This is a genomic window from Phycisphaeraceae bacterium (assembly GCA_015709595.1).
Classification (GTDB): domain Bacteria; phylum Planctomycetota; class Phycisphaerae; order Phycisphaerales; family SM1A02; genus CAADGA01.
In genome coordinates, this window is the sequence record CP054178.1 from 1,036,245 (window position 1) to 1,266,930 (window position 230,686).

188 protein-coding genes, 1 tRNA gene and 3 pseudogenes (2 of these 192 only partly in view) are annotated in these 230,686 nt (G+C 67.7%); 90 read left to right on the plus strand and 102 right to left on the minus strand.

Annotated elements, in window-relative coordinates:
- The 4 genes from HRU76_04355 to mqnB form a co-directional block, all read left to right on the plus strand.
- Positions 1-74: the 3' portion of a terpene cyclase/mutase family protein gene (locus HRU76_04355; GenBank protein ID QOJ16865.1), read on the plus strand. 1,021 nt of this gene lie to the left of the window's left edge; 74 of the gene's 1,095 nt are visible here — the last part of the coding sequence; its start codon lies off the left edge, out of view; it ends in the stop codon at positions 72-74.
- Positions 75-86: 12 nt separating this feature from the next.
- Entirely contained in the window at positions 87-1,313 is a 1,227-nt protein-coding gene (locus HRU76_04360) for a hypothetical protein (GenBank protein ID QOJ16866.1), read from the plus strand.
- A 170-nt stretch (positions 1,314-1,483) separates the two neighbouring features.
- Positions 1,484-2,140, plus strand: coding sequence for a hypothetical protein (locus HRU76_04365; GenBank protein QOJ16867.1), 657 nt, complete (start codon positions 1,484-1,486; stop codon positions 2,138-2,140).
- A 54-nt stretch (positions 2,141-2,194) separates the two neighbouring features.
- Positions 2,195-2,899, plus strand: coding sequence for a futalosine hydrolase (mqnB, locus tag HRU76_04370; GenBank protein ID QOJ16868.1), 705 nt, complete (start codon positions 2,195-2,197; stop codon positions 2,897-2,899).
- Positions 2,900-2,937: 38 nt separating this feature from the next.
- Here mqnB and HRU76_04375 read toward each other — a convergent pair.
- Together HRU76_04375 and HRU76_04380 are read right to left on the minus strand one after the other, a co-directional pair.
- Positions 2,938-3,009, minus strand: a tRNA-Gly gene (locus HRU76_04375).
- Positions 3,010-3,151: 142 nt separating this feature from the next.
- A complete protein-coding gene (locus HRU76_04380) occupies positions 3,152-3,511 on the minus strand; it encodes a hypothetical protein (GenBank protein ID QOJ16869.1) in 360 nt (119 codons plus the stop codon).
- A gap of 205 nt (positions 3,512-3,716) precedes the next feature.
- Between HRU76_04380 and HRU76_04385 the strand changes: the two genes are divergently transcribed.
- Positions 3,717-5,042 carry a DUF1570 domain-containing protein gene (locus tag HRU76_04385; GenBank protein ID QOJ16870.1) on the plus strand — a complete coding sequence of 442 codons (1,326 nt, stop codon included), beginning with the start codon at positions 3,717-3,719 and terminating at the stop codon, positions 5,040-5,042.
- An 844-nt stretch (positions 5,043-5,886) separates the two neighbouring features.
- Here the strand turns inward: HRU76_04385 and HRU76_04390 are convergent.
- From HRU76_04390 to HRU76_04400, 3 genes are all read right to left on the minus strand, one after another.
- Positions 5,887-6,456, minus strand: coding sequence for a hypothetical protein (locus tag HRU76_04390; GenBank protein ID QOJ16871.1), 570 nt, complete (start codon positions 6,454-6,456; stop codon positions 5,887-5,889).
- Positions 6,453-6,686, minus strand: a complete 234-nt coding sequence (locus HRU76_04395; GenBank protein ID QOJ16872.1) for a hypothetical protein — start codon at positions 6,684-6,686, stop codon at positions 6,453-6,455. Before HRU76_04395 ends, HRU76_04390 begins: the two co-directional genes overlap by 4 nt.
- A gap of 130 nt (positions 6,687-6,816) precedes the next feature.
- Positions 6,817-8,289, minus strand: coding sequence for a DUF1501 domain-containing protein (locus HRU76_04400; protein ID QOJ16873.1), 1,473 nt, complete (start codon positions 8,287-8,289; stop codon positions 6,817-6,819).
- A 102-nt stretch (positions 8,290-8,391) separates the two neighbouring features.
- Between HRU76_04400 and HRU76_04405 the strand changes: the two genes are divergently transcribed.
- Positions 8,392-8,913, plus strand: coding sequence for a bifunctional (p)ppGpp synthetase/guanosine-3',5'-bis(diphosphate) 3'-pyrophosphohydrolase (locus tag HRU76_04405; protein ID QOJ16874.1), 522 nt, complete (start codon positions 8,392-8,394; stop codon positions 8,911-8,913).
- A gap of 37 nt (positions 8,914-8,950) precedes the next feature.
- On the opposite strand, the gene HRU76_04410 is transcribed toward HRU76_04405, so the two are convergent.
- Positions 8,951-11,755, minus strand: a complete 2,805-nt coding sequence (locus HRU76_04410; GenBank protein QOJ16875.1) for a zinc-dependent metalloprotease — start codon at positions 11,753-11,755, stop codon at positions 8,951-8,953.
- Between the two features lie 337 nt (positions 11,756-12,092).
- Here HRU76_04410 and HRU76_04415 point away from each other — a divergent pair, with 337 nt between their 5' ends.
- Entirely contained in the window at positions 12,093-14,576 is a 2,484-nt protein-coding gene (locus tag HRU76_04415; protein ID QOJ16876.1) for an RNB domain-containing ribonuclease, read from the plus strand.
- A 242-nt stretch (positions 14,577-14,818) separates the two neighbouring features.
- On the plus strand, positions 14,819-16,789 hold the full coding sequence (locus HRU76_04420; GenBank protein ID QOJ16877.1) for a transketolase: 1,971 nt from the start codon (positions 14,819-14,821) through the stop codon (positions 16,787-16,789).
- A 117-nt stretch (positions 16,790-16,906) separates the two neighbouring features.
- Here the strand turns inward: HRU76_04420 and gndA are convergent, their stop codons facing one another.
- Entirely contained in the window at positions 16,907-18,442 is a 1,536-nt protein-coding gene (gene gndA / locus HRU76_04425) for an NADP-dependent phosphogluconate dehydrogenase (GenBank protein ID QOJ16878.1), read from the minus strand.
- A 92-nt stretch (positions 18,443-18,534) separates the two neighbouring features.
- Between gndA and HRU76_04430 the strand changes: the two genes are divergently transcribed.
- Positions 18,535-19,962, plus strand: coding sequence for a hypothetical protein (locus HRU76_04430; GenBank protein ID QOJ16879.1), 1,428 nt, complete (start codon positions 18,535-18,537; stop codon positions 19,960-19,962).
- A 44-nt stretch (positions 19,963-20,006) separates the two neighbouring features.
- Here HRU76_04430 and HRU76_04435 read toward each other — a convergent pair whose 3' ends face one another.
- The 3 genes from HRU76_04435 to HRU76_04445 form a co-directional block, all read right to left on the minus strand.
- A complete protein-coding gene (locus HRU76_04435) occupies positions 20,007-21,518 on the minus strand; it encodes a hypothetical protein (protein QOJ16880.1) in 1,512 nt (503 codons plus the stop codon).
- A gap of 138 nt (positions 21,519-21,656) precedes the next feature.
- A complete protein-coding gene (locus tag HRU76_04440) occupies positions 21,657-23,189 on the minus strand; it encodes an AAA family ATPase (protein QOJ16881.1) in 1,533 nt (510 codons plus the stop codon).
- A 19-nt stretch (positions 23,190-23,208) separates the two neighbouring features.
- The gene (locus HRU76_04445) at positions 23,209-23,790 is read right to left on the minus strand and encodes an adenylate cyclase (protein ID QOJ16882.1); all 582 of its coding nucleotides are present in this window, start codon (positions 23,788-23,790) and stop codon (positions 23,209-23,211) included.
- A gap of 306 nt (positions 23,791-24,096) precedes the next feature.
- Here HRU76_04445 and HRU76_04450 point away from each other — a divergent pair, with 306 nt between their 5' ends.
- The 3 genes from HRU76_04450 (at position 24,097) to HRU76_04460 (ending at position 27,704) form a co-directional block, all read left to right on the plus strand.
- Entirely contained in the window at positions 24,097-25,029 is a 933-nt protein-coding gene (locus HRU76_04450) for a D-alanine--D-alanine ligase (protein QOJ16883.1), read from the plus strand.
- A gap of 38 nt (positions 25,030-25,067) precedes the next feature.
- Positions 25,068-25,538, plus strand: coding sequence for a dUTP diphosphatase (dut, locus tag HRU76_04455; protein QOJ16884.1), 471 nt, complete (start codon positions 25,068-25,070; stop codon positions 25,536-25,538).
- A 195-nt stretch (positions 25,539-25,733) separates the two neighbouring features.
- Entirely contained in the window at positions 25,734-27,704 is a 1,971-nt protein-coding gene (locus HRU76_04460) for an HDOD domain-containing protein (protein ID QOJ16885.1), read from the plus strand.
- A 3-nt stretch (positions 27,705-27,707) separates the two neighbouring features.
- Here the strand turns inward: HRU76_04460 and HRU76_04465 are convergent, their stop codons facing one another.
- From HRU76_04465 to HRU76_04480, 4 genes are all read right to left on the minus strand, one after another.
- A complete protein-coding gene (locus tag HRU76_04465) occupies positions 27,708-28,034 on the minus strand; it encodes a hypothetical protein (GenBank protein ID QOJ16886.1) in 327 nt (108 codons plus the stop codon).
- 20 nt (positions 28,035-28,054) lie between these two features.
- Positions 28,055-28,366, minus strand: coding sequence for a hypothetical protein (locus HRU76_04470; GenBank protein QOJ16887.1), 312 nt, complete (start codon positions 28,364-28,366; stop codon positions 28,055-28,057).
- A 67-nt stretch (positions 28,367-28,433) separates the two neighbouring features.
- Positions 28,434-28,709 (minus strand): hypothetical protein, encoded by a 276-nt coding sequence (locus tag HRU76_04475; protein QOJ16888.1) that lies wholly within the window; start codon positions 28,707-28,709, stop codon positions 28,434-28,436.
- 2 nt (positions 28,710-28,711) lie between these two features.
- Positions 28,712-29,350 (minus strand): HYExAFE family protein, encoded by a 639-nt coding sequence (locus HRU76_04480; GenBank protein QOJ16889.1) that lies wholly within the window; start codon positions 29,348-29,350, stop codon positions 28,712-28,714.
- Positions 29,351-29,514: 164 nt separating this feature from the next.
- Here HRU76_04480 and HRU76_04485 point away from each other — a divergent pair, with 164 nt between their 5' ends.
- Positions 29,515-30,024, plus strand: a complete 510-nt coding sequence (locus HRU76_04485) for a hypothetical protein (protein ID QOJ16890.1) — start codon at positions 29,515-29,517, stop codon at positions 30,022-30,024.
- 24 nt (positions 30,025-30,048) lie between these two features.
- Here the strand turns inward: HRU76_04485 and HRU76_04490 are convergent, their stop codons facing one another.
- Positions 30,049-31,071, minus strand: a complete 1,023-nt coding sequence (locus HRU76_04490; protein QOJ16891.1) for a hypothetical protein — start codon at positions 31,069-31,071, stop codon at positions 30,049-30,051.
- Between the two features lie 144 nt (positions 31,072-31,215).
- Here HRU76_04490 and HRU76_04495 point away from each other — a divergent pair, with 144 nt between their 5' ends.
- Positions 31,216-32,376: a beta-propeller fold lactonase family protein gene (locus HRU76_04495; protein ID QOJ16892.1), complete on the plus strand. Its 1,161-nt coding sequence runs from the start codon at positions 31,216-31,218 to the stop codon at positions 32,374-32,376.
- Between the two features lie 112 nt (positions 32,377-32,488).
- Here HRU76_04495 and HRU76_04500 read toward each other — a convergent pair whose 3' ends face one another.
- Entirely contained in the window at positions 32,489-35,071 is a 2,583-nt protein-coding gene (locus HRU76_04500) for a ComEC/Rec2 family competence protein (protein QOJ16893.1), read from the minus strand.
- Positions 35,072-35,096: 25 nt separating this feature from the next.
- Positions 35,097-35,492 carry a hypothetical protein gene (locus HRU76_04505; protein ID QOJ16894.1) on the minus strand — a complete coding sequence of 132 codons (396 nt, stop codon included), beginning with the start codon at positions 35,490-35,492 and terminating at the stop codon, positions 35,097-35,099.
- A gap of 168 nt (positions 35,493-35,660) precedes the next feature.
- Between HRU76_04505 and HRU76_04510 the strand changes: the two genes are divergently transcribed.
- From HRU76_04510 to HRU76_04525, 4 genes are all read left to right on the plus strand, one after another.
- The gene (locus HRU76_04510; GenBank protein QOJ16895.1) at positions 35,661-37,070 is read left to right on the plus strand and encodes a bifunctional folylpolyglutamate synthase/dihydrofolate synthase; all 1,410 of its coding nucleotides are present in this window, start codon (positions 35,661-35,663) and stop codon (positions 37,068-37,070) included.
- Between the two features lie 247 nt (positions 37,071-37,317).
- Complete coding sequence (locus HRU76_04515) at positions 37,318-40,716, plus strand: leucine--tRNA ligase (GenBank protein ID QOJ16896.1); 3,399 nt, start codon at positions 37,318-37,320, stop codon at positions 40,714-40,716.
- Positions 40,717-40,741: 25 nt separating this feature from the next.
- Positions 40,742-42,091, plus strand: a complete 1,350-nt coding sequence (locus HRU76_04520) for a DUF4026 domain-containing protein (protein ID QOJ16897.1) — start codon at positions 40,742-40,744, stop codon at positions 42,089-42,091.
- A 116-nt stretch (positions 42,092-42,207) separates the two neighbouring features.
- A complete protein-coding gene (locus tag HRU76_04525) occupies positions 42,208-43,404 on the plus strand; it encodes a 6-phosphofructokinase (protein QOJ16898.1) in 1,197 nt (398 codons plus the stop codon).
- Positions 43,405-43,662: 258 nt separating this feature from the next.
- Here HRU76_04525 and HRU76_04530 read toward each other — a convergent pair whose 3' ends face one another.
- From HRU76_04530 to HRU76_04540, 3 genes are read right to left on the minus strand one after another with little or no spacing between them, the layout of a single operon-like run.
- Positions 43,663-44,415: a hypothetical protein gene (locus HRU76_04530; GenBank protein ID QOJ16899.1), complete on the minus strand. Its 753-nt coding sequence runs from the start codon at positions 44,413-44,415 to the stop codon at positions 43,663-43,665.
- The gene (locus HRU76_04535; GenBank protein ID QOJ16900.1) at positions 44,412-45,677 is read right to left on the minus strand and encodes an insulinase family protein; all 1,266 of its coding nucleotides are present in this window, start codon (positions 45,675-45,677) and stop codon (positions 44,412-44,414) included. Before HRU76_04535 ends, HRU76_04530 begins: the two co-directional genes overlap by 4 nt.
- A gap of 45 nt (positions 45,678-45,722) precedes the next feature.
- Entirely contained in the window at positions 45,723-46,778 is a 1,056-nt protein-coding gene (locus HRU76_04540; protein QOJ19089.1) for a phosphoribosylformylglycinamidine cyclo-ligase, read from the minus strand.
- 138 nt (positions 46,779-46,916) lie between these two features.
- On the opposite strand from HRU76_04540, the gene HRU76_04545 reads away from it, so the two are divergent.
- Positions 46,917-47,792: a homocysteine S-methyltransferase family protein gene (locus HRU76_04545; protein ID QOJ16901.1), complete on the plus strand. Its 876-nt coding sequence runs from the start codon at positions 46,917-46,919 to the stop codon at positions 47,790-47,792.
- Between the two features lie 83 nt (positions 47,793-47,875).
- A complete protein-coding gene (locus HRU76_04550; protein QOJ16902.1) occupies positions 47,876-48,652 on the plus strand; it encodes a hypothetical protein in 777 nt (258 codons plus the stop codon).
- Positions 48,653-48,713: 61 nt separating this feature from the next.
- Here the strand turns inward: HRU76_04550 and HRU76_04555 are convergent, their stop codons facing one another.
- From HRU76_04555 to HRU76_04565, 3 genes are all read right to left on the minus strand, one after another.
- Positions 48,714-49,385: an HAD family phosphatase gene (locus HRU76_04555; protein QOJ16903.1), complete on the minus strand. Its 672-nt coding sequence runs from the start codon at positions 49,383-49,385 to the stop codon at positions 48,714-48,716.
- A 153-nt stretch (positions 49,386-49,538) separates the two neighbouring features.
- On the minus strand, positions 49,539-50,891 hold the full coding sequence (locus HRU76_04560; GenBank protein QOJ16904.1) for a UDP-N-acetylmuramoyl-L-alanine--D-glutamate ligase: 1,353 nt from the start codon (positions 50,889-50,891) through the stop codon (positions 49,539-49,541).
- A gap of 111 nt (positions 50,892-51,002) precedes the next feature.
- Positions 51,003-51,386, minus strand: a complete 384-nt coding sequence (locus HRU76_04565; GenBank protein QOJ16905.1) for a cupin domain-containing protein — start codon at positions 51,384-51,386, stop codon at positions 51,003-51,005.
- 197 nt (positions 51,387-51,583) lie between these two features.
- On the opposite strand from HRU76_04565, the gene HRU76_04570 reads away from it, so the two are divergent.
- Positions 51,584-52,243, plus strand: a complete 660-nt coding sequence (locus tag HRU76_04570; GenBank protein QOJ16906.1) for an MBL fold metallo-hydrolase — start codon at positions 51,584-51,586, stop codon at positions 52,241-52,243.
- Positions 52,244-52,262: 19 nt separating this feature from the next.
- Here the strand turns inward: HRU76_04570 and HRU76_04575 are convergent, their stop codons facing one another.
- On the minus strand, positions 52,263-52,973 hold the full coding sequence (locus HRU76_04575) for a hypothetical protein (protein ID QOJ16907.1): 711 nt from the start codon (positions 52,971-52,973) through the stop codon (positions 52,263-52,265).
- 339 nt (positions 52,974-53,312) lie between these two features.
- Here HRU76_04575 and lepB point away from each other — a divergent pair, with 339 nt between their 5' ends.
- Positions 53,313-54,155 carry a signal peptidase I gene (gene lepB, locus HRU76_04580; protein QOJ16908.1) on the plus strand — a complete coding sequence of 281 codons (843 nt, stop codon included), beginning with the start codon at positions 53,313-53,315 and terminating at the stop codon, positions 54,153-54,155.
- Between the two features lie 189 nt (positions 54,156-54,344).
- Here lepB and HRU76_04585 read toward each other — a convergent pair whose 3' ends face one another.
- From HRU76_04585 to HRU76_04600, 4 genes are all read right to left on the minus strand, one after another.
- Positions 54,345-54,545 carry a DUF2283 domain-containing protein gene (locus tag HRU76_04585; protein ID QOJ16909.1) on the minus strand — a complete coding sequence of 67 codons (201 nt, stop codon included), beginning with the start codon at positions 54,543-54,545 and terminating at the stop codon, positions 54,345-54,347.
- Positions 54,542-54,778, minus strand: a complete 237-nt coding sequence (locus HRU76_04590; GenBank protein QOJ19090.1) for a hypothetical protein — start codon at positions 54,776-54,778, stop codon at positions 54,542-54,544. The genes HRU76_04585 and HRU76_04590 overlap by 4 nt, the downstream gene beginning before the upstream one ends.
- A gap of 68 nt (positions 54,779-54,846) precedes the next feature.
- Complete coding sequence (locus HRU76_04595; protein QOJ19091.1) at positions 54,847-56,931, minus strand: elongation factor G; 2,085 nt, start codon at positions 56,929-56,931, stop codon at positions 54,847-54,849.
- Positions 56,932-57,136: 205 nt separating this feature from the next.
- Positions 57,137-58,339 (minus strand): hypothetical protein, encoded by a 1,203-nt coding sequence (locus tag HRU76_04600; protein QOJ16910.1) that lies wholly within the window; start codon positions 58,337-58,339, stop codon positions 57,137-57,139.
- Positions 58,340-58,417: 78 nt separating this feature from the next.
- Between HRU76_04600 and HRU76_04605 the strand changes: the two genes are divergently transcribed.
- The 3 genes from HRU76_04605 to HRU76_04615 all read left to right on the plus strand — a co-directional run bounded on the left by HRU76_04605 (position 58,418) and on the right by HRU76_04615 (position 60,248).
- On the plus strand, positions 58,418-58,984 hold the full coding sequence (locus HRU76_04605; protein ID QOJ16911.1) for a tRNA (cytidine(34)-2'-O)-methyltransferase: 567 nt from the start codon (positions 58,418-58,420) through the stop codon (positions 58,982-58,984).
- A gap of 76 nt (positions 58,985-59,060) precedes the next feature.
- Entirely contained in the window at positions 59,061-59,264 is a 204-nt protein-coding gene (gene thiS / locus HRU76_04610; GenBank protein ID QOJ16912.1) for a sulfur carrier protein ThiS, read from the plus strand.
- A gap of 75 nt (positions 59,265-59,339) precedes the next feature.
- Positions 59,340-60,248, plus strand: a complete 909-nt coding sequence (locus HRU76_04615) for a thiazole synthase (protein ID QOJ19092.1) — start codon at positions 59,340-59,342, stop codon at positions 60,246-60,248.
- Between the two features lie 29 nt (positions 60,249-60,277).
- Here the strand turns inward: HRU76_04615 and HRU76_04620 are convergent, their stop codons facing one another.
- Both HRU76_04620 and HRU76_04625 read right to left on the minus strand, forming a co-directional pair.
- Complete coding sequence (locus HRU76_04620; GenBank protein QOJ16913.1) at positions 60,278-60,934, minus strand: phosphoribosyltransferase; 657 nt, start codon at positions 60,932-60,934, stop codon at positions 60,278-60,280.
- A gap of 20 nt (positions 60,935-60,954) precedes the next feature.
- Positions 60,955-61,383, minus strand: coding sequence for an iron-sulfur cluster assembly accessory protein (locus tag HRU76_04625; protein QOJ16914.1), 429 nt, complete (start codon positions 61,381-61,383; stop codon positions 60,955-60,957).
- 141 nt (positions 61,384-61,524) lie between these two features.
- On the opposite strand from HRU76_04625, the gene HRU76_04630 reads away from it, so the two are divergent.
- Positions 61,525-63,675 carry a PAS domain S-box protein gene (locus HRU76_04630; GenBank protein QOJ16915.1) on the plus strand — a complete coding sequence of 717 codons (2,151 nt, stop codon included), beginning with the start codon at positions 61,525-61,527 and terminating at the stop codon, positions 63,673-63,675.
- Positions 63,676-63,683: 8 nt separating this feature from the next.
- On the plus strand, positions 63,684-66,887 hold the full coding sequence (locus HRU76_04635; GenBank protein QOJ16916.1) for a response regulator: 3,204 nt from the start codon (positions 63,684-63,686) through the stop codon (positions 66,885-66,887).
- 57 nt (positions 66,888-66,944) lie between these two features.
- On the opposite strand, the gene HRU76_04640 is transcribed toward HRU76_04635, so the two are convergent.
- The 5 genes from HRU76_04640 to HRU76_04660 all read right to left on the minus strand — a co-directional run bounded on the left by HRU76_04640 (position 66,945) and on the right by HRU76_04660 (position 73,873).
- Positions 66,945-68,270 (minus strand): beta-ketoacyl-[acyl-carrier-protein] synthase family protein, encoded by a 1,326-nt coding sequence (locus HRU76_04640; GenBank protein QOJ16917.1) that lies wholly within the window; start codon positions 68,268-68,270, stop codon positions 66,945-66,947.
- Between the two features lie 91 nt (positions 68,271-68,361).
- On the minus strand, positions 68,362-69,846 hold the full coding sequence (locus tag HRU76_04645) for a 50S ribosome-binding GTPase (GenBank protein QOJ16918.1): 1,485 nt from the start codon (positions 69,844-69,846) through the stop codon (positions 68,362-68,364).
- Between the two features lie 159 nt (positions 69,847-70,005).
- The gene (locus tag HRU76_04650) at positions 70,006-72,450 is read right to left on the minus strand and encodes a YidC/Oxa1 family insertase periplasmic-domain containing protein (GenBank protein QOJ16919.1); all 2,445 of its coding nucleotides are present in this window, start codon (positions 72,448-72,450) and stop codon (positions 70,006-70,008) included.
- Positions 72,451-72,806: 356 nt separating this feature from the next.
- Positions 72,807-73,274, minus strand: a complete 468-nt coding sequence (locus HRU76_04655; protein QOJ16920.1) for a hypothetical protein — start codon at positions 73,272-73,274, stop codon at positions 72,807-72,809.
- On the minus strand, positions 73,262-73,873 hold the full coding sequence (locus HRU76_04660) for a hypothetical protein (protein QOJ16921.1): 612 nt from the start codon (positions 73,871-73,873) through the stop codon (positions 73,262-73,264). Before HRU76_04660 ends, HRU76_04655 begins: the two co-directional genes overlap by 13 nt.
- A gap of 673 nt (positions 73,874-74,546) precedes the next feature.
- On the opposite strand from HRU76_04660, the gene HRU76_04665 reads away from it, so the two are divergent.
- Positions 74,547-75,353: a prepilin-type N-terminal cleavage/methylation domain-containing protein gene (locus HRU76_04665; protein QOJ16922.1), complete on the plus strand. Its 807-nt coding sequence runs from the start codon at positions 74,547-74,549 to the stop codon at positions 75,351-75,353.
- Positions 75,354-75,382: 29 nt separating this feature from the next.
- Here HRU76_04665 and HRU76_04670 read toward each other — a convergent pair whose 3' ends face one another.
- Positions 75,383-76,708 carry a beta-ketoacyl-[acyl-carrier-protein] synthase family protein gene (locus HRU76_04670; protein ID QOJ19093.1) on the minus strand — a complete coding sequence of 442 codons (1,326 nt, stop codon included), beginning with the start codon at positions 76,706-76,708 and terminating at the stop codon, positions 75,383-75,385.
- A gap of 213 nt (positions 76,709-76,921) precedes the next feature.
- On the opposite strand from HRU76_04670, the gene HRU76_04675 reads away from it, so the two are divergent.
- Positions 76,922-77,677 carry a metallophosphoesterase family protein gene (locus HRU76_04675; GenBank protein ID QOJ16923.1) on the plus strand — a complete coding sequence of 252 codons (756 nt, stop codon included), beginning with the start codon at positions 76,922-76,924 and terminating at the stop codon, positions 77,675-77,677.
- A 106-nt stretch (positions 77,678-77,783) separates the two neighbouring features.
- On the opposite strand, the gene HRU76_04680 is transcribed toward HRU76_04675, so the two are convergent.
- From HRU76_04680 to HRU76_04690, 3 genes are all read right to left on the minus strand, one after another.
- Positions 77,784-78,203, minus strand: coding sequence for a hypothetical protein (locus HRU76_04680; GenBank protein ID QOJ16924.1), 420 nt, complete (start codon positions 78,201-78,203; stop codon positions 77,784-77,786).
- A gap of 68 nt (positions 78,204-78,271) precedes the next feature.
- Positions 78,272-78,628, minus strand: a complete 357-nt coding sequence (locus tag HRU76_04685) for a hypothetical protein (GenBank protein ID QOJ16925.1) — start codon at positions 78,626-78,628, stop codon at positions 78,272-78,274.
- A 98-nt stretch (positions 78,629-78,726) separates the two neighbouring features.
- Positions 78,727-80,376: a polysaccharide biosynthesis protein gene (locus tag HRU76_04690; protein QOJ16926.1), complete on the minus strand. Its 1,650-nt coding sequence runs from the start codon at positions 80,374-80,376 to the stop codon at positions 78,727-78,729.
- A gap of 238 nt (positions 80,377-80,614) precedes the next feature.
- On the opposite strand from HRU76_04690, the gene HRU76_04695 reads away from it, so the two are divergent.
- The 3 genes from HRU76_04695 to HRU76_04705 all read left to right on the plus strand — a co-directional run bounded on the left by HRU76_04695 (position 80,615) and on the right by HRU76_04705 (position 82,269).
- Entirely contained in the window at positions 80,615-81,358 is a 744-nt protein-coding gene (locus HRU76_04695; protein QOJ16927.1) for a DedA family protein, read from the plus strand.
- Positions 81,359-81,449: 91 nt separating this feature from the next.
- Entirely contained in the window at positions 81,450-81,779 is a 330-nt protein-coding gene (locus HRU76_04700) for a hypothetical protein (protein QOJ16928.1), read from the plus strand.
- Positions 81,760-82,269, plus strand: coding sequence for a hypothetical protein (locus tag HRU76_04705; protein QOJ16929.1), 510 nt, complete (start codon positions 81,760-81,762; stop codon positions 82,267-82,269). The genes HRU76_04700 and HRU76_04705 overlap by 20 nt, the downstream gene beginning before the upstream one ends.
- 60 nt (positions 82,270-82,329) lie before the next feature.
- On the opposite strand, the gene HRU76_04710 is transcribed toward HRU76_04705, so the two are convergent.
- From HRU76_04710 to HRU76_04740, 7 genes are all read right to left on the minus strand, one after another.
- Positions 82,330-83,787: an aldehyde dehydrogenase family protein gene (locus tag HRU76_04710; protein ID QOJ19094.1), complete on the minus strand. Its 1,458-nt coding sequence runs from the start codon at positions 83,785-83,787 to the stop codon at positions 82,330-82,332.
- Positions 83,788-84,282: 495 nt separating this feature from the next.
- A complete protein-coding gene (vsr, locus tag HRU76_04715) occupies positions 84,283-84,765 on the minus strand; it encodes a DNA mismatch endonuclease Vsr (protein QOJ19095.1) in 483 nt (160 codons plus the stop codon).
- Positions 84,740-85,630 (minus strand): DUF4928 family protein, encoded by an 891-nt coding sequence (locus HRU76_04720; GenBank protein ID QOJ16930.1) that lies wholly within the window; start codon positions 85,628-85,630, stop codon positions 84,740-84,742. The genes vsr and HRU76_04720 overlap by 26 nt, the downstream gene beginning before the upstream one ends.
- Positions 85,631-85,737: 107 nt before the next feature.
- Complete coding sequence (dcm, locus tag HRU76_04725; protein ID QOJ19096.1) at positions 85,738-86,910, minus strand: DNA (cytosine-5-)-methyltransferase; 1,173 nt, start codon at positions 86,908-86,910, stop codon at positions 85,738-85,740.
- 205 nt (positions 86,911-87,115) lie between these two features.
- Positions 87,116-88,162 (minus strand): SRPBCC domain-containing protein, encoded by a 1,047-nt coding sequence (locus HRU76_04730; protein ID QOJ16931.1) that lies wholly within the window; start codon positions 88,160-88,162, stop codon positions 87,116-87,118.
- Between the two features lie 100 nt (positions 88,163-88,262).
- A complete protein-coding gene (locus HRU76_04735; GenBank protein QOJ16932.1) occupies positions 88,263-88,691 on the minus strand; it encodes a DUF1761 domain-containing protein in 429 nt (142 codons plus the stop codon).
- On the minus strand, positions 88,678-89,439 hold the full coding sequence (locus HRU76_04740) for a TetR/AcrR family transcriptional regulator (protein ID QOJ16933.1): 762 nt from the start codon (positions 89,437-89,439) through the stop codon (positions 88,678-88,680). Before HRU76_04740 ends, HRU76_04735 begins: the two co-directional genes overlap by 14 nt.
- 183 nt (positions 89,440-89,622) lie before the next feature.
- Between HRU76_04740 and HRU76_04745 the strand changes: the two genes are divergently transcribed.
- From HRU76_04745 to smpB, 5 genes and pseudogenes are all read left to right on the plus strand, one after another.
- Positions 89,623-90,267, plus strand: coding sequence for a CerR family C-terminal domain-containing protein (locus tag HRU76_04745; protein ID QOJ16934.1), 645 nt, complete (start codon positions 89,623-89,625; stop codon positions 90,265-90,267).
- Positions 90,264-91,568, plus strand: a complete 1,305-nt coding sequence (locus HRU76_04750) for an efflux RND transporter periplasmic adaptor subunit (GenBank protein ID QOJ16935.1) — start codon at positions 90,264-90,266, stop codon at positions 91,566-91,568. Before HRU76_04745 ends, HRU76_04750 begins: the two co-directional genes overlap by 4 nt.
- Positions 91,565-94,936: pseudogene (locus HRU76_04755) on the plus strand (efflux RND transporter permease subunit). The gene HRU76_04750 and the pseudogene HRU76_04755 overlap by 4 nt, the downstream one beginning before the upstream one ends.
- Positions 94,937-95,230: 294 nt before the next feature.
- Positions 95,231-95,704: a PTS sugar transporter subunit IIA gene (locus tag HRU76_04760; GenBank protein QOJ16936.1), complete on the plus strand. Its 474-nt coding sequence runs from the start codon at positions 95,231-95,233 to the stop codon at positions 95,702-95,704.
- A 17-nt stretch (positions 95,705-95,721) separates the two neighbouring features.
- The gene (gene smpB, locus HRU76_04765) at positions 95,722-96,207 is read left to right on the plus strand and encodes an SsrA-binding protein SmpB (GenBank protein ID QOJ16937.1); all 486 of its coding nucleotides are present in this window, start codon (positions 95,722-95,724) and stop codon (positions 96,205-96,207) included.
- Positions 96,208-96,272: 65 nt separating this feature from the next.
- On the opposite strand, the gene purH is transcribed toward smpB, so the two are convergent.
- Positions 96,273-97,862 carry a bifunctional phosphoribosylaminoimidazolecarboxamide formyltransferase/IMP cyclohydrolase gene (gene purH, locus HRU76_04770; GenBank protein QOJ16938.1) on the minus strand — a complete coding sequence of 530 codons (1,590 nt, stop codon included), beginning with the start codon at positions 97,860-97,862 and terminating at the stop codon, positions 96,273-96,275.
- Between the two features lie 103 nt (positions 97,863-97,965).
- Positions 97,966-99,192, minus strand: a complete 1,227-nt coding sequence (locus HRU76_04775; protein QOJ16939.1) for a PQQ-binding-like beta-propeller repeat protein — start codon at positions 99,190-99,192, stop codon at positions 97,966-97,968.
- Positions 99,193-99,453: 261 nt separating this feature from the next.
- On the opposite strand from HRU76_04775, the gene HRU76_04780 reads away from it, so the two are divergent.
- Positions 99,454-100,059 (plus strand): riboflavin synthase, encoded by a 606-nt coding sequence (locus HRU76_04780; GenBank protein QOJ16940.1) that lies wholly within the window; start codon positions 99,454-99,456, stop codon positions 100,057-100,059.
- A 61-nt stretch (positions 100,060-100,120) separates the two neighbouring features.
- On the opposite strand, the gene HRU76_04785 is transcribed toward HRU76_04780, so the two are convergent.
- On the minus strand, positions 100,121-100,876 hold the full coding sequence (locus tag HRU76_04785; GenBank protein ID QOJ16941.1) for a UvrB/UvrC motif-containing protein: 756 nt from the start codon (positions 100,874-100,876) through the stop codon (positions 100,121-100,123).
- Between the two features lie 410 nt (positions 100,877-101,286).
- On the opposite strand from HRU76_04785, the gene HRU76_04790 reads away from it, so the two are divergent.
- The 3 genes from HRU76_04790 (at position 101,287) to HRU76_04800 (ending at position 105,503) form a co-directional block, all read left to right on the plus strand.
- Positions 101,287-102,180, plus strand: coding sequence for an RNA polymerase sigma factor RpoD/SigA (locus HRU76_04790; protein ID QOJ16942.1), 894 nt, complete (start codon positions 101,287-101,289; stop codon positions 102,178-102,180).
- A gap of 192 nt (positions 102,181-102,372) precedes the next feature.
- Positions 102,373-104,238 carry a Flp pilus assembly complex ATPase component TadA gene (gene tadA / locus HRU76_04795; GenBank protein ID QOJ16943.1) on the plus strand — a complete coding sequence of 622 codons (1,866 nt, stop codon included), beginning with the start codon at positions 102,373-102,375 and terminating at the stop codon, positions 104,236-104,238.
- 323 nt (positions 104,239-104,561) lie between these two features.
- Entirely contained in the window at positions 104,562-105,503 is a 942-nt protein-coding gene (locus tag HRU76_04800; GenBank protein ID QOJ19097.1) for an ABC transporter ATP-binding protein, read from the plus strand.
- A 154-nt stretch (positions 105,504-105,657) separates the two neighbouring features.
- Here the strand turns inward: HRU76_04800 and HRU76_04805 are convergent, their stop codons facing one another.
- The 4 genes from HRU76_04805 to HRU76_04820 are packed head-to-tail and all read right to left on the minus strand — an operon-like array spanning position 105,658 to position 110,121.
- Positions 105,658-106,653: an ABC transporter permease gene (locus tag HRU76_04805; GenBank protein QOJ16944.1), complete on the minus strand. Its 996-nt coding sequence runs from the start codon at positions 106,651-106,653 to the stop codon at positions 105,658-105,660.
- Positions 106,654-106,665: 12 nt separating this feature from the next.
- Positions 106,666-108,165, minus strand: coding sequence for a sugar ABC transporter ATP-binding protein (locus tag HRU76_04810; protein ID QOJ16945.1), 1,500 nt, complete (start codon positions 108,163-108,165; stop codon positions 106,666-106,668).
- A 22-nt stretch (positions 108,166-108,187) separates the two neighbouring features.
- Positions 108,188-109,333 carry a substrate-binding domain-containing protein gene (locus HRU76_04815; protein QOJ16946.1) on the minus strand — a complete coding sequence of 382 codons (1,146 nt, stop codon included), beginning with the start codon at positions 109,331-109,333 and terminating at the stop codon, positions 108,188-108,190.
- 32 nt (positions 109,334-109,365) lie between these two features.
- Complete coding sequence (locus tag HRU76_04820) at positions 109,366-110,121, minus strand: SDR family oxidoreductase (protein ID QOJ19098.1); 756 nt, start codon at positions 110,119-110,121, stop codon at positions 109,366-109,368.
- Between the two features lie 194 nt (positions 110,122-110,315).
- Between HRU76_04820 and HRU76_04825 the strand changes: the two genes are divergently transcribed.
- From HRU76_04825 to HRU76_04840, 4 genes are all read left to right on the plus strand, one after another.
- Complete coding sequence (locus HRU76_04825; protein QOJ16947.1) at positions 110,316-112,400, plus strand: alpha-L-fucosidase; 2,085 nt, start codon at positions 110,316-110,318, stop codon at positions 112,398-112,400.
- A gap of 261 nt (positions 112,401-112,661) precedes the next feature.
- Complete coding sequence (locus HRU76_04830) at positions 112,662-113,060, plus strand: hypothetical protein (protein ID QOJ16948.1); 399 nt, start codon at positions 112,662-112,664, stop codon at positions 113,058-113,060.
- 129 nt (positions 113,061-113,189) lie between these two features.
- Positions 113,190-113,963: a type II secretion system protein gene (locus HRU76_04835; protein ID QOJ16949.1), complete on the plus strand. Its 774-nt coding sequence runs from the start codon at positions 113,190-113,192 to the stop codon at positions 113,961-113,963.
- A gap of 52 nt (positions 113,964-114,015) precedes the next feature.
- Positions 114,016-114,690: a PEP-CTERM sorting domain-containing protein gene (locus tag HRU76_04840; GenBank protein ID QOJ16950.1), complete on the plus strand. Its 675-nt coding sequence runs from the start codon at positions 114,016-114,018 to the stop codon at positions 114,688-114,690.
- Positions 114,691-114,829: 139 nt separating this feature from the next.
- Here the strand turns inward: HRU76_04840 and HRU76_04845 are convergent, their stop codons facing one another.
- Both HRU76_04845 and HRU76_04850 read right to left on the minus strand, forming a co-directional pair.
- A complete protein-coding gene (locus tag HRU76_04845) occupies positions 114,830-118,066 on the minus strand; it encodes an efflux RND transporter permease subunit (protein QOJ16951.1) in 3,237 nt (1,078 codons plus the stop codon).
- Positions 118,063-119,445, minus strand: coding sequence for an HlyD family efflux transporter periplasmic adaptor subunit (locus tag HRU76_04850; GenBank protein ID QOJ16952.1), 1,383 nt, complete (start codon positions 119,443-119,445; stop codon positions 118,063-118,065). Before HRU76_04850 ends, HRU76_04845 begins: the two co-directional genes overlap by 4 nt.
- Before the next feature lie 85 nt (positions 119,446-119,530).
- Here HRU76_04850 and gatC point away from each other — a divergent pair, with 85 nt between their 5' ends.
- Together gatC and gatA are read left to right on the plus strand one after the other, a co-directional pair.
- Positions 119,531-119,914: an Asp-tRNA(Asn)/Glu-tRNA(Gln) amidotransferase subunit GatC gene (gene gatC, locus HRU76_04855; GenBank protein QOJ16953.1), complete on the plus strand. Its 384-nt coding sequence runs from the start codon at positions 119,531-119,533 to the stop codon at positions 119,912-119,914.
- 71 nt (positions 119,915-119,985) lie between these two features.
- A complete protein-coding gene (gene gatA, locus HRU76_04860; GenBank protein QOJ16954.1) occupies positions 119,986-121,434 on the plus strand; it encodes an Asp-tRNA(Asn)/Glu-tRNA(Gln) amidotransferase subunit GatA in 1,449 nt (482 codons plus the stop codon).
- A gap of 36 nt (positions 121,435-121,470) precedes the next feature.
- Here gatA and lpxD read toward each other — a convergent pair whose 3' ends face one another.
- Positions 121,471-122,544 (minus strand): UDP-3-O-(3-hydroxymyristoyl)glucosamine N-acyltransferase, encoded by a 1,074-nt coding sequence (gene lpxD, locus HRU76_04865; protein ID QOJ16955.1) that lies wholly within the window; start codon positions 122,542-122,544, stop codon positions 121,471-121,473.
- 12 nt (positions 122,545-122,556) lie between these two features.
- Between lpxD and HRU76_04870 the strand changes: the two genes are divergently transcribed.
- From HRU76_04870 to HRU76_04885, 4 genes and pseudogenes are all read left to right on the plus strand, one after another.
- The gene (locus HRU76_04870) at positions 122,557-122,973 is read left to right on the plus strand and encodes a hypothetical protein (protein ID QOJ16956.1); all 417 of its coding nucleotides are present in this window, start codon (positions 122,557-122,559) and stop codon (positions 122,971-122,973) included.
- Positions 122,974-123,029: 56 nt separating this feature from the next.
- Positions 123,030-124,149, plus strand: a pseudogene (locus HRU76_04875) (IS3 family transposase).
- 686 nt (positions 124,150-124,835) lie between these two features.
- Positions 124,836-124,976, plus strand: a complete 141-nt coding sequence (locus tag HRU76_04880) for a hypothetical protein (GenBank protein ID QOJ16957.1) — start codon at positions 124,836-124,838, stop codon at positions 124,974-124,976.
- A gap of 120 nt (positions 124,977-125,096) precedes the next feature.
- Positions 125,097-125,366 (plus strand): hypothetical protein, encoded by a 270-nt coding sequence (locus HRU76_04885; GenBank protein ID QOJ16958.1) that lies wholly within the window; start codon positions 125,097-125,099, stop codon positions 125,364-125,366.
- Between the two features lie 127 nt (positions 125,367-125,493).
- Here the strand turns inward: HRU76_04885 and HRU76_04890 are convergent, their stop codons facing one another.
- On the minus strand, positions 125,494-129,723 hold the full coding sequence (locus HRU76_04890) for a PQQ-binding-like beta-propeller repeat protein (protein ID QOJ16959.1): 4,230 nt from the start codon (positions 129,721-129,723) through the stop codon (positions 125,494-125,496).
- Between the two features lie 231 nt (positions 129,724-129,954).
- Between HRU76_04890 and HRU76_04895 the strand changes: the two genes are divergently transcribed.
- Positions 129,955-130,392: a hypothetical protein gene (locus HRU76_04895; GenBank protein ID QOJ16960.1), complete on the plus strand. Its 438-nt coding sequence runs from the start codon at positions 129,955-129,957 to the stop codon at positions 130,390-130,392.
- Positions 130,393-130,438: 46 nt separating this feature from the next.
- On the opposite strand, the gene HRU76_04900 is transcribed toward HRU76_04895, so the two are convergent.
- On the minus strand, positions 130,439-131,080 hold the full coding sequence (locus HRU76_04900; GenBank protein ID QOJ19099.1) for a superoxide dismutase: 642 nt from the start codon (positions 131,078-131,080) through the stop codon (positions 130,439-130,441).
- 393 nt (positions 131,081-131,473) lie between these two features.
- Between HRU76_04900 and HRU76_04905 the strand changes: the two genes are divergently transcribed.
- The 6 genes from HRU76_04905 to HRU76_04930 all read left to right on the plus strand — a co-directional run bounded on the left by HRU76_04905 (position 131,474) and on the right by HRU76_04930 (position 137,358).
- Positions 131,474-132,808: a hypothetical protein gene (locus HRU76_04905; protein QOJ16961.1), complete on the plus strand. Its 1,335-nt coding sequence runs from the start codon at positions 131,474-131,476 to the stop codon at positions 132,806-132,808.
- Positions 132,805-133,194: a hypothetical protein gene (locus HRU76_04910; protein QOJ16962.1), complete on the plus strand. Its 390-nt coding sequence runs from the start codon at positions 132,805-132,807 to the stop codon at positions 133,192-133,194. Before HRU76_04905 ends, HRU76_04910 begins: the two co-directional genes overlap by 4 nt.
- A gap of 8 nt (positions 133,195-133,202) precedes the next feature.
- Complete coding sequence (locus HRU76_04915; GenBank protein ID QOJ16963.1) at positions 133,203-134,270, plus strand: hypothetical protein; 1,068 nt, start codon at positions 133,203-133,205, stop codon at positions 134,268-134,270.
- 972 nt (positions 134,271-135,242) lie between these two features.
- Positions 135,243-136,007, plus strand: coding sequence for a DUF4097 family beta strand repeat protein (locus tag HRU76_04920; protein ID QOJ16964.1), 765 nt, complete (start codon positions 135,243-135,245; stop codon positions 136,005-136,007).
- A 166-nt stretch (positions 136,008-136,173) separates the two neighbouring features.
- A complete protein-coding gene (locus HRU76_04925; protein QOJ16965.1) occupies positions 136,174-136,494 on the plus strand; it encodes a hypothetical protein in 321 nt (106 codons plus the stop codon).
- A gap of 33 nt (positions 136,495-136,527) precedes the next feature.
- Positions 136,528-137,358 carry an SDR family NAD(P)-dependent oxidoreductase gene (locus tag HRU76_04930; GenBank protein QOJ16966.1) on the plus strand — a complete coding sequence of 277 codons (831 nt, stop codon included), beginning with the start codon at positions 136,528-136,530 and terminating at the stop codon, positions 137,356-137,358.
- Between the two features lie 17 nt (positions 137,359-137,375).
- On the opposite strand, the gene HRU76_04935 is transcribed toward HRU76_04930, so the two are convergent.
- Positions 137,376-138,560, minus strand: a complete 1,185-nt coding sequence (locus tag HRU76_04935; protein ID QOJ19100.1) for a xylose isomerase — start codon at positions 138,558-138,560, stop codon at positions 137,376-137,378.
- 130 nt (positions 138,561-138,690) lie between these two features.
- On the opposite strand from HRU76_04935, the gene HRU76_04940 reads away from it, so the two are divergent.
- Positions 138,691-140,196, plus strand: coding sequence for a DEAD/DEAH box helicase (locus HRU76_04940; protein QOJ16967.1), 1,506 nt, complete (start codon positions 138,691-138,693; stop codon positions 140,194-140,196).
- A gap of 232 nt (positions 140,197-140,428) precedes the next feature.
- Here the strand turns inward: HRU76_04940 and HRU76_04945 are convergent, their stop codons facing one another.
- Positions 140,429-141,211, minus strand: coding sequence for a hypothetical protein (locus tag HRU76_04945; GenBank protein QOJ16968.1), 783 nt, complete (start codon positions 141,209-141,211; stop codon positions 140,429-140,431).
- A gap of 259 nt (positions 141,212-141,470) precedes the next feature.
- Here HRU76_04945 and HRU76_04950 point away from each other — a divergent pair, with 259 nt between their 5' ends.
- The 8 genes and pseudogenes from HRU76_04950 to HRU76_04985 all read left to right on the plus strand — a co-directional run bounded on the left by HRU76_04950 (position 141,471) and on the right by HRU76_04985 (position 151,309).
- A complete protein-coding gene (locus HRU76_04950) occupies positions 141,471-142,901 on the plus strand; it encodes an NAD(P)/FAD-dependent oxidoreductase (GenBank protein QOJ16969.1) in 1,431 nt (476 codons plus the stop codon).
- A gap of 118 nt (positions 142,902-143,019) precedes the next feature.
- Complete coding sequence (locus tag HRU76_04955; GenBank protein QOJ16970.1) at positions 143,020-144,093, plus strand: hypothetical protein; 1,074 nt, start codon at positions 143,020-143,022, stop codon at positions 144,091-144,093.
- A 102-nt stretch (positions 144,094-144,195) separates the two neighbouring features.
- Positions 144,196-145,203: a hypothetical protein gene (locus tag HRU76_04960; GenBank protein QOJ16971.1), complete on the plus strand. Its 1,008-nt coding sequence runs from the start codon at positions 144,196-144,198 to the stop codon at positions 145,201-145,203.
- 25 nt (positions 145,204-145,228) lie between these two features.
- Positions 145,229-145,585: pseudogene (locus tag HRU76_04965) on the plus strand (type II toxin-antitoxin system HicA family toxin).
- Positions 145,586-145,598: 13 nt separating this feature from the next.
- Entirely contained in the window at positions 145,599-145,811 is a 213-nt protein-coding gene (locus tag HRU76_04970) for a type II toxin-antitoxin system HicB family antitoxin (GenBank protein ID QOJ19101.1), read from the plus strand.
- A 219-nt stretch (positions 145,812-146,030) separates the two neighbouring features.
- Positions 146,031-147,350, plus strand: a complete 1,320-nt coding sequence (locus HRU76_04975) for a Gfo/Idh/MocA family oxidoreductase (protein QOJ16972.1) — start codon at positions 146,031-146,033, stop codon at positions 147,348-147,350.
- A gap of 131 nt (positions 147,351-147,481) precedes the next feature.
- Positions 147,482-149,011, plus strand: coding sequence for a hypothetical protein (locus HRU76_04980; GenBank protein ID QOJ16973.1), 1,530 nt, complete (start codon positions 147,482-147,484; stop codon positions 149,009-149,011).
- Positions 149,012-149,098: 87 nt separating this feature from the next.
- The gene (locus HRU76_04985) at positions 149,099-151,309 is read left to right on the plus strand and encodes a bifunctional rhamnulose-1-phosphate aldolase/short-chain dehydrogenase (GenBank protein ID QOJ16974.1); all 2,211 of its coding nucleotides are present in this window, start codon (positions 149,099-149,101) and stop codon (positions 151,307-151,309) included.
- Here the strand turns inward: HRU76_04985 and HRU76_04990 are convergent.
- Entirely contained in the window at positions 151,306-152,538 is a 1,233-nt protein-coding gene (locus tag HRU76_04990; GenBank protein QOJ16975.1) for a winged helix-turn-helix domain-containing protein, read from the minus strand. The genes HRU76_04985 and HRU76_04990 overlap by 4 nt on opposite strands.
- Before the next feature lie 51 nt (positions 152,539-152,589).
- On the minus strand, positions 152,590-153,141 hold the full coding sequence (locus tag HRU76_04995; GenBank protein QOJ16976.1) for a hypothetical protein: 552 nt from the start codon (positions 153,139-153,141) through the stop codon (positions 152,590-152,592).
- A 306-nt stretch (positions 153,142-153,447) separates the two neighbouring features.
- Between HRU76_04995 and HRU76_05000 the strand changes: the two genes are divergently transcribed.
- Complete coding sequence (locus tag HRU76_05000) at positions 153,448-155,034, plus strand: hypothetical protein (protein ID QOJ16977.1); 1,587 nt, start codon at positions 153,448-153,450, stop codon at positions 155,032-155,034.
- Here the strand turns inward: HRU76_05000 and HRU76_05005 are convergent.
- The gene (locus HRU76_05005; GenBank protein ID QOJ16978.1) at positions 155,022-156,377 is read right to left on the minus strand and encodes an FAD-dependent monooxygenase; all 1,356 of its coding nucleotides are present in this window, start codon (positions 156,375-156,377) and stop codon (positions 155,022-155,024) included. The two genes, HRU76_05000 and HRU76_05005, sit on opposite strands and share 13 nt — an antisense overlap.
- Positions 156,378-156,530: 153 nt before the next feature.
- Between HRU76_05005 and HRU76_05010 the strand changes: the two genes are divergently transcribed.
- Complete coding sequence (locus HRU76_05010; protein ID QOJ16979.1) at positions 156,531-156,911, plus strand: DUF721 domain-containing protein; 381 nt, start codon at positions 156,531-156,533, stop codon at positions 156,909-156,911.
- The gene (locus HRU76_05015) at positions 156,908-157,120 is read left to right on the plus strand and encodes a hypothetical protein (GenBank protein ID QOJ16980.1); all 213 of its coding nucleotides are present in this window, start codon (positions 156,908-156,910) and stop codon (positions 157,118-157,120) included. The genes HRU76_05010 and HRU76_05015 overlap by 4 nt, the downstream gene beginning before the upstream one ends.
- A gap of 33 nt (positions 157,121-157,153) precedes the next feature.
- Here the strand turns inward: HRU76_05015 and HRU76_05020 are convergent, their stop codons facing one another.
- Positions 157,154-158,626 (minus strand): anthranilate synthase component I family protein, encoded by a 1,473-nt coding sequence (locus tag HRU76_05020; protein ID QOJ16981.1) that lies wholly within the window; start codon positions 158,624-158,626, stop codon positions 157,154-157,156.
- A 164-nt stretch (positions 158,627-158,790) separates the two neighbouring features.
- Between HRU76_05020 and HRU76_05025 the strand changes: the two genes are divergently transcribed.
- The 3 genes from HRU76_05025 to HRU76_05035 all read left to right on the plus strand — a co-directional run bounded on the left by HRU76_05025 (position 158,791) and on the right by HRU76_05035 (position 161,635).
- On the plus strand, positions 158,791-160,230 hold the full coding sequence (locus HRU76_05025) for an L-seryl-tRNA(Sec) selenium transferase (protein ID QOJ16982.1): 1,440 nt from the start codon (positions 158,791-158,793) through the stop codon (positions 160,228-160,230).
- Positions 160,231-160,434: 204 nt separating this feature from the next.
- A complete protein-coding gene (locus tag HRU76_05030; protein ID QOJ16983.1) occupies positions 160,435-161,052 on the plus strand; it encodes a hypothetical protein in 618 nt (205 codons plus the stop codon).
- Between the two features lie 70 nt (positions 161,053-161,122).
- On the plus strand, positions 161,123-161,635 hold the full coding sequence (locus tag HRU76_05035) for an Rrf2 family transcriptional regulator (protein ID QOJ16984.1): 513 nt from the start codon (positions 161,123-161,125) through the stop codon (positions 161,633-161,635).
- Between the two features lie 15 nt (positions 161,636-161,650).
- Here the strand turns inward: HRU76_05035 and HRU76_05040 are convergent, their stop codons facing one another.
- From HRU76_05040 to HRU76_05110, 15 genes are all read right to left on the minus strand, one after another.
- A complete protein-coding gene (locus HRU76_05040; protein QOJ16985.1) occupies positions 161,651-163,021 on the minus strand; it encodes a sigma-54-dependent Fis family transcriptional regulator in 1,371 nt (456 codons plus the stop codon).
- Between the two features lie 104 nt (positions 163,022-163,125).
- Positions 163,126-164,286 (minus strand): hypothetical protein, encoded by a 1,161-nt coding sequence (locus HRU76_05045; GenBank protein ID QOJ16986.1) that lies wholly within the window; start codon positions 164,284-164,286, stop codon positions 163,126-163,128.
- 177 nt (positions 164,287-164,463) lie between these two features.
- On the minus strand, positions 164,464-166,233 hold the full coding sequence (locus HRU76_05050) for a chorismate-binding protein (protein QOJ16987.1): 1,770 nt from the start codon (positions 166,231-166,233) through the stop codon (positions 164,464-164,466).
- Between the two features lie 52 nt (positions 166,234-166,285).
- Positions 166,286-167,932, minus strand: coding sequence for a hypothetical protein (locus tag HRU76_05055; GenBank protein QOJ16988.1), 1,647 nt, complete (start codon positions 167,930-167,932; stop codon positions 166,286-166,288).
- 186 nt (positions 167,933-168,118) lie between these two features.
- The gene (locus HRU76_05060; protein ID QOJ16989.1) at positions 168,119-168,634 is read right to left on the minus strand and encodes a hypothetical protein; all 516 of its coding nucleotides are present in this window, start codon (positions 168,632-168,634) and stop codon (positions 168,119-168,121) included.
- 200 nt (positions 168,635-168,834) lie between these two features.
- Complete coding sequence (locus HRU76_05065) at positions 168,835-169,455, minus strand: hypothetical protein (GenBank protein QOJ16990.1); 621 nt, start codon at positions 169,453-169,455, stop codon at positions 168,835-168,837.
- 167 nt (positions 169,456-169,622) lie between these two features.
- On the minus strand, positions 169,623-170,663 hold the full coding sequence (locus tag HRU76_05070; protein QOJ16991.1) for a hypothetical protein: 1,041 nt from the start codon (positions 170,661-170,663) through the stop codon (positions 169,623-169,625).
- Between the two features lie 112 nt (positions 170,664-170,775).
- Positions 170,776-172,524 (minus strand): hypothetical protein, encoded by a 1,749-nt coding sequence (locus HRU76_05075; protein ID QOJ16992.1) that lies wholly within the window; start codon positions 172,522-172,524, stop codon positions 170,776-170,778.
- A 357-nt stretch (positions 172,525-172,881) separates the two neighbouring features.
- A complete protein-coding gene (locus tag HRU76_05080; GenBank protein QOJ16071.1) occupies positions 172,882-173,094 on the minus strand; it encodes a hypothetical protein in 213 nt (70 codons plus the stop codon).
- 52 nt (positions 173,095-173,146) lie between these two features.
- Entirely contained in the window at positions 173,147-173,557 is a 411-nt protein-coding gene (locus HRU76_05085; GenBank protein ID QOJ16993.1) for a hypothetical protein, read from the minus strand.
- Entirely contained in the window at positions 173,550-175,397 is a 1,848-nt protein-coding gene (locus tag HRU76_05090) for a carbamoyltransferase (protein QOJ16994.1), read from the minus strand. Before HRU76_05090 ends, HRU76_05085 begins: the two co-directional genes overlap by 8 nt.
- Entirely contained in the window at positions 175,394-176,761 is a 1,368-nt protein-coding gene (locus HRU76_05095) for a hypothetical protein (protein ID QOJ16995.1), read from the minus strand. The genes HRU76_05090 and HRU76_05095 overlap by 4 nt, the downstream gene beginning before the upstream one ends.
- A 126-nt stretch (positions 176,762-176,887) precedes the next feature.
- Positions 176,888-178,285: a Si-specific NAD(P)(+) transhydrogenase gene (gene sthA / locus HRU76_05100; GenBank protein QOJ16996.1), complete on the minus strand. Its 1,398-nt coding sequence runs from the start codon at positions 178,283-178,285 to the stop codon at positions 176,888-176,890.
- Between the two features lie 188 nt (positions 178,286-178,473).
- A complete protein-coding gene (locus HRU76_05105; protein ID QOJ16997.1) occupies positions 178,474-180,003 on the minus strand; it encodes a hypothetical protein in 1,530 nt (509 codons plus the stop codon).
- A gap of 91 nt (positions 180,004-180,094) precedes the next feature.
- Positions 180,095-181,387 carry a glycosyltransferase family 4 protein gene (locus tag HRU76_05110; GenBank protein QOJ16998.1) on the minus strand — a complete coding sequence of 431 codons (1,293 nt, stop codon included), beginning with the start codon at positions 181,385-181,387 and terminating at the stop codon, positions 180,095-180,097.
- Between the two features lie 147 nt (positions 181,388-181,534).
- On the opposite strand from HRU76_05110, the gene rbsK reads away from it, so the two are divergent.
- The 3 genes from rbsK to gatB are packed head-to-tail and all read left to right on the plus strand — an operon-like array spanning position 181,535 to position 185,213.
- Positions 181,535-182,467, plus strand: coding sequence for a ribokinase (rbsK, locus tag HRU76_05115; GenBank protein ID QOJ16999.1), 933 nt, complete (start codon positions 181,535-181,537; stop codon positions 182,465-182,467).
- 15 nt (positions 182,468-182,482) lie between these two features.
- Entirely contained in the window at positions 182,483-183,616 is a 1,134-nt protein-coding gene (locus HRU76_05120) for an exo-alpha-sialidase (GenBank protein ID QOJ17000.1), read from the plus strand.
- A 43-nt stretch (positions 183,617-183,659) separates the two neighbouring features.
- A complete protein-coding gene (gene gatB / locus HRU76_05125) occupies positions 183,660-185,213 on the plus strand; it encodes an Asp-tRNA(Asn)/Glu-tRNA(Gln) amidotransferase subunit GatB (GenBank protein ID QOJ17001.1) in 1,554 nt (517 codons plus the stop codon).
- A gap of 15 nt (positions 185,214-185,228) precedes the next feature.
- Here the strand turns inward: gatB and HRU76_05130 are convergent, their stop codons facing one another.
- The gene (locus HRU76_05130) at positions 185,229-185,852 is read right to left on the minus strand and encodes a UbiX family flavin prenyltransferase (protein ID QOJ17002.1); all 624 of its coding nucleotides are present in this window, start codon (positions 185,850-185,852) and stop codon (positions 185,229-185,231) included.
- 212 nt (positions 185,853-186,064) lie between these two features.
- Entirely contained in the window at positions 186,065-187,594 is a 1,530-nt protein-coding gene (gene zwf / locus HRU76_05135) for a glucose-6-phosphate dehydrogenase (GenBank protein ID QOJ17003.1), read from the minus strand.
- Positions 187,595-187,661: 67 nt separating this feature from the next.
- Between zwf and HRU76_05140 the strand changes: the two genes are divergently transcribed.
- The gene (locus HRU76_05140) at positions 187,662-188,918 is read left to right on the plus strand and encodes a threonine ammonia-lyase (GenBank protein QOJ17004.1); all 1,257 of its coding nucleotides are present in this window, start codon (positions 187,662-187,664) and stop codon (positions 188,916-188,918) included.
- A 100-nt stretch (positions 188,919-189,018) separates the two neighbouring features.
- Here the strand turns inward: HRU76_05140 and HRU76_05145 are convergent, their stop codons facing one another.
- Positions 189,019-191,043: a S8 family serine peptidase gene (locus HRU76_05145; protein QOJ17005.1), complete on the minus strand. Its 2,025-nt coding sequence runs from the start codon at positions 191,041-191,043 to the stop codon at positions 189,019-189,021.
- Positions 191,044-191,334: 291 nt separating this feature from the next.
- Between HRU76_05145 and HRU76_05150 the strand changes: the two genes are divergently transcribed.
- Complete coding sequence (locus HRU76_05150) at positions 191,335-192,171, plus strand: Bax inhibitor-1/YccA family protein (protein QOJ17006.1); 837 nt, start codon at positions 191,335-191,337, stop codon at positions 192,169-192,171.
- Between the two features lie 112 nt (positions 192,172-192,283).
- Positions 192,284-192,913 carry a hypothetical protein gene (locus HRU76_05155; GenBank protein QOJ17007.1) on the plus strand — a complete coding sequence of 210 codons (630 nt, stop codon included), beginning with the start codon at positions 192,284-192,286 and terminating at the stop codon, positions 192,911-192,913.
- 7 nt (positions 192,914-192,920) lie between these two features.
- On the opposite strand, the gene HRU76_05160 is transcribed toward HRU76_05155, so the two are convergent.
- Complete coding sequence (locus tag HRU76_05160) at positions 192,921-193,961, minus strand: sulfotransferase (protein ID QOJ17008.1); 1,041 nt, start codon at positions 193,959-193,961, stop codon at positions 192,921-192,923.
- Positions 193,962-194,158: 197 nt separating this feature from the next.
- Here HRU76_05160 and HRU76_05165 point away from each other — a divergent pair, with 197 nt between their 5' ends.
- The 10 genes from HRU76_05165 (at position 194,159) to HRU76_05210 (ending at position 204,574) form a co-directional block, all read left to right on the plus strand.
- Entirely contained in the window at positions 194,159-195,490 is a 1,332-nt protein-coding gene (locus tag HRU76_05165) for a glycosyltransferase family 4 protein (protein QOJ17009.1), read from the plus strand.
- Between the two features lie 17 nt (positions 195,491-195,507).
- Positions 195,508-196,056 carry a putative colanic acid biosynthesis acetyltransferase gene (locus HRU76_05170; protein QOJ19102.1) on the plus strand — a complete coding sequence of 183 codons (549 nt, stop codon included), beginning with the start codon at positions 195,508-195,510 and terminating at the stop codon, positions 196,054-196,056.
- Between the two features lie 13 nt (positions 196,057-196,069).
- On the plus strand, positions 196,070-197,629 hold the full coding sequence (gene wcaF, locus HRU76_05175) for a colanic acid biosynthesis acetyltransferase WcaF (GenBank protein QOJ17010.1): 1,560 nt from the start codon (positions 196,070-196,072) through the stop codon (positions 197,627-197,629).
- Complete coding sequence (wcaF, locus tag HRU76_05180) at positions 197,626-198,231, plus strand: colanic acid biosynthesis acetyltransferase WcaF (GenBank protein ID QOJ17011.1); 606 nt, start codon at positions 197,626-197,628, stop codon at positions 198,229-198,231. Before wcaF (HRU76_05175) ends, wcaF (HRU76_05180) begins: the two co-directional genes overlap by 4 nt.
- The gene (locus HRU76_05185; protein ID QOJ17012.1) at positions 198,228-199,208 is read left to right on the plus strand and encodes a sulfotransferase; all 981 of its coding nucleotides are present in this window, start codon (positions 198,228-198,230) and stop codon (positions 199,206-199,208) included. Before wcaF (HRU76_05180) ends, HRU76_05185 begins: the two co-directional genes overlap by 4 nt.
- A 15-nt stretch (positions 199,209-199,223) precedes the next feature.
- Entirely contained in the window at positions 199,224-200,435 is a 1,212-nt protein-coding gene (locus tag HRU76_05190; protein ID QOJ17013.1) for a glycosyltransferase, read from the plus strand.
- A gap of 79 nt (positions 200,436-200,514) precedes the next feature.
- Positions 200,515-201,483, plus strand: coding sequence for a sulfotransferase (locus HRU76_05195; GenBank protein ID QOJ17014.1), 969 nt, complete (start codon positions 200,515-200,517; stop codon positions 201,481-201,483).
- A complete protein-coding gene (locus tag HRU76_05200) occupies positions 201,480-202,370 on the plus strand; it encodes a sulfotransferase (GenBank protein ID QOJ17015.1) in 891 nt (296 codons plus the stop codon). Before HRU76_05195 ends, HRU76_05200 begins: the two co-directional genes overlap by 4 nt.
- Positions 202,371-202,476: 106 nt before the next feature.
- Entirely contained in the window at positions 202,477-202,899 is a 423-nt protein-coding gene (locus HRU76_05205; protein ID QOJ17016.1) for a DUF1425 domain-containing protein, read from the plus strand.
- 139 nt (positions 202,900-203,038) lie between these two features.
- On the plus strand, positions 203,039-204,574 hold the full coding sequence (locus HRU76_05210) for a phosphoglucosamine mutase (GenBank protein ID QOJ17017.1): 1,536 nt from the start codon (positions 203,039-203,041) through the stop codon (positions 204,572-204,574).
- Positions 204,575-204,637: 63 nt separating this feature from the next.
- On the opposite strand, the gene HRU76_05215 is transcribed toward HRU76_05210, so the two are convergent.
- From HRU76_05215 to dnaE, 3 genes are all read right to left on the minus strand, one after another.
- A complete protein-coding gene (locus tag HRU76_05215) occupies positions 204,638-205,510 on the minus strand; it encodes a metallophosphoesterase (GenBank protein ID QOJ17018.1) in 873 nt (290 codons plus the stop codon).
- Positions 205,507-206,601, minus strand: coding sequence for an AAA family ATPase (locus tag HRU76_05220; protein QOJ17019.1), 1,095 nt, complete (start codon positions 206,599-206,601; stop codon positions 205,507-205,509). Before HRU76_05220 ends, HRU76_05215 begins: the two co-directional genes overlap by 4 nt.
- A gap of 93 nt (positions 206,602-206,694) precedes the next feature.
- A complete protein-coding gene (gene dnaE / locus HRU76_05225) occupies positions 206,695-210,804 on the minus strand; it encodes a DNA polymerase III subunit alpha (protein ID QOJ17020.1) in 4,110 nt (1,369 codons plus the stop codon).
- A gap of 202 nt (positions 210,805-211,006) precedes the next feature.
- On the opposite strand from dnaE, the gene HRU76_05230 reads away from it, so the two are divergent.
- Positions 211,007-211,300, plus strand: coding sequence for a hypothetical protein (locus HRU76_05230; protein QOJ17021.1), 294 nt, complete (start codon positions 211,007-211,009; stop codon positions 211,298-211,300).
- A gap of 87 nt (positions 211,301-211,387) precedes the next feature.
- Here the strand turns inward: HRU76_05230 and HRU76_05235 are convergent, their stop codons facing one another.
- From HRU76_05235 to HRU76_05310, 16 genes are all read right to left on the minus strand, one after another.
- On the minus strand, positions 211,388-212,428 hold the full coding sequence (locus HRU76_05235) for a PDZ domain-containing protein (GenBank protein QOJ17022.1): 1,041 nt from the start codon (positions 212,426-212,428) through the stop codon (positions 211,388-211,390).
- Positions 212,425-213,486 (minus strand): phosphotransferase, encoded by a 1,062-nt coding sequence (locus HRU76_05240; GenBank protein ID QOJ17023.1) that lies wholly within the window; start codon positions 213,484-213,486, stop codon positions 212,425-212,427. The genes HRU76_05235 and HRU76_05240 overlap by 4 nt, the downstream gene beginning before the upstream one ends.
- Before the next feature lie 391 nt (positions 213,487-213,877).
- Complete coding sequence (phoU, locus tag HRU76_05245) at positions 213,878-214,534, minus strand: phosphate signaling complex protein PhoU (protein QOJ17024.1); 657 nt, start codon at positions 214,532-214,534, stop codon at positions 213,878-213,880.
- 83 nt (positions 214,535-214,617) lie between these two features.
- Positions 214,618-215,478 (minus strand): phosphate ABC transporter ATP-binding protein, encoded by an 861-nt coding sequence (locus HRU76_05250; protein ID QOJ19103.1) that lies wholly within the window; start codon positions 215,476-215,478, stop codon positions 214,618-214,620.
- A gap of 29 nt (positions 215,479-215,507) precedes the next feature.
- Complete coding sequence (locus HRU76_05255; GenBank protein ID QOJ17025.1) at positions 215,508-216,791, minus strand: phosphate ABC transporter permease PstA; 1,284 nt, start codon at positions 216,789-216,791, stop codon at positions 215,508-215,510.
- Positions 216,788-217,759 carry a phosphate ABC transporter permease subunit PstC gene (pstC, locus tag HRU76_05260; protein ID QOJ17026.1) on the minus strand — a complete coding sequence of 324 codons (972 nt, stop codon included), beginning with the start codon at positions 217,757-217,759 and terminating at the stop codon, positions 216,788-216,790. Before pstC ends, HRU76_05255 begins: the two co-directional genes overlap by 4 nt.
- Before the next feature lie 90 nt (positions 217,760-217,849).
- Positions 217,850-218,851 carry a PstS family phosphate ABC transporter substrate-binding protein gene (locus HRU76_05265; protein ID QOJ17027.1) on the minus strand — a complete coding sequence of 334 codons (1,002 nt, stop codon included), beginning with the start codon at positions 218,849-218,851 and terminating at the stop codon, positions 217,850-217,852.
- A 154-nt stretch (positions 218,852-219,005) separates the two neighbouring features.
- Positions 219,006-220,118 carry an inorganic phosphate transporter gene (locus tag HRU76_05270; GenBank protein QOJ19104.1) on the minus strand — a complete coding sequence of 371 codons (1,113 nt, stop codon included), beginning with the start codon at positions 220,116-220,118 and terminating at the stop codon, positions 219,006-219,008.
- A 69-nt stretch (positions 220,119-220,187) separates the two neighbouring features.
- Positions 220,188-220,811 (minus strand): DUF47 domain-containing protein, encoded by a 624-nt coding sequence (locus HRU76_05275; GenBank protein ID QOJ17028.1) that lies wholly within the window; start codon positions 220,809-220,811, stop codon positions 220,188-220,190.
- 291 nt (positions 220,812-221,102) lie between these two features.
- Positions 221,103-222,404, minus strand: a complete 1,302-nt coding sequence (locus HRU76_05280; protein QOJ17029.1) for a hypothetical protein — start codon at positions 222,402-222,404, stop codon at positions 221,103-221,105.
- Between the two features lie 145 nt (positions 222,405-222,549).
- Positions 222,550-223,023 (minus strand): CBS domain-containing protein, encoded by a 474-nt coding sequence (locus tag HRU76_05285; GenBank protein ID QOJ17030.1) that lies wholly within the window; start codon positions 223,021-223,023, stop codon positions 222,550-222,552.
- A 36-nt stretch (positions 223,024-223,059) separates the two neighbouring features.
- Positions 223,060-226,302, minus strand: a complete 3,243-nt coding sequence (locus HRU76_05290) for a molybdopterin-dependent oxidoreductase (GenBank protein ID QOJ17031.1) — start codon at positions 226,300-226,302, stop codon at positions 223,060-223,062.
- The gene (gene nrfD, locus HRU76_05295; GenBank protein QOJ17032.1) at positions 226,299-227,537 is read right to left on the minus strand and encodes a polysulfide reductase NrfD; all 1,239 of its coding nucleotides are present in this window, start codon (positions 227,535-227,537) and stop codon (positions 226,299-226,301) included. The genes HRU76_05290 and nrfD overlap by 4 nt, the downstream gene beginning before the upstream one ends.
- A 7-nt stretch (positions 227,538-227,544) precedes the next feature.
- Entirely contained in the window at positions 227,545-228,501 is a 957-nt protein-coding gene (locus HRU76_05300; GenBank protein QOJ17033.1) for a 4Fe-4S dicluster domain-containing protein, read from the minus strand.
- 101 nt (positions 228,502-228,602) lie between these two features.
- On the minus strand, positions 228,603-230,444 hold the full coding sequence (locus HRU76_05305; protein QOJ17034.1) for a PAS domain-containing protein: 1,842 nt from the start codon (positions 230,442-230,444) through the stop codon (positions 228,603-228,605).
- On the minus strand, positions 230,441-230,686 hold the end of the coding sequence (locus HRU76_05310; GenBank protein QOJ17035.1) for a response regulator transcription factor. 483 nt of this gene lie beyond the right edge of the window; only the last 246 of its 729 coding nucleotides appear in the window; the start codon falls outside the window, past its right edge — the gene reads right to left on this strand; it ends in the stop codon at positions 230,441-230,443. Before HRU76_05310 ends, HRU76_05305 begins: the two co-directional genes overlap by 4 nt.

Below are 230,686 nucleotides of genomic sequence, written 5' to 3' on the forward strand. Positions count from 1 at the left end.
GGGCATACGGCACCGCGATGGCCCTCATCATCCTGCAGATGCCCAAGCGATATCTGCCCATCTTCCAGAAGTAACGGGGACGCGGCTTGAACACGCCATCGCACACGAACACTCCGGGACGGATCACCTCGAATACGGCCGCGACGCTCGTCGCGCTGCTGGCCGGGCTGCTCCAGGCGCTTGGTGCGTCCGCCGCCTCCCTCGTCGGACCCGCGCTCTCCCAGCCGGCGGCGTCGGACCGCTTTCTGCTCATCCAGCGGACCCGCCCGGCGGAGGAAGTAACCCTGGTCGAGATCACCGACGCCCTGGTCCGGGTGCGCGACCGTAGCGGCTCGATGCGATCGATCGACCGGCGCGAGTGCGTCGCCGCCATCGCGCTGGACGTGCGCGTCACGCCGGGGTCGGAAGGTCTGCTGGTTCTCACGGACGGCCAGCGTCTGCCCGGCCGCGCCCGACCCGGCTCGACCGACGGGGAGGGCGTCCTCACCTGGCAGCACCCATGGTTCGAGTCGCTGCGCATCCCCGCGCAGCGCCTCGCCTGGGCGCGGCTGACGCCCAACGCCCCCGAACCGCCCGCGGGCGACGCCGACGTGCTGCTGCTGACCAATGGCGATCGCATGGAGGGGTTGATCGAGTCCTTCGGGGACGAGATCACGCTTGACCGCGAAGGCGTGTCGGCCGCGGTGCCGCTGACCCGCGTCAGCGCGTTCCGCCTGCTCAACCCGCGCCGCGACCCCGCTCCTGATACGCCCCGGCTCTGGCTGCGCAACGACACGGTGGTGGATGTGGAGGGGCTTCGCCTGGCGGAGGACGGCTACCTGCGCTTCATGCTGCCTCTCAACAGCAGCGCCGCGGACGAGAAGAACTACCGGCTGGCGTTCGTGGCGGGGATTCTGTTCCAGTCCGGCGCGCTGACCCCGCTGGGGTCGATGACGCCCCACGACGTGGAAGGTCCGCGTTCGCGGTATCTCATCACGCCGCCGCGCGTGTCCGACGCTCCCGCCGCGCTCGACCTGAAAACCGTGGAGTACGCCGGCCCGATGCAGGCCCGCTACACGCTGCCCGCCGGGTCGATGCGCTTCGTGGCCGTGGCGCGGCTTCGCGACGACGCCGGGGCCTGGGCGGACTGCGAGGTCGTGGTGCGCGATGACGACCGCGAGGTCTTCCGCGCCCGGCTCAGCGCCGCAACCCGCAGCGTGGCGGTGAACGCCGACCTGTCCGGCGCGGAACTCTCCATCGAAGTCACCGAGGGGGCGCACGGCCCGATTCAGGACCAGGTGATCTTCGAGCAGCCGATGATCATCCGGCGATAGCACGCGCCCCTTCGCGGCACGCACGTTCGCCCGCGCAGAAACTGCGCGGGCGACGACCGCCGAACTCGACTCATTCACGCTCACGTGCCGATACAACCTGAATCGCGGCGAGTGGGTCGCCCACGACAGCGGGCCGCACTGGTGCATGGCCCGGTGGAAAGGAGTCATCCATGGCCTCGCGCATCCACATGGCGGTCCATCTGGCCCTGATGCTCGTCATCGCCGGGCTCGTGGTGCTGCGGCTCGATTCAAGCCGGGCGCATGACCTGCTGGTCGAGAAACTGAACGCCCGCGCCCTCAAGGCCGAGCAGCACGCCCGCGCGCTCCTGGACGAGATCGAGGCCACGCGACACGAGCTGCGCTTCGCCCGCGAGGATGAACGCCAGGCCCGGCGTGAGCTGGCCGCGATCAGCCGCCACCTGACCGGCGCCGGCCCCGCCGGTGACGACCCGGCGGCCACTCCCGCCCTGCCTCACCCGGACGATCCGATCTTCGCCCGCTTGGACCCCACCGATGCGTCCCCGTCCGCTGAACCGGCGGACGCGACGGCCTCCTCGCCTTCGACGCCAACTCGCCTCGCGACGGGGGAAGACGGTTCGACTGCCCGGTCGCCTTCCGGACAGTCGCCATCGGACGAGCCGCATGCCGCGCGCAGCGGCGCGCCGGTTGCGCCAGGAAGCGTCGCCTCGCCCTCGGCCTCCGACCTCGACGGGCTGCTGGCCCAGGCCGAGAAGGAAGTGCGCGAACGCTACCGGGATCAGCCGGAACTGCTGGCGCGGATGCTGGAGCTTCTCAAGCGCACGCGGGAGAGCAGCCGCCCGGAGTAGGTTCTCCCGTCGGACGCCCCGTCAGGCGAGGCGCCCGCGTCGTCAGCCAGGTCCATGCGCATCCTGTTCATCACCTCCGTTGAGAAGGAAGCCCAGGCGATCCGATCCTCGCCGCGCGAGGGGGATGGCTCGATGGTGGTCGTGTCGGGCGTGGGGCGGGTCAACGCCGCCTGCGCCGTGACGGAAACCATCCTGCGCCATGGTCCGTTCGACCTGGTGATCAACGCGGGAATCGCCGGCGTGCTGCCCGCATCCACGCCGCCCGGCGCATCACGGTTGACGTATCCCCTTGCGATCGGCGACGTGGTGCTCGCCTCGCGCAGCGTCTACGCCGAGGAAGGACTGCTGACCCCCGCGGGATTTCAGGATATGGCGGCTTTGGGCTTCCCCTTGGGCGACTTTCCGGGCAACGCCGTGCCGGGCCATGAGTCGACCATCGAGCGGCTGCGCGCGGCGCTGGAGGCGCCATCCACGAGCGGCTCCGCGTTCTCGGGGTTCGCCGTCGCGCCCATCGCCACCGTCGCCACCTGCTCGGGCGCCGATGACCTGGCGCTGACCATCGCGGCCCGCACCGGCGCTCTCGCCGAAGCCATGGAGGGCGCCGCCGCGCTGCACGCCGCCCGGCGACTGGGCACGCCCGCGATTGAACTGCGCGCCATCAGCAACACCACGGGCGACCGATCGCGTCAGCGATGGAACATCCCCGCCGCGCTGGAGGCGCTGGGTCGCGCGGTTCGCGCCGTGTCGGACGCTCTCTGACCCCGTGGGAGGCAGGGCCCCGTGGGCTGACGCGTCAAAGCGGGTGACCGGATTCGAACCGGCGACGTTCAGCTTGGGAAGCTGACATTCTACCACTGAATTACACCCGCAATCACGGCTCGATTGTACGCGCCTGCCGCGGTGACGCAACCACCTCTCGCGAGCGTTGACGACTCGACCGCGAGTCAACGTGACAGCGAGCGACGCGAGCCGTTGCGTCACCCGGACAACCGGCCGCCAACACGCATCGCGTCAGTGGACCGACTCGCCCGTCAGACGGGTACGCTCGTTCTGCGCCGCCGCATCCACCACCGCCAGCCAGAAGGGAGCGCCGAAGATGAGCGAGTAGAGGGTCAACCCGATGGTGCAGAGCCCGGCCAGCTCCCAGCCGTACATGACGACCGCCAGGATGAACGACACCAGCCCCACGCCCAGGATGATCCAGACCACCGACCTGGCCCCAGCCCAGTCGGCCCGCAGGTCCACTTCCTCATCGGTCAGGGCTGCCGGCGCCTCATTCGCCGCCTGGCTGACGGCGGCGGCGGGCCTCAGTGACGCCTCATCCGGCGCGGGGGCGTCGAGCAGGGCGCGATCGAAACGCAGGGTCGTCATGGCATCGTCTCCTTCGGCCGCTCCAACGAGACGCGGCGCGAAAAACATACCAATCGATCCGGATCAATCAAGACCAGTTGGTCCGATGAGGGAAGTTTCCCTGAGGGGTTCCGTTGTCGGTTCTCGGTGACACCGGATCAGCGGGATCGGGGTCTTCGACATGCTGGACGCACCCCACGCCGGAGCCGGGAGTACACTTGGACTGATGTCGCCGATCCGTTTGATTCCGGTCCGGTTGTTCGCCGCGCTGCTGATCGCGGCCGCCTCGGTGCTCGTGGCGGCGTGGGAGGGCCACGCGCAGCAATCGCCGAACTCGCCTCCCGCCGCCACGGGGTCATGGTGGGACCGCGCCCCGGTCGTCACCAGTCGCTACTACCGCATCAAGAGCGACCTGCCCCAGGAGCAGCTCAAGCCGCTGGTCGAGCACCTCGATCGAACGTTCGAGGCATATGTCGGGCTGCTGGGCAACCTGCGGCAGAATCTGCCCGCGTCATTCGATGTGCTGATCTTCGCGCAGCGGGCGGACTACGTGGCCACGCTGGGCAACCAGTACGCCGTCAACGGTCAGGGGAGCGGCGGCATGTTCTTCTCCAACCCGCGCGGCAGCGCGCTGGCGCTGTGGACGGAGAACCTGCCCATCCGACGCGTCCATCACGTCATCCAGCACGAGGGCTTCCACCAGGTGGCCTTCGCGCTGTTCGGGGGCAACCTCTCGCCGTGGGTGAACGAGGGGCTGGCCGAGTTCTTCGGTGAGGCGGCCATGGTCAACGGCAAACTGGTGCTGGGCCAGACCAACCCGCGCGTGCTGCGCAGCGTGCAGGACGCCATCGAGAAGAAGACCTACATCCCCTTCCGCCAGATGGTGCAGATGGACGGCGCTACCTGGAACGCCGCCGTGCAGAACGGCAGCGCCAAGGTGCAGTACGAGCAGGCGTGGTCGATGGTCCACTTCCTGGTGTACGGCGACGGCGGCCGCTACGACGCCATGTTCGGGCAGTACCTGCGGCTGCTCAATGCGGGATACAACCCCTACGAGTCGTTCGTGCGGGCTTTCCGCAGTGATGATCTGGAGGACTTCGAGCGCAAGTGGGCGGCGTTCATGTCGCAGGCCAGGCCCAGCGCGTTCACCACGGCGATGGAGCGGACGGAGTTTCTCGCCGCGGGCCTGCTCGAACTGTCACGTCGCAAGGTCTACCCCAAGACGATCGATGAACTGCGCGATCGGCTGCGTTCGATCCAGTTCACCTACACGATGACGCAGCACGGCATCAACACGGTGCTGAGCGCTGAAGATGACGCCCTCTTCACCGTGCCGACGGACGACCTGACGAAGAAGGACGCCGCGCCGGCCTTCAAGATCACCGAGACCTCGATGCGCGGCGTGAAGCCCAAGGAACTGCGGCTCAACCGCGACAACCCCTTCCCGCCCACGCTCACCACCGTGGACTTGGCCCCCAACAACCTGCAGGTGCGCTGGGTGCGCAACATGGAAACGAACGAGTTCACGTTCGCGATTGAGGTGGTGAGGTAGGGACTATCGGCTGTTGGCGGTTGGCTGATGGCTGATGGTTCAACCATTCTCTCCCCGATCGCGATTCCATGCGCACTCCGGGCAGACGACTCGTGCCCCCTCTCCCTCATGGAGAGGGCCGGGGTGAGGGCCGCTCTCCGGCCTGATGGGTGGTGGCTCACCCCTCACTCCTCCCACGTGCCCCCGCAGGTCGTAGGCGCACATCGGGCAGCGTCCGCGCCGGCGGCGGTGGGCGCGCTTCGCCGCGCCGATGCCGGTGAACAGGGCGAACCAGAGGGCGGCGTAGAAGAGGGTGTTGATGATAAGGCCGGGGAGGATGGGGCGGAAAGGGAGAGCGCGTCGATACTCGGAGATGTTCGACAGTGGACCGCTCGGCTTTGGCAGTTCAATGCCGCCAGCCAGGCCCCTCGGCACCCAACCGGTGCCCCGCAACTCGATGACGCTTCCCGCGTCGTACCAAAGCGCCCGGAGCGGCCAGCCACGCATCTCAACCCAACGTATCTCGCATACCCACTCCCCTGATGCGTACTGTGGAAGCGGATGTTCAAGGCCGCCAACTTCCGGTACCAACTCATGGGGCGCGGGTGACGATGACTTCGGGGCATTGTGAAAGTGGGCGTATCGCGCGCTCGAAACCAACGTTGTGCCCACGCGCTCCTCTCGGAACACCTCCCAGTCTTCCTCTCCCGACGACTCGATGGCGTGTGACGGCTGATAGACCTCCTGGCTGGGGTCATCAACTTGAATCAGCCACACCATCCCCCACGCCACCCCCACCGTCGCCACGACGCCGAGGGCGAGACAAAGCAGGATGCGGATGGCCCATCGCTTCACGGCCTGACCCTCATGCGTCCAGTTCCGCCGCCGCCGCGCGCGCCGCGGCGAGGTGCTCCGCCGATCCGTGCTCGCTGCACCACTGCTCGACGTACGGCCAGTCGAGTGCATCATGCTGGCGCGCGATGACGTGGATCACATCGCGCATGTCCTTTTCACGGGCGCGAAGCGCGTACCACCGCAGTTTCTGCACCTCGACATCTTCCGGCGTGGGAAACCAGGTCATGCGATCCAGGAACAAGACCTGCCTTCTTCGGGCAAAGCGTTTCTGATCGTGGGCATCATCGCTCAGTTCAAACGCTTCCAGCAGCAGGCCGCTGGGTCGATGCAGGAACTTGTGCTGCACCTTGCCGGTCACCGTCTCGAACGACAACTGCGCATCGCGCTCGAAGTCCGACCCGAGGCGTCGGGCCACTTGCGCCATCGCATCCGGCGCTGCTTCAATGAGAAAGTCGGCGTCGTATGTCGCGTCTGGGTCGCCATAGGCGCTGCTGACCCACGACGCCGTGACGAGGTGGGCAATCCCCTGCTCGTTCAGGGCTTCGATGAACAACTGGACTGCCTCGGGCGACTGGATCATGACCGCCGCGGCCCCTCACGGACTTCGCGCATGCGCTGAAGGAACCGCTCATGCACTTCCTGCTCATCGGCGTGCGGGTACTTCATGCGTATGCCCGCCCGAATCGACTCGGCGACGAGGTCGAACATGCCAAGCCCCGCCCACCCGCGCTGCTCGAACGTGAGCGCATCGATCGCCCGCCGCTTCCGCGACTCGAGTTCATCGATGAAGTCGCCCGTCGGTTTGACCATCGTTCGACTATTCTAGAAACGATCCCGAAATCCCCTCTCCCTCTGGGAGAGCGTTGGGGTGAGGGCGCCTTCTTCAAGGATTCCGCCCCTCACGCGGCCCTCTCCCCTCGGGGGAGCGGGTTCTCCTCCCTCACACCATCAGCTCCCGGATCGGCTCCGCCCCCTCCACACCGACGAGTTTGTGCTCCAGCCCGCCGAAGAAATACGTCAGGTGATTGGGATCGAGTCCCATTCGGTCGAGAATCGTCGCGTGGAGCCGTTTGACGTGGAAGGGCGAGTCCACCGCCGCGCTGCCCAGTTCGTCGGTGGTGCCGATCGACACCCCGCCCTTGATGCCGCCCCCGGCCATCCACATGGTGAAGCCGTAGGCGTTGTGGTCGCGTCCGGTGCCCTCGGCGTACTCGGCGGTGGGCTGGCGGCCGAACTCGCCGCCCCAGATGACCAGCGTCTCATCGAGCATGCCGCGCCGCTTGAGATCCTTCAGCAGCCCGGCGATGGGCATGTCGGTGTTGCCGGCGTGGTAGGAGTGATTCTTGTAGAGGTCGCCGTGGGCGTCCCAGTTGGCGTCGTCGTGGTTGCCGCCGGAATAGATCTGGATGAAGCGCACGCCGCGCTCCACGAGGCGTCGGGCCAGCAGGCACTTGCCGCCGAAGTCCCGCGTGCGCTCCTGATCGAGGCCGTAAAGTTCGAGCGTATCTTTGTCCTCGCCCGAAAAATCAACCGCCTCCGGCGCGTGCTGCTGCATTCGGTACGCCAGCTCATACGAGGCGATGCGGGCGGCGAGTTCCGAGTTATCCACACGCGGCTGCTGGTGGCGCTCGTTGAGGGCGCGCAGCCGGTCGAGCAGGCGCCGCTGCATGGGCCGCGTCATACCCTCGGGCAGGTCGAGGTCGAGGATCGGCACACCCTCCGGTCGCAGCACCGTGCCCTGGTAGGTGGCGGGCATGAAGCCGCTCGACCAGTTCTTGGCGCCGGAGATCGGCCCGCCCGTCTTGTCGAGCATCACCACGAAGCCGGGCAGGTTCTCGTTGACCGAGCCAAGCCCGTAGTTGACCCACGAGCCCAGGCACGGCGCGCCGGAGAGGATGCGCCCGGAGTTCATCTGCAGCATCGCCGAGCCGTGCAGGGGCGAGTCGGCGGTCATCGAGTGGATGAACGCCAGATCATCCACGCACTGCGCCACGTGCGGGAACAGGTCGCTCACCCACTTGCCGCACTGCCCGTACTGCCTGAACTTCCAGCGCGGCTCAACGATGCGGCCCTGGTTGCGATGGCCGCCCCGACCGAAGGTCTTCACCTGCACGGTCTGGTTGTCGCGGCCGATCAGGTCGGGCTTGTAGTCGAAGGTGTCGATGTGGCTCGGCCCGCCGTACATGAACAGGAAGATCACCGCCTTGGCGTGCGGCGCGAAGTGCGGAGGCCTGGGCGCCAGCGGGTTGCGGAAAGGCGTGACGCCATCCGCCGCCAGCGCCTGACGCGCGAAGAACCCTTCCTGCGCCAACAGCCCGGTCAGGGCCAGCCCCGTGAACTTGGCCCCCGCGTCCCAGAAGAACTCGCGGCGGTTGGTGCGGCGGCAGAAACAGGATTGGGGCTGGTCGGTCATGGGGCGGCGTGCGAAGCGCGGCGTCGTGGGCGCGGCTGGGAAGGATGGGACTACACTGCGCGGCGTCATTACCGCGATTCCATTCTCTCACAGATCACCCACATGTCAACGAAAACGCATCAACTCTGGCAGCAGGCGGCCTCGCTCGCGGCCCGGGCGCACCGGCACCAGGTGCGGAAGGATGGCGCCACACCCTATGCCGCCCATCCCTTCCGCGTGGCCATGACGGTGCGTCACGTCTTCGGATGCGAAGACGACGCCGTGCTCGCCGCCGCACTGCTGCACGACACCATCGAGGACACGGGGACCGACTACGACGAGATCCTCGAGCAGTTCGGGACGCGCGTGGCGGACCTGGTCGCCTGCATGACCAAGGACATGCGGCTGGTCGAGTCCGAGCGCGAGCGGGCCTATGACGCGCAGCTCGCCCGCGGGCCGTGGCAGGCGCGGCTGCTCAAACTCGCTGACGTGTACGACAACCTCAGCGAGGCGGCGGATGAGCGAACGCGCCGCAAGATGGCCGAGAAGGCGCGGCGGGCGCTCACGCTGGCGGCGGGTGATGTGGAGCTCACCGCGGCACGCCAGGCCGTTGAAGCGCTGATGGCGGAGATGGGAGTTGGTTGATCGAGGCAGGCGGGACGCCTGCCCTGCCGCCTATCGCTCAGAAGAACCCGCCGAGATTCATCGTCTGCGTGATGTTGCCCTTCACCTGCACGATCTCCAGAGCACGTCGGATGCGGTCGTTGAGGTCCGACAGGTGAGCCACCGAGTAGGCGTCGATCCTGCCCAGCGCGGCCTTGGCCAGCAGTGCATCGGTCTTCACCTTCAGGTTCTTCAGGTGGACCAGCGAGAGGGTCTGGATGGGACGCGGCAGCCCGCCGCCCTCGGTGGCGAAGTCGATCAGACGACCGACCACCTCGCTTTGCAGGTTGGCCCGAAGCGTGGAGATCATGGGCTTGCGGTTGGTGAACGTCGCGTCATCCACCGAGGCGTTCAGTTCGGTGAAGGCGGCGTCCACAATCTGGGTGAGCACCTCGGGCGTGGTCACCGCGTCCTGATCGGAGGGCGTGCGGAACTCGTTGTCGTACACCCGGCGCAGCGTGGTGGGGTTGAGCACCATCGAGAGCGCGGCGGCCTGCATGGCCATCACGCGGTCATGCACCGGCCAGGTGGGATCCTCGAACGCGCTCATGCCGCCCGAGTCGTCGATCCACTTGTCCACCGTCATGTGCATGAGCAGGTCGCTGGTCAGGCCGAAGGCGTCATCCGAGAAGGAGTTGGCGATGACGAACGCCAGGGCCTCGCGCTGCCTGGCGGGATCCACCGGCGTGATCGGCGTGCGCCCGTTGGGGTCGCCCTTGCGGTCGCGGTTGACATGCGAGCCGCCCACCCACGCGGCCATCATGTTCAGCATCTGCATCTGCTGGTTGAGCGTGGTCTGGTAGCCCATGCGCACGCGGGCCCACGACTGGCCTTCCTTGGCGAACTTGTCAAGCAGCCGCCCACGGTAGTACTTCACCAGCCGCATCTGGTTGTTGGCGTAGTCGATGGGGTTGGCGGTGAAGTCGTAGCGGCGGATGAGCGGGTCCGGACCGCCGACGTCCTCATCGGTGCCATACTGCAGTCCCGGTTCGGCGACGCGGGCGAGAATGGGCTTGAGGTCGCCGAACGTGTAGCCGTACTCGATGGCCCACAGGTCGTAGGGACCGATGTCGATCATGGCGTAGTCGCCCTGGACTTCGCCGGACTCCATGTTGATGTTGATGGGGTTGTAGTCCATCACCGATGAGGTGAAGGGCTTCTTTCCCTTCAGCGCTGGACTGTTGATTTCAGCCAGCGTGTAGGTGGCGCTGGCCTTGAAGTTGTGTCGCAGCCCGAGCGTGTGGCCCACTTCGTGCGCCACCAGGTCGGCGAGCATGGGGCCGACGAACCAGTCGGGCACGCCGTCGAGCAGGTCCGGCTTGGGCGCGGGGGGCTTGTCGCCGCCGGGCGTTCCGGGGGCGCCGCCCGGAGCGTCCTGTTCTTCGAGATCGGCGATCTCCAGGTGCATGCGCATCAGCTCCATCGCCAGCGCCTTGCCCCGACCGGCGAAGCACAGGCCGTTGCTCTGACTGACGCGGCCGATCAGCCCGTCGAACTCGTCGTCGCCCAGCATGGTGGGATCGACGGCGGCGGCGGGGTGCCCGCCGTACCGCTGCACGCCGCGCTTGGCGCGCTCGGACACCAGATAATCGCGCTGCGCGGGGGGCGCCAGGATCACGCGAGGATCCCACTGCGGGCGCTTTTCCAGCCACGCCAGCGTCTCGGCGGACGCGCCTTCCAGCGCGATCTCCGGCAGCAGGTCGTGGAACTGATAGTTGAAGACGCGAATCCAGCCGTCCGTGAGCACGATGTCCGCATCCAGAATCTCACCCGTGAGCGGATGGATGCGGCTGGGGCCGATGGCGGTGGAGATGTCGTTGCTCAGCCAGCGGATGAAGTTGTAGCGAACGTCCTCGGGATCCTTGTCCATGTGCGCGCCGGTGGAGGCGTCCTGGTAGTACACCTCGATGGCGTCGGTGATGCCCACCTTCTCGAAGGCCTTGTTCCAGTACAGGATGCCCTCGCGCACCCAGCGCCGGTAGCGCACCGGCACGGTGTGCTCGATGTAGAAGCGGATCGGCTCCTTCGGCGGGCTGAGCTGCAGGTTGGGAGCGGCCTTCTGCAGGTTCCAGCGCGTGATGTAGCGAACCCACTTCTCCTCGTTCTGGAACTTGCCCAGGTCGCGGTAGGCGGTGGTGAAGTACCCCACGCGCTCATCCGCCACGCGCGGCTGGTAGCCGGTGTTGTTGGGAATGTTGCTGATCGAGTAGTGGAAGGTCTTGATGACGCCTCCGCTGGCCGGGGCCTCGAAGGCGATCTCGACGTTCTCGGGAAAGGCCTTGGCCTTGGCGATGGTCGCCAGACGCCCGTTGATGCCCGCCGCGCTGAATCCGAAGAACGTGGTCGCGTGACCCAGCAGCAATGCGTCCATGTCGATCACCGGCCCGCCGGACGGGCCCATGGTCACAATCGGCACGTCCAGCAGCACGCGGTCGGTGAAGTGACGGGCCACGCTGGTGCGCGACTCCTGGTCGCCGGTGGAGCGCGTACCGATCTGCGGTTCGATCAGCGCCAGCCGGTCGTCAAATCGCTTCCAGTACACGTAGCGGTCGCCGGCCTGCAGGCCCGCCCACATGTCGCCGCTGGCCACGGTCATGGCGAAGAAGTGCCGCTGTCCCTGAAAGCCGCGCGGCAGTTCCGCCAGCATCTGGTTGGTCTTCTGGTTCACCCACAGGGTGTAGAAGGACTGCCCGTCGGTGGTGGAAACGACCTTGGTGAAGCCCTCGGACACCTTGTCGAAGGGGGGAAAATCCTGCGCCCACGCTGCGGCGGTAATGAACGACGCGAGCACGGCGCCGGTGAAGAATCCCTTCCGAGAAAGCATGATTCACTCCTTGGGCGGTTGATCCGGAGAGCCGGAGACGGGTTCCGCGGGTTCGAGGGGTTCCGGGGGTTCCGGGGGTGGTTTGAGCAGCCGTTCGCAGGCGGGCGGCACGCACTGGACGGACGGACAGCACGGAGGTGCCTGACAGGTCACCCCGGGCGGCGAGGTCCATCGAGCGCCGGTTGTCGCCCACCGCGAGGACAACCCATCGGCCGGTCGGAACGTGTTGCTGGAATGGGTTCAACGCGCGGGATGAAGTCAGGTTCTCGGACGCGGGAACCGGTGTCGCGCGTCGCTCCATCCCACGCGGCTCCCCGCCCGGACTACCATCCATCCCATGCCGCTCCGCTTCCGTCAGCGCATCCTTACGCATCTCTCCCACGACACGTACCGCCCCGCGCCCGCGCGGGAGATCGCCAAGCAGCTGCGCATCGAGGGGGCGGAGCGCGATATCTTCCACCAGGCCATCGACCAGCTCGCCGAGTTCGGCGAGATCGAGGTGGATGATCGCGGGCTGGTGCGACTGCCCAGCGCGGGAGAGGAAGTCACCGGCACGCTGCGCGTCAACGCGCGCGGGTTCGGATTCGTCATTCCCGATCAGAAGGTCCGCGAGGGCGACATCTTCGTCCCACCCGACAACCTGGCCGACGCCGTCAGCGGCGACCGCGTGCGCGTGAAACTGCTCATCCGCCGCGGACGGCACGAAAAGGGCAGGGGCGGCGCGGCGGGGGCGGGCGGAGGGGGAGGGCGCGACAGGATCGGACGCGTCATCGAGGTCATCGAGCGCGGGCAGTCCAAGTTCGTCGGCGTGCTCCGCAAGGAAGGCAAGACCTGGGTGGTCGAGCCGGATGGACGATCGCTGCGCGACCCCGTCATCATCCGCGACCCGCACGCCAAGAACGCCAAGCCGGGCGACAAGGTGGTCATTGAGCTGCTGCACTACCCCAGCGGGCCGTACCAGGGCGAGGGCGTGATCCTCGAAGTGCTGGGCGAGGCCGGACGCCCCAGCGTCGAAACCCAGGCGGTCATCGCGGCGTTCGGCCTGCGCGACCACTTCGACGAGGACGTGCTGGAGCAGGCGAGGCAGGCGGCCCGATCCTTTGATGACATCGACGAATACCTCCGATCGCACCCCGCGCCGCTGTCGCTGGATGGCGGGGCGCCCCCGCACGTCCGCGAAGCCCTCGCCGAGCGTGAGGATCTGCGCAACGAGTTCATCCTGACGATCGATCCGCCCGACGCCAAGGATTTCGACGACGCCATCTCGATCACGCACGACACCGCAAGCGACGAGTGGACGCTGGGCGTTCACATCGCGGACGTGTCGCACTTCGTGAGGCAGGGCAGCGCGCTGGATGAGGAGGCCCGCGAGCGCGGCAACAGCAGTTACCTGCCCCGGCTGGTGCTGCCCATGCTGCCGGAGGTGCTGTCCAATGGCGTCTGCTCGCTGCAGGAAGGCGTGCCTCGCTTCACGAAAAGCGTGTTCATCACGCTTGACTCGCGCGGCAAGGTGCTGGCGCAGCGGCTGGCGGGCACCATCATCCAGTCCAACAAGCGGCTGACGTACCTGGAGGCGCAGGCGCTGATCGACGGCGACGAGAAGGAAGCCCGCAAGCACGCCCGCACCGAGACGACGTACACCGAGGAACTGATCGCCGCGCTCAAGCGCATGGACCGGCTGGCCCGCATTCTGCGGGATCGAAGGCGGCGCGACGGCATGATCACGCTCAACCTGCCCGAGGTGGAGTTGCGCTACGACGAGGAAGGCCATGTGATCGGCGTGGAGCCGGAGGACGACGCCTTCACCCACACCGTCATCGAGATGTTCATGGTGGAGGCGAACGAGGCGCTGGCGCGCACGTTCGACGACCTGGGCCTGCCGCTCATCCGCCGCATCCACCCCGACCCCAGCGTGGGCAAGATGGAGGTGCTGCAGACCTACGCGCGGGTGGCGGGCGTGTCGTTGCCGGAGTCGCCCACGCGGCGCGACCTGCAGGTGCTGCTGGAGGCCACGCGCGAAAGCCCCGCGGCCCGTGCGATTCACTTCGCTGTGCTCCGCACCATGACCAAGGCGTCGTACTCGCCCGCGCTCATCGGCCACTACGCGCTGGCCAGCGACCACTACACGCACTTCACCAGCCCCATCCGCCGCTACCCCGACCTGACGGTGCATCGCGCCATGGCGGCGTTCCTGGAGCGCACCGACAACGGCCGCCGCGTGCCCGGCGGGCGCAAGCGCGAGCAACTGGCCAAGGATCTGCTGCTGGACGATCGCATCCTCGATGAAGACCAGCTGATCCAGCTCGGAAGGCACTGCAGCGAGACGGAAGTGACCTCCGAAGAGGCGGAGCGCGAGCTGCGCAGCTTCCTGGTCATGCAGTTCCTCGCCGAGAACCACTTGGGCGACACCTTCACCGGCGCGGTCACGGGCGTCAGCGCGGGGGCGGTGTTCGTGTCCATCGAGCAGTATCTCGTCGAGGGCGTGGTGCCGGTGAGCGAACTGCCCGGCCCGTCGCGCGGCGGGGACCGCTGGCGGCTCAACGACCGCACGCACCGCCTGCACGCGCTCAAGAGCGGGCTGTCGATCGGCATGGGGGACGAAGTGGAGATTCAGATTGTCGCCATCGACCTGGCGACCCGGCGCATGGACCTGCGGGTCACGTCGCTTGCCCCCGCTTCACCCACGCGCCCCGGCAGGAAGAAACCCCACGCCGACCCGGCGCACGGCAGCCGCAAGCGGGCCGAGGGAGAGGGCTACCGCAGGCGGCAGAAGAACCGCGGGGGATACAAACGCGGCCGACGGGGTCGAAAGAGCACCTGACGGTCGGGAATGGTCCGGCATCCCACGGAATCGGCGGCTGTTTCGCCATGTTTGGAGCGGAACCACCCGGTTGAAACCGCTTCAATCGCGGTCCGACGGTGCTTTTCCCCATTTGCCCCCCTCCCCGTGGTTGCCGATCGGAGGCATTTTTGCAATACTACGTGGTTCGGGTGGGAGGTTCGGATGGGGGTGATGGGTTGTGCCGCTGGTTTCCGGGTGCGGTCGATGAGGAAAGGAACTCGATGTCGTTTGAAGCCGCCGTTCACGCCAAGGCCATTCAGCTGGATCACCTGACGCTCGACATGTGCGCCGCCGCGGGTAGCGGGCATCCGTCATCCTGCATGAGCATCGGGCACATCGTCACGGTGCTGCTGTATCACACCATGCGCTGGCTGCCGGATCATCCCCGGTACCCCACCTCGGATCGTCTGGTGCTGTCGGAGGGACATGCGGTACCCATCATTTACGCCGCCTATGCCGACCTGCAGGGCGTGGTCGGCAAGGGTGACGATGATCGCAGGGCGTTGACGGTCAATGACTTGCGCACGCTCCGCGAGAACGACAGCGTGCTCGATGGACACCCCAACCCGATGGAGGGCTTTCCCTTCTTCGACGCCGCCACCGGCTCGCTCGGGCAGGGGCTGTCCGTCGCCGCGGGGTTGGGCGTGGCGGCCCAGCGCGACGGGCTGGATCGTCGCATCTACTGCATCATCGGCGATGGTGAATCCCGCGAAGGCCAGGTCTGGGAGGCCATCGATTTCATCGCCGACCACAAGCTGACCAACGTGCTGCCCATCTTCAACTGCAACGCCTACGGCCAGTCGGCGGCGGTCAGCCCGCAGCAGTCGCCCGAGACGCTCCGCAGGAAGCTGGAGGCGGCGGGGTTCATGGTGGGCGTGATCGACGGACATGACCCCAGGGCCATCAAGGCGGCCTTCGACCACTACATCGCCAACGTTGACAAGGGCCAGCCCATGGCGGTGGTGGCGAAGACGGTGAAGGGCTGGGGGTCGGAAACCATGCAGGGCGGGGGGTGGCATGGCAAGCCGGCCACGGGCGACAAGCTCACGCAGGCCAAGGAAGACCTCGACCACACGCGCGTCGCGCTCACCAGCGCGCTGGCGGGCGATGAACTGGCCATCTACCCGCCCAACGAGTACGTCGCGCCGGAGCAGACGTTCGCCGATCCGCCCTCGTTCAGCGACGCCATGCGCCGCTACGACATGGCGGCGATTCTGGCCTCCGGCAAGTTCGCCACGCGCAAGGCCTACGGGCTGGCGCTGCGGGCCCTGGGACACGCCAACCCGCTGGTCTACGCGCTGGACGCGGATGTGAAGAACAGCACCTTCGCCGAGTGGTTCGCCAACGACAAGGCGCTGGCGGATCGGTTCGTGGAATGCCGCATCGCCGAGCAGAACATGTTCTCCGTGGCGGCGGGCCTGTCCGCGGCGGGCAAGATTCCCTTCTGCTCCACCTTCAGCAAGTTCGTGACGCGGGCCTACGACCAGATCGAGATGGCCATCAACTCCGGCGCCAACCTCAAGATCGTCGGCTCGCACTCGGGCATCTCTCTGGCCTCGGACGGCCCGAGCCAGATGGCGCTGCCTGATGTGGCGTGGTTCCGATCGCTCTCGACCACCCGCGACCACCGGGGCAACCCGGCGTGCTATGTGCTGCAGCCGGCCGACGCCTTCGCCGCCTACGGGCTGACCATGGCCATGGCGGAATATCAGGGCGCGTGCTACATGCGCACCTTCCGTCCGGAAGTGGAGTTCCTCTACGACGAGAACACCGTCTTCAATCTCGGCAAGTTCGAGGTGCTCACGCAGGGACGCGACCTGATGATCGTGACCGCCGGATACATGGTCCACGAGTGCAACAAGGCCATCGAGGCCCTGGACAAACTGGGCATCGACGCCACGCTGATCGACCTTTACTCGATTCCCTTCGACGAGGAAGCCCTGCTCGACCTGGCCAACCAGAACAACGGAAAGATTCTCACCGTGGAGGACAACTACGGCGGGGGCATCGGCAGCGCGGTCTCCGACGCCTGCACCGCCTCCGGCGACGGCTTCACCGTGGAGCAGATGCACGTGCGGCGGATTCCCAAATCCGCGCGCGATGAGAACGGCGTCCTCCAGCAGTGCGGCCTGCACTTCGGGGCCATCACCAGGAAGGCCGCGAACATGCTGGGCGTGCCGGTGAATGCGTGAGGTCTGCGGGAACCGCTCTCCCCGAGACGGCGCCGTGTGCCGCACATTGAATCGACGCGGAGCGAGGTTCCACTCGTTCCCTTCGGCTCGCGCCGCCCGGCTTCACCTCGAGCACCCTCACGTTTTCACCATCGGCCGCTTGGGGTCGGGCCAGTCGACGTGGAAGAACTCGCCGCGCAGCCGATCGACCCGCTCGAACGTGTGCGCCCCGAAGTAATCGCGCTGGGCCTGCAGCAGGTTGGCGGGCAGGGTGGCGCTGCGGTAGCCGTCGTAGTACGACAGCGCGCTCATGAACTGCGGGCAGGCGATGCCCGCGCACGCCGCCAGCGACGCCACTTTGCGCCAGTTGTCCTGGGCCGCGGCGATCTTGCGCTTGAAGTACGAATCGAGGATCAGGTTGTCCAGCTTCGGATCGCGATCGAACGCCTCGGTGATCTTCTGCAGGAACCCGGCGCGGATGATGCACCCGCCCCGCCAGATGCGGGCGATCTCGCCGAAGTTGAGCGTCCAGCCGTACTCCTTCTGCGCCTCGCGCATCAGGTCGAACCCCTGGGCGTAGGAGCAGATCTTCGAGCAGTACAGCGCATCGCGGATCGCCTCGATGGTCCTGGCCTTGGGCAGTTTCCGCGCGGGTCTGGGCCCCTTGAGTTTCCTCGACGCCGCCACGCGCCGCTCCTTCTGGGCGCTCAGGCAGCGGGCGAAGACCGCCTCGGCGATCGACGGGGCGGGCACACCCAGGTCCAGCGCGTTCACGCTGGTCCACTTGCCGGTGCCCTTCTGCCCCGCGGTGTCGAGCACCATGTCCACCAGGTATTTCGACTTCTTCACCGGATCGCGCTGCCGCAGAATGTCCGCCGTGATCTCGACGAGGAATGAATCCAGGTCTCCCCGGTTCCACTCGGCGAAGACCTCGGCCATTTCGGGCGGTTTCATGCCCAGCAGGTGCTTCATCAGGAAGTACGACTCGCAGATGAGCTGCATGTCGCCGTACTCGATGCCGTTGTGGACCATCTTGACGTAGTGGCCCGCGCCGTTCTCACCGATGTACGCGGTGCAGGGCACGCCGCCATGCACGGGTCTGCCGGGGGCGGCGCCTTCGAGGGGCCGGCCCGTCTTCGCGTCCACCTTGGCGGCGATGGCTTCCCACATCGGCTTGAGCCGGGCCCAGGCGTCGCGGTCGCCGCCCGGCATGAGCGAGGGGCCGAAGCGCGCCCCCGTCTCGCCGCCCGACACGCCCGAGCCGAAGAACGTCAGCCGCCCGCGGTACTTCCTCTCGCGCGCGATGGTGTCGGTCCACAGCGAGTTGCCGGCATCGACGACGATGTCCTGCGCCCCGGCCCCGGCTTCGATCAGCCCGTCGCACACCGCGTCGATGGCCGGACCCGCCTTCACCAGCACGATCATGATGCGCGGCGGCTTGAGCGCGCGGACGAAGTCCTCCAGGGTCTCGCATCCCACCAGCCCCCCGCCCAGCCCGCCGAACACGCCCGGCGGGTTGTCGCGCAGAAACTCCTCGGTGACGGACGACGTGCGGTTGTACGCGGCCACCGTGTAGCCGTGATCGGCCAGGTTGAGGGCCAGGTTGCGGCCCATGACGGCCAGCCCGATCATGCCCACGTCGGCGCAGGCGGATGCTGGAGAGGAGAGCGACATGCGCGGGGCTCCCTGAAGTGCGAGTGCGAAGGCAGGATTGTACGGTGTGCGCGGAACGGCGCGGGAAGGGAGCGGTTTAGAATCGGTTGTCGGTGAAACAGGTTCACCGCAACACGGCGTGCTCCATGTCCGATCACCTTCAACTCATCCTGACCTGGCTGCCGTGGGCGGTGCTGGCCGGGATCTCCGGCGCGGTGATCTACTGGGGGTTGTTCGGCGACCGGGCGCGCGGACGGCGGCGCTGCCCGAAGTGCTGGTACAACATGATCGGCTCCCCCGGCATGATGTGTCCGGAATGCGGGTTCGCCGCGCGGCGCGAGCGGCAGTTCCACCGCGACCGACGCCGCTGGCGCGCCGTGACGCTGGGCCTGTTCATGCTCACGCCGCTGATGTGGAACGCCCTGCACGAGGCGCATGGCGAACGATGGTGGCGGGCATGGATTCCTGAATCGTGGCTCGTGGCCGCCCTGCCCTGGGCGGACGACGGCAGTCACTTCGTCGCGCGGGAGCTGGGCTACCGCGCCATGCGCGATGAACTGAGCGACGCCACGTGGGACGCGCTCTTTGAGCGTTGTCTGACGGGCGATGGCGACGCGGCGCCCCCATCGCCCGCGTGGGAGCTCAAGTACGGTCGCATCCTCGTCACGCACGCGCCGCGCTTCATGGCCGATGAAGCGCGGGCGATGCGGCGGCTGGAGTTGCCGCCCCGATTCGACCTGGTGCGCGTTTCGCCGGCGGCCTCGGATGAACCGCTCTGCGTTGAGATCATGCTGCGTCACTGGTGGCCGCGCGGCTTCGTCACCCGCGTGACGTTCGAGGCGTTCGCCGACGGCGTGCCGCTTCTTGAATCGCCGGTCGTGGCCCGCCATGTCGATCTGCCCGGCTCATCCCGCCCGTTTCCGCTGGTGATGCCGCCGCCGCCCTCCGGCGCGAGGTCGATCGACCTCCGCGTCACCGCGGAGCGGATCGATGTCGACGGCTCCGTGCGCCGGTTCGAGCCGGTCACGCTCACGGCGCCGGTTCAGCATGCGGGCGGCGCGTCAACCATGCTCAACGCCACCACCGATCCGGAGATCGAACGTCTGCTGCGCGAGGCGCTGGGCGGGCGCGTCGGACGCCATGCCTCGGACGGGGCGGATCAGCCGGGGGCGCGGCGGGTGTCATCGCTGCGGTTCACGCGGGCGTTCAGGGCGCCGGTGCTGGAAGGCGTGGCCATCGGTCTGCGCATCGAGATTCTGCGCGATGACGAGGTCGTTCATGTGCTCGACCACTGGGGCGAAGGCGGCGCGGGACCGGGACAGTTCAGACGCCAGTGGCTGCACTCGCCCGACGGGCTCTCTTTCGTGGACGCGATGGGCGCGGACGGCGCCGCGTGGACCATGCGCGTGCGCGGCGAGCGCGGGCTGGCGCTTCGCGTCCCCGGCGCTACCACCTGGTGGCAGGGCGAGTTCACCATGCCCCTGATCGTTGAGGACACGGGCCGCCCGGCGCAGATCGAGGAATGGACCATCGAGCGGTGATGGGGCGCGGCGTTGGCGCTCGCGCGACCGTACCGCACCCGCGTTCATCGGTTGAGCGCCGCGGCGTACCAGCCGGTCTTGCCCTCTACTTCGACGGGGGCCAGCAGGTGCAGGCGCAGGTCGCCGCCGTACAGGTCGGCCACGCTGACGGGGTCGCCGGTGACGAGATGAATCGTCACCTCGCCGCTCGGCGCGATGGCGTGATCCGGGCAGGCCAGGGCCAGCATGGCGCGATTCTGCGACGCCCACGCACGCGCGACGTGGGCGCCGCGCAGGCGATCCTCCCACGCCACCAGGTGCAGCCCACCCGAGGTGTCCGCCGCGATCTCCACGTCCGCCGCGCCCGGGCAGCGGACAGGCAACAGCCCGAGCCCCGCGATCCACGAACACAGGGCGCGGGCTGGCGGCGCGGGCCGCACCGGCTTGTGCGGCACCACCGCCGCCCCGGGCTTGGGCTCCACGTGCAGCGCCGCCGGCTTGGGGCGCAGACGGGTGGGTTCAGGAGAAGTGCTCGGTTGTCGGGTGTCGGTTGTCGTCGTCGAGCCGACCGGTGCGCCGAAGCCCCTGACGGGCGTGGCGATCGAGGGGCGATCGTCCTGACGGTTCGAAGCGGGCGGCGGCGTCATCGGCGAAACGGGCATCGACGGGGGCTCCTTCGGCGCGGGAACGACGGAAGTCGGAGGGGGCGCTGCGCCCAGGAACGAATGCGGCGACGCGGTCTCGATGACCGGCGCGACGGGCGCGACCGCGCTGAGCGTGCGGATCAGGTCAGGCAGCGTCGGCGCATGGTCGGAGGGGAAGCGGAAGTGCAGCGTTGAGCCGAGCGCGCCCATCGCCCGCACGCATCGGCGCAGCGGAACGGTGACGCCGTACCGGTTCTCCACCGCGTGACTGATGGCGGCGGCGGCCTGCTCGGCCCGGTCACGGTCGGCGCCGAGGATCGCCAGCTCCAGCGGCGGGGGCACGCGGTCCTGCTCCAGCGCGGCGTCGCAGAGGGCGCCGAGTTGCCGCACCGCCGCCTCGATGGCGACCTCGTCCGCGCCGGAGAGCAGAGTGATGATCTCGGCCCCGCAGCCGAGCAGCTCGCCTGGCGGCGCATCGTTGGCGGGCCGGATCACCCACCGCCCCACCGTGGCGGCGGCGATGGCGACGGCCTCCTGCAGCGTCGCCGCCGCGCTGGCCCGCGCCACCGATTCGCTGCCGCGGAGAATCTCGAGGATCAACTGCTCCGAATCGAGCCGGATCAGGCCCGTCGGGCCCGCATCGCGGGCCACGTCGTCGGCGTACTGCGTCAACCACAACCCGGCACGGACCGGCAGGTGGCCAACGAGAATCAACTCGGCGACGTGGCGCACGCCCCCGCCGATACTCCCCTGGCGGACGACGCTCGACTCGCCGGCGCGAGCGCCCCGCGGCGCTTCGGATGACGCTTCGCGCGGCGCGTCGACCGGACTCTGGCCTGCCGCAGCGGACATGCGAACACCCCCAGCCGCGCTGCCGGGTCGGGTCAGAAACAGGTCGGCCAGGTGCCGGATGTGGTCGGTCGTCTCAGCCATGTCGGAATCCTCCCACATTGGCGTGCAAGTCGGTGGATCAGGCGTCCCGCCTGCGTTCAGTGGTGCAGGCATCTCGCCCGCCATCCTCAGCCCTTCTTTCGCGGGACAGGCGTCCTGCCTGTTCCACCCATCAGTCTCTCATGTCACCTCGAAGTAGTTGTTGTCTTCGCCGAATTGGTTGCGCCGACGATTGGGGTTGTACGGGTCGGCCTGCCATCGCCCATCGATGACCAGCCGATACTCGTACCGACCAGGGGGCAGGGGCAGGATGAGCTCGTGAACGCCCGCCTCGCGGTTGTATCGCAGGGTGGAGGCGGTGGCGGACCAGCCGTTGAACTCACCCGCCACCGTAATGACCATGCCCGGCGTACCCGGCTGGATGAAGAGCACGCCCTGCGCCGTCTGACGGACGCCGAACAGTCGTGCGATGTTGGCGGGTATCATGGCGATAGTGGGAGGCACGTCCTTGGCCTCGATGAGCGTGCCCTTGCGGCCGCGCGGGCCCAGCGGCGTCAGGTCGCCCGGAGGCGAGCTGGGCGGGTCCGGCGAGCCGGGAAGCACCGGCGGCGCCGACGATTCGTCGCGCGAACGCGACTGCACCATCTGACGCACTCTCCTGGCCATTTCGGCGGCGCGGCTGTTCTCGGCGACCGGCCCCTGGGTCGCCCCCTCCACGCCGCTTCCACTCCGTGCGACTGTGACGCCGCCCTCGATCGCCGATCCGCCCATCGCAGCCCCCCCCACCGCCGCGCCCATCGGCACGGCCACGCGCTCGGGCGTGTCTCCCTCGCGCAGATAGGGCATCGAGACGCTGCGTGTGATCTCGATCTGCGGCTCCGGCGGATCGGCGGGATGCTCCTCGAGCCAGGTGGCGAGGGCCTCGAAGTCCTTGGCGGCCTGCGACTGCGGCGCGTACTCCGCCACCGGCTGTCCCATGCCCGCCGCCTCGCGGATCTCGGTGTGCTCGCGGATCACCACCGGAATCACGCGCCCCGCGAACTGCTTGCGGATCGAGCCGAGCACGTCCTGCGCCAGCCGCTCATCGGGGTTGTAGAGTGTTGGAAGCACGTACACCGCAATGGGGTGGCTGACGTGATCGACGAGGTTGCGGATCGTCTCCCACTGCTTCCTGGCGCCGCGCAGGGCGAAGAAGCCGGTTTCGACTGGAATGATCGCCTCTCCCGCCGCCCGCAGGGCGTTGTAGGTGAGCAGCCCGATGGTGGGCGGGCAGTCGATGAGGCAGCGGTCGTAGTGCGGCGCGAGATGCCGCAGCAGCATGGCCAGCCGACGGTCGCGGTCCTCCAGCCCGTGCAGCCCGCCGCCCGGCGCTTCCAGACCCGCCAGCGACATGGTGCTGGGAATCAGGTCGAGGTGACGACCGACCTCCCACACCAGGTTGGCGCGGTTGACGGAGCGCGACAGGTCGCTCAGCAGGGCGTCGCCGATGGAGCGCTCGATGGCGTCCTCCGGCACGCCCAGCCCGGCGGCGCAGTGCGACTGCGGGTCCATGTCCACCACCAGCGTGCGCAGACCCCGCCGGGCGCAGATGGCCGCGAGGTTGATGGCGGTGGTCGTCTTGCCGCAGCCGCCCTTCTGATTGACGATCGCGATGGTGCGCACGGGAACGGAAAGTGCTGAGTGCTGATGGCCCTTGGTTGGTCGATGAACCACTGCCTGACGCCTTCTCCTGTCATTCGTTATCGGAGTGGTCGATGGCGCGGCTTGATTCTTGATCTTTTCCGGACGTTGGCTGCAGCAGGTCGTGCTTCACGAGGGGCTGCACGGTCAGGGCGGCGATGGCCCGGTTGGTGTAGCGCGGATCATCGGTGACCTCACGCTCGATGAAGGGCGCCAGCCAGGCCGGGGGCGACGCGGGATGCCGTGCTTCGGGCAGTTCGACCTCCGCCAGCACCAGCCCCGGCGGTTGGTCGAACACGTCAATCTCCCACACCAGGCCGGTGGCCGCGTCCGGCACGCGGTGGCGCGTCTTTCGCAGACGCGCGCCCTGGGTGGCGGGCCAGTCACGTTCGAAGGCCTCGGGCGTGATCTCCCGCTCCACTTCCTGCCGCACCAGCCCCACGCCCTGCTTGAGGGTGTGGATCAGCACGACGCGGCCGTCGGCGCGGGTGATCCGACGCAGACGCCCCTGCCCGGGCAGATAGCCCTGCTCGATGCGCCAGGTCTCCGCGCCGGGCGGCAGGACCGGCGCAGCCCGCAGCAGGTACTTGCGCTCGATCTCCAGTCGCGGAGCGGAATCATCGGGCGAGGCCATGACAGATGCTAGAGACCATCCCGCAACCCGGAGTCGACGCCGGGCCATTGGAGGTCGATGAGCATCCGTGCTCCGCGGGGAAGTCCTCCGAATCCGGTCTGCTGCTCTCCATCCATCCGCGTACACTACGGTTCCTGACGAGCGGCCATCCTGAAACTCATACTCGGAATCACCGCTGAGCCGCCAAGGTCGCGGAAGAGCAACGATCGATACTCAATACGACTCGACGCTCTTTGCGGCTCTGCAGCGAATGCTTCCTGCTGAGGTTTGGGGGCCTGCTCTGCTTCCACGGAAGGGAGATCCCAGGTGAGCGGCGAACGGAAGCGCGTGCTGGTGCTGATGGGCGGACCGGATGCGGAGCGCGAGGTGAGCATCACTTCGGGCCGGGCGGTGGCGCAGGCCCTGCGGGAGTGCGGGCGATTCGACGTCATCGAAGAGGTCATCGATCGACCCTCGCTTGCGGAACTGGATGCGATGCCGGGCGACGTCATCTTCCCCGTGCTGCACGGCCAATGGGGCGAGGGCGGCCCGCTCCAGGAACTGCTGGAGGCGATGGGACGCCCCTACGTCGGATGCGGGCCCGAGGCGGCGTCGACCGCCATGGACAAGATGAAGACCAAGGTGATTCTCTCACGCGCCGGCGTGGACAGCCCGCTGGCGATCGAGATCGGACCGGATGACCCCTGCCGCATCGAACCGCCGCTGGTGCTCAAGCCGGTGGATGACGGATCGAGCGTGGACATCCGCATCTGCCGCAGCGTGGAGGAGATCGAGGCGGGACGTGCTGCGCTTCATCCGCGCCGGGCGCGGCTGATGGCGGAGCGGTACGTTCCCGGACGCGAGCTGACCGTGGGCGTGGTGAACGGGGTGGTGCTGCCCATCATCGAGATCATCCCCGCCGTGGCCTTCTACGACTACGACGCCAAGTACGTGAGCGAGGAGACCAAGTACGTGCTGGATCCGGATCTCAAGCCGGCGGTGTCGCGGCAGTGCCGGGAATGGACGCTGCTGGCGTGGGAGCATCTGGGCTGCCGCGACGTGGCGCGGGCCGACTTCCGGCTCGACCCGGATGATCGTCTGTGGTTCCTGGAGATCAACACCATGCCGGGGTTCACCAGTCACTCGCTGGTGCCCAAGGCGGCGGCGCACGTGGGCATCGCCATGCCGCCCTTGTGCGCCTCCCTGGTGGAGGCGGCGCTGGCTCGGGCGGAGCAGGACGTGGAGGCGGAAGCGGCGTGAGTGAAGCAACCCACGCGCGGGACGACCTAGCATCCGGCATGACCTGCTCCCACGACACGTCGGCCGGCCTGACGGTGCGATTCAAGCGGCTCTCGTCGCGGGCCACGTTGCCTCGATACCAGACGGATCACGCCGCCGGCATGGACCTGCACGCGGACCTGTCCGGCGCGGGGAATGTCATCTTGCAGCCGGGCGAGATTCACCTGATCCCCTGCGGCTTCGCCATGGCGGTGCCGCAGGGCTACGAGGCGCAGGTGCGGCCGCGCAGCGGACTGGCCACGAAGCACGGCGTGTCGATGCCCAACGCGCCAGGCACCATCGACGCCGACTACCGGGGCGAGGTGAAGGTGCCGCTCATCAACCTGGGCAGCGAGCCGGTGACGATCACCCACGGAATGCGCATCGCGCAGATGGTGATCGCCCCGGTCGTGCGCTGTCGCGTGGAGGAGGTGGAGGTGCTCGACGAGACGCTGCGGGGTCAGGGCGGGTTCGGCAGCACGGGCGTGTGAAACTGCGCGGGTTGACCACGGCGACCCGACCGGTGGATCATCCCCCGCCGGAAGGCGCACCTTCAGTTCTATCAGGAATCCCCCGATATCTTCCGGCACATCAGCGGGATGACCCCGTCGGGCGTCGTCCCGCGCGATTTCATCGGCCATGACAGCCGCGATGCCTCATGAACACCCGGGGATCAGGTGTCATTGATGTCTCTCCCTTCGCTCGATGCGGTGCTGTCATCGCCCAATCTCCCGACCCTGCCCGCGGTGGCCTGGCGCGTTCTGGAGCTGACGCGCCGCCCGGACGTGCGCCTGTCGGAGATCGCCGACGTGGTGCAGAACGATCCGGCCATCACGGCGCGGATTCTCAAGACCGTCAACTCCAGCTTCTACGGGCTGCCTTCGCCATGTCCGACCATCGCCAGGGCGATCGCGCTGCTGGGGCTGAACGCGGTCAAGTCGCTGGTGCTGGGCTTCAGTCTGGTGGATTCGGTCAAGCAGGTGGGTTCGGCGCAGTCGATGGATCTGACGGCGTACTGGCGGCGGTCGATCCATGCCGCCTCGGCGGCCCGCGTGCTGGCCGAGGCGACCGGCGGATGCGACCCGGAGGAGCCGTTCACCGCGGCGCTGCTGGCCAACGTGGGGCTGGTCGCGCTGGCGCTGTCCTGCCCGGAGCCGGCCGCGCAGCTGCAGGAAGAGGCAGGGGGCGACCATCTGCGCCTCGCGGCGGCTGAGCGGACACGGTTCGGATTCGACCACGCGATGCTGAGCGCCGCGCTGGCGGATCGCTGGCGTCTGCCGGGGGAACTCGTGCTCGCCGTGAAGCAGCACCATGACCCGGGGCCAGTCCAGCCGATCTCCCGCCTGACAGCGCTCGCGGAGTTGATCGCGGAGACCCTGATCGGCGTAAACCGATCCGAGGCGCGAAAAGCGCTGCACCGCCAGGCGGGGGCGTGGTTTCGGATCGACGAAGCCCTGGTTGACGCGCTGCTGTCGCGCATCGTCGAGCAGGCGTCCCAGGTCGCCGCGATGTTCAAGGTCGACGTGGGCGAACCAGTGGACGTTCGGCGCCTGCTGGAGGAGGCGTCCGATCAACTGGCGGCGCATCAGGTGACCGTGGCGCGCGAAACCCTGGCGCTGCGCTCCACCAACGACGAACTGCTGCGGCAGACCGTGACCGACGCGCTGACCAGGGCGAGGAACCGTCGCTTCTTCGACGAAGCCGTGTCGGACGCCTTCCTCGCCGCCTCGACCTCGGGCGGGCGGGTGGCGGTCATCATGTGCGACGCCGACCGGTTCAAGAGCGTCAACGACACGCACGGGCATGGCGTGGGCGACCAGGTGCTGATCGAAATCGCCTCGCGCCTGCGCTCGGTGGTGCGCGAAGGCGACCACGTGTGCCGCTACGGCGGGGAGGAGTTCGCCGTGATCCTGCCCGGCGCGGGTCGGCGCGAGGCCGCCGCCCTGTCCGAGCGTCTGCGGCACCGGGTGGGGGCGTCTCCGTTCACGGTTCATTCCGACGACGGCCAGGTGCTGGTCCTGCCCGTCACCGCCAGTTTTGGCGTCGCGGCGCTCGACGAGGAAACGCGGGGGACGATTACCGACGTCGCCGGGCTGACCGGCGCCGCCGACAGGGCTCTCTACGCCGCCAAGGGCGCGGGGCGCAACTGCACGCGGGTGTTCCTCGCCGGGGGGGCGAACTCGTCCAGTCGCCCCGACGCGAAGCGCCGGTCGGACCAGGCGCAACGGACGCCGGACCACGGCGACGCGCACCCCCGACGCTGGATGCTCGTGGTGGAGGACGACCCGGCGTTCGCGCGAATCGCGGAACGGGCGTTCGCAAGCAACGACCACGTGGAAGTGCGAGTGGCCAGATCAGGCGAGGATGCGCTCATGATGCTCAGCGGCGGACGGGACGGACGCGAGCCGGGGCCGGACGTTGTCGTGGCCGACCTGCAACTGCCGGGTCTGAGCGGGGTGGATCTGGTGCGCGCCATGCGGGCCCACGATCAGTGGCGCGCCATGCCGGTCATCATGCTGACAGGATCGCCCAGCGACGCCTCGCGGCGCGAGTGCTTCAGCGCAGGCGCCAACCTGTACGTCGCCAAGCAGTCGCTGGGCGACAACCCGGTGAGCCGTCTGCGCGAGATCATCGACCTGTGGCGCGCCGCCGCCTGATCCTCAGCGCTTCAGCGCGTTGAAGAACAGGTAGGGCAGCGGACCGCCGTCCAGCGGGGCCACGGTGCCGGTGCGGGCGTCGGCGCCGTAGAGGATGATCAGCCCGTTGACGTTGTCGATCACGTAGATGACCTCATCGGGCTTGACGTCGCCCCCGCGTCCCGAGTCGGCGGCGACGATGGTGTAGTTGGCGCGGCTGGACACTTCACCCGCGTAGGCCGGGTTGCCGGGCAGGCGACCGGCCTGCAGGATGACCAGGGCGCCGAGAATGAACGCGCTGGCCCACAGCACGGCCTTGCCGGCGTCGATCCGCATGGTGGATGGCTTCATGGCGTGTGCTCCGTGCTGAATCAGTTGCGGCTGCGCCCGTACTGGGCGGCGTCCACGGCGAGGTCGCGACCGCCCACCACGTGGACGGTGCGTGCGTTGGGGTCGAAGCCCAGCGCCAGCATCTGCTGGTTCACCTCGTCCACGATGAAGAGCACGGACGACTCGCGTCCCGGAATCTTCGCCGGCACCGCGTGGTACATGCCCTTGGCCCGGTAGCCCTGCGCCACCGCCGGCGCACCGAAGGTGACGAAGCCCAGGGCGAGCAGCAGCGCCCCGTTGAGCGCCAGCAGGCCGCCCAGACCGCCTCGACGGAGACGAGCACTGGATCGCATGGTCGATTTCCTCGTGTGGATGAAGCGCCGCGCGGCAACGCGGCGTGGCGTGGCGAACTGAATGCGGTCAGTCCTGGTGTGACCGCTTGGCGGGAATCAGACTCACCGTCATGACGACGCCCGCCATGATGACGGCTGACGCCAGGCCAAGCCACACCGGATAGCGCGTCTTGAACGACGGCTGCGGAGCGGCGGTGACGGTGTTGATGGCCGGTCCGCTGTCAAGGTTGCCGCCGCGGGGGTCGAGCGCGCCCCCCATCTGGGCCGAGGCCGCGGTGGCCAGCGACGCCGCGCCGAACAGAGCCAGTGACGCAAGACCGATCTTCAGTGTTCGGGTTCGCATGGTCATACAGGATACGTCCTTTCCGGCGCCGCCGCAAGCGTCCGGGGCCCGATCCGTCCCGCCACCGGGGAAGGGGCGCGAACGGTGAATGATCGGCTGATGCGGTCGAAGCAGCGCCGGGGCACCGACACGGTGCTCCACCTCGTCGAGCGCGGCCTCATCGCCCCGGCGTACGCCGCCAGCGGAACCGCCCGCAGGGCGTACCAGCGGCCGCCAAACTCGAACATCTCCTCGAAGAGCGCGTCAGGCGGCTGCGCCTCGCACCAGTAGGCGAACACGAACACCGGCTCGAAGCCGGGTCCGAACAGCTCGCTCCACCGGGTCAGCGCCGCCACGTCCTCCTCCGTCACCCAGTTCTCCAGCCCCGACCTGCGGCGGGCGTCGTGCTTGCGGCCCTTGACGTCGATGAGCATGTTGCACGTAGGCCCGTAGACCACGAAATCGAAGGACTTGAGGGCGTCCATCCCCTCGCCGAGGGGCAGCAGCGCCTTGCGGGCCTCGTCCACCGCCACGTAGGGGACGCGGTTGACGCGCAGATACTGCTCGAACGCCTGCTCGTAGTGGAATCGCCGCTGGGCCACGCGCCCATTGTCGCCTCCCGCATCGCCTGCCGCAACCTCCCAGGCGTGGTTTTCCGTCATGCTTCAGAGGCGGGGTCCGGAAAATCACGCGACTCCGCCGCCCGACTCGCCGATACACTCTCCGGATCATTCCAGAGGGCGGACGACGCGGTTCACGCGGTTCGCCGCCCATTCGCCAGTCGCCGCGCGCCGAAGGCCGCGGACCCGTTGGACAGGGTTTCACCATGACGCAGACCAGACGCCTCCACACGCTGCTCATCCCGCTGGCCGCCCTGACCCTTCTCACCGGCTGCCACTCGCCCCAGGGGGCGTTCATGCCCTATACCGGGGGCACCCAGACCCTGCACTCGACGGAAACGTCGCCCAAGACGTTCCGACTGATCGACCTCTCGACCGGCGAGACCGCCTTCGAGATCGACATCCCCGCCGGGCACCAGCTCACCTATGACTTCATCGAGAAGGGCGGCGACGACCCCGTGTCTCGCCCCTCGCTCATGCGCTACGAGATCTTCGCGATCGGCACCCGCACCGGACGCCTGCGCAACTCGATCAGCGTGCCTGCCGCCACCGCCCGCCGCGCCGACTGGTACATCCGTGACGGCATGGAGGCCCGCCCCGAGCCGCCCGAGTACCGCTTCCGCACCGATCGTGTGGAAGACCGGCCTGACTGGTGGTCGCCGCGCGGCGGCGCGATGCCCAACGAGGGCATCAAGACCACGCTGTACGACAACTGATCCAAGACCGTCGGCAGCCCGACCCTACCGCACACCCGCCACCGCCTCGCTCGGCGGCAGGTCGCGCGTCAGCACCGCTTCCGAGAGCGTCACCGTCGGCGCGGGCTCACCCACCAGCCAGGCCTTGGAGGCGCCGCGACTGGTTTCCGTCACCTGCGCCTGAAGGGGGGCGCCCGTGGCGCGGTCGTAGACGGGCCTCAGCCGACCCGTCGCGGCGTCGGTCGTGCAGACGTAGAACCGCTGCCCCTTGGCCAGACCGTGATCGCTCCCCCCCGCCAGCGAGAGTTCCCGCCACCCCGTCACGCGGATCACGTTGACCGACGCCACCTGCGATGGGGCCAGCGCGGCCAGACGCTCGGCGGCCTTCTTCACCGCGTGGCGCGTGGCCTCTCCCAGCGGTGAGCGGTTGAAGAGATACGAGCCGAAACTCATACCCGCGTACTGCTGACTGATGGGCTTGCCGCCCGCGCTGGCGGTGCCGGCGACATGATCCGACCCGGCGATCCGGCCCGTGCGAAGATCCACGATGGTGAAACTGATCGCCGTCACCGCCTGATTCTTCGGGCCGAACAGCCCCTTCTCGATGGGTCCGCCCGCCAGGTCGGCGGTGTGGTGGAAGTCGGTGACCTGCCCCACGATGACATAATCCACGTCCGGGTAGAGCCGCCGGGCGTCGGTCAGTTCGGAGACCAGTTCGCCAGTTCGTCCGCGAGCGAGCGAGGCCACCCGCGAAGCGAGCGCCTCGTTGAAGCGCACCTCGAAGCGCTTGTCGGGCAGCATCTCGCGCCCCAGTTGCTGGGCAGCGCCCGAACCGATGTCGCTCCACTTGAGCGGCGAGGTGCGCGGATTCTCAAACGCGCCCAGCACCAGCACCGTGCGGGCCGGCGGCTGACCCACGTACGCGGCGTTGACGCCCGAGCCGAACGGGTTGCTCAGTTTCGGCGCCGAGCAGCCCGCGATCGCCAGGGCCGCGGCGAACAGCGCAATCCATGCGCGGCGGGTCCGTTCGCGGGATGTCGCGGTCGTCGGGGTGCGTCGTGGTCGCATGGCAACTTCCAGCATCGGCCCGCGCCGCGGCCTGGCTTTGAAATCGACCCTCGCCGTGCTTTCACCCGTTTTTTGGGGGTTCCATCCCGGCGACGGTCCGGTACGATGTGCCCGGACGGCGCTTCGGCGCCGGGGAGGTGCTGAATGTCTCACAAACTCACTCGACGATCGCTGACCGAGGCCGCCGCCCTGGCGGTCCTGGCTCTCGCCACGGGCTCCGCGCTCGCCCAGAGCAAGTCGCCCGCGGTGTTCGTGGCCAACAACGTGTCGGACCAGATCACCAGTTTCCGCATGAACCCGGACGGCACGCTGACCTTCGTGGGCAACGTCGCAACCGGCGACGGGCCGCAGGCCATCTCGATCTCGCCCGACGGCGCGTTCGTCGCCGTGGCCCACGGCACCCAGTCTGTCACCACCGAGGAGGTGCGCATCTTCCGCGTCAATCCGGACGCCTCGCTCACGCAGGTGGCGCTTCACCTGGTGCCAGATTCGCCACTGGACCTGGAGTGGGTGACGGACAGGCATCTGGCCGTCTCCGAGACGCGCAGCGGCGCCAGCAAGGTGCGCATCTTCGAGTTCGACCGGAACATGCTGTGGCTGATCGAACGCTCCGTGCAGCCGGCGGGATCGTTCCACAGCAGTCTCGCCGTGCATCCCAACCGCCGCTGGGTCTACGCCAACGACACCAGCAACAGCCGCATCACCATCTTCGAGGTGCAGCCCAACGGCTCGCTCACGCTGCTGACCGACTTCGGCACGCCCGGATTCGCGGTGGAGCTGTGCATCTCGCCGGACGGGCGCTTCCTCTACGGCGCGGGGGGCATCGCGGGTTCAGGCCGCAACGTCCACGCCCTGCGCATCCGCGCCGATGGATCACTCGAGCCCATTCCCGGCACCCCTTTCCAGTCGCCGGGCGCTTCGCCCTCCAACGTCCACGTCATGCCTGACGGCCGCCACCTGTTCGTGGGTCACGGCACCGACGCCACCTGCTGGTCCTTCGCCATCAACCAGCAGACGGGTGAGATCGCCTCGACCGGCCACATGTTCGACGTGGGACTGCAGGGCACGCTTGGGGATATCCAGGCGCTGCGGCAGTTCATGTTCGTCACCGATGACAGCACCGCCATCGACGGCATCACGGGCATCTACTCCTTCCGGGTGGCCCTCGACGGCAGCTTCACGCAGGTGGCGCCGATCTACAACACCGGCGGGACAAGGCCGCGCCCGATCGCCACGTGGGACCCCACGCCTCGGGTGCATGTCCCGCCCGCCAATCGCCTGCCGTTCCGGATTCTGCCGCGGTAATGCGGCGCATGCGTCGAACGACACATGACCGACGTGTGGACGCTGTCGATCAGGATGACTCATGCGAGGAGCCGGCGCCACGGCGCGCCTCAGGGTGTCGTCCATGCCGGGGTCAGGGTGGAGACGAGAGTTCACGGAATCGCTCCACCCGGATCGTCCCCGCGCGGTCGATGATGACGGCCCCCGCCCCGTCGCGCACCGTGACCAGCCGCTCCAGCGGCGCCAGCGGTGCGGCCCAGGCGTCCCGTTCGAAGCGGGTCCAGCCGGTGGACTGCATCACCACCTGAGGCGACACGATCCGGACGAACGTTTCCGCCGCGTCGTGGTGGCTGCCGTGGTGAGGAAGTTCAAGAACGTCCGCATCAAGGCGATTCGACGGAAACCGGTCGAGCAGGCGGATCATGGCGCCGCGCTGGATGTCGCCGGTGAGCAGGACCGACCGCCCCGCCGCTTCAACGCGCACCACCATCGACGTGTCATTGACCAGCGAGAAGACATCGTCGCGGCGGGGATGCAGCCAGGTCCACGTCGAATCGCCCAGCGAGCGCCCGTCGCCCTCGCGCACGGCGCTGATGGCCACGAGATGCTCGTTGAGCACCGAGCAGAGGTAGCCGGCGGGAGAAAGCGGGTCGCGGGCCGCCGCCTCGAGGAACTGCGGCGTCAGCAGCACTTCGCCCATGTCGAACCGCTCGACCAGTTCGATCACCGCGCTGAAGTGATCGAGATTGGCGTGGCTGACGGCGATGAAGTCCACGCGCGAGACGCCCAGCCGCTCCATGGCCCGGATGATCGTGGAGCGGCCCGCATCCAGGTCGGTGCTGGACCCGGCGTCGAACACGGCGCACGCGCCGCCGCTGCGCACGACGTAGCACGAACCGTCTCCCACTGACAGCATGTCGATGCGCAGGGCGGGGCTGCCGCTCACGGGAAGCACTGGCCACCACAGCCACGCCGCCAGCATCACGGTGGCGCCCCACAGAGCGCGTCGCTGGAGGCGCGTACGGTGCAGCACCCACCCCGCGATGAGCGTCATCGTCAGCAGCGTCCATGCGCTGCCCGGGAAGGGCACCCGCACAGTCGCCAGCGGCAGCATGTCCATGACTTCGACGACCGAGACCAGCAGGTCGGCGGCGATCACCAGTGGAGCGCCCAGGAACAACCCCGCGCTGGGCAGGATCGCGCCGAAGATCATCTTCAGGTAGCCGACGCCCAGCAGCACCGCCACCACGGGCAGGGTGATGATGCTGCCCAGGGCCGCCAGCGGGGTGATCATGCCGAAGTGATGCGCCACCAGGGGCGTCGCCACCGCCCACGCCACCACGCCGCCGGCGACGGAATCCTTGAGCCACTCCAGCAGCATGGCGCCGCCGGTGGGCGCCAGCTGATCGCGCGGTCCGAACCATGCGCGGCGCAGCACGGGCGAAAGATGCACCAGCCCCAGCACGACGCCGAAACTCAGCTGGAACCCCGCGTCGAACAACTGCGACGGCTTCCACGCCAGCAGGATCAGCCCACTGAGCGCCACCAGCGAGGGCAGCCGCAGCCGACGCCCGAACAGCAGTCCCAGCGAGCCCACGCAGATCATCAGCGCGGCGCGCAGCACAGGCAGCCGCGCCTCGATGATCCCGACGTAGGTGACGATCAGCACGATCAGCACCAGCGCGTGCCAGCGGCTGGACCGGCCCGTCATGCGAAGCACCATCAGAATCAGCCCCGCCAGGATGCCCAGGTGCATGCCCGAGATCGCCAGCACGTGCGCCAGCCCCGTGCGGCGGAAGGTCTCGTTCAGTTCAACCAGTTCGGGCTCGCGCTCGCCCAGCAGCAGCGCGGCGAGCAGCGCGTCCCGCTGATTCCGCTTGTCGGGCGGCAGGTCTGAACGGATCCACGCCCCCGCCCGCGCCCGAAGCCGCTCGCGCCAGAAGTTGACCGTCTCGCTCGGCGCGCTGCGCTCGACGGGCTCGATCGTCACCAGCTCGCGCTGACCCACCCGCAGCATCCCCGCCTGATCGAGTGCACGGGCATACGTGGCTCGATCAAACTCGCCCGGGTTCGACGCCGGGGGAAACCGTCTGAAGGTTCCGATCACCTCGACGCGGTCGCCCGGCCTGAACCGCGGCAGCGTCTCGTCGCACCGCACCAGGATGTCGCCGCTCACGGGCGCGACGGCTCCATCGCGCGACGCCAGGGCCTCCACGCGCATGCGAAAGTACGAGGCGGGCGGCTGGAAGTTGAAGACGGCCATCGAGCCGCTCGCGGTGTCTCGCACCACGGGCGAGGAGGTCGCCACGCCGCGCATCCGAACGGCGACGGGTTGCTCGCCGATCATCGAAGCCAGGTGTCCTTCCGGAACTCGGTGATGACGCAGCGTCAGCCACGCGCCGCCCAGCGCGGCGATCGTCAGCAGCATGCCGCAACCGCAGACGCGAGAGTGCCCGCGTCGCAACATCGCCGCACAGACCAGCAGCACCCACGCGCCCGTGACCCACGGCCAGGCGCTGACGCCGCCCCACCACCACGCCAGCGCGATACCGAGGGCGAAGGCCCCCGCCGCCAGCGACACCCGCGGCGCATCCGCCAGCCATTCAATGAATCGTCGCCCGCCGGGAGGTCGTTCCCGAGCGTTCTCTTCCCGTCGATTACCCCGCGTGAGCCCCAATCCATTCCCCATGATGATGATGACAACGTAGCGAGCCAATCGCGCTTCGGCCTGCGCCGTGCGATCATGTCACAGCCAGACGAAGGAGGACGACCGCCGCCGCGATCGCCAACACAACGGGCAGGATGAGCAGGAGTCGCCCCAGCGACCCGCCCTCGGCGACCTGACGGGTTTCGGCGTCCGGTTCGCCCACTTCCACCTCGTCCCAATCGATGTCCACGGAGTCGGCGATCTGCCGTTCGAGGGCTGCGGCGGCGCGCTCCCGGTCCTCGGCCCGCACCCAGATGGGCACGCCCCGGCGTTGCTGCTGAAATGAAGCCGTGCCCAGCCAGGCCGCCTCGCCGGGAAAGACCGCCGCGTCGATGCCCGCTTCGGCCAGCACGATGATCTTGGCCTGGGCCTCAAACTCGCCCGCCGCATGCGTGAGAATCACCAGGTCGTCGGGGCGAGGATCGGACATGCTCGCAGGATAGCGTACCGCCGGATCTGTCGACGGATGAGCGGCGCGCGGGTTCTGCGGCGGCTCGGCGTGGTCGGACGCGCCGGAAAATGACGCAACATCATATATGGCAATGATTTATTGATCGCTCTTTGCGGTTTCCGCCGGATGCTGGTACCATGAAGGCCCATGAGCGACGCTCCACCCCGGACGACGCGGCGCACGGGGACTGCCGCCGCCCCTCCGGTTGAGATCACCACATTCCCCAACGCCGTGCGGTATCTGTACGACCGCGCGGACATCGAGCGCCAGCGGGCGGTGGCGATCGACCGCAGCGCGTTCAAGCTGGAACGGATGCAGGAACTGCTGGCGCTGCTGGGCAACCCGCATCTGGAGATCCGCACGGTGCATGTGGCGGGTACGGTGGGCAAGGGTTCGACCTGCGCCATGATCGCCCACATGCTGCGCGGCTGCAAGTACGCGGTGGGCGAATACACCAGCCCGCACCTGGTGGACATTCGCGAGCGCATCCAGATCAACGGGCAGATGATCGGGAGGAACGACTTCACGGAGGGCGTTGGCGAGGTGGCGGCGGCGGCGGCGAAACTCAAGTTTCAGCCCACGTTCTTCGAGCTCGTCACCGCGCTGGCCTTCAAGCACTTCGCCGAGCAGGCGGTGGACATCGCGGTCATCGAGGTGGGGCTGGGCGGGCGGCTGGACTGCACCAACGTCATCACCCCCGAGGTATCGGTCATCACCACCATCGACTACGACCACATGCACCTGCTGGGGCGAACGCTGCCCGAGATCGCGCGGGAGAAGGCGGGCATCTTCAAGCCCGGCGTACCGGCGATCTCGGTGGAGCAGACGCCCGAGGTGGACGCGGCGCTGCGCGAGGCGGCGGAGAAGGTCGGCGCGCCGCTGTCGGTCGTGAACAAGGAGATCGAGTTCTCCTACCGCTTCGGAGCCGCCCAGGCGCGCGGACCGCAGAGCCGGGTGTGCCTGTTCACGCCCACCAGCCGCTTCGAGCATGTGGGCGTGCCGCTGCCCGGCGAGCATCAGGCCCTCAACTGCGGCGTGGCCCTGGCCGCGGTGGACGTGCTCAAGGGCGCGGGGTACGACCTGCCCGACAACCTTCTGCTGGAGGGTCTGGCGACCACGAAGATTCCGGGACGGATGGAGCTGGTGTGGACCAAGCCGCGGATTCTGGTGGACGGCGCCCACAATCCCGCCGCCCTCACCACGCTGATGAAGTGCGTGGGCGTCCACGCGCCGTACGACTCGATGGTCTGCATCTTCGGCTGCTGCGACGACAAGGACGTGGACGCCATGCTCGACCGCGTGGCCCTGGGCGGCGACAAGGTGATCTTCACGCGGGCCAAGGGCATCGCCCGGGCCGCCGACCCGGAGGATCTGCAGCACCGCTTCCAGGAGCGGTCAGGCAAGATGAGCCAGGTGGCGAAGGACGTGGGCGAGGCGCTCAACCTCGCCAGCCGCGCGGTGGGACGCGATGACCTCATCTGCGTGACGGGCTCGTTCTACCTGGTCGGCGAAACCAAGAAGTACCTGGCGGAGCTGGAGAAGAAGCGGCCCGCGTGAGAGATTCCGACCGTCGGCTGATTTGATTCCGACCGTCCGGTCGATAGAGTGCTGGGCATGAATGGAAAGCACGGTGCATTCCGCTCGCCACTTACCGGGTCGGCAACCCCGGTGTAGCCGCGCGCGGACATGGATGATCCCCCCAGGCCCCGCGACGACGGGGCCTGTTGTTTTCGAGGGAGGATTTCGGATGACGACGAGCGCCGGTGCGTCCTGCCTTCTCGTCTGATCAGGAGACCACGACATCATGGCTCAGCCCGCCCCCCCGACACACGCATCCGCTCCCGCGACAGCCGCGTCATCCACGGACGCGGAGTTCCCCTTCCGCTACGGGGCGGCGCTGGCCAACGTCATTGAACGACGCTGGCAGGAGTGCTGGGCGGCATCGCAGACGTTCCGCACGCCCAACCCCGGCGAGCCCGACTTCGACCCCCGGAAGCCGAAATTCTACGTGCTGGACATGTTCCCCTACCCTTCGGGTGCGGGGCTGCACGTGGGGCATCCGATCGGGTACATCGCCACCGACGTGGTGGCCCGCTTCAAGCGCATGCAGGGCTTCAACGTGCTGCACCCGATGGGGTGGGACGCCTTCGGCCTGCCTGCGGAGCAGTACGCGATTCAGACGGGCGTTCACCCCGCCGTCACCACGCGCAAGGCCATCGACACCTTCCGCGCGCAGCTGCAGCGGCTGGGTTTCTCGTACGACTGGACGCGCGAGCTGGCGACCATCGATCCGGACTACTACCGCTGGACGCAGTGGATCTTCCTGCGGCTGTACGACGCCTGGTATGACCACGCCGCCAACCGCGCCCGTCCCATCCGCGAACTGATCGACGAACTGGATCGCGGCGTGCGCTTACCCGCCATCAACCCTCACGCGTCGGAAGTGCCCGCTGCGGAAAAAGCCCGGCGCTTCGGTCCGTGGAAGACGCTCTCGCCTTCGGATCAGCGCGCCGTCATCGACTCGCACCGGCTGGCCTACCTGGCCGAGCAGATGGTCAACTGGTGCCCCAAGCTGGGCACCGTGCTGGCCAATGAGGAGGTCATCGACGGGCGCAGCGAGCGCGGCGGGCACCCCGTCTTCCGCCTGCCGCTCAAGCAGTGGATGTTCCGCATCACCGCCTACGCCGAGCGGCTGCTGACCGATCTGGAGCCGCTGAAGTGGCCCGAATCGACCCGCACGATGCAGCGCGAGTGGATCGGGCGAAGCGAGGGGGCGGAGGTCGAGTTTCCGCTGGCCAAGCCCTGCTCGGGAGTGAAGTCGCTGCGCGTTTTCACCACGCGGCCCGACACCATCTTCGGAGCCACGTACATGGTCGTGGCGCCGGAGCATCCGCTGGTGGCGGCCCTGCTGGCTGAGCGGCCGGAACGCGACGCGGAGCGTTGCGCCATCCCCGACCGCGCCACCATCGACGCGCTGCGCGCCTACGTCGAGCAGGCCCGCAACCGCGCGGACATGGATCGTCTGGCCGACACGCGCGAAAAGACCGGCGTGTTCACGGGGGTGCATGCCGTCAACCCCGCCACAGGCCAGTGCATTCCCGTGTGGACTTCGGATTACGTGCTGATGGGCTACGGACACGGGGCCATCATGGCCGTGCCGGCGCACGATGACCGCGACTTTGAGTTCGCGCGTACCTTCGGGCTGCCCATCCGCGACGTGGTGCATAACCGCCTGCTGGGCGCGATCGCCGCCGGCTGTCGCCCGCACCTGGAAGGCCGCGACACGCCCGGCGACTGGCCCAACCTGATGGTCGATTTCGTGGGCATCTGCCTGAGCGAGGGGCGCACGGACTACGAGAACATCTGGTCCGAGGCCCGGTCGCGGGCGGAGCAGGCGATCGCCTCGCCCCAGGTGAAGCCGTCAGGCGAAGGGGATATCGACGCCATCCTGCGCACGCCGCTCAAGCAGGCCGGAGAAGGCGCCAACCCCGACCCGGCGCAGGCGCGGCTGATCGCCATGGTGTGGTACGAGACGCTGATGGACGCGGCGCACGGCGACTTCGACGCCCTGGCCCGCGCCAGCGTCGAAGGACGGCTGATTGACCTGCTGGGACACCCCGTCACCGAGGACGGCGTCGCCGTCAACTCCGCCAACGATGAGGTTTCGCTCAACGGGCTGCCGACCTCGCACGCGAAGCGGCGCATCGTCGAGTGGCTGGAGCGGACCGGTCGCGGCTCGCGCAAGGTCAACTTCAAGCTGCGCGACTGGCTCTTCTCGCGCCAGCGTTACTGGGGCGAACCCTTCCCCATCGTGTTCGATGCGCAGGGAAACCACTATCCCGTCTCGGACGCCGCGCTGCCCGTGCGGCTGCCGGACATGGCTGACTACGAGCCGATCGAGTCGGATCGCCCCACCCCGCCTCTGGGCAAGGCGACAAACTGGGTGAAGACCACCGCGGGCGAGGCGGGCGTGGACCCGGCCCTGCTGCCTCCCGACACGCCGGTGACGCGCGAAACCAACACCATGCCCGGCTGGGCCGGGTCGTGCTGGTACTACCTGCGCTTCTGCGACCCCCGGAATGACACGCGGTTCGTCGGCCCGGAGGCCGAACGGTACTGGATGGTGTCGCGAAAGGGAGAGGCATCGAGGGATCAGGGCATCGAGGGATCGAGGCGGGAAGGCGGCGAAGCGTGGGACGCTTCCACGCATCATGTCGGGGGAGTCGATCTGTACGTGGGCGGCGCGGAGCACGCCGTGCTCCACCTGCTCTACGCGCGGTTCTGGCACAAGGCGCTGTTTGACCTGGGATTCGTTTCCACCCCCGAGCCGATCGGGCGGCTCTTCCACCAGGGGCTGCTGGTATCGCACGCCTATCAGCGGGATGACAAGACGCTGGTCCCCATCGACGAGGTCGAAGAGCGCGGCGAAGGCGTGTTCATCGAACGCGCCACCGGCAGACCGGTCACGCCCATCATCGCCAAGATGTCCAAGTCGCTGCGCAACGTGGTGGTGCCGGACGACGTGGTGGCCGAGTACGGGGCGGATACCTTCCGCCTGTACGAGATGTCCATGGGCCCGCTGGAGGCCAGCAAGCCATGGAACACGCGCGACATCATCGGCCCCTTCCGCTTTCTGCAGCGAGCATGGCGGCTGATGGTGGATGAGAAGACGGGCGCCATCGCCCTGCGCGGCGGCGACCCGGACCCGACGGTCGAGAAGCAGCTGCACCGCACCATCGCCAAGATCGGCCCCGACATCGACAAGCTGAGCATGAACACCGCCATCGCGGCGTTGATCGAGTTCGTCAACGTCGCCACCAGCGCGGCCGGACCGGGCGGCGGCTCCGGTGGCGGGGGCGGCGTCCTCACGCATCATCAGGCCGAACGGTTCGTCACGCTGCTGGCCCCCTTCGCCCCGCACATGGCGGAGGAGCTGTGGTCGAAACTGGGACACGCCAAGTCGATCGCGCACGCCCCCTGGCCCGCCTTCGACCCCGCCATGCTGGTGGATGACGAGGTGGAGATCGCGGTGCAGGTCATGGGCAAGGTGCGTGCCCGACTGATGGTTCCCACCGGGTCGGACGAAAAGGCCATCGAACGGATCGCGATGGCTGATCCGAAGGTGAAGGTGCTGCTCGAGGACAAGACCATCCGCAAGGTGTTCGTGGTGCCTGGTCGGCTGATCAACTTCGTGGCGCAGTAGCGGGTGACGTCTCCTACACTCTGCGATGCCCTTTCCCCAGCCGGACGACGCCACGAACCTCCCCAACGGTGATGGCGCTGACGCGACCGCGGATCCCTGGGGTCTGCACGGCATCGAGCCCACGCGGCTCATCATCGCCTGGCCCGATGACCAGCCGCCGACCCGCACGGAAGTGATGTCGCTCTTCGAGGCGGCCGCGGGCGGACTGAACGATCAGGGCGAACTCGAAGGCGGCTCACCGGACGTGCTCTGGAACGCGGTGGTGCGTCCCGCCGGAGCCGAGATCAGTCAGATCCTCTGGTGCGAGCCGGGCAAGATGATGATCGACCCCGCCACCGGCGCGCCGGGGTACAGGCCCACCTGGGTGGTGGGCGTCGAGACGCTGCTGGACCCCGATGACGCCGTCGCCTCCTACGCCCGACTGCTGCGGCTGGCGATGAACGCCATGCCCGATGCACCGGTGATCTACGACGCCTCGTCTTTCCGTTCGTTTTCACGCGAGGATCTGGCGTGGATGCTTCCGTCGATCGACCTGGAGCCCGTGGCCGATTCGCTCTGGTGCATCCACGTGGTCGGCCGTGAGAAAGGCGAAGGCCCGGTGTGGCTGCACACGCACGGGCTGTGGCGGTGCGGACGCCCGGAGCTGGAGATGCTCGAGGTGCCCACGGAGTTCATCGGCACGGCCGCGGAGATGATCAATCTGGTCGGAGAACGCTGGCTGGATGAAGCCCCTCCCGCCCCGGGTGGAATCATGCCCCTGGGCGACACGTTGAACATTTCGCTGCAGAGGTGGCAGGACTGCGTGGAGACCCTGCCGCCCGGCTCGCCCGGCGAAAAGGCCGACCGCGCGGATGGAGAGGATGGGGACCACGTGGGCGCCCGCGCGGTGATCTGCGACGCCAGGCCGCGCGGCGTCTTTCGCAAGGTGTGGACGTGGCCCGAACAGGTGATCCGCGCGCTCGAGGAGGGCTCGGCGGTCGTCGCCCGCACCGAGCGGGCCACGCGCCGCAGCGAGCAGATCGCGCGGGCCACCTGGCCCGAGCTGGCCATGGCTCACGCCGACTTCCGACGGGCTCGCAAGGGCGTTCATCATCCGGACGTTCACTTCCTCCTCAAGATCGGGCTGCCCTACGGCGAAGGCGAGGACGCCAGCCGCGAACACATGTGGTTCGAGGTGGAGCGGTTCGAGGGCGACCGGGCCGAGGCGCGGCTGCTCAACCGGCCTCATTTCGTCGAAGGCCTGAGCGAGGGGGACGTGCGCTCGGTCGAACGCTCCCAACTCTCGGACTGGAGCGTCTTTTCGCCCGAGGGTCGCTTCGAGCCGGGGCGCAGTGCGGGGCTGCGGGAGGCGCTGGAGCGCCTCGCGCGGACTTGACGACCAGCCCGCCTACAGTCGTCAGCCCGGGAGCGGTCGATCGGCGCACGCGGTCAACGTCCCGTACCGATGTACGCCTCTCATGCCAGCACGCCCCGGCCCGGCACTCAGCGCCCATGCCCACCTTCAACGCCGTCATCGCCCAGTCCGGCGGGCCAACCGCCGTCATCAATCAGTCTCTCGTCGGCTGCCTCGAGGCCTTGCGCGGCGCGGCCGACGTCGGGTGCATCTACGGCGCCCGCCATGGCGTCAAGGGGCTGCTGAAGGATGACCTGATCGACCTGACCAACCTCGATCAGACGCGGCTGGAGCGCGTCGCCGCCACGCCCTCCGCCGCGCTCGGCTCCACGCGCGACAAGCCGGATGAAACCTACTGCACGCGGATTCTCGATTCGCTGCGAAAGCACGACATCCACTGGCTGTTCTACATCGGCGGCAACGATTCGGCGGATACCTGCCGCATCGTGCGCGATCAGGCCGTCGCGGCCGGGTACCCCCTGCGCTGCTTCCACGTGCCAAAGACCATCGACAACGATCTGGAGTGCAACGATCACACGCCCGGCTACGGCAGCGCGGCCCGCTGGGTGGCGACGACGTTCATGTCCGACAACCTCGACAACGCCGCCCTTCCGGGCGTGAAGATCAACGTGGTCATGGGGCGCAACGCGGGGTTTCTCACCGCCGCCAGCACGCTGGGCCGGCGGCATGAGGACGACGGCCCCCACCTGGTCTACCTGCCCGAGCGCGTGTTTGATCCGGAAGACTTCGTGGCCGACGTGGACCGCGTCTACACCCGGCTGGGGCGGTGCCTGATCGCGGTGAGCGAGGGCGTGAAGGACCGGGCCGGCAACGCCGTCACCGCCATGATGGCCGACACGCGCGAGCGCGACGCGCACGGCAACATTCAGCTCTCAGGCACGGGCGTGCTGGGAGACTTCCTCGCCGAGCGTCTCAAGCAGGATCTGGGCGGTACGCACAAGAAGATCCGCGTGCGCTCGGACACGTTCGGGTACATCCAGCGGTCGAGCTTCGACATTTCGCCGGTGGACGCGGCGGAGGCCCGGGCCGTGGGTCAGCACGCCGCGCTCTGCGCCATCCGCGGGCAGGAGAGCGGGTCGATCACCATCGAGCGCGAATCGACCGATCCGTATCGGGTGCGCTTCGGGTTGGCGCCGCTGGAGCACGTGGCCGCGAAAACGCGCGTGATGCCGCCGCACTTCATGGATTCGGATGCGCCGGGCGTCACGGACGCCTTCCGCCGCTACGCCGAGCCGCTGGTGGGGCGCCTGCCGGAGGTGGGTCGGCTGGGGTAAGCGTGCGCGAACAACCGGGCCCCGATTCCCGCGGAACCGGATCAGAGACGATCGCAACAAAAAACCCGGCGACCTCGCGGTCGCCGGGCTTTGTTCCAACGTAGGGGAACAGGGCTGCACGCCGTGCAGACCCGTCGGTGCACGGGTTACCTGTGCAGCCCCTTCAAACAGTCACATTGATGCGTCACTGGATCACCTCCTTCTGAAAGCGGTTTTCCCGGCGTGTCCCACTGACGTTGCGGGCACAACCGGGCCGGTTCACCCCCGCGGCGTCCCGCGGGGCTCATCGCCCGCGCCCGAAGGTGGGGCACGGTCGTCGCGGGTCGGAACGGTATGGCCGGGGGTTGTCCCGGGTGCTCCGCCCTGGGGCCGCGATACAGGAAGTATCGCATCTTGCGCGGGGTTTGCAACAGAAATCGGAATCGGATCGATGCGAACGCCCCGGATCCACCTGGCGTTCCAGCGGTCGGGGTGGGTCGCGGGGAGCGGCTCCAGCACGGGCTGCTCGCCCTTGCCGCGATACATGTCCAGCCAGCCGCTGAGTTTGTGAATATCGGGCTTGCCCCGGCGCCAGGCGTCGAGAACGAACGCGCGATCCCCCGATGAGGCCATGAGCGGCTCTGACGGCTCATAGCCGGACGGGTCGTACACCAGCACCACGTGATGCTCCCTCGCCAGTCCCATGGCGGCGCCGACCCCCGTGATGCGCCAGCCGATGGCCTCCGCCGTGCTGCGCACACCCGCGAACACGCGATCCTGCCAGTGAAAGCACAGACCGAAGTGATCGCCCGGCGCCACGTGAACCAGCGCGTTGCCCAGCCACCCAGCGTGCCAAGCGGCGTCCTCTGACGCCAAGGCGTCATTCACCGTGCGCTCCAGCGCCGCGTGAATGATGCGAAGTTGCGGATCGGCGTCGATTACATCGCGTGAGAGCGGCGCGGAGCCGCACCCGGCGCATGCCGCGATGAGCCCCACGGCAAGTGCGACCGCGGTCGCCCGCGCCCCGGTCAATCGCGGGGCTCCAGCACCAGCGACCCCGTCGGGGCGCCACGCAGCCGCTCCGCCACCGGCCTGATCGACTCCGCGGTCAGTTCGCGCAGCGACCCGGCGATCGCCTCCGCCGGCATGCCCCAGTTGAACTCCTCCATGGATCGAGTGAGAAGCCACTGGCCCTCCAGCAGGTCGCGCATCCGCCCCTGCAGGTTGCGGCGCGAGGCGGCGAAATCCGGCGCCGGTCCCCAGTTCATGGCGTTCATCCGCCCCAGCCGCAGCGCCATCTCGGGATTGCCGCTGTTCATCGCCTGCACCACCTCATTCCGCGCGGCGGCAGGATCGATTCCGGGCGCCAGGCGCAGGTTAACGATGAAACAGGAGCCCTCGGGCGTGTTGACGACGGGGTGGATCAGGACGACGCCGGGCTTCTCACCTCCCACCTTCAGCGTCTGCAACCGCATCTGCGCGTCCATGAACAAGGCCGTCGCGGCGGCGCGGGTGGCGGGCGAAGCGTCCGGCAGACGCCACCAGATGAGCACGTGACGGGTGGGCAGATCCCACGTGGCGGTCACGTCGCCTTCCAGCCGCGGCGCGGCGGCCTTCTTCCGTGACGCGTCGGGCATCCCGACCGGCAGACCACCAAGCATCTCCTGCATCGCAGCGCGCACCGCATCCGGCTCCGCCGGGCCGATGGTGGCGATGAGCACGCTCTGGTCGATCGGCAGGCGCGCCCGAGCCGCACCCATGACCGATTCGACGCTCGCCCCCGCCACGTCGCCATGTACGGCGGCGTGATCAAGGCCGTGACGGATGATCTGGTTCCACGCCGCAATCGCCCACTTGTGCGTGAAGCCGGACGTCGAGGTGCCCCGCTCCTCCCCGGCGATCATGACCTTCTCGCGTTCGAGGGTGTCGGCGTCGAACGACCTCGCCGCCAGCCACTTCGCGTGACGCTCGATGGATGCCCGCCACTGCTCCGGCGCGGCGTAGGAGTCCAGCCGCAGGCACTCCGGCCCCGTCTCACCGTTGAACTCCATGCCGTCGGCCTGAAGGGCGTGCGGATCGGTGGAACGGATCAGCAGGTGCTCCACGAGGTGCGACCACTGCGCCTCGTTCGGCCCGTCGGTCGCCAGCGAAAGCGGCAGGAAGGTGAACGTGGTCTGCTTCGGCGCGTCCGGCACGTGGACCACGACGGCGCGCACACCGTTGGACAACTCGAACCGCTCGACGACCGGCGGAGCGGCGATCAAGGCGACGACCAATGCGGGATTCACCAACATCGTTCGACTCCATCAGGAGAAACCGCGCCGTCACGGTCTCCCCGGTCAATCCAGACGCACTTCGCCCTTGCCCGGCACGATCTCGCCGATCACGGTGGCCGCTTCGCCGCTCTTGCGCAGCTGCCGCACGACTGAATCGACGAACGTCGGGCGCACGATCAGCGTGTAGCCGATGCCCATGTTGAAGACGCTGAACATCTCCGTCCGCTGCACGTTGCCGTGGCGCTGCAGAAACTCAAAGACCGGCGGCACAGTCCATGCGCGAGTGTCCAGCCGCGCATCCAGGTCGCCCCCGAAGGCGCGGGGCAGGTTGCCCGGCAGGCCGCTGCCGGTGATGTTGGCCATGCCGGAGATCACCTTCTTCACGCGATACGTGCGCAGCAGTTTGATGATCGGCTTCACGTAGATGCGCGTGGGTTCGAGGAGCACCTCACCCAGCGGGCGAGGGTCATTCAGTTCGTCGTACGCCTTGTCGAGTTTGAGTTTCCGCTGCTCCACGATCTTCCGGACCAGCGAGTAGCCGTTCGAGTGAATGCCCGATGAGCCGAGTCCGATGACCACGTCGCCCTTCTCGACGCGCAGCGGGTCGATGGCGCGGCTGAGCTCCACCACGCCCACCGCGAAACCCGCCAGGTCGAAATCGCCTGGCGCGTACACGTCGGGCATCTCCGACGTCTCGCCGCCCAGCAGGGCGCAGCCGGCGATCTCGCAGCCGCGGGCCACGCCCTCCACCATGCGGGCCACGTGCTCGGGCACCACCTTGTTCAGCCCGATGTAATCCAGGAAGAACAGCGGCTCCGCGCCCTGCACGATCATGTCGTTGACGTTCATGGCCACGCAGTCGATGCCGACGGTGTGGTACACGCCCAGCTGCGCCGCCAGTTTGACCTTGCTGCCCACGCCGTCGGTGCAAGCCACCAGCACCGGATCCTTGTAGTTGCGCTTGAACAGCCGCTCGTTGTAGTCGAGCCGGAACATGCCCGCGAAGCCGCCGAACCCGCCCAGCACGCGCGGCCCGTGCGTCCGCTTGACCAGGTGCTCCATCAGGTCCACCGCCCGGTCGCCGGCGTGAATGTCCACGCCCGACGCGGCATAGGTCATCGGCTCGGCTGAGTCGCCTGAGCCGGCGTCGGAGGGCGGCTTCTTCGATCGACGACGAGGGGCGGCCATGGTCATGGAGAAGTGTAGGAAGCATGGCCGCGTCGTCCGGGCGGCGGTCCCCGCGGGTACGCTTTCTCAATGGACGCGCGGGACTCTCATCGGCTGCTGCTCGACGGCGCCACCGGCACCGAACTCGACCGGCGGGGCGTGGACACCTCCCTGCCCCTCTGGTCCGCGCGGGCGATCACCGATGCCCCGGATGTGCTGTCCGCCATTCACCGCGACTACCTGCTCGCCGGGGCGGACATCATCACCGCCAATACGTTCCGCACGCAGGAACGCACGCTGGCGCAGGCGGGCCGACCCGGCCAAGGACGCGAACTCACCCTGCGGGCGGTTGAGATCGCGCGGCGGGCGCGCGACGCCATCAACTCCGACGCCCAAGTGGCCGGCTCGGTCGCGCCGTTGGAGGACTGTTACGAACCGGATCGTTCGCCGCCATTCGAGCAATGCCTGGAAGAACACGCGGACCACATCGACGCACTCATCGAGGGCGGCGCGGACCTGCTGCTCATCGAGACCATGAACACAGTGCATGAGGCCCGGGCCGCGATTGAAGTCGCACGCGAGCGCCTGCCGGGCCGGTGGATCGCCAGTTGCTGCCTGCGCTCGGATGGTCCATCAGGGGTTCTCCTTTCGGGTGAGCCGGTCGGGGCGCTTGGTCCGTATCTTGCCGGGGCCTTCGCGGTGGGGGTGAATTGCGCCAGCGCGGCATCGCTGGCGGCTCAGATCGATCACCTGCGGCGACTCGTCGAACCGGGAACGCGGCTGATCGCCTACGCCAACATCGGTCGCCCCGATCCCGTCCGCGGCTGGGTCAATACCGACGCCGTCAACCCGGCCCGCTACGCCGAACACGCCCGGACGTGGCTCAAGGCCGGCGCCAGCATCATCGGCGGTTGCTGCGGCACGACGCCCGCAACAATTGCCGCCCTTGCCGCGTTGAAGGTGTGATACAGTGGTCAGAGCGGCGTGTCACGACGCCGGAATCGTCGTCATTGGACCACATCGTTCGAGTCATCAACAGGAGGGTATCCATGCTCCTTTCCACGCTGATCGTGTCATGCTCACTCACCACGGCGTCACCCGCAGCGACCCCCGTGCCGATGCCCGTCCGGCTCACCGTGACGCAGGATGACCGGCTTCACGCCTTGGAACTGCGGGCGGCGGAGATCAAGGCCGCCATGGCGAAGGCCCGCGAGGCCGGACGCCTGGACGAGGTCGAGCGTCTGGAGCGGTCGATGCAGGAAGTCCGCCACATGATGGAGGAGGTTCGCGCATCGATCAAACAGCAGAAGGAGCGAGCGTCAGTCGACAAGCCCCTTCCGCCCGACGCCCGCAAGGAACCCGCGCCGCCCCGCGACAAGCCGCTTCCGCCTGGAGCCGCCGAACTGGAGAAGCAGGAGCAGCAGATTCGCCACCTGAAGGAGGCCATCGGCCACCTGCGCGAGGCGGGCATGATCGACGCCGCCGAACACCTGAGCCAGGAACTGGAACGTCGCCATCACGCCCTGCGACAGCGTGTCGGCGGCGCCGCGGAAGCCGAACGAGCCGCCCTCGAACGCGCCCAGAAGGAGCGTGCCAATGCCGAGCGTGCCCGGGCCGAGGCGATGGAGCGCGAGGTCAGGGCTCGCGCCGAGCGGGAGGGCGCGCTGCGACAGCCCGGGCCCGGAGCGGGCGGACCCGGCATGGAGCGCCTCGAGCGGCTGGAGATGACCGTGCAGGAACTGGCCGCTCACGTGCGCGAACTGACAGCGATCATCGAGCAGATGCGACGTGAGCGCGGCGGCGCGGCCCGTCAGCCGCTGCCGTAATCGCGGTACATCCCCTCTTCCAGAGGGAGAGGGGCCAAGATGGTTCACGTCGAGGGCCTTGTCACCGCACGTTCGCGCCGTTCAGCAGCGCCGCGAAGTCGCGCGGCGAGAGTTCCCGCAGCGACCGCACCACCCGCTCGGCGTGCGCCACGTCGGAATGCGTGCGGCCGGTCGAGATCACGCCCACGCAGGTCATCCCGGCGCGGTGCGCCGCCTCCACGCCCGCCGGGGCGTCCTCCACCACCACGCAGCGGGCGGGCGGCACGCCCAGACGCTCGGCGGCGAGCAGGAACACCTGCGGGTCGGGCTTGCCGCGCGTCACGTCCATGCCCGTCACCAGCGCGTTGAAGGCGTGCGCCATGCCCAGGCGCTCCACGGCCAGTTGCACGTTCTCCGGGGGTCCGGACGAACCGGCGGCGATGCGGAACCCCGCCTGATGCAGGCCACGGATGAGCTCCGCCGCTCCATCCATGGCGGGAAACGCCGCAGCCACGATCTCGCGGTAGAGCGCCTCCTTGCGATCGTCGACGGCGCGGATCGCCTCATCACTCAGCGCCTCGCCATTCGGCCAGAGCAGCCGGATGATGTCGCGGCTGGTGCGCCCGAAGGTGCGAGCAAAGTCCTCGCGCGTGAAGGGCACTTCGTGCTCGCGGGCCGTCGCCTGCCAGCTCTCCAGGTGCGCGTGGTAGGAATCGACCAGGACACCATCGACATCGAAGATCACGGCTTGCATGGGTCTTGCTTCGAGGTCCACCGATGAACACGGATGAACTGGATGAATGATCCGGGAGCGATGCACGGCGCCCGGAATGCGCCGTGCGAGTCGCCAACAGGCGCATCCGTCAGAAGGACGGAAGCGCCTCGTGAGCCCCCTCGCGTCGCATCGTCATCCGACACGCGTGGCCTCGCATGACTCCCTCACGAGGGCGGCGAACGCCTCGCCGCGCGCTTCGTAGTTGGCGAACTGATCGAGCGAGGCGCAGCCGGGCGAGAGCAGCAGCACGTCGCCCGGCCGCAGGCGCGCCATGGCCGCCGCGACGGCGCGTTCGAGCGTCTCCGCGTAGACCGCGTGGCGCGTCGATGAAGCAGCATCGCAGCCCACGACAAACGAAACACGCTCGGCCAGGTCGATGATCCGTCGCCCGGTCAGCCCGATGGCGTACAGCCCGCCCAGCCGCGGCCCGAGGCGGGCGATGGGCGACAGGTCGGCCCCCTTGTCGCTGCCGCCGACGATCAGGTGAACGCGGGCCGGGTCATCGAAGGACGCCACCGCCAGCAGCGTCGCCTCCGGTGTGGTGGACTTCGAGTCGTTGTAATACCGCACGCCATCGTGCTCCGCCACCAGTTGCAGCCGATGGGGCAGTCCCGGAAAGTCCGCCAGCGCCGCGGCGGCTTCGTCCGGCGAGCATTCTGTCATGGCCGACGCCGCGTGACTCGCCGTCCAGGCGTTGCGCTGGTTGTGGCCGCCGGGCACGCGCAATGGAATCACGCGCGCCGGGAGCAACTCGTCGGATCGGATCAGCACATCGCCCGGCCCCTGCGCCCTCGTGATGTTCATCTTCGACTCGCGGTACTGCTCGAACGTGCCGTGCCAGTCGAGATGGTTGGGCGCGATGTTGGTGATCACCGCCACGCGGGGAGACCACGCGGGAGCGCCCGGCTGCCCCACTCCCGCCCCCAGCCAGTGCAGCTGGGCGCTCGAGAGTTCGAGCACCACCAGGTCACTCGCCCCGATCGGGTCATCCGCTCCGGGCGTCAGACGGTCGAGCAGCGAGCCGCCGATGTTGCCGCCCAGGTGCGCCCGATGGCCGAGCCGAAGCAGCGCGTGATGGATCATCGCGCTGGTGGTGCTCTTGCCCGCGCTGCCGGTGACGCCGATGACGCGGCGGCGATCAAGCCGCTCCGTCACCAGGCGGATCTCCGTGGTGATCGGCACGCCCGCCGCGCGGGCGGCGTTCAGCAGCGGGTTCTCCCACGGCCTGGGCACGGCGGGGTTGGCGATCACCACGTCGTGCGATGTGAAATCGCGCTCGTCGTGGGCGCCCAGCCGAAGCACGACGCGGCCCGCATCGATCAGGTCGCGCAGAGCAGCGACGGACGCCGCAAGCTTCTCCGCCGGGGCGGTATCGGTGACGGTCACGCGCGCCCCCTGCCCTGCCAGCCAGCGCGTCACGCCCAGCCCGCCGCCGAAGCGTCCCAGCCCCATGACCAGCACCCGTTGATTGCGAAGTGAATCCATGCGCGGGATGGTAGGTGAATCGGTGGTTGGACCCTGGCTTGTGGTCTTTGGCTGCCGTCAACGTTCAGCCCGTTGCCATGCGCCGAGCGCCGCCGCATCCACAGCCGTCTCTCACCCGCTGCCCGGCGTGGGGCTCATCTGCCCCCCGCCGCAGTCGAATGAGACGGGCACGAAGCACAGGAACTGAAAGGGCTTCGCGCCCTTGTTGACGAACTGGTGCAGCGCGTTGGGCTTGACGAACACGACATCTCCCTGCCTGATCTCGCGAAACTCGCCATCCTGCTCCACCGTGGCCTCGCCCGCCACCACGTACACCTCGTGCTCGTAGTTGTGGCTGTGGCGCGGTGTGTGTCCGCCGGGCTCGACCGTGAAATGCCGCATGGCGAAGGTGGGCGCGCCATCACCCCGACCGACCATCATGCGCATGGTCACGCCCTTCACTCCATCCATCTCCATGGGCTTGCCCGGCGTGTCCTCGGCGCGTCGAATGAGCATGGCGATCTCCTTGGCGGCATTATTCGCTGGTGGGTGGAGGTAGGCATCAAGGCATCGGGCTGCAGGGTGGGTCGAGTCTGTGACGCCCACCGATTCCTGCGAACTCCGCACGCCGCACGCCGCACTCAGCACTCAGAACTCAGCACTCAGCACTCATCACCCAGCACTCTCCACTCGCCGCACCGCTATCTTTCCCCATGACCACTCCGCCGCCGCGCCCCATCATCCACACCTTCGTCCTCGGCGACTACCAGACCAACTGCTTCGTGGTCGAAGCGCCGCCCTCGCGCGACTGCTGGATCGTGGACTGCGGCCAGGAGCCGGAGGAACTCATCGACTTCATCCGCTCGCGCGGGCTGAAGCCCGTCGCCCTGCTGCTGACGCACGCGCATCTCGACCACATCGCGGGCATCGACATCGCCCGCCGCGCGCTGGGGCCGATGCCCATGTTCATTCACCGGGCGGAGGCGGGCTTCTGCTCCGACCCCATGGCCAACCTGTCGATCCTGACCGGACGGCCCGTGAGCGTGACGGAGCCGGAGAACCTGCTCAGCGGCGGCGAGACGCTTCAACTCGCGGGCACGCGCTGGCGCGTTCTCCACACGCCCGGCCACTCGCCCGGCGGCGTGTGCTACATCCACGATGACTCCAGGCAGGCCCTCGTGGGCGACACGCTCTTCGCCGGCTCGATCGGCCGCTTCGACTTCCCCACCTCCGACCCGGACGCGCTGCGGACCTCGATCCTGGAGACAATCATGTCCCTGCCCGACGACATGACAGTCCATCCAGGCCACGGCCCGGCGACGACCATCGGGCGCGAGCGAAAGACAAATCCGTATGTGCGCGGGGGGTGGTGAGCATGGCGTCCCGGCGTCGCTAATCCCCTCGCTCGTGCCGTAGGCGCGACAGTTCCGCACGGAGCGGCGCCCAGTACAGCGCATCCGCCTCGCGCTCCCGCTGCTCTTCGGCCCGCAGCGCTTCCCGCACGCCCGGTTCATCGTGCTTGAGCGCGGCCGCCACGGCCGGGCGATCCGCCGCCATGATTCGAGCCGTTTCGGTATGCGCCGAGGCAACTTCGATGAGATACCGTGGCGTCCGCAGCTCCCGCAGCCAGAACCGCACCTGCTGCGGCGTGGGTGCGTCGCCCGCGCCGAGAAAACTGGCATCCACCAGCCGGGCCACCATCGGCCAGTCCTTGTCGCGCTGGGTCTTCTTGGCGGCCACCAGATCCTCCAGCGACAGAGCATCCACCGACCCATCCGGCAGGTGAAAAGTCGTTCGCCGCTCCCACAGCGATTCGAACTCGTCAACGCCGCGCAGCCGCGTCATGACATCCACCCGCATGCCCCGCGCCTCGGGATGCCCGCACCGAAAATGAACGGCCAGCCCCATGTCGAGGAAGCGCGGCTCGAACGGCGGCACGGCAATACAACTCGCCTGAAGCTCGTCAAGCGCGCGTTCCAGACGACTGAGATTCACGGGATCGCCCAGCACGATCAGATCGGTGTCGCGGCTAAACTCCGCTCCGCCGTACAACACGCACGCCTGGCCGCCCATCAGCAGCGAGCGCACGCCATTCGTCCTCATCGAAGAAAGGACTCTGTGGATCGGGTTCGGGATCAAGCGTGCCTCCCAGCGCGAGGTACGTCCGCCACAGTTCCATGCTCGCTTCCCACCGCTGGAGCGGCGTCATGCAGATCCAGTCCGCCTGCTCCGGGTCAAGCTCTTCGAGGAACTGGCGCACTTGCTCGCGCATGGTCGATCCTAGGCCCGCCCGACCACCCACCGATCGGCATGGTCACACACCGTCCACTCCAACCCCAACTTGTCTCCTCCCCTTCAGGATTGCATTCCTCCTCGCACACGGGCCGCGCCTGAATCCCGGCTACGATCCCCTCCCACGCCCTCGACCGGATGAACCCCCGCATGGCCCTGTTCCGACGATCCAAGAAACTACCCGGCAAGGAGAAGCCCCAGCCCACAACCTGGTACGGGCGGCTGTGGGTCAACTGGATTCGCCCCATCGGCCTGGCCGTGCTCATCGTCTTCGGCTTCCGCTCCATGTTCATCGACTGGAACGATGTACCCTCCTCCTCCATGGAGCCGACCATCCTCGTCGGCGACCGCATCTTCGTGAATCGCACCGCCTTCGGGCTGCAGGTGCCCTTCTCCACCGCGCTCGGCGGGCCGTGGTGGATTCTCAAATGGGGCCAGCCGCAGCGCGGCGATATCGTCGTCTTCTTCGCCACCCAGAAAGAACCCGGCGGCGCCACCGCCACCCGGCGGCTCGTCAAACGCATCGCGGGCGTGCCCGGCGACACGCTGGAAATGCGCAACGGAGTCCTCAGCGTGAACGGCAAGCCGGTCGAAACGCGCGAGGGCAACGCCGGCAAGTACGCCCGGCTCGATCTGCACGGCGTCCACCCCGACCAGGCCGCGTTCTCGCAGGAAGTGCTGGGCGATGTGCTGCACCCCGTCATGCACACACACAACTCGCGCTCGCCCTTCTCCACCTTCGGCCCGGTGGTGGTGCCCGAGGGTCACTACCTGATGATGGGCGACAACCGCAACAACAGCCGCGACTCGCGCCGCGTCGAAGGGCTGCCGGATGAGAACAACGGCTTCGGCTTTGTGCCCCGCGAGAAGATCGTCGGCCGCGCATTCGGCGTGGCGTTCTCGGTGGACAAGGTGCCCTCCTTCCGCCCGCGCTGGGAGCGGTTCTTCCGCGGCTTCGATCAGACGCGCGTGGAAGCGCCGGCGGGCAACTGACGCCTGACTCGGCGAGGCAGGCGTCGTGGATGCGGGTGTCCAGTGGAGCAGGCGTCCCCGCCTGCCATCGATTACTCCTCCTCCGCCCTTGGCTTGTACCGCGCCACCACCTCCGCCTGGATGTTGGGCGGCGTCTGCTCGTCGTGGCTGTCCTCCACCGTCGACGGGCGCGGGACGAACCGGTCCCGCTCACGCCGCGACTTGCTGATACGAAAACTCCGGGATGCCGGTGCGCCGCGAGGCGTGTTCGATCGTCAGCGCGCAGAGGTTGCCCTGGGCGTCGAGGTCGAGCGTCGTGTTCTCATCGAGATCGCGGGTGTGGGCGACCGCCCCGTCCTCGCGGAACTCGATCAGCAGCGTGTCGGTGTCGGTGAAGTAGCGGATTCTCATGGTCGAAAGTCGCGATCGAAGAAAGCGTTGTGAACCGTGAGGCGGTCCTCCAGGAGCACGACGCGAAGGTATCGGCCTTCGTGCTCGGGCACGGGCGCCCATCGGCGGACTCGGCCGTCGGCCTGCACCACCTCGCGGAGCGGGTGAGAGACCGCCCGTTCGATCCATTCGTCGCGGATGATAGCGCGGTCGGGACGCTGCCGAATCGCCAGAAAGTACTGGGTGAACTTCAAGGGCATGAGCACGATCCGTGGCGGGTTTCACTCGATGATTCGCTCCGCCCGCCCGCGCTTCCCTTCGCCTACTCCTCCTCCGCCCTTGGCTTGTACCGCGCCACCACTTCCGCCTGGATGTTGGGCGGCGTCTGCTCATCGTGGCTGTATTCCATGCTGTACGAGCCCGCGCCGCCCGTGATGGACTTGAGCTGGGCGGAGTACGACATCACTTCCGCCAGCGGCACCTCGGCCTTCACCACCGCCTGGTTGCCGGGCAGCATGTCGGTGCCCTGGATGCGGCCGCGGCGGCCTGAGAGGTCGCTGGAGATGGCGCCGATCTGGTCGGCGGGCACGGTGATCTCCAGGTGGACATAGGGCTCCAGCAGCACGGGGCGGGCCTTGCTCACCGCGTCGATGAACGCCTTTCGGCCCGCGGTGATGAAGGCCACTTCCTTCGAGTCCACGTCGTGGTACTTGCCGTCGTACACCGACACGCGGATGCCCTGCATGGGGTAGCCCGCGACCGCGCCGGTGGAGAGCACCTGTCGGATGCCCTTTTCGATGGCGGGCAGGAACTGCTTGGGGATCGACCCGCCGAAGGTGTCATCCACGAACTCGAAGAGTTCGCCGTTGGCGGCGCCCTCCTCGGCGGTGAGGGGTTCGACGCGCAGGTAGACCTCGCCGAACTGTCCCGCGCCGCCGGTCTGCTTCTTGTGGCGGTGGTGGCCGTCGGCCTTGGCGGTGATGGTCTCCTTGTAGGCCACCTTGGGCAGGCGGGCCTCCACGTCCACGCCGTAGCGATCCTTGAGCATCCGGAGTTTCATGCGCAGGTGCTGCTCGCCCAGCCCGCGGATGACCGTTTCGTTGGTCGCCGCCACGCGCTCGACGGCGAAGGTGGGATCCTCGGCGGTCATCTTGTGCAGGGCCTCGGCGAGCTTGGTCTCCGCGCCCTTCTGCTTGCCCTCGATGGCCAGCCCGTACATGGGCTTGGGCAGGGCCAGCGGCTTGAGGTGCAGGTCTTCGCCGATCTCACCCGTGTGAAGCACCGAGTTGAAGTGAATCTCGTCGATCTTGGCCACCGCGCCGATGTCTCCCGCGATGATCTGCCTGATCTCGGCGTGATCCTTGCCCCGCACCTTGAAGACGTGCGCGATGCGCACACCCTTGCGCCCCGCGTCCACGCGCGGCTGCAGGTCCGATCCGACGTGCCCCTGATGCACGCGGAAGACCGCCAGCTTGCCCACGTAGGGGTCGCTGGCGACCTTGAACACGTGCGCCACCAGCGGCTTGGAGGAATCCGGCACGGCGCGGAAGGGTTTGAGTTCCCCCCCTACTCCTGCCCCCGCACCACCCGCCGTGTACTGGAACGGACGGGGGTTGCCCTCCAGCGGGCTGGGCAGGTTGTGGGCGAAGAAATCGACGAGCTCCTTCAGCCCCACGTTCTCGCGGGCGGAGGTGAAGAAGACCGGGATCAGGTGTCCCTCGCGCAGGGCCTTGCAGAACGGTTCATGCAGTTTCTCGATGGGGACCGAGCCGTTGGCCAGGTATTCCTCCATCAGTGCTTCATCCACCTCCACCACCTGGTCCACGATGCCGGTGTGGAACTCGGACACGTCGCCCATGTCGCTCGCGCCCGAGGCGTTCTGAAAGCAGTCGATCACCTGCTTGCCGCCATTGGCGGGCAGGTTGACGGGGCGGCATTCGCTGCCGAAGGTTTCCTGCACCGCGCCGAGCAGGTCGAGCAGGTCGCCGCCGTGATCGATCTTGTTGATGATGATCATGCGGGGCAGATTTCGCTCGGCGGCGAACTTCATCAGCCGCCTCGCCACCGGGTCGATGCCGCGAACCGGGTCGAGCATGACGATCACCGTCTCCACCGCGGGCATGGCGCAGAAGGCCTTGCCGATGAAGTCGGGAGCCCCGGGCGTGTCAATGAGGTTGATGTGCGCCCCGGCGTGGTCGAAGTGGACCAGGGCGCTGTCGATGCTGTGATGGAGTTCCTTCTCCAGCGGGTCGTAGTCGGTGACCGTGTTGCCGTCCTCCACGCGCCCCACCCGTCCGATCAGTCCGGCGTTGTGCAGCAGGTGCTCGACGAGGGTCGTCTTGCCCGACGCCGCACTGCCGGTCAGGGCAATGTTGCGGATGTCCTTGGTGGTGTAGGCGGGTGTCATCATGGCACGGTCCTCCTGCACGCGGCCCCAACGCCGCGGAAAAGGGTTCAGAAGGCGCCCAAGCGGCGCAGTCCAGGATTGTAGCGGAAGACGTGCGAATCAGGTACGTGCTCGTCGCCGCACGAACAGCGTGGAGGCGACGGCGGTTGGAAAGAAAAACGCCCCGGGGCTGCCCGGGGCGTATGACATCGGAAGGCGGCAGCCGCTACTCGCACTCCGGACATCCGGATGGACCCTGTGTTGGATGCGCACAGATTCGCTCGATCTCCGAGCAGCTGATGGACGTTGACGTCTCCTCAAAGCACTCCAAGGTCAGGTGCGGCGTATCGCAGGCAATATCCTGAAGTCCGCCGATGGCTCGGATCCACACGCACGCTCCGCTCGGCGCCGTCGGCACGCAGTCGTCGTCGACAAGCGTCATCGCCCACCACCACTCCTTGCCATCGGGACACACATCCATCACGGGACATGCCGTGCGGAACTGGTCCCAGGAGTTCCGACGAATCCACGTGATCTCCGTGTGCTGCTGATTCGTTTCATCACACCAGATGATCTTGACGGGATAGGAGGGGCACAGATCCTGCGCTCGCGTTCGGCGCGCCAAGAACCCTTGCACATTCAATTTCGTCAGCACCGCGTGGGCGAGTTCGCGTGCTTCCGACTCCGGAATACCCCGCGTCTGCAACGCTTCGGTGACGATGCGAAGCGGCCCCAGCGAACGCCATGGCTCGGACCTGTTCCGGGCGGAATCCTCAGAGGCGTAGTCCATCAATCCGACGGCCCATGTCGTCGCATTGACAGCTTCCTGACCCTCCAGTCCCAGTTCAAGAAACGCGGCATAAAGAAAACCGTGGATGTTACCCTGCCAACTAAAGAACGCCCGATTGTTCAATGACATTCTTCCTGGCGCTCGTGGTTGATCTGATGGTGCTGTCACCGCGGTGACTGTCCGCATCTCACCATGCAGTTCCGTTAATTGGGCGATCGCCGACTCCGCCGCCTTTTCCGCCGCCTCCGACTCGAAGCCGATCGCTCGAAACGCGAACCGCGCATAGACCTTGGGATCCCTGACGGCCTCGCGATTGGTCAAGCCGATGACCGAGTCCGCCAGTTCAACCGCCCGCGAAGCGGGAATGCCCGCGGTCTCAAACACAGAAGCCACGAAAGCGAGCAGATTGTTCTCCCAGTGGTAGATGGGACGACGCTCCATCGCTGCGTCTCGATTGCCGTCATCCACCACCGGAGCGTACTGGATTGATCGAGCGTTCCTGAAACCGCAACCGCAGTCATTCCGGGCAGTGCGTGCATCAATCGAGGGCGCCGCCGCACCGACCCAGACGCCTCCACCACCGATGATGAGCGCGAGGATCGCGACACAGAACCAACGCTGCTGTAGTACGTTTCGCATGATATGTTCCCCTGACAGTAATCAGGCGATCCCTCTCCGAGTCGAAGCTATGCTGAGTAGGCGAGGAGGTCAAGTTTCATGACGAGAAAAGAGCTGACTGCACCCTCTCCTGACACGCCTCTCTTCCACATCGTGCTTCTGAGCCCGGAGATCCCCAACAACACGGGGAACATCGGCCGCACCGCTGCCGCCACGGGGTGTCGGCTGCACATCATTCATCCCATCGGCTTCGACATGTCGGAGAAAGCCCGTCGCCGGGCGGGGCTGGACTACTGGCACCTCGTCGATTGCGTGGAGCATGCCTCGTGGGAGGCGTTTGTGGCGCGCGAGGGACTCGAACCACTCTCCCCGGCATCCCGCCCGCCGCGCCTCTGGCTCTACACCACCAAGTCCGACCGACCGCACTGGGAGGCGACGTTCCGTCGCGGCGACTATCTGCTCTTCGGCCGCGAAACCGCGGGCGTGCCCGAGCATGTTCACGACTGGGTGGCCCGCGCGTGCGGCGAGGATCACCGCATCACACTTCCCATGGTCAATGTGCCGGGGGCGCGGTCGCTCAACCTCGCCACCGCCGTGTGCGCCGCGGTGTACGAGGGGATGCGGCAGGTCATGTCCTCGTCCGTCGTGCGATCAGCCGCAGGATGACCCGCACGGGCTGGCGGGCATCGGGAGCGCCGCGGATGGCCGCGCGCGTGCGCGGAAGCCAGCCCTACGATCGGCCATGCGGATCACGTTGAACGGCGAGCCGGTGTCGATGCCCGAGCCGCGACTGACGCTGTCGGAACTGCTGCAACGCTACCCGCCCGCCCACCGGGGTTACGCGGTGGAGGTGAATGGAGCCGTCACAACCCGCCGCGATCACGACCGGATCGAAATCCGCGAGGGTGACCGCGTCGAGATCGTCACGCTGGTGGGCGGCGGCTGAGCGCGGCGACGGCCCCGCCAGCGCCACGGCGCGACATTCCTACAATCCCGCGTCATGCCCGTCGATCCCGCCATCATGTCGTCATCAGTCGCTCCCGCATACGCGCCGCTCGTGCTTGGTCCGGTCACCATCCACAACCGACTCATCGTCGGTACGGGGAAGTACGAGAATTACGAAGTGATGCAGCAGGCGCTGGACGCCTCGGGGGCCGAGGTCATCACCGTCGCCGTGCGGCGTGAGCGGCTGGTGGACCAGCAGGGCCGGTCGATCCTCGATTTCATCGACCTCGATCGGTACACGATTCTGCCCAACACCGCCGGGTGCTTCTCGGCGGAAGACGCTGTCCGCGTGGCGCGGCTGGGACGGGAGATTCTCGATCAGCTCGACAACCCCGGTCGCCACTGGGTGAAGCTCGAAGTGCTGGGCGACCGGAAGACGCTGCTGCCCGACCCCGTGGGCACGCTCGATGCCTGCCGCGAACTCGTGAAGGACGGCTTCACGGTGCTGTGCTACTCGAGCGACGACCCGATCATGGCGCTGCGTCTGCGCGACGCGGGCGCCGCCAGCGTGATGCCCGCGGGCAGCCCGATCGGTTCGGGCCGCGGCATCGCCAACCCCAGCGCGATCCGGATCATTCTCGAACTCCTCAAGGGAGACGGCGCGGCGGCGCCGACCACGCCACCCGCACTTTCCGCCACGCAGTCGTCGGTTCCCGGTCCTCCGTCTTCGTCCTATCCCGTCATTGTTGACGCCGGCGTGGGCACGCCCAGCGACGTGACCCTGGCCATGGAGCTGGGCGCGGATGGCGTGCTGCTCAACACCGGCATCGCGCACGCCAGAGACCCTGTCCGCATGGCTCATGCCATGCGGGCGGCGTGCGAGGCCGGCTACCACGGAGCGCGCGCGGGACGGATTCCCAGGCGGATGTACGCCACCGCCTCCAGCCCGTGGGAGGGCGTCGTCACCTACGTGCCGGGCGAGTGATCGCCCTCGCCGCTCACCATCGCGGGGCGTCAGTGGCCCGGATGCAGCGCGCCATGCCCGGCGAGAATCGCCAGCACGTCCTCATCCGTCACTTCGCCGAAGTCCGCGTAGAACTGACCCACGGCCTGGAATCGCGGCGGAAGATCGAGGATCACCACCTCGTCGGCCTTCGACTCAAGCAGGCGGGCCGCCTCGGCGGATGCCACCGGCGCGGCGACCACCACCCGACCCGGCCGGCGGGCTTTCAGGCACTCCACCGCCGCCAGGAACGTCGCCCCCGTGGCGACGCCGTCATCCACCACGATGACCGTTCGACCCACGATCGGCTCGGCGGGGCGACCGGCCCGATAGCGTCGTTCACGCTCCCGCACCAGGGCCAGCTGCTGCTGCGCCAGCTGCGCCGCTTCAGCGTCCGTCACGCCCGTCAGCGCCACCGCGTCCGGCTGGAGCAGGATGACCGGCTCTCCCCCATCCGTCACCGCGCCGATGGCGAACTCGGGTTGACGCGGCGCGCCGATCTTGCGCACCACCAGCACATCCAACGGCGCACGCAGAGCGCGGGCCACTTCCGCCGCCACCACCACCCCACCGCGCGGCAGGCCCAGCACGATCGGATTGATGTATTCCCGCCCGGCGAGCACCGAGCCCAGCCGACGCCCGGCATCGGTCCGGTCCCTGAACATCATGCTTCAACCGCCCGGCGCGCTCATGCCGAGAACGACGACCCGCAACCGCACGAACTGGTCTGGTTGGGGTTGTTGAACACGAAGCCGCGCCCCATCACTTCGTCCTTGAAGTCGATCACGGTGCCGTTGAGGTAGAGGTAGCTCTTGGGGTCGCAGATGACGCGGATGGTGAAGGACTCCGCTTCCCCGCCCTCCGCGACGGCTGTCCCGCCCTGACCGCCGCCGTTCATTCCCGCGGCGACCGCGCGGGCGGGCCTGCGCGTGAAGGTGTACTCCCAGAGGTCATCGGTGTCCTTCTGGGCTTCGGTCAGGTCGAGGATGTAGGAGAAGCCGGCGCACCCGCCGCCCTTCACCCCCACGCGCAGCCGAACCTTCTCCGCATCCAGCCCCTGCTGCTCGATGATGTGGAAGATTTCGCGTGCGGCGGTTTCGGTGACGGTGACAGGCATGGTCGTTCCTCCGGGAAGGGACTGGTGATCCTAGGCGCGAAAGCGCTCCCCGCCCGGGCTTTTCGGACTCAAGACCGGCCTCTCTTCAGTCGATGTCAGCCGTGCCCCGGCGTCCATGACGCCGCCGGGGGGAGGGTCACGATGCCCCCAGCACCATTGCCCGACAACGAGGCGGACCGCCTCAGCGCTCTCCTGGCGCTCAACATGCTCGACTCGCCCCGAGAGGCCGACTTCGACGACCTGACCGCGCTGGCGGCTCACCTGTGCGACGCGCCGATCGCGGTCATTTCGCTGGTCGATTCCAACCGGCAGTGGTTCAAGTCCTGCCAGGGTCTCGATGTCAGCCAGACGCCCCGGGGGGTGTCGTTCTGCGCGTATGCGATCCTGAACCCCGCCGAGCCGCTGATCGTCCCCGACGCAACCCTCGACCCGCGCTTCGCCGACAGTCCGCTTGTCACCGGCGACCCGGGCATCCGCTTCTACGCGGGCATTCCGCTGGTGCTCTCCACCGGCGAGGCGATCGGCAGTCTGTGCGTGATTGATCGCCGACCTCGCACCATCGACGAGCGCCGCGTGGCCATGCTGCGCGTCGTGGCGCACCAGGTAACGGCGCAGATGGAGCTGCGGCGCAACATGGCGGCGCTGGAGCGCCAGGACGAGGCCCTGCGCCAGAGCGAGGAGCGCCACCGGGCCATCATCGACACCGCACTGGACGCCGTCATCACCATCGACGAGCGCGGACGCATCACCGGCTGGAACCGCGAGGCCGAGCGCATGTTCGGCTACAGGTCGTCCGAGGTGCTCGGGAGCACGCTGGACGAGAAGATCATCCCCCCCGCGCATCGGTCGGCCCACCGCGAGGGACTCAGACGCTACCTCGAAACAGGCGAGCAACGAGTCCTGAATCGACGCATCGAGTTGACCGCCATCGACCGGACGGGCCGTGAGTTTCCCGTCGAACTGGCGATCTGCCACGCCGGGCGGGGCGATCATCACTTCTTCAGCGCGTTTCTGCGCGACATCAGCGAACGCAAGCGCGGCGTCGAAGCCCTCCGCAAGGCCATGCTCGAAGCCCAGGCGGCCAACCGGGCCAAGAGCGACTTCCTGGCCAACATGAGCCACGAGATCCGCACGCCCATGACCGCCATCCTGGGCTACGCCGACCTGCTCCGGTCGCCCGATCTCGCCCCCGCGGAGCACGCCGATCATCTGCAGACGATCCGGCGCAACGGCGAGCACCTGCTGCAGATTCTCAACGACATCCTTGACCTCTCCAAGATCGAGTCGGGACGCATGGAGATCGAACACGTCCCGGTGGACGTATCCGCCGTGCTGGGCGACGTGATGTCGCTGATGCGACTTCGCGCCACCGAAAAGCGGCTGACCCTGCGGCTCGACTATGAGACGCCGATTCCTTCGGCGATCCTCGGCGATCCCACGCGGCTGCGGCAGATTCTGCTCAACCTGGTCGGCAACGCCGTCAAGTTCACCGATTCCGGGTCGGTCACCGTCACGGCGCGTCTCGATGAGCACGAGCCCGGCGGGCCGTGGCTGGAACTGATCGTCGCCGACACCGGCATCGGCATGACCGTGGAGCAGATCGGCCGCCTCTTCCAGCCCTTCACCCAGGGCGATGAGACCATGACCCGGCGCTTCGGGGGCACGGGACTGGGACTGACCATCTGCCACCGCCTGGCCCTGGGAATGGGCGGCTCGCTCGAGGTCGCCAGCACGCCGAACCGGGGATCAACCTTCACCCTTCGCGTGCCCACCGGACCCATCCAGAACGTCCCCCGCGTCACCGCCCCGGCGGACGGCGTGCTCGCGGACAGCGATCCCAAACCGGATTCGGTGTGCTGCGGCGAGCAACCCCCGCGCGTGCTGCTGGCCGAGGATGGCCCCGACAACCAGCGGCTCATCGCTCACATTCTGCGCCGGGCCGGATGCGAGGTGACAATCGCCAACAACGGACGAGAAGCAGTCGAGGCGGTCACGCGCTGCTGGGGCGCCGACCGCCTGACCGCACCCCCCTTCGACCTCATCCTGATGGACATGCAGATGCCCGAACTTGACGGGTACGGCGCCGCGCGGGAGCTTCGTCGACGGGGCTATCCGGGACGCATCGTCGCCCTGACCGCGCACGCCATGTCCGACGACCGGGCCAGGTGCCTGGCGGCGGGGTGCGACGACTACGCGCCCAAGCCCATCGACCGGGCCGCGCTCATCGCTCTGGTGCGGCCGCCCGTTCGATCCACATCGAGCACATCTTCACAAACCGCCTCCACGACCTGAGGCCACGAATGGACCGACTCTGGCTCCAGAATGTTGACTTCCTGCTGTTCGTGGTGGTGTGCGCGTCGGCCACCACCCTGGCGGTCTGGTGGCTGCGTCATCGGCGCGTCGGCGCTCCCGCCCGGTGGACCATCGCCCTGCTGGGGGTGGCGACGATGCTCGCCGCGTGGCCGGCCACGTCGGTGATGAAACAGATCGAATCCACGCGCCTCTCGCGGCTGGTGCGCGGCCTGGCGCCGACCTACGCCCGTGAACTGGAGCGCCTGGGGCACGCCCTGATCGGACCGGATACGTCGCCCGAAGACACCTCGTATCTCGCCATGATCGAGGCCCAGAAGCGATGGACCGTCGCCAACGGTGTCGTCGCCGACATCTACACATTCCGGCGCCTGCCCGATGAACGCATCGTGCTTGTCGTCGATTCCGAGACGGACTACGACGGCGACGGGCTCTTCATCGACGATCGCGAGCAACGGACCGCGATCTACGAGGAGTACCCCGAAACCAGCGATGCGCTGGAGCGTGCCTTCCTCGGTGAATCGACGTTCGACGACGTGCCGTACACCGACCGCTGGGGCACGTGGGTCAGCGCATTCGAACCGATCTACGACGACCAGGGGCGGGTCGAGGCGGTGCTGGGCGTGGACTACCCGGCGGAGGACTGGCTCAGCCACATCGCACTGGCGCGCCTGGGGGCCATGGGGCTGCTGCTGACGGTCTTCATCACCGTCACGTCCGGCATCGTGGTGGTGACGGGGGCGCGGGCCTCGCTGCGCAAGCGACTGGAGGCCGAGGATCGCGTGCGCGCCAGCGAGCAGCGGCTGCGCGCCTTCGTGGACGCCGCCCCGGAATGCGTGAAGATCCTGTCGCGCGACGCTCGCCTGATCGAGATGAACCCCGCCGGTCTCCGCATGATCGGCGCCGAGCGGCTGGAGCAGGTCATCGGCGTCAGCGCCTTTCCGCTGATCGCTGAGCGCGACCGCGAGCGGTTCCGGCGCTTCCACGAAGCGGTCTGCGCCGGGGAGGGCGGGCGCCTTGAGTATGAGATCGTCGGGCTCGACGGCCAGCAGCGCTGGATGGAGACCTCCGCCGTGCCGCTCATCAACCCCGCCTCCGGCGAGGTCGAGCACGTGGCGGTGACGCGCGACGTGACCCAGCGCCGACGCATCGAGGAGGACCGCCGGCGGCTGCTTCGGAACCTGAACGAGCGCGTCAAGGAGCTCACCGCCATGCAGAGCGTGCGGGCGGCGCTGGATGACGCCGGCGAGGACGAGATGGAGGCGCTTCGCGCCATCGCCGCCATTCTCCCGCCCGCCTTCCAGCACGCCGAACGATGCGCGGCGCGGCTCTCCATCGGCGAGCGGGTCATCGAGACCCCCGGATACTCCGATCGCTCACCCGCCCTCTCCGCAGCGTCGCTCCTCGATGACGGGCGGCTGCTGCGCGTGTCGGTGTCGTGCGCGACCGACCCGGACGGATCATCCGACGACGGCTTCATCGACGAGGAGCAGGCGCTTCTCGATTACGTGGCCAGCCACGTCAAGCATCACCTGGATCACCGGCAGGCCCTGCGGGCGCTGGCCGAGTCGGAGCGATTCGCACGCGGCGCGCTGGACGGGCTTTCCTCCCACATCGCCATCCTCGACGGGGATGGAACGATCATCGCGGTCAACCGCCAGTGGCGGAACTTCGCCGAGTCCAACCACGGCCTGGGCCAGCGCGTGGGCGAGGGGGTCAATTATCTCGATATCTGCGACCGCGCCGCCGCTGGCGGCGTCGAGGAGGCCGCCAGGGCCGCCGACGCCATCCGGCGCATCGCGCGAGGCGAGAGCGACTTCTTCCAGATTGAATACCCCTGCCATTCCCCGCATGAGAAGCGATGGTTCCTGATGCGCCTCACCCGCTTCGCGGGCGAGGGTCCGGTGCGCCTGGTGGTGGCTCACCTGAATATCACCGACCGCAAGCGCGCCGAGGAGGAGCTGCAGCGCGCCAAGGAGGCCGCCGAGGCCGCCAACCAGGCCAAGAGCGAGTTCCTCGCCAACATGAGCCACGAGATCCGCACGCCCATGACCGCCATCCTGGGCTTCGCCGGGCTGCTGCTCGACGAGGACCACACCCCCGAGGACCGACGCTCCCACCTGCACACCATTCGGCGCAACGGCGAGCACCTGCTGGAGATCATCAACGACATCCTCGACATCTCCAAGCTCGAGGCGGGACGCATGACCCTGGAGCTGGTGCCCACCAACCTGATCGGCGTGGTGCGCGACGTGGTCACCCTGCTGCGAAACCGGGCCGCGAACAAATCGCTCGACCTGCGCGCCGAGTTTGACGGCGCCATCCCCGACGTGGTCCGCACCGACCCCACGCGGCTGCGGCAGATCCTGGTCAACCTCGTCAGCAACGCCATCAAGTTCACCGAGCGGGGCGGCATCCGGATCGTCGTGAGCGCGGAGAGGCAGGAGGCCGCCTCACCGATGCTGCGGTTTGACGTAATCGACACCGGCATTGGCATTGACCCCGACGTCCTGCCGCGCCTTTTCGTGCCATTCCAGCAGGCGGACAACACCACCACCAGGCGCTTCGGCGGCACGGGGCTTGGGCTGTCCATCTGCCGACGCCTGGCGACCATGCTGGGCGGCTCCATCACCGTCGAATCCACGCCTGGCAGGGGGAGCACCTTCACCGTCCGCGCGTCGCTGCACGCCATGCCCGAAACACACTGGATCGAGAACCCCGTCATCCACGAGGCCGACCCCGCCACCCCGACTGAGACCCGGGCGTCATCGAAGGCGATGGCCGCGTCACCCGGACGGCGCCTTCTGCTGGCCGAGGACGGACCTGACAACCAGCGGCTCATCCGTCACCTGCTTGCTCGGGCGGGTCATCGCGTGGACGTGGCCTCGGACGGAGGTCAGGCCGTGGACATGGCGCTGGCGGCTCTGCACGCGGGCCATCCATATGACGCGCTTCTCATGGACATGCAGATGCCCGTGATCGACGGTTATGAAGCGACCCAACGCCTCCGACAGGCGGGCTATGACCGCCCCATCGTGGGTCTGACCGCTCATGCCATGACGGGCGATCGCCAGAAGTGCCTTGACGCCGGGTGCGATGACTACCTCGCCAAGCCGGTCAACCCGGATCATCTGCTGACGGTGATCGGGCTCGTGTGCGCCGCGCCAGCCGACACGCGGGGCGGGTTCCGTTGATGCGAGGCCATCGTGTGAATCGGCCCCACGCTTCCGTGAGGCGGGCGCTTCCCGTCATCACCCGCGCCCCATCACCACCGCCGCATTCTGACCGCCCATGCTGGTCACCATGACCAGCACATGGCGCAGCAAGGCCGGACGCGCCGGAGCCGCGGCGGCGTTCAGCCCGGGTGTGACGGTCGCGCTCAGCCGGGCGGGAAGCATCTGCTCGCGCAGGCACTTGGCGGCCACGCACATCGACACCGCCGCCATCCCGGCGCAGCAGTTGCCCACGTTGGGCACCACGGTAACGAGTGGAATATCCGCCGCGCGCGGGCCGAACACGCGCCGGATGGCGGCGGCCTCCGCGGCGTCCACCGAGGGAATGCCCGAACCGAAGGGCACGATCGCGTCAATCGACTCCGGCCCAAGCCCGCCATCGCGCAGGGCGTTCTCGATGGCGGCGTCAATGCCCGTGTCATCCGGGTCTGGCGCCAGCCCCACCGTATCCGGGCAGAAGGACTGGCTCGAGCCGAACCCGGCCACCCGGGCGTAGACCCTCGCCCCGCGGGCGGCGGCGGAATCCTCCGCCTCCACCACGAGAATCCCGCCGCCCTCGCCCAGCACCGATCCGACGGCGGCGGGGTCGAAGGGCCGCACCACCGTGGCGGGATCAACCCCGTCGGGCGTGGGAGCCAGCCGCCTGGCGAAGTGCTGTCGCAGCACGCCCATGGGGTTGAGTTTGTACTCCGCCCCGCCGGTGAGACAGGCGATCGCCTGCCCCCGCTCGATCACGCGAACGGATTCGCCCAACGAGAGCAGCGCGGAGGCCTCGTTGCAGGTGATGGTGTTGCTCGGTCCGCGGCAGTCGTGGATGATCGTCACGTGGCAGGCCAGCATGTTGGGGAGGTACTTGAGCAGCCACAGCGGCGTCAGGTTCTCCATCCCCCGGGCTCCCCAGACGTGCAGGTCGAACTCACCATCGGGCGTGCGGCTCTCGTGGAACGCGGCGGCCAGCTCCTCCACGTCCGCCGCGATCAGACCCGCGCCGATGTGGCACCCGAAGCGGTCGGGATCAATGGTGGGCGGTTGATCCGGATCGATGCCCTTGGTGTTCAGCCCGGCGTCCTGCACCGCCGCCAGGGCCGCGCCGACGGCCAACTCGATGTCGCGGGCCATCACCTTGGTGGCCTTGCGATAGTTCTTGGGCACCACGTCGCGCACGTTGAAACGATCATCCGGCAGTTCCGCGCCGAGGCGGCAGGGGAACGACGAGGGATTGAAGCGCGAGATCGGCGCAATGGCGGAGCGGCCTTCGATCAGGGCCGACCACAGCGGGTCGATACCCAGGCCGAACGCCGTGATGGGGCCGATCCCAGTGATGACGACGGAACGCTTGGACATGGAGGGAGAGTGTAGGGGCGCGGAAGAGTGCTGAGGATTGAACGCCAGGGCGATGTGGATTCCCGTCGCTCGGCGCTTCAGGCCCGATGCCTCACTTGCCAACGCAGAACCGACCGAAGATGCGGCCCAGCACATCATCGGGTGTGATGTCGCCCGCCACCTCAGCCAGGTCGTCCAGTGCGGAGCGCAGACAGGCGGCGATCAGTTCCGGCGCGGCCAACGCGCGCTCCTGCTTCCGAGGCGCCAGCAGGGCGGCGGCCTCCTCAATCGACGCCAGAGCCGCCCGCAGGCCCGATTCGTGCCGCGGCTGCAGCGCCAGGGCGTCGGCGGCCAGCGACACCGCACGCCCGGCGAGCCGCTCCGCGATGGCGACGCGCAGCGCCTCCAGACCCTCGCCCGTGTGAGCGGAGACGGAGATGGGGCCGTGGCCTGTCGTTGATTCCCAGTGGTCGGCGGTCGGTGGTTGGGCGACGGCTGACGGCTGATGGCTGAGCGATGACGGTTGACCACGCTCCGCGTCCGCCTTGGTCCGCACCATGAGCACGCGCGGATCAGCGGGGTCGATCCAGCGCAGCGCCTCGGCGCCAGGAGTCGGCGCGTCGCCGGGTACGCAGAGAAGAACAAGCTCCGCACGGTCAATCGCCTGACGGGCCGCGTCGCGCATGGCGGCGTCAAGGAACGAACCCGCCGCGTCATCCAGGCCCGCTACGTCCACCAGCATCACCTCGGCCTCCGGCTGACGGCTGATGGTTGATGGCTGCCTGCTCACCACAATCGGCTCAACCAGCACGTCGCGCGTGGTGCCCGCCAGGGCCGAAGTCACCGCGCGAGGGCGACCCAGCAGTGCGTTGAAGAGCGTGGACTTTCCGGCGTTGGGCGCGCCCGCGAGCACTACCCACGGAATGGCCTGAAGCGATTCAAAACCCACCGCCCTGTCCAGCCGTGCCCGCAGGCGACCCCCGATGTCGGTGAGCCGCCCGAGCAGATCGGCGGGCGCCATGACGATCACATCCTCCTGGTCGGTGAAGTCGATGCCCGCCTCGACGAGTGCGAGCGCGTCAGCCAGATCGTCAGCAAGCGAGCGGGCGAAGTTGCCCAGTTCGCCGCCCGTGAGCAGGGCGGCGGCCCGGAGCTCGGCGTCGCTGCGCGCGGCGATGGACGCCGCCACGCCCTCCGCCTGCGTGAGCGACAGGCGGCCATTGAGAAAGGCGCGGGCCGTGAACTCGCCCGGCCCGGCTCGTCTGGCGGCCAGCCCGACGCCGTCCGCGGCATCAAGCAAGGCGTCGATCACGCGCTCCAGCAGCACCGGATTGCCCGGCAGGAACAGTTCGATCACATCTTCGCCCGTGTATGACGCGGGACCGGGGAAGTGGAGCGCGAGGCAGGGCAGTTCCGCGCCGCCATCCGAAGGCGAAAGCCGAAGGCGAACCGGACGAGCGCCCCGGCTCGCATCGCCGCAGCCCTGAGCCAATCGTCGCAGCAGGTCGAATGACCCGGCGCCGCTGAGGCGGACGAGCCCCCGTGCCGCTCGACCGGGCGGGCTGGCGACGGCCAGGATGATGGAATCGTCGAGCACGGGGAGGCGTCAGGCGCTGGGTACTGAGGATGAGGCATCGAGGCAACAAGGCATCGAGGCATCCAGTTTCCCGGAACTCAGAACTCGGAACTCGGAACGCCCTACCCCTCACTCCTCAGCACTCAGCATCAAGTACCCAGCACTCAGTGCGTTTCCCCCTCACCCGCGCTTCTTGTACTTCTTCGTCGGTCCCTGACGCTTGGCCTCGGCCCGCTGCCTGGCGTTCTCCAGCCGCTCCATGTACATGCGCTGCAGGGCGTTGCGAGGTTTTTTCTTCTGCTCGGCGAGCTTGGGCGAGAGCTGATCAAGGTCGAGCGAGTCCACGTGCTTGCGGATGATGCGGCTCTCGATAATGCCCCAGATGGACGAGCTGATGATGTACAGCGTCAGACCCGAGGGCGCGCCGTACATGACGAGCGGCATCATCAGCACCAGCATCCACTTCATCATGCGCTGCGTGGCCATCTGCTCCGGCGTCATGGTGGCGGTGGGAGGCGGCGTCATGTACTTCTGCTGCACGTAGAACACCAGCCCCAGCAGCACCGGCAGAATGTTGATGCCGGTGATGGGAATGAACAGGAACGTGAAGGGCTGGCTCACCTCGCCGAAGAAGTGATCGCTCTCGCTCAGGTCGGCGAGGAAGGGCCAGTCCCAGAACACCTGGAACACGCCCCAGAAGGCCGGCTCGTGGCGCAGGTCGAACGCGAAGTAGAGCATCGCGTACAGGGCGATCCAGATGGGCATCTGCAGGAACAGGGGCAGGCACCCGAGCATGGAGAAGGGGCTGACCCCGTGCTCGCGCCAGAGCCGCAGCTGCTCCTGCTGCATGCGCTTGGGGTCGCTGCCGTACTTCTGCTGCAGCTTCTCGATTTCCGGCTTGAGTTTCTGCATCACCCGCGCGAAGCGCTGCATCGACACCTGCGACCGCTTGGTGATGGGGTGGAGGAGCAGCCGCACCACCGCCACCAGCAGGATGATGGCGACCCCCCAGTCGGCGAAGATGGCGTGCGCCACCGAGAGAATCCAGATGAGCACGTGAGCCAGCCACTGGAAGGTGCACCAGGCGCACATGGCCGACATCTGGTAGTGGATGAGCCCGCCCATGCGCAGCGAGACGTAGGGCTCCGACGACTCCAGCACGTGCCGATCGAGCGGGCCCGCGTAGAGGCCCATGTCAAATGATTCCGTCGCCCCCGGCGCGACGCGTCGGGGCACGCCCCGCAGCTCCAGCACCACCCAGTCGTGCGTCTGGCGGCGCAGCGCGGCGTCGTCCTCGTTGTAGAAAGGCACGATCGCGCCGATCACGTCGCTCAGCGTGCGCCGGGACGGCGGGGTCGAGCCGTCCCCCGCGTAGGGCGGCATGATGGCGGCGGCGAAGTAGCGATTCTCCACCGCGTACCACGACAGTTCGTAGTTGCGGGCCAGCGAGTCGGCATTGGGCCAGAGCATGGCCTCCGTGCCGGGGTAGCGCAGGTTGCCCCCGCCGATGCCCATCACCGTGCCGCGCGAGAGCAGAAAGTCGTCATCCGCGATCACCAGCGTGCGCTGGGGGTATCGCTTGGTGTCCGCCAGGTGCCCGGCGCGGTAGCGTCGGTTCTCCATGTAGCGGGCGCGGTCCTGGTCGAGGTCCGTCTGGCCGTAGATGATCCACGACACATCCACCGGCACGTCGGACAGGTTCTCGACGCGCTGCTCGATGGTGAGGGCGTAGTCGCTGGGAGCGATGACGTAGCGCCGCGTGATGCGCAGCACCGCGGCGCCCTGCTGGTTGCGCACCTCGGTGGTGAACAGCCCCGGATCGGCGCCATCCTGCGACCAGACATCGGCGAACAGGTTGACTTCCTGCGGCGTGGGCGCGGGTCCGCCTTCGGTCGCGGCAGGCGTGACGCGAATCGCCCGAGCCGCCAGGGCGGGAAAGGTGTAGTCGTATCCACCTACCCGCATGGGCCGGGCCTGCTGGATCACGTAGCGTTCCGCCGAGGGCATCTCGGCCAGCGTGGCCTCGCCCCGCTCGATGCGCGGCTTGAGCTTCTCCGCCTGGCGACGGGCGGCGGCGGTGTTCCAGATGTCCGACAGCGTGATGCGCTCGATGCCCGCGCTGATCGTGCTGAACTCGACGAGGAAATCGTGCTGACGCCAGTCCAGTGAGCCGATGGGCCGCGGACGGGACGTCCCGAACCCGCCCGATGGAGCCACGGCGGTCAATCCGGCGAAATGCGAGGCGGGATCGACGGCGGGCTGCTCGCCGCCGGGAGGCGTGGTCGGCTGCTCCTGACCTTCGTTCTGGTCGGCGTCACGACCTGCACCTTCGGACGCGCCACCTGTCTCACCCGAGGGCGGCGTTGGGGGTGTCTCGCCGGGGTTGTCCGTCCCCCTGATGCCGGGTGTCTCGCCAGCACCGGCGTGCGACGGGTCGGCGGCGCCCCCGGAAGTTCCACCAGCGGATCCTCCGGCGTTGTCGGGTGTCGATGTCGCGTCCGCGCTGTTCTGCGATGACTGCTGCCGCCCCGGTCCCTTGGGGCCGAACACCATCACCGCCACGACGCCCAGCGTGGCGCCGAGAACAACCAGCGTGAGAATGAGGCGTCGCAGGGCGGGATTCATCGGGCTGGGCTCTCCGGTCCCTGGCGGCGGATCGCCGCGCAGGCCGTGGATACATGCACAAGGCGTTCGGCGGAGACCGACGCCGTTCCGAGGGCGATGGTATGGCGAGAGCCGCCGGGCGTCTGCCGGGTGGGGAAGGGATCAGGGCATCGAGTCGCGGACGTCGCGGAAGTCACTCAGACCTCAGTCCGGAGTCCTTGCCCGCACTACCAGCGTGTCGTTCTGCCCGCCGAAGCCGAAGGAGGTGGACAGGCACACATCGACCCTCGCAGGCCGCGCCTATCGACGTGGTGATGCTCGTGGACGCGACCCGACGTTCCGGTGCGAACTCAGCCCCCTGCTCGCCGCTGGAAACGTCACTGCTGAAAACGCGTCGGAACGTACGATGCACGCGCGCCGAAAAGGAGACATGCGATCAATAGGCCGTTCCGGAGGAGCCCCACGACGGACGCGGCTTCGGCGTCCTGAAGGAGCGACAACACCCTGCCGCACCCACACGATTCCGGCGATGCCGGATCCAGGATCATCCGAGTCAGCGCCAAAGAGAACACGATCAGCGTTCCGACAGCCGCTCGAATGCCGAACGTGGCACCAACATCGGTCAACAGCGAAACACCGAGAACCGCCTCCCAGATCAAGACCATCACGGTGAGCCCCGAAACCACGAGCGGTGAACGCGAATTGATGTGGTACTGAATGATGTACGAGAATCCATCAATGTCGAGGGCCTTGTCAAACGCCGCCGCCACGAACACCACGCCCACGAGCGAGAGCGCGACGATTCCTGCATTTTGGCTCTTCCATCGCGGTGCTACAGCAACCACGGTCGAACCCACCTTCCCGGAGGATAATTTGCCATATTGACTTGGTGGAGAATCCACATCTCGCGCTGGGGGTGGTAGTAACTGGTGAAGATCACGGGCCGACGTGTGCCGTCCGCGAACTCGAAACAAACCCCCGCGACAGCGACCAGTGCGCGACGGTGCCGATCCAGCACATCCGTCAGACGTTCAACGGGCTCGAAGAGCGGAAGCGAACTCATGCTCACGCCGCCGTACCACCCATCCATGGTCAGTCCGCCCTCGATCGCCGGAACTCGCGGGTTCTCGGCAGTTGCTTCAGTGACAAGTACGCGCAAACCGGGCGGCGAATCACAGATAGAAACGGGCCGGTTGATCCCGCCTCCGATCTGATCCTTCAACCGCCACAGCAGGTCAAACGCCTCTTCGACAGTCGCGGGCTCGTTGATGATCTCGCCCTCGTTGCCCGGCGCGATCCGCATTTCGTTGGCGATCTGTTGGAGGGAAATGCCCGCTCGTCCGGTCGGATCGACGGGACGGACCCGGGTTCCCTGTGACGCCCGCCACGCTTTGTACGGCTGTGGTGAAGGAGAGAGGTAGTACGAAGCAATCACAGTGGCCAAGGTGTCGCGCAGAGCGTTCTGTTGCGCAGCGGACATACCCTGACCGGTGAACTCCATGGAATCCAGTGCGTTCCGAACATCGTCCGGGGAGGCGAGGCGACGCATTCGGAGCGATTGGTACTCGTGGCGGGTGTCCCGAAACAGCTCGGCGGCCGGATCAGGTGGACGCCGCCACGTCAGCTTGGTGGCTGCCAAGTACACGATCGGAACGACAATCACCACCAGAAGAGCGGCGGCAAAGAGATGATGCTGGTTTGGCTTGCAAAGAGCGATGGAAGTCTACTCGCGTGATTGCAATCCCCATGGTTCAATGCGTGCACTGTCGCGTGTCGGCGGGCGCCCAGCGCTGCCATTGCGGGCAGGTCCACTGAATATTCGGAATCTTTGCACACTCCCATGTCGCGGAGCCAGCAGCAATCGGGCAGCAGCAGGCGTTCGAGATTGTGGTGCCGAGGCAGTTGGGATTGTTCGGGTCGCAGTCGTAAACCCCCGCGCCCGGGCCGCCTTGGGCGTGCGCTAACGCGGTGAGCGTAACTGCCAGAATCCCGACAAGAGCCCCGCAAACGGGCCTTCGGGAATCTCGAGTGTGTGCCGTTGTCATTCGCAGTCTCCTTGTGATCGAGGTTGCAGTCGTTCAGTGTACTTGACAATGGAGTAGCAGAGGAGTACCTTGATGTCAATGACCTGCCATTACAGTCCTCCAGAGAAGCCGTATCGTCCCCGGGTCGCGGGTTTTACGATCATCGAGACGCTCGTGGTGCTGGCGGTTCTCTCCGTCCTGCTCGCCGTGCTGCTCCCGGCAGTGAAAGGTGTTCGGAACAGCGGCCGGCGTGTCGAGGCCGTTGGAGCGATGCGTCAGTCGCTTACCGCGCTTTCGCTTTACATGATGAGCCATGACCTGTACTACCCATTCTTCGCCGAGCCCGGTCTGCCGGCAGAGCCACTTCACATCGGGCGGACGGTCATTGATACGTCTGCGAGCGTCCACTTCAGCAGGCACTCGACGTGGTGGCCCAGCGCCATCATGCCCTTTTTGACCGCGATTCCCTCGTTGGATGGGCAGCCGACCTTTTTCCCCGACACTACGCTCATTCCACCGGACGGTCGCCCACCGGACGTTTATTCCTCAGGGCGATTCAGGATGTCGCACACAGCGTTCGCATCACCCGAGTTCTGGACAGACAGCGGCCCATTCCCGCATCGACTGATGGTGGGTGTTCGCGTTTCGCAGGTCCGACATCCACCCCGCAAGGGGATCATCGTCGATCTCGGCGGCCCGGAAGCGGACGATATTCCGCCGTATCGGTACATTGAGTCACCTCCGACGGCGTCGCGGATCGCGTTTGCAGATGGTTCGATCGATCGACTGCCGTGGCATTCGGGGCGTAACATCGCGCCACCATCTCAAGTCCCTTTCAACCTGATGCTTTGGGTTCCCACGATGGCGACGCAGGATGGCGTCAAGGGCGCGGACAACTGATAAGTTGACGGTCGATCCCACAAACGTTGTCACCCCGCTCGACGCACCACCAACGTGTCGTTCTGCCCGCCGAAGCCGAAGGAGTTGGAGAGGCACACATCCACCTTCGCGGGCCGCGCGGCATTGGGCACGTAGTCCAGGTCGAGCGCCGGGTCCGGCTCGCGCAGGTTGATGGTGGGGGGGAGCATCCCGTCGCGGATCGCCAGGATGCACGTGATGAGTTCCACGCTGCCCGCCGCGGCGATCAGGTGGCCCATCATCGACTTGATCGACGACATGGGAATCTTCTTCGCGTTGTCGCCGAACACGGTCTTGACGGCGAGCGTTTCGATCGAGTCATTCTCCTGCGTGCCCGTGCCGTGGGCGGAGATGTAGTGGACGCCCGGCCGCCCGTCGTGATCGAGCGTGTGCGGATCGATGCCCGACATGGCCAGCGCCTGGCGGATGGCCTCGGCCGGGCCGCGACCCTCGGGGTGCATGTCGGTGATGCGGAAGGCGTCGGCGCTCGATCCGTACCCGGTGATCTCGGCCAGGGGCGTCGCGCCGCGCTGCCTCGCGTGGTCGAGCGTTTCGAGGATGACGATGCCCGAGCCCTCGCCCATCACGAAGCCGCCGCGGGTGCGGTCGAAGGGGCGCGAAGCGTGCTGGATGTCCTCGTTGCGCGTGGCCAGGGCGGTCAACCGGTTGAAGCCGGTGATGCCCAGCACGTGGATCATGGTGTGGGTGCCGCCGGAGATCATCACGTCGGCGTCGCCCCGCTGGAGCATGGAGAAGGCCTCGCCGATGGCCTGCGTGGAGGCGGCGCAGGCGGTGAGGCAGTTGGAGCAGGGGCCGCGGGCGCCGAACTCCCGCGCCAGGTGGGCCAGCGGCATGTTGGGCTCCTGCTCCACCTCGCGCACCGCGTCCATGAGGGCCAGCCCGTGCGCGCCCCATTTCGCGCCGTCGATGGCGCGCTTCTCCGCGTCCCAGCCGCGCAGGTTGGTGCGGGCGTAGTTGTCGAAGTCCAGCACGCCCTCGCCCGCGCCCAGGTAAATGCCCATGCGGCGCTTGTTCAAGCCCGTGAACGACCCCAGCCGGGACTGCTCCCACGCCTGCCTCGCCGCGCCCAGCGCGAACTGCGTGTTCAGCCCCGCCCCGGCGTGGACGCGGGGGTTCTCCACGTATCGGTTCACGTCGAACCCGCGCACCTGGGCGGCGAAGGTGGTGGGGAAGGTCGAGGCGTCAAAGCGGTCGATGCGGCTGACGCCCGACTCGCCCGCCAGCAGGCGCTTCCACACGGACTCGATGTCATGCCCCAGCGGGGTGACCCAGCCCATGCCGGTGATGACGACGCGGGGAGAGGAGGTTGGGCTCATCATGCGGCGGATTGTACGCGTCGCCGCGCCGACTCCCGTCCGGCGCCGACGCGTCGCGGCCGGACGCCCCGGCCCGGCAACCCGCGCCGTGAATCGCCGTGGAGGGGTTTGCCGCATTGACGGCCATCGCGCCTTTCCCTAGCATCGCCGATTCGCGCCATCCGGCGCGCGGACCTGCTGCCGGACTTCCCCCCGTCGGAATGTGATCGGACCATGCGCACCGCGGTCATCAGCGACATTCACGGCAACCTCGAAGCGCTCACCGCCGTGCTTGCCGACATCGACCAGCGGAAGGTGGATCGCATCATCTGCCTGGGCGACATCGTGGGGTACGGGCCCAACCCGGTGGAGTGCGTGGATCTGGTCGCCGCCCGCTGCGCCTGGTCGCTGATCGGCAACCACGACTTCGGGGTGCTCTACGAGCCGACCAACTTCAACTACGCCGCCGAGCAGGCCGCCTACTGGACGCGACGCCAGTTCGAGCAGGAGCCGGACAAGGACAAGTCGCGCGTGCGCTGGGACTTCCTGGGTCGCCTGCGCGTGCGCGTGACGGAAGGGCCGTTCCTGTTCGTCCACGGCTCGCCCCGGCGTCCCATCAACGAGTACCTCTTCCCCGAGGACGCCGTCAACTCGCCGGTGAAGATGGAGCAGATCTTCGAGCGCATCGACCGCTTCTGCCTGGTGGGTCACACGCACGTTCCGGGCGTGTTCACCGACGAGCCGGATTTCTACCCCCCCGCCGACCTGGACCAGGTCTACACCTTCGTGGAGGGTGAGAAGGCCATCATCAACCCCGGTTCGGTGGGCCAGCCGCGCGACCTCAACCCGCGCGCCAGCTACGCCATCATGGACGAGGACCGCGTCGAGTTCTTCCGGCTCGAGTACGACGTGGAGGCCGTGGTCGCCAAGATCAAGGCCATCCACGAACTCACCGACTGGCTGGGTGAACGGCTGATCGAGGGGCGGTAAGACACGCGCCGCGCGAGGCGACCAGCGGGCTCGATGCCGTGTCGATCCGCGGACCGAGTCGAACACCCGGTGACGATCGGACAACACCTGGGATGGGGCCGGAGGTTCACATGCCCCGGGCGATCAGCAGCACCAGCAGCACGGTGGCCACGCTGGCGGCGAGAACGCTCACGAGCACGGTGTGGCGCCCCCGGTCGGTGCGCTTGATCGAATCCACCAGCTGCTTGCCGCCGCCCACGGTGATCAGGGGCAGCCGCACCAGCGAGCGTTGCCACTTCGCCAGGGCGACGCCGCGGTGGGCCTGCACGCACAGCACGACCACATACCACGCGAACACCGCCAGCAGCCCGGTGCTGAGCACGGGGGCATTCTCGTTGGCCACGATGTAGAACAGCCCGGAGGCGAAGACCCAGATGAGGAAGAACGCCACGTATGAGCCCAGGTCGGCGGGCGTGCGGCGACGGGGCTTGGAAGGCCCGCCCCCGGGATCATGGGTGTGGGTTTTTCGTCGCCCGGACCGAGACATGCGGCCCCTCTCCATGTTTTCCTGAGGAACAGCGACGTGACGCCCGGCCCCACCCGGCGCCGGACGGCTCAGCCGCGCGACGACGCCGCCCGACGATAGGCGACGGAACCCGGTCCCGCCGTCGCCATGGGAGCCGCCCATCCGCTCCGGTCGCCGCGCTGACCCAGCCGATCGCCGACGCGGTCGCCCGCGCCGGACACGGCCCGGTCGATGGCCTCGATGACCCGTTGGGTGGCGGTGATGGCGTTGTCCAGCGCGCTGCGTCCGGTCACCTGCTTCAGATGGTCGCACCGACCCGTGCCGGACAAGGCGGTTTCGAGGGTGTCACGGTCGCGCAGCAGCCGGGCGAGGAGTTCGCGGGCGCGATCCCGCATCCGGATGGCCTCGTCCACGTCGGCGCCGGCGGATTCCAGTGTCGTGCTCATCGGGGAGCCCTCGTTCCGGTGGTCGCCCCTCGTCCATGCCAGGCGATCAACCTCGGATTGTCACACCATGCGACGGCGAGTGCAAGTTCACCAGCCATTCACACGGGCGAAACAGATTCTAGGCGGAAATCCTCTGTCGATCCGCGCCTCGCCTGCACCAGAGGCCGCCGCATTTCAGGAACCAGACCCCGGATTTCCTCGGCGAGTTCGTTCGGGTCGCTGGAGCGAATGTCGGGTGAAAGACAACGGACCATCCGCTCAATATCTTGAGGGTCTGGCTGTGGCAACCCCCAGATATCGATGTCGCGGTGTCGAGTGGGCCGCAGGGACTCGCTATCGCGGGCCAGTTCCTCGAACAGTTTTTCGCCGGGACGTGCCCCGGTGATGACGACCCGGATGGCGCCAGGGGTTGACGAAGGCGAGTTCTCGGACGTCCCGTGATCCAGCACCGCCGTCAACCCATGCGCCGCGGCGTAGCGGCAGCACATGTCCAGCACGTTGACCGGGTCGCCCATGTTGAGGACGAAGACCTCCGCTTCCGCCGCGATGGGGTCGGCCAGGGCCGCCGCCTGAAGCACCAGGGCCGCCGCCTCGGGAATCGTCATGAAGTACCGGGTCATGCGCGGGTCGGTCACGGTGAGCGGCCCGCCCTCGGCGACCTGCCTGGCCCACACGTCCAGCACGCTGCCCGAGGAGCCCAGCACGTTGCCGAACCGGACCATCGAGAACGCCGTCACCGCGCGCCGGTGGGCGTCCTGGATGTACATCTCCGCCAGCCGCTTGGTCGCCCCCATGATCGAGGTGGGGTTGACTGCCTTGTCGGTGGAGATCATCACGAACCGCTCCGCCCGGCAGCCGATGGCCGCGTCGGCGACCGACTTGGTGCCGAACAGGTTGTTGTCCACCGCAGCAGCGGGGTGATCCTCCATCATCGGCACGTGCTTGTGAGCGGCGGCGTGAAGAATGATCTCGGGGCGCACCGCGTTGAACAGCCCGCGCGTCGCGTCCGCCAGGACCACATCGTGCAGAATGGGTCTCCGGGGCAGCGCCGGGTGGAAGCGCGCGATCTGGCGATCGATCTCGAACAGCGCGTTCTCGCTGCGCTCCACCAGGAACAGCCCCGACGGGTCGTACCGAGCCGCCCGTCGGGCCAGTTCGCTCCCGATCGACCCCCCCGCGCCGGTGATGAGCACACGCCGCCCGGCGAGCAGGCCGGCGACCGATTGCTCATCAATGACGCGCGGCGGACGGGCAAGCAGGTCGTTCACATCCACCGTGAAGTGCGTGCGAGGCCCCACGCCGTCGAGCTGATCCTCGATGGTGGGGAAGAACCGGTCCGGCACGCCCGCCCGGCGAAGCCGCGTGCGGATGGACTGAATAAGGTCGGTCATCGCCGCGGGCAGCGAGACGATGGCCAGCGCCGGCCGGCGCCGGGCGAGGATGGCTTCCATTTCATCCACCGCCCCCAGGATGGGAGGCGCGTGACCCGCCGCGCTCGCGCCATCCCCAGCCGACCCGCGGCCATGCTTCCCACCATCCGCCGCACCCCCCCTGCCCGCAGGGCGATGCGACGTCGCCAGCACCCAGCCGATCGTGACGGGCCGAGGGTCCAGCAGGTCCAACTGCCGCTCCACCCGCGCGCAGGTGGCGCGCTGGCCGATGATGATGACCGCGCCGCCTGCCCGGTGCGGACTGGCGATGTCGGACGACGAACTGGTGACGATGCGATGGCTCAACGCTCGCTCCATGAGCGCGATCTGCTGACACGGGGCTCCGACCCGTGTCCGGGTGGCGCCTCCGGGTGGCGAGACGCTCCGCGTCGCGTCCGTATCCGGGGTGCGCCCGGCGGCGCGTCCTGCGCCGCACCCTTCCATGTCGGCGATTCCCCCCCTTCCGGTCGAGAAACGCACACCCCATCGTCGCCTGACGCCCTCGCGACATGCCGGCAATGGTCCTGACGGACTTTCCTGCCGATGATGGTGGACCATGAGCCGCCTCGAGACGCCCGTCCCCGCCGACCACGCCCCCGGCGCCCCCGACACCCCCGGTACGCCTGGTACGCCTGGTGAGACGGCGGACGCCGCCGGGCACGCCACCACCGACGCATCCGCCAGATCGCCCAGGCCCGTCCCCCGCTGGGCCATCCACCGGCGGCTCTACGACTGGGTTCTTTCGCTGGCCCATCACCGGCACGGCACGTGGGCGCTCTTTCTGCTGAGTTTCGCGGAGTCCAGTTTCTTTCCCGTGCCGCCGGATGTGCTGCAGATCGCGCTCACGCTCGAGAAACGCGAGCGGGCGTGGTACTTCGCCACGGTCAGCACCATCGCCAGCGTGCTGGGAGGACTGCTGGGCTACCTGATCGGCTGGGGATTCTGGGAGGCGACGCAGGATCTCTTCTACCGCTACGTGCCGGGCTTCACGCCGCAGGTGTATGACAAGGTCCACGGGCTGTACGACCAGTACAACTTCTGGATCGTCTTCGCCGCGGCGTTCACGCCGATTCCCTACAAGGTGTTCACCATCGCGGGGGGCGTGTTCGGCGTGTTCCTGCCCATGTTCGTGGTGGCGTCGCTGGTGGGGCGCGGAGCGCGGTTCTTCATCGTCGCCGCCCTGCTGTGGAAGTTCGGTCCGCCCGTCAAGGGCTTCATCGACCGCTGGTTCAACCTGCTGTGCGTGGTCTTCACGGTGCTGGTGGTGGGCGGGTTCGCGCTGCTGAAGTTCGTGCTGTGACGGCACGGAGCGGCGTAGACGGCGACTTCACGCGCAAGGGTTGCCGCCCGGCGATGCGGCGCCGTGAGGCCGGGGTCTATCATCGTGCGACATGATCCACAAAGAACTCGACCACCAGAGCATGCTGCTGGCGGCGCGCATCGCGCGTGAGCTGCCGGAGAGGCCCGAGTGGATCGAAGCCGCCCGCGCCAACCTGCGCCGATGGATGGCGCGGAACGCCGACTCGCCCGGCCTGCGGCGCGCCTACCAGGAATGGCTGACGCTGCTCGAACAACCCGTGGACAGAATCTGCCAGGCGATGCTGGCCTCGACCGATGAAGGACAGCGACTGCGGCAGAACTCTCCCTTCGCGGGCGTGCTGTCGCCGGGCGAGGTGTGGGCCATCAAGCGATCGGCACGCCATGAACATCGCGCAGCTTGAACATGTCCTCCGGGCAGCGGCGGCGATCACCGGAACCGACCGGTTCGTAGTGATCGGATCACAATCCATTCTCGGAACAATCGCCGATCCTCCGACCGATCTGACGCAATCCGTTGAAGTCGATCTTGCGCCGCTGAGCTGTCCGTCAGACGCCGATCTCATCGATGGATCGATTGGCGAACTCTCGCCGTTTCATTCAACATTCGGCTATTACGCCCACGGGGTGAGCATTGAAAGCGCGACGCTCCCGGACGGCTGGGAGTCACGGCTGAAGGCGTTATGCACGCCATTGACCGGCGGCGCCACGGCGCTCTGCCTCGAACCGACCGATCTCGCCGTGGCCAAGCTCGTCGCGGGGCGCGACAAGGATGTCGCGTTCATCACGGTCCTGGTGCGCCATGGGCTGGTCACGATCGACGGGATCCGAAGCCGCCTGCGCGACACACGTCTGGCGGAGCCGTTGAGAGCGGCGACCGAAGCGCGGCTCTGACGCATCGAGCAGTCGTATCTCGAATGATGCGGCCCATGAGCCAGCGTCGTCATCCATGCTTCATCCGCCGCTACCGGCCCCACCCCCCACACTCCCACCCACGCGGCTGAGCACCATCACGCGGATCTCCGTCATGTCCTCGATGGCGTAGCGCACCCCCTCGCGCCCCAGCCCGGACGCCTTCACCCCGCCGTAGGGCATCGAGTCCACGCGCGTGGAGGGAACGTCGTTGATCACCACGCCTCCCACCTCCAGTTCATCAAGCGCCCGGAAGGCCCGGTGAATGTCGCGCGTGAACAGGCCCGCCTGAAGCCCGTAGTCGCTGTCGTTGACGCGGCGCAGGGCGGCGTCGAAATCCCTGAACCCCTCCAGCGTCGCCACCGGGCCGAACACCTCCCGGCACGACACCTTGGCGGCGGCGTCCACCCGCTCCAGCAGCGTGGGCTGGAAGAAACTCCCCTGCCGCTCCCCGCCGCACAGCACCCGCGCCCCGCCCTCCACCGCCTCCTGCACCCACGTCTCCACGCGGCGGGCCTCGCCCTCGCTGATCATCGGACCGAGCGTCGTCGATTCCTCCATCGGGTCGCCCATCCGCAATGACGCGATGCGCCCCAGCAGCCGCTCGCGCAGATCATCCAGAATCGTCTCGTGCGCGATGATCCGCTGCACGCTGATGCAGCTCTGCCCCGCCTGGGCGAACGCCCCCGTCACCAGCCGGGCGGCGGCCACGGACACGTCCACCGTGTCATCCACCACGCACGCCGCGTTGCCCCCCAGCTCCAGCGTCACCTTCTTGCGGCCCGCCCGCGACCTGAGCATCCACCCCACCGCCGGCGAGCCGGTGAAGGAGAGCAGCCGCAGACGCTCATCCTCGCTCAGCAGGTTCAGCCCGTCCTTCACCACCGGCAGCATGCTGAACGACCCGGGCGGCAGGTCCGCCTCGGCGAGAATCTCGCCCAGCATGATCGACGTGACCGGCGTGCGCGGATCGGGCTTCAGGATGAACGGACACCCCGCCGCCAGGGCCGGACCCACCTTGTGCGCCGCCAGGTTGAGCGGAAAGTTGAAGGGCGTGATGAACGAGCACGGCCCCACGGGCACGCGGCGGGTGATGGCACGCAGCCCCTCGGAGCGGGATGAGAGGTCCAGCGGCAGGTACTCGCCGCCGATGCGCGTCGCCTCCTCGGCGGAACGCGTGAACGTCTCGATGGCGCGGGCCACCTCGACCCGGGCCTCGTGGATGGTCTTGCCCGTCTCACGGACCAGCATGCGGGCGAAACGATCCGCGTCGCCCGCCAGACGCTCCGCCACGTGCCGCAGCGACGCCTGACGCCGATGCGAAGGAAGCCGACGCAGCGGGGCGGCGGCGGCGACCGCCGCGTCAATCGCCCGGTCCACCGCGGCGGCGTCCGGCGCCGCGACGCGGGCGAAGACCTCGCCTCGATACTTGTCCAGCACGACCAGATCGGCGTTGGGCGATTCCGCCCGCCCCGCAAGAACGTACGGCAGCGTGAGCATCATGCGGGATTGTTGGCGGGCGGCGCGGACGGGGTCGGATCCCCGCTGCCGGTGTGTGCTGCGGCTGCCCAGCCGTGCGAGCGACCCGCAATGCTCGTCTCCGGTGGTGCGGGCGTCCCGCCCGTGCTGGCCGCCCTGAGCCCGGTGTGTGGCCCCCTCCGTGTCCTCCGTGCGCCTCCGTGGTGAACCCGCCGGGGGTTTTCGGACCAGCGCATCCCTGACACATGCGGGCCGCATTCGTGAGGTTGCGGAGTTTGCACTGAGGGATGGAAGCAGCATCCGAAGGAATGCGGCGGTTTCTCGTCAGGATGGAGGGTCCGCACGAAGGGATGGGCGGTCCATCCGAAGGGATGAACGCGTTTCACGTCGGGATGGAGCGGGCATTCCTCGAGATGAACGCTCCATCCCTCAGAATGAACGCGGCATGGTGCAGGGATGCGCGCTGCGATTCGAGGATTGTACTGCTCATGCGCAAACAACCGGCGCATCGCAAAGTCACGAAGGGCGCCCTAGGCCTTGGCGGCGTGGTTTTCGGCGGGAATGGCGGTGGGAGAGAAACGCCTTCAGTGTTGATGAGAGTGCGGCGTTGTCTCGAGTTTGGCACTCCCACACCACGAGCACGCGCCACCCATCACGCCGTAGAGCGCGGATGGCGCGCCGGTCACGCTCCACGTTGCGGCGCAACTTCGGAAGCCAGTAGCTTCGATTCGTCTTTGGTTGGCGCGCACCACGCGGGCATCGGTGTTGATGCCAGTAGCACCCGTGAACGAACACCACGGCCCGAAGCCGGGGAAACGTCAAGTCGGGAGAGCCGGGCAAGTCGCGTCGCTTGAGCCGGAATCGGAAGCCGAGAGAGTGGGCGACGGAACGAACGATCCGCTCGGGCGTGGTATCGTGCGAGCGGACGCCCCGCATCGCCCGGCTTCGTGCTCCGGGCGAGAGGTTGTCCACTTCACTCCTCCTCCCCGTCCTCCTCATCATCATCCGGGAGTTCTAGCGCCGGGGGCACGTCGATGAGAAGGGACATATCGGTTTCGGCTTCCTCAACCCGCCGGTTGTACTCCGCGACCAGTTGGGCCAACTCATCGCGCAATCGGTCGCGGCGGAACTCGGACAACTCCGCCATGTTCTGCCCGACGAATGACTCTATCGACTCCACCATGATTCGATCAAGGATGCCTTGTTGCCGGGCCAACTCCCGCGCGGCGGCCAATCGACCATCCGGCACCAAGAGGACGGCGGACGTGCCCGCCATCAAGTTGGCCCCGCACTTCGCGCAGACTTCCAGGGTTGGGCTGATCGTCACATGGAAGGCGGCATCGCCAATCTGAAAGTCGCCCACGCGCCCGGACTGTTCATCGGCCGCGCTCCCCGCAAAGTTGGTGATCGTCGCATCCGGGAACCGCTGCGCCAACTTGGCCCCTACAAGGTGTTGCGCAACGTAGTCGGCGCGACCCTTCTTCTCGGCCACCGCGAGAATGCTGGCAATGAACGTGCGGGCCGGACTCGTGGGATTGAATTGCACCTTGATCCGCTCTTGCTGGAAGTAGTCATTGACCCGCTCAGTGAGGTAGGCTTGCATCGCGTGCAGACCCGCCACACGCTCCGCTTCCGTGACACGATCAAGTCGCGCTCCGGCCACCGCTTCAAGCAGTGAGGCGACAATCGCGTGATTCCCGCGATTGGTCCGCCCGCCTTCCTTCAGGAAGGTTCGATTCTCGCCATGCGCCGCGAGCACCTTCTGAATCGCCCCCTTGCCCATGCCTGCAATCTGCCCCCTCTTCTTCGTGACGTGGGCGTTTGGATCAAGGTCAAAGCGAGTCTTCAGAATCTCCAGCACCACGATTGCCGCCGCTACCGCGCCGCGAGGCGGAAGCGGTTTATATCGCCGGTCGGGTTCGAGTTTCCCGAACCACTCGGCGATGACCTTGCGCGATGCAACTTCAACACTCATCGAAGGGCTCCCACCACGGCGGCGCGACGCGAGCCCGCGCGCAAAGAGGCGAGAGCCGGGTTCAAGTAGTGCTCCGCAATCCATGAGATAGCCGGGACGCAGACCGCGTCCCCGAAGCCGAAGAATGCTTGATTGTCGGGTACTCCGATGGTGAACTCATCCGCGCCCATAAGCCGCGCACACTCGCGGGGCGTGAGGAGGCGAGCGGCGTACCGCCCATACCCCGCCTTGAAGAGAATCTGTCGCCCGCTCCCTCCCTTCGGGGTGCGAAGACACCCCGCAATCCCATCGGTGCGGAGTTCGCCCATCGACCGCTTCTCCCCGTTCGCTTGCATCCGCACGCGCCGGAAGACAGTGGCGTAGGACCATCGGCGCTTTGCAATCATGGCGTCCGCCGTGTTGCGGTGCCGTTCGGAGAACTGGTTGTAGAGGTAGTCCGCCCGCTCGCGGCTCCACCACTCGGGCGCATCGTCGGGGAGGTTCTCCAGAATGTCCGGGAGGAGCCGCTTCGACCGCTCCGGGGGATCGGGCAAATCCCGGAGTTGCCAACGGATGCCGGGGTGATCCGCGATGAATCGCCGGAGGAGCGCCGGGCGGATGCGCGACTCCGGCGCGGAATCCAGCGCGTCCGCATCCGGGATCATCGACGCGACCACAAAGAGGCGGGGACGGCTTTGGGGCACGAACCATCGCGCATCGAGTACGAAGGCATCGACCGCGTACCCGAGTTCGTTGAGAGCCTCCAATGCGGCTCGGAAGTCCGCGCCGCCGTGGGAGGTGAGGAACCCGACCACGTTCTCCAGCATGACAAGCGGGGGACGGCGAACCTCCATTCTTCGCATCAAGGAGACGAATCCCCAGAACGCCGAGGACTGCGATCCGTTCAAGCCGTTTCGACCGCCGGCAACTGACAGATCGGTACAGGGAAATGACGCCGTCGCGAGTTCAACGCTCGGCACGTCGTCTTCGTGGACTCGATGAATGTCGGCGAGGTGGAAATGCTCGTTTGCATCGCCAAAGTGGCGGTCGTACATCGCGCGTTTATCGGCATCGATGTCGTTTGCGTAGGCAATTCCCCACCCCTTCGCTTCCAAGCCCATTCGCACCAGCCCGATGCCCGCAAAGAACTCGGCGAATCGAAACCCTCCCACTGAGCTGCGGGACGACATGTACCCAAACCTCGGCTGCACAGGAATCATGCCGACAGGATACCAACCTTGTTCCGAACAAGCGAGAGGAGGGTCGATGTCGCAAGTTCACCGCTCATCTGAAACTCGACTCGCAACAGGCGGCCAAGCGCCCGATATTCGAATGGGCTGTTCCTTCGGGGCGCCTGCCGCATGTCAAACTCATCGCGCCCACTGCGCACTTCCCCTACCGCCCGAGCCGCTGCGGGACGGACGGGTCCGGTCCCTGCGGCGCGATCATCTCAAAGTCGATCTTCAGGCGCTGGATCTCGGTTCCATCCGCCTGCCGCTCGAACATGAGCATCGTGTAGTGCGTCTCGTCGGTGAACACGGTGCGGATGCGGTACAGCCCGCCGCGGCCGTCGAGCAGCGTCTCGGGCCAGTGCCACTCGATGGTGTTCTCGTCGATGAGCGTGATGGGCCCCCGCGCCATGGCGCCGTTTTCGTGAATGCCGGTGAACTCGACGCCCCCGCCCATGCTGGCGGGCAGCCGGTGAATGAGCGTGGCGGCGTGCTCATACGGCCCGGCGCCGACATCCAGCCAGCCGCGCGAGACGATGCAGACGCCGTCCGGCCCGTGGTGGGCGGCGTTGCGCACGCGGAAGGTGGCTCCGTCCGGTCGCGCGCTCTGGTGGACCCACTCGCCCTTGGCGAAGCGGCCGACCAGTTCCATGACGCGCGCGTCGCGCTGGGCGACGTCCTTGATCTCGAACATCTGCTTGAGTTGATCAATCACGTACTGGTTGCCGCTGGCGAAGAACGCCCGCATCCGCTGCGACTTCTCATCCGCGGTGTACCCCATGCCCATGAAGGTGACGCGGGTGCGATCCGGGCCCAGTTCATCGAGCAGGATGGTGGACCAGGTGTCGCCGATCACGTCCTTGAAGGGGAAGTCCGCCGGCGCTTTCGTGCAGCGGATCGAGAGCATGCGCCCGGGCGCGTAGGCGAGAATGGTGTTCTCGATGGTGTATTCATCGCGCAGGGTGGACTGGGGGTTGTAACTGGAGCGGATGACGCCGCCCACGCGGATGTCGGCCTCGAGGTTCGGGGCCCACCACCGGCGCATCCTCTGAGGGTTGGTGAGGGCGTCCCACACCTCGGCGATGGGGGCGCGCAGCACCGCGCTGTGGGTGAGGGGCGAGGTGTCGGGCTCCTCGGCGGACACGGCGTGCGACGCGAGCGCGGCCATGCCTGACAGGGCGGCGATGAGGAGCAGTCGATGAATGGAGTTCATGGCTGGTGACTCTGGAGTGCTGGATGATGGGTGCTGGTGACTGCTGAGGATCACAGGCGGGACGCCTGTGCCACGGACGACTGTGTTACTGATGCCTGTGTTACCGCCACGCGCCCAGAAGCGCTCCGGCGCCAAGGCAGTAGATGAGCTGATAGGCCGCGTCGATGAGGAATGACTGGAGCGGAAAGTGAACCGCGATGGCGCCGGTCAGGCCGACGGCGAAGCAGAAGCCGGTCCAGATGAAGAAGCCGATGACCGCGCCGCCCCCCGCGCCGGTGACGCCGGTCCACTGGATGAGAATCGCCATCACCAGCGCCATCACGAAATAACAGACGATCATGGCGCCGAAGAACATCACGGGCGGGCGCCGGCGCTGCAGTTCCTTCACCGTGGCTTCGTCGTAACCATGCAGTTTCCGCCAGAGCTGGCCGAAGAGCGCGGTGTACCACGCGCCGCCCAGCAGGAAGGTGGCGATGGCTGTCACGCCGACGGCGAGCCAGTTGATCGATCCGGGGTCAAGCACGGGCATTCGGGTCTCTCCAGGCGTCAGGGGGTTGGATTCGGTCGGGTGCGTCCTCGTCCGGCGGCGCTTCGGCGGTGCGTCGCGGGCGGCTCCACTCGCCGCCGTCGGCGAGCAGTCGATCGACGTAGTCGCGCAGCTGCGTGACCGCGGCGTCGAAGGGCGTCAGCGTCTTGTGGGCCTTGGCCTGCATCATGCCGCCTTCCATCACGGTCAGCACGAAGGAAGCAAGCGACTCGCGATCCAGGTCGGTGGGGAAGCGGTCGGCGGCCTCGTCCAGGCAGGCGCGGATGGCGTTTTTCCAGCCGTCGAAGTTCTCGGCGATCCCGCGGCGCACCGCGGGATGGGTGTCGCTCAGTTCCAGGGCCAGGTTGCCGATGGGACAGCCCAGCGAGCAGCCGGTGGCGATGAGCATCTGGCGATAGCCGTCGAGCACGCCGAAGATGCGCTCGATGGGGTCGGTGACGCGGGAGAACACGGGGTCCATCACCGCGGGATAGAGAAGCTCCTTGTACCGTTCGAGCAGCGCGAGCAGCAGATCTTCCTTGGTCGGGAAGAAGTGATAGAGCGATCCGCTGTTGACGGACGCCCTCTTGAGGATGGCGCTGATGCCCGTGGCGGTGTACCCGTTCTGGTGGAACAGCTCCATCGCGGCATCGATGATTCGGTCACGGGAGGAACGTCGAGCGGCGTCGGTCGCCTGGGGGTCGGCGACTGAGTCCGCGCTGGAGGCGGCGGGTTCATTTCCCCCGCTCATCGGGGGTTCGAGGCCGTCGAGTTGGTCGTGGAGTGACGCCATCCATGAGTTGAACGTTCAATCAAGACGAAGGTTGCAGGGATTCAGTCACGGAGGAGCCAGGCGAATCCTCTGCGGGAGTGCTCCGGATTGGTTCAAACGATCGTTTGAAACGGTGCTTCCACCTGCCTACGCTCACCGCCCATGACCATCTTTCCCGGTCCCATTTCGCCCGCCATCACGCGAACCGACACGCGCGAGTCGCTGCTTGATGCGGCGGAAGTGCTCTTCTCCGAGCGTGGCTACGCGGGGGTGGGCATCCGCGAGATCGTCGAACGCGCCGGGGCCAACATCGCGGCGATCAACTACCACTTCGGCACCAAGCGGGCGCTGTACCTCGCCACGGTGCTGCGGCAGATGCTGCTGGGAGACGACCGGCAGACCGCGTGCCAGATGATCCTGCGCGAGGCGGCGCAGCCCAGCGAGGCGCTGGATGACGTGCTGCGCGACTTCATCGAACCGAATCATCGGCTGCTCACCGAGGCGGTGCGGCGGCTGAAGCCGGACCTGACCGTGCCGCAAGCGCGCCTGCACGCCGTGGGCATCATGAGCCAGGTGCTGCATTACCGGCTCTTCCGACCGTTCGTGCAGGGTCTGGGCATTGCGGACCTGGCCTCGCCGGACGAGGTGGATCGGATTGCACGTCACATCGCCCGGGCGTCGCTGGCGTCGCTTGGGATGGAGGGGGAACTCATCGAGCGGTCGCTGCGAAGCGTTCCGTCTCACGCGGGACCGCCGAACCCGCCAACGCCCGCAGGCGAACCTTCGGCGGAGGGAGTTTCATCGTGAAGCACATGTTGTCACAGCGGGGCGATCGGCGTCGGCCGGGCGGCGTCTCGCTCATCGCCTGTCTTCGCCCGACGGGCCGGCGGCCCAGTCCGTGGAAGGGGCTTGCCGCCCTGCCCCTGGCGGCAGTGGCGGCGGCGTGGTCGTCCGCGGTCGCCTCGGCGCAGCAGGGCGGTCCGCCTCCCGCGCCGGTGCGGGTGGACGTGGTGAAGGAGGAGGAAGTCCAGTCGATGCGGCTGGTCACGGGCGACCTGCGCGCCGTCAAGCAGGCCCGCGTCGCCACGCGCCAGCAGGGCGTGGTGACCGAACTGCTGGTGACCGAGGGACAGCGCGTGATCAGGGGAGACGTGCTGGCCCGACAGGATTCCCGACAGCTGCAACTGGAGCTGGCCCAGGTGGAGGCGGACGAGCAGGCCGCGCTGGCGACCATCGAGGAGCGTCGGGCCGACCTGGAATGGCGTCAGGACGATCTCGCCCTGCTGATGGAGTCGCGCTCGGGGGGCGCGGGCAGCCCGAAGGAACTGCTGGACGCGCGGGCGGAGGTCCGCCGGGCCACGGCGCGGCTGGACCAGGCGGAGCGGCAGCTGGCCGTCATCCGCGCCCGCAAGGCCATCATCGAGAAGAACCTGGCCGACACGGTGACGACGGCGCCCTTCGATGGCGTGGTCATCGCGCGGCATGTGGAGCTGGGCGAGTGGGCGGCGGAAGGCGCGGCGGTGGTGGACCTGCTCTCCACCGGCGCGGTGGAGGCGTGGATCAATGTGCCCCAGCACGAGTACGACAACGTCCTGGCCAACCCGCTGCCCGTGCCCCTGCGGCTGGAGTCAACGGGCGAGATCATTGAGGTAAGCGGCGCGCGGGTGCTGCCCAGCGTTGATCCGCGGGCGCGCACTTTCACGCTCATTCTCACGCTGGACCGGCTGGAGCGCCTGGCGGCTCCCGGCATGTCCGCCACGGCGTGGGTGCCCACCAGCGAACGCGAGCGGCGGCTCACCGTGCCCAAGACCGCGGTGCAGTACGCCGACACCGGCGCCATGCTGTACGTGGTGCGCGATGGACCGGGGGGCGCCATCGCGTCGCCCGTGAAGGTGGACATCCGCTTCCCGCTCACGGACCGCTTCGTGGTTCAGTCCCCTGAACTGCGCCCGGGCGACCGCGTGGTGGTGGAAGGCAACGAGCGTCTCTTCCCCGGCAACCCGATCACGCCCATGCCGGCTGACGGCGCTGGCGCGTCCGGGGGCGGGGGCGGTTCCGGGGGAAGTTCCGGGGGAAGTTCCGGGGGCGGGGCGGGAGGCACGTCGTGAACTTCATCCGTCTCGTCATCGCGCAGCCCGTCACCGTGGCGGTGGCGGTGATTCTCATCATCATCGCGGGGCTGGTGTCGCTGGACCGGATTCCGATCCAGATGACGCCCAACGTGGAGGACACGATCATCGCGGTGAGCACCTTCTGGGAAGGCGCCAGCCCCGAGGAGATCGAGCGCGAGATCGTGGAGAAGCAGGAGGAGAAGCTTCAGGGTCTTTCCAACCTGCGTCACATGACCAGTGTGTCGCAGCAGAGCTCGGGGCAGATCCGGCTCGAGTTCGCCGTGGGCACGGACAAGAACGTGGCCCTGCAGCAGGTGAGCGACAAGCTGCGCGAGGTGCCCAGTTACCCGGCCAACGCCGACCAGCCGGTGATCCAGGCCAGCGACCCGCAGAACCGCGACTACATCGCGTGGATCATCCTGGAGTGCACCGACCCGGATTACGACGCCCGGACGCTGCAGGACTTCGCCGAGGACCGCATCAAGCCGGTGCTGGAGCGGGTCGAGGGCGTCTCCGAGATCAACGTGCTGGGGGGGCGCGAGCGCGAGACGCACATCCGCTTCGACCCGCTGCGTCTGGCGCAGTACGGCATCACGCCCTCGGAGTTCGTCGCCGCCATCCAGCGCACCAACCGCAACGTCTCCGCGGGTGAACTCAACGACGGCAAGCACAACGTGCGGCTTCGCACGGTGGCGCAGTACGCCAGCCCGGATGACATCGAGCGCACCGTCATCCGGCTGACGGACGCGGGGCCGATCTTCGTGGGCGACGTGGCGGAGGCGTATGAAACGCACAAGGAGGCCCGCAGTTTCGTGCGCTCCAAGGGCCAGCAGGTCATCGCCATCAACGCCCAGCGCGAGGTGGGCACCAACGTCATGCAGGTGATGGCGGGGCTGAAGGAGGCCATCGCGCGCCTCAACGCCGACGGCGGAGTGCTGGACGTGCATGCCCGCTCCATCGGGTTGAACGGCATGCTGCGTCTGCGGCAGGTGTACGACCAGACGGTGTACATCGAGGATGCGCTGGCGCTGGTGCGCCAGAACCTGTGGATGGGAGGCCTGATCGCCGTCACGGTGCTGCTGCTCTTCCTGCGTTCACCTCGCTCGGTGGCGATCATCGCGCTGGCGATTCCCATCTCCGTGATCGGCGCGGTGGTGGCGATGGTGGCCATGGGTCGCAGCGTCAACGTCATCTCGCTGGCGGGCATGGCCTTCGCCATCGGCATGGTGGTGGACAACTCCATCGTCGTGCTGGAGAACATCTTCCGTCACCTGGAGATGGGCAAGAAGCCCATGCAGGCGGCGTACGACGGCGCCCGCGAGGTGTGGGGCGCGGTGCTGGCGTCCACCCTGACCACGGTGGCGGTGTTCATCCCCATCCTGCTCATCCAGGACGAAGCCGGTCAGCTCTTCCGCGACATCGCCCTGGCCATCTGCGCCGCGATTCTGCTCTCGCTTCTGGTGTCGATCTCCGTGGTGCCGACCACCGCGGCGCGCCTGATGAAGCAGCGGGCGGCCTCGACGGTGAAGCCGGTCGGCGTCAGCGCCGCATCCATGCCGCGGTCGGCCCCCGCGGGGCGCGATTCGGCGGGTCGGCGCGTCCGTCGGGCGGTGCTCGCCGCGCTGCGATGGCCGTTCATGCTTCTCCGCCGTCCCGGACAGGCGGTGGGCGACTTCATCTACCTGGCCAGCGGCAGCGTGATCGCCCGCGTGCTCATCTGCGCCGCGCTGATCACGGGATCGGTGGTCGGCACGTTCACGCTCATGCCGCCGGCGGACTTTCTGCCGCGCGGCAACCGCAACCTGGTCTTCGGGCTGATGATCCCCCCGCCGGGCTACAACGAGGCCACGCAGGTGGACCTGGCCCACCGCGTCGAGGCCACCATGCGCCCGTACTGGGAAGCGAGCAACCTGACGCCCGGCACGCCCGAGCGCGCCCAGGCCGAGCGGAACCTGCCGCAGGTGCCGACCTTCAACTGGATGCTCGGCGCGCCCGGGGATCCCATCACCCCGCCCGTCATTGACAACTACTTCTTCGTGCAATTTGACGACATCATGTTCCACGGGGCGGTGAGCGCGGACTCGAAGCGCGTCACCGACCTGGTGGACCTGTCCAATCACGCCACGCGGGCCGACCAGCTTCCGGGCGTACGGGCCTTCGCCTTCCAGGCGCCGCTCTTCCAGTTGAGCGGATCGACCGGCTCGGCGGTGAAGATCAACTTCGTGGGTGACGATCTCAATCGCGTGTCCCGCGCCACCGAGGCGGTGTTCGCCGACCTCGCCGCCAAGTACATGCCCTTCCGCGTGCAGCCGGACCCCGGCAACTTCAACGTCAGCCGCCCCGAGCTGCACGTGGTGCCCGACAAGCGGCGTCTTGCCGACCTGGGCATGACGCCGATGGACCTGGCCCTGGCGGTGCAGGCCAACGGCGACGGCGCCATCGTGGGCGAGTACCGGCTGGGCGGCGAGTCGATCGACCTGAAGATCATCGCCCGTGACGCGGTGGGGCAGACCTCGATCGTCGGGCTGGAGGACGTGCCCATCGCCACGCCCACGGGACAGGTGGTTCCGCTGGGTTCGCTGGCGCAGATCCGGCGCGTGCCCGGTCCGCCTCAGATCAATCACACGGGTCGTCAGCGATCGGTTTCGCTGCAGTTCACCCCGCCGGAAGGCATGCCGCTGGAGCAGGCCATCACCGAGGTGGAGACCGTGCTGGCGGACCACCGCGCCCGCGGCACCATCGCGGAGGACGTGGCCACTTCGTTCACCGGCACCGCGAGCAAGCTCGAGTCCGTCCGCAACGCCCTGCTGGGCGACGGCACGTTCTTCGGGGCGCTGCGCAGCACGCTGGTGCTGGCCCTGGCGGTGGTGTACCTGCTGCTGTGCGTGCTCTTCCAGAGCTTCACGCGGCCGCTGGTCATCATGGTGAGCGTGCCGCTGGCCACGTTCGGCGGCTTCGCCGCGCTCTTCGCGGTGTTCATCTGGAGCGTGACCGACCGCTACCTGCCCATGCAGATGCTCGACATCCTGACGATGCTGGGCTTCATCATCCTGATCGGGGTGGTGGTGAACAACGCGATCCTGATCGTGCATCAGACGGGCAACTTCATGCGCGGGATCGGCGAGGGCGAAGGCGATGTGGTCGAACCGATGCCCGCGCGGCGGGCCATCGCCGAAGCCGTGCGCACGCGCGTGCGACCCATCTTCATGACCACCATGACCACGGTGTGCGGGCTGCTGCCGCTGGTCATCATGCCCGGCGCGGGATCGGAGCTGTATCGCGGGCTGGGCGCGGTGGTGCTGGGCGGCCTGCTGTTCTCCACCATCTTCACCCTGTTCCTGGTGCCGCTGCTGCTGAGTCTGCTGCTGGACTTCGAAGCCCTGGCGGCGCGGCTGTGGTCGCGCGAGCGGACGGCGACGCCGGTCGCGGTGGCGGCGACCCGTCGCGCGGAGCCGATGGTTCCGGTCGGGGGTGGCGCACCCGGGAGCGTGACCGCCTCACCCGTGCGCGACCCGTCGGGGTGACGGCCTGCGCCTGCCCGCTGGTCGATGGGGCGGGTCGTGCTACGATGGTCGAATCGGCGGACGGAGGTCCGCCTTCGGGGAGCCGCTCGATCCGCCCTTCGCCGCTCCGTCTCCCGGAGACGCCATCGCGCCGCCATGAGAATCCTGGACCTGCTTCATCCCGCGTGCATCAAGGTGCCGCTCGCCGCCGTTGACAAGCACGGCGCGATCGACGAGTTGATCGACCTGCTGGCCGCCGCGGGCCGCGTGCGCCGCGCCGACGACGTCAAACGGGCGGTGTGGGAGCGCGAGACGCAGCGCACCACCGGCATCGGCGAGGGGCTGGCGATCCCGCATGGCAAGAGCGACACGCTCGACCAGGTGGTGGTGGCCATCGGGCGCCCCGCCCAGCCCATCGAGTTCGACGCCATCGACCGCAAGCCCGTGCGGCTGATCGTGCTGCTGGTGTCGCCCCCCCACCGCACCAGCGATCACATCCAGGCCCTGGGCAAGATCAGCCGCCTGATGGGCAACGTGGAGTTCCGCGAGCAGGTGTACAACGCCTCCAGCGCGACCGAGCTGCTGGCGCTGTTCGAGGGGGCGGAGAAGGCCGCCGCGGCGACGCGCTGAGGCGGCCGCGGCGAGCCATGTCGAAGAAATCCGACTCATCCCGCACCGGCGAGCCCCACATCGAGAACCGGCGTGCGCGGCATGACTACTTCATCGACGAAACCATCGAGTGCGGCATCAAGCTGACCGGCACCGAGATCAAGTCCATCCGCGACGGACAGGTGTCGCTGGCCGAGGGCTACGTGCGGGCGACCGAGACGCCGCTGGCGCTCACGCTGCACGGCGTTCACATCGCCGAGTACCCCAAGGCCGGCCCCGCCCATCAGCACAACCCCACCCGACCCCGCGCCCTGCTGGCCCACGCACGAGAAATCCGCAAGCTCGCCGACAGGACCCGCGTGCGCGGCACCACCCTGGTGCCACTGAAGATCATCTTCGTGCGCGGCAGGGCCAAGGTCATCGTGGGCGTGGCGCGCGGCAAGAAGACCGCCGACAAGCGGCAAGACCTCATCAAGAAGGAGGCGAAGCGCGAAATGGACCGGGCGATGACGAAGCGGGGGTAGGAGCGGACTGGGCACTGAGCGCCGTGCGCTGTTCAATCCCTTGATGCCTCGGTTCCTTCCCCCTCTCAATGCCTGAAATGCCTGACGCCCGTCATCAGGCAGGTCACGCCGCGCTGGTTGCACAGGTCGATGGTGTCCTGATCGCGCTTGGAGCCGCCCGGCTGCACGATGACCTTCACGCCCGCGTCGATGAGCAGCTTCGGACCGTCGGCGAAGGGGAAGAATCCGTCGGAGGCCGCCACCGGCGATGATGAGGCGTGAAGCCGGTCACCGGCCTTCTCAATCGCCAGCCGCGCGCTGGTGACGCGATCCATCTGGCCCGCGCCGGCGCCGAGCATCATGCCGTCCGCGCCGACGGCGACCGCGTTGGACTTGAGGTGCTTGGCGGCGGTCCACAGAAGCATGGCGTCGCGCAGTGCGTTCTCGCCCGGCGCGGGGCCGGCGGCGTGCGCCCACTTCGATGGCGCCGCCAGCGCCCGATCGCGATGCTGCACCAGCATGCCGCCGGGGATGGACCGGTAGTCCACGGCGCCGGGCGTTTCGCGCGGGTCGATCTCGCCGGTGGCCAGCACGCGCACGTTCTTCCATCGCTCGCTGAGCATGGCCGCGGCCTCGGCGTCCACCGACGGGGCGATGATGACCTCGAAGAACTTCTCGCCCTCGACGATGCGCGCGGCGCAGTCATGGTCGATGAGCGCGTTGATGGCCAGGATGCCGCCATACGCCGCCAGCGGGTCGCCCGCGTAGGCGAGGTCGAAGGCCCGAGCGGCGGAGTCGCCGATGGCGCACCCGCAGGGGTTGGTGTGCTTGATGACCGCCGCCCCCGCCTGGTCGGGGAAGAGCAGGCGCAGATCGCGGACCAGTTCAAACGCCGCCGCCGCGTCGTTGAGGTTGTTGTATGAGAGCGGCTTGCCCGCCAGCAGGCGGGCGGTGACGACATTGGCGCCGTGCTGGGCGGGGTCGGCGTAGACGGCGGCCTCCTGGTGGGGGTTCTCGCCGTAGCGAAGCTGCTCCTGCTTGGTCATCGAGAGCCGCAGCATGGGCGGGAAGGCGGCGGCCTCGCGCCCGCACATCCAGGCGCTGATGGTGGCGTCGTACTCGGCGGTGCGGCTGAAGGCGGCGGCGGCCAGGTCGCGGCGCAGATCCAGCGTGGTGGCGCCCTCGTGGCGGCGCAGCTCGTCCACCACCCGGTCGTACTGGGTAGGGCTGGTGACGACCGTCACGTACTCGTGGTTCTTGGCCGCGGATCGGATCATCGACGGCCCGCCGATGTCGATCAGTTCGATGGCCTCGTCGCGCGAGAGATTCTCGCGCACGGCCCGCTCGAAGGGGTAGAGGTTCACGCACACCAGGTCGATGGGCGTGATGCCATGCTGCCGCATGGCCTTCACGTGGGCGTCGATTTCGCGCCGCGCCAGCAGGGCGCCATGCACCGCAGGGTGCAGGGTCTTGACGCGCCCATCCATCATCTCGGGAAAGCCGGTCACTTCCTCAATGCCCACCACGCGCAGCCCCGCCTCGGTCAGCGCGCGGGCCGTGCCGCCCGTGGAGATGATCGTCACGCCCATGTCGGCCAGGGCGCGGGCGAAGGGCACCAGGTCGCGCTTGTCGCTGACGGAGATGAGGGCGCGGCTGACGCGGACGGTGCTGGACATCGTGGGGCGCTCCGATGAAACGCCCAAGCATACGCCCGCTTCAAACGAACGCCGCGACGGGGGACCGTCGCGGCGTGAAGAAGCGTGAAGTCGTCAGCGTCGATCACTGGCGTGGAACGGCCTTGGTCACGCTGCCGCTGTCGCCCACGGCGAAGAGGTCGCCGCCGTCGAATGCGCTGACCACCAGGTGGCGAACCTTGGGCATGGAGATGGTGTTCAGCACCGTACCCGACTTCTCATCCAGCAGGGTGAGCACGCGGTTGCGGCCGTGCCACGTCATCAGGGCGCCGCGGTGACGCCCGATGACCGTGCCGTGGATGCTCGGATTGCTCCAGAGCAGGTTGCCATCGAGGTCGGCCACGGGGATCGCCTCGTAGCAGCACAGCCCCTTGTCCTCGGTGTGCAGGTAGAGGCGGTCGCCGATCAGCACGGGGGACTCGCGCAACGGTTCGGCGTGCAGCGTGGACCACACCACCTCGCCCGTGCCCAGGTCGTAGCAGCGGATGTACTGGTCCAGCGAGGCCACGAAGACCGCGGTCGGACCCACGGCGGGCGGCGCCACGATCGCCTCGCGGGCCATGCGGCTCCACAACTGCGTCCGGGTGCGCGCGTCAAGCACCATGATGTGGCCGCGATCGCTCACCGCCACGACGATGGTGTCAGACAGGGTCGGCGGCACGCGGATGCCGCCCTGAAGCGTGTACCCGCCGATGTACGAGTTTGATTCGTAGTGGTGCCAGACGAGCTGCCCGCCGATGGAGCCGTAGATGATGGAGGGCCCGAAGAGCACCGGCGGCGTGCCCGCCACGCGCGACAGCACATGCCGCCCGATCTGCACGCCGTTGCTGGCGTCGAAGATGTGTACGTCGCCCTCGGTGACGGCGAGCACCACGTCGCGCCCCTGCGCTACGCCTCGGCAGACGCCGAGCACGGTGTCGCTGACGTCGCCCACCGGCCACGACCACGATCGAGTGCCCGTGGAGCGCAGAATTCGCGTCAGGTAGTTGGCCTCGTCAACCACAAAGAGGGAGTCGCCCTCGAGCACCGCGCTGCGGGGACCGCTTTCACGACGCGCCACCGGGTCCACGTTCCACGCCACGCGGTAGCCGAGCGAATCGGCGAGCGTCGGCCCCAGGACGTACCGACGATCCAGCTCGCCTCGCATCTGCTCGAACTTGTCCGTCGTGGACGCGCTCCCGCTTGACCCGGCGGACACCGAGCCGCCGCTTCCAGACGTGGTCTTGCTCGAGTCGTTGCAGCCCGCGACCGCCAAGGCGGTCAGCAGGCACAGGGCGACGCGGAAGGGCGAGGATCGAACCGGCGATGTCATGGCAGCAGAGGTCATCGTGTCGAATCTCCATGAGGCGGGTCAACCGCCTCCGCCCCGATCCGGGCGGGTCTGAGGGTGGACCGGTCGCGTGACCCGCGACGGGCCAAGGCGCGAATGGGCAGTATCCGGGCCACGGGCCGCCCCGTCAAGCCCGGTTTCCCGGTTTCAGGCGGGAGAATCGGGACCGAAACAGCCATTCCCCTTCCCCCGCCGACCCGGTCGCCCGATGGGTCCGAACACCGGCCACCCTACACTCCCGCCATGTTCACGGGCCTTGTCCAGCACGTGGGGCGTGTCGCGTCCATTCGCCCTTCCCCAGCCGGGGCAACCCTGGTGATCGACCCGATGGGATGGGATCACCACCCGGCCCAGGGCGACTCCATCGCCATCAGCGGCTGCTGTCTGACGGTCGCAGCCCCCACCGAGCCGGGGCGAGTCCTGGGATTTGACGTCATCCACCAGACGCTCCGCCTGACCACCTTGGGCGGGCTGAAACCGGGCGACCGGGTCAACCTGGAGCACGCCGCCACGCCGACGACGCTGCTCGGGGGGCACATCGTACAAGGACACGTCGATGGTGTGGGCCAGGCCAGGCGGGTCGAGACCGAGACCCCCGGCGAATGGCGCGTCCGCATCGAGTGTCCGCTGGCGTTGAGGCGGTACCTCTCGCCCCGCGGCTCGGTCGCCGTGGATGGCGTGTCGCTCACCATCGCCGCCGTGGTTGAAGTCGGGTTCGAGGTCGCCCTGATCCCCACCACGCTGCAACGGACCACGCTGGGAGGCATCGGTCCCACTCCCCGGCCTGTCAATCTGGAGGTCGATGCCCTCGTGAAGGCCGTGGTCTACGCGATGGAGCAACGCGGCTGAATCGTCAATGGCAGAACCCTGATCCGACTCTCCCCCGGGAGAGATGGGCATGGAACTGGCTCTACTCCTTCATCTGGCGCAGTTCGTCGCGCAGGATCGCCGCCAGTTCGTAGTTTTCCGCCTCCAGTGCCTTTCGCAGACGATTCTCAAGCTCCACCCGCTGACTCATGGGCAGTTGCGGCACCAGGGCCTCGCGCATGCCGCGCAGCAGCTGCATTTCGTTGGATTCCTCGGCCCGGTCGCCCATGCCCAGATCATCCAGCGCCCGGCGCAGCTCCTGAAGCCCGGCATCGAGGTGGACGATCGCGCCGCGCGTGTCTCCGGCGGCGATGGCCCGGGTCGCCTGCGCCCGCGTGCGCATCATGATGATCGACGGCCGGAACCGCTCCAGGGCCTGACGATCCTCATCCGTGGCGGCGAAGTCGCGGCAGAGATCCAGGATGCCCAGGTTGTGCGTCGCGTCGCGGATCACACCCTCGTAGTCCTCCAGCACGAACAGCCCGACGTAGCGATGGTGGAACAGCGCCGCCTCGTCGCGCAGCGCGCGGCAGTCGTCCGGCGAGAGCACGAAGCCCTCCACGCCCCCCGTCGCCTCCTCGTAGCGGCTCAGTCGCTCCCGATGCAGCGCCAGCAGCGACTCGGCGCCGTCCGGACGGACCCCATCCGGACGACCGGTCACTTCCAGCTGCAGCACGCCGAGCAGCACGCGGATCTGCAGCTTGGGCCGACCGTCCTCTCCCTCGATCAGACGCACCGTGGTGCGCTTGGGGTCGAAGGGCCAGGCGTTGAGCAGGTGGCTGATGTCGTCACCGGGCACGTCAGGACACTCCCTGGGGCCGCATCCCGGCGACCATGCCGGGCTGGTTCCGAGAACCGTGCGTCGCCCCGTCCGGGTGAATCGTAGGGCTGCACGCCGGGCTTGATTCACGCCGGAACCCCCTCGCGGTCAACCAACCGCCGAATGCGACCGACATGAGCCAACGATGTCTCCGGCCGCAGCGGCGCCGACCGCGGAGGGATGATGCTCCAGCAATCCTACGTTTTTTTCGCGCCGGGGTGCAACCCAAATCCCGTCAGGAACGGAAGTTATGCGGGTGGTGCATCTCTGGACCTCTCCGGTCCCCTCTCGTGCGGGCGCGAGCATCCCGAAGCAGCGTGGGGAAAGGGACCACGGCCCGACGTGCATCCACGCGTGATCGTCAACTCGTTGCAGGGGTGGTGCAACCGATGACCCGCAGTGCCCTCCAAACCGATCTTCATCTCTACCTCAAGGAGATCAACAACACCCCGTTGTTGACCGCCGAGGAGGAGAAGATGCTCGGCTGGCGCATCATCAACGACAACGACCTGGCCGCCCGTGATCGCATGATCAAGGCCAACCTGCGACTGGTGGTCTCGATCTGCAAGAACTACGCCAACCGCGGCCTGTCGCTGAGCGACCTGATCGAAGAGGGCAACATCGGCCTGATCCGCGCCGTGGAGGGCTTCGACCCGGCCCAGGGCGCGAGATTCTCCACCTACGCCTCGTGGTGGATCAAGCAGGCCGTGCGTCGGACGCTCATCAACGCCAACCAGCCGATCCACATTCCCGCCTACATGGTGGAGCTGATCTCGCGCTGGAAGGACACGGTGCGCCGACTGGAGAAGGAACTGGAGCGCTCGCCCTCGCTGGCCGAGATCGCCAAGGCCATGCGCCTGCCGATGCGGAAAATCCAGATTATCCGCCGCGCCATCAAGGCCACGCACTCGCGCTCGCACGCCCCGTCGGATGCGCAGGGCGACGCCATGGACTTCGCCGACCTGCTGCCCGACACCCACGACGCCACCCCGGACAACCACGTGGCCGAGGGCGACGAACTGCGCATGGTGCTCAAGCTTATCGACGCCATCGACGAGCGCGACGCCCGGGTGCTCCGGCTTCGCTACGGGCTGGAGGGACGCCAGCCGCTCACCCTCAAGGAGATCGGCCGCGAGGTCGGCCTGACCCGCGAGCGTGTGCGCCAGATCGAGGTCGAGGCCCTGCGCAAACTTCAACTGCAGCTGCGCGACGACCGACCCGCCCGCTTCCTCAACGGCTGCTTCAATGGCAACGGACAGTACCCGAGGCGGAAGACGGGTTGAGAGCTGGTTGAATCCCGCTGATTGCGATGGCGAACGCCCATCGGGCGGCGGATGTGCCGTGGTCGAAATCGGGCGTCATGGGTCCGCCGGCCTGCCTTTCTCCATATTCCTGCTCCCGGTGCGTACGAAACCGCCCCCATCGGCGTACATGAGGGTGCCGGGAGCGTCATCTCCGGCCGGGAGTCCGTTAGAATGAGTGACTCGGCATCGGTCCCCACCACCCTCACCATGGCCCACCTTGAGATTCGCACCAAGAACGGCGTCAAGCGGCTCCGCCTCGACGGGCGGGTGACCACCCTGGGACGCAACCCGGAGAGTCACCTGCAACTGAAGGATTCGCGCTCCAGCCGCGATCACTGCGTGATCGAGCCGGTGGAAGGCGGGTTCCAGCTGCGCGACCTGGGCTCGCGCAACGGCACGCGGGTGAACAACAGGAAAGTCTCGATCGAACTGCTGGATCATCAGGACGTGATCCGCATCGGGCGCACGGTGCTGAAGTTCGTCGATGAGTCGCAAACCCGTCCCCCCAAGGCCAGGCCGCGCAAGCGCCGCAAGGACTTCACCGAGTTTCTCGACCCGGCGGAACTGGCGGCGGTGAACCAGGGCGCGGCGCCCGGTCAGTTCGACCTGACCGCGGCGCCGGGCGTCGGCGCCGACTCGCCTCCGGCGCGCCACGGCGGAAACGGCGAGGCGACCACCGGGGATGACGGCGGGGACATGCCCCTGGTCGATCTGCGCCCCGGCAATGACGACGGCCGCGCGCCTTACGAACAGCGCCTGCGCGAGATCATCTCATCCACGCCCACCAAGACCTTCGAGGTGACTCAGATTTCGCTGATCGACACCCGCGGGCAGACCGTGCACCAGGCGATGTCGATCCAGGACGAGGACGTGGACAACGTGGGCGAGAGCATCCGGGCCTTCCGGCTGCTCCTGCTGGCCTGCTTCAACGCCCGCGCCACCGACCTGCACCTGGAGCCGAAGCAGGACCACGCCATCGCCCGCATGCGGGTGGATGGCTACATGGTGCAGGTGTGCGAGATGAACCGCGCGGTCTTTCAGCGCATCTACGGGCTGGTCAAGATCCTCTGCCAGATCGACACCAGCCGCAAGAACGTGGTGCAGGAGGGGCACTTCTCCGTCGCGGTGCCGGGGCGTCGGGTGGATTACCGCGTGTCGTTCACGCCGTCGATGCACGGGCAGAAACTGGTGATCCGCGTTCTGGACACCGCTAACGCGCCCACCCGGCTGCACGAACTGGGGCTGGTGCCGTGGATGTATGAGAAGATCCGCGCGCTCACCACGCGCGACGCGGGCATGCTGCTCTCGTGCGGCCCCACCGGCAGCGGCAAGACCACCACGCTCTACTCCTGCCTGCGCGAGGTGGATGTCAACGTCCGCAACGTCATCACCATCGAAGACCCGGTGGAGTACTCGCTGGAGGGCTGCACGCAGATTCCAGTGGATTCCAAGCAGGGCAACTCCTTCGGGCAGATGCTCCGCTCGGTATTGCGGCAGGACCCGGACGTGATCTACGTCGGCGAAATCCGCGACAGCGAGACGGCCAAGACCGCCATGCAGGCGGCTATGACCGGCCACCTCGTGCTCTCCACGGTTCACGCCAAGGACTCCATCGGGGCCATCTTCCGGCTCCTCGACCTGGGCGTGGAGCCATACCTGGTGGCGAACTCGGTCAACCTGATCCTCGCTCAGCGCCTGGTGCGGCTGCTCTGCCCCACCTGCAAGAAGGGCATCCGCCCCACGCCCTCGCAGGTGATGAAGATGGGCCGCTACATCGAGGGGCTCAACGAAATCTGGGCGCCGATCGGCTGCAAACGCTGCCTCAAGACCGGGTTCCTGGGCCGCTGCGCCATCTTCGAACTGCTCGAACTGACCGATGAGCTGCGCGATGTGGTGCTCAACAAGCCCGCCATTCAGGAAATCCGGGCCATCATCAAGCGCGGACTCTTCCACACGCTGCAGCAGTCCGGCTTCCAACTGGTGGCCCGCGGCCTGACCAGCGCGGACGAGATCGAGCGCGTCGCGGGAACGGAGTGAGCGCGCTGGAGACAGCCCATTGATGAACACGGATGGAGGGGATGCGCGGCTGTCAGCCATCGGTTGCCGGTGATCGGTCCGGGGTTGCTTGTTTCGCATGGAATCTGGCGCGGATCGCGTTCTGCACCCGAAAACCGACCACTGACAACCCCGAATCATGGACGGATGGTCCAGACCCGCCGCGCGCATGGCAATCATCCCTTCCGCTTCCGAAGCGGGTATCCTGTCCCCCGCGACCAGCACCATGAACCGGGTCGCTCCCTGGTGAGGCGGGGGCTGGCCCGACATGAGTCCCACCGCTCCGGGGTTTCACGCCCATGGCGATGATCGAGACCATCAATCTGACGAAGAAGTACGGCGAACTGGTCGCGCTCAACAACCTCAACCTGACAATCAATCAGGGCGACTGCTTCGGCTTCATCGGCCCCAACGGCGCGGGCAAGACCACCACCATCAAGATTCTCGCCACCCTGCTCAAACCCACCTGGGGCGAAGCCCGAATCGACGGCATGGTGATCGGCTACCAGAACTCGCAGATCCGGCCCGTCATCGGCTACGTGCCCGACTTCATGGGCTCGTACGACGACATGGTCGTCACCGAGTACCTGGAGTTCTTCGCCGCCTGCTACGGCATTCACGGCAAGCAGCGCGAGCAGGTGGTGCGCGACGTGCTCGACCTGACCGACCTGAACTACAAGGCCAACGCCGAGGTCAACGGGCTGTCGCGCGGCATGCAGCAGCGGCTGTCCATCGCCCGCGTGCTGCTGCACGACCCGAAGGTCCTTCTGCTGGACGAGCCCGCCTCGGGCCTTGACCCCCGCGCCCGCATCGAAATCCGCGAGCTCCTCAAGGAACTGCGGCGGATGGGCAAGACCATCATCATCTCGTCGCACATCCTGCATGAGCTGGCCGAACTGTGCAACACGGTGGGCATCATCGAGCGCGGTGAACTGCTCTTCTCGGGGCAGGTCACCGAGATCATGGCCCGCGCCCGCATGGGCTTCGTCGTTCACGTCACGCTGGAAGGCAAGGAGGAGATGGCCGCCCAGATGCTGCGGCAGGTGAAGGGCGTCAAGGCCGTCGACGTGACGCAGAACAACGGCAGGCCCCGCGTGGACATCACCATCGACCCGGAGAGCGGCCTGCCGATCTCCGACATTCCCGCCCGGCTGATCGCCAACGGCTTCCGGCTCACTTCGATGCAGGAAGAGCAGGTGAACCTGGAGACGGCGTTCATGCGCCTGACGAAGGGGCTGGTGTCGTAGGGGGAAGCGATGGGTGCTGAGTGCTGCGTACAGGGTGGTGAGTGTCGTGATCGCTTGATGCCTCGATCCCTTGATGCCCTGGTCCCCCCTCCCCGATCCCTTCGCCTAACGGATGATGGCCGACGGCCGATAGCTGGCAGCCCCCGTTCCTGCTCTATCCGCCGCCCCGCGCCATTCGCGCCCGCCGTCGCGCCACGGCCCGCTTGACCAGTTCATCCACGATCACTCCCGCCAGGATGACCGCTCCGATGATGGCGAATTCCACGTTCTGATACCGCGGGAAGACCAGGTTGATGGTGTTGGAGAGCACCACCATCACCGCCGCCCCGATGACCACCCCCGGAATGGACCCTTCGCCTCCGCGCAGCGAGCACCCCCCCAGCACTGCGGCGGCGATGGCGTAGAGCTCGTAGAAGTTGCCGAAGTCCGAGGGCTGCGCGGCGTTGATGTCCAGCACGAACAGCATGCCGCCCAACCCCGCCAGGCCGGAGCAGATGGTGTACGCCAGCACGGTCATCCGCTCGGTGCGGATACCGCTGTAGCGGGCCGCCTGTTCGTTGCGACCGAGGGCCAGCAGGTATCGCCCCCAGATGGTGCATGTCAGAAACACCCACGCCAGCACCCCAACCACCGCCAGCGTGATGAAACTGGCCGGGAGTTGAAAGACCCCTTCCCCGCCGCCGAAGAGTGGCACGCGCCCGTTGGCGATGGACCGCAGTTCCTTGAAGCCCATGCCGAAGCCCTGCGATTGGTCGCCCGTCAGCCCGCGCGCCAAGCCCCGGTAGAGCAACAGGCCGCACAGCGTGACCACGAAGGGTTGCAGCTTCAGCCGCGTCACCAGCAGGCCGTGCGTCATGCCGATGAGCAGCGACATGCCCAGCACCGTCGGCACCGCGGCGCCGACGGGCCAGCCCTGTTTCGTCAACAGCCACGGCAGCAGCACGCCCACGAGGCAGACCATCGAACCGATGGAGAGGTCGATCCCGCCCGTGATGATGACGAACGCCGCCCCGATGGCGAGGATGCCGAACAGCGACGTGCGGTGCACCAGGTTCTCGACGTTGCCCATCAGGAGAAAGCGATCGCTCGAGATCGCCGTGAACAGGCAGATCGCGATCAACAGTCCCAGGATGCCGAGAATCTTCTTCATCCGCGCCCTTTGCTACGCCGCCTTCGCCTGGCCTGTCATCAGCCCGATCACCGCCTGCTCCGAGAGTTCCCCGCGCGACAATTCACCCGTGATTCGCCCCTCGTGCATCACCAGGGCGCGGTCGGACATGCTGAGAACCTCCTCCATTTCGCTGGAGGCGAAGAGAATCGCCACGCCGCGCGCCGCCAGTTCCTCCATGAGTCGGTAGATCTCCTGCTTCGCCCCCACGTCGATGCCGCGCGTCGGCTCATCCAGCAGCAGCACGCGCGGGTTCATCTGCAGCCACTTGCCCAGCACGATCTTCTGCTGATTGCCGCCGGAAAGATACTGCGCCTGTTGCCGCTGGTGCGGCGTGCGGATGGACAGGATGCGGATCATCTCGCCGCATTGCCTGAGCGCTGAGGCCCGGTTGAGAAACCCGCCCGGATGGCAATCGCGCCGCAGCGAGGCCAGGGCGAGGTTGTCGCGCACGCTCATCTCCAGGATCAGCCCCGCCTGCTTGCGATCCTCCGGCGCCAGTCCCAGCCCGGCCTGAATCGCCGCCAGCGGGTGCGAAAACGGCGGCGCGGCTTCACCCGCGCCGACCTGGACCATCCCCCCCACGGCGGGGGTGATGCCGAAGATCGTCTCCAGCAGTTCCGTCCGCCCAGCCCCGACCAGACCGGCCAGCCCGACGATCTCGCCCGCACGAAGGTCGAACGACACGGGGCGCGCGGGATGCGCGGGCGTGCGCAGGTCGCGCACGCGCAGCGCGGGCCCGCCCGGCGTTCCGGGAGCGTGGTTGTAGATCTGCGACACGTCGCGCCCCACCATCAGACGCACCATGGCGTCGTGCGTGATCTCGCTCCGGCCCAGTTCACCCGCGTTGCGTCCGTCGCGCAGCACGACGACGCGATCGGCCAGTTCGGTGACTTCGCCGAGCCGGTGGGAGATGTAGATCACGCCCACGCCCCGCGCCTTCAGGCCGCGCACCACGCCGAAGAGCGTGAGCGCCTCGTGCTGCGTGAGCGACGAGGTCGGCTCATCCATGATGATGATCCTCGCATGCGTGGAGAGCGCCTTGGCGATCTCCACCATCTGCCTTCGACCGATCGACAGGGCCCCTGCGATGGTGCGCGGCGGAACGTCCAGCCCCACCGCTTGAAGCCACGTCGCCGCCTCCGATTCCAGCCGTCTCCGGTCGATCCATCCCGGCGCCTTGCGCGGCTCGCGTCCGAGGAAGATATTGGCCGCCACGTCCAGATTGTCGGCGAGGTTGAGTTCCTGGTGAATCAGCGCGATGCCGCGTTCGATGGCGTGACGCGGGCCTTCCAGCCGAAGGGGCTCATCGTCCAGCACCAGTTCACCGGCGTCGGGCGTGAGCACGCCGGCGAGGATCTTCATCAGCGTGCTTTTGCCCGCGCCGTTTTCACCGACGATGGCCAGCACCTCGCCGCGCCCGAGCGACAGCGACACCTCCTGCAGCGCGCGCACACCGGGGAACTGCTTGGAGACGGAGCGAACGTGCAGCATGTCGGATCGCACAAGGCGCCGGTCACTTCGCCTTCAGGCGGCCGACCTTGTCCAGCGCCTCCATGATGAGCGGCGGGTTGTACTCGAACAGCCCCACCATCGCCGCCAGGTCCGGGTTGCGGGTGATGGCGTCCTCGGCGTTGGCCTTGGCCTTGGCCCGGTCGAAGTTGTCAGTCATGGTGCCGAGAATCTCGAATCGCCCGTCATCGCTGCGGATGATCTGATCCACCGGGTCGTTGCGCGACGGGTCGGGCTCGCGGCCCAGCAGCCCGTCGATGCAGCCCTGGCGTCGGCGCTTGGCGTTGTCCTGATCGAGGCGTCCGATGAAGATCATCACCTTGCCGCCGTCGGGAATCGCCTGCCGCGTCATCTTCCCGCACAGGTAGCCCGCGGTGTAGTTGTCCATGCCGATGTACACGAGACGATCGCTGTTGGGCGCGTCGGAATCGTGCGTGATGAGGGGTTTCTTCGAGGCCGCGTTGTTGAGCACGTCGCCCTGGTTGTCGGGGTTGATGGGGCTGATGGCGATGCCGTCGGTCCCGCGCGAGAGCAGATCCTCGATTTTGCGCGTCTGATCGGTGATGCCGCTGGGCATGATGACGGTGACTTCGACGTTGTAGTCCTTGCCCGCCTGCTCGGCGCCGGCCTTGGCGATGGTCCAGAAGTCGGCGACGCCGTTGGTGACGAAGGCGAAGCGCGGCCTGGCGCCGCCGGACGATCCGCCCCCCGCGCCGCCCGAGGCCGAGCCGCTCCCGGTCAGTTTGGCGTTGAGATCCTGCTCGAACTCGTCTACGTCCACGATCTCGGCGCCGAAGAACCTGTCGCCGCCGCCGAACTTCATGACCACGCGCGCGGGGATGTCGATGAAGCCGTTGGCGGGAATGACGCTCCTGTTGCCCTTGTGGATCTCGTTGAGCACCTCGATGGAGCGGTAGCCGTACATGTACGGGTTCTGCACCACGGTTCCGACGACGGTTTCGTCGCGGATGCCCTGAAGCACCATGCGGTTCTCATCGAAGGCGACGACCTTGACGGGCGGGCGCGACGATCCCCCGCCGGTCGAGGCGCCGCCGCCCGATGAATCCCCGCTTCCTCCGCCGTTGCACCCGGCCAGTCCCAGCGCCGCGCCAATCGCCAGCAGCACGCCCAGTCGCACGATGTCCCGCATGGTCCGTCTCCTCGTGTTTGGCCCCACCCAGATCAGGCGACCGTCATGCCGCCGTTGATGCAGAGGTTCTGCCCGGTGATGAACGACGCCGCGTCGGAGGCGAGGAACACCGCCGCCCCCGCCACATCCTCCGGCACGCCCCAGCGACGCATGGGGATGAGCGCCTTGTAGGCGTCCTTCTCCGCCTGGGGGTCGTTGGCGTGACGCTCCACGGGAATCCAGCCGGGCGAGATCATGTTGACCGTAATGTTGTGCGGCGCCAGTTCCGTGGCCATGGAGCGCGTCCAGCCGTTCTGACCGCCCTTGGCGGCGACGTAGGCGCTGAAGTTGCCGACTCCCCGCTGGAACACCTCCGACCCGATGTTGATGATCCGCCCCCAGCGCTGCTTCTTCATGTGCGGCAGCGCCGCACGCGTAAGCAGATACGGACTCCTGATGAAGAAGTCCAGCATCGACTGGTAGAAGGTCCAGTCGTAATGCTCGATGGGCTTGTGCGGCTGGTCGGGCGTGGCGTTGATGATGAGAATGTCCACCGGACCCAGCTGCTCGCCGATGGCGCGGATGAGCCGGTTGGTGTCCGCCTCATCCACCACGTTGCCGCGGAAGAGTCCGCCCTCATATCCGCGGGACTGGAACTCCTCAAACGCCGCCCGGCCGTGCGCCTCGCTGTTCTGGTAGTTGATCGCCACTCTGGCGCCGGCGGCGCCGAGGGCCATGGCCATGGCCTTGCCCAGCCCCTTGCTGCTGCCCGTGACAAGGGCCACGCGACCCTTGAGCGAAAAACGCAGGGCGGTCATGGGATCGGTCTGCTGCATCGGCGTTGTCGTCATGCGGTGGAGTCCCCGTGCGGATCGTGTGCGGACGGGCAGCATACCACGGGGCTCAGGGGAGTGCATGGGTTAGAATCGCGAGATACCTCGGTGGGGCAGGCGTCCCCGCCTGCCAGTAGACTGGGCGTCCCCGCCCCCTTCGGAGGAATCCCATGCGACGCATCACCCACGCGCTGGCCGTCCCCGCCCTGCTCCTCGCCCCGTGGGTGACGATGTCGGCGCCTCTCGACCACGCCGCCTCCAGCAACACCGGCGCCTCCGCACACGAAACGCAACCCGTGACAGACGACGACCACATGCAGTGGTGGCGCGAAGCCCGCTTCGGACTGTTCATTCACTGGGGGCTGTACGCGATTCCCGCCGGGGAGTGGGGCGCGGCCCGCTACCACGGCGAGTGGATCATGCACACGGCGCAGATTCCCGTCGAGCAGTACGAGCAGTTCGTCCCCCAGTTCAACCCCGTCCAGTTCGACGCCGACGAGTGGTGCCGCATCGCCAGGGACGCGGGGATGAAGTACATCGTCATCACCAGCAAGCATCATGACGGCTTCGCGCTCTTCGACTCGAAGGTGTCGGACTACGACATCATGGCCACGCCCTTCCGGCGCGACATCATGAAGGAGCTGGCCGACGCCTGCCGCCGGCATGGGCTGACCATCTGCTGGTACCACTCCATCATGGACTGGCATCACCCGGACTACCTGCCCCGCCGGGGGTGGGAGCAGCGCTCCGCCGAAGGCGCCGACTTCACCCGCTTCCGCGAGTACCTGCACAAGCAGGTGGAGGAGCTGCTCGCCAACTACGGCCATATCGGCGTCATGTGGTTCGACGGCGAATGGGAGAACACGTGGACGCACGAGCACGGCGTGGCGCTCTACGAGCACGTCAAGCGCATCTCCCCCGCCACCATCGTCAACAACCGCGTCGACAAGGGACGCGCCGGCATGGCGGGTATGACCACCGACCCCGGCAAGTACAAGGGCGAGTTCGGCACGCCCGAGCAGGAAATCCCCGAAACCGGATTCCCCGGCGTCGATTGGGAAACCTGCATGACCATGAACGACCACTGGGGGTACAACAAGCACGATCACAACTGGAAGACCAGCGAAGACCTCATCCGCAAACTCGTGGACATCGCTTCCAAGGGGGGCAACTTTCTGCTCAACGTCGGCCCCAAGGCCGATGGCACGTTCCCGCAGGAATCCATCGACCGGCTGCGCGACATGGGCGCGTGGATGAGAATCAACGGCGAGTCGATCCACGGCACGACCGCCACGCCCTTTCAGCACCTGGACTGGGGCCGCTGCACGGTCAAGCATAACGGCGACGCCGCCACGCTCTACCTGCACGTCTTCGACTGGCCCGGGAACGGCCGGCTCATCGTGCCGGGGCTGGGCAACGAGGTGCGCCGCGCCCGGCTTCTTGCCGCCCCGGACAGTGAACTGAAGGTGGCCCGCGCGGAGTCGGACGTGGTGATCTCGCTGCCCGCCGCCGCCCCGGACGCCATCTGCACCACGATCGCGCTGGAGATCATCGGCGCGCCGGTGGTGTACGACCCGCCCACCATCACCGCGCCGGGACCGATCTTCGTGCGGCCCATGCCGGTGAACATGACGGCCGGTTCGCCGGAACTGGAAATTCGCTACACGCGCGACGGTTCGACGCCGGACGCCTCGTCGCCCCGGTTCGAGAAGCCCCTGCTGATCGACGCCTCCACGACGATCAAGGCCCGCACGTTCCATCGCGGCAAGCCCGTTTCCGGCGTCACGGAGCGCACCTTCGAGCGGGCCACGCCCCGCGCGGCCGTTCCCGTCGGACGCACCGCACCGGGCCTGAAACGCGAGCGGTTCCAGGGCGATTGGGATCGCCTGCCCAACTTTTCGGGCCTGCCCGTCGTGAACGCCGACACGGTCCCCTCGGTGTCGCTGCCGCGCGGCGGCGCGGGCGAGCGCGCGGGATACCGCTTCACCGGCTACATCAGCGTGCCGGAAGACGACGTCTACGAGTTCGCCCTTGTTTCGGACGACGGCTCACGACTCACCATCGGCGACTGGGTGCTGGATAACGACGGACTGCATGGCGTGCTGGAACGCCGGGGCACGGTGGCGCTGGCACAGGGCGCGCATCGAATCACCGTTGAGTGGTTCAACAAGACGGGGGGCGAGGAACTTGTCCTTCGCTGGGCGCCGCTTGGGGGGTCGCTGAAGGACGTCCCCGCCACCGCCCTGTCTCATTGACGGTGGCGGTGGCGCAGCGGCGTCGAACCAATCGCATAATGTGTTCGCCCACAAGGCGTAACGACTCCAGACCCTTGTGCGAATACGTGGGCGGGGAGAGGAGCTTTGAAACGGGCTACGCCTCCGGTTTCCGAGGGACCGGACGCGGGCCCGTTTTTCCGTGGGCGGCAGGTTCCTCGGCGATCCCGGAAACCAGCGCGTCCGCCGCGCATCCAACCCATTGAAACGGCCCGCTGCCGACGCGGTAGACCACTGGATTCCATGCACTCGCTGATCACCCGCATTCTGACGGCTCTGGTGATCCTGCTGGCAGGCACGGGTGGGTTCCGCGCGCTGCACGTGACTCAGGCCCATGGTACCGGGTCGGACTCAGGTCACGTTTCGATCCACCACCATCACGATCACGGCGTGTGCTCGAGGTCGCTGGATCATGACTCGCCGGATGTCCCCTATCCATCCGAGCCCCCTCAAGATTCTCCAGATCACGCAGATTGTCCACTTTGCCAGATGCTCGCCGTGGCGGCGATGTCGCTTCCGGGTCATGCCGCCGGGTTGATGGCACCTTTGCCCGCTGGAACGCTCCGCGTGTTCGCCGCCTTGCTGGTGGTGAATGACGCACCTGCTGACGTTTCCGCCCGCGGGCCTCCCGTGCTGGGCTGATGCTCTTCGTCGCCACCTGATCGAGACCTCGTCATGTCGCTGGCCCCATCCCGGGGCGGGCGACGGCGATGTTCCGACATGGCGACGCCGTTTCCACGCACGCATCATCCCGTTTCGAGAGGAATCCACATGATCCGCCCGCGCGGTTTCACGCTGGTCGAGCTGCTGGTCGTCATGGCCATTCTCGCCCTGCTCACCGGCATCCTCCTGCCGGTCTTCGCCAAGGTGCGCGCCTCGGCCCTGTCGGCCAGGTGCGTCAGCAACATGCGCAACCTGCAGATGGCGCACTGGATGTACCTGCAGGCCAACGACGGCTGGTTCATCGACGTGGGGCTTGACCACGGAGGCGGGCACGGCGACGAGGAAGTGACCTGGGTCAACACGCTCCAGGAGTACTACGACTCCCCGCTGCTGCTGCGATCACCCGCCGACAACAGCCCTCACTGGCCCGCCGATCAGGGCGGCATGGGTCTGCCGATCGAAGGCACGACCGACACATTCCGCCGCACCAGTTACGGCGTGAACAACTTCCTTTCGCGCAGCGTGCCCGCCGATCCCGTCAAGGTGTACGACCGCCTGCACACGGTGAAGAACCACGTACAGACGGTTCACTTCGTCATCATGGCGCTGGAAGGCGAGTACGCCGGGGCCGACCACCCGCACGTCGAGAACTGGTTCGTTCCCGGCAATCCCGGGGCCTCGCCTGTGCTGGCGTCCAACCAGGTGGCCATCGGATTGCACGGCGGCAAGCCCCGGTCGGGCGACGCCGTGACGAACTACGGCTTCCTCGACGGGCACGTGGAGACGGCGAAGTTCGGCGAGGTGTACGTGACCCCGGAGATGAATCGATTCGATCCGGCGGTCGCCCACCTCTTCGCGGTCCGCAAGGCCATGCGCCAGTAGGCCGCGCGATTCGTTTTCAGTTCTTCATCACGAACAAGAAAGGTCTTCATCCATGCTTCGCATGATTTCGTTCCTGGCTGTCTCCGCGCTGTCGATCGGCTCACAACCCGCCCTGGCGGGCGGAGGGGGACACGCGGGCGACATTCTGCTGCAACTCGACGGCGACAGCCGCATCGTCACCGGGTCCGAGACGGACAACTTCGCTCCCAATCGCGTCTTCAGCGGCGAGTTCGGCGACACCGGCGTCTTCAACTTCACCACCAACCCCGGCTTCGACGCCGAGGACGGCGCCTTTCCAGCATCGACGCTCCTCGGGTTCAACATCCTTGATGCCCTGCGCGTGTGGAACGGCGATGGTTTCGACCTGGCGGCGGAAACGCTGACCATCAGTTTCGGTTCGCTGCAGCGCACCACGTCCACCGGCTTCGTCGCCGGGTTCGGACTGCTCACCAGCGGACAGGGCGGGTGGCACCGCCACCTCGGCTTCACGCTCAATGGCGTGACCGAGAACGACGCCGGAATCTATCTGCTGCAACTCGACCTCTGGCATGAATCCGCCGCCATCCAGAACTCCCGGCCCTTCTGGATCGTGTTCAACTTCAACGAAAACGAGGTGGAGCACGAGGCGGCGATCGAGTGGGCGCGGGCGAACCTCGTGCCCGCTCCGGGCGCGCTGGCGATGCTCGCGGCCGGCGCCATGACAATGGGTCGCCGACGACGACGTTGATCCAGACGTCACCGACGCGCCGTTCGAGGTCAAGAGGGGGCGGCGCGATCGGCGCCACGCGTGGGCGAGCGTCGAAGGGCGTTCGCCCGCATTTCATCGGAACGTCACCGCGCCGCTCCATCGCGATCGGAGCGGGCGTCTACTCCGTCGCCACGGGGGCGACGGGGAGTCCCTCGCGCTGGCGCCGCGCCGCCCGTGTTTCGCCGTGCCACAGGAAGTGCGCCGCCGCCGCCAGGTCATCGATGATGACGATCAGGCAGGGCAGCACCATCAGGATCAGCACCGTGGCGCTCATCAGGCCGAAGGAAATCGCCACCGCCATCGGAATGAGGAACCGGGCCTGGAATGACTGCTCCAGCATGAGCGGCGTCAGCCCCAGCACCGTGGTCACCGTGGTCAGGAAGATCGGCCGCAGGCGGCGCACGCCCGCCATGACCAGCGCCTCGCGCAGCGGGTGACCCTCGCGCCGCAGGTGATTGTAATACTCCACCAGGATGAGCGAGTCGTTCACCACCACGCCGGAGAGGGCCACGAAGCCGATGAGACTGAGGAACGTCAGCTCGATGCCCAGCAGATAGTGCCCCCAGATCACCCCGATCACCCCGAAGGGAATGGCCGTCATCACCGCCAGCGGCTGCACGTAGCTGCCGAAGAGCCAGGCCAGGATGACGTAGATCATCACCAGCGCCGCGGCGAAGCCGATGGGCAGCGAGCCGAAGGCCTCGGCGAAGTTGCGCTGGCGCCCGCCCGTGAGGATGCGAACGCCGGGGAACTGGCCCTGAATCTCCTCGAAGGAGAAGCCGGCCATGACTTCTTCCGGGCTGAGCCCGGGCGCGCAGTCGGCGGTCACCGTCACCACCCGACGCCGATCCAGTCGCTTGATCGAGGCGTAGCTGCTGCTTTCCTCGATGTCGGCGATTTCCACGAGCGGCACGGCCGCGCCCGTCGGGCTGATGACCCACAGGTTCTCGATCACGCCCAGGTTGCGCCGCGCGGCCTCGTCCAGACGCACGCGCACGTCGATGTCTTCGCGGTCGGCGGCGAAAGTGTGAGCGTCGATGCCGTAGAGCGCCCCGCGCACCTGCAGGGCCACGTTCTCGTTGGTGAACCCCAGGGCCGCGGCGCCCGGCTTGAGCGTGAAGCGGATCTCCCGCTGCCCCGTGTACTCGTCGTCCGCCACGTCAAAGACGCCCGGCGTGCGCCGCAGCCGATCGACGATGGCGTCCGCCGCCGCGGAGATTTCCCGCGGCTGCGTGCCCGTCACCTCGATGGTGATGTCCGCGCCGCCCGGTCCGCCGCTGATCTCGGAGTAACGAACCGAGTCCGCCGCCCCCACCCTGCCCTCGGTGGCGGCGCGGATGGCGGCGATGACTTCGGAGCTCTGCTTGTCGCGCGCCTCGACGGGCACCAGTTCGATGTACATCTGCGCCAGGTGCGAAGAGGCCACGTCGGTGACGCCCGTCTCCACGTTCTGCCGCTCGCCCACGATGGCGCTGACGGAGACGACCTCGGGCATGGCCCCGGCCGCCTGCTCGATGGCCCGCACCACCGTTTCCGTCTCGCTGATGGGGCTGCCGATCGGCAGCCGGATGTCCACCACCAGGGTTTCCGCATCCGACTCGCCGAGGAAGATGAAGTGGACCCGCCCCCCCGCGAACAGACCGATCGACACCAGCAGCGTCGCCAGCGCGACGGAGGCGCTGATGTAGCGGAATCGCAACGACAGGTTCAGCAGTCGCCCGAAGGCCGGCGCGATCACGTTGTCGATCAGGCGGTCGCGGCGGCGTTCAAACGCCCGGAACGCCCCAGCCCAGCGTGAGGGCTTCGCCCGGTCGCGCTTGGCCAGCGTGTGCCCCATGTGGCTTGGCAGAATCAGGACGGACTCGAGCAGACTCATCAGCAGGGCGCAGGTGACCACCATGGGCAGCGCGCCCAGCAGGTCGCCGATCTGCCCTCGGATGAACATGAGGGGCAGGAAGGCCACGATGGTGGTGCTCACCGTGGCGCAGACCGGCCAGAGCACCTGCTCCGCGCCCCCGATCGCCGCCTGCAGGGCGGTCTCGCCCCGGTCATGCCGCGTCTGGATGTTCTCCGCCACCACGATGGCGTCATCCACCAGCATGCCCAGCACGATGATGAGCCCGAACATGGTGAGCAGGTTGAGGGTGACGCCCGTGGCCACCATCAGCACCAGCGTGCCGCACACGGCGGTCATCAGCCCCGTGAACACCCACAGCGCGGCCCGCCAGTTCAGGAAGATCAGCAACGTCAGGAAGACGAGAATCGCGCCGGAAATCGCGTTGCGCGACAGCAGGTCGAGGCGTCCCTCGATGAACCGGGCCAGGTCGCTGTGCGAGTGAATGCTGCCCGGAAGCGGATGCCGACTGCTCGCGCCCAGCTGATGCGCCGCCCGGATGGGACCGTCGAAGAGCGCCTGAAAGCCGCGCGATTCGTAGGGCTCGCCCTTGCGGCCCGCCACGTAGGCCCGCACCATCTTGGCCATCTTCACCGCGTCCTGATCGCCCACCTTGAAAACGATCAGACTGACCGACGGCTTGCCGTTGAAGCGCCGGTACTTCTCCACGTCCTCGAAGGTTTCCGACACCGTGGCCACGTCGCCCACGCGCAGCGCCTGACCGTCCGGGGAGGACTGCACCACGATCTGCCGGATCGCCTGGGCCCGCTCGGGCACGCCCATCGTCCGCACCAGGATGTTGCCGGCCTCGGTGCGGACCGTTCCCCCCGGCACCTCGTTCATCCAAGCCCGCACGGCGGCGGCCACCTGCGGCAGCGAGAGCCCGTGCTCCAGCAGGGCCTCGTAGCGTGCGTCCACGCGCACCTCGTAGCGTCGGGCGCCGGAAACCACCACCTCTCCCATGCCGGGCAGCGAGGTGAGATCATCGCGCACCTCGAGAATCGCCTTCTTGAGCGCCGCCTCGCCCGCGTCGCCCGACACCGTGACCATGATGACGGGCAGGCGCGGCTGGAACTTGATGACCTGCAGCGTCTCCGACTCGGCGGGCAGATCCCGCAGCGAGTCCACCACGCGCTCCACCTCGCGCAAGGCCTCGTCCGTGTCCACGCCCATGTGCAGCTCGACGGTGATGCCGCCCCCGCCCTCGGCCAGCGTGGTGCGCATCTGCTTCACCTCGTCGAGGTTGGCGATGGCGTCCTCCACCTTGATCGCCAGCCCCTCCTCCACCTCCTCGGGCGTGGCCCCGGGGTAGGGCAGCGTGACGTTGATGATGCGGGGGGGCGTGCGCGGAAAGAACTCGCGCGTGATCGAGATCGCCGCCCACGCTCCGGCGATGATGGTCGCCGCCATCAGCAGGTTCACCGGCACCGGCTTGAGCACGCCGAAGCGGGGCAGACTCATCGGCCGCCTCCCTCTCCCGGCGCCTCGGCGCGCCGCGACTCGCCGTTGACGACGCTTGGCTCCACCCGCGCTCCGGCGGGAATGTCCGTCGCGCCGTTGAGCAGCACGAGCGAGCCCGGCTCCACGCCGTCACTGAGCACCGCCCAGTAGTTTTCGCTGGGCAGCCCCAGTTGCGGAAAGCGCCGTTGCACCTGGTACGCCACCAGCACGTCGCGGTGCACGATCACGTCGTCCACCACCAGCAGGACGCGGTCGTTGGCCACCGCGCCGCGGGGAACCACGACGCGCTGCTCTTCTTCGTGCCCGGTGATGCGCCCCATCACGAACCGGCCTGGCGTGAGCGCCGCCGGGTCGTCCGGATTCTGCAGCACCTCGATGTACACGGGAAAGGTGCGCGTGACGGGATCGTCCGACGGCCCGATGCGATTCACTCGTCCGCCCCACGTTCGCACTCCTGACGCTCCCCCGGACGCACCCCCGGACGCACCCCTCGAGGCCCCGTTCGATCCCGCGGACAGCACCTGCGCTTCATCCCCCACGCGGATCGAGACCCGCGCCGATGAGGGCAGCCGCACCGGCACCTCGATCTTTTCAAGGTTCACCACCCGCGCCACGCGCCGGCCCGGCTGCACCTGCTCGCCGACCTTGACGTCCACTCGCTCCAGCACGCCCGCCAGCGGGCTTCGGATCAGGCAGCGCTCCACGTTCCGTTCCGCCAGCGCTTTCTCCGCCAGCAGACCATCCCGCTGGGCCTGCCAGCGCAGCCGCCGGGGGGCGATCTTGCTCACTTCCTCGCGCGTGCTGGTGACCACGCGCTGGGCGGCCTGCAGCGCGGTGATGACGCGGTCCAGTTCCAGCTGCTTCGCGTCCCCCTGCTCCACCAGCGTGCGGATGCGCTCGTAATCCCGACGCGCCACATCCAGATCGGTCTGCGCGAAGGTCAGGCGATCGGTCCACGCCCTTTCCTCGATGTCCAGCGCCTCGAGTTCCGCATTGAGTTCGTTGAGTCGCTGCGTGATGCCCGCCAGTCGCTGCCGGTAGTCTGCGTCATCCAGCCGGATCAGCGGCTGGCCCGCCTCGACCGGCTTGCCCTCCAGCACGCCCGGCTCGATGGCCGCCACCACGCCCGACACCTCCGCCGGGACATCCGCCCGCAGCATGGCGTCGGCGGTGCCGAAGCCGGTCCACTGTCGCTGCACCGTCACCAGGGCCGTCCGCATCACGCGCACGCGCGGCAGGGTCAGATCCGTCCTCAGTTCGGGCGGCTTGGGACGGGTCAGGAACAACGCCTGAAACACGCCGAACCCCACGCCCACCACCGCCAGGGACACGACGATCCGCGTCACGATGGAGAGAACCACCAATCGTCGCCCAGCCATGCGGTGTCCGTCCGTTCTCGCCCCCGAGGTGCAGTCCGGCCGCGCAGCCGGTCGAAACGCTAGGCGGGGGGTCGGAAGGGGTCGAATGGGAGGCGATCGCCAGCCGATCCCGCGATTGACCGCTCACGATCCCGGCGCCCGCGGCTCTCCCCTACACTCCACCGTGGAAGCCCCGATCTCACCTGATGAAGTCCAGCGTCTCGCCCGACTGGCCCGGCTGCGGCTGACCGACGCCGAGGTCCGATCCATGGTCGTCGAACTCTCCGCCATCGTCGCCCACATGTCGCGTCTTGAGGAACTGGACCTCGAGGGCGTCGAGCCGCTCTCCCACCCGCCGCCCATCAGGAATCGACTGGATCCGGATGAGCCGTCGCCATCCCTGCCGGTCGAGGAGGCCCTGCGCAACGCCCCGGCGGTGGAGGGACCGTTCATCGCCGTGCCCAAGGTCATCGCCGAGGGCGAGTCGTGATGAGGCCCCCCGCGAACTCCGCCGCAAGTCCCGCGCAATCCCCCGCCACCCGTCCGGATGGTCCCGCGGGGATGACCCTGGCGCAACTCCGCCGCGCCATCGCCTCGCGCACGGTTTCCGCCACCGATGTCGTGCGGGCCATGCTTGATCGCATCGAGGCGCACAACCTCGCGCTCAACGCCTTCCGCGAGGTCTACGCGGACGACGCCCTGCGACGCGCCGGCGAAATCGACGCCCGGCTATCACGCGGGGAATCCGGCGGCGCCCTTGCGGGCGTGCCCATCGCCATCAAGGACAACATCGCATGCACGCTGGGCACGACCGCGGCGGGGTCACGCTTCCTGGAGCATTACCGATCCCCTTTCGACGCCACCGCGGTGAGTCGCCTGCTTGGGGAAGGGGCCGTCATCCTGGGGCGCACCAACTGCGATGAGTTCGCCATGGGCTCCTCCACCGAGCACTGCGCCTGCGGCCCGGTGCGCAACCCCCACGCGCCGGACCGGGTGCCGGGCGGCTCCTCCGGCGGGAGCGCCTCGGCGGTGGCGGCCTGGCTCTGTCCCGCCGCGCTCGGCTCCGACACCGGCGGCTCGGTGCGACAGCCGGCGGCCTGCTGCGGCGTGGTGGGCGTCAAGCCCTCGTACGGGCGAGTCTCGCGCTGGGGGCTCGTCGCCTTCGCGTCGTCGCTCGACCAGATCGGCCCCATCACGCACTGCGTGGAGGACGCCGCCATCCTGCTCGACGTGATCTCCGGGCGCGACCCGCTCGACGCCACCTGCGCCGACCTGGCCCCGACGCGAGCCGTCGCTGCGCTCGCGCAGCCGCTGGACGGTCCCTGGCGCGTGGGCGTGGCCCGTCAGCACCGCTCTCCGGAGAATCACCCCGCCATCACCGGGGCCCTCGACCGCGCCATCGAGTGCTGCCGCCGCGCCGGCGCCTCGATCGTGGAGATTGACCTGCCGCTCACCGATCACGGCATCGCCACGTATTACATCCTGGCGGCGGCGGAGGCCTCGAGCAACCTGGCGCGATACGACGGCATCCGGTACGGCCGCCGGGCTGCGCCGCAGCCGGGCGAAGCGCTCACGGATCTGTACGAGCGCAGCCGCTCCGAGGGCTTCGGACCGGAGGTGCGCCGTCGCATCATGCTGGGGACATACGTGCTCAGCGCGGGGTACGCGGATCAGTTCTACCTCCGCGCGCTCAAGGCGCGCCGCCTCATCCGCGATGAGTTCAGCCGTGCGTTTCACGCATGCGACGTGATCCTCGGACCCACCGCCCCCTCGCCCGCCTGGCGACTGGGCGAGAAGTCCGACCCGTTGTCGATGTACCTGGGCGACGTGTACACCGTCAACGCCAACATCGCCGGTCTGGCCGCCCTGTCGATCCCCGCGGGCTGGGCGGATGTCGATGGATCGCGTCTGCCCATCGGCGTGCAGTTGCAGGCCCCCGCGATGGAGGAGGAGCGACTGCTCCACGCCGCCGGCGTGCTGGAGGCACTGCTTGGGGATCGGTCGCGATGATTCCGGATTCCCGCTTCCCTCGAACGTCGCTGCGTCCTACCTCCCGCCGCCTTCCAGCCGCGCGATCTTCTCCTCCAGTTCGCGCACCTTCTTCGCCAGCCCGAAGAGATCCGCGCCCACCAGCGCGTTGCGCTTGGCCTTGTTGAACTCCACCGCGGGAATGCCGCCCACCTTCATCCCCGCGGGCGTGTCGGCGATGATGGCGGTCTTGCCCGCCGCCTGCACGCCGTCGCCGATGGAGATGTGCCCGCTCACGCCCACCTGCCCGCCCAGCACCACGTAGTTGCCCACCTCCACCGAACCCGCCACGCCCACCAGCGACACCAGCAGGCAATGCCGTCCGATGGTGGTGCCGTGCCCGATGGAAATGAGGTCGGCGAACTTGGTGCCCTGGCCGATGCGGGTTTCGCCCATCGCCGCCCGCTCGATGGCGCACGCGGCGCCCAGTTCCACGTCATCCTCGATGACCACGATGCCGTGCTGTGGAATCTTGTGATGCGCCCCCGCGTGCGTGGCGTAGCCGAACCCGTCCTGCCCGATGACGGTGTTGGCGTGCAGCGTGACGCGGTTGCCCACGATGCAGCGGTCGTACACCGCCACGCCGGGGTAGAGGATGCAGTCATCGCCCACCCGGCTGTCCGGCCCCACGTACGCGCCGGGGTAGAGCACCGAGCGGGCGCCAATGACCGCTCCCCGCTCCACCGTGGCGAAGGGGTGGATCACCGTCCACTCGCCGATCGTCGCCGTGGAATGCACCGCCGCGCGGGGGCTGATGGTCGGGCCGGACGGCGTAGGGGGGGCGTCCATCGGAGGCGGATGCACGCGGAACCCATGCAGTTCGATCATCGCGTTGCGGAAGGCGAAGTACGGATCCTTCGCCACCAGCAGCGCCACCCCCGCGGGCCGGGGCGTCCTGGGGTCCGCGATCACCGCGGCGGCCTTGCTGGACTCCAGATACTGCAGATACTTGGCGTTGGCGAGAAACGCCACCTCATCGGGACGGGCGGCCTCGATCGAGGCGCAGCCGACGACGACGCGGCCACCGTCGCCGCCGACCAGTTCGGCGCCGATCTTGCCCGCCAGTTCCGAAAGCGTGAGAGGACCGGCCATGCGCGGTGGAGTATGGGTCGGCGGCGCACGGCGGTCAAGCGAAATCGAAACGCGCCCAACGCCCCGCTGGATGACCTGATCGTTTCCGGGGGCGGCAGCGTGCCGATCACCAGCGCCACCTACCGCTCCGAGATGGACATCGACCGGGACGGCGAGGTGGACTCGACGGACCAGACACTGCGGGGGACGACGTGGGTCGCCGCGCTTCCCAAGGGGGCTCTCTCCACCCCCGGCCCGGGTTCCGGGGGTGGCGTCGATAGCATCGTGGGCTGGTCCGGCTACCGCTACGACCAGCCGACGCGATTGTACGCGGTGCGGTTCCGGTTCTACGACGCCGTCACCTTCCGCTGGCTCAACCGCGACCCCGCGGGGTACGTGGACTCGATGAACCTGTACGGGTATGGGGTTGACCTGCCCCCCCAAAACTGATCCAGGTCTTATGAGAGTCCCGATGGGCCACGGGTTGGCCCCGGAGACTCTCGAAGATGAAGCGGACAAGGCATTCGGCGGAACAGATCGTGACGAAGCTGCGTGAGGCGGACGCCATGCTGGCGGCGGGCCGCTCCATCGCCCAGGTCATCCAACATCTGGGCGTCAGCGAACAGACGTTCAACCGCTGGCGGAACCAGTATGGCGGGATGAAGTCGGAGGAGGCCCGGCGTCTGAAGGAACTGGAGATCGAGAACGCGCGGCTGAAGAAGGCCGTGGCCGACCTGACGATCGACAACCAGATCCTGAAGGAGGCCAACGACTACCTGGGAAAGCCGCATCGGGGGATGCGGGGGGGCGCCCGCGCGTCGGAGGTGCGTCGTGACGCACGTGCGGGCGACACTGCAGCCGACCGATCCTCGCGTGAGCGAGCGTCGGGTCTGCCGCGTGCTGAACCAGCCGCGTTCGACGCAGCGGTACGCGGCGATCCCGCGGGACGGCGATGAGCCCCTGGTCCGCCGCATGCACGAACTGGTGCGGCGTCATCCGCGTCGGGGCTGCCGGATGATCTGGGGGATGCTTCGTCTGGAGGGGTGGCGTGTGAACCGCAAGCGGGTCCATCGTCTGTGGAGGCAGGAGGGTCTGAAAGTGCCTGAAAAGCAGCACAAACGCAGGCGTCTGGGTCACTCCGCGAATGGGATCCTGCGGCGCCGCCCGGAGCACCAGGATCACGTGTGGGCCATCGACTTCATCCACGACACGGATGCACGTGGGGGGGCGCTGAAGTGGCTGAGCGTGGTGGATGAGTTCACGCGAGAGTGCCTGGCGCTGGAGGTGAACCGCTCGATGACGGCGGGCGGCGTGGCGGATGTTCTGATTGGCCTGTTCACCACGCGCGGCATTCCGGATCACATCCGCAGCGACAACGGTCCGGAGTTCATCGCGACGACGCTCCGGCGCCTGGCGGAGCTGACGGGCGTGGAGAACGTATACATCGCGCCCGGCAGCCCGTGGGAGAACGGCTACGCCGAGAGCTTCCACGGCCGCCTGCGGGATGAGCTGCTCAACGCGGAAGTGTTCACTGATGTGCGTGACGCCAGGGCGCTGGCGTCATCGTGGAAGAACGAGTACAACCATCACCGGCCGCACTCCTCGCTGGGGTACGTTCCCCCGGCGACGTTCGCGGCGATGCTGGCCGGTCCTCCGGTCGGGGCTGCGCCCCTCCCTCCGGCCCGGCCAGCGTCGATCCCCTCAACCCCTATCCTCACCCTCAGACTCTCATAGGGCCTGGTACAGGAAATGGGGGCAGGTCAGGGAGGCCAGCGTTCCAGCGCTTGCGTGAGTTTGGCAAAGTCGTCGGCAACTGCATCGATCCATTGATTACTGACCGTCGTCGCGTTCAGGATGACGACGCGGAGGCACTGCATCGCGATCACGACCCAGAATTGGGAGCACCACCGCATGTGGCGACGCAAATCTGCTGATCAGTTGCATCAGCTACGAGAGAACCGGCGCACGGCGCGGCTGTGTGGGGATATCGTGACGTCGTTATGCGGCAGCATCTTGATCGGGTGTCTCCTCATGCTCTTCTCGACGCGGATACTGCACCGACGACTGACGATCGTCGAAGCGATATGTGCAGGAGCGATCGTATTCCCTGTGCTTCTGTACCTGACATTCAAGAACAGAGAGCCAGCGAGCACGACAAGAATCTGTACCAGTTGCTGGGGCGCAGCGCGTGGCGGTAACGTCTGCAAATGCGGCGGCGAGTTGGAGCCGCTTGAGCACTGGGAATGGGTACCGGACAACGACGATGAACAATCCGACAGCGGTACAGCATCGACGATGTGACCATCGGCACGATGGTCCGGTCCCATGACCCGTCCTCCGGCGAGTGGACCCTGCGACCTGTGACGGCGGTCTTCATCAACGAGTACGACCGTCTGTGTCCGAAAACAGCACTGCGCCGTCTGCTCTCGCACTCCCCTCCCTCCATCGAGTAGAATGCCCCGCATGGTCGCCGTCGCTCAACATCACCGCGATGCTGCCCTCGCGGATGACACGCCGGGGGGCGGTGCGGGGGGGGGCTCACCAATTACCGCTACGACGCCTGGAACCGGCTGGTGGCCATCGACCACGAGGAGGGCGAGAGCATCTACCCCGTGGCCCAGCACCAGTACAACGCCCTGCACCACCGGGTGCCGGTGCGGGTCGATGCCGACCCCGAGGACTCGACCCACACGCTCAACCAGCAGCGGGTGGTGTACTACAGCCCGGCGTGGCAGGTGCTGGAGGAGCGGAGTGGAGATTCGGTGGCGCGGCCATCCTCGGCCGCGATTCCTTTGAGGATGGCAGGCGGGACGCCTGCCCCACTGGCGCCTGCCCGCCATTGACCCTGGCCCACCGACAGATGAATCCGTGAAGGAAGGACCCTCACCCCAACCCTCTCCCGGAGGGAGAGGGAGTGTTCAGAGGACGGGTGCTTTCGCGACTGGCCTTCTCCACCGGCGCGACAGGTTCCTATTCCACCGACACGGCGATGGTGCGGTTGCGCGATGAGAGCAGGGCCCAGCCGTCGATGAGCGCCGTGCCGTGCAGCACTTCGCGGGTGGACTCGACGAAGCGCTTGTCGAGGATGGCGTTGCTGCGGCTGAAAAGGTAGAGCACATCCACGTGGGTGACGCCGGGGCTTCGGACCTCGAACTCGCCGGCGCGGCCGATGATGACGTGGGAGATGGCCAGCATCCGGTCGTCGGCCAGCAGCACATCGGTGTACTGCCGCTCTTCGGGCGTCACGTCCTGTCCGTCGATGGTCCCATCGGGCAGGAACCACACGAGCCGCTCCTGGTAGTGGGCGAGGATGCGTCCACCGACGACGTGCAGGTTGACGAGATCGCGGGCCGTCCAGGCGGGACCGGAGTCGGGCTGGAAGTCGCGGCTCATGCGCCCATCGCGGGCGCGGATCGACACCAGTCGCGCGCCGGAGTCGGCGGCGAGCACCAGGTCATCCATCACCCACGCGCGGCCGAGCAGACGGTTCTCGGGAGCGTCGCTGGTCCAGAGCCGCTCGCCCGAGGCGAGGTCCACGCCCGCCAGCCCGTTGCCCGCGCCGTAGACCAGTTCGCCGCCTGGGGTGAGGACCATCCATCGCACCAGTTCGTCATCCTGCGTGGAGAGCGTTCGCAGCACCGAGCCGTCGTCGGGGTCGAGCAGCACGATGCGTCCCACGATGCCGCCCGTCCGAGGGTCACGGTCGAACCCGGCCAGCACGACGGCCAGATCGTGGCGCAGGGCGTGATGCACCTGCTCGAGCGGGTGATCGCCTTCCCACGCGATGGGGACGCCGGGCCTGGCGAGGTCGAAACGCCGCGCCCCGCCCGAGCGCCCGATGATGATGACGTCGCCGGCGCCGGGCAGGGGCACCGGCTCCTGGGCGTCGAAGCGCATGCCGTTGGGCAGGTCGATGAATCGACCGACGCCGGTGCGCGGGCGCTGGCCGAGACGGGCGGTGGAGGCGCGCAGTTCGGCGGTCTTCCAGAGCGTTTCGCCGGTCTCCGCGTCCACGCGGACCAGGTCGCCTCCCGTGCCGGGCAACACGAAGAGGATCGAGCGACGATCGTGCGCGATCAGTTGCATCTCGGGGTCGCCCAGCGCCGCGCTCCAGCTGGCCGAGAGGGGCGTGCCCTGAACACGGCTGACGACGCCGCCTTCGCCCAGCATCAGGGCGTAGCGGGTAGGCGCGGTCACGCCCGAGCGGGTCCGCACCAGCCGTCCGGGGAGCACAGGAAGCTCCTGCGCCTGATCGGCGACGATGCGCCGCAGCGAAGGGAGACGATCGACCGCAGCGTCGGGCAGCAGGGCGTCGAGTGCGGCGGCGTGAGTCCGCGGCGCACCGTCCGGGCCGGGCAGTTCCTTCAGCCCGTGGCGACGCTCGGCGAGGCCGACCCAGTGGGCGGCAAGGATGCGCCAGCCGGCCTGCTCGCACAGCGTCACCATGGCGCCGAGCACGGGTCGGGCCTGCGTCGTCGTGGGTGAGGCGGCGTACAGCGTGGTCAGCGCCGCCAGGGCCTCGCGCGGGCGACCCGCCTCGCGCAGGCGATTGGCGGCGAGCAGCAGCGCTTCGCGCGACGCCTCGGCGAAGGGGTAGCGACGTGCCAGCTCGATCAACTCGCCCGGCGAGGCGTTCTGCCTGATGCGGGCGAAGGCGGACTCGGCCTCGCGCGCCAACCCGGCGTAGGCGGCGCCGTGACGCGCGATGAGCGCGCCCAGGCGTTCGGCGGCGTCGCTCGAGGCGCGGCGCCTCACGCCGCCGCTGGTTCGCTCCGCCTGGGCCAGGGTCGGATCGGTGAGCACCGACTGAAAGGACTCGATGGCCTCGGTCAGGTGAACGGGGTCGCGCTGGGCGAGGATGGCCAGCCAGTCGCCGCGGGCCAGCAGGTGCTCCACGCGCTGCGCGTCGTTGGCCGCCGCCGCCGCCAGTCGGCTGTGCAGCGGCGCGCCGGTGGCGTAGGGAAGTTCCTGGTGGTCACGGGCGAACTCGAGCAGCGTCTCGAAGAGGTCGCTCTGGGCGCGGTCACGCCGTCGGGCGTCGACGTCGCGCCCGATTGCCGCCCCGGCCAGATCGGCGGCCTCGATGGCCAGCGCCACGGTGGCGGCCGGATCTTCGACGCGCCGCGCCAGCCGCAGCAGCGAAAGGGCCGGCTCGGGGTCATCGGGCGAGGCCTCGATCTGGCGGCGCAGCATGTTCTCGGCCACGGCGAGGGGCATGTAGGCGTCAAGCCGATCGCTGCCGGCGACGAACAGTTCCGCGCCGACCACCAGCGGGTTGCCCGCGCCGCGATGATCGATGGTGGAGAGCACCTCGCCCGAATCGCCGCGCACGTACAGGACGCCGCGATCGGTGGGGACGATGAGCATGGACCCCGCCACCTGCACGCGGCCTCGGATGTCGTAGGCGATGCTCTCGGGCGTGGAGACATTGAGCGTCCACAGGGGCACGCCCGGCGCCAGTGCGTCGATGCCGTTGAGGTTGCGCCCCACCGCGTACACCCACTCGCCCGCGCCCAGCAGGTACGCCGGCGAACCCCAGTCGGTGGCGGCGAAGCGCCCCAGCTCCAGCCCGGTCAGTCGATCAAGGTGAACGACCCATCGCTGGTCCGACGTGAGGACGAAGACGCCCCGCCCCGTCACGGCCGGACCGCCCATCTCCCACGGCAGCGTGCCCGCCGAGAGCCGATAGGGCGACTCGAGCCGGCGCAGCCAGCGCACCTCGCCGGTGCCCGCCTCCAGGCACGCCACCGCGCCGAAGGCGGAGGCCACGAACACCTCGCCGCCCGCGTACACGGGGGTCGAGTACGGCCTCGACTCGCTCTGCTGCAGCCCGCCGCTGCTGGCGATGTACTGCGACCAGCGGGGCGACCCGCTGACCAGGTCCAGCGCGACCAGGTACGTGCTCATCAGCAGCTGCCCCTGGCTCTTGCGGGCGAGGACGAAGACCTGCCCGTCCGCGATGATCGGCGCTCCGTGCGGATACAGTCCGGCCAGTTCATCGCGCGATCCCAGCCGATCGAAGCCCGTGCGCCAGTGCTCGCGCCCGGTGACGGCGTCCAGGCAGACGATGAACGCGCTGCCCACGCGCCCCTGCGCACCGGCGTGACCGGTGATCGTCACCAGCCGGTCGCCCGACACCGCGACGATGTTGAGGTCGCCCACCGATCGATTGCCGCGGGGAGAGATCACGCCTCCCTCGCCCACCTTGCGGCTCCAGAACTCGCGCTGACTGAAGCGGTCGAAGGCGCGGATCACGTGACCCTCGTTCACATACACCATGCGCCCGGCCACGGTGGGAGCGGCGGTGAGCAGGTCGCCCATGAGGCGCGTGGCCTCCACCGTCGCGCCCATGCCCCGACCCGACAGATCGAGCGTGGCGAAACGCCGACGGAAGAGCGACTCGGTCAGCTCCGCGCTCCAGATGGGCGTGCCGCCGAGCGCCGCCAGGTCGGGAGACGGAGCGGCGTCGAGCACCGTCAGGCCACGTGCTTCCTCCGGACCCGGACCCTGCCTGAGCAGGCGATTGAGCTCGTCCAGGCACGCGCGGCTGTCGGCATCTGCGGCGCCGGCCAGGGCGTCCACCGCCTGCTGACGGAGCGTCGAGTCACCCAGATGGTTGGCCGCCAGTCCCAGCAGCAGCCAGCGATAGGCGGCGCGCCGACCCGCCAGATCCGGGTGAGCGGCCAGCTCGGTCAGCGCGCGCACCGCCCGCATGAAGTGGGCCCGCTCCACCGCGTCCTGCGCGAGACGGAGCGCCGCCTCCAGGGCCGGTTCGGTCAGGAAGCGCGTCCGCAGCAGCGATTCATACTGCCCCTGTTCGAGCATGCGTCGGGCGGTGGACGTCTCGATCGCCCGATAACGCTCCAGCACGCGCGGGTTGGCGAGCAGCGCGGCGTTGACCCGGATGCGCGCGCTGGCCAGGTGATGCCGATCCGCCTCGCGCAACGGAATGAGCTTGTGCGCGTGCAGGTCGAGCAGTTCCTGGTAGACGCGGGCCGCCTCGCCGGGATTTTCCTGTTCGTGATCACGGGCGCGCCGGAACAGCTCCCACGCGGCGGGCGAATCGTCCACGTAGACGGGGTTGTCGTCGAACTGCCCCAGCGCGACAAGGCCGGGAGCCCACGACGCCGCACCCACCGCCAGGAGGCCCCACAGCCCCAGCGAACGGGCGGCGATGGTTCCGCGCGATGTCAGGCGCATGTGGGGCTCCTCTGATCCGGCCGCGCCGGCTGGTCCGCGACGCTCCGTCACCATCCTAGCCCGCGCCGCATCAAGAACTGTGACATTCGGGCCGATCTACGCAAGGGCGACGGGTCAACTCCGGCCCCATCCGCGGGCGACCCCGCCGGCCGGCACGACCGACCACGGGGCGAAGGCGACAACACGCGGTCGTCACGGTTTGTACCGCGACGCCGCCGGGAGGTGCCGATCATGCCCTTCGCCACGCCCGCCCTGCCCACCCCCGACCTGCCCGAACACGCGCCGCTTCGCGCCCGCGGACGACGGGTCACCATGCTGCTGGCCATGATCGTGCTGCTCAGCGCCGCCGACCTGGCCGCCACCATCACGCACCTGCGCACCATCGGCATGGTGGAGGCGAACCCCATCGCCTACACCATCATCCAGCACACGCAGTCGGCCTTCAGTCTGGCGTGTTACAAGGGATTGACGGTGCTGGTATGCGTGCTGCTGCTGTATCGTCTTCGCTTCGTGCCGCAGGGCGAGATCGCCGCGTGGTTCGGCGTACTCGTGCTCATGCTGCTCACCGCCTACTGGGGCGTCTACGCCACGCATGGACACGAACCGGAGGTGCTGGCCACGCTGGGCGAGCGACTGCCCCACGAACGATGGGTGACGTTGCGGGATTGATCGCCGTCCGCCGAGCCGGACGAGGGAGAAGATGCTTCCCGCTCCCTCACCCCGCCGCCGCCGCGTAGCGCTCGCTCACGTCCTTCCAGTTGATGATGTGGCGGAACGCCTCCACGTAGTCCGCGCGCTTGTTCTGGTACTTGAGGTAGTAGGCGTGCTCCCACACGTCCAGCACCAGGAGCGGCACGACGCCCCACGCCGTCAGGTTCTGGTGCTTCTCCGACTGCATCACCATGAGCCGGCGTGACATCGGCTCGAAGACCAGCAGCCCCCAGCCGCTGGCCTCGACGCCCTTGCTCGCCGCGGCGAAGTGCTTCCACATCGTGTCCATGTCGCCGAAGGACTGTTTGATGGCCGCCGCCAGGGCGTCGCTGGGCTGCCCGCCGCTTCCCGGGGGGGCCATGTTGGTCCAGAAGATGCAGTGCAGCAGGTGGCCCGAGCCGTGGAAGGCCAGGTCCCGCGAGATGGCCGTCACGCTGCCCACGGTGGCATCGCCCGCCCGCAGTTTGCCCAGGCGCTCCAGCGCGCTGTTCAGCCCGTTGACGTAGCCCAGGTGGTGAATGTCGTGGTGCAGGCGCATGGTCTGGGCGTCGATGTGCGGCTCCAGCGCCTCATACGCGTACGGCAGCGGCGGCAGGACGAACTTGCCCGTCGCCTCATCCCACCCGCCCCATGCGGCGCCCGACATGGCGCCGGAGAACGCCCCCGCCCCGCCCCCCGCAGCCCCCGATCCCGTTGCCTCGCCGGTTCCCACGGTGGAGGCGCAGGCGGGCAGGAACGCCGCCGCCGCCGCCGCGCCGGCCCCGAGCACGCCGAGGAGGTCACGCCGATGAAGGGTCGTCGTCTCGTGCAGGGTCATGGGGTGGTCCTTTCTGTTGCCGTGATCTGAACGCGATTCCTGTCAACAGATTATGCACATGGTTGGGGTTGATCCTGACTCCCGCCCACCCCCGTACGCCACCATCAGACCCAAGGCGGGTACTCGATTCCGCTGGCACGCGGATTGCTGCCCGCCTTTTGCAATATTCTTGCTCTATGGCCTTGCGTCCAGCCCCCCCCCCCCCCCCGGTACAATGAGGGCATGGTGCCGGAAAACACCATTGCGACGTTCGTTGCGGCAGCCGTTGTCTCGGGTGCATGCTTGGTCCAGAACATCGCCCAGGAATTGTGGCTTGTTGATCTGCGCCTGACGCAGCGGCAGTTCGAGGAGGTCATGGAGCCATTCGAACTCGCCGATGACGCGCGGCGAGCGGCTCTCGAATCGTACCTGGCGTACGAACGCGACGTTCGCGACCTGAGCCAGGCAAGTTACCAGCGTCAACTTGAAGTCGGGCTGCGTGAGATCGAGCAGTCGCAGGCCGCGTATCATGCGGAACTTGCCAAGAAAACGCACATCACCGAGGCCGATCGCGAGTGGGCGGATGCGTTGTGGTGGAAGCACCGCGACTACGAAGAGCAGTTTCACGAGCGTGTGTTTCTTGAAGCGGTCGCCGCAGAGCGACTGGCCGTGGATCGGCTGCGGGCGCTGGCGTCGGACATCGGCGCCGTACTGGGCGGAGACGAAACGACGCGGCAGCACGTCGAACGAGAGTTTCGGCGTGCCATTCTGCTGCAGCCAAGCGATCTGCGCTCTGACTTCACACCTCCCGATCTCATTCGTGTCGTGAATGAGGCGGTGAGGAGCGGTGACATCCCCGCGCCGACTGCCGATCCCCGGCTCTGGGAACTGTTGACGCCGGTGCTTGATCGCTACCGTGTCTCCATCGACGGCGTGCTTCAAGCGATGGTGGCTGATCGGCTTGACGGCAGCAGGGCTCGGTTCCGGGACGCCGACCGACGCGCGCGAGCGCTGGATGACCGCAGAAAGCGGGCCAACCAGCGGCACGCGATCAATGACGCGGCGCTGTCTGAGATGCTGATCGCGATCGATGGCGCTGGACTGGCAGATAGCGCATCGCGCCTCTCGGCACGATACCACCGTACCCTGGCCCCACGACTCCATGCCCCACGCTGGGATTCCGTGGCGACGAAATGGATGGAGCAAATCCGGAGCGAGGGCTTGGTGGACGCTGCGGCCCTTGCACACATCCATGCATTCCTGACTTCGCATCAGTCCAAGTACGCACGGCAGCTTGAGGAGGCGAACCGCCTGGGGATGGAAGCGGCGCGTGAAGCGGGCTCGATCTACTTCATGGATTCGCCCGTGAGCAAGAGATATGCGGAGGCCGCGCTGGCTTTGGGACATTTCAACCTATCGCAGTGGGAGCGTTTTACCATGCTCGCACGCGATACGCCGGGATTCGCGCATCTTCTAAGCGAGGTACTTGACCCGGCGACAGGTTCCTGTCGTTCCGACCTCATGGGGCCATACCACACCGCGCACCCATCCAGAACTTTGAAGGGAGACTCGCAATGAATATTCGCACGCCAATCTTCGGATCGCTGGCCGCCGTGGGCATGTTTCTCGCGAGCCAGGCCGTGTTCGCGCAGCTGCCGGGCAGCGGGGGTACGCTCGTCGATGGCAACTGCACCAGCACGGAGACGTTTTGTGCCGTGCTGCCAATCTGTGAGACTCTGGGCGCCTACTGCAACTACTGCTCACAGGCCGAAGAACGCCGCAACATGGCATGCATCGGCTCCACGCAGAACGGTTGTCTGTGGTTCGGTACGGTCTTCGGCGAACCGGACGGCTGTGGCTACGAAGTGCTGGCGCAGTGCCAGAATAACGGGGGCAATCTCGTCTGCACCTACCTGGGTCAGCTCTCCACGATGTGCGGTCGCAACTACTGTAGGGTGCCATGATTCGACGCGTGCGTAGCGCAGTCTTTTGGACACGGCGGCGGACTGTGACGGCAGCGGTCGTCGCAGTTGCGCTGGCGAGTGTTCCACGACAGGCTGAGCGATCACTTGATCCGCCGATCCTTCGAGACCTGCATCGCCTTCACGCCGAACAGGAGGCCACCTCATCGAACCTCGCCACTTCCATCGAAGTGCGCGAGTACGCGATGCGGCTTGATGAAGGCCGCGCATCGCTCGTACAAACACGTCCCGGAGCTGACGAACGTGCAATGTTCGTGACGCGAGTGCGCTACGTCGGATCGAACGAGTGCTTCCGCATCGAAGATCTGCCACTTGAAGACGGTAAGAGCGGGATGGCGTCGCCTGGTGATGCTGGCTACGTGAAGGGATGGAACGGTGAATATTGGTGGGAGTGGTATCCGGTCTCCCGCACGCTGCGCGTCCATTCCCGGCCACGATGGAGCGGCGCGTTGGACACGTTGTCGTTGTTCAACGGCCGTCGTGATGCTTCGTTCCTCGGCCAACAGCCGCTCAGCGATCTCATCGCCGGGGCGCACCTCGTTTCCCATTTGCGTGTTGGTCACTCTGATCTTGTGACGATGTCAGCATCGAATCTGAACACGGATGTGTTCACGCTCGAGGCGGAGTTGGCGCCTGCGTATCGCCTTCGCGCGGCCGAGTACCAAGCGCTGCATCCATCACAGGACCGCAAGGTGGTGGATGCGCAGGCGATCCGATTCAGCATTCGGTACGAGGTTGATGAGTGGACGAGCAAGGGGATTGATCCGCTCGTCGCCTGGCGCATTGCACGCGATCACTCAAAGCAACTGACCGGCTTCGTCGAGATTCGCAGGGTGTCCGCAGGTGACCCCCGAGATGTGCCACCGGTATCGGAGGACGCATTTCAGCCGCCGTTGGAGGACGGCGTGCAAGTGTTCGATGAACGGTTGCGCCTCCGATATGTGATTGGTTCGCGAACCGTATTCATCGACGGCCAGCCGTTTGGCACAGCCGAGCCAATCCGAGGACTGATTACGGAGGAACTGTCGAAGCTCCTTCGAAAGGGGGATGGGCGATGAATCGGAGCGTGCTATGGTGTGGGGCCATCGGCCTTTTCGCCGGACTCGCCGTGGCGGTTGGTCAATGGTCAGCGACTGTGCGCGAGTCGCCATTGTTCCGTGGCCCCATGATCTCAGACCTTGGCAGGCGCCCCTTCTTCGATCAACCCGTTAGTTTCGAGGGAGTAGTTCGCCTGTCAAACGCGACCGCCTCCACGTTGAAGATCCTGGACGTGATCAGCGGCTGCGGTTGCACATCCGTGGAGTTGTCATCTCGCGAGTGCCGCCACACGCGGACCTCGAAGTGCGCATGCACGTGTCGCTTGACCGTGTAGGCCGTTTCGGAACATCGGTGACTCTCCTCACGAGCCGAGGGGAAGCACGTTTGCACGTCCAAGCGGAGTTGTTCCGCGAATCGGACACGTTATTTAGTCATGATGTCGTGGCGCTGAATCAGCGGCGTGAAGCATCGTTTTCCGTGGTGGCATTCCGAAGTGAAGGGATGTCTCCGGAGCCCCTGCGGGTTCAGGCCCCGCAATGGATCAACGCGTCCGTAGCCGAATGGACGCTCGTTGTTCGCGCGTCGGAGTCACGACCGGCTCGATGGGAAGCCGCGGTCACGCTGCGTCGGTCATCTGATGTGGAGGCGACGTCAGGCGACCACGTCACTGTCCTGCTAGGCGATAATCACGCTCGCACGATCCGCCTGAACGGCAGGGCATGGTGACGTCAAGTCATCGGGTAGAGGGATTGTGGGTAGCCCAAAGTGACAAGGGAGCAGTCAGACGACCTGATTCCTCGCCCTCTTTCCCCGCAGCCACCCCCCGTTTCGTGCCGATAGAATCGCGACGGACCGCCGGTCGGGCGGTTCCTTGTCCGCGTTCGCCCGTCGCCGCGCGGCGGGTGGACTGTCAGGCCGTCGGACGATTGACCGACGCCCGGCCGTCGGGCTGACCGACCGATCGACGGTTCCAGATCACGAGGATTCCCGCCATGCGACCCTCCACACTGCCCGCCCTGCTCGCCGCCGCCCTGATTGTTCTGGGCGGCTGCACCACTCGTTCGTCGAAGGATGACGCCCTGCTCTTTGACATCCCCGGCCCGGTGGCGGTGCTGGTGGAGTCGTTCGGCGGGGATGTCACCATCGAGGCCGACCCCCGGCTCACCCAGGCCAGCGTGCGGGTGAAACGGGCGGCGGACTTCGGCTTCGTGCGCGAGAGCGACGCCTCCGCCGCCCTCGACGCCATCGGCTACACCGCGTCGCTGGAATCCACCGGGTCCGGCCCGGTGCTGACCATCCGGGCCACGTCCGACCATCCGGAATCTCACGGACTGTACGCCCACGTGACCATCCGCATGCCCGCGGTGGATGGGCTGACCGTGCGCACCGCACGGGGGGACGTGTACGCGAAGAACTGCCAGGGGCCGACGGAGATTTCCACCACCGGCGGCGACGTGCGCTACATGACCAACTGGGCCATCACCCAGCCGGTGACCATCACCAACAAGGAAGGCGCCATCGACTTCCGCGTGCGCGGCGAATCGACCGGGGCCATCGAGGCCAGCACCATCGACGGCAAGGTCCGCGAGCGGGCGCGGCACGGCCGGTTCGTCATCCACAGCCACACCGGACGGGCCATGCGGGCCACGCTCAACGACGGCACCAATCCCATCTTGCTGACCACCGAGGAAGGCCACGTGCGCATCGCCGTGGTGCACGACCCGACGGCGGTGGGCGTGTTCATCGTCGATCCGTGAGCGGCGGAGTGCCGGGTGCTGGGTGGGTTGTCGGTTCTGACGTACGCACGCGGGCGTGCTTCGACTGCTTTCCGCTGACGGCCGATGACTGATGGCTGACCGTCCGCCCAGCGGCGCGGCATCCTCGTCTCTCGCCCATGGCAGCCATCCACGCGGGAGCCATCGCATGGGTCACTTCGTCATCTGTGCGTTTCGTCCTCACCCCGGCAAGGAGCAGGAGCTTCGCGCCCTGCTGCGCGACCACATGCCCACGCTCCGCTCGCAGGGGCTGATCACCGAGCGCCCCGCCTACCTGATGAAAGCCAGGGACGGCACGATGGTCGAGGTCTTCGAGTGGAAGAGTCAGGAGGCGGTGGACGCCGCCCACCTGAACCCCGTGGTGCGGGCGCTGTGGACGCGGTTCGATGACTGCTGCACCTGCGTGACGCTCCGCGACCTGGCCGAGACGACCAGCCCCTATCCGCACTTCGAGCCGGTGGACGTGTAGCCGGCCCCCGCATCGCCGCCCATACCATCCGCCATGCGGCGAGGCGATCGCGTGCTCATCACGGGGGCCACTTCCGGCCTTGGGCGGGAGATGGCGATCCAACTGGCCCGGCGCGGCTGCCGCGTCGCCATCACGGGACGGCGCCGCGATCGACTGGACGAGGCCGCCTCCGCCGCGCGACAGGCCGGGGCGTCGGACGTGATCGCCCTGCACGGCAGCGTGACCGACGACGCCGCGGTGCGCGCTCACGCCCAGGCGATCCGCGACGCGTGGGGCGGGGTGGACGTGGTCATCCTCAACGCGGGCGTGGGCGACAGCGTTCACGGTACGGCGTTCTCCGCCGAGAACTACCGCTGGACCTTTGACACCAACGTGCTGGGCGCCTGCCGCTGGATCGAGCAGGTTCTGCCCGACATGCTGGCGCGGGGCTCGGGCGTCATCGCGGGCATCTCCAGCCCGGCGGGGTGGCGCGGCTTCCCCGGCGCCGGGTCGTATTCCGCCAGCAAGGCGGCGCTCACCACGTTGCTTGAATCGCTGCGCGTGGACCTGCGCGGCTCGGGCGTCGACGTGGTCACCGTCTGCCCCGGCTTCATCCGCAGCGAGATCACCGACCGCAACGACCCGAAGGAGATGATCCAGCTGCTCGACACGGCGGACGGCGCACGGCGGATTCTGCGCGGCATCGAGCAACGCCGCCGCGTCGTTCACTTCCCGTTTCCGCTCACGTGGATCATCCGCTACGTGATCCGGCCCATGCCTGGCTGGCTGTACGACCGGCTGGCGTCGCGCTACCTGCGCCGGACCAAGAAGCCCTACGTGGATGCGAGCGCGCTGACGCCGCCGCCCGGCGACCGTGCCGCGTAAGCCCGCTTCACCACCCGTCACCGCACGCCCATGAGAATCTCCATCGTCAACTGATCCAGCCGCTCGTAGGGCAGGGGGCGCGCCGCGAGCAACGCCCGGTCGAAGTTCATCGCCAGCAGTTTCGAGGCGTTGGCCGGCGAGTACGACCGCATGATCGACTCGATCCGCGGGCTGCCGCGCCGGATCGTGCGCCGGATGGCCTGCACCTCGCGGTCGGCGTTCCATCGCTTCGCCTTCTCGCGCAGGATCAGGTACGTGCGCATGGACCCGCGCGCGAACTCGATGACGTCGCGCCGATCCGCAGTGCGGTAGGCGTGGCTGTCGAAGTGGCGGAAGCCCCGCCAGCGCGCGTCTTCCAGCAGTTTCACGAGGAAGAACGCCTGTTTGAGGTTGGCGCTGCCGAAGCGGAAATCCTGGTCGTAGCGTCCGAACTCCTGGTCGTTGAGATCGATGTGGAACAGCTTGCCCGCGCCCAGGGCCTGGGCCACGCCGTGCGTGAAGTTCAGCCCCGCCATGTGCTCGTGGGCCACCTCGGGGTTCACGCCGACCATGTCAGGGTGATCGAGCGTGGCGATGAACGCGAGGTAGTGGCCGGTGGTGGGGAAGAACATGTGCCCGCGCGGCTCGTTGGGCTTGGCCTCCAGGGCGAAGCGGTACTTCCAGCCCTGATCGATGGAGTAGCGGCAGAGAAAGTTGATCGCTTCGCGGAAGCGCTGCTCGCTGAGGACGGGATCCTTGGCGCCGTCGGTCTCAGTCCCCTCTCGCCCGCCCCAGAAGACGTACACCTTCGCGCCGTACGACGCGCCCAGCTCCATGGCCCGCATGGTCTTCCGCAGGGCGTAGGCGCGAACCTCGGCGTCGTTGCTGGTGAACGCCCCGTCCTTGAATACGGGGTCGCTGAACAGGTTGGTCGTCGCCATGCAGACCTTGAGGCGGTTGCGCCGCAGCGCTTCGCGGAAGTCGCGCTGAATCTGTCGTGACTCCTGCTCGGTGGCGTCGATGGGCACGAGGTCGTTGTCGTGGAAGTTGACGCCGCACACGCCGCGGGAGTCGCCGCCCGCCTCGCCCAGCAGATCGACGATTTCCGCCGGGGTGAGCCGGGGGCGCGTCGGCTCGCCGAAGGGGTCGCGCCCGGGGTTGCCCACGGTCCACAGCCCGAAGGTGAATCGATGGCGCGGGGTGGGCGTGAGAGCGGCTTCCATGTCCTGTCGCTTCATGCGGGCAGGATACCGCCTCGTCTTCTCAGCGCACAGCACCGGAACGAGGAACCAAGTCGCCCACGACACCTATTCTCCTGATCCCTGTTCTCCTTCTCTTCTGCTCGCCCCCACCATGCCCTTTGACAATCTGCCGCTCGACCCCATCCTGATCCGCGGGCTGACGCGACTGGGCTACCGCGAGCCGACGCCGATCCAGGCGCAGGCCATCCCCGCCGCGCTGGACGGGCGCGATCTCATCGCGCTGGCGCCCACCGGCACGGGCAAGACGGCGGCGTACCTGGCCCCCGTGGCGCACCACCTGCTGGCGGCGGCCCGGGGACGGGGCGAACCAGGGGGCTCCGGCAAACCCCCGCGCAGGAAGGGCAAGCGTCAGCGGGGCGGGCAACCTCGACGCCGCACCCATTCTGGCGTGCAGGCCCTGGTCCTCTGCCCCACGCGCGAACTGGCCGAGCAGGTCGCCCGCGAGGCGTCGAACATCACGCGCGGCAGCATTCTCCGCATCGCCTGCGCCTTCGGCGGCGTGAGCATCAACCCGCAGGCGGAAGCCATCGCCGCCGGGGCGCACGTGCTCATCGCCACGCCCGGCCGGGCGCGCGACCTGCTGGAGCAAGGGCGCCTCACGCTCGCCGCCGTCAGCCGCGTGGTGCTGGATGAGGCGGACCGGATGCTCGACATGGGTTTCCTGCCGCAGGTGGAGGCGATCCTGGAGCGCGTGCCCTCGCCGCGGCAGATGCTGCTCTTCTCCGCCACCATGCCCGGCCCGGTGGCGACGCTGGCGGAGCGCTTCATGCATCACCCCGTGCGCGTGCAGGTGACGGAGCAGCCCCGCCCCGCCTCACACGTGACGCAGCGGCTGATCTTCATCGAGGATGATGACAAGACGCCAATGCTGCTGCACCTGCTGCGGGATCGCGCCGTCACGGGCGTGCTGGTCTTTGCGCGCACCCGCCGCCGCGTGGGCTGGGTCAGTGCCGCCCTGCACCGCAACGGCGTCACCGTCGCCGCGCTGCATGGCGACCGCTCGCAGCATCAGCGTCAGCGCGCTCTGGCTGATTTCGCCAGCGGCAGGGTGCGCGTGCTGGTGGCCACGGATGTCGCCGCACGAGGATTGCACGTGGAGTCGGTGCGCACCGTCATCAACTACGACCTGCCGAACGACCCGGAGGAGTTCATCCACCGCGTGGGCCGCGCGGGGCACGGCGGGCAACTCGTTTCACCCGAACACGCCCGGGGCGAGGCATGGGCCTTCGTCTCGCAGGATGAGCGAACCGCGTGGCGAAGCATCGTCAATGCGCTGGAACTTTCGGTGGATGCGGAGAGCGTGCCCGGCTTCGCGCCGGCGGCATCGCCGCGCGGCAAGGGAATGAAACGCCCCGCGCCATCCCGGCCCGGCAAGCCGATCGCGGAACTGGTGGACGGCGCCCGCGATGGCCGCCCATCCGCCGGGTCATCAGCCGCACCGCCTGCGCGCCCAAGGAAGGGTCGCAAGCATCACGCCGCCTCCGGCGCCGACCTGACGGTGAAGGGTGCGCGGCTCCGTCGTCGCCGCCACCCGGGCCGCCCTGGCGCTCGCCAGGAAAAGCCCGGCGGTGGGGTGAAACGTCCGCCTGGTGCCTGACCACTCATCGGTCCGCGGATGGACACGGATGAAGCGATCACTCATTGCGAGTCGGCCCATGTCCGGGAGATATGACGTTCGGGTGGCGCGACGCTCCGCGTCGTGCGCATCATGCACTGCCACGCTCCGCGATGAGCGGAGTCATCATGCTTTCGCACGACCCCCCGGAACGAAAACGACCCGCGCCGGGCAGCGCGGGTCGTTGTGAAGCCGGTGGAATGCACCGCGTTGATCAGGCGTTGGTGCGACGCCGGTTGCGGCGGGCGACCAGCCCGAGGCCGAGGATCGCCAGCCCGGCGGGGCCGGGAATCTCGGTGATGGCGGCGAAGCCGTCGTGCGAGCCGATCCCGCTGAGCACCGTGGTGCGGGCGTAGTTGTTGTTGGGGTCGAAGGTGTAGATCACGCCGCTCCAGTCGATCATCCAGATCTTGTCCGTGTCGGCGTCGTAGGCCATGCCGCAGTTGTCGAAGAAGCTGCCGTCGTACACCAGGGTGGCGGCGCCGGTGTCGGGGTCGATCTCGTACAGGTCGCCGGGGCCGGCGAAGGCGCCGATCAGCTTCCCGCGGCGCGAGTCGTAGGTCAGGGCGTCCAGCCCGATGCCGGGATTGCCAATGAACGTGGTCGCGCCCGTGTTCAGGTTGATGGAATGGACCCCGAACGCGCCGGTGGACTGCGAGGCGTACATCGTGTTCCGACCCGGGTGCCACGCCAGACCGAACAGGTCGATCTGGTTGTGCGCGCCGACCAGCGTGGCGGCGCCGGTGTTCAGGTTCACCGTGTACAGATTGCGGGTCGGACGCCCCGGGATCATGTACATGGTCTGGTTGTTGGGGTTGTAGGCCAGGTCGCCGAAGTCGAAGCCCGTGCCGAGCAGTCCGACATTGGTGAACGTGAGCGTGTTGGTGTCAAAGGCGCGCAGCATGTCATCGCTGGTGCGCACGGTGTACAGGATGCCCGCCTGAGCGGTGCCGGCGATCATCGCCACGCCGGCGACAGCCGCTGTGAGAACTGACAAGCGCATGATGGTTTCTCCTCTCGAAAGGGGTTCGGATGCCCCGCTGGCCGACATGGTACCACTTGACCAAGGATCGATGGTGTCATTTTCTCGTTTTCATCAGGCGAATCACCATTCACGGTGACCGTTTTCGGGGCGTCGAGGCCGGTACGGGGATCATCCCCCCTGTCAAAATGGGTAAAATTCGCACCAGTGGCCGGACCTCCGAGTCGTGGCGGGTTGCCATCCCGCCACTGGGCGACTTGAGTCACCCACCGCCATGCACTCCGCCAGCCATGCCGACACACCGTCCGCCGTCCACCGGCCGACCAGGGTCGTCATCGTTGGCGGCGGCTACGGCGGGGCATACTGCGCCCAGCACCTCGAAAAACTGCTGGGTCGACGGGTGGTGCGGCCGCGGCTGCAGGATGCAGCCAGCATCCTGTCGAAGCGGCCCGATGCGATCGAAGTCCTTCTCATCGACCGCAACAACTTCTTCATCTTCTACCCGCTGCTCATCGAGGCGGGCACCGGCTCGCTCGAGCCGCGCCACGCGGTGGTGTCGCTGCGGTCGTTCCTGCGCCGCGCGGGGTTCCGCATGGCGGAAGTCGTCGGTGTGGACGTGCTTCGCCGGATTGTGCGGCTGCGGGAGGGGGATTCGGGTCAACGAACCCTCACCTCGACGCTTTCCCAAGGGGAGAGGGAGGGAGAGCCGGAGCGGATCGAGGCGGAATCGAGTGGGCGCGAAGTCGCCTTCGACCATCTTGTCATCGCCGCGGGGAGCGTGACGCTGCGCCCGCCGATCCCCGGGTTGCGCGAGCACGCCTTCGATATCAAGGGGCTTTCCGACGCCGTGGCTCTGCGCGACCGGGCCATCCGGCTGCTGGAACGGGCGGACGCCTGCGTCGACTCCGCCGAGCGCCGGTCGCTTCTGCACTTCGTCGTCGTGGGCGCGAGTTTCACGGGTGCGGAAGTGGCGGGCGAGTTCCACGAGTTCCTTCAGCGCGCCGCCCGACGATACCCCAACATCTCGAAGGACGACTGCCGCGTCACCATCATCGAGCGCGACCGGCGCATCCTGCGCCCCCTCACCGAGCGGCTTTCCGCCTACGCCGAACGGGCCATGCGGAAGCGCGGCATCGACATCCGGCTGAACACGTCGGTGGCGCAGGTCGGCGCGGATCACGTCGTTCTCACCACCGGCGAGCGGCTCGAAGCACACACGACGATCTGGTGCGCCGGCATCGAACCCTCGCCGCTGGTGCGATCGCTCGACCTGCCCAGGGACGAGCGCGGCTACCTGCAATGCGAGCCCACCGGGCAGGTGAAGGGGCACACGAACATCTGGGCGATCGGAGACTGCGCGCGCATTCCCGACCCGACGGGGCAGCCCTACCCCGCCACCGCCCAGCACGCGATGCGCCAGGGGCCGCACGTCGCCCGCAACATCGTGGGGGTGATGCGAGGCCAGCCCCCCGAGCCCTTCGTGTACGACACGCAGGGCACGCTGGCCGCGCTGGGCTGCCGCACCGGCGTGGCCCAGGTGCTGGGTGTTCAGGTATCGGGCTTCTGGGCGTGGTGGCTGTGGCGCACGTACTACCTGCTGCGGATGCCGGGTTTGGCGCGGAAGGTCCGCGTCGCACTGGATTGGACGCTCGATCTGCTCTTCCGACGGGATGATGTGCAGTTGGGGGTTCATGAGCGTCGCTGACCTCCGCCGACCCCCTGTCGGCGTTCCCTGCGTGCCGTTAGACGCCTCTCCCGCCCCGGCCTTCACACCTGGCTGGGACTACCCACACCCCCGGCGGTGTCGTTATCCTGTGACACCCGTGAAGACGATGACGCTTACCGCCGGATTGATGGTGACGCTGGCGACGCTCTGCGCGTCGCCGGTGATGGCCGCGCTCCCCCGCCAGGAGCCGCAGCAAGTCACCGTGCTGGAAGGCGTGGCGTTCGGCTGGAATGAGCAGGCGCCACCCATGACGGAACTTGACGGCCTGGTCATCCGCCAGCAGGGGCAGGTGATCGAGCGTCGCCTCGCCCTGCCCGCGGCCCCGACGAATCAACGCGACGCCGTGCGCCTCGTCGCCATCGTTGAGATCGAGCCGGTCATCACCACCGAACATGAGCAGCCCCGCATCGCCGACCCGTGGACCCGGCTGGGGCACGTCGGCGTGGTGCTCGGACCGCCCGGTGCGGAGAATCCGGTGGTCGTCGAGTTGATGCGTTTCATTACCCCATTCGGCGGGGCGGCGAGATTCGAGCAGGATGTCACATCCTACGCGCCGATCCTTTCCGGCGAAACGACGCTGCGACTGCACGTGAGCACCTGGTTCTCACCGGCGTGGAAGGCCACCCTGCGGCTGGAGTACCGTCCCGGCGAGGCGGGATACCGACGGCCCAAACTCGTCCTGCCGCTGCTGGGCGAACACCGGTTGACCGCCAGGGACTCCAAACGATCCGTCACGGTCGAGATTCCCGCGTCAGGCATCGCCCTGCCCCGGCTGCACATTCTCACCAGCGGCCACGGCGGCCCGCAGGAGTTCCTCACCGCCGATCACGTGCTGCGCATCGACGGGCGGGAGATCATCCGCTTCCGTCCGTGGCGCGAGGACGGCGGCACGCTGCACGACTCCAACCCCACCAGCCACCGCGCACCCCTGGATGGACGCGAACTCTGGTCGAGCGACATTGACCGCTCCGGCTGGCTGCCCGGTTCAATCGTCCATCCCTATCGGGTCCCGCTCCCCGAACTCACGCCAGGCAGGCATGTCATCGAGATCGAGGTGGTCGGCATCCCCGGCTGGGACGTGGAAACGGCGGAGCAGGGGTACTGGATCGTCTCCGCCGTCGTGGTGGTAGATGAGCCGTGGCCCGCGCCGGCGCCCCCGCCAACGCCGTAGCAGCCGCCCGCCGAGGCGCTCGGAAGACGTCACGGGTTCCCGGGCGATCCTCTCGGTCCGCCCGGCTGCACACCTGGCAACCTCCGCCTACAGTGTGCCCCGATGAGCGCTGAGACCCACGCGGCCGTTCCGATCGTGCCCGGCGAACCCGTGCTGCCCGAGGCGCGCATGCACCTGGTGCGCCCGAAGGAGCCCGTCACGGGACGCATCGTCGAGACGCGGCTCTGCACGCTGGGGGGCAGGAAGGCGGCCGGCATCGTGAGGCACATCGCCATCGACGTGTCGGGCACGCCTCTGGCGGGCGGATTCCGCGTGGGGCAGTCGTTCGGCGTCGTGCCGCCGGGATTGGATGACCGGGGCAAGCCCCACGCGCTGCGGCTCTATTCGATCGCCTCGCCCACCTTCGGAGAGGACGGCGAAGGCCGGATCGTGGCGACGACCGTCAAACGCACCATCGCCGAGCGCGAGCCCCAGAAGCCGGACGATGATCCCGCCGATCACCGACTCTTTCTGGGCGTGGCGTCGAACTTTCTGTGCGACCTGAAACCGGGCGACGAAGTGAAACTCACCGGCCCGCAGGGCAAGCGATTCCTGCTGCCGGTGGACCCGTCCATGCATGACTACATCTTTCTCGCCACGGGCACGGGCATCGCGCCGTTCCGCGGCATGGTGAAGGAACTGCTCGAAGGCCCCGCTGGTCCCACGTCGAGCCGGATTCACCTGGTCATGGGCACACCCTACCGCACCGACCTGCTCTACGACGAATACTTCCGCACCCTGGCCGCGAAGCACCCCAACTTCCACTACCACACCGCCATCAGCCGCGAGCCGGGCGAGGGCGCGCCGCGCGGCGAGTACGTGGATCAGTACGTCGCACGTCACGGATCGGTCTTCCGACCCCTCTTCCGCAGTCCGCGCACGCTGGTGTACGTGTGCGGCATCCTGGGCATGCAGTTCGGCGTATACAAGGAAATCGCGGCGGAAGGCGCGGCGGACGGATTCCTCATCCTCTCCGATGAACTCAAGGCCGTCGACCCCCGCACCTGGACCACCGAGCAGATGAAGCGGCAGATCCGCACCACGCACCGCTTTATGCTGGAGGTGTATTGAGGGCTGAGGAATGATGCCAGCGGCGATGCGTCAGGAAATCGCAGTCCGTCGAGTTTGGAGTCCGTGGGTGAAGTACCGGGATCTGATTCGACAACTCGAAGCGTCGGGCAGGGCAATCGCTTTTTCCGATTCTCGATTTACCCGAGACAACTTTCCAACGTCGCCAGGGGGGTTTCAAAGGAGACGACGGCATCGAAAACCGAAAAAGCGATTGCCCTGAGCGTCGGGGTGGGTTCTCGATCGAACCGTCGGAAGCCACCTACAGTATCGGCACCCCTCTCGTCCGGGCACCGTCACCGTTCCCGGTGGCGGTAAACTGAATCGTGATGTCCCCGCAGGGACAATGAACTCGATACTGCGCCAGGCAGGTCTCAAGAAGTGAGGGCTTTAGCATGATGGAATATGTCGTTGTCATCGAGGCGGCTCCGGATGGTTCATTCGGGGCGTACGTCCCTGATCTTCCCGGGTGCGTGAGTTGCGGTGACAGCGTCGAGGAAGTTGAGCGCCTGATCGCGGAAGCCATCGCGATCCATATCGACTCCCTGCGCCGCCACAACGAACCGGTTCCGCCACCCTCAGCGCAAACGCTTCTGATTCGGGCTGCATGACTTCGCACATGCCTTGCTCCGAGGTCCGTTTATCGTGCGCGCCGGACCATGGTGATGGTCTTCGTCCGCTGCGAGCACGTTGGTCTCGTTGCCGTCGATGAATGCGGCGATCCGCTGCATAACGCGCTGCGCCGGCATTCATATCTCGCAGTCGCGGCGAATCGCTGGTATTCTGCCCACGGTCGAGCATCCTTCCGCTCGGCCGCGCAGGAGCCAGCCATGCCCGTCAACCGTTCGATCACCCGTCGCCGCTTCGTGCAATCCGCCGCGGCGGCCGCGTTCGGCGCGCCGTACGTCATTCCATCGGGGCTGCTGGCTTCGTCTCCGCGGGGTCAGGGGGCGCGGCCCGCACCCTCCAACCGCATCACCATGGCCCTGGTCGGGTGCGGCAGCATGGGGGGGGCCAATCTCAACTCTTTTCTCGGCCAGCCGGACGCGCAGGTGCTCGCCGTCTGCGACCCCGACCGCAGGCACCGCGATGAAAAGAAACGCACCGTCGAGCAGCACTACGCGAAGCAGCGCGCGGACGGCACGTTCGCCGGCTGCGACGCCGTCAACGACTTCCGCGATGTGATGGCCCGCGAGGACATCGACGCCGTCATCCAGGCCACGCCAGACCACTGGCACGCGCTGGTGGTGATCGCCGCCGCGAAGTCCGGCAAGGACTGCTACGGCGAGAAGCCGCTGTCGCTGACCATCGAGGAAGGCCGCGCCATGGCCGACGCGGTCCGGCTCAACGGGCGCGTCTTCCAGACCGGCAGCCAGCAGCGGTCGGATGCGCGCTTCCGCTTCGCCTGCGAACTGGTGCGCAACGGACGCCTCGGAACAATTCACACCGTCACCTGCGGCCTGCCCACCGCGCCGGTGACCGGCAACCATCCGACCATCCCCGTGCCGGAGGGCTTCGACTACGACCTGTGGCTCGGCCCCGCGCCGTGGGCGCCGTACTGCGAGAACCGCACGCACTGGAACTTCCGCTGGATCTTCGACTACTCGGGCGGGCAGGTGACCGACTGGGGCGCGCACCACATCGACATCGCCCACTGGGGGCTGGGGCTGGAGGAAACCGGCCCGATCGAGGTCGAAGGCGTGGGCGAGTTCCCCGCCGACGGACTGTACGACGTGGCGACTAACTACCGCTTCACCGCCAGGTACCGCACCGGCGTTGAGATCATCGTCACGAACAAGGTCGAAAACGGCGTGAAGTGGGAGGGCGAGCATGGCTGGGTGTTCGTCAGCCGCTCGCGCATCGACGCCGAGCCGAAGTGGCTGCTGGAGGAGACGATCCGCCCCCACGAGATCAACCTGCCGCGCAACAACGGCCATCACCGCGACTTCCTCGACTGCGTGAGGAGCCGCCGGCAGACGATCGCGCCCATCGAGCACGCGCACCGCACGATCACGGTGGCGCACCTGGGCAACATCGCCATGATCCTGGGCCGCAAGGTGAGGTGGAACCCCGACACGGAGCAGTTCGTGGATGACCCCGTGGCGACGAAGATGCGCGGCCGGGCCCTGCGCGAACCATGGGTGTTGTGAACGGAGAATCCACAGATGAACACAGATGAACACGGTTGGAGGAGAATCTGAAATCCGGTGGCGCAGGCGTCCCGCCTGCGATCCCGGAGCAAGCGAACGACGGCTGCGGTTGAGCCACAACGAGCAATCCCATGTCGAAGCAAACACACCCCAACTTCATCACCTGTGCCGCCGCCCTGTTGTGCCTGCTGTCGCTTGCGGCTCAGTCGACTGCCCAGACCGGCGCTGCGCCGCCACCCACGCTTGAAGCCGCCTTCGAGCAGGCGGCGTCCTACGAGCAGGGCCAGCCGCGCCTCGCGCTGCGCATGATCGAGCGGGCCGCGTGGGCCGCCGCGTCAGATGAGCATGCCCGCGCCGCACTGGAGAAGCGACTGCTGGCGTTCATCGAACTCGCCGAGGCGACGCGCGAGGCCCGCCGTTTCGCCATCCGCCAGTTGGCGCTCGTGGGCGGCGGCGAGAGCGTCGTTGCGCTCATGCCATTCATCGACCACCCCGACTATGCGGACGTCGCCATCATCGCGCTGGATGAGATCGACACGCCCGCCTCGCGCGCCATCGCCATGCGCGGCCGGGTGGCGTCGCTGCTCAACGTCGCGTCGGGTGACTCCTCGGATCCGCTCGCCGCATCCGCGCTGGAGCGACTGCGCCGCACGCCGGGCGACGCGGTGGACGCGGCCCTGGCGCACGCCGCGGCGACAGGTCGCGGGCCGTCGCGCGTGCTCGCGGTGCGCCTGCTGGGCGAGCGCGGAGCGGTTGGTCGCCGCCCCGGACTGGAAGCGATCGCCAACTCGCCCGATGCCGGCGAGGACGCCCGCGTCGCCGCCTGCCTGGCCATCGTCGCCACGCACTCGGGCGGCAGCCCCGTCGAGGTCGCACCGTGGCTCACCAAGGCCATGCAGCAGGCGGAGTCAGCAGACAATCGCCGCACGGTGCTCGCCGCCATCGAGCAGTCCCGCGAGCCCGCCCTCATCGCGCTGTCTCAGAAGTCGCTGGACGACCCCCAGGTCGGCCCCGACGCCGCCGCTGCGGTCATCGCCCTGGCCCGCGTGCTGGAGCCGCTCGACCGCGACGGCGCCATGAAGGCCGCCAAGGACGTTCACACGCGCTTCGAGCATGCACCAGCCGTGCGCGCCATCGCCGCCCAGGCCATCGCCCACTTCGAGCGCAACGAGGGCTTCATCACCCGGTGGCACGCCGCGGGGCCATACATGAAGGAAGGCGTGGGCGGCGGGGCGCTGATCGACGAGGTGTTCCCGCCTGAACTGTCCTCCGAGCGTGACGCCGCGGCGCCGCCCGTGTCGTGGCAGGCCATCGACCCCGCCACGCTCGCCCCGCCCGCCATCGTGGACCTGGCCCGCGTGTTCGGCGGGGGCGACCGCGTCGCCTACCTGCGGGCGGTGATCACCTCCGACCGCGAGCAGCGCGTGCGCCTCGAAATGGGCTCGGATGACGGCATCAAGGCGTGGCTCAATGGCGCGGTGATCCACCGCAACAACGCCATGCGCGGGCTGGCCCTCAACTCGGATGTGGCGGAGGCGACGCTCAAGCAGGGCGAGAACATCCTGCTCCTCAAGATCACCCAGGGCAACGGCGACTGGAAGGCCGCGGCGAGAATCCGCTCGGCAGAAGGGCTGAAGGCGGACGGATGGCGAACGGACTGAGGAGCGTGCATCTCACAGATTCAGGGGCCCGGCCGATGTGTTCGACGGGCTGCTGGCATTGTGCGATGTCGCGCCTTGAATGGTGCCATGAGTTCCATTTCCGCATTCACTTCACCAAGTTCATTCCACCACGTCCGACACGGCTGGGATGACGCCATCGCCTCACGGCTCAGCCCCGTCGAGCGGCTGGTCTATCGATCCAACCTGCTCGGTTCCGATCAGCGCATCACCAATACGGGCGGGGGCAACACGTCATCCAAGATCAGCGAGCGCGACCCCATCTCCGGCTCGCCCGTGGATGTGGTGTGGGTGAAGGGCTCCGGGGGCGACCTGCGCACGGCCACAAAGGCCAACTTCGCCTCGCTGGAGATGCCGAAACTGACGGCGCTGAAGCATGTCTACGCCGCCATGCCCGAGCGCGGCCTCAAGAGCGCGGCGGAGGACCGCATGGTGGATCTCTACCCCCACTGCACCTTCAACCTCAACCCGCGGGCGTCGTCCATCGATACGCCGCTCCACGCCTTCGTGCCGGCGCGGCACGTCGATCACACCCACCCCAACGCGGTCATCGCCATCGCGGCGTCGCGGCGCTCGCGCGAACTGACGGTGGAGGTGTTCGGCGAGGAGATCGGCTGGGTGCCGTGGATGCGGCCCGGCTTTGAACTCGGCCTGCGCCTGGAGGAGGAGATTCGCGCGAATCCGAATCTCAAGGGCGTCGTGATGGGCCAGCACGGGCTCATCAACTGGGCCGATGACGACCGCGAGTGCTACGAACTGACGCTCTCGCTCATCGAGCGGGCGGCGCGGTTCATCGACGCGCAGAACCCCGGCGAGCAGGCGTTCGGCGGGGCGAGATACGAATCGCTCGCCCCCGAGCAGCGGGATGACCTGCTGGTGGAGATGCTGCCGTGGCTGCGCGGGCGGCTGTCGCAGCCCAACCAGCGCATCATCGCCACCACGCAGTGCGATGAGCCGATGCTTCGCTTCGTCAACAGCGTCGATGCCCCCCGTCTGGCGGAAGTGGGCACCTCGTGTCCGGACCACTTCCTGCGGACGAAGATCAAGCCGCTGTACGTGGCGTGGAACCCGCAGCGTGACTCGATCGACACACTGAAGGGCGCGCTGGAGGCGGGGCTCGCCGGGTACCGCGCCGACTACGCGGCGTACTACAACCGCTGCAGGCGGGCCGACTCGCCCCCCATGCGCGACCCCAGCCCCACGGTGATTCTCATTCCGGGGGTAGGCATGATCGCATGGGGGAAGAACAAGAGCGAATCGCGTGTGACGGCGGAGTTCTACAACTGCGCCGTGGAGGTGATGGCCGGGGCGGAGGCGATTGATGAGTACATCGCCCTGCCGCAGCAGGAGGCGTTCGACATCGAGTACTGGCGTCTGGAGGAGGCCAAACTCCGCCGCATGCCCGCCGAGCGGGAACTGGCCCGCCACGTGGCGGTGGTGGTGGGCGCGGGAAGCGGCATCGGGCGCGCCGCTGCGTACCGGCTGGCGGGGGAAGGCGCGCACGTGGCGTGCCTGGACCTGGATGAGCGCGCCGCGGAATCCACCGCGGCGGAAGTGACCCGCAAAGTGGGCGAGGGCATCGGCGTGGCGGGCACGGGCGTGTCGAACTGCGGCCCGGCGTGCTCGGGCGGAGTGGACATCACGCGACGGGAGAGCGTGCGGGCTGCGATCCGCCGGGCGGTCCTGGCCTATGGCGGGTTCGATCACCTCATCATCACCGCGGGCATCTACGTGCCGCCGGGCGCTGATGGAAGCGTCACCGATGAGCAGTGGAAGCGCACGTTTGATGTGAACGTGATGGGCGCGTACCTGGTGGCCGACGAGTCGCGGGCGATCTGGAAACGGCAGAATCTGCGAGGCACGCTGGTGCTGACCACCAGCGTCAACGGCCTTGTGCCCAAGAGGGGATCGCTGGCGTACGACGCCAGCAAGGCGGCGGCCAATCACCTGGCGCGCGAACTGGCGATCGAGCTGGCCCCGCTGGTGCGCGTGAACGCACTGGCCCCGGCCACGGTGGTCGATGGATCGACCATGTTCCCGCGGCAGCGCGTGATCGCCTCGCTCATCAAGTACGGCATCGCGTTCGATCAGGAGGAGCCGGATGACGCTCTGCGCACGAAGTTGGCGACGTTCTACGCCGAGCGAACGCTGACGGGTCAGCCGGTGACGACCGAGGATCAGGCCTGTGGGATCCTGTTCCTGGTTTCATCGCAGTCATCGCGCACCACGGGGCAGGTGCTCTGCGTGGACGGCGGACTGCACGAAGCGTTCGTGCGCTAGCGCGGCAGCTCCACGTGTCGCGCACCGATGAACGTCGCGAGTTCTTCGCACGCCTGCTTGAACCGGGCCTTCAGAACGCGGGTTGGCTTGACGCCCTTCTCCCACCATACGCCGTTGGCGATGAGCGTTTCGCGGTCACGGTGGTGCTTGAAGTCGGCCCGTCCGATCATCCGCTCGCCCTGCATGATCGGCAGCACGTAGTAGCCGTACCGTCGCTTCGGCGCGGGCACGAAGGCCTCGAAGCGGTAGTCGAAGCCAAACAGGCGCAGCGCCCGGGCGCGGTCGCGGAGCACGGGGTCGAATGGCGAAAGCAGCCGCATGTGCCCTTCCAGCGGGCTCAGCGCGGCCTCGGCGCGGGCCAGCCGCTCACGCCAGTCCGGAAGGGCGAAGCCGGGCCTGGGCTTCGACCCATCCACCGATTCGACCCGCGCAGCGACGACCTCTCCCCGTTCCCCCGCCGCCCGGCACCACGCTGTCGCCTCGGCGATCGTGACGCCGCCGAAGAAGCCGGCGATCTCGCGGGGGGAGGCGACCACCACGCGCTCGATGGCGTTGCGGCAGGCCCACTCCACCCACTCTTCATCGTGCGGCGGTTCCAGCGCGTGGTGATGCGGATAGACCCGCTCGGTCAGGTCGTAGACCTTGTGAAAGTTGATCCTGGCCGCCACGGTCAGGTCGCCCCGCCACCAGAGGTATTCGAGCGCCGCCTTCTGCGGCTTCCACCCCCACCACGCGCTCGAGTGGCCCTTCTTCGACGGCGCACGCTCGAAGTCGCGCGACTGCAGCGGGCCTTCGCACTCGATGCGCCCGCGCACCTCGTCGATCACCTTCCGCGGCTTCGGCCCGAGCCGGCGCTTCAGCCAGTCGCGGCTGCTCACGCGCGACACGAAACGGATGCTGCGCCGCTTCCACGGCTGGAAGGATGAGACGGGGATGAGCGAGGCGTCGTGCGTCCAGTGCTCGAAGAGCGATCGATCGCCCTCGTGAAGCTGCCGCAGGTGCTCAGGCCGGTAGCCCGGCAGGCGCGAGAAGAGCGTCAGGTGATGGGCCCGTTCGACCATGTTGATCGAGTCGATCTGCACATAGCCCATGCGTTCGATGAGCCGCTGCACGGAGGCCGCATCAACCGGCGCGGCGGCATCCTCCAGCAGCCCCTGGGCATGCAGAAGGAGACGGCGCGCGGCGGAGGCGGGGATGGTGACCATCTCGGGATGGACACGAGCCGGCATGACGCCATGATACCGAACAGACTGCAAACTTTCAAGGACGCCCACTCGGGTTCAACGCGGCGACTTCGGGGTGTCGTCCGCCGCCCCCACCCGTTTCCACGCCCACGTCTCCTCCGCCTCCTTGCCGTTCATTGAACCGCTCACGCGGGCGTGAAGCGTGTCACCGTCGCGGCGGTATTCGATGCGCTGAGGGAAGTCGTGCGCGGGATTGGCGAAGACCGCCCGATGCTCACCCATCTCCACCAGCGTGAACGTCGTGGCGGGCGTGCGGCCCCCGGGCTGGGCGAGGTAGATCAGCGTGCCCTCGCGCTCCTCGATGCGGAGAAACTCGAACAAGACCATCTTGCCGGCCTGAATCGTGCGGTTGACGCCCAGCATGGCGCCTCCGGCCGGGTCGACCCAATGCTCCTCGCTGGATGCCTTGCCGTCCTCCGACGCCGACCGCCATCCGCCCGCAAGCCAGATGAGGGAGTCGATAGCGGCGCGGGGCGGCTCATCATGCGACGACGCCTCGGCAATGCCGCCAGAACCTTGCGCCGCGATGACGCCGGTCATCGCGACCACCAGAGACCCGATCAACAGGCCGACACACCGATTGCTCATGGTGACTCCTGATCCCCCGGTTCCGACGCGCCGGCTGTACCGAAAGGTCCGAGGGCAGGTCGAAGGGTAGAACGCAAGCCGTGCATCTTTCCTGTTTCTCACTGACTCACGCTGTTGGCACGGTCGATAACCCTATGGATTGGCGACCCTTTCGGTCTGTGCCGTCCTTCGGCGCCGTGTCGTGTCGTCGGACGTGTTGGCTCTGCGCGATCATGTCGCGGCAATCGCACACTCTCCCGCGGGGGTGGCGTCCAGGGCGAAGTTCGTCAGCACAGGAGGCCCTTTCCGACGGACAGGGGACCGCCGATGCTCTCGCCCGCCACGCGCCCGGAATGCTCGACCGGACTTCAACTCGCCGCGCTTGCCTTGGCCGGCGCCGCAGCGCTGACCACCACGAGCGCCACCCCGGCCCAGGTGCTGGGGCTGGTCGCCGACAACAACACCAAGTCGGCAGTGGTGTTCGACGCCACGTCGCAGCAGGTGCTGGCGTCGATTCCGCTTTCCGGCAGCACCATGGGCGACTGCATCATCGAGCCCACGCGCATGCTGGGGTTTGTGACCGACTTCCAGTCGCGCATCTGGGTGATTGACCTGGCGGCCTCGCCCCCCGCTCTGGCGGCGGGGACCAACCCCATCCGAATCGCCAACCCCGGCGAAGACCTGGCTCTCTCGCCCGATGGCCGGTTCCTTCTGGTCTGCGACGGCATCAACACGTTTCCGGTATCGGTGATCGACATCGACCAGCGGCGCGAGGTGCAGGCGCTGCACCTGGGCGTGGACAGCTGCTCGATCGACGTGGGTCCGGACGGGACGGTGCTGGTGACCTCGTTCAACGCGCGGATCATCCGCCGTCTTTCGCTTGACCTTCAGACCGGCGTGCTCTCCGGTCCCACCGGGTCGATGGCGTTCAACCAGCCCAACAACGTCCACATCGCTCCGACTGGCGCATGGGCGGCGGCGCTGGGGCGAACCACGAGGCAACTGCTCACCTTCTCGACCACCGACCTGGCCGCCATGTCGTCCCGCACCCTGCCGGGCACGGGCATCAGCGCGGCGTTCTCGTCCGCGGGTGATCGCCTGTGGGTGCGCAGCACGGCGCCCGGCGTCGTGGATCTGTACATCGCCGACCCGATGACCGGCGAACTCGGCCAGGTTCCTTACCTGACGTTTCCGGTGGCCAACACGCCCGCGGCGTTCGGCATCGACCAGATGGCCCTGCATCCCGACGAAACGCGGTTGTACGTGACGGAACCGGGAATGCTCTCCATCTACGACGCGATGACGGGCGTGCGAGTCGGTTCGATCACGGACGCACGACTGGTCGCCCCCACCGGCGTGTACGTGAGGGACTGCTCGCCGCCCGTCACCAACGTTCCGCCGACCATCACCGCCGTCAAGCCGCTGGTGCTCTGGCCGCCCAACAGGCGAATGGTGGACGTGAGCGGCACGTTCGTCGTGGAAGATGCCGACGGCGACCCCCTGATCCTGGACGTGACCATGCTGAGCAACGAGCCGGAGATGAAGGGTTGGTGCGGGTTCGCCCCGGACTTCCTCAATGAGTGGTACGAAGGCGGACGAGGGCTGCTCGTCCGAGCGGAGCGTCAGGGGTGGACCAGGCCGGGACGGTACTACATCGCCGTGGTTGCGGCGGATGACGGAAAGGGCGGCACGGCCCGGCAGGCGGTCATGGTCGCCGCGGTTCCGCATGACGGCAGTCGACGATCCATCGACCGCGCGGTGACCGAGGGGCTGGTGATGGCGGCCCGCATCAACGCCGCGCTCACGGGCGAGGGCGACATGCCCGAGGGCCTGCATGAGATGGGGCTGGCGCAGTCGCCGGAGCGGTCATGCTGGTGGTGGAAGCATCGCTTCTGGCGACGTCACGGCAGGTAACGCAGCACGGCGACCAGCCCCGCCAGCAACCCCAGCGCCATGACGGCGCCGACCGCGCCCACCACGCGCCACTGCGTACGGGCGCGGGCCCGGGCCCGGGCGTAGGGAATCGTGCTGAAGGACACCATGTTGTAGAGCGGCGTATACCAGCCGGGAAACAGCCCGTGCAGCAGGTGCTCCAGCTTCTTGCGGGCGCGAAAGGCGCGAGAAGCCGTACGATCGCGCATCTCGATGAAGTTCTCGAGCGCCAGGTCGGCGATGGCGTCGGCGTTGGGCTTGCGTTCGTGGAAGTATCGCTCGAAGGCGGACGCCCGATCGCGCGGATGCTCGCGCAGCAGCCGCACCAGCAGGGAGCAGTCCTCGAACGCAGCGTTCATCCCCTGCCCGAAGAACGGCACGATGGCGTGGGCCGCATCGCCCACGAGGACAATCCGGTCGCCGGCGTGCCACGGGGCGCAGCGCACCGTCACCAGGGAACTGGTCGGGTTGCGCTCATAATCCTCCTCCAGCGTGGGCATGAGCGGCGCCGCATCGGGATAGTGTCGCTCGAAGAACGGACGGATGTCGGCGCGCGAGCGAATCGCGCTGAAGCCATGCTCGCCCTCGAAGGGCCAGAACAGCGTGCAGGTGAACGAGCCGTCGCGGTTGGGCAGGGCGATCATCATCGACCCGCCGCGCGGCCAGATGTGCAGCGCGTTGGGCTCCATCGCGAAGCCGCCGACCAGTCCGCCATCCGGTCGCGGCGGAATCGACAACTCCTTGTACCCGTGCGCCAGGTATGACTGTGAGAAGTCGAAGCGATCGGTCTTCTGCATCCACCCGCGCACCGCGGAGAAGGCGCCGTCGGCCCCGATGACGAAGTCGCCCGACGCCGTCGCCTCGCGGCCGGTCGCCTCATCGTGGAACACCACCGTCGGCCCGGCCGGGTCGATATCGAGACACCGATGACCGAAATACAGCGCGACGTTGGCGCATTCCGCCGCGGCGCTGAGCAGGGTCAGGTTCAGTCCGCCGCGCGACACCGAGTTGATGGCGTCACCTGGATCGCGGCTGTAGGGTTGAAACACCGTGCGCCCCTGCCGGTCGTGGATCATCCGTCCCGGCATGCGCACCGCGTCCGCCAGCACGACCTCATCCAACCCCAGTTCCTTCAAGGCCGCCAGCCCGCGCGTGGAAAGCGCCAGGTTGATCGAACGACCACCGACGAACCCCTTGATGCGCGGATCGCCTCGCCGCTCGTACACCGACACACGGTACCCCGCCCGTCCCAGGGCGCAGGCGAGCAGCGCGCCGGCCAGCCCGGCGCCGACGATGATGACGTGCTGTGGGGCGTGATCGGACATGACCGGGACGCACCGGAGCGCTGCGTCGGTCGCCGCCTCGTGAACGCACGGCGGGCGGCCATTCCCGAGCAGGTCCGTCAGTCTACCGGACGATGAGTCGAATGAGGTGGTTCGAGGATGTCTGATTCCGGACAAGTGTGGTACCATGCCCTGATGCCGCATCGGCTGCACGAGATCGAGCGATTGCGTCCGCATCGCGCCAGACGCGACGGATTTCAGCCGCTGGGCGATCGCATCGAAGCCCGTCGCCGCGACCTGGAGAGGACCGTCAAGCGTCTGGGCCCCGCGATGGCCGCATGGGAGCAGGTCGTCCCTGCCGATCTCGCCGCGCAGACGCGGGTTCGCTCGGTGAGATCCGGCATGCTGGGCGTGGACGTGGCCTCATCCGGCGCCCTGTACGAGGTTGATCGACTGCTCCGTGCCGGCGCGACGGGCGAGATCGCCCGACTTACCGGCGGCGTGATCCGGCAGGTCCGCCTCCGGGTGGCCTCGATCAGCGACGACATCGACCCGACGCCGCGGACTTCCGCATGAAGACGACGCGCCCCACCTCGAACGTTCCGGCCGCCGCGCGACTGGCGCAGTGGGGCATCGTGTTCGCGGCGGGCCTGCTGGCCTGGTCGCTGATGATGCTCGGCGCCATCTGGCGCGGGCCGTTTCTCGTTCTGTTCTTTCCCGCGGGTTGGTGCCTGTACGTGGCGCTGCGACAGTTCCGTCAACTGCGTGATGGTCCGACCCGGTAGCGGGGCCCAGGCGGACTCAGGTCGTCCGTTGCGTCACCCCGTCAACGTCGCCCGCAGGACCGCGGTCTTCTGCTCACACTCCGCCAGTTCACCGTCAGGTGTGGAGTCCGCCACCACGCCGCACCCCGCGCCGTAGGTCAGCGCAGCGTACGTGAATGCGTCACATCGCCCCGGTTCGCGCTCACCCGTCAGGGCGATGGTGCGGATGCCCACGTTCAGGCAGGCCCCGCCTCGAACGTCGATGAACCCGATCGCCCCGCAGTAGGCCCCGCGCGGGTGCGGCTCCAGCTCGTCGATCACCTGCATGGCGCGGACCTTGGGCGCACCCGTCACCGATCCGGGCGGAAAGGTCGCGCGCAGCACGTCGCCCATCGTCGCGCCGGGGCGCAGCGTACCGCTCACCTCCGCCACGCCGTGATGCACGGTGGGATAGGTTTCGATGACTCGCGCCTCGTTGACGCGCATGCTGCCGAACGAACAGACGCGGCCCAGGTCGTTGCGCATCAGGTCCACGATCATGTGCAGTTCCGCCGCGTCCTTGCCGGAGCCGGCCAGCGCGGCGGCATCCTGCTCCATCGGACGCGTGCCCTTGATGGGGCGCGTCACGATGCGCCGCGAGGCGCCGTCGATCTGCAGGAAGAGCTCCGGGCTCATGGAGACGATCGTCCGACCTGCCGCGCTCTCCAGCAAGGCCCCGTATCGCGCTCCGCTGGTTCGCATCGCCCGCAGGAAGAGCGTGCGGGTCGAGCCGCGGAAGTCGCAGCCATACTGCTGCGCGATATTGGCCTGAAAGACATCGCCCGCGCGGATGTACTCCAGCGTGCGAGTCACCGCCTGCTTGAACGCCGCGCCGCCGGGGCTGGAATGAAGGGGGCTGACTTGAAAGGGGGCTGCGTGTGTGGGAGCGGTGGAGGAAAGCCCCTTACTCCCGGCCCCTCTCCCAATGGGAGACGGGAGCAGATCGCCCACGAGTCGATCGACGATCGCCTCGACCTCGCCGATCATCCACCACCGGCCCGACGCATGGTCGAACACCAGGGCATCAGGGCACCACGCCAGCTCGATCAAGGGCCACGAGGGCGTCTTGACCAGGTCAACCCGCGCCGTCGGCTCGATGCTGAAACCCAGTTCATAGCCGAACGAGCCGATCCACCCGCCGCGGAAGGGCGGTCCTGGGTCATCGTGCTCCGCCTCGCCAGCCCGCACTCCGCCGGTCGAGATGCCAAACAGGCGATCGACATCCTGCAGCGGGTCGTGTCCGAACGTCAGATGACGCACCCACGGCGGCGCGGGGTCGAAGCCGGCCAGATCCGAACGCCCCCCCAGATGCGTGTACCAGCCGCGCGGGCGAGCAAGAATCGTCCACCGCCCCCATCGCTCATGCGCGGCCCCTGAGCACAGGGCCATCAGCGGCCACTCGACCGGCCAGCGGCGCACCACCATCAGCGGATCGGCGGGCAGCGCGGGGGTCGATGCGATTGGGGAAGGAACCAGCGTCGTGGTCACGGGCGGATGATAGGAAGCACCGACATCCTTGAAACCGCGCGCAGGCGGGCGAGGCGGTTCGACGGAAACACCCTCACCCCGGCCCTCTCCCAGAGGGAGATGGAGAGGAGGCCATGCCTTGATGTCTCGATCCCTCGGTCCCTTCCCCCTGTTACCATGCCCGCATGGCGGGACGACACGATCGCTCCAACGCCGCGCTTCGTGCGCTGCCCTCGGTCAACGAGGTGGTTGAGGCCGCCGCGCTGTCCCCGTGGCGGGAACAGGTGCCGCGTGCGCTGATCGTGCGGGCCGTCCGAGCCGCGCTGGAGGAGCATCGCGGCATGCTTCGAGCCGGGGGAACCACGAGAGAAGCAGGGCGCCGGCCGACTTCAATCGAGTCAATCGCCCAGTCCGCCGCCGCCATGCTGGAGACGGCCAATCACCCCCCGCTCACCCCCGCGATCAACGGCACGGGCATCATCATCCATACGGGTCTGGGCCGCGCGCCGCTGGCGAAGGAGGCGGTCGAGGCCCTCGCCGCCGTGGCGGGCGGCTACGCGCCGGTGGAACTGGACATGCCCAGCGGGGAACGCGGGCTGCGCTCCACGATCGTGCGCCCCCTGCTGACGGAACTCACCGGCGCCGAGTCGGCCACCGTGGTCAACAACAATGCCGCCGCTCTGGTGCTGCTCCTCACCGCCCTGGCGAAAGGTCGCACGGTGGTGGTATCGCGCGGCGAGTTGATCGAGATCGGCGGCTCCTTCCGGCTCCCGGACATCATGGCCGCCAGCGGCGCATTTCTGCGCGAGATCGGCACGACCAACCGAACGCGTCTGAGCGACTACGAGCGCGCCGTCGACGGCTCCACCGCGCTCATCCTCAAGATACACCCCAGCAACTACCGCATCGCGGGCTTCACGCAGGAGGTGGAGACGAGCGATCTCGCCGCACTGGCCCGCACGAGATCGATCCCGCTGGTCCACGACATCGGCTCGGGCGCGCTGACCGATCTCACGCCGCTGGGCATTCCCGGCGAGCCGTGGGCGAGACAGTCGATCGAACATGGTGCGGACCTGGTGCTTTTCAGCGGCGACAAACTGCTGGGCGGGCCGCAGGCGGGCGTCATCGTGGGGCGCCAGGCGCTCATCGACCGCATCGAGAAGCATCCGCTCATGCGGGCCATGCGGGTGGACAAACTCACCCTTGCCGCGCTGGGGGCCACGCTGCTGCTGCACCGCGATGCGGCCTACGCCGCACAGCGCGTGCCCGTGCTGGCGATGGCCGCCGCGCCGCTCGGCTCGCTGCAGCTGCGAGCCACGCGGCTGGTCAGTTCACTGGAGGATGAACCGGGATTGAAAAGCGTTCACGCCGCGCCTTCCGACGCCTACCTTGGCGGCGGCTCGCTGCCCACGCGGAAGGTGCCCAGCGTGGCCCTGGTGCTGACGCCGAGGAACGGCGATGAGGCCGTCCTCGCCCATCGGCTGCGGACGGCCGGGCCACCGCTGTCGCCGCTTCTGCCGCGCATTCAGGGCGGCAACGTCTGGATCGACTTGAGGACCGTCCTCCCGCGACAGGATGACGACGTCATCGCGGCCGTGCGTGCCGCCTGCGGTGCGTCGGCCTGATCGGGAACGAAGCAGGTTTTCGCAATCGGGGCGTTTCCCTCGCGCGGCCGCGAACGCGACGTTTTCCCTTTGACCGGTCGCCTTGGGATGTTATCGTGAGCGTCTCCAGCGCCGAATGTGACGGATGACGCATCCGTCGCCATCCGGTGGCCGGGGGCTGCTTCGGGTGTCCGTTCCGGGTCGATTTTCATCAGGAGTCCGTGGATGTTCTCTCTCAGGTCGTCGTCGCATGATCGCCCCGGTCTGCTCGGGGTGTTCGCGGGTGTCTGCGTGGTGGCCGCGGTGGTCGTCGCGGCGGTCTGGACGGGTCGGCACACAGGGCAATCCGCCCGCGAGCACCTGGCCTCGACCGCGATGCTCAATGGCTTCGATCCCTACACCCTCGTCGCGTCCGACGGCACGATCGACGAGGAGGATCTGGGCATCTACAACGTGGCGGGGAACATCCTCGCCCTCAAGACCGACGCGCCGCCCGGCTCCGTGCTCAACGTGCGCTACAACGTCGTCTCGGTGGACGGACTGACCAACAACCTGGGCTGCGTGCTGATGATCATGCGCTTCCGGGACAACGGAGCGGGCGCCCGCGTGATCGCCCGCCTCAAGCGTCACAAGATATCCGACGGCACCACGCAGACCGTGATGACCGTGGACAGCAACAACCAGACCCATGCCGCGGGTTTCCAGCTGGGCAACATCACCAACTGCAACCTGGTCTTCGACTTCTTCAACTTCTCTTATTTCATCGACGTGGAGCTGCACAAGACCTCCGCGTCGGGCAATCCCGGGCTGGCCATGCTGCGGCTGAACACCATCCCGGACTGACGATGGCCCGCCAGCGACTCAGGGGACGTGCCGGGCGCGATCGAGGCGAGAACGCGGGGATGACTCTTCCATGTACGGCAAAGCCACCGAGACGGCGATCGCGGCGATGAGCCGACTCGCCGAAATCTATGACGGGGGTTCGACGCGCCTCTCCGCGGCGGACATTGCCGCCTCGCGCGGACTGCAGGGGCCATTCGTCGCCAAGGTGCTGACGAAACTCTCCCAGGCGGGCCTGGTCACCGGCTCGCGCGGACCGGGCGGGGGCTTCGCGCTGGCGAAGAAGCCCCGCGACATTCACCTGCACGAAGTCTACCGGCTCTTCGAGCGCGAGGACGAGAACAACAACTGTCCTTTCGGCGGCGGTGTCTGCGGCGCGGGCGAACCCTGTCCCCTGCACCAGAAACTGGTGGATGTGAAACAGTCGATGGACGCCCTGCTCCAGGACACCACCTTCGAGGTGTTCCGCGTCGCCTATCAGGAAGAGGGCAGGCGGCCCACGCCCAGCGGCGTGATCCCGAAGAGGCCTCGCGAGTCCTATCGCGCGACCGCACCGGCCCCGCCCCGGTCGGGACGAGCCGGATGAGGCCCGCATCGCTCGTCACTTGATCCCGTATTCCTTGAGCTTGCGGTAAAGCGTCCGCTCGCCGATTCCCAGCAGCTGCGCCGTCTTCTCGCGGTTGCCGGCGGTCATCGCCAGCGTCTGGCGGATGGCCTCCTTCTCAAGCTTGTCCAGCCCCACGCCGGCCAGCGAGCCCAGCGAGACGTGCTCATCAGCATCGCTGACCCGGATGTCATCAGGCACATCGCCCACGTCGAGCGTCGGCCCCGTCGCCGTAATGACCATGCGCTGCACCACGTTGAGCAGTTCGCGCACATTGCCGGGCCAGTGGTAGGCCACCAGCCGCATCATCGCCGGTCCGGTGACGGTCGGAGCGGGCTTCTCCATCTCGGCGGAGAACCTGCCAACCGCGTGGTTGACCAGCAGCGGGATGTCCTCGCGCCGCTCGCGCAGGGGCGGAATCTCGATCACGACGCCCTTGATGCGGAAGTACAGATCTTCGCGGAACGCGCCTTCCTGCACCATCTTCGGCAGGTCGCGCAGCGTGGCGCTGATGAATCGCACGTCGGTCTTGCGCGGCTCGTTGGAGCCCAGCCGCACCACTTCGCCCGTCTCCAGCACGCGCAGCAGCTTGGCCTGCATGGTGAGCGGCATGTCGCCGATTTCGTCGAGGAACAGCGTGCCGCCGTCGGCGTACTCGAAGACGCCCTCGCGGTCGCGGTCGGCCCCGGTGAAGGCCCCGCGCACGTGGCCGAAGAGCTGGTCCTCCAGCAAGGACTCGGTCTGCCCCGCCGCGTTGAACGTGACGTATCGCTTGCGGGCCCGCTTGGAGTGCTTGTGAATGGCGCCCGCGACCAGTTCCTTGCCGGTGCCCGACTCGCCCAGGATCAGCACCGGAATGGTGCTCGGCGCCACCTGCCGGATGGTGCCGATGACGCGCCGGATCGCCGCCGACTCGCCGATGATGCCCTCGAAGCCGTAGGCGGCGTTGACCCGCCCCTGCAGCGCCTGGTTCTGGTGACGCAGCATCACCGTCTCGGCGGCGCGCTGCACCAGGTTGCGGAACACGTCCAGGTCCAGCGGCTTCTCGATGAAGTCGTACGCCCCGCCCTGCAGCGCCGCCTTGGCGGTGGGCACGTCGCCATGCGCCGTGACCATGATGGTCGCCGCGTCCGGCTGGTGCTGCTTGACCAGCTCCAGCACCTTCAGCCCGGCCTGCTCCTCCTCCATCACCAGGTCCGTCACCACCACATCGAACCCGCCGTGCAAAATCTCCTCCCGCGCGGCGGCCAGCGAATGCACCACCGTGCAGATGTGGCCGGGACGATGCAGCGCCTCGGCCATCACCTCCGCGTGATCCACCTCGTCATCGACGATCAGCACCTGGGCTCGAATCGGGGCGTCGCTCATGGCGGGACGATTGTAGGTCCAAGCCCCGGTCGCATGAACAACCACGGACCTCTTGACAGGCCCGTTTGCGCGTCCACTTCGTTCAGACGCGACGAGTCATCGGATCAGCCGCAATCAGGGCACCCGCTCGGGCCGAAGCCCTCGTCGCCGCATATCTTTTCGATCAGTTCGCAGTCGATCGTCCCGGAGGTCTCATCAAAACAATTGAGCTCCCTGGCTCGGCTGCATTCAACATCCTCCAGGCCGCCGACGGCCGCGATCCAGATGCATGTCCCCACGCCGGGCGTGCCGAAGCAATTCGCGTCCGACACCCGCAGCGTCCACCAGTATTGCTGACCGACCGGACACTGGCTCATGGATGGGCAGGCCTGCAGGAGCCCATCCCACGAGTTTCGCTTGATGAACTCCGAACTGACATGCTGCTGACCATTGACGCACCAGATGATCCGCACTTCGTAGGCGGAGCAGGTGCCGTCGGATGAAGCCGCTGTAACCGGCGCCAAATACCCGCGCACATTCAGTTTCTGCAGCGCCACCAAAGCCCGGACTTTCGCTTCTATGATATCAAGCCCAAGTGTCAGAAACGCCCTGACAAGCACCTCCTCCGGCGAGCGCTCACGACACTCCTCGGCGAACCGCGGATCAAGCGCCATGGACATGGCTTCCGCATGCTCAGCGCTCCGCATGGCCTGGGAGCGTTCCATTCCAGTTGCAATCAGCGACATTCGGATGAACTGAAAGAGATCGCCTCGCCACTCGTAGAACGCACGAGTGTTCAGCGCAGGCCGAGGAGAACCCGAGGAAGCCCCGCCGACATTCGCTTCTTCGCCCATCGCGTCGGCGAGCAACGGCAGAATATCGCCCATCTGCCTGGACAGCAGATTGATGGCGTGCGCGGACGCTCCTTCCGCGGCCGCATCGTCGAATCCGACCGCGGAGAACGCGAATCGGAGAAACACTCGCGGCTCGTGAACGGCATCAAGATTGGTCTGGGACAGCACCGCCTCAGCCAGTCGATGGGACCGACGCGGCTCGATCCCCTCACTCCGAAACGCCTTGACCAGGAAGACGTATGGATTCGCTTTCCAGGCATAAATCGGACGCCGGGCGTCCGCCTGAAGCGTCGTGTCGTAGAGCGGCGGCGCTGGGGCGAAATCCCGTGCGGCCGACGTACCGCAGCCGCATCCCAAGGCGGTTGGGGCTGATCGGGCAGCCGGCGCGCCCCAACCGACAAGACCGCCGCCCGCCGTCACCACGATGGACACAAGGAGGCAGCCAAGCCATGCCCGATGACTGTTGATCCACACTATGATATCGCCCCCTCACGAGATAGATGGTGTTCGCGTCGTGACCCCTCAGTCACTGAGTGGAGATTGCCACGAGTCACTTTCCGCGTCAAGCGAACTCTGGAACATTCTATCTGCACTGACACGCTCTCGTACTCACCGCCCGAACGCCGACTCCGCCAGGTCGATCGCGCGGCCCAGCGCTGCGGCCTTATTCACCGTCTCCTGGTACTCCGAAGCCGGGTCGGAGTCCGCCACAATACCGGCGCCCGCTTGTAAATGGACGGTCCAGCGGGGAGTCGGCTGTCGGCCTTCGGCTGCCGTCTCTCGGCTGACGGTTGACAGCTGACGGCCGGCAGCTTCCACCCCTCCCGTCGGGATTACCATCGTTCGCAACGTAAGAGCGATATCCATGGAGCCATCGAAGCCCACGCCGCCGATGCCCCCGCCGTATGGCCCGCGGCGGGTCGGCTCCAGTTCATCAATGATCTGCATCGCCCGCACCTTGGGCGCGCCGGACACGGTGCCGACCGGCAGCGTCGATCGCAGCGCGTCCCAGCATGTCAGTCCCTGGCGAAGGCGGCCCGTCACCGTGGAGGAAATATGCATCACGTGACTGTAACGTTCGATGTCCATGATGCGCTCGACGGCGATGCTGCCGACCTCGCACACCACGCCCAGGTCGTTACGCGCCAGATCAACAAGCATGATGTGCTCCGCCCGCTCCTTGTCATCGGCGAGCAGGTCGCGCTCCAGCGCGGCGTCCTCCTCGGGCGTGACCCCCCGCCGCCGCGTGCCCGCCAGAGGACGATTCGTCACCACCCCGCCGCGCACGCGGCAGAGGATCTCGGGGCTGGAGGCGACGAGAATCGCCCCCTTCGCCTGCAGGTAGATCATGTAGGGGCTGGGGTTCACCACGCGCAGCGCGCGGTAGATGTCGAAGGGGTCCGCGCTGGTCCGTCGCTCGAAACGCTGACTGAGCACTACTTGAAAGGCGTCCCCCGCGGCGATGTAATGCTTGGCGCGGCGCACGGCGTCCTCGAACCCCGCACGGGTGAAGTTTCCCGCTCCGGCCCCCGGCGGGGCGGGCGGCGCGGCCAGGTCGAGGTCGATCGACCCCGCTGGCAGGCGCACACGCTCCGTCTCCAGTTCCTTCACCAGGTTCCAAAGCACCGTCGTCTCGCGCTCGTACACCGCGTCGGGGTCTTCGCCCGCACGGATCATGGCGTGATGCACCACGTGAACGATGCGCTCCACGTGATCGAACACCACCACGCTCGGATACAGCGCAAAGTGCAGGTCGGGCAGCCCGCGATCATCCGGCGGCGCCGCGGCGAAGGGAATCTTCTCCCCCTCCAGATACCGCACCGTGTCGTACCCCGCGTAGCCGACCCAGCCGCCGAGAAAGGCGTCGGGAAGGGACGGGAAGGGCCGGGAACTGACGACTGGGGACCGAGGAGTTCCGAAAGCCGGGTTCCCAGTACCGGGTTTCGCAGACCCTTGATGCCTCGATACCTCGACGCCTTGATCCCCCCGCCCGGATGCCTCACTCTGACGGCTGACGGCTGATGGCTGATGGCTTCGCACCAACGTCCACAACCCCAGCAACTCCTCCATCACGCCCAACGGATTCTCCACCCGCCGCGTGATCGTGGTGTCCGCCGCGTGGTCGATGATGGTGACCTCGTGTCCGAACGCGATCACTTCCACACTCGGCCGCGCTCCCAGGATCGAATGACGCCCCGCACGGCCGCCCGTCTCCACCGACTCGAACAGGAACGACGGCGCCGTGCGCTCGTCCGGCGCGACAAGCCGACGATACGCCAGCACGGGCGTCAGGTGATCGCCCATGACCCGCTGATGCAGCGGAACAATGACGCCGGGGCTGGCCAGTGCGTGGAAGGTGTCGCGGTCAGGTGAAATCATGGCCGGGGAGTGTAGAGCGGCGAACGGCGGCAAAATGGGAAACGTCGAAGGCCTATCGCCGTCCGCCGCCCCGCCAGGGGGGGTGCGCCGAGTACATGATCCGCTTGTAGCCCATCGAGTCCGGCTGGGGCGTGAACAGTCCCGTACCGCCCTCCAGGATGTGGCGGAAGGACGGGTTCTTCCGCGCGTCGGGCCGGTTCTCCATGCCCGAGCCGATCAGGATGCCTTCCCGCTGATACCTGTCCTGCAGATCGAGAAGCGGCACATCGGTCAGTCGTCCGTGACGCTGATACTGCTCCAGCGTTTCGCGCGTGGGCGTTGAGACGTCCTGGCCACCGAGAATCCAGGGCCAGTCGCCCGGCTTCACGCCCGCGTAATCGTTGCCATGCACCAGGGTGCGCGCGGTGAGCCACGCTGGTTGCGGGCTGTCCGGCCCGTGAAGGCGCAGGTAGACCGCCCGCGGCCGGCCGGGCGAGCCGGGGATGAAGTCGGGCAGCACGATGCTCGTCCGCCCGTGGCCCGCCACGGTGACGTCGAGCGTTCCGGTCCTCCCGAGCGACAGCGGAACGAGGAACGTCTCAACCGGGTTGAACTCCATGTGCCGCGTGTCGGCCCGCGCCCCGGCCTTGAGCAGCATGCCGGCGATGATGGCGCCGACGCCAGCCAGTTGGGCTTCCTTCTCGTCATTGTGGCCGCCGATGGCGATGGCCGCCGTGCCGCCCACGAGCAGCGCGTCGCCGATCATGCTCTTGGCCCGGCGCACGTCCTCGAGGTTGTTCCATCGGTGATCGACGGCCATGGCGTTCACGTCGCACGCCGCGGCGAAACTCCCCAAGGCCCGCCCGTCCAGCGATACGTGCAGTCGGTTCCCGGACCGCATGCGCGGTTCAAAACGAGCCAGGGCCAGATCGGGTCCATAGGCGACCTTGGTCGGGCCCTTGCCGTAGTCCACGATGAGCAGGGTGTCGTACTCGCGGCGGCGCAGCACATCCACGAGGGGCGCCAGCGCCGGGTTGATGCGAAGCGCGGCGTCGAATGGCGCCTGCGCGTCCAGTCCGCTCAGGTCCGCGCCGACGCCCTGCATCAGGAACCCCAGCGCGAAGTTGGTGTCCACCGCGGTATAGCCGGTCTCGAGGTAGCCGGGACGCTGCGCCTCGCGCCGGGCCAGTTCCTCGGACGTGAGCTTGCGATCACGATCCGCGCCGAAGTCGGTCAGCCGGAAGAGCGCGTTGGCCGCCGCGGCGCGCGTGTTCTCCCAGTCGCCCCGCGTGGCATAGTGCGTGGCGACGGCGTGATAGGCCAGGGCCTGCTCGAAGGGCTCGCCCTTCCAGATCCGAACGCCCTCGTGCAGCCACACCGCCGCGGTGGTGCGGTCGCGGTTGAGGCCCGCGGTCGAGAGCAGGTCGAACACGCGTCCCAGCGCCCGCTCCGACTCGTTCACGTCGCCGTCAGCCATGGCCGCCAGCCCGAGACGCAGGTTGTTGAGCACCACCTGCTCGTCGTTGAGCAGCTCCGCGTCGCCTCGCAGCGCTTCGCGGGCTGAAGGGAAGTCGTAGTTGTAATAGGCGGACACCGCCTGCAGGTTGCGCGGCGCCGCGGCACAGGAGGCCAGCGACAGCGCCAGAACCGCGCCAAGCCAGGGCGCGAGACGCCGCCCCGCTGCCGTGTGGAGGCGAGATGTCGGATCGAGACCGCGCATCGGGGTGGTAGGCCAGGTGATGGTTGACGCGTACTGAGTGCGGAACGTTGAGTGCGGGGGCCTGAGAACTGAGAGCGTACAGGTTCAGGTCATCGTGGAACGAGGCGCTCACCCGATGTCTCGTATCCGGCGCCCCGCACCCAGTGCCCTGATCCCTCGATGCCTTGATCCCTTGATCGTCTCTCCTCAGTCATACGTCACACCCGATTGCGCCCGCTTCACTTCCCATGCGTCGTTCCAGACCACCGAGCCGGTCGCCAGGTCGATCAACTGGTACTCGCACAGGTAGGCGTCGCTGCGTCCGCGCCCGGAGGTATTGGTGAGTGCGGCAAATGTGGCCGCCAGCACGTGCGTGGGCGTCAGCCGCAGCTGCGGCGGGGCGGGTCCGAGTTCATCCTGCACCAGCGCCCAGCGCTCGGGAGGCATGATCCACGTGATGGCCCGCTCGTCCGCCAGTCGGGACACGCCCAGGGCCGCCCGCAGCCGGGCGACGTACAGCCACTTCTCGCGCTCGGGGATGATCTGGTTGGTGTGATTCGTCACGCGGTCCATGGAGATCACCCAGGGCGGCGAACCGGCGTGCCTGGCGCTGATCGTGGGATGGACGGCGAACGAGCCCGCCATCGCGTCCGTCATGGCGATCAGGTCCACACTGCCCAGAAACGTCGTGTTCGCCCGGGGCGGCGCCCCGCACCCGATCATCGCGATCAGGAACCACAGATGAACACCAATGCACGCAAGTGATGGAAGAACGCCGGCGTCTCTCACGGAATCCCGTTTCGGAACGAGATTGACCGGCCACGGCGGCGAAGAGGTCATGCACGAGCTGACCGTGACTTGCTCATCCGCGTTCAAGCGTGTGCATCGGTAGACTGCTCTCCATCCGTGGTTGCACGCCCGGATCACTGGAACTTCACCTCGTAGAAGTTGCTCCAGACGATCTTGCCCGGACCGCCGCCGGGACCGGAGGAGGCGTTGTCAACGAGCTGGACGAGCTGGTACTCGAGCAGGTAGTAGTTCGTGCCGCGCGAGGGGAGATCCTGCACGATGCAGGTCAGCACGTATTCGTTGCGCGAGCGGTAGTTGGCGGCGGTGTCCGTGCCCGAGGCGCCGCCGGTCGAGCCGAACTCGCGGGAGCGCTCGCGCTCGACGAAGGTGCGGTCCTGACGCACGTCCAGCCCGTGTCGCGTTCCGGAGGCGAGCAGCACGGCCCGCACGCGGTTGGCGAAGATCTGGAAGTTCTGATGGGGTCGGGAGGTCTGGTTGATGACCTGTCCGACGTAGAACGTCGGGGGGTTCTGTGGGTTGTTGATGTCCTGACGTGAGGCGATGTCCGCCGCCATCTTGTCGGTGGCGGTGATCAGATCCTGGCTGCGCAGGTCGGTGGAGCCGTACTCACTGGAAGCGTCTCTGGTGGGGTCCATGCGCCCGCCGGTGGTTCCCTGATTGGGAGGCGAGGTCGAGGCGCATCCGGCGGCGAGCAGGGCTGTGACGAGGCCGAGGGTGAGCAGAGGTGTTTTCACGGGTCGGTCCTTTCCTCAAGGTGCCGGAACGATGGTACGCCGGCACACTGTGAAGACACGATTGAGGGTGGCGGCTTCCTTCCGGCGCGGCGGGGTCGGCGAAAACACAGGGAGCGGCCCGTGAGGCCGCTCCCTGCTCGGAATCGCTGGAGAACCGTGGCGGTTGGTCAGTTGCCGTTGCCGCCGGCCGCCCCGCCGAAGCGGAGGGTGTCGATGTGCGTGACGCGGGTGTTCTCGACCACGCCGGTCATGGTGACGTAGCGTCCGCCGGGCACGACAGCGGACGAAGTGCGTCGGGCCGGGGGACGGACGGCGAAGGGGTAGCCGCCCAGCTGGCGATGCACGTAGTCAGGGGCGCGAACGATGAAGTTGCCGCGGTAGTAGCGGATGGTGGCCGCCAAGCCGCCGTTCTGCTCCCACGCTTCGGGCTCGACCGCCTCGACGATGATCTCGATGAGTTCCTCGGCGAGGACTTCCGGCGCGACGCGTTCGATGTCTTCATCGTTGGTTTCGAAGGGGTTGCCTCCGCCGAAGCCGCTGCCGCCGCCCATGCCGCCGCCGCCGAAGCCGCCGCCGCCGATGCCCCCGCCGCCGATGCCCCCGCCGCCGCCCAGGCCGCCGCCGCCCAAGCCGCCGCCGCCGCCGCCACTGCCGCCGTTCCCGCCTTCAAAGGCCGAGTCGAGGTCGAGCGAAGGGGCATTGGTGAACATGGGGGGCTCGAGGAGCAGGTCGCGCACGTTGTAGATGCGCAGTTCGCGGGCCGCGTTGAGGCGCTCCTTGGTGCCGACTTCGACGAAGCCGTCACGCAATTGCCACGTCACGCCGCCGCTGAAGCCGTCATCGCACTGCTCCAGCACCATCTCCAGCACGGTCAGCGCTGGCTTGTTGGCCACGTCGAGCGTGATCGGGGCTTCCGGGTCGATGCCCGTGCCCACGCGATCGTCGCTGTAGCGACCGATGACGTTGATGCCAAGCATGTTCTGGATGAACGTGATGGCGTCACGCGCGGGCGTGTCATCGAACCGCACGGTGATGTCGTTGTAGAGCAGCACGCTGAGCATGTGCGACTTGGACGACGTGTCCCGGGCCGCCTGGGCGTTGGCCCGCGTCGCAGTCACGTTCTGCATCCGGTCGAACCGGCTCTGGCCGTAGGCCGACCCTGCGAGGATCAGGCATCCGGCGCCAAGGATGATCGCCTTTCGCTTCATGTTCGTTCTCCAGGTGTTGGGACACCTCTACTGGACACGTTCCGAATCCCCCCCGTTCAAAAACGAGGCAGGTTTTTTGATTGTCGGGAAAATCCGCCCGCTCGTCAAGGCCCTACAACCCCTCCAACGCACGCAAAAGGTCCGAAAGAACCAGAATCCCGAAGGCCTGGGCCGCCGGCGCCTGCTCCGACCCCCACGGCGAACGACGGATCCCCCCCAGCGCCCGCCTCATGTCCTTATACGCCCAGGAATCGGTCTGCGTGACCGCCAACTGCATCACGAATCGGGCAAATGCACGGATTCTGTTCACTTCCGTGGTCAGTTCCTGCTTCGGAAGCATCCCGGGCGTCGCCGCCCGGGCGGCCAGCCAGGCCATCGGACGCAGCCCCTGCTCGGTGGCCCGCAGCCCTTCCGAGCCGTCAAGCAGGATGCCGCCATGCAAATCGTGCTCCGACAGATGGTTGGAATCAACCTGCGCCTGCCACACCAGGTTTCGCAGGCCTTCCAGATGAGCCAGACCCGATCGATCCCCCGTGGAGACCGCGTAGTCCAGTTCCGCCCACCCCAGCCAAGGCATCAGGTTGACCTGCTCCCAGTCCGAAACCGCCTGGCGGGCCTCGTCAATCGACGCTCGCAGCAAGGCGGGGGTGACATCCTTCGTCCCATGTGAAAGCATGCGCCCGAAGGCCATCGCCACCAGGGCACGGGTGGGACCAGGCAGCGGCTGCGGAGGGTCGAGGCCCTCGATCGGCCTGAACCCGCCCGCCTTGTCGTCGAATGCCTGGCGAACCTTCGAGGCGGCCTTGTCGAGAAACGCCTGCAACTCCGGCCGGGGCGGAATCATCAACTGCGACTCCAGCCCCGCGACCACGATCATGGCGCAGGTTCCCACGTCCGCCAGCGGGTCCGGCTCCAGTTCAGGCCGCACGTCCGCCAGGTGCTGGAGCAGCCGGTCGGCGAACTCCGCCGCCCGACCGGCCCGCTCGGGATTGGCGCCGGGCGTCGCCACGTACCGCGACAGGGCGTAACTGGTCAGCGCCTGCTCGATGGGCGTGGCGATCAGGGGCTGATAGGCGTCCCGCGTGGGGTGATAGGTGCCCATCATGCCCAGCGGCTCGTGGACCAGCCGACCGTCCTGCATGCGTTGATACGCCCGTCCCAGCACGTGATCCACGACGCCCTCCAGCGTGCGCATCAGGCCCGCGGGCGTGGTCGCGGAAGGGTCCACCAGTTCGCTCCCCCGGTACGTGACGAGGGGTGTGCCCGTCGGCGCCTGCTGGGTGAGGTGCGTCGTCGAGAAGCGGTAGCACGACACGCCGTACCGATCGCGCGCCTCGGCCCACTGGCCGCTCGAGAGCGGCACGTCCAGGTTCACGATGATGCTGGGCAGCACCAGCGCCGGATTGCACTGGTTGATCGCCCGCATCTGGGCGGGAAACCGCACCGACCACTGATCCGTGCGGCGGGCGGCCAGCCCGTCCAGACCCGGACTGACCCGCGAGGCGAGATCCTCGAACCTCTGCCCCACCAGCGGCACGGGGGCACCGGCGAACTCCATCTCCAGCGTGACACGCCTTCCTGCCTCCGCCAGCAGGTCCGCCGGCAGGGTGCGAACCGCCTCATCCGCCAGCATCTCACTCATGGCGCGACCGGCGGCTCGCCGCACCGCCAGATCGTCCGTGGACCAGTCCACCCCGGCACCCAGCACCCGTCCTGACCGCCTCAGGATCACGCACACGCCATGCGCCCCCTTGACAGGTACGCGGCTTTCCGCCTCGGCCGGTTCGGGCGTATCGAAGGCGTCCAGCCACCCGCGCACGGTGGTGTAGGCCCGGATCACGTCCGTTGCGTCCGGTAACACGGGGCTCGTCTGTTGAGCCGGGCAGGAGAGGGCGGTCATCCACGCGACCAGCTGCACCAACGCCAGGCCGATCCATGACGCCTTGACGCGACGGGGTATGTTGTGTCCATGCATCATCCGGTACCATCCCATGCGGCCCAGCCGCGTCTGACCCGTTCGGCACGGCGTTTGTGATGATACCGGCGTGGGGACAACTGAAGACCGGAGATTCGCCCATGCTCGCCAACGTGCTTCACCTGACCGGACGCCGCAGGAAGATGGCTCTCCTGGTGCTGCTGACCTTCGCGGCCCTGTGCTGAGGAGAAAGGTTCGAGGGCATCGAGGGATGAGACGTTCGGCGATGAACGCACCCGGCACTCAAAACAGCGTGTACAGGAACGGGCCTGCGCCGGTGCTGGTGAGCACGATCAGCGCTCCCACCAGCAGGAACGTGACCAGCAGGGGCACCAGCCACCACTTCTTGTTGTCGCGCAGGAAGTCGACGAACTCGCGCAGCACCCCGGCGCGCGCCGCCTGCGCCTCGCGGGCGAAGTCGCCATTCGATCCCGGTGTCCGCGAAGTGTCGCTCATGGCTTGATGATACGCGGAACCCGCCACCCCAGCGCGCCGCGACACGCCTCGGTCAGAACTGCCTGAAGTACCGCCTCGGCTCGTGCGGCGGATGGGCGTCAGTCCAGTAGGTCGCGGCGCCGCGGTCCATCCGCCGCGCCATCGGGTCGCGTCCCAGGAGACGCATGATGAGCCCCGTGGGCGTGAGAACGAGGTAGTAGATGATCCCCAGCACCAGGTGCGAGAGAACCCACCCGATGGGGAACGTGATCGTGACCCAGCCCACATAGATCGGCCTTCGCAGAGGCGGCACGCACCAGAACAGCAGCGTCACGCCCACGCCGATCGACCAGATGACCACCGCCGCGGTGAACCACCCGAAGCGCCACCACAGCAGGCCGCCCAGCACGCCGGCGAAGGGCGCCAGCAGCCCGCCGAACCAGGCGAGATCGCGCCAGGATGGATTGCGATTGATCTCAATCAAGCGCGAACTCTCCGAGGTACTTCTTCACGTCGATCTCCTTCGCGTCGGGCTGTTCCTTCTTGAGCAGGACGAATCGCTCCAGCACCAGCGCATCCATGTTGGTGGCCATGAAGCAGCGCCAGGCGTGCTCGGGGCTGCAGACGATCGGCTCTCCCCGCACGTTGAAACTGGTGTTGATGATGACGGGACAGCCGGTCCGGCGCTCGAACCGTTCGATGAGCCGGTGGTATCGCCCGTGCCGCGCGGGATCGACGGTCTGCACGCGGGCGGAGTAATCCACGTGCGTGACGGCCTGCACCTGCGAACGCTTCACGTACAGCTTGTCGATGCCGGCGGCCTTCTTCGCCTCGCCATCGGCGCCGTCCCGGCGGTCGTTCCGCACGGGCGCCACGAGCAGCATGTAGGGGCTGTCCTCGCCGGGGCGCATGTCGAACCACTCGTGAACGCGCTCCTTGAGCACCGAGGGTGCGAAGGGGCGGAACGATTCGCGGAACTTGATCTTCAGGTTCATCACCGACTGCATCGACTCGCTGCGTGCATCGCCCAGGATGCTGCGCGAGCCCAGGGCGCGGGGGCCGAACTCCATCCGTCCCTGCAGCCAGCCGACGACGTTCTCCGTGGCGAGCAGTTCCGCTGCGGCCTCGCAGAGCGAGTCGTCGTCGGGATACTCGTGGTATCGCGCCCCCTTGGAATCCAGGAACGCCCGGATCTCTTCGTGTCCGAATCGCGGACCGAGGAGCGAGCCGCCCTGCGCATCCGCGCCCGCGACCCCGCTCGGCCGCCGCTCGTTCCCGAGCAGTTGATGCCAGATGAGCATCGCCACGCCCAGCGCGCCGCCTGCATCGCCGGCGGCGGGCTGAATCCACACGTTCTCGAACGGCCCCTCGCGCAGGATGCGCCCGTTGCCCACGCAGTTGAGCGCCACCCCCCCGGCGAGGCACAGGTTCTTCGCCCCCGTCAGCACGTGGGCGTGACGGGCGACGCGCAGCATCACGTCCTCGGTGACCTTCTGGATCGACGCGGCGAGATCCATGTGCCGCTGCTCCATGGCGCCCTCGGGCCGCCGCGCCGGGCCGCCGAAAAGACGCTCGAAGCGGCGCGAGATCATCCGCTCGCCCACGCAGTAATCAAAATATTCAAGGTTGAGGCGGAACGATCCGTCCTCCTTCAGGTCGATCAGGTGCTCTCGGATCAGGTCGGCATAGGTCGGTTCGCCATACGGCGCCAGCCCCATGAGTTTGTACTCGCCCGAGTTGACGCGGAAGCCGCAGTAGAGCGTGAAGGCGGAGTAGAGCAGCCCCAACGAGTGGGGAAAGCGAATCTCCTTGAGCAGACGCACGGTGTTGCCGCGCCCCTCGCCGATCGTGGTCGTGGCCCATTCGCCCACGCCGTCAAGCGTGACCACCGCCGCGTGCTCGAAGGGCGATGGCAGAAACGCGCTGGCGGCATGCGACTCGTGATGTTCGCAGAACACGAACCGCCTGGTGTACGCTCCGCCCAGCTCCTTCGCCAGTTCGCGCGGCAGGTGCAGTTTCTTCTTCAGCCACAGCGGAATCGCCCGCACGAACGACCGGAAGCCGATCGGCGCGTAAGACAGGTACGTCTCCAGCAGCCGGTCGAACTTGAGGAACGGCTTCTCATAGAACCCCACGTAGTTCAGGTCCGCCGCGCTGATCCCTGCCTCGCGCAGGCAATACTCGACCGCGTTCGTGGGGAACGCCGAGTCGTGCTTCTTGCGCGTGAAGCGCTCCTCCTGGGCCGCGGCGACGATGCGCCCGTCCACCACCAGCGCGGCGGCGGAGTCGTGGTAATACGCCGAGATGCCCAGGATCGCGGTCACGGCGTCCCGTCCTCCCCGCGGCGGGCCGCAAGCACCTGCTCGATCAGCCGGGCCTGCTTGAACGCCTCGGCGAAGGCGCCGGCGATGCACTCGCACCCCGTGGGCGTGTAGTGGACATCGTCCGTGAAGAACTCGAGCGTGCGCGGCACCATCGACTCCAGATCGACGTACGTCACGCCGTGATCGCGGGCGATCGCGCGACTGGCGTCGTTGAACGCCCGCATGCCCGCGATCATCGAGGCGATGCTCGGGCGCGTGCCCCCCTGCTGGTTGGCCAGCGGGAACCAGATGACCTCGCGCTCGGCGTCGTTCATCCCCTCATGGTACAGCGATGGCTGCGAGGCGAGCACCACGCCGACGCCCTTGTCCGTCGCGGCCCGCACCAGGTCCGTCATGTTGCGCGTGAAGGATGGGAGCGAGGCCCACGTGCTGACCTCGATCTCCCTCGCCCTGGGGAAGAACATGGTCAGGTCGCCCGCGCCGGCCTCGTAGACCGCTGGCTTCACGCGCACGCGCTCCTTGCGGAAGTCGGAGAACCAGTGACCGAAGCGGGTCTCGACCAGCGCCCATCGCACCTCGCTCCGCACCAGGTTGGTGGTCGGGCCGAGGTAGTGCCGGTAGTCCGGCGCGTATTCGTCCCGTCCGAACAGGTCGGGCACGAAGCTGCGCACCAGGTCGTTGATGGCGTGGAAGACGATGAGGATGTCCGGGTCGAAATCCTGCACGTATGTGAGAAACTTGATGAGCGAGTGCTGGGATGTGTGCCAATCCGCCCCGGCGTTGAGCACCTCGATGATCACATCGGGGTGGCGCTCGCGCAGCATCTGCTGCAGCAGGGCGGCGTGCGTCTGCTCGTAGGGCGTGCGCCCGCAGAAGACCGTCGAGCCCCCCAGCACGAAGATGCGAATCGTTCCCGGCGGCTTCTCGCGCGTGATTTCATCCCCACGGAACCCCCACGAGTTGGTATGCAGCGTCTCGGACTCCGGCCCCGGCGTGTTCTGCAGGAAGGGGTGGAAGCGGTCGCGCCCCGTGCCCGTGCCGCGCCGAATCCCCCGGTCGAGGCGCGACTCGATCACCGAGTGCGCCACGGCGACCAGGGCGATGGCCAGGAGAATCTTGGGCAGGGGCCTGACCGCCCCCTGCCGGCCGCCCGACAGACGCACGTGCTGCGTGCCGAACAGGAACCGCCAGAACAGATAGACGAGCGGCGTCGCCATCAGCCACCAGGCCAGCAGAACGATGAAGTATCCCGTGGAATACTTGCCCAGAACGGTGGGATCAAACGACGTGTGAAAGATCAGCCCCACGCCGACCACCAGGGCGGGAACGGTGAACAGGATGGGCAGCAGGCGGGACAGGCGCATGAGCGGCTCGTGATGGGTGAGAGGGTAGCCGGAATCAGGCCGTTCGTGTGCACTGCGGTTCCCATGCGTGCGCGCCATCAACATGGCGGCGACCCGCGTCGAGCGCTGATGAAGGCGCCCGTCCTCTCACAGCGCCAGTTTGTTCAGCGCGTTGAGCGCCGCCACCTTGTAGCACTCGGCGAAGGTGGGGTAGTTGAACACCGTCTTCACGAAGTAATCCAGCCCGCCGCCCAGCCGCAGCACCGCCTGGCCGATGTGGATCAGTTCGGTCGCCGCCGTGCCGATGGCATGGACGCCCAGCAACTGCCGCGTCTCGCGGTGGAAGAGCATCTTGAACATGCCCGAATCGTCGCCCACGATCTGGCCGCGGGCGATCTCGCGGTACCGGGCCACGCCTACTTCGTAGGGCACCTTCTGCTCCGTCAGTTCCTGTTCCGTGGCGCCCACCATCGATATCTCGGGCACCGCGTAGATGCCGATGGGAAAGTGCTCGCTCATGGCGCTGGCGTTGTGGCCGAAGGCGTGGCACGCCGCCAGCCGCCCCTGCTCGCTGGAGGTGGCCGCCAGCGAGGGATAGCCGATCACGTCCCCCGCCGCGTAGATATGCGGCACGTCGGTCTGGAAGTGCTCGTTGACCTTCAGCCGCCCGCGGTCGTCGCTGGTCAGCCCCGCCTTGGCCACGTTGAGCAGCCCGGTCGCGCCCACGCGCCCGATGGCGTAGAGCACCACGTCCGACACGATGCGCTTGCCCGATTCCAGCGTCACCACGCCCCGCACGGGCGGCGTCTCGGTGACTGAAATGCTCGCCACCGCCTCGTTGAGCCGGAAGGTGACGTTCATCTTGCGCATCTGGTGGATGAGTTCATCCACGATCTCGTGATCGAGAAACTCCAGCGGGCGCGGGCGCCGGTCGATCAGCGTCACATCCACGCCCACGGCGGCGAAGATCGAGGCGTATTCGATGCCGATCACCCCGCCGCCCACCACCGTCATGGTGCGGGGCAGGTGCTTCATGCGGATGACCCCGTCGCTGGTCATCACCACGTCCTCGGGCAGGCCCGGCGTGGGGACGGGGGCGGGGTTGGTGCCCACGGCGATGACGATCTTTTCCGCGGAAATGACGCGCTCCACGCTGCCAGTGGCGACGCGCAGGGCGTGGGGGCCGTCGAACGAGGCCACGCCGCGGATGACGGTGATGTCGTTGCGCCGGAGCTGATCCTCCACCACCTCGGCTTCGCGGTGAACGACCTCGGTGACGCCTCCGAGCAGCTCCTCGAGCGTGGCCCGCACGCCGTGGCTCTTGGCCCGCGAGCGGTGGAATCGATGCCCGTATCCGGTGAAGGAGATGACCGCCTCGCGAAAGGTCTTGCTGGGGATGGTGCCGGTATCGACGCAGACGCCCCCGGTGATGCGGGCCTTCTCGACGATGGCCACGCGCTTGCGCAGTTTGGCCGCCTGCACCGCCGCCCGCTGACCCGCGGGTCCGCTGCCGATGCACACGAGGTCGAAGTCGAAGGTGGACATACCTGCTCCCGTCGTCCGTCAGCCGCGACCCCGCCGAAGAAGGTCGCATGATACCGCACCTCCGCCGACAGGCGGCGGCGCGGCGTCCCCACCCGTGAGGAACCAGACGACGGGATTCGCACGGCATCATTCCATCCACTTTCCTGCTTGAATGGACGTCATGCGCCGATCGACCGTGCCGCGACAACTCACCGGGCTCGGAAGCGCTGCCAGAGTTCACGCAGGCGCCCGCCGATCACCGGCATGCTCGCCAGGCCGCGCGCCAGGGCGCGCAGTCTCGACGCGCGCCGGGCCGCGCGGCGACGGGCGGTCTGCTGGGGCGTCACCGACTCGGGCGGCAGCGATCCCGCCGGCAGGGTCGTGCAGGGTCGCACGTCGATCCACGCCACCGGCACGCCCACGACGCGGGCTCGCTCCTCGCCCCCCTCATCGTCGATCGTGGTCAGAGAATCGACTTCCATCTCCAGGCGGGTGACCGGCGAGCCGGATGACACCGCGCCGCGAGGAATGACCCCTTGCAGCGTGAAGGCCGGTTCGCGCGGGTGGATTCGCTCCAGCGCGACCGGCGTGTCGCCCGCGATCAGCCGCAAACCGTTCACCGCCGCGTCGGCGGCCGCGGGCAGCAGCCGCAGCGTGACGCGCAGGTCGGCTTCGGCGCGAAGGGGCAGGTTGATGGTCGATCGACTCCCCGGCCCGGTCCAGCGGAAGGTTGAGCCGTCCGACGGATTGATCTCGCGGCGATGCCAGCCCGCGCCCAGGAGCGGACCATCCATGTCGATGCGCATGCTGTCAACCGGCGTCACGTTGCGCCGGCGCTGACAGTGCATGAAGTGGCGGTCCAGGCGCTGACGCAGACGCTCGCGCTCATCGAGCGATTCGTCGCCGGGCTGCGCGAAGCGCTCCAGGTGCGTCACCATGCGCCGCCAGCGCTGGTCGAACAACCGCTGGGCGCTGCGATAGAGCGCCAGATCGAGCGGATTGAGCCGTTTCACCTGCTCGACCACCTCGGGCGAGGGCGTGCCGCTTCGCCCGGCCTCGCCGGCCTCCGGCGCCACGGTCGCGGGCGCGACCATCAGTCGCTGCACCGGGGCGGGCGCGGGCCACCCCATCGCGTAGGCGATGAGCAGCAGCGAATCGTCGAATCGCTCGACCAGGCCGAAGGCGCGGCAACGGCGAAGGTTCCGCCGGGCGCGGCGGAGACGCTCGCGCGGCTTGAGCCGCTCGCGCCGCGCGTGCAGCCAGTCACGCAGAGCGGTGCGCGTCGCCTTGCCGCCGCCCAGCGGCTCCTTCGCCGGTTCCCAGCGGAAGGCGAAGGAGAGGTTGGACGTCTGCAGGTTGCTCACCTTGTGGCGCGTGCGCCGGTCGCGGATGAACTCCTCGAACGTCAGTCCCTCGCGCTTGACCAGTGAGTGAACGGGAATGCCCGGCTCGCGCAGAATGAACCGGTAGGTGGACACCGCCAGCGATACCGGCTCGCGCAGCATGGTGATGGTGACGGGCGGCCTGGGAAGCAGTTGCTTGAGCCCTTCCGCCCCGAAATGGCCGCGGAAGAAGCGATACCGGTGGAGCGACCCGATCGGCAGGCGCGCCATCTGGGCCCACAACTGGGCCGGACAGATCTCCTCGACATCGAAGTATCCATCGAGCCACGCGATGAGCGAGGTGCCCGCGGTCTTGGGAATATGGATGAAATAGAGACGATCATCCGGACGCAGCATGGCGGGCTCGGGAGTGGTGGCTCTCAGCCGTCAGCCATCAGCCATCAGCCCGGGACAGACGGCCGAACACCGACAACCGAGCATCGAACACCTACAACACCTGATGGTACGCCTTGGCCAGTCGCTCCGCGTACGGCTCCACGCCGAACTTGGCCACTTGTTCAAGCCCCTTGGCGATCATCGTCTCGCGCGTCTGCGGGCTGGTGAGCACTTCGTCAATCCGGGCCCGGATGGAATCCGGTTCATAGGGGTCGCAGTAGAGCGCCGCGTCGCCGCACACCTCGGGCAGAGACGAGACGTTGGAGCAGATGACCGGGCATCGGTGCGCCATGGCCTCAAGCGGCGGGAGCCCGAAGCCCTCGTACAGCGAGGGGAACACGAGGCACGCCGCGTTGGCGTACAGCACCGAGAGATCGCTGCGCGGCACATAGTTGAGCAGCCGCAGCCAGCGCTTGCGGCGGCGTTTGTCGGTACCCAGCGCCTTGGCGGGGGCGAGTTGCTCCTCCCAGAACCACGCCTTGCGCCCCACCACCACCAGCGGCAGTCGATGAGACACCGCGAAGGACGCCTGCAGCAATCCCGCCAGATTCTTCTTGGGCTCGATGTTGCCCACGAACAGGATGTACTCGCCGGGCTTGAGCTCGTACCGCGACAGCACCGCCTTTTCAACCGTCTCCTGCTGCGCGTAGGGCCTGAACTGCACCGCCTGATAGGTGACCTGCACCCGTTCCTCGGGCACGCCGAAGAACTCGATAACGTCACGCTTGGTGCACTCCGATACCGCCAGCACCAGGTCGGAGTTTCGCAACGCCTGCTTCGTCAGCTTGAAGAAGAACCGCTTGTCGTCGAGCGTGGTGTAGGGCAGGCGGAGCGGAATGATGTCGTGGATCGTCGTGACCAGGCGCGCCCCGCGCACGCGGATCGGCAGCAGCGTGGTGGCGTGCCAGATGTCCGCCTTGTGCGGCAGGCGCACCGTCGTCCAGCGCCCGAACTGCTTGAAGAAGTTGTTGGCCCCCTCGTAGATGTTGCCCACGTTGTAGAGATGCTCGATGCGGTCGATGGTGCGCCAGGAGGCGTCGGAAATGACGAACTGGCGGGAGACCTCGTGGGCCTTGAGCGGCGACAGCACCGACTTGGCCAGACGCACGCCGTAGCGCAGGTTGCGCCCGATGAACCCTTCGCCCGGTGGATTGTCGAAGAAGAGCACCTCGCTCAGCGCCCCGGAGTCGGCGCGCGGGATGCGCCGATCGGTCAGCAGCGACACCTCGGCCCCCAGGTGACGCAGGGCCTTGAGCAGCGTCAACCCGTAGGTCTTGATGCCTGATCCCTGCTTGAGACGCAGGTTGTAGGTGTCAACGACGATGCGCTGGCCTTCGAGCGACATGCTGAGAGATGCCTCCTCCCTCGTGAACGCGGCGGGCCACTGTAGCCGATGCCGATGGGGCGTGCAGGGGTCGCCGCCGGGGGTATCATCGCCTGCACCCCGCGCCGGGCGAGCCGAGTGACGGGTTTTCACCGGAAAGGAGACGGCATGACGGCCCGAATCGCCGTGCTGGGCTCGATCAACATGGATCTGGTCATTCGCGCCCCGCGCCTGCCGAAGCCCGGCGAAACCCTGCTGGGCGCCGCGCTGGCCTCGCACCCTGGGGGCAAGGGGGCCAACCAGGCCGTCGCCGCCGCTCGCCTGGGCGCGACGGTGTCGCTGATCGGCTGCGTGGGCAGCGACGCGCATGGCCGCACTCTGCTGGACGCCCTGGCCCGCGAGGGCGTCGACATCACCCACGTGCGCGAGGTGACGGATCATCCCACCGGCGCCGCCCTCATCACCGTGGACGCCCAGGGCGAAAACACCATCGTCGTCGCCCCCGGCGCCAACGGCCAGGTCAGCGGCGCGGATCTCGACGCGGCAGCGGAGATCATCGCCTCCGCCGACATCCTGGTCACGCAACTGGAGATTCCCTTCACCATCGTGCAGCAGGCCATCGACCTGGCGCACCACTGCGGGCGGCAGGTGCTGCTCAACGCTGCGCCCGCGCAGCCGCTCTCCGAGGCGTTTCTGCAGACCGTGGACCTGCTGGTGGTCAACGAGCAGGAAGCGCGGCTGATTGGCGGCTGTTCGGAGAGCGACCCGTCCGAGCGCCTGGCCGGCCTGCTGCGCGAGCGCGGGCGCGGGCCGGTGGTCGTGACGCGCGGGGCGAAGGGCGTGGTGTCGTGCAACCGCGTGGGATGCGTGCTGCATCAGGACGCCTTCGCGGTGAAGGCGGTCGATTCCACCGCCGCGGGCGACGCCTTCTGCGGCGCGCTGGCCGTGGCGGTGGCGGAGAAACGGCTGGGTGAGGAACTGCAGGACGCCATCCGCTTCGCCAACGCGGCCGGGGCGCTGTCGGTGACGCGTGTGGGGGCGCAGGCGTCGCTGCCCACACGGGCCGAAGTCGAGGCCCTGCTGGCGGAATCATCCGCGTGACCGGAGGAATCAGAGATGCCGCGCCTGGCCGCCATCGTTCTCTGCTGCCTGCTCGCCGCCGACCCGCCGCGAGGATTCACCATCCCCCAGATCGACCTGGCGGCGGACACCGCCCGACAGGTGATCGTTGATCGCGAGCCGGGACAGTACCTCGGGCACCCCACCACGGTGCTGCTGGAGGACGGCCGCACCATCCTCGTGGTCTACCCCAAGGGTCACGGGCGCGGCGGCATCCTGCTCAAGCGAAGCGAGGACGGCGGCCGCACCTGGAGCGAGCGCCTGCCCACCCCGGACAACTGGGCCACCTCGAAGGAGACGCCCACCATCCACCGCGTGATCGACCCGAAGGACGGCACGAAACGATTGATCCTCTTTTCCGGACTTTACCCCATTCGCATGTCGGTCTCCGAGGACGACGGCGTCACGTGGAGCAACCTGAAACCCATCGGCGACTACGGCGGCATCGTGGCGATGGGCGCGGTCGAGCGGCTCAAGGACGGCCGCTACGTGGCGTTCTTCCACGATGACGGACGGTTCTTCCGCGAAGGCGGCCAGGCCACGGGCACGTTCACCCTGTACCAGGTGTTCTCGTCCGATGGCGGGCTGACGTGGGGCGAACCGCAGCCCATCTGGTCCGGATCGGACATTCATCTGTGCGAGCCGGGCGTCATTCGCTCTCCCGACGGCTCCACGCTGGCCATGCTGCTTCGCGAGAACCGGCGGGTGAAGAACTCGCACATCATGTTTTCGTCGGATGAAGCCGCAACATGGAGCACGCCGCGCGAACTGCCGGGGGCGCTCACGGGCGACCGCCACGTGGGCAAGTACGCGCCGGACGGGCGGCTGCTCATCTCGTTCCGCGACATGGCGCATGACACACCTACCAAAGGCGACTGGGTGGCGTGGATCGGCACGTGGGATGACCTCACCCACGGGCGTGAGGGCCTGTACCGCGTGCGCCTGATGGACAACCACAACGCGTGGGACTGCGCCTATCCCGGCGTCGAGGTGCTTCCGGACGGAACGTTCGTGCTCACGACGTACGGCCACTGGACGGCGGGCGAGCCGCCTTACGTGGTGAGCGTGCGGCTGACGCTGGCTGAACTGGACGCGCTGGCGAAGGTCACCCGCGGACCGGCCGGAGATTGACCTCTTTCGCGGGGCTTTGCCCGCTTCGCACGGACCATGACCCATGCCCACGACGCACGCGGCCATCCGATCGACGCGGCTCATCATCGGCATGGAGATTCACGTCGAGCTGGCCACGCGGCGCAAGATGTTCTCGCGCAGCGCCAACGTGGCCCACGCCGAGCAGTACGACGCGCCGCCCAACTCGCTCACCGATCCCGTCGTGCTCGGGCTTCCGGGATCACTGCCGGTGATGAACCGCGAGGCGGTGGAGATGGCGATGCGCGTCGGGCTGGCGCTCAACTGCTCCATCGCGTCCGAGTCGCGCTGGGACCGCAAGAACTACTTCTACCCCGACCTGCCCAAGGGGTACCAGATCAGCCAGTACGATCGGCCGCTCTGCTTCGACGGCGCGTTCGACCTGCCGCTGACCGACGGCTCGATGCGCCGCGTCGGCATCATCCGCGCCCACCTGGAGGAGGATGCCGGCAAGCTCGGCCACGAACTGCCGGGCGGAGCGCGGTACGAGGGCTCGCTGGTCGATCTCAACCGCGCCGGCACGCCCCTGCTCGAGATTGTCACCGCACCCGACCTGACCAGCGCGGAGGAGGCGGTCGCCTTCGCACGCCACCTGCGCACGCTCTGCCTCTGGCTGGGCGTGACGGGCGGCGTGATGCAGCGCGGGCACATCCGCTTCGAGCCCAACATCAACCTGCTCATCGAGACCGATGACGGCCGCACGCACGCCACGCCCGTGGTCGAGGTGAAGAACCTCAACTCGTTCAAGTCGCTGGAAGGCGCCATCCTTCACGAGCAGGCCCGGCAGGTGGAGCAGTGGCGGGCCGATGGGCTGACGCACGGGCCGGGCATGAAGTCCACGCGCGGGTGGGATGATGTTCGGGGCGTCACCTTCCCGCAGCGCTCCAAGGAAGATGCGCACGATTACCGGTACTTCCCCGATCCCGACCTGCCCCCGGTGACGGTGGATGAGACGTGGCTGGCACGGGTGCAAGCCGCGATTCCCGAGCCGCCCCTGGCGTGCCAGGCGCGCTATCGGCGCGACTACGGGTTGAGCGAAACGGAGGCGACGATTCTCACCGAGGAGCGCATGCTCAGCGCGTTCTTCGACGCCTGCGTGAGCGCCGCGGTCGACCTGCTCGACACCGGCGCCGCCGCGGGCGCGCCGCCCATCGACGCCGCAGCGAGGGCCATCGCGCGGCTGCTGCTCAACGCCGGTGCCAAGCGCGCCAACGAGCGGGGCGTGGCCATCGAGCGGCTGGGCATCACGCCGCGCCAGGTGGCGGAACTGGCCGCGCTGCGCGAGTCCGGGGGGATCGGGTCCAACAACGCCGACGCGCTCTTCGGGCTGTTGTGCGAGTCGGACGCGGATGCCGGAACGCTGGCGCGGCTGCACGGCCTGCTGCAGGTGCGCGATGACGCCGCGCTGGCCCGGTGGGTGGAGGAGGCCATCGCCGCCCACCCGCAGGCGGCGTCGGATGTCCGCGCGGGGAAGGATGCGGCGCTGGGGCGGCTCGTCGGGCACATCATGAAGCAGAGCGGCGGGCGGGCGGACGCGGCGGCGGCGCGGGCGGCGCTGGTCGCTCGCCTGCGCAGATGACCGAGAATCGCTGGATCAATCCAGCGACTCCGCCTCATCTCCCTCCGGCCGCGCGGGCATCGCGCCTTCCCACCGCACGGGCAGGTCGTGGCCCACGCCGACCAGATCCACCAATCGCCCGGCGAGGAAATCCACCACGTCGCCGATGGTGCGCGGCAGCATGTAGAAGCCGGGCGTCAGCGGAGCGATGATCGCCCCTGCCCGCGTCAGCCGCTCCATGTTCTCCAGGTCGATCGAGGAGAGCGGCATCTCGCGGTAGGCCAGGATCAGCCGCCTTCGCTCCTTCAGGCACACCAGGGCCGCCCGGTGAACCAGGTTGAGCGTGACGCCCGAGGCGATGGCCCCCAGCGTGTTGCCCGAGCAGGGCACAATGATCATGCCCTCGTGCTGGAACGATCCGGAGGCGATGGCCGCCCCGACATCCTTGTCGCGGTGGAGCGTGACCTGTCCCGCCCGTCCGCCCGTCAGCCCGTCGAGGTCGATGCCTTCCATCCCCAGTTCATCGTGCAGCAGACGTCTTCCCAGCGGCGTGACGGCGAGATGAATCTCCACGTCGCGCGCGGCGAGCAGTTCCAGCACGCGCCTGGCCACCAGCGCGCCGCTCGCTCCCGTGATGCCGACGACGATCCGGCGTGTCATGGCTGATCGTAGGTTCGCCGCACGGCGGGCCGTGGATGCGGGGGAGGGCTTGGGGGCCGTCGGCTATCAGCCGTCAGCCGTCAGCAGAAGACAGTGGGCACTGGGCATCGGGGGCGGGGGATCAAGGCATCAAGGCATCAAGTGCCTGCGGGCCTCGGAACTCGGAACCGGGAACTCGGAACTCCGCTCAGCACTCAGAACCCAGCACCGCCTCACCCCCCGTTGTGCCACACCCGGCCCTCGCGTCCCAGCAGGTCGTCCGCCGCTTTCGGCCCCCACGAGCCGGGCTGGTAATTCGCAGCCATGCCGCGGCGAAGGGGGGCGGAATCCTCGCCGAGGAAGGGCATCACGGCCCGCCACGCGCCCTCGACTTCCTGCCGGTGGGGGAAGAGCGTCTGCTCGCCGCGCATGGCGTCGAGGATGAGCGGGCCGTACGCCTCCACCGGCTCGGCCTTGAAGCGCTTCACGTAGTCGAAGTTCATGGCCACGGATTCGATCCGCAGCCCCCGGCCCGGCACTTTGCCCTCGAAGCGCAGCGAGACGCCCTCGTGCGGGGCGATCTCGATGACGATGCGGTTGGGCGTGCGCGCGGCGCCGATCCCGAAGCCGTCCCGGCTGCCGAACAGGTCCGCGGGGGGGCGCTTGAACTCCACCACCACCTCGGTGCGCTTGGCGGCCAGCCGCTTGCCCGTGCGCAGGTAGAAGGGCGTGCCCGCCCAGCGCCAGTTGTCGAAGTGGAAGCACACCGCCGCGAAGGTTTCGGTGGTGGTGCCGGGCGTCACGTCCGGGTTGAGGTGGTAGGCCGGCTCGCTTTCGTCGCCCGCGTACTGCCCCAGCACGGCCAGGCGGGGCAGATCCTCCCGCCGCGCGGGCACGAGGGCGTCGATCACCTGGATCTTCTGCTGGCGGATGTGATGGGCGCGGAAGGATGTGGGCGGCTCCATCGCCACCAGCGCGAGAATCTGCATCAGGTGCGACTGGATCATGTCGCGGATCGCGCCCGCCTCGTCGTAAAAGCGCGCCCGGTGCCCGGCGCCCACGCTCTCGGCGGCGGTGATCTGCACGTGATCGACGTACTGGTGGTTCCACAGCGGCTCGAAGATGGTGTTGGCGAAGCGCAGCACCAGCAGGTTCTGCACCAGTTCCTTGCCGAGGTAGTGGTCGATGCGGTAGATCGCCTCCTCCTCGAACACGCGGCCCAGCGCGCGGTTGAGCGATTCCGCCGAGTCGCTGTCGCGCCCGAAGGGCTTCTCCACGATGATGCGCTGCCACGGGGCGTTGTCACGGTCGAGCGAGCACCAGCGCCTGCCTTCCGTCACCATGCCCGATTGATTGATCCGCTCGATGATCGGCTCATAGAGCGTCGGCTTGACCGACAGGTAGAAGAGCACGTGCGGCGCGCCCACGTGCTCGTTCGAGAGTTCGCCCACGCGCCGGGCCAGGCGGGTGAAGTCGGCTTCGTCGGTGGCATCCCCCGCGAAGTAGTGGAGCCGCTGCGCGAAGGCGCGCCACTTGGATGGATCGAAGCCCTTGGCGTGATCGCGGGCCCAGGGTTCGAGCGACTCGCGCCAGGCGTCGTCGCTCATCTCAGACCGGCTCACGCCCAGCACGCGCGTGCGAGGCGGCAGTTCGCCGGTGCAGGACATCTCATACAGCGCGGGAATCAGTTTGCGGGCGGTCAGATCGCCCGAGGCGCCGAAGATGACGATGACGCAGGGGTCAGGCGCGGAAGGGCTGGGCATGGGAGGATGGTATCGTGGCGCGGGGACGAAAGGGATGAGATCGCGCGATCCGTTCATATCATGTGGCATGTCACCTGCCGCCCTCTCCGATGTCACCTTCGACCAGATCGTCGCCGCCCGCGAGCGCATCGCGGGGGGCGTGAGCGAGACGCCCTGCGTCGAGTCGATGGCCCTGTCCGACCTGTGCGGCTGCACCATCTTCTCGAAACTGGAGTACCTGCAGCGCACCGGGTCGTTCAAGGAGCGCGGGGCGCGCAACGCCCTGCTGCTGCTTTCCGACGAACAGCGTCGCCGGGGCGTCATCGCCGCCAGCGCGGGCAACCACGCGCTGGCCATCGCCTACCACGGCCGCGAACTGGGCGTGCCCGTCACGGTCGTCATGCCGCGCTTCGCCCCCATGATCAAGCAGAGCCGCTGCCGCCAGATGGGCGCGACGGTCATCCTGCACGGCGAGCACATCATGGACGCCCGCACCCGCGCCGATGAACTGGCCCGCGAACACGGCTTCACGTACATCCACGGCTTCAACGACGCCGCCATCATCGCCGGGCAGGGCACGATGGGGCTGGAGATTCTTGACCAGGTTCCGCGCGCGGATGCTGTCGTCGTGCCGGTGGGCGGCGGCGGGCTGATCGCCGGGCTGGGGCTGGCGATCAAGACCGCGAGGCCGCGCACCAGGATCATCGGCGTGGAGCCCGCGCTCTGCGCCAGTTTCAAGGCCGCGCTGGAAGCGGGCGAGCCGGTGACCTTCCCCATGAGCCCCACGCTGGCCGACGGTCTGGCCGTGCCGCGCGTGGGCGACCGGGCCTTCGCCATCGCGCGCGGGGTGGTCGATCAGGTGGTCACGGTGAGCGAGGAGGAGATCGCGCTGGCGATTCTGCGCCTGGCGGAACTGGAGAAGGGTGTGGTGGAGGGCGCTGGCGCCGCGCCGCTCGCCGCGCTGCTCGCGGGGAAACTCGATGACCTCAAGGGTCAGCGCGTGGTGCTGGCGTTGTGCGGCGGGAACATCGACCCCACCATGCTCTCGCGCGTCATCGAGCACGGCCTGGTGGTGGACGGGCGGCTGGCCCAGTTCACCGCCATCATCTCCGACCGGCCCGGCGGGCTGGTGGAGCTGACGCAGGCCATCGCCTCCACGGGCGCGAGCGTGAAGCACATCGACCATGAGCGGGCCTTCCACGGGGCCAACGTCTACACCGTGCGCGTGGTCTGCACGGTGGAGACGCATGATGCGGCGCATATCGACCGGCTCCACGCCGCGCTGGATGCCGCGGGCATTCGCGTGATCGCCCGAACGAGCCCGGGGACGTGCCCGGTGGGGTGAGGGAGTGCCAGCGCGCTCAGACGGCGGACGGATTCGCGCGGGCGCGACGGCCTGGGCGCGGATGCCGCGCGATGTCCGGAGTGCGGTGTGTCGATGCCGCTCAGCGCACGAAGATCGTCACCCGGTCGATGAACGTCTCGAACGTGAAGGCGAACACCGGCACGACCACGCGGTGGGTGACGCGCAGTTCAATCTCCGTACTGGCGTGCTCGCGCACGTAGCTGGCCGCGTCCACGCCGGTCTTCTCGTGCGTGAAGTCGGCGTTGCCGACGGCGAACTCATCGATGGGGTCGAACTGCGTGGTGCCCCAGTTGCGCAGGGCGAGGCGGCAGAGGCCCCCCGCCGCGTGGCTCACGCGGGTCTCGATGAGCACGTCCAGCCCGGTGGGGGCCGCCACGTCGGTGCGGGCCCGCACGTCGATGATCATCGAGTGCAGGTCGGCGAAGGACTGGCCGTAACCGGATTTCACATGCAGGTGCTGGTCATCGGATTCGAGCAGGTCATTCAGCCCGCCGGCGATCAGGTCGCCGCGCACCACCTGGAACCCGGTGAGTTCGGCAGGCGTGCGGAAGAGCGCGGCGGCGGCGAGGACCGCCTCGTAGGCGTCCACCCGGCCCGCGCCGGAGTCGTTGTCGCGCCCGGTCGCGCCCAGGTCGATGGCGGTGTCCTGCAGAAGCTGCTTGACCTGCCAGTGATCGAGGTTGGGGTTGGCTTCGAGCATCAGCGCGATGGCGCCGGCCACGTGGGGCGTGGCCATCGACGTGCCGCTCTTGGTCGAGTAGCCCGAGCAGTTGTTGCTGGTGGAGATGGTGTTGACGCCCGGGGCGGCGATGGTGGGCTTGAGCTTGCCCGGCGGGTGGGGGAAGTCGAAGTACGGATCGACGCTCTGCCACGTCACCGGCCCGCGGCTGGAGAAGGACGCCACCGCGTCGTTGCAGTCGGTGGCGCCCACGGTGATCATGTCGGGCACGTCGCCGGGCGTACGCACCGCATCGAACGGGCGGCAGCAGGCGCCCTCGTTGCCGGCGGCGTACACCACGATCACGCCCGCGGCCATGGCGTTCTCGCACAGCGACCGCCACACGGCGCGGTTGGGGTTCTGCGAGTGCGGCCAGCCCAGCGACGCGGTGAGGATGTCCGCCCCGTTGTCCACCCCGTACTGCATGCCGTTCCACACCGACTGCTGGCCGGAGAAACTGTTGAAGAACTTGATCGTCATGATAAGCGCATCCGGCGCCATGCCGGTGGTGGTGCCGTTGGTGCCGTCGCCCGCCACCGTGCCGGACACGTGGGTTCCGTGGCTGTTGGTGTCGGAGATGTTGGAGCTGCTGCCGTTGTTGTCGAAACTCCAGCCGTGAACGTCATCCACGAAGCCGTTGTTGTCATCGTCGATGTTGTTGTTGGGGATCTCGCCGGGATTGGTCCAGATCTGGTTGGCCAGGTCCGGATGGGTGATGCAGCAGCCGGTGTCGATGACGCCGACGACTACGCCCCGACCGGTGATGTTGAGGTCGCTCCAGACTTCGGGGGCGCGCATGAGCGCCACGCCGCACTCGATGGCCGAGTCGCCGCCGTCGCCTTCGTTACCGGCGGCCGGCTCGACGGGGAAGACCAGATCGCCGATGGGTGGGTCATGGAAGATCTCGGCCACACCGTCGAGTGACGCGGCCTGCAGGATGACCTCCTTCGTGGCCGTCACGCCCACCATGTTGTGAAGCCAGAGCGACGCGATGTAGTCGTTGGTGCGTCCGTTGGCCCGGGCCCGCTCCAGCAGGTCCAGCACCGGCCCCTGGGTGGCGTTGGCGGTCGCCTTGAGCAGCGCCTTGACGGCTTCCCGGCGTTCCTGCTTCACGGGATGGCGCGAGGCCATGTTGATCGCCTGACGGGAGGCCTGCTCGCGCATCACGATCACCACGGGAATGCGCTCATCCGGGGCGGCGAACTCGAGCACGCGGGGCAGGTCGCCGGAAAGCTTCTTCAGCGGGGCGTCGTCCGTCGCCGCGGCTGCCGGAAGGATTTCAGCCGCCGCGAAGTGAGTGGATGATGTCAGCGACAATCCGACCAGCAGCGCCGCGGCCCCCGTGACGGAGAGTGCGCGGCCGAATGACAGACACGAGCAACGCATGGGTTCGCCTCCTCAGGATTGTGCCCGCCCCACGCGGGATCGGTCCGCAGCCCTCGGCTTGCCCCGCCCGCCCCGGAGTCGTGCCGCCCCGTCGGGCTGAACGGTCAAGATACAGCGCCAAGCCGCGATTCGGAAGTCAAAATGATCCGATTGATCGGGGAGAGCGGCTTCCCGCCAGCGTCATCCGATCGGTCCGGATCAGCCAACCCGGCCATGACGCCGGGGGTATCATCAACCACCTGCTTCGAAACGGCCGATGTTGGCTGACGAACAGTTCCGTGGAGGACGCCCATGTTCAGCTTGAACTCGTCGAACCCCGCCATTCACAACGACGATGCCTTCAACCCCTACCAGTACCGGGATGAGGGGGCCGCCGCGGTCGCCCGGCCTGCCGTCGCGTCACTGCAGGGGGTGGTCAACAAGACCTCGCTGCTGGTGGCCATCGCGGTGGTTACCGGAGCGTTCGGCTACTGGCTGCTGAACCAGCTGGGCTGGGGCGTGATCATGATGTCCTGCCTGGTGGGGTTCATCACCACGATGGTGGCGTATTTCGTGATCGCCCGCAAGCCCGCCGCCGCCATGGTGCTCGGACCGATCTACGCGGCGGTGGAGGGCGTCTTCCTGGGCGCGCTGACCGCCGGGCTGGAGGCGATCCTGGCCGCCCAGATCGGCGCCACGGTCGCCGGGGGTCTCGCGCTGCAGGCGTTCATCGTGACCATCGGCATCACCTGCGCCATGCTGGCGCTGTATTCGCTGCGGATCATCCAGCCCACGCGGCGATTCACCGCCGTGGTGGCGACGCTCACGCTCGGTGCGGCACTGACCTATGGGCTGTCGTGGATTCTCTGGCTGTTCGGCGTGCAGCTGCCCTTCGTCACGCTGGGCAGCGCGATGGAAGGCGGCGCCCCCGCCCTCATCGGGCTGGGCATCAACGTCGTCTTTCTCATCATCGCCTCGCTGGGACTGATCATCGACTTCGGCGAGGTGGAGGAGCGCATCAACTCCGGCGCGCCCAAGGCGAGCGAGTGGTACTGCGCCTTCGCCCTGATGGTCACGCTGGCGTGGATCTACTACGAGGCGGTCAAGATCATCTTCCGCGTCGCGATGATGATGAACAATCGGAATTAGCCCGACGGAGCAGGGCATCGGGGATGACGGCGCCCCGGAGGCGTCAAAACCTCACCCTCTCTTCGTCGCGTTGTTCATTCGTCATCCCGTTGCACCGCCCGAGGGAGCCCCCATGGCTGCTCCGCCGCGTCTGAAGTGGACGCAGATCGACGCGGAACTGCGGGGGGAGCTGGAGGCGATCCTCCGGGCCGTCCGCGCGAAGCGCGATCCGGAGCGGTCGCTGTTCCACAACGACTCCGACGAGTTCATGCCGTTCGTCCTGCTGGCGATCATCGCGGCCGGCGTCGGGCTGATCGCCTGCAGTTACTTCCTGATCGTCGATGATGGTCTTTCGGGCATCGGCGACCTGCTTGGCTCGCTGTTGAGCGCTCCGATCTCGACAGTCCGCGCCTTGATCTCCAGCCACCCGTACGCCGCCGGATTGGTCGGGTCGCTGCTGGCGCTGATTCTGCTGGGTTGGATCTGGCTGCGTCATCACGGGCGGCGCGGCCTGGCCATCACGCGGTACGCACTGGTGATCCTGCGCGGGCCGCGCGTTCGGGTCATTCCGTACTGCGACGTGGCGTCCACAACCCTGTCCAGTCATGGTCGGCGCGGGTCGCGATTCACGGTGCTCAGAATCCTGTGGCGTGATGGACGGTCCACGGACCTCATCGCCACTCGAAACTGGGCAAACCTCGCGGTCGCGCGGATCGCCGAGGTGAACGACGCGGATGCCCGACAGGCGGACGCCGCGGGCTGAGCGCCGCTCACACGCCCGCCCGGGCGGTGAAGAACCGCCCGAACGTGCGGCGGAAGAACGAGTACCCCTGCTTGCGCGACCACCACAGCCGGTTCCCCAGGTAGCGGAACGGCCCGGAGAGAATCAGCCACCACGCACCGAGCAGGGCGCGGACGCCCATCCTCTCGGTTCTGTGCGGCAGGTCGGGGTAGAACGCTCGGATCAGCCGCCGCGAGATCATCAGGTCAAGCGCCTTGATCTCCGACTTCGACAGCCGATCGAGGTAGTAGTATCGGCGCGAGGTGTTGAGGCCCTTCGTGCCCGCGACCACGGTGTGCTGCTGCTCCGCGGGGTTGATGTGCGGCACGTCGAGAATCGCGGGATCGAAGGGTACGCCCACGAAGGCGCTCAGCGTCCGACCCACGGACGTCGGATCGGTCACCATCTCCTCGTACTTCACCAGCATCACACGATGAGGCATGGCGCTTGCCAGCGCCGAAGCAATCGACAATCCCCGGTTCCAGCTCACCGCCCAGCCGATGATGCGCTCGCGGTCGGGAAAACGCTTCTTCTTCGAGGCGCACACGTCGTAGGGGTTGCGAACCATGTAGACCAGCCGGGCATCCGGAATCGCCCGCAGGATCTCCCGCGCCATGAAGATGTACGAAGTGCCCTTCTGGCACCAGAACGACGCGCCGGCCTGCTCGGTGAGAAACCGCATCGCCTCCAGGTACAGTGCGAGCGCGTCCGCCTGCGGGTGATCCGCCGCCCAGCGCGGCAGGTATTCCGCCACCCGTGCCGCCAGATCGGGTTCCTCCACGCGCATGTTGCGGGCGATCCACTCGGCCCTGGGGGCCAGCGGCATCCGATCCAGCCGGGCCCGGTGCTCGAAGAAGATGCCCTCGTCCCGGATGGCGAAACATCCGGTCATGCGGCCCACGATCAGCGTCGTGACCGTGTTCCCGCAATGCTGTCGCCCCAGGATGAACACCGGCGCCGTGGGCAGCCGCCCCGACGTGAGGACCGGTGCAGACGGGGCGACGGGCTGGTCGAGGGCGGCCTCGGGCATGGCTGGGCTGCTGGGGCGAGTTGCGTGGGGGTTTTCTCCCATCGACCCGCCGGCTCATAGACTTGCGTCATCAACAACCGCCCCCACCACCAGCATATTCCCATAACTTGTTTCGGGGTACCGCCTTGCGAACCACAGGCCTGGCGGAGTCGTAACCCGTGGAGTCTCCGCTTCCCCAGGTCGATACCAGAAGTCCCATGCCACCCCAGCCACCCCAAGACCGGGGCACCTTTCTGGTCCTGAGCCAGGTCTACGTGCCTGACCCCGCCAGCGTGGGCCAGCACATGGCCGACGCCGCCGCCGAGATGGCCCGGCGAGGGTACCGGGTGCTCGTGTTCGCCTCGGCCCGCGGATTCGAGGATCCGTCAAAGAAGTACAAGTCGCGCGAGCGGATCGACGGGGTGGAAATCATCCGCTTTCCCCTCTCGTCGTTCGGCAAGCAGTCGATCGCCATGCGCCTCGTGGGCGGCATGATCTTCGTGCTTCAATGCGTGGTCGCGGGCGTGTTCGTGCATCGGCTCCGGGGCATTCTGGTGAGCACCTCGCCCCCCATGTGCCCGATCGGGGCGATTGTCATCGCGCTGCTGCGGCGCGTGCCGATCACCTATTGGGCCATGGACCTCAACCCCGACCAGATGATCGCCATGGGCTTGACGAAGCCGACATCGACGCCCGCGCGGGTCTTCGACTGGATGAACCGGCGCATCCTGAAACGCGCTGCGGCGGTGGTCGCGCTCGACCGCTTCATGGGCGAGCGGCTCGAGGCCAAGACGCCGGTGGGCGAGCGGATGGCCATCATGCCCCCCTGGCCCCACGAGGAAGTGGAAGAGCCGCTGAAGCACGAGGACAACCCATTCCGCGTCCAGCACGGGCTGGAGGGCAGGTTTGTCGTCATGTACAGCGGCAACCACAGCATCGTGCATCCCATCACCACGGTGCTGGAGGCGGCCAAGCGGCTGCGCGACGATGACCGCTTCGTCTTCATGTTCATCGGGGGCGGGCTGGCGAAGCGCGACGTGGAGCAAGCCATCGCCTCGGGCGTCGCCCCCAATGTGCGGTCGCTGCCCTACCAGCCGCTGGAGACGCTGCGCTACTCGTTGTCGGCGGCGGATGTCCACGTGGTCTCCGTGGGCGACAACATGGTGGGCATCGTGCATCCGTGCAAGATCTACGGGGCCATGGCGGTGGGGCGGCCGATCCTGCTCATCGGGCCTGACCCCTGCCACGCGTCGGACATCCTGCGGGACCACCCCGTGGGCTGGCACATCAAGCACGGCGACGTGGACGGCGCGGTCAAGGCCCTGCGCGAGATGGCGGACGCCGATCCCGCCGCGCTCGACGCGATGGGCCGGCGCGCGGCGAACCTGGTCGCCACCCGATTCAGCAAGCCCACGCTCATGGGGGCGTTCTGCGACACCATCGAGCGCACCATGCGCCGGGGCTCCACACATGCGACCGCGCCCGGCGAACACGCCGAACAGACGTGCGGGACCACCGGCTCACGACGCGCCCGGAAAGAGGCCGCATGACCGACGGCTCGCCGCCCATGCCGGCGCAGCACAGCCCGCACCCGGTGGGCAACCGGTTGGCGCGCGCCGTGTGGGGCTGCGCGTGGGCGGCGTTCTTCCGCACCTCGCCGCGCCCGCTCCACCGCTGGCGCAACTGGCTGCTGCGGCTGTTCGGCGCGTCGCTGCACCCGACCGCGCGGGTGTATCCCCGCGCCCGCGTGTGGCTGCCTCGCAATCTGACCATGGGACGCCACGCCTGCATCGCGGATGATGTGGATGTCTACTGCGTCGCGCCGATCACGGTGGGCGACTTCTCCACCGTGAGCCAGTACTCATACCTCTGTGCCGCGTCGCACGACTTTGACGATGTTCACCATCCTCTGACCACCGCGCCGATCGTCATCGGCCGCCGCTGCTGGATCGCGGCGGACGTCTTCGTCGCACCCGGCGTCATCATCGCCGACGGTGCGGTGGTGGGGGCGCGGTCGGGGGTCTTCTCCGACCTGCCCGCGTGGACCGTCTGCGCCGGAACGCCCGCCAGGCCGCTGCGACCCCGGAAAATCGGCCCGGCGGACTTCGGAGCATAGTTGAAGCACGCCCATGATCGACGTCATGATCATCGCGTACAACGAGGCCCTGAACCTGCCGCACTGCCTCAGGGCGCTGCAGGGGTGGACGCGGCGCGTGTTCGTGATCGACAGCGGCTCGACGGACGGCACGCCCGACATCGCGCAGTCGCTGGGCGCCGAGGTTGTTCATCACCCCTGGGAGGGTTACGCCCGGCAGAAGAACTGGGGATTGAAGAACCTGCCATTCGAGTCCCCGTGGATTCTGATCCTCGACGCCGACGAGGTCATCACGCCGCGGGTGCGCGACCGGCTGGTGGATATCGCCTCCAAGCCCGTCGATCACGTCCCGGAAAACGGCTTCTTCATCAACCGCATCACGTACTTCATGGGAAGCCCGATCCGGCACTGCGGGTTTTTTCCCAACTGGAACATGCGGTTCTTCAAGCGCGGCCTGGCCTCATACGAGGACCGGGCGGTGCATGAGCACATGGTCATCGCCGATCCGGTGGGGTACATCCGCGAGCCGATGATCCACGACGACCGACGCGGGCTTGAGCACTACATCGCCAAGCACAACCGGTACTCGACGCTGGAGGCCCGCGCCCTGTTCGAGGAGATCACGCGCGAGGAAGGGGCGCGCGACGAGGCCAACCTGGCGCGCGAGACGCGCCTGCGACGCTGGCTCAAGCGCAACGTCATGCCCAACCTGCCCTTCGCGGGCATGTGGCGCTTCGTCTACATGTACTTCTTCCGGCTGGGCGTGCTGGACGGCCGCGCGGGACTGGAGTTCTGCAAGTTCATCGCCATGTATGACTCGCTGGTTTCGCTGAAGCTGCGCGATCTGCGGCGTCAGGCGAAGCGGCGCGGCGCGGCGGGCACTGAGCTGGACGCCGCCCCCGTGCGCGGACTGGCGGTGGCGGAGGGGGCGATCGGCGCGACAAGCTCTCACCCCATCCCGCTCCCGGCGGGAGAGGGGGTGAAGAGCAGCCCTCACGCCGGTTCTTTCCGGGAAGAGGCGGCGGAACCAAGGGGGGACGCCGTCACCGACGCGCCCACGCAGATGCAGCCGGAAAGCAGCCCGTGGACGCTGAAGGAGAAGATCGGGCGCGGGTTGTGGATGGTCCTGGGTCGTCCGCTCTTCCGCATGACATTCCACAACTGGCACGGCTTCCGCGCCCTGATCCTGCGATGCTTCGGCGCCAGGATCGGCAAGGGCGTCGCCATCCGGCCCACGGTCAACATCGAGGTGCCGTGGATGATCGAACTCCGGGACGGCGCCACCGTGGGCGACTACGCCATCCTGTATTCGCTGGGCCAGATCACCGTGGGACGGCGAGCCATCATCAGCCAGTACGCCCATCTCTGCGCGGGCACGCACGATTACGCGGACCACACCTTCCGCCTGCTGCGCACGCCCATCACGATCGGCGACGACGTGTGGATCGGGGCGGACGCCTTCATCGGGCCCGGGGTCACCGTGGGCGACCTGAGCGTGGTCGGGGCCCGCTCCAGCGTGTACAAGTCCATCGGGCGGAAGCAGGTCTTCGTGGGCAACCCCGCCAAGCCCATCAAGGAGCGCGTGCTGCGATGACGGACCAGGCGCTCCCAACCGGACACACGCTCGGCCCGCCCACGCGCCGACGCTCGATGTTCATGCGCCTCTCGACCTGGGACCGGGTGCGTGTGCTGCTCTGGTCGATCGTGCGGCTGGCGCTCTTCCGCTTCTCGCCGCCGGTGTGCGGGTGGTGGAGACGGTGGCTGCTGCGCTGCTTCGGGGCGAAGGTCGGACGACGCGTCCGCATCGCCCCCAGCGTGCGCGTGGACTTTCCGTGGCGCCTGGAGATCGCCGACGACGTGGTCATCATGCATGGCGTGATCCTCAACTGCATCGGGTCGATCCGCATCGGCGCCGGCGCCCTGGTGAGCCAGTACGCCCACCTCTGCGCCGGCAGCCACGACTATGAGCGGGCGGACATGCCCATCGTGCCCCGGCCCATCGAAGTGGGGCGCGGGGTGTGGATCGCCGCCGACGCCTTCGTCGGACCCGGCGTCACCATCGGCGACGGGGCGCTGCTCGCCGCCCGCTCCAGCGCGTTCAAGCACCTTCCAGCGGGCATGGTGTGCATCGGCGAGCCGGCCAGACCCGTCAAGCCGCGCACCGCGACAACGTCGGGGGACGAGGTGCGGCCATGAACGCACTCCTCGAGTGGCTCAAGCCCTATGCCCGCGCCGTCAAGTACGCCCGGCTCTACCGCCGGGCGCGTCGGCAGGCGGAGCGCGATCGACCGGGGATGGCCGGGAGGCCGACCCCGCCGCTGGCCTTCATCTTCGCCTGCGGACGCAGCGGCACAACGGTTCTGGGGAAGATCTTCGCCGCCCATCCGGACGTGCGGTATCTCTTCGAGCCCTACCACAGTTGGGCCGCCATCGACCCGCGCACCGACATGCTGCAGCTCTACGTCGAGAGCGACGGACGCTGCCTGATGGACGCGGCGGACGTGAACGAGAACATTCGCACACGCTTCCGTCGCGTGATCCGCGAGGCCAACGCCGACCCCGGCGTCAAGCTCGTCATGGAGAAGACGCCCATCAACGCCCTTCGGCTGGGCTACCTGATGGAGCTCGCCCCGGATGCGAAGTTCATCCACATCGTGCGCGACGGCGTGGACGTGGCCCGCTCCATCGCGCGGCTGGCCACCGCGGGCGACTACCGCATCGCCGGAAAGGCGCTGGCCGGCAAGTGGTGGGGCGTGGGCGGATGCAAGTGGCGGTTTCTGGCGCGTGACGGCGCGGCGGCGGGCTACTACGCCGGGGAAGTCACCTCCCTCTCCCTCGACGACGAGTTCGCCAAGGGCGCGTACGAGTGGCTGCTCTCGCTGCACGAGGTGGACCGCCATCGCGCCATGCTCGGCGACCGGCTCTTCGAGTTCACCTACGAACGGCTGACGGAAGAGCCGGAAGCGACCCTGCGAGCTCTGTGCGCGCACGTCGGCATCGAGGCGCCGCAGCCGTGGCTCAACGAGTCGTGTGACCTGCTTGATGAAGCCCGCAGCAACCCGGGCAAGCCCGAATCGCTGCCGCCGCGCATGGCCGCAAGCTTCAACACGCTGCAGGAGCGATTCGGCTTCCATAACCGAGTGAAGCCGCGGCCCATCGGGACAGACGACTGAACAGGTTCGTCCACCATGCACATCGTTCACTTCATGTCGCGGCTGCGCCTGGCGGATGGAGGCGTGGTGCGCGCCGTGATCGACCTGGCCGCCGCGCTGGCGGGCAGCGGGCACGAGGTGACGGTGCTGACATGGGACGCCGCCGATGCGCCGGACTCGTGGAAGGGCGGCGTTCCGAACGTGCCACGTGTCATCACGCTGCCGCCTCCTGACGGATTGATGGGGTTCTATCGCCGCCGCTCGCCGGGGCTGTCGCGGGCGGAGGAGGTCATCCGCAACGCCGACGCCCTGCATCTTCATACCCCGTGGGATCGCGCGAACATGCAGTTGGCGAAGATCGCCAGTCGCCACGGCGTTCGCACCATCATCAGCATCCACGGCATGCTGGATGACTGGTCGATGGCGCAGAAGTCGCTCAAGAAGCGCCTGTTCCTGGCGCTCGGCGCGCGACGCATGCTGGAACGCGCCGACGCCGTCCACTGCACCGCGCAGGCGGAACTGGACCAGGCGCGCCGGTGGTTCCCGCGCGGACGGGGCGTGGTGGCTCCGCTCATCTTCGACCTGTCGGATTTCGTTGATGCCGCGGCGCGGCGGGCCCGACTGCGTGCGCCCGACAAGCATCTGGCGATCGAGCCCGCCAACACGTCACTCCCCGTCGTGCTGTTTCTCAGCCGTCTGCACTACAAGAAGCGCCCCGAGGTGCTGATTGACGCCGCCGCGCTGCTGCGCGACCGGGGGGTCAACTGCCGCGTCATCCTCGCGGGCACGGGTGAGCCGGCCTACGAGCAGGCCCTGCACGACCGCGTCACCTCGCTGCGGCTGGACGACCGCGTCTTTCTGGTCGGTCTGGTGGTCGGTCCGACCAAGGTCGCCCTGTACGCTCGCGCCGACGTGTACGCTCTCCCCACCAGCCAGGAGAACTTCGGATTTGTCTTCTTCGAGGCGCTGGCGGCGGGCACGCCCATCGTCACCACGCGCGGCACCGATACCTGGCGCGAACTGGAGCAGAGCGGCGGGGCGATCATCGCCGAGCCGACCGCCCAGGCGTTCGCCGACGCCATCGCCTCGCTGCTCGCCGATCGGGCGCGGGCGCGCTCGATGGGCGAGACGGGCCGGACGTGGGTGTTTCGTACGTTTGACGCGGCGGGCATCGCTGGACAATACGAAGCGATATATCAAGGTGGAGCGCCGGTTGAGAATGCTCCATCCGCTGCGGCCGGGCCGTAAAGACTGATACGGCGTTCTCTCTGAGTCCGCCTCAAGCCGACTCTATCATCTGTCCCGACGTTCATGGATGCACTCCTTCGTGACTGATTCCGGCCGCCAACCCGCATGCTCCGCAGCCGCGCCGGGGGGCGTCGCCTTCGACCGGCCAATTGTCATTGTCGGCGCTCCGCGCTCCGGCACCACCATGCTGGGACGGCTGTTCATGGCGCATCGGCAGGTCTGCTTCCTCGACGAATGGCGGCTGACGTGGAAGTTCGGCAACGACCGCCGCAGCGACCTGCTCAAGCCCGAGCACGCCACGCCGCGCGTGATCGCGCACATTCGCGCCCGCTTCGCCGCTGAGGTGTCTCGCCGGGGCAGATCGCGCCTGGTCGAGAAGACGCCCAGCAACGCGCTGCGCCTTCCCTTCGTCGATCGCGTGCTGCCCGAGGGCCGGTACATCCACATCATCCGCAACGGGTACGACTCGGTGCGCTCGATCCGCCGCTTCTGGGAGGGCAAGGCCCACGGCGTCACGGGGCTGGCGGAGGGCCGCGTGTCGCAGCGGATGAGCGAGGTCGGCCTGCTCCGGCTGCCGTGGTACGGCAAGGAGATCGCCCGCCGCCTGCTGCCGGCGCCGCTCGGCCGCGCCCTGCTGGGACGGGCCGAGTGGGGCCCGCGCCTGCCCGGCATGGGGCGCATGCTGCGCGACATGCACATCGTCGAGGTCTGCGCCCTGCAGTGGCGCGCCTGCGTGGAACTGGCGTGCGACTTCGGACGATCGCTGCCCCCCCACCGCTATCTTGAACTGCGGCTCGACCAGATGGACCGCGCCGCCCTCTCGCGCCTGCTCACCTTCTGCGAACTGGATGAGGATGAAGGCGTGCGCGACTTCTTCGACAACCGCTACAGCGTGCATCAGGCGAAGGCCGACCAAGAGCCCGCGGACCCGGCGGAGCTGGCCATGATCCGCGCGTGGATCGCGCCGACCATGCGCTGGCTGGGGTTCGACGATGAGGCGACGGAAATGGGTGGTGTCCGGCGCGATCGCGCGGGGAGAACGCCATGACCCTGCCTCACTTTCTGATCATCGGCGCCATGAAGGCGGGCACCACCACCTTCTATCACGACCTGCTCTCGCATCCCGGCATCTTCATGCCCGCCGACAAAGAGCCGCACGCCCTCACGCGCGACGCCGTGCTCACCGATGAAGGCCGCGCCGCGTACGCCGCCCTCTTTGCGCCCGCCACGCCCGACCAGAAGTGCGGCGAGGCGTCCACCGGCTACACCAAGCTGCCGGACTATCCCGGCGTGCCCCATCGCGCGAAGGCCGTGCTGGGGCCGGGTGTCAAACTCATCTACCTGATGCGCGAGCCGGTGGCCCGCATCATCAGTCACAACCATCACCGCTTCACCGCCGGCATCTTCAAGCAGGGTGACATCGCCCGCAACCTGCGCGAACACCCCGAGTTGCTCAACTGGTCGCGCTACGCCATGCAGGCCCGCGCATGGATCGACGAGTTCGGGCGCGACGCGCTCCTGCTCATCCGGTTCGAGGACTACGTGTCCGACCGTCGTGCGTGGATCGCGCGGGCGCAGCGGTTCATCGGCGTTGAACCGCGCCCCGACCTGGTGAACGTGGACGTGTACTACAACCAGAGTGAAGGCAAACCGGTGATGACCGACGCCTGGCGCGCGGTGCGCAAGTACTCCGGCTACCGCCGCTTCCTGCGTCCGCTGCTGCCGTCATCCATCAAGCAGCGCCTTCGCTCCATGGTGCTGCCCAAGGCGCCGCCCCGACCCGACCCCCCGAACGCCGAAACGGTGGCGTGGATCATCGACCAACTGCGCGAAGACCTCGCCGAACTGCGGCGACTGATGGGGCTGGACGCACCGGTGTGGGACATGAACGCCGTGGCGGCCAGAGCGCCGCGGGAGCCCCGGGAACCCGCGTGATTACCAGGAGGCGGGTGTGTCCGAAATGTAAACGCCCTGCACGGTGTCCTTGTCACAGGTTTCCTTCCTTGGGGGGGTATCATCAACCATCCGCGAGGGTTTCACCATGACAACTCGTCTCCTCTCTACGGCTGTTCTGACGGGGCTGCTGCTCGGCGCGGGCGGGTGCCAGTCCACCGATCCCGGTCCACGCCCGGGGCTGGCCGACCCCGTGCCCGCGCCGTACAACAACCCGGACATTTCGGTGGTGGATGAGGACTTGCGACAGTGGTTGGGGTTCCAGCCGGCGGTTCGCGTCCGCACGCCGGGGCGTCCTATGCACGTCGAGGTGCCCGTGCGCAACCTGGCCGATCAGACCTATCTGATCGAGTACCGCTACCTGTTCTTCGACGCCAACGGCGTGCAACAGCAACCCGAGATGGGCTGGCGATTCGCGGCCATCGACGCCAAGCAGACGATCAACCTGGTGGGTCAGGCGCTGGATGCGAACGCGCAGACGTACCGGCTGCAGGTGCGGTGGTCGCGGTAAGGGCGGACGTTCGGAGCACGTTTCGGGTTCCCAGCATGGTGAGCCGAGTCCGTCACACCCGCCTGAGGGTGCGGAGTGTCTTGACGCCTCGATGCCTTGATGTCTCGATGCCCTCTCAGTCCGCTCCTACACTCGGCCCATGACCACCATCGGGCATGATGCGCCATTGATGCTCTCCGTGTCGGGGGCGCGCGGGATTGTCGGAAGGACCATGACGCCCGACGTGGCGCGGCGGTTCGCCCGGTGCTTCGGGGCGGTGCTCATCGAGACCTGTGGAACGTCCTCGCCCCTGGTGGTGATGGGGCGCGACAGCCGCCCGTCCGGCGCGGAGCTTGCCGCCGCCGCCGCCTCGGGACTCGTCGAAGCGGGCTGCCGCGTGGTCGATCTGGGCATCGTGATGACGCCCACCGCGGGCGTGATGATCGACGAGCTCAACGCAGACGGCGGCATGGTCGTCACCGCGTCGCACAACCCCGGACAGTGGAACGGGCTGAAGTGCCTGAACGCCGACGGCGTGGCGCCGCCCGCAGTGGAGGCGGCGCGACTCATCCATCGGTTCAAGGCGATGCCGGCGGCGCCGCCATCGGGACCGTGCGAAATCGCCCCGCCCATCGCACGCCACGATGGGGCGGCGGCGCGGCACGTCGCACGTGTGCTCGACCTGCTCGGCGAGGCGTCGATTCACGCGATCCGACGCCGCGCCTTCCGCGTGGTTGTTGATTCCGTCCGCGGCGCGGGCGGACCAGCCGCGGCCATGCTGCTCCGGGAACTCGGCTGCGCCGTGATCCACCTGTACGGCGAACCGACCGGCGACTTTCCCCACGCGCCCGAACCGCTGGAGGAGAACCTGCGTGAACTCGCCGCGACGGTGAACCGCGAACACGCGGACATCGGCTTCGCCCAGGATCCCGACGCCGATCGGCTGGCGATCATCGACGAAACAGGCCGCTACATCGGCGAGGAGTACACGCTGGCGCTGTGCGCCAGGCGCGTACTGGAGCGATTCGCAGCTGACCCCTCCTTCGCCCACGGCTCCGGCGAGGGAGCGGTGGATGATTCGAAACACGTCCTGGTTCTCGCCGCCAACATGTCCACCAGCCGCATGATCGACGACATCGCGGCGTCCTTCCCCGGTCTGCACGTGAGCGTGCTGCGCACCGCTGTTGGAGAGGCGAACGTGGTCGCCGCGATGAAGCCGCACGGCGACCGGGCCGTGCTGGGGGGCGAAGGCAACGGCGGCGTCATCGTGCCCCGCGTCTGCTGGGTGCGCGATTCACTCTCGAGCATGGCGCTGGTGCTGGACCTGCTGGCGGGGTGCGGCGGCAAGGAGAATGGCGGCGCTGGCGTCAGCGGCGCTGGCGTCCCGCCTGTGTCCTCCCTCACCCTGTCATCCATCGTCGCCTCGCTGCCGCGCTACGAGATGATCAAGCGCAAGTTCGATCTGGCGTCCGTGGGCGGCTCGGCGGCTGTCGGCCCGGCGCTGACCCGCGTGCGCGAGGCGTTTCACGGCGAGCGGTTCAACGACACGGACGGCGTGCGCCTCGACTTCGACGACGGCTGGATCCACCTGCGCCCGAGCAACACGGAGCCGATCATCCGCCTGATCGCGGAGGCGACCACACACGCGCGCGCCGAGGAGTTGATCGAATCCGTGCGCGCCGCCGCGCATCTGTGACCGGGTTGAGCGGCCGCCGCGTTCATGACGGAAGGCCGCGTCTGCGTTGTTCACCTGCGTTGTTCACCCCAGCGCCCGCAGCCGCACCGCCGACATCGTCACCTCTTCCGCCGTCGGGGGATCAGCCAGATCGATCGACACCACCGCCGCCTGTTCGTGGTCGCTGTTGAGGCGGATGACCTGCCCGCCTCGCATCTCGCAGCCGGTTTCAACGTGCTCGTGGCCCAGCAGAAAGAGCCGCACATTCCACGCTTTCGCGAGCGTCGTCACCTGCTCCGGGGTCTGCCCGCGACCCCAGGTCATCAGGTACGCGCTGCCGGTGTTCGTCGCGTAGTCGGCATCGGTCAGTTCACGATCGAGGATGCCGACATCGAATCGGTCGAGCATTCTCGCCGCGGGGATTGAATGGGCGCAGAGCACGCCCGAATCGCTCCGCACCGCGAGCGGCAGGGCGCGGATGAAACCGCCGATCGCCTGCGCCACATCCTCCCAGCGGCTGTCGAAGACGTATTCCAGCCCCGCGTTGAACAGATCCACGCTGTTGCCCGCGCCCTTGCTGACGCCCTTGCCGGTCATCTGCGAAAGTTCGTGGTTGGCCAGCACGGGGTGAACCTGGCCGGGGCGGCCCAGCACCAGGTCCGCGACGCGCAGGAGCATGCGGTGCGAAAGATCGACGCCGTTGATCAGGTGCTCGCCGTGGATGAGTTCGTGCAGCACGACGTGGTGATCGGCGTCGTGTTCGAGCCGCGCCAGCCGCAGAATGATGCCCAGATGCACCGGGTTGTCATGCAGGTCGCCAGTGGCCAGCAGCCGCCCGCGGGCGGGCAGCCGCACGCACGAGCCGCGCCGCAGCGGGCTGTGCCGCAGCGCGGCGGCGGCGCGGGCGAGCAGGTCGATCGCCGCGTCGGCGTCGCGCATGTCCAGGGCGGAGATCACGCCACGGCCCCGACATCCGCCGGGTCGGCCCATCGCGCGGCCAGCGCCTCGAAGACCATCTTCAGGTTGACGTTGGCGTTGAGCGCGCGATCGGCGTCGCGCACCAGGTCAATCACGCGCAGCCAGTGGTCGGGCGGCTCGCCGTGGTCGAGCGCCGCGTGCAGCCCCTGGCGGGCATGGAACGCCAGCAGCATGAACACACGCTCTGCGCCGGACTTGTTGGCGGCGTCCTTGCTGGGGTTCTCGTGCTTCTGCTTCTTCACCCACGCGGTGGCGTAGGCATCCACGAAGCCCGCCAGCATTTCGCCCGCGTCCGACGGGAAGCTCCCGCGATCAAGTTCGCGCAGTACGGGCGAGAGCGTGCTCCACCACTCGAACAGGCCGTCCTCCACCGCCAGCGTGACCAGCCCGGGCGAGCCGTCGGCGAAGCGTTCCAGCCATGCGCGATGGTCGGCGTTCACCGCAAGGCCGGCGCGCTCGAACCACGTCCGCATCGCGACGGGATCGAGCGGGGAAAACGCCACGCGCTGGCAGCGGCTGCGGATGGTGGGCAGCAGATCGCTCTCCTGCGTGGTGAGCAGGATGATGTACGTGCCGGGCGGCGGCTCCTCCAGAGTCTTCAGCAGCGCGTTCTGACCGTACTGATCGAGCAGTTCCGCCTCCTCGATGATGAACACCTTGCCGCGTCCCATCCGCGCGGTGGAGAAGGCCCGCGAAGGCACGTGCGTCTCGCCCACGAATCCGCCGATCATGAACTCGCGCAGCACATCGAAGGGGATGTTCGTGAGTTTTCGGCTTCTCACCTCGCTGTTCGATGAGAACAGCGCCAGTTCCTTGCGGATGATGTGCAGGTCGGGATGGGCGTCGCGCGCCACGAGCTGGGCGACGCGGCCTTCGGGATCGGAGCGGAGATGCCCGTCCGCATCCGACCGCGCGTCGGGGTCGAGCAGGATCGCGGCGAAGGCGCGGGCGGTGGTGAACTTTCCCACGCCGCGCGGGCCGTGGAAGATCCACGCGTGATGCACGCGCCCGCTGTCCAACGCGCTTTGCAGCGTGCGAATGGCGTGAGGTTGGCCGAGGATTCGGTCCATGCGGCAACTGTAGGGAGAGTCCAGCGGCACAGGCGTCCCGCCTGTGACAGAGAGCGGTGGCGCGGGCAGGGACGCCCGCTCCACTGCATGCACTCAGTACCGATCAATCGAAGCGCAGACTTCGCCGGTGCCGCTCGCCGCGGCGCCGTTGCTTCGTCCGTTGCCGTTGAGCGCGTATCCGTTGCGCCGCGTCGCATTCCCACCGCCTCGCGGGGGCAGGTATGACGCCGCCGCGCCGCCTCGATAGCGGACACGCTCGCGGCCCAGCAGCTGCTCCAGCCGCGCGGTGAGGGTGGATGACGGCGACACGCGCAGCATCGACGGGCGCAGCGTGACTCGCTTTCGGTCCACGTGCAGGTGAATCAGCACTTCGGCGGCTCGTCCGCCCGATCCGCCGATCGACGCCGCGTCCATCAGCGCCTCGCGCAGCGCCTCCAGCGTCGGTTCCATCGCCTCCGGGGAACGTCTTTCGGCGTCCACGTCCAGTTCGATGGCGGTCGCCAGCTGCTCCGCCGCGGCCTCCACCGGCACCACGCGGTCGACCACCAGCCCCGGCTCGGCCCGCTTGCGATCGACGCGCCCGATCAGGAACACCACGGCGTCCGCCTGCAGCAATGGAGCGAACTTGGCGTAGGCGTCGCTGAACACCACGCCCTCGATGGTCGCGGTGCGATCCTGCAGCCCGACCCATGCCATGCGCGCCCCCGCGTTCTGGCCCGACTTCACCACCGTCTGCTTGAGGCGGGTGAGCAGCCCGCCCACCACCACCGGCGTGTCGGCGGGCAGGGAAGCCAGCTCCGCCGCGCTGTGCGAACCGAACGCCTCCAGCACGCGGCGGTGCATGTCCAGCGGGTGGCCCGAGGCGTGGAAGCCCAGCACGTCCTTCTCGAACTGGAGCGCCTCGGCGGGCGACCACGGCTTCACGCTGCGCAGGGCGGCGGGCTTCACCTCCACCTCGGCGGGCGGAGCGAAGGCGTCGAAGAACGTGGACTGGCCATGCTTGCGGTCCACCGCCCGCTGCTGGCCGGATCGCATGGCGTCCTCGATGGAGGCGACCAGGGCGGCCCGTGCGTCTCGCCCATGCACCGAGTCGAACGCGCCGCACTTGATGAGCGCCTCGATGGTGGCCTTGTTCACGCCGCGCAGGTCCACGCGCTCGCAGAAATCGAAGAGCGAGGCGTAGGGTCCGTTCGCCTCGCGCTCGCCGATGATCGAGCGGATCGCCGCGTTCCCGGCCCCCTTGATGGCCCGCAGGCCGAAGCGAACGTGCCCGTGCAGATGGTCGCGCGGCTCATCCGGCCCGAAGACCACGGTGAAATCCGCCGCCGACAGGTTGATGTCGGGCGGCAGCACCTCCACCCCCACGTGCGGCCTTTCGGGCGTGTGATCGGGGAAGTACGTGCGGCGGCAGTCGTCCAGATACGGGGCCCAGTCCTCCACCTTGCGGGCCTGGCTCTCATAGGTGAGCACGGCCGCCATGTACTGGTTGGGGAAGTACGTCTTCAGGTACGCCGTCTGGTAGGCGATGATGGCGTAGCCGGTGGAGTGGCTCTTGTTGAAGCCGTAGCCGGCGAACTTGAGGATCAGATCGAAGAGGTCATCGGCGTCCTTCTTCGAGAGTCCCTTCTCGCGCGCGCCCTCGATGAACCTGGGGCGCACCGCGTCGATGTCCTTCTGCTTCTTCTTGCTGATGGCCTTGATGAGCGAGTACGCCGCGCGCAGGGGAATGCCGCCCAGCGCGTGGACGATCTGCATCACCTGCTCCTGGTAGACCATGATGCCGTAGGTTTCGCCGGTGTATCGCTCGACGATCTCGTGCATCGCGGGCACCGGCTCGCGCCCGTGCTTGCGGTGGTTGTACTGGGGGATCAGGTCCATCGGACCGGGGCGGAAGAGCGCGTTGGCGGCGATCAGATCCTCCAGCCGGTCGGGCTTCATGTCGACCAGCAGGTTGCGCATGCCGCCGGACTCGAACTGGAACACACCCGAGGTGTCGCCCCGGCGGAACAGCTCGAAGACGCGCTGATCATCGAAGGTGAGCCGGTCGAGGTCGAGAGGGTGGGGGAAGGGGGCATCAAGGGACCGAGGCATCAAGGGATCAAGGGTGCGAGGGTCCAACGCACGGTGCTTCACGTGCCTTGATGCCTCCGTGCCTTGATGCCTCGATGCCTCAATGCCTTGATCCCTTTCTTTCCCCACCGCGCGCCAGATCGCCTCTTCCGGCAGCGTTTCGCGGATGATCCGCTTGGCCCGCTCGATCGTCGAGATCGTGCGCAGTCCGAGGAAGTCCATCTTGAGCAGACCGACTTTCTCGCACGTCGGCCCGTCCCACTGCGTCACGGCCTCCTCGCCGCCAGAAACTCGGCAGAGGGGCACGATGGTGTCCAGCGGCTGCGTGGCGATGACCACCCCCGCCGCGTGAACCCCGGCGTGGCGGGCGTGATCCTCCAGCGCGCGGGCATGGTCGATGACCTGGCGCACGCGCGGCTCCTGGACCGCCTCGCGCAGGTTCGGCTCCTTCTCCAGCGCCTCCTCGAGCGTGATGTTGAGTTCGTCCGGCACCAGGTTGGCCAGCCGCTGGCCCTCGTCGGGCGTGAAGCCCATGACGCGGGCCACGTCCTTGATCGCGGCGCGGGCCTTGAGCCGCCCAAAGGTGATGATCTGCGCCACGTGGCCGTATTTCTGGCGGACATAGTTGATCACGTCCTGTCGACCATCCTGGCACAGGTCGATATCGATGTCGGGGTACTCGGTTCGGTCCGGGTCGGTGAACCGCTCGAAGAGCAGACCATACCGCACCGGGCAGGCGTTGGAGAGCCCCAGCACGTAGCCGACCATGGTGCCCACGCCCGAGCCGCGCGCGTTGGCGGGAATGCCCCGCTGCCGCGCCCAGTTGACGAAATCCCAGACGATCAGGAAGTATGCCGAGATGAGCTTGTCGGCGAGGATGGTGAGTTCGCGGTCCAGCCGTTCGCGTATCTCGGGCGTGACGCCGTTAGCGCCGTAGCGCCAGATCGCCCCCGCCTCGGCGAGCAGGCGCAGCGCCAGGTCGCAGCGCCGCTTGAGTTCATCGCGCGACTCGCCGTCGCGTTCGGCGTCGTAGGGTTCCAGACGGAACTGGGCGCAGAAAGCGTTGTACCACTCGTTGGAGCCGACGGGGTGATCACAGGCGAAGGCGCGGATGATGGTGGCGATGTCGGGGCCGGAAAGCCCCTCACTCCCGACCCCGCTCCCGGGGGAAGAGGGCGGAGGTGCGAGGGGAGCGGCGCCGGTCGTCAGAAGGTCGGAGACGATTTTCACCACCGGAGCGTGGTTGGCTCCGAACGCCAGATCGACGTTGCAGCGATCCGCGATGCGCCCAGCGTTGTCCACCGCCTCGGGCAGGTCGGCGAAGAGCTCCGCCATCTGTTCGGGGGACTTGACGTACAGCGCGGCGGGATACCTGATCCGATCCGTCTCGGACTTCATCTTCTGCATCGAAATGCAGCAGAGCGTGTCGTGCGTGTCCCAGTCATCCGCCTTGAGGAAGTGGGCGTCGTTGTCGCACACCAGCGGCAGGTTCAGCTCCCGCGCCAGCCGCACCAAGTGCGGATTGATGCGCTCCTGCTCGGGCACGTCGTTCCGCTGCAGCTCGATGAAGAATCGCGGCTCGCCCCGTTCGTTCACGCCGAACGTCGCCGCGTGCCAGCGGGCCTCCTCCACCGCCTGCTGCCAGTGCTCGCCGCGGCCCGTCTGCTCGTACTGCAGCAGCCAGTGCGCGATGGACGAACCGAGGTGGCCGTTGATGGCGATCAGCCCGTCGGCCCGCTCGGCGAGCGTGGACTTGTCCATGCGCGGCTTGTAGTAGAACCCCTGCAGGAACGCATCGGATGAGAGCCGCAGCAGGTTGCCCCAACCGGTCAGATTCTCGGCCAGAAGCACCAGGTGGAAGCCGCCGTCGGCGATGCCCGTGGGCGATCGGTCGCGCCGGTCGCCCGGCGCCACGTACGCCTCGATGCCGAGGATCGGTTTGACGCCCGCGGCCCTGGCCCGCGTGTAAAACTCGATCGCGCCGTGCAGGTTGCCGTGATCGGTCACGGCGACCGCGTCCATGCCCAGATTCTTCACGCGCTCGACGAGAGCATCAATGCGGTTGCCGCCATCGAGCAGCGAGTACTCGCTGTGCAGGTGCAGGTGAACGAAACGGGGCCGACCTGATGACATGGCGTCCGTGCCTGAGTGAAAGAATACTGCGCGATCGGTGCGTGACGTGTGGGTCGATGCTTCGAGGCCCACGATCGGCATCCAGTCGTCCATTGTACCGTCCGCGCCGCCTCAGCCCGCGCTTCAACAGGTTGTCCACGCCGGTCGGGAGGTTCTCGACCGTCGCGATCCCCCGACCGTCGGAGAACGTACCATTCCCGCGATGCACGAGGCCGCCTCTCGAGTCTGGACCTTCCACCGCGCCGGAGCGAGGCGGTACGTCACGTTCGCGGAGCACCTGCGCCGACAGCCGAACGTCCTCACGCGCCTCCTGCTGATGGCGGCGGCCATCATCATCGCCGTGCCGCTGGCGATCCTGGCGATCTTCGTCACCGCGGTGCTGCTGGTGTTCGTGGCGGTGTTTCTGCTCATCCATGCGGTGCGCGGGTGGCTCTCGCGGCTGTGGCCAAGCCGCGACGGGCGCAGCAACGTGCGCGTCATCCGGCGCGTCGAGTAGGGCGGGGCGATCGCAGGCGGGACGCCTGCGCCACTGAAGTCTGAGGGTCACTGGCCGGACGTCATCGCCGCCATGCCGGGGTCAGTTCTACCGGCGCTCGGGCTGCGACAGCAGCGCCATGAATCGTTCGTACACCTCGTAGCGGTGCTGGCGCTCCTGCACGCTCAGCCCCAGTTCCGTCAATCCGTTCCGAACCTGGTTGCGCAACTCGACGATGCGGTCGTAGACCTCCTGCGTGCGCTCGGGGCGCGCCAGCAGGGACTTCAGCTCGATGATCGCGGGGTCGCTGTCCACCGCCGACGGCGCGGCCGGGGCGCGCAGGGCCGCGGCTCGCGGGGTGAAGATCATCACCGCTTCGCGGGCGCGACGCTCCCGGTCCGCCTGACGGGCCAGCACGGTTTCCTGTCCGAGCGACGTATCCTCCGCCAGGGGCACATCCACCTCGATGGTCTCCGTCAGCACGCGGCCCGCTGCCCCACCGACATTCCCCACGTCACCCCCCGCCGCGCCATCGCCCGGCACGCCTCTGTCGGCGACGGGGCGCTCCACGCGCAGCCGCACCGTCTCACCCGGCTGGCGCATCGACACCAGGTCGGTGAACTCCGTGGTGGTGTTGAACGACCGAAGCGCCTGCCCGTTGACATGGGTGATGCGGTCGCCGACCTTGAGCGTGTTCTCCGCGGGCATGCGCGCCATCAGCATGACGACCACGATGCCCGGTCCCTCCTCCAGTCGGGCCGGGCGCATCTGGATGCCCAGCGCCCCGCCCCGCCTGGTGAGGATACGGTCGCGCAGAATCGCCACCAGCTGGTGCTTCTGCTCGGCGTTGAGGTACTCGGCCTCGGCCAGGAACTGAAAGACCTGGTCGGATACATTCACCTCGCGCAGCCACGCCGCCGCCTCGGACCGGCGGCGCCAGGAGTCGTCGCCCAGCTGCATCAGCCGCTCGGCGAATGGACCGCGCAACGACTCGGGGATGAGGTACTCGTCCTCGAATGGCGGCGCGTCGGCGGGCGAACCGTCGACGCGCTCCGCCACCTGCGCCGTCGAGAGGCCCGCCGCCGCGGTCGCCAGCACCGTCGCGGCGATCACCGCGGCCTGGCGGAAGAGTGGCCCGTCCGATCTCATCGCTGCGACTCCCGGACGAACGTGACCAGTCGCTCGGCCCGCGGCGTCAGCCAGCGCACCTTGCGCTCGATCATCGCCAGAAAGGGCGCGCCCGGAATACGGGCGAAACTGCCCGTGGCCGCGATCGGCACTACGCTCTCGGCGATCAGCGCCTCGATGATGAGCCATGGCAGCGACTGGTGCTCGGCGTCGGTCAGCGGCGTCGCGGCGCCCTGATCGTATCCGCGCACGAAGGCCCTGATCCGCTCCGCGGAAAGCGCTTCGGGCCACGTGGTGGGGTCTTCCGTGTTCTGACCGATGCGCATCGAGAACTGCAGCGCGCCGTTGGCCACGTCGGTCATACGGGGCTCAAGCCGCGCCGAATCGAAGTCGATCACCGCCGCCACGCGACGATCGGGGTGGAAGAGCAGGTTGCCGGGGTGCCAGTCGCCGTGGTTGATGACGCGCGGCCAGCGCGAGTAGCCCAGCGACTCAACGCGCCGGACCGCGTCGTCGTACGCCTCGCGCAGATACGCGCAGCAGCGCAGCAGATCCGCCTCGCTGGCCTTCACGTCCACCGTCGAAACCGCGCGAGGCACCGCCGCGACATGCCCCGCCAGCCCCGGGGCGGCGTGATACGAGGCGTCAGGCGGGTTGGAAACCAGGGCGTGCCCCCCCAGCAGCCGATGCAGGTGGGCCAGCGCGTAGCCCGCGTACTGCGTGGCGCGGTTGGAGCCGTTGAAGTGCTCGCCTCGCACGTACTCGAACATTTCGTAGACCGCGCCCTCGTGCTGCACCAGCGAGTTGTTGCTGTCACGCGTGCCGATCAGCCGCGCCACGGGAAAGCTGTTCTCCGCCAGGTGCAGCTGCAGTCGGTGCGAAAAGGCCACGCGGTGCGGCTCGTCGCGCCCGGGAGCGCGGCGTTTGAGCAGGTATTCCCCGGTCTGCGTGCGGATGCGCACCTTGGGGGCGCGGCGCGACCCGCGCGGATAATCACGGATCGACTCGATCACGCCCAGTTCGTAGTGCGACAGCACGATGGCCAGTTCGCGGGAGTCAAATCGCTCCCGGCGCGTCACGTCATCCTGCCGCGGGCCAAGATGCGCGACGGGTTCCGGCGGTGCGGGAGCCGGATGGGACGCCGGTCGCTTCTCGGCGCCGCGTCGTCCGCCCCCGGCCGGACCGGCGGACGACTTCCCCCGCCCCGGCGAGCCGGGACCGTGTCGTCCGGGTTCTGGATGGTGAGCGGGCGTGGGCATGGCGGTCGCGTGCCCCGCGAAGCAGGGCTGCTACAGGGTAGCCGGGCACCCGGTGATACCCGCCGCAACGTCATACGTGTCACCCCTGAATCAAATCCCATTTCCCCTCTTCCCGCTGGAAGAGGGTCGGGATGAGGGTTCCTTCGTCAGGGATTCACCGGCGTTCAACCTGAGCGTGCGCCGCCCCTGGAGCGACCGCGGCCGGGCGTGGTCACAGGTGCTCGTGCCGCACCAGCGAACCCTTGCTCATGAAGATGACGTCCTCTGCGATGTTGGTGCAGACGTCGGCGATGCGCTCGAGTTTGCGGGCGATGGAGAGCACGTCGATGGCCGCCTCGGTGGCCTCGACATGCCTGGGGATCTCCACCTGCGCCCACGCGAAGACCTCTTTCTGCAGGTCATCGACGCGCTGGTCGTCCTTGCGGATGCGCTGGGCCAGGTCGGCGTCCTCGTCGGCCAGCGCCTTCATGGCGCTGACGAACATGTGCTCGGTCTCGGTGGCCATGGTCGCCAAAGACGGCGGCATCTCCACCGTGCGGAGCTGATGCAGGTCAATGGCTCGCTTGGCCACCGACCGGGCCATGTCCGCGATCCGCTCGAGGTTGGTGTTGATGCGCATGGCGGAGAGCACGAAGCGCAGGTCGCCCGCCACGGGGTGGGTGAGGGCGAGGATGCGCAGGCACTCCTCTTCGTTGATGATTTCCATGCGGTCGATCTCGTTGTCGCCCTTGCGGACAAGCTGCGCCGCCTCCATGTCTCCCTCCAGCAGCGCCCGCATGGCCCAGTGGATGCGCTGCTCCACCGCCGCCCCCATGGTGAGGATGTTGCGTCGAAGATCGACCAGTTCCTTGAGCAGTTGCATGGGCATGGACGTTCACTCGATTCGGGCGGATACGGCTCGCTGCGCCGCGGCACACGGAATCACGGCTCACAGAGCCGTGGCACACGGGATCAGCCGAAGCGACCCGTGATGTAATCTTCGGTTTCCTTCTTCTTCGGGTTCGTGAACACATCGGCGGTTTCACCCACTTCAACCAGGCGTCCCTCGCAGAAGAAGGCCGTCTGGTCCGACACGCGGGCCGCCTGCTGCATGTTGTGGGTGACGATGATGATGGTGTACTGCTCTCGCAGCTGGGCGATGAGCTCCTCGACGCGGGCCGTGGACTTGGGGTCGAGCGCGGAGCAGGGCTCATCCATGAGAAGCACTTCCGGCCCCACCGCCACGGCACGGGCGATGCACAACCGCTGCTGCTGCCCGCCCGAAAGCCCCAGCGCCGAGTCGCGCAGTCGATCCTTCACCTCGTCCCACAGGGCCGCCTTGCGCAGCGACCATTCGACCAGGTCGGCCAGCTCCGTCCGGCTCATCGAGCGGTGCAGGCGCGGGCCGAAGGCCACGTTGTCGAAGATCGACTTGGGGAAGGGATTGGGCTTCTGAAACACCATGCCCACACGGCGGCGCAGTTCCACCACGTCCGTGGAGCGGGCCAGCACGTCCATGCCGTGCAGATCGAGCGTGCCTTCGGCCCGGGCGGTGGGGATCAGGTCGTTCATCCGGTTGACCCAGCGCAGGAAGGTGCTCTTGCCGCACCCGCTGGGACCGATCAGGGCGGTGACGCGGCATCGCGGCACGTCGATCTCCACGTGGTGCAGGGCCTGAAAAGTGCCGTAGAACGAGTTGAACTCACGCACCGTGATCGCCGTCTCCACGTCCGCCAGGGCGGAGGCGGCGTCGGTCGCGGTCTGGGGTCGGGTCGGTCGCACGACGGGAATATGAACCGAAGGCGACGCCGAACGCAACTCGGACTCGGCCATGATCGCGGGATTGCCGGGTTGAATGGCTGTCATTGAAGTGGCTTCTGGAACTTCTGGCGGACAAGCACCGCCGTGGCGTTGAATGTGAGCAGCACGGCCAGCAGGACGATGATGCCCGTGGCCGCCACGTCGTGGAAGGACTTGTTGGGCAGCGACGCCCAGTTGTAGATCTGCAGCGGCATGGCCGTGAAGTCGTCCATCAGGTGGGCGGGCGTGAAGGTGATGTACACGATGCCCGCGAGGATGAGAATCGGCGCCGCCTCGCCGATGGCTCGGCTCATGGCGAGGATCGATCCCGTCATGATGCCCGGCACCGCGGCGGGCAGCGTCATGCCCCAGATCATCTGCCAGCGGGTGGACCCCATCGCCAGCGCGCCTTCGCGCAGCGAACCGGGCACGGCCCGAAGCGCTTCCTGCGAGGAGATGATCACCACCGGCAGCACCACCAGCATGAGCGTCAGCCCCCCCGCCAGCACGCCGCGTCCGAAGGGAAGCCGGACGTACCACCACGCCTTCTCGTCCGTGCGCGCGACGTAGACGTCTTCCGCCACCACGCCCCCGAGCAGCTCGGCGCGGATTGCGCTGATCGCCGCTTCATCCTCAAGATCGGCCGCGCGCTGAGCGACGCGTTCGTGCAGGGCGTCGATCTCCTCATACGGAAGCACGCGCAGGGTGACGGGCTGGTCCTCGTCCGAGGTCATTACGAGTCCGCTGACGATCGCCGTCTCCGGGGCGCTCCGATCCGCGACCCGGAGTCGAAGGTACTCGCCCGACTCATCCATCACCTCGTCGTAGAAGCGCACGCCCCATTCGTACCGGGGCGACAGGGCGGAGCCGAAGAGCCCGAACATGTTGGCGAAGACCGTCAGCCCCAGGATGCCGTACACGATGGACGGCACGCCCGCCAGGTTGGCGATGTTGAGCTGCACGAAGCCGTGCAGCCGCCTCACCAGCCGATGCCGGGGCTTGTACTCCTCCAGAAAGATCGCTGTGCCCACGCCCAGCGGCAGGGCCACGATGGCGCAGATGGCGCAGATGAACACGCTGCCCCACAGCGCGGGGCTCATGCCGGCTTTCTCGGCGTCACGCGAAGGCACGCCGGTGAAAAAATCGACGTCCAGGTGCGTCAACCCCCGAAGAGCGATGGACCCGAGCAGGATGACCAGCAGAAGCACGCTGCACCATGCGGTGACCCAGCAGACCACGGTGAAGATCGCGTTGGCGCGGCGGCGTCGAGCGCCAAGCGTGGACGGGCCGAAAACCGGCGGGGGCGGCTCACCCGTGGGGGAGATCGGATTCGTCGGGAGATTCATTCGTAGGCCTCCCGGAAGCGCACCCGGATCCAGTGCCCGATGAGCGTGATGATGAAGGTCATCAGGAACAGCGTGGCGGCGACGGCGTAGCTGGAGTAGTACTCCGCCCCGAAGTTGCTCACGTCGCCCAGGAAGATCTGCACCATGTACGCGGTCATGGTCTGGGATTGCTCGGTCACCTTCCACGTGATCTGCGCCATGTTGCCGGCGGCGAGCGTGACGATCATCGTCTCCCCCACCGCACGGGCGATGGCCAGGAGCGAGGCCGCCACGATGCCGGAGATCGCCCCCGGCACCACCACCTTGAGCGACACGTCGAACTTCGTGCCACCCAGTCCGTAGGCGCCTTCCCGCAGCGAGCGAGGCACGGCCTGCAGGGCGTCCTCGGAAATCGAACACACGATGGGCAGGCACATGATCCCCACCGCGATGCCCGCGCTGAGCACGTTGTAGGTGCCGAACCCGGAATACATCCCCTGCAAGGCGGGTGTGATGACGAAGAGCGCGAAGAAGCCGTACACCACGGTGGGCACGCCCGCCAGCACCTCAAGCACGGGCTTGAGCGCCGCCCGCAGCGGCCTCGGGGCGTACTCGCTCAGGAAGATCGCCGTCACCAGCCCCAGGGGAATGGCGAAGAGCATCGCCAGCAGGGTGATCATCACCGTGCCGGAGATGAGGGGCCAGATGCCGAAATGCTTCTCCTCGCCCAGCAGCGGCGCCCACTTCAGGCCGAAGAGGAAGTCAGTCACCGTCACATCGGGAAGCTTGAAGAACGTGAACGTCTCCCACCCCAGCACCACGATGATGGCGGCGGTGGTGAAGATCGAGAACGCCGCGCACCCGACGAGCGAGCCGCGGATCGTGTACTCCACGGCGTTGCGACCGACGCGCGAACGCGCCCGACCGAGTTCGGCCGGGCGGAGAAGCCGCGGCTTCTCCAGGTTCGTGGAGGGTGCAATGGAGGTCATGAGGTTGCGCCTGACGCGGGACGTGATCCGGGCAAAGCCGGAGCGGCGCCTCTCGACGCCGCCCCGGGTTGGTCGCTGTTCAGGCGAGGATCACTTGTAGACCGTGGTCACCGGACCGCTGACCTTCTCACCCTTGTCGTTGAGGAACTGGGTGCCGGTCTTGCTGGCCTTGAAGTTGGCTGAGGCCCGCTGGTAGACCACCTCGGGCAGGGAGACGTAGCCCACCTCGGCGGCGAGCCGCGGCGCGTTGGCCAGGTAGAACTCCACGAAGCCCTTGACTTCCGGGCGTCGGGCCGACCTGGCGTTCACGTAGATGAACAGGGGGCGACTGAAGGGGGCGTAGGAGCCGTCCTCGATGGTGCCGGCCGTGGGCTCGACCGGCGTGCCCAGCTTGGGGTTCACGATGGGCACGACCCGGAGCTTGTCCTTGTTCTCGAAGTAGTACGCGCAGCCGAAGAAGCCCAATGCGGCTTCATCGCCCGATACGCCTCGAACGAGCAGGTTGTCATCCTCGGAGACCGACACGTCGGGCCGGATGGCCTCCTTGCCGGCGACGACCTCCTTGAAGTAGTCGAACGTGCCGGAGTCGGTGCCGGGGATGAACATCTTGATGGGCTTGTTGGGCCACGAGGGGCGGACATCCCTCCACGTCTTGGCGGCCTTGGAGGCCAGGAAGATCGTCTGAATCTCCTCCACGGTCAGCGAGTCCACCCAGGTGTTCGCCTTGTTCACCACGAAGGACAGCCCGTCGTAGGCCACCGGGAGCTCGATGTACTGGGCGCCGTTCTTGGCCGCCTCATCATGCTCCTCCTTCTTGATCGGGCGGGAGGCGTTGGAGATGTCGGTTTCGCCCAGGGCGAATCGCTTGAACCCGCCGCCCGTGCCCGACACGCCAACCGTCACGTTGACGTTGGGGGCCTTCTCCTTGAACTCCTCGGCGACCGCCTGGGTGATCGGAAAGACGGTGGACGAGCCGTCGATGGCGACGGCGCCACGAAGACGGGCGTACGAATCCTGGCTGGGTGAGGTGAAGCCGAGCGTCACGGCGAGGGCGCCGGTCGCCAGCACGGCTGCGTTCGTCTTGGTGAGCATGCGTGGATTCCTTCGTTCGAGGGACCGAGAATGAGGTTCCGATCGTTCGGAGGAATCGTTTCCGGCGCGTGTTCAGATTGCGCTAAGGGCACGCGGAGATGGCGCAAGAGTTGGGCGCGCCTTTCCCGCGCGGCGGGTCGGCGTCAGGGGGCGATCACGTCACCAGCGGCTCGATGAGCCAGTGGATCAGCCCGTAGGAGATGGCGGCGATGAACGCCGAGCATGGCAGCGTCAGCACCCAGGCCATGACAATCCGCTGGCCCCAGATCCACCGCACGCTGCGGACGTTGCGCACCGTTCCCACGCCCAGGATCGCCCCGGTGATGGCGTGGGTCGTGGAGATCGGCACCCCGCCGAACTTGGTGAACCCGCTGATGACCACGGCGGCCGCCGTCTCCGCCGAGAACCCGCCCACCGGCTGAAGCCGGGTGATGCTCAGCCCCATGGTCTTGACGATGCGCCACCCGCCGCACAACGTGCCCAGCGCGATGGCGAAGTGGCACGAAATGATGATGGGCCATCCGTAGGCGTGCTCCTGCCCGAAGAGGTGCCACTCGCCCCAGGTGGTCCATTCCTGCATGCCCGCGGCGGTGAGCACGAGCACGATGATGCCCATGGTCTTCTGGGCGTCGTTGCCCCCGTGCCCGAGCGAGTAAATCGCCGCCGAAACCAACTGCAACCGACGGAAGACGCGATCAACCCTGTACGGCGTCATGCGGCGGCAGATCCACGAGATCGCCACCATCAGCGTGCCCCCGAACAGAAACCCGAACCCCGGCGACAGCACGATGCCGATGAGGATCAGAATCCACCCGTGGGCGATGAGCACGGTGAAGCCCGCCTTGGCGATGGCGGCGCCGGCGATGCCCGCCACCAGCGCATGGGAGGAGCTGGTGGGCAGCCCCAGCCACCAGGTGATGATGTTCCAGATGATGGCCCCCATCAGCCCGCCCCAGACCACGAAGATATCGATGCGCTGAACATCCACCAGCCCTGTGCCGATGGTCTTGGCGACGGCCGTACCGAACACGAAGGCCGCGATGAAGTTGAAGAACGCCGCCCATGCCACCGCCGCCCCAGGGCTGAGCACCCGCGTGGAGACGATGGTGGCGATCGAGTTGGCCGCGTCGTGGAAGCCGTTGAGGAAGTCGAAGACCAGCGCCACGAAGATGATGAACAGCACCACCGCCAGGGCCAGCCCCGTCACGGAGGCACCGGAAGACCCGGCGACGGGTGCGGCTTCGGCGATCAGCAGGACAGGGCTCATCGACATGGGGAACTCTGGTGATGTGGTTCACGGAACGGCGGAGGCCGGTGCGCGGGCTGAGCGGCCGGGTCAGCCGTTCTTCAGAACGATGCGTTCAATGGTGTTGCCCACGTCCTCGCATTTGTCGATGGCTTTCTCGATGCGGTCGTAGAGCTCCTTCCACTTCATCACCTCGAGCGGGGGTACGTCGCCTTTGAACAGCCGCGAGACGGCGGCGTGGTTGGTGTCGTCGCCCACGTTCTCCAGTCGGTGAATCTCGATCAGCAGCGGGCTGAGGTCCGAGAGCTTTCGCGTCTTGCGGAGCATCCCCACCGCCTGGCGGACCGCTTCGGTCGCCTGCACCAGGATGCCCACCTGGTTGACGAACTCCCCTTCCATCGAGACCACGTGGTAGAGGGTGAACCGCTTGGCGAGCGCGTCCACCTCGTCCACGATGTCATCCAGGCCGCCAACCAGCTCGTGAATGTCCTCGCGGTCGAAGGGCGTGATGAAGGTGCGGTCCAGCCGATCGAGGGCGGCGTGGGCCAGTTCGTCCGCCGAGTGCTCCTGGTCGCGGATGCGCTGGATCGGCCCTTCGATGTTGGGGAACCGCCCGACCAGGCCCTGCAGCTCCTGGGCCGCGCCGACCACATGGCTGGCCAACTGCTCAAAGAGGTCGAAGAACCTGGTGTCGCGGGGGAGAAGTTGAACCATTTCTGAACACACCTTCCGGGGAACGTTCGGGTTGGGGCCGATTGTAGTGATTCGATCCGTGGCTTCAACCCAACGGACGTTCGGAGAAGGCGGAACTTGGTGGCATTTTCTTCGGCGGTGGTGAGATTCCGTCAAACAAAAAACGGCCGACCGGGTGGAAGGCCGGTCGGCCGATGATCCGTCGCGAGTGATGTCGTACTGGACAGGTAACTTGGAGAGTCAGACGCGACGGGTGGATGAGCGTCTCTCACTCCATTCGGTCAAATCAAGCCGTCAGTTCTGTCCGGGCGATCAGAACAGCATCTGAAGTTGCGTACGGAAGACGATCTGGCCGTCCTCGTCGCCCGCGTCGGAGCGCCAGCCCACTCCGCTGGCGGAGAAGGGCGAGGACACCGTGTCCAGACCGTAGCCCAGGTCAGTGGTCCATTTGATGTTGTGCTTGTCCCAGTACTTGTTGACGCCGACGGTGATGACGCTCAGATCCTCCACGCCATCCACGTCGAAGTCGCTCCACTCGTACCGTCCGAAGAGCTCCACATCATCCGTCACGAAGAAGCCGCCCTGAATGACGAAGCCGTACTGATCGACGTTGGCCTCGTCGAGATGCCGGCCGACGATGGCGGCGAACAGGTTGGCCCCGCCGAACTCGAGCATGGCGTCCACGGTCCAGGTGAACATCTTCTCCTCGGGACCGGCCGCGGTGCCGACCTCGGCCTTCTCGTAGTGAGCGGCTCCGCCGAGCTGGAAGCCGAACTCCTCACCCTTGAAGGAGGTGAAATCGCGGAACTGGCTCCACTTGCCCGCCAGCAGCACCTCGGCTCGCCCGGTGAAGGCCCACTCGGTGTCGTAGCCGAGCGCCGCGGTGTTGGCGGTCATGAAGCCGTCGCTGTAGGCGACGTAGAACCGGAACTGATCGGCGGTGTAGGACATCTGCACGCCCTGGGAGCGATCCTGGTTGTATTCCTCGTTGACCAGCGAACGATCCACCGCGAGCTGCCGCTTGCTGGAGATGGTCTCCTCGATCATGAACGGCAGCTTGAACTGTCCGACCATGAGCTCCCAGCCATTGCCCAGATCCTTGGCGATGTAGGCGTCCTCGAGCAGGAACGAGCCGCCATCGCGGGCGAAGGCGCCCGTCACGTGGTACTTCCACGAGGGATCAACCACGTGCCCCTCGAAGGTGAGCTTGGTGCGCCGGTTCTCGAATCCGCCGCGGCTGGTGTCCTCGGTGGCGTCTTCATCCTGGTGGTTGAAGACGTAGCGGAACTGGAGCTGGCCGTTGATTTTGAGCTTGAACTTGCCGTCGCCGCTGGCCAGGAAAAAGCCCTTGTCCCACCCGGCCGTGCCGCCCTGCAGCAGCGACGTGCGGGTGTCGGCGTCGGCGAGCACGTCCTGCACGAGCGAGCGAATCTCGGCGGCGCGGGCTTCGGTGAGCCACTGGTCGCCGTTCTGCGCCTGCAGCGTCGCCAGGCGGGCCTCCAGTTCGGCCACGCGCGACCGCAGGTCGGCGTCGGTGGCGCCCTCGCCGGCGAACGCGCCGCCCGCGAGCGTGATCGCGCCCACGAGCGCGATCGATCCGTGTGTTGCTCTCATCGTTGATTCTCCAAGAGGTGAATGAGGGAACCCGAACAGACGGCGTGATTGTTCCGGCGGTCTGTTCAGGCGCTGTTCAGATCGCGCGTGAAATCATCAGGGTCGATCGCGACGGCGGCCGGCAACCGGATCATCTCCAACCTCCTCACGGCGCCGCCAGAGCCAGCGCCCTGACAAGGTCCAGACTGGTGACAATCCCCAGCGGAAACCGATTGCGATCGACCACGATGACCCGGTGGACGCGGGCGTCGACCATGCGGTTCGCCAGATCCCCGAGCGACGCGGACGGCCCCGCCGTCACCGGCTCGGGATTCATGCACTCCTCGACGAAGATGCTTCGCTCCTGGAGCGGACCGGCGTCGGGGTCATCATCGCTCCCCAGCAACTCAACAAGCAGAGCGGGGTCGCGTTCATCGCCGCCTTCCATGCAGCGACGAATCAGGTCCGACCGCGAGATGACCCCGATCACGCGCCCGCCGCCATCCACCACGGGAGCACCGGAGATGCCGTTCTCCTCGAAGATCCGGGCAACCTGCCGGATCGTCGCGCCCGTCTCAATGCACACGGGCTCCGGTGTCATGATGTCGGCGGCGACGCGGGCGTGAGTTCTTGTTTCCATGACTGCACCTCGCTTCGGAAACTCGGCGGGCCGGACTCAACGCACCGGCTCCACGCGGACGTGCGTGTCGTAGAACGACACGCTTCCGCCCACCGGGTCGAACATGCAGGTGTTCCTGATGGTGGGGTCGGTCCACATGGCGGCGTTGGCGTGGATGCCCCGCGTGCGACGTTCCTCTCCCTTGATGACCTGCCCGTTGATGGTCACATCCTGAGCCCCGGTGGCCCAGTGGCCGAAGCCCAGCGCGAACGACACCACGCCCGGACGGATGGTCTGCGTGATGGTCACCTTGCCAACCATCGGCTTGCGCACCCCGTTGCCCAGCGGCCAGTCGCCCGAGGGGTTGGTGGCGCTGACCACCTTGACCAGCTGGCCGTTGCGCAGCCCCCGCCGCTGCGCGTCGGACGGATGCATAAGCACGCCGTTCTCGGGCATGATCGCCGACAGCCACGGGTCGGCGATGGTGCGGCTCTTGGTCTGGGTAATCACGCGGTGCGTGATGAGCGCCAAGTCGTGCCCCCTGCGAAGGTCATCGGGCTCGTTGCCGGCATAGTCGCGCACCGGCACGTAGCACGCATAACCGGGATACGACTGACCCGTACCGGCGTGGATGGTCGCGGCGGTCTTCTCCTGGTAGAGATTCAGCAGCGCACCGTACGGATGAGCCGCGCGGTCGCCCTTGTAGCCCTTGGCGTGATCCTCGTAGCGGCCGCCGCGGTTGAGCACGTACACCACCTTGGGCCACATCGACTCGCCCACGATGGCGCGCCAGCGCTCGGCGTCGAAGATGGACCTGGGCAGGTGCCGCCGCGCCGCGTGGAAGATCTCCAACTCGCGGGCGTCTGCGTCGGGCACGTTCTGCGAGGCATCGGGCTTCTCGCCGAACGCCAGGTTCGCCACGGCCCGCAGGTAGAGATCATCGGGGTGGCGCAGGTGCTTGCCTTCTCCGAGGCCGTTCTCTCCGAACCCGGGCAGTTTGAGCTGTTCCGCAATGCCCAGGATCATGGTTTCGAGCGAGATGGGATACGACTGGCCGTAGACCGAACACTCCTCGGGAATCGGCGCAATCACCGGCTGGCGCACGGGCTGCACCTTGTTGGGGATGTTGGGGTGGCTGCCCTGGAACTCCCAGCGCTCGAGGAAGGTCAGGTCGGGGAAGATGTAGTCCGCGTACATCGACGTGGTGCCGATCAGAATGTCGCAGGCGACGAACAGCGGCACCTTCTGCGTGTCGCAGAGCACCTCGATGTTGGTGTGCCCGGCGGGCAGGGCGTAGGTCGGCGCGCCCATGTACAGGAAGAGGGCCTTCACCGGATAGGGATACTGGTCGCCGATCGAGGGGATGATCTCCTCGTAGATGTCGCTGGAGAGCGGGTACCAGTTCCGCCGGGCGGGATAGCCCTCGAAGATGGTGGTCTTCTCGTAGTCCAGCCCATGCCGGATGCTGCTGATGCCGAACGCCGTGGTGACGCCGGGATGGGCGGTGAGGTCGAAGAGGTTGCCCTTGCCCTTTCCCTTGGTGTCGTAGGTCGTGGCCTTGATCAGCCCGCCCCTGGCGTCGTAGTTGCCCAGGAGCATGTTGACCGTCATCCACCCCAGCACGTTGTAGAACCCGTTGGTGTGCTGGGCGACGCCCCGGTGGATGTCCACCGCCGCCGCCTTGCCGTAGGAGGTCAACTCCCGCGCCACGGCGATGACATCCTGCTCACGCAGGCCGGAGAGTTCCGCCCATTCGGCGACGGTCCGCTCACGCGATGCCTCCGCCACGATCTGCAACCCGGACTTGACCTTCACGCCGTCGGGTAGAGCGGCATCGACGAACAGATCGGCGACCACGGCGGACTTCTCATCGTTCGGGTCCACGGCGGTCAACTGGCCGTTGACCATCGCGACCATGAACTTCTCGTCGTAGTCCTTGCCGTCCTTCGCCTTGCGCGGCTCGGCGGCGCGCAGGGGCTGCCCGTCGACCTTCACGTCCGCGGCGCGCACCAGTTTGCCCGGCTTGCCGTCCTTGACGGCGACCAGCCACGTGGCGTTGGTCCACGAGTTCTCGCCGTTGGCCATCGCCGCGGCCTTGTTGGCGTTCGCGAGAAACCTGGCGTCGAAGCGACCTTCATCCAGCATCCAGCGGATGAACGCCATGGCCAGAGCGCCATCCGCGCCGGGCTTGATGGGCAGCCACTTCCACGCCTTGCTGGCCAGCTTGCTGAAGCGCGGGTCGACCACCGCGATCTTGGTGCGGCCCTCGACGAGGTTGGTCGTCAGCCGAACCGTCCGGTTGGGCGGACCATAGTTGGCTTCGAACAGGTTAGCGCCGACAAACAGGATGAACCGGCTGTTCTCGGTGTCCGCCTGCCAGTAGAACTTCTGCCCGCCGGTGAACTTGCCGCCTTCGTACTGCTCGCTGATGGCCTTGCAGGTGAAGTACAGGGAGCCCTGGCACACCGTGGTGTGCCCGTGGGCGTTGGTGGTGCCCAGCGCCGAGGCGAACCGCTTGTAGAAGTCGCCGCGACCGTCCTTCAACCGTCCCCAGGCGACGACGATCTGATTGTTGCGCGGGCCGAAGTCCGGGTGATCGGGATCGATCATCTTGTCCAGATGCGCCGCGTGCTTCTGCTTGAACGCCTCGATGAGCGCCTGCTTCTTGGCCTTGTCCTTCTCGTCCCAGATGGCCTTGACATCGGCATCCAGCACCTTGGCGAGGGCCGGGTCGGTCACGGTCATCAGGGAACGCAGCCCCTCGACCTGGCGGCTCTCTTCACCGGCGACGCCGCTGAACAGCGCGCCGCCCTCGCAGATCTCCCGAATCGCCTGCTCGAAGGGAATGGTGACCCACCTGTTCTCGCCGCGCTTGCCGGCCCGCTTGAGCACCTTGCGAAGGCGGTAGGGGTCGTAGGCGGTCTGCAGCCCGGACTGCCCCTTGGGGCAGAGCGCCCCATCCACCGGGGCCGCATCGTCCAGAGAGGTGGCGAAAGGCAGGTGCGGCAGCATCGTCCAAGGGCTGTACGGGTTGCCGTCAATCTTGGTGACAACGCCATCCTGAATCTTGCAGCGGATGCCGCAGCCGGTGTTGCACTGCAGGCACGATGAGCAGATGTGGTTGTCGGCCCGCACCATGTCGTATGGTGCATCCGGGCGCGAACTGTTCATGATCGCGCTGTCGGACGAGCCATCGAATGCGGCGGCGCGCTCTGCCGCACCAGCCGCTCCGAGCATGGCGCCGCCCGCAAGAAACCCGCGGCGTGAGACGATCTTCTGATCGGGTGCAGCTGTTGTCATGATGACGCCCTCTCCTGTCGGGCGATGCGGAACGCGATCATCGCACCAAGGCGACGAAGCACGAAGTACGACGCCATCCCTAGCGCGACCAGGAACAGACCCACGAGGTACTCCATCGCGGTCGCGTGATAGGTGTAACTCAGCCGCGGATGGGAGAACGCCTCCTGCAGACCCTTCAGTTCACTGACCGCCTGCCCCGGCACCAGCACGTTCAGACGGGTTGCCAGGAAAGTCACCGCCACCAGCACCGCGGCGAGAATCCACCACCTCGGACTGCGGCAGCCGAGCAGCATCACCAGCGGCACGACGCCTCCCAGCAGCAGATGCACGATCCAGAACACCCACCAGTACGGCCCGGTCAGGATCAGCTCGATGGCCGGGTTGTGCGAGCCGGGGTTCCACAGCGTCACCGAGAACTCGGCGAACTCGAGAATGAAGTACACGAAGAGCCCGGCGATGATCACCCGGCGCAGATAGGTGAGCGCCATCTGGTGCTCGGTGTGCGGGTCGGGCGTGGCCCAGGCGAAGGCGTCCGGCCCGAGCGCGGCCCGCACCGCCAGCAGCACGGCCGACCCCGACACGATCGCGGAGCACAGAAAGAGCACCGGAAAGAGCGCGCTGTGCCAGAACTCGCGGGCGTCCACCACGCCGAAGAACGCGCCGCTCTGACTGGGGATCACCACCGCGAAGAAGATGCCCAGGCACAGGAACGGCTTGAGCCACGTGGAGCCGGGTCGGAACGAAAGCACCCATGCCGCCGCCGCCACAATGACGAAGGCCACGTACATCCAGGCGTTGAAGGCCATCATGCTGGTGAAACTGGGCGAGGTCATGATGCGGTGCGCCCGGTCCAGATGTCCCAGGTCCAGCCACACCGACATGAACGCCGGCGCCATGGCCGCGATCGCCAGCACAATGACGGTGCGAAGCATCGAGGGCGTGCCGAGCCCGCGCAGGTTGAGGATGTAGCCCAGCGCGCCCACGGCGAACGCGCCCCCCGCAATGCCGACCGCGTGAAAGTAGATGGCGATCCACAGCCCCCATGGCACATATGAACCGTACCCAGCGGGCAGGTGCCCCTGCGTGAACCGCATGTACAGGCCGATCGAACCCAGGGCCAGCAGAATGAACCAGATGATCCACAAGGCGCGGGCCCACGGCACGGGGCTCAGCGCCGGGCTGGCGGCGGCGCCGTTCCGCGGAAGCGATCCGGCATGGATGGGCATGGCGCTCATGGGTGCCTCACACGATGTAGAACACGCGCGGCTTGGTGCCCTTGTGCGGCAGCAGCGTCTGCACGTTGTTCCGGGTGATCAGTTCCGTGACCAGACTGTCGGGGTCGTTCGCGTCGCCGAAGTACGTCGCCCGGCCGATGCAGGTGGTCACGCACTGCGGCAACTGCCCCACCTCAAGCCGGTGCAGGCAGAAGTGGCACTTGCGGGCGTTGCCCATCGGCGACTGGTGGTCAGAACGGTCCCACGCCTTGCCGTACTCGTTGTTGGGCTGCTCTTCGTACGGCAGGTTCGACCCCAGCAGGGGTCGATCCGGGCCTTCCGGCGCGCCGACCGCCGCACCTTCGGAGTAATGCTCCCCGAAGTCGCTGGTGCGCGCCCCGTAGGGGCACGCGGTCAGGCAGTAGCGGCAGCCGATGCACTTGTCGTAGTCGATGGCCACGATGCCGTCGGGACGCTTCCACGTCGCCTTCACCGGACACACCGGAACGCAGGGCGGTTCATCGCACTGCATGCAGGGGCGCGGCGTGAAGCGCAGCTGCACGTTGGGATACTCGCCGAACTCCTCGGTCAGCACGGGACGATAGACCACGCCGGGCGGAAGCTTGTTCTCGGCGATGCACGCCATGGTGCAGGCGTGGCAGCCCACGCACTTGCGCGTGTCGATGACCATCACCCACCGGCGCTGCTCCACCGGCTTGGCCATGCACTTCAGCAGGTCGCGCTGCATCCGAACCAGGACGTCCTCATCCACCGCCGGCTTGATGTTGTTCAGCACGGGCAGGTGGCGCACGGTGCCCGCGCCCACCGGGTCATTCGTGGTCGCCGTCGTGCGGTCGATGACCACCGCCGACACGGCCGCCGCGGCGCCGGCGCCCACCAAGGCGCCGGCGCGGACGAACTCGCGTCGAGTCAGGATCGGAGGGGAGGAGGCGGGTCCGTCGGATGGATCGGTCTTCGCCACCATGCCGTCGCTCCTCGGTTGTTCGGAGCCATTCGCGGCCGGAATCCCGCACCCTCGAATGGCTCCTGACGCTGGAGCATTGTGGCATGGCTGATATCGCCTTCCTACGAGGAAACTTCCCCCTTCAGGTCGGTCTCGACGCGGCCCCGATCCGGCAGCACGATCGTGAACACGCTGCCGCGACCGATGTCGCTGTCGATCTCGATCCGACCGTCATGCACCCGCACGATGTGCTTGACGATCGCCAGCCCCAGCCCCGTCCCCCCCACCTCGCGGCTGCGGCCCTTGTCCACCCGGTAGAAGCGCTCGAAGATGCGGGCGTGGTGGATGCGCGCGATGCCCGGCCCCTGGTCCGCCACGCTGATGGCGATTTCATCTCCCTTCTGACCCTGGCGCCGGACGGCGCGGATCGTCACCGTGGTGCCGGGGGGCGAGTAATTGATCGCGTTGGAGACCAGGTTCCCCACCGCCTGCTCCATGAGCGCGCCGTGGACTTCGGGCTCCAGACCCTCCCGCACGTCGCTGACCAGCCGGATCGACTTGGCGTCCGCCGCCGCCTGGAACTGGGACACCACGGCGCGCACGATCAGCCGCAGCGGCGTGGGCTCCTTCTCGAGCGTCTGTCCGGCGCGGGGCTGCTCCAGCCGGGTGAGGGACATCACGTCCTCCACGATCGCCGCCAGGCGGTCGCTGTTCTGCTTGATGATGCGGAGAAACTTCTGGGTGCGCTCGCGGTCATCCGCGCCGACTTCCAGCAGCGTCTCCACGTAGCCCTTGATGTTGGTGATGGGCGTGCGCAGCTCGTGCGAAACATTGGCGGCGAAGTCGGTGCGCATGGATTCCAGCCGCCGCAGCTGCGTCACGTCGGTCAGGATGATGAGCACGCCGCTGAGCACGCCGCGGGCGTCGAGCAGCGGCTCCGAGGCGGCCTGCACCTGTCGCGGCGTGTCGCCCTCGAGCCGGAACTCGATCGGTCCGTTGCCGCGCCCCGCCACCGCGGCGGCCGCGAAGCGGTGAAGGTCCGGCTGACGCACCACCTCGTGCAGCAGCCGCCCGATGGCGCTCTCCGCCTTCACGCCCAGCAGGCGCTCGGCGGCCAGATTGAGGTTGAACACCCGCTGCTCCACGTCCAGCGCCACCACCCCGCTGCTCATCGACTGGAGAATCGCCTGCACCTCGTTCTGACGGGTTCGGACTTCGATCATGCGCGCCCCCAGTTCCTCGGCCATGTGATTCAGCGCCCGCGCCAGCGAGGCCAGTTCGCTGGCGCGGGGCGGGTCCACGCGATGATCCAGCCGCCCTTCGGCGAACCGCGTCGCGCCGTGGGCCAGCGCGCTCACCTGGCGGCCGAAGTGCCGGGACATCAGCAGAAAGACGGCGAACGTCAGCCCGATGAACAGCGACGCGCCCAGCCCCACCGTGCGCGCCACGTCCGTCAGATCGGCGTCCACCGCCGCCACCGAAATGCCCGCCCGCACCACGCCCAGCACGCGACCATCGTCCGGCGACTGAACGCGACGGGCCAGGTAGAGCATCGGTTCGTGGATCGTGGGGCTGAGGCGGCGGCTCTGTCCTTCGCCGCGCTCCAGGGCGTCGCTGATCTCCGCGCGCAGTCGATGGTTGTCCATCGTCGCGGGGTCGGCGTGGGAGTCTCCCCACACCACCCCGTCCGGCGCGACGATGGTGACGCGGATGCGGGTTTCGGCGCCGTCGCGCTTGCACCGGGCGTCGATCGCCGCGGCGTCGGCGCTCGCCATCAGGACGCGATGCTCCTGCACCAGCAGCGGGAGCGTGCGATCCAGCTTGTCATAGGTCTGGTCGTGGTGAAACTGACGCACCTTGGCGTAGGCGAACGCCCCGAGTGAAAGTGCGATCACCGCCTGAACCAGCACCAGCGCCAGCCCCAGCCGCCAGACCAGCGATCGCGGAGCGCGCAGAATGGTCAAGTCCCCTGTTCGGCGTGGGTGGGCAGCGAGTCGTTGAGACGATACCCCACGCCGCGCACCGTGTCGATCATCCGGCCCAGGTCGCCCAGTTTCTTGCGGATGGCCGTCACGTGAACATCCACGGTGCGGCTGGCCAGCACCGCGTTGACCCCATGCACCGCCGAAATGATCTGGTCCCGCGTGCGCACGAAGCCGGGGCGCAGCGCCAGGCAGCGGAGAATCTCGAACTCGGTGCGCGTCAG

Bases quoted from the DNA above. Each gene is read 5' to 3' on its own strand.
- HRU76_04365 (QOJ16867.1), top strand. From the start codon at position 1,484: ATGGCCTCGCGCATCCACATGGCGGTCCATCTGGCCCTGATGCTCGTC.
- mqnB (QOJ16868.1), top strand. From the start codon at position 2,195: ATGCGCATCCTGTTCATCACCTCCGTTGAGAAGGAAGCCCAGGCGATC.
- HRU76_04380 (QOJ16869.1), bottom strand. From the start codon at position 3,511: ATGACGACCCTGCGTTTCGATCGCGCCCTGCTCGACGCCCCCGCGCCG.
- HRU76_04385 (QOJ16870.1), top strand. From the start codon at position 3,717: ATGTCGCCGATCCGTTTGATTCCGGTCCGGTTGTTCGCCGCGCTGCTG.
- HRU76_04390 (QOJ16871.1), bottom strand. From the start codon at position 6,456: ATGATCCAGTCGCCCGAGGCAGTCCAGTTGTTCATCGAAGCCCTGAAC.
- HRU76_04395 (QOJ16872.1), bottom strand. From the start codon at position 6,686: ATGGTCAAACCGACGGGCGACTTCATCGATGAACTCGAGTCGCGGAAG.
- HRU76_04400 (QOJ16873.1), bottom strand. From the start codon at position 8,289: ATGACCGACCAGCCCCAATCCTGTTTCTGCCGCCGCACCAACCGCCGC.
- HRU76_04405 (QOJ16874.1), top strand. From the start codon at position 8,392: ATGTCAACGAAAACGCATCAACTCTGGCAGCAGGCGGCCTCGCTCGCG.
- HRU76_04410 (QOJ16875.1), bottom strand. From the start codon at position 11,755: ATGCTTTCTCGGAAGGGATTCTTCACCGGCGCCGTGCTCGCGTCGTTC.
- HRU76_04415 (QOJ16876.1), top strand. From the start codon at position 12,093: ATGCCGCTCCGCTTCCGTCAGCGCATCCTTACGCATCTCTCCCACGAC.
- HRU76_04420 (QOJ16877.1), top strand. From the start codon at position 14,819: ATGTCGTTTGAAGCCGCCGTTCACGCCAAGGCCATTCAGCTGGATCAC.
- gndA (QOJ16878.1), bottom strand. From the start codon at position 18,442: ATGTCGCTCTCCTCTCCAGCATCCGCCTGCGCCGACGTGGGCATGATC.
- HRU76_04435 (QOJ16880.1), bottom strand. From the start codon at position 21,518: ATGGCTGAGACGACCGACCACATCCGGCACCTGGCCGACCTGTTTCTG.
- HRU76_04445 (QOJ16882.1), bottom strand. From the start codon at position 23,790: ATGGCCTCGCCCGATGATTCCGCTCCGCGACTGGAGATCGAGCGCAAG.
- dut (QOJ16884.1), top strand. From the start codon at position 25,068: ATGACCTGCTCCCACGACACGTCGGCCGGCCTGACGGTGCGATTCAAG.
- HRU76_04460 (QOJ16885.1), top strand. From the start codon at position 25,734: ATGTCTCTCCCTTCGCTCGATGCGGTGCTGTCATCGCCCAATCTCCCG.
- HRU76_04465 (QOJ16886.1), bottom strand. From the start codon at position 28,034: ATGAAGCCATCCACCATGCGGATCGACGCCGGCAAGGCCGTGCTGTGG.
- HRU76_04470 (QOJ16887.1), bottom strand. From the start codon at position 28,366: ATGCGATCCAGTGCTCGTCTCCGTCGAGGCGGTCTGGGCGGCCTGCTG.
- HRU76_04475 (QOJ16888.1), bottom strand. From the start codon at position 28,709: ATGCGAACCCGAACACTGAAGATCGGTCTTGCGTCACTGGCTCTGTTC.
- HRU76_04480 (QOJ16889.1), bottom strand. From the start codon at position 29,350: ATGACGGAAAACCACGCCTGGGAGGTTGCGGCAGGCGATGCGGGAGGC.
- HRU76_04485 (QOJ16890.1), top strand. From the start codon at position 29,515: ATGACGCAGACCAGACGCCTCCACACGCTGCTCATCCCGCTGGCCGCC.
- HRU76_04490 (QOJ16891.1), bottom strand. From the start codon at position 31,071: ATGCGACCACGACGCACCCCGACGACCGCGACATCCCGCGAACGGACC.
- HRU76_04495 (QOJ16892.1), top strand. From the start codon at position 31,216: ATGTCTCACAAACTCACTCGACGATCGCTGACCGAGGCCGCCGCCCTG.
- HRU76_04505 (QOJ16894.1), bottom strand. From the start codon at position 35,492: ATGTCCGATCCTCGCCCCGACGACCTGGTGATTCTCACGCATGCGGCG.
- HRU76_04510 (QOJ16895.1), top strand. From the start codon at position 35,661: ATGAGCGACGCTCCACCCCGGACGACGCGGCGCACGGGGACTGCCGCC.
- HRU76_04515 (QOJ16896.1), top strand. From the start codon at position 37,318: ATGGCTCAGCCCGCCCCCCCGACACACGCATCCGCTCCCGCGACAGCC.
- HRU76_04520 (QOJ16897.1), top strand. From the start codon at position 40,742: ATGCCCTTTCCCCAGCCGGACGACGCCACGAACCTCCCCAACGGTGAT.
- HRU76_04525 (QOJ16898.1), top strand. From the start codon at position 42,208: ATGCCCACCTTCAACGCCGTCATCGCCCAGTCCGGCGGGCCAACCGCC.
- HRU76_04535 (QOJ16900.1), bottom strand. From the start codon at position 45,677: ATGTTGGTGAATCCCGCATTGGTCGTCGCCTTGATCGCCGCTCCGCCG.
- HRU76_04540 (QOJ19089.1), bottom strand. From the start codon at position 46,778: ATGACCTATGCCGCGTCGGGCGTGGACATTCACGCCGGCGACCGGGCG.
- HRU76_04545 (QOJ16901.1), top strand. From the start codon at position 46,917: ATGGACGCGCGGGACTCTCATCGGCTGCTGCTCGACGGCGCCACCGGC.
- HRU76_04550 (QOJ16902.1), top strand. From the start codon at position 47,876: ATGCTCCTTTCCACGCTGATCGTGTCATGCTCACTCACCACGGCGTCA.
- HRU76_04555 (QOJ16903.1), bottom strand. From the start codon at position 49,385: ATGCAAGCCGTGATCTTCGATGTCGATGGTGTCCTGGTCGATTCCTAC.
- HRU76_04560 (QOJ16904.1), bottom strand. From the start codon at position 50,891: ATGGATTCACTTCGCAATCAACGGGTGCTGGTCATGGGGCTGGGACGC.
- HRU76_04565 (QOJ16905.1), bottom strand. From the start codon at position 51,386: ATGCTCATTCGACGCGCCGAGGACACGCCGGGCAAGCCCATGGAGATG.
- HRU76_04570 (QOJ16906.1), top strand. From the start codon at position 51,584: ATGACCACTCCGCCGCCGCGCCCCATCATCCACACCTTCGTCCTCGGC.
- HRU76_04575 (QOJ16907.1), bottom strand. From the start codon at position 52,973: ATGAGGACGAATGGCGTGCGCTCGCTGCTGATGGGCGGCCAGGCGTGC.
- lepB (QOJ16908.1), top strand. From the start codon at position 53,313: ATGGCCCTGTTCCGACGATCCAAGAAACTACCCGGCAAGGAGAAGCCC.
- HRU76_04585 (QOJ16909.1), bottom strand. From the start codon at position 54,545: ATGAGAATCCGCTACTTCACCGACACCGACACGCTGCTGATCGAGTTC.
- HRU76_04595 (QOJ19091.1), bottom strand. From the start codon at position 56,931: ATGACACCCGCCTACACCACCAAGGACATCCGCAACATTGCCCTGACC.
- HRU76_04600 (QOJ16910.1), bottom strand. From the start codon at position 58,339: ATGCGAAACGTACTACAGCAGCGTTGGTTCTGTGTCGCGATCCTCGCG.
- HRU76_04605 (QOJ16911.1), top strand. From the start codon at position 58,418: ATGACGAGAAAAGAGCTGACTGCACCCTCTCCTGACACGCCTCTCTTC.
- thiS (QOJ16912.1), top strand. From the start codon at position 59,061: ATGCGGATCACGTTGAACGGCGAGCCGGTGTCGATGCCCGAGCCGCGA.
- HRU76_04615 (QOJ19092.1), top strand. From the start codon at position 59,340: ATGTCGTCATCAGTCGCTCCCGCATACGCGCCGCTCGTGCTTGGTCCG.
- HRU76_04620 (QOJ16913.1), bottom strand. From the start codon at position 60,934: ATGATGTTCAGGGACCGGACCGATGCCGGGCGTCGGCTGGGCTCGGTG.
- HRU76_04625 (QOJ16914.1), bottom strand. From the start codon at position 61,383: ATGCCTGTCACCGTCACCGAAACCGCCGCACGCGAAATCTTCCACATC.
- HRU76_04630 (QOJ16915.1), top strand. From the start codon at position 61,525: ATGCCCCCAGCACCATTGCCCGACAACGAGGCGGACCGCCTCAGCGCT.
- HRU76_04635 (QOJ16916.1), top strand. From the start codon at position 63,684: ATGGACCGACTCTGGCTCCAGAATGTTGACTTCCTGCTGTTCGTGGTG.
- HRU76_04640 (QOJ16917.1), bottom strand. From the start codon at position 68,270: ATGTCCAAGCGTTCCGTCGTCATCACTGGGATCGGCCCCATCACGGCG.
- HRU76_04650 (QOJ16919.1), bottom strand. From the start codon at position 72,450: ATGAATCCCGCCCTGCGACGCCTCATTCTCACGCTGGTTGTTCTCGGC.
- HRU76_04665 (QOJ16922.1), top strand. From the start codon at position 74,547: ATGTCAATGACCTGCCATTACAGTCCTCCAGAGAAGCCGTATCGTCCC.
- HRU76_04670 (QOJ19093.1), bottom strand. From the start codon at position 76,708: ATGAGCCCAACCTCCTCTCCCCGCGTCGTCATCACCGGCATGGGCTGG.
- HRU76_04675 (QOJ16923.1), top strand. From the start codon at position 76,922: ATGCGCACCGCGGTCATCAGCGACATTCACGGCAACCTCGAAGCGCTC.
- HRU76_04680 (QOJ16924.1), bottom strand. From the start codon at position 78,203: ATGTCTCGGTCCGGGCGACGAAAAACCCACACCCATGATCCCGGGGGC.
- HRU76_04685 (QOJ16925.1), bottom strand. From the start codon at position 78,628: ATGAGCACGACACTGGAATCCGCCGGCGCCGACGTGGACGAGGCCATC.
- HRU76_04690 (QOJ16926.1), bottom strand. From the start codon at position 80,376: ATGGAGCGAGCGTTGAGCCATCGCATCGTCACCAGTTCGTCGTCCGAC.
- HRU76_04695 (QOJ16927.1), top strand. From the start codon at position 80,615: ATGAGCCGCCTCGAGACGCCCGTCCCCGCCGACCACGCCCCCGGCGCC.
- HRU76_04700 (QOJ16928.1), top strand. From the start codon at position 81,450: ATGATCCACAAAGAACTCGACCACCAGAGCATGCTGCTGGCGGCGCGC.
- HRU76_04705 (QOJ16929.1), top strand. From the start codon at position 81,760: ATGAACATCGCGCAGCTTGAACATGTCCTCCGGGCAGCGGCGGCGATC.
- HRU76_04710 (QOJ19094.1), bottom strand. From the start codon at position 83,787: ATGCTCACGCTGCCGTACGTTCTTGCGGGGCGGGCGGAATCGCCCAAC.
- vsr (QOJ19095.1), bottom strand. From the start codon at position 84,765: ATGAGGAGGACGGGGAGGAGGAGTGAAGTGGACAACCTCTCGCCCGGA.
- dcm (QOJ19096.1), bottom strand. From the start codon at position 86,910: ATGTCGTCCCGCAGCTCAGTGGGAGGGTTTCGATTCGCCGAGTTCTTT.
- HRU76_04730 (QOJ16931.1), bottom strand. From the start codon at position 88,162: ATGAACTCCATTCATCGACTGCTCCTCATCGCCGCCCTGTCAGGCATG.
- HRU76_04735 (QOJ16932.1), bottom strand. From the start codon at position 88,691: ATGCCCGTGCTTGACCCCGGATCGATCAACTGGCTCGCCGTCGGCGTG.
- HRU76_04740 (QOJ16933.1), bottom strand. From the start codon at position 89,439: ATGAGCGGGGGAAATGAACCCGCCGCCTCCAGCGCGGACTCAGTCGCC.
- HRU76_04745 (QOJ16934.1), top strand. From the start codon at position 89,623: ATGACCATCTTTCCCGGTCCCATTTCGCCCGCCATCACGCGAACCGAC.
- HRU76_04760 (QOJ16936.1), top strand. From the start codon at position 95,231: ATGAGAATCCTGGACCTGCTTCATCCCGCGTGCATCAAGGTGCCGCTC.
- smpB (QOJ16937.1), top strand. From the start codon at position 95,722: ATGTCGAAGAAATCCGACTCATCCCGCACCGGCGAGCCCCACATCGAG.
- purH (QOJ16938.1), bottom strand. From the start codon at position 97,862: ATGTCCAGCACCGTCCGCGTCAGCCGCGCCCTCATCTCCGTCAGCGAC.
- HRU76_04775 (QOJ16939.1), bottom strand. From the start codon at position 99,192: ATGACATCGCCGGTTCGATCCTCGCCCTTCCGCGTCGCCCTGTGCCTG.
- HRU76_04780 (QOJ16940.1), top strand. From the start codon at position 99,454: ATGTTCACGGGCCTTGTCCAGCACGTGGGGCGTGTCGCGTCCATTCGC.
- HRU76_04790 (QOJ16942.1), top strand. From the start codon at position 101,287: ATGACCCGCAGTGCCCTCCAAACCGATCTTCATCTCTACCTCAAGGAG.
- tadA (QOJ16943.1), top strand. From the start codon at position 102,373: ATGAGTGACTCGGCATCGGTCCCCACCACCCTCACCATGGCCCACCTT.
- HRU76_04800 (QOJ19097.1), top strand. From the start codon at position 104,562: ATGATCGAGACCATCAATCTGACGAAGAAGTACGGCGAACTGGTCGCG.
- HRU76_04805 (QOJ16944.1), bottom strand. From the start codon at position 106,653: ATGAAGAAGATTCTCGGCATCCTGGGACTGTTGATCGCGATCTGCCTG.
- HRU76_04810 (QOJ16945.1), bottom strand. From the start codon at position 108,165: ATGCTGCACGTTCGCTCCGTCTCCAAGCAGTTCCCCGGTGTGCGCGCG.
- HRU76_04815 (QOJ16946.1), bottom strand. From the start codon at position 109,333: ATGCGGGACATCGTGCGACTGGGCGTGCTGCTGGCGATTGGCGCGGCG.
- HRU76_04825 (QOJ16947.1), top strand. From the start codon at position 110,316: ATGCGACGCATCACCCACGCGCTGGCCGTCCCCGCCCTGCTCCTCGCC.
- HRU76_04830 (QOJ16948.1), top strand. From the start codon at position 112,662: ATGCACTCGCTGATCACCCGCATTCTGACGGCTCTGGTGATCCTGCTG.
- HRU76_04835 (QOJ16949.1), top strand. From the start codon at position 113,190: ATGATCCGCCCGCGCGGTTTCACGCTGGTCGAGCTGCTGGTCGTCATG.
- HRU76_04840 (QOJ16950.1), top strand. From the start codon at position 114,016: ATGCTTCGCATGATTTCGTTCCTGGCTGTCTCCGCGCTGTCGATCGGC.
- HRU76_04845 (QOJ16951.1), bottom strand. From the start codon at position 118,066: ATGAGTCTGCCCCGCTTCGGCGTGCTCAAGCCGGTGCCGGTGAACCTG.
- HRU76_04850 (QOJ16952.1), bottom strand. From the start codon at position 119,445: ATGGCTGGGCGACGATTGGTGGTTCTCTCCATCGTGACGCGGATCGTC.
- gatC (QOJ16953.1), top strand. From the start codon at position 119,531: ATGGGAGGCGATCGCCAGCCGATCCCGCGATTGACCGCTCACGATCCC.
- gatA (QOJ16954.1), top strand. From the start codon at position 119,986: ATGACCCTGGCGCAACTCCGCCGCGCCATCGCCTCGCGCACGGTTTCC.
- lpxD (QOJ16955.1), bottom strand. From the start codon at position 122,544: ATGGCCGGTCCTCTCACGCTTTCGGAACTGGCGGGCAAGATCGGCGCC.
- HRU76_04870 (QOJ16956.1), top strand. From the start codon at position 122,557: ATGGGTCGGCGGCGCACGGCGGTCAAGCGAAATCGAAACGCGCCCAAC.
- HRU76_04880 (QOJ16957.1), top strand. From the start codon at position 124,836: ATGGTCCGGTCCCATGACCCGTCCTCCGGCGAGTGGACCCTGCGACCT.
- HRU76_04890 (QOJ16959.1), bottom strand. From the start codon at position 129,723: ATGCGCCTGACATCGCGCGGAACCATCGCCGCCCGTTCGCTGGGGCTG.
- HRU76_04895 (QOJ16960.1), top strand. From the start codon at position 129,955: ATGCCCTTCGCCACGCCCGCCCTGCCCACCCCCGACCTGCCCGAACAC.
- HRU76_04900 (QOJ19099.1), bottom strand. From the start codon at position 131,080: ATGTCGGGCGCCGCATGGGGCGGGTGGGATGAGGCGACGGGCAAGTTC.
- HRU76_04905 (QOJ16961.1), top strand. From the start codon at position 131,474: ATGGTGCCGGAAAACACCATTGCGACGTTCGTTGCGGCAGCCGTTGTC.
- HRU76_04910 (QOJ16962.1), top strand. From the start codon at position 132,805: ATGAATATTCGCACGCCAATCTTCGGATCGCTGGCCGCCGTGGGCATG.
- HRU76_04920 (QOJ16964.1), top strand. From the start codon at position 135,243: ATGCGACCCTCCACACTGCCCGCCCTGCTCGCCGCCGCCCTGATTGTT.
- HRU76_04925 (QOJ16965.1), top strand. From the start codon at position 136,174: ATGGGTCACTTCGTCATCTGTGCGTTTCGTCCTCACCCCGGCAAGGAG.
- HRU76_04930 (QOJ16966.1), top strand. From the start codon at position 136,528: ATGCGGCGAGGCGATCGCGTGCTCATCACGGGGGCCACTTCCGGCCTT.
- HRU76_04935 (QOJ19100.1), bottom strand. From the start codon at position 138,560: ATGGAAGCCGCTCTCACGCCCACCCCGCGCCATCGATTCACCTTCGGG.
- HRU76_04940 (QOJ16967.1), top strand. From the start codon at position 138,691: ATGCCCTTTGACAATCTGCCGCTCGACCCCATCCTGATCCGCGGGCTG.
- HRU76_04950 (QOJ16969.1), top strand. From the start codon at position 141,471: ATGCACTCCGCCAGCCATGCCGACACACCGTCCGCCGTCCACCGGCCG.
- HRU76_04960 (QOJ16971.1), top strand. From the start codon at position 144,196: ATGAGCGCTGAGACCCACGCGGCCGTTCCGATCGTGCCCGGCGAACCC.
- HRU76_04970 (QOJ19101.1), top strand. From the start codon at position 145,599: ATGGAATATGTCGTTGTCATCGAGGCGGCTCCGGATGGTTCATTCGGG.
- HRU76_04975 (QOJ16972.1), top strand. From the start codon at position 146,031: ATGCCCGTCAACCGTTCGATCACCCGTCGCCGCTTCGTGCAATCCGCC.
- HRU76_04980 (QOJ16973.1), top strand. From the start codon at position 147,482: ATGTCGAAGCAAACACACCCCAACTTCATCACCTGTGCCGCCGCCCTG.
- HRU76_04985 (QOJ16974.1), top strand. From the start codon at position 149,099: ATGAGTTCCATTTCCGCATTCACTTCACCAAGTTCATTCCACCACGTC.
- HRU76_04990 (QOJ16975.1), bottom strand. From the start codon at position 152,538: ATGCCGGCTCGTGTCCATCCCGAGATGGTCACCATCCCCGCCTCCGCC.
- HRU76_04995 (QOJ16976.1), bottom strand. From the start codon at position 153,141: ATGAGCAATCGGTGTGTCGGCCTGTTGATCGGGTCTCTGGTGGTCGCG.
- HRU76_05000 (QOJ16977.1), top strand. From the start codon at position 153,448: ATGCTCTCGCCCGCCACGCGCCCGGAATGCTCGACCGGACTTCAACTC.
- HRU76_05005 (QOJ16978.1), bottom strand. From the start codon at position 156,377: ATGTCCGATCACGCCCCACAGCACGTCATCATCGTCGGCGCCGGGCTG.
- HRU76_05010 (QOJ16979.1), top strand. From the start codon at position 156,531: ATGCCGCATCGGCTGCACGAGATCGAGCGATTGCGTCCGCATCGCGCC.
- HRU76_05015 (QOJ16980.1), top strand. From the start codon at position 156,908: ATGAAGACGACGCGCCCCACCTCGAACGTTCCGGCCGCCGCGCGACTG.
- HRU76_05025 (QOJ16982.1), top strand. From the start codon at position 158,791: ATGGCGGGACGACACGATCGCTCCAACGCCGCGCTTCGTGCGCTGCCC.
- HRU76_05030 (QOJ16983.1), top strand. From the start codon at position 160,435: ATGTTCTCTCTCAGGTCGTCGTCGCATGATCGCCCCGGTCTGCTCGGG.
- HRU76_05035 (QOJ16984.1), top strand. From the start codon at position 161,123: ATGTACGGCAAAGCCACCGAGACGGCGATCGCGGCGATGAGCCGACTC.
- HRU76_05040 (QOJ16985.1), bottom strand. From the start codon at position 163,021: ATGAGCGACGCCCCGATTCGAGCCCAGGTGCTGATCGTCGATGACGAG.
- HRU76_05050 (QOJ16987.1), bottom strand. From the start codon at position 166,233: ATGATTTCACCTGACCGCGACACCTTCCACGCACTGGCCAGCCCCGGC.
- HRU76_05055 (QOJ16988.1), bottom strand. From the start codon at position 167,932: ATGCGCGGTCTCGATCCGACATCTCGCCTCCACACGGCAGCGGGGCGG.
- HRU76_05060 (QOJ16989.1), bottom strand. From the start codon at position 168,634: ATGATCGGGTGCGGGGCGCCGCCCCGGGCGAACACGACGTTTCTGGGC.
- HRU76_05070 (QOJ16991.1), bottom strand. From the start codon at position 170,663: ATGAAGCGAAAGGCGATCATCCTTGGCGCCGGATGCCTGATCCTCGCA.
- HRU76_05080 (QOJ16071.1), bottom strand. From the start codon at position 173,094: ATGAGCGACACTTCGCGGACACCGGGATCGAATGGCGACTTCGCCCGC.
- HRU76_05095 (QOJ16995.1), bottom strand. From the start codon at position 176,761: ATGCGCCTGTCCCGCCTGCTGCCCATCCTGTTCACCGTTCCCGCCCTG.
- sthA (QOJ16996.1), bottom strand. From the start codon at position 178,285: ATGTCCACCTTCGACTTCGACCTCGTGTGCATCGGCAGCGGACCCGCG.
- HRU76_05105 (QOJ16997.1), bottom strand. From the start codon at position 180,003: ATGCTGCGTCCGGATGATCGTCTCTATTTCATCCATATTCCCAAGACC.
- HRU76_05110 (QOJ16998.1), bottom strand. From the start codon at position 181,387: ATGTCGCTCGAAGGCCAGCGCATCGTCGTTGACACCTACAACCTGCGT.
- rbsK (QOJ16999.1), top strand. From the start codon at position 181,535: ATGACGGCCCGAATCGCCGTGCTGGGCTCGATCAACATGGATCTGGTC.
- HRU76_05120 (QOJ17000.1), top strand. From the start codon at position 182,483: ATGCCGCGCCTGGCCGCCATCGTTCTCTGCTGCCTGCTCGCCGCCGAC.
- gatB (QOJ17001.1), top strand. From the start codon at position 183,660: ATGCCCACGACGCACGCGGCCATCCGATCGACGCGGCTCATCATCGGC.
- HRU76_05130 (QOJ17002.1), bottom strand. From the start codon at position 185,852: ATGACACGCCGGATCGTCGTCGGCATCACGGGAGCGAGCGGCGCGCTG.
- zwf (QOJ17003.1), bottom strand. From the start codon at position 187,594: ATGCCCAGCCCTTCCGCGCCTGACCCCTGCGTCATCGTCATCTTCGGC.
- HRU76_05140 (QOJ17004.1), top strand. From the start codon at position 187,662: ATGTCACCTGCCGCCCTCTCCGATGTCACCTTCGACCAGATCGTCGCC.
- HRU76_05145 (QOJ17005.1), bottom strand. From the start codon at position 191,043: ATGCGTTGCTCGTGTCTGTCATTCGGCCGCGCACTCTCCGTCACGGGG.
- HRU76_05150 (QOJ17006.1), top strand. From the start codon at position 191,335: ATGTTCAGCTTGAACTCGTCGAACCCCGCCATTCACAACGACGATGCC.
- HRU76_05155 (QOJ17007.1), top strand. From the start codon at position 192,284: ATGGCTGCTCCGCCGCGTCTGAAGTGGACGCAGATCGACGCGGAACTG.
- HRU76_05160 (QOJ17008.1), bottom strand. From the start codon at position 193,961: ATGCCCGAGGCCGCCCTCGACCAGCCCGTCGCCCCGTCTGCACCGGTC.
- HRU76_05165 (QOJ17009.1), top strand. From the start codon at position 194,159: ATGCCACCCCAGCCACCCCAAGACCGGGGCACCTTTCTGGTCCTGAGC.
- HRU76_05170 (QOJ19102.1), top strand. From the start codon at position 195,508: ATGCCGGCGCAGCACAGCCCGCACCCGGTGGGCAACCGGTTGGCGCGC.
- wcaF (QOJ17010.1), top strand. From the start codon at position 196,070: ATGATCGACGTCATGATCATCGCGTACAACGAGGCCCTGAACCTGCCG.
- wcaF (QOJ17011.1), top strand. From the start codon at position 197,626: ATGACGGACCAGGCGCTCCCAACCGGACACACGCTCGGCCCGCCCACG.
- HRU76_05185 (QOJ17012.1), top strand. From the start codon at position 198,228: ATGAACGCACTCCTCGAGTGGCTCAAGCCCTATGCCCGCGCCGTCAAG.
- HRU76_05190 (QOJ17013.1), top strand. From the start codon at position 199,224: ATGCACATCGTTCACTTCATGTCGCGGCTGCGCCTGGCGGATGGAGGC.
- HRU76_05200 (QOJ17015.1), top strand. From the start codon at position 201,480: ATGACCCTGCCTCACTTTCTGATCATCGGCGCCATGAAGGCGGGCACC.
- HRU76_05205 (QOJ17016.1), top strand. From the start codon at position 202,477: ATGACAACTCGTCTCCTCTCTACGGCTGTTCTGACGGGGCTGCTGCTC.
- HRU76_05210 (QOJ17017.1), top strand. From the start codon at position 203,039: ATGACCACCATCGGGCATGATGCGCCATTGATGCTCTCCGTGTCGGGG.
- HRU76_05220 (QOJ17019.1), bottom strand. From the start codon at position 206,601: ATGGACCGAATCCTCGGCCAACCTCACGCCATTCGCACGCTGCAAAGC.
- dnaE (QOJ17020.1), bottom strand. From the start codon at position 210,804: ATGTCATCAGGTCGGCCCCGTTTCGTTCACCTGCACCTGCACAGCGAG.
- HRU76_05230 (QOJ17021.1), top strand. From the start codon at position 211,007: ATGCACGAGGCCGCCTCTCGAGTCTGGACCTTCCACCGCGCCGGAGCG.
- HRU76_05235 (QOJ17022.1), bottom strand. From the start codon at position 212,428: ATGAGATCGGACGGGCCACTCTTCCGCCAGGCCGCGGTGATCGCCGCG.
- phoU (QOJ17024.1), bottom strand. From the start codon at position 214,534: ATGCCCATGCAACTGCTCAAGGAACTGGTCGATCTTCGACGCAACATC.
- HRU76_05250 (QOJ19103.1), bottom strand. From the start codon at position 215,478: ATGGCCGAGTCCGAGTTGCGTTCGGCGTCGCCTTCGGTTCATATTCCC.
- HRU76_05255 (QOJ17025.1), bottom strand. From the start codon at position 216,791: ATGAATCTCCCGACGAATCCGATCTCCCCCACGGGTGAGCCGCCCCCG.
- pstC (QOJ17026.1), bottom strand. From the start codon at position 217,759: ATGACCTCCATTGCACCCTCCACGAACCTGGAGAAGCCGCGGCTTCTC.
- HRU76_05265 (QOJ17027.1), bottom strand. From the start codon at position 218,851: ATGCTCACCAAGACGAACGCAGCCGTGCTGGCGACCGGCGCCCTCGCC.
- HRU76_05270 (QOJ19104.1), bottom strand. From the start codon at position 220,118: ATGAGCCCTGTCCTGCTGATCGCCGAAGCCGCACCCGTCGCCGGGTCT.
- HRU76_05275 (QOJ17028.1), bottom strand. From the start codon at position 220,811: ATGGTTCAACTTCTCCCCCGCGACACCAGGTTCTTCGACCTCTTTGAG.
- HRU76_05280 (QOJ17029.1), bottom strand. From the start codon at position 222,404: ATGAGAGCAACACACGGATCGATCGCGCTCGTGGGCGCGATCACGCTC.
- HRU76_05285 (QOJ17030.1), bottom strand. From the start codon at position 223,023: ATGGAAACAAGAACTCACGCCCGCGTCGCCGCCGACATCATGACACCG.
- HRU76_05290 (QOJ17031.1), bottom strand. From the start codon at position 226,302: ATGACAACAGCTGCACCCGATCAGAAGATCGTCTCACGCCGCGGGTTT.
- nrfD (QOJ17032.1), bottom strand. From the start codon at position 227,537: ATGAGCGCCATGCCCATCCATGCCGGATCGCTTCCGCGGAACGGCGCC.
- HRU76_05300 (QOJ17033.1), bottom strand. From the start codon at position 228,501: ATGGTGGCGAAGACCGATCCATCCGACGGACCCGCCTCCTCCCCTCCG.